Origin of the sequence: Thermosipho affectus (assembly GCF_001990485.1) — a bacterium.
Lineage (GTDB): Bacteria > Thermotogota > Thermotogae > Thermotogales > Fervidobacteriaceae > Thermosipho > Thermosipho affectus.
Map to the genome: position 1 here is coordinate 1 of NZ_LBFC01000006.1, position 180,563 is coordinate 180,563.

General features: G+C 32.0%; 181 protein-coding genes and 8 tRNA genes. 65 read left to right on the forward strand and 124 right to left on the reverse strand.

The annotated features are described in order from the left end of the window. Nucleotides 1-795: 795 nt before the first annotated feature. The 3 genes from XJ44_RS01510 to gltX are packed head-to-tail and all read right to left on the reverse strand — an operon-like array spanning nt 796 to nt 5,319. Complete coding sequence (locus XJ44_RS01510; RefSeq protein WP_077197841.1) at nt 796-2,487, reverse strand: proline--tRNA ligase; 1,692 nt, start codon at nt 2,485-2,487, stop codon at nt 796-798. Then, on the reverse strand, nt 2,484-3,893 hold the full coding sequence (gene cysS, locus XJ44_RS01515; protein ID WP_077197842.1) for a cysteine--tRNA ligase: 1,410 nt from the start codon (nt 3,891-3,893) through the stop codon (nt 2,484-2,486). Before cysS ends, XJ44_RS01510 begins: the two co-directional genes overlap by 4 nt. A gap of 4 nt (nt 3,894-3,897) precedes the next feature. Continuing rightward, a complete protein-coding gene (gltX, locus tag XJ44_RS01520) occupies nt 3,898-5,319 on the reverse strand; it encodes a glutamate--tRNA ligase (RefSeq protein ID WP_077197843.1) in 1,422 nt (473 codons plus the stop codon). Between the two features lie 156 nt (nt 5,320-5,475). On the opposite strand from gltX, the gene XJ44_RS01525 reads away from it, so the two are divergent. Beyond that, nucleotides 5,476-6,684 carry a uracil-xanthine permease family protein gene (locus XJ44_RS01525; protein WP_077197844.1) on the forward strand — a complete coding sequence of 403 codons (1,209 nt, stop codon included), beginning with the start codon at nt 5,476-5,478 and terminating at the stop codon, nt 6,682-6,684. A gap of 10 nt (nt 6,685-6,694) precedes the next feature. On the opposite strand, the gene XJ44_RS01530 is transcribed toward XJ44_RS01525, so the two are convergent. Then, nucleotides 6,695-7,666, reverse strand: coding sequence for an acyltransferase family protein (locus tag XJ44_RS01530; protein ID WP_077197845.1), 972 nt, complete (start codon nt 7,664-7,666; stop codon nt 6,695-6,697). 109 nt (nt 7,667-7,775) lie between these two features. Here XJ44_RS01530 and miaB point away from each other — a divergent pair, with 109 nt between their 5' ends. Genes miaB through XJ44_RS01555 form a run of 5 tightly spaced genes read left to right on the forward strand, consistent with a single transcriptional unit; the run spans nt 7,776 to nt 12,473 of the window. Then, a complete protein-coding gene (miaB, locus tag XJ44_RS01535) occupies nt 7,776-9,068 on the forward strand; it encodes a tRNA (N6-isopentenyl adenosine(37)-C2)-methylthiotransferase MiaB (protein ID WP_077197846.1) in 1,293 nt (430 codons plus the stop codon). Nucleotides 9,069-9,081: 13 nt separating this feature from the next. Continuing rightward, on the forward strand, nt 9,082-9,945 hold the full coding sequence (locus XJ44_RS01540) for a YitT family protein (protein ID WP_075665318.1): 864 nt from the start codon (nt 9,082-9,084) through the stop codon (nt 9,943-9,945). A gap of 9 nt (nt 9,946-9,954) precedes the next feature. After that, nucleotides 9,955-10,485 carry a cysteine hydrolase family protein gene (locus tag XJ44_RS01545; protein ID WP_077197847.1) on the forward strand — a complete coding sequence of 177 codons (531 nt, stop codon included), beginning with the start codon at nt 9,955-9,957 and terminating at the stop codon, nt 10,483-10,485. A 1-nt stretch (nt 10,486) separates the two neighbouring features. After that, nucleotides 10,487-11,419 (forward strand): cation diffusion facilitator family transporter, encoded by a 933-nt coding sequence (locus XJ44_RS01550; protein ID WP_077197848.1) that lies wholly within the window; start codon nt 10,487-10,489, stop codon nt 11,417-11,419. Beyond that, a complete protein-coding gene (locus XJ44_RS01555) occupies nt 11,385-12,473 on the forward strand; it encodes a tetratricopeptide repeat protein (protein WP_172799325.1) in 1,089 nt (362 codons plus the stop codon). The genes XJ44_RS01550 and XJ44_RS01555 overlap by 35 nt, the downstream gene beginning before the upstream one ends. 20 nt (nt 12,474-12,493) lie before the next feature. Here XJ44_RS01555 and galT read toward each other — a convergent pair whose 3' ends face one another. The 17 genes from galT to XJ44_RS01640 form a co-directional block, all read right to left on the reverse strand. Beyond that, a complete protein-coding gene (gene galT, locus XJ44_RS01560; RefSeq protein WP_077197849.1) occupies nt 12,494-13,492 on the reverse strand; it encodes a galactose-1-phosphate uridylyltransferase in 999 nt (332 codons plus the stop codon). 13 nt (nt 13,493-13,505) lie between these two features. Further along, nucleotides 13,506-14,963 (reverse strand): glycogen synthase, encoded by a 1,458-nt coding sequence (locus XJ44_RS01565; protein ID WP_077197850.1) that lies wholly within the window; start codon nt 14,961-14,963, stop codon nt 13,506-13,508. 4 nt (nt 14,964-14,967) lie between these two features. After that, nucleotides 14,968-15,597, reverse strand: a complete 630-nt coding sequence (locus XJ44_RS01570) for an MBL fold metallo-hydrolase (RefSeq protein ID WP_077197851.1) — start codon at nt 15,595-15,597, stop codon at nt 14,968-14,970. Then, a complete protein-coding gene (locus tag XJ44_RS01575) occupies nt 15,587-17,293 on the reverse strand; it encodes a sigma-54 interaction domain-containing protein (protein ID WP_077197852.1) in 1,707 nt (568 codons plus the stop codon). The genes XJ44_RS01570 and XJ44_RS01575 overlap by 11 nt, the downstream gene beginning before the upstream one ends. Nucleotides 17,294-17,295: 2 nt before the next feature. Beyond that, nucleotides 17,296-17,706: a secondary thiamine-phosphate synthase enzyme YjbQ gene (locus XJ44_RS01580; RefSeq protein WP_077197853.1), complete on the reverse strand. Its 411-nt coding sequence runs from the start codon at nt 17,704-17,706 to the stop codon at nt 17,296-17,298. 103 nt (nt 17,707-17,809) lie between these two features. Then, a complete protein-coding gene (locus XJ44_RS01585) occupies nt 17,810-18,766 on the reverse strand; it encodes a 2-hydroxyacid dehydrogenase (protein WP_077197854.1) in 957 nt (318 codons plus the stop codon). A 4-nt stretch (nt 18,767-18,770) separates the two neighbouring features. After that, nucleotides 18,771-19,982: a glycerate kinase type-2 family protein gene (locus tag XJ44_RS01590; RefSeq protein ID WP_077197855.1), complete on the reverse strand. Its 1,212-nt coding sequence runs from the start codon at nt 19,980-19,982 to the stop codon at nt 18,771-18,773. Between the two features lies 1 nt (nt 19,983). Further along, nucleotides 19,984-20,832, reverse strand: a complete 849-nt coding sequence (gene nadE, locus XJ44_RS01595) for an NAD(+) synthase (protein WP_077197856.1) — start codon at nt 20,830-20,832, stop codon at nt 19,984-19,986. Next, nucleotides 20,816-21,937, reverse strand: a complete 1,122-nt coding sequence (dnaJ, locus tag XJ44_RS01600) for a molecular chaperone DnaJ (protein WP_077197857.1) — start codon at nt 21,935-21,937, stop codon at nt 20,816-20,818. Before dnaJ ends, nadE begins: the two co-directional genes overlap by 17 nt. A 4-nt stretch (nt 21,938-21,941) precedes the next feature. After that, the gene (locus XJ44_RS01605; RefSeq protein WP_369799922.1) at nt 21,942-22,493 is read right to left on the reverse strand and encodes a nucleotide exchange factor GrpE; all 552 of its coding nucleotides are present in this window, start codon (nt 22,491-22,493) and stop codon (nt 21,942-21,944) included. 27 nt (nt 22,494-22,520) lie between these two features. Further along, a complete protein-coding gene (hrcA, locus tag XJ44_RS01610) occupies nt 22,521-23,534 on the reverse strand; it encodes a heat-inducible transcriptional repressor HrcA (protein ID WP_077197858.1) in 1,014 nt (337 codons plus the stop codon). Between the two features lie 116 nt (nt 23,535-23,650). Beyond that, nucleotides 23,651-24,919, reverse strand: a complete 1,269-nt coding sequence (locus XJ44_RS01615) for an MFS transporter (protein WP_077197859.1) — start codon at nt 24,917-24,919, stop codon at nt 23,651-23,653. Beyond that, nucleotides 24,916-25,422, reverse strand: coding sequence for a transcription repressor NadR (locus XJ44_RS01620; protein ID WP_077197860.1), 507 nt, complete (start codon nt 25,420-25,422; stop codon nt 24,916-24,918). The genes XJ44_RS01615 and XJ44_RS01620 overlap by 4 nt, the downstream gene beginning before the upstream one ends. 124 nt (nt 25,423-25,546) lie before the next feature. After that, nucleotides 25,547-26,179: a PAQR family membrane homeostasis protein TrhA gene (trhA, locus tag XJ44_RS01625; RefSeq protein WP_075665335.1), complete on the reverse strand. Its 633-nt coding sequence runs from the start codon at nt 26,177-26,179 to the stop codon at nt 25,547-25,549. Beyond that, the gene (locus XJ44_RS01630) at nt 26,176-26,595 is read right to left on the reverse strand and encodes an FKBP-type peptidyl-prolyl cis-trans isomerase (protein ID WP_075665336.1); all 420 of its coding nucleotides are present in this window, start codon (nt 26,593-26,595) and stop codon (nt 26,176-26,178) included. The genes trhA and XJ44_RS01630 overlap by 4 nt, the downstream gene beginning before the upstream one ends. Nucleotides 26,596-26,650: 55 nt before the next feature. Next, nucleotides 26,651-27,832, reverse strand: a complete 1,182-nt coding sequence (locus XJ44_RS01635) for an MFS transporter (RefSeq protein WP_077197861.1) — start codon at nt 27,830-27,832, stop codon at nt 26,651-26,653. Beyond that, a complete protein-coding gene (locus XJ44_RS01640; RefSeq protein ID WP_077197862.1) occupies nt 27,825-28,766 on the reverse strand; it encodes a radical SAM/SPASM domain-containing protein in 942 nt (313 codons plus the stop codon). Before XJ44_RS01640 ends, XJ44_RS01635 begins: the two co-directional genes overlap by 8 nt. Before the next feature lie 87 nt (nt 28,767-28,853). Here XJ44_RS01640 and XJ44_RS01645 point away from each other — a divergent pair, with 87 nt between their 5' ends. Together XJ44_RS01645 and XJ44_RS01650 are read left to right on the forward strand one after the other, a co-directional pair. Beyond that, complete coding sequence (locus tag XJ44_RS01645) at nt 28,854-29,873, forward strand: M20/M25/M40 family metallo-hydrolase (RefSeq protein ID WP_077197863.1); 1,020 nt, start codon at nt 28,854-28,856, stop codon at nt 29,871-29,873. After that, entirely contained in the window at nt 29,873-30,877 is a 1,005-nt protein-coding gene (locus tag XJ44_RS01650) for a M42 family metallopeptidase (protein ID WP_077197864.1), read from the forward strand. Before XJ44_RS01645 ends, XJ44_RS01650 begins: the two co-directional genes overlap by 1 nt. Before the next feature lie 20 nt (nt 30,878-30,897). On the opposite strand, the gene XJ44_RS01655 is transcribed toward XJ44_RS01650, so the two are convergent. From XJ44_RS01655 to XJ44_RS01715, 13 genes are all read right to left on the reverse strand, one after another. Next, nucleotides 30,898-31,125, reverse strand: coding sequence for a DNA-directed RNA polymerase subunit omega (locus tag XJ44_RS01655; RefSeq protein WP_075665341.1), 228 nt, complete (start codon nt 31,123-31,125; stop codon nt 30,898-30,900). Further along, complete coding sequence (gene gmk, locus XJ44_RS01660) at nt 31,109-31,741, reverse strand: guanylate kinase (protein ID WP_075665342.1); 633 nt, start codon at nt 31,739-31,741, stop codon at nt 31,109-31,111. The genes XJ44_RS01655 and gmk overlap by 17 nt, the downstream gene beginning before the upstream one ends. 1 nt (nt 31,742) lies before the next feature. After that, nucleotides 31,743-32,027, reverse strand: a complete 285-nt coding sequence (locus tag XJ44_RS01665; RefSeq protein WP_012056339.1) for a DUF370 domain-containing protein — start codon at nt 32,025-32,027, stop codon at nt 31,743-31,745. A gap of 16 nt (nt 32,028-32,043) precedes the next feature. Beyond that, nucleotides 32,044-32,925: a YicC/YloC family endoribonuclease gene (locus XJ44_RS01670; RefSeq protein ID WP_233119494.1), complete on the reverse strand. Its 882-nt coding sequence runs from the start codon at nt 32,923-32,925 to the stop codon at nt 32,044-32,046. Nucleotides 32,926-33,055: 130 nt separating this feature from the next. Next, nucleotides 33,056-33,595, reverse strand: a complete 540-nt coding sequence (locus XJ44_RS01675) for a 2-oxoacid:acceptor oxidoreductase family protein (protein ID WP_077197865.1) — start codon at nt 33,593-33,595, stop codon at nt 33,056-33,058. After that, complete coding sequence (locus XJ44_RS01680) at nt 33,592-34,344, reverse strand: thiamine pyrophosphate-dependent enzyme (protein ID WP_075665344.1); 753 nt, start codon at nt 34,342-34,344, stop codon at nt 33,592-33,594. The genes XJ44_RS01675 and XJ44_RS01680 overlap by 4 nt, the downstream gene beginning before the upstream one ends. A gap of 5 nt (nt 34,345-34,349) precedes the next feature. Next, complete coding sequence (locus XJ44_RS01685; RefSeq protein ID WP_077197866.1) at nt 34,350-35,408, reverse strand: 3-methyl-2-oxobutanoate dehydrogenase subunit VorB; 1,059 nt, start codon at nt 35,406-35,408, stop codon at nt 34,350-34,352. A 12-nt stretch (nt 35,409-35,420) separates the two neighbouring features. After that, entirely contained in the window at nt 35,421-35,642 is a 222-nt protein-coding gene (locus XJ44_RS01690) for a 4Fe-4S dicluster domain-containing protein (protein ID WP_075665346.1), read from the reverse strand. A 13-nt stretch (nt 35,643-35,655) separates the two neighbouring features. Continuing rightward, the gene (locus XJ44_RS01695) at nt 35,656-36,300 is read right to left on the reverse strand and encodes a cobalamin biosynthesis protein CobQ (protein WP_077197867.1); all 645 of its coding nucleotides are present in this window, start codon (nt 36,298-36,300) and stop codon (nt 35,656-35,658) included. Next, nucleotides 36,293-37,384 carry a butyrate kinase gene (gene buk, locus XJ44_RS01700; protein WP_075665348.1) on the reverse strand — a complete coding sequence of 364 codons (1,092 nt, stop codon included), beginning with the start codon at nt 37,382-37,384 and terminating at the stop codon, nt 36,293-36,295. Before buk (XJ44_RS01700) ends, XJ44_RS01695 begins: the two co-directional genes overlap by 8 nt. Then, the gene (locus tag XJ44_RS01705) at nt 37,377-38,288 is read right to left on the reverse strand and encodes a bifunctional enoyl-CoA hydratase/phosphate acetyltransferase (protein ID WP_075665349.1); all 912 of its coding nucleotides are present in this window, start codon (nt 38,286-38,288) and stop codon (nt 37,377-37,379) included. Before XJ44_RS01705 ends, buk (XJ44_RS01700) begins: the two co-directional genes overlap by 8 nt. Further along, the gene (gene buk / locus XJ44_RS01710) at nt 38,281-39,342 is read right to left on the reverse strand and encodes a butyrate kinase (protein WP_075665350.1); all 1,062 of its coding nucleotides are present in this window, start codon (nt 39,340-39,342) and stop codon (nt 38,281-38,283) included. Before buk (XJ44_RS01710) ends, XJ44_RS01705 begins: the two co-directional genes overlap by 8 nt. Then, the gene (locus tag XJ44_RS01715; protein ID WP_077197868.1) at nt 39,342-40,577 is read right to left on the reverse strand and encodes an aminotransferase-like domain-containing protein; all 1,236 of its coding nucleotides are present in this window, start codon (nt 40,575-40,577) and stop codon (nt 39,342-39,344) included. The genes buk (XJ44_RS01710) and XJ44_RS01715 overlap by 1 nt, the downstream gene beginning before the upstream one ends. A gap of 269 nt (nt 40,578-40,846) precedes the next feature. On the opposite strand from XJ44_RS01715, the gene XJ44_RS01720 reads away from it, so the two are divergent. Beyond that, nucleotides 40,847-41,989 carry a pyridoxal-phosphate-dependent aminotransferase family protein gene (locus XJ44_RS01720; RefSeq protein ID WP_075665352.1) on the forward strand — a complete coding sequence of 381 codons (1,143 nt, stop codon included), beginning with the start codon at nt 40,847-40,849 and terminating at the stop codon, nt 41,987-41,989. Next, complete coding sequence (locus tag XJ44_RS01725; protein WP_077197869.1) at nt 41,989-42,894, forward strand: hydroxyacid dehydrogenase; 906 nt, start codon at nt 41,989-41,991, stop codon at nt 42,892-42,894. Before XJ44_RS01720 ends, XJ44_RS01725 begins: the two co-directional genes overlap by 1 nt. A gap of 52 nt (nt 42,895-42,946) precedes the next feature. On the opposite strand, the gene XJ44_RS01730 is transcribed toward XJ44_RS01725, so the two are convergent. Beyond that, a tRNA-Ala gene (locus tag XJ44_RS01730) sits at nt 42,947-43,022 on the reverse strand. Nucleotides 43,023-43,186: 164 nt separating this feature from the next. Between XJ44_RS01730 and XJ44_RS01735 the strand changes: the two genes are divergently transcribed. From XJ44_RS01735 to XJ44_RS01785, 11 genes are all read left to right on the forward strand, one after another. Then, the gene (locus tag XJ44_RS01735) at nt 43,187-44,401 is read left to right on the forward strand and encodes a YgeY family selenium metabolism-linked hydrolase (RefSeq protein WP_233119495.1); all 1,215 of its coding nucleotides are present in this window, start codon (nt 43,187-43,189) and stop codon (nt 44,399-44,401) included. 2 nt (nt 44,402-44,403) lie between these two features. Beyond that, nucleotides 44,404-45,393: an ornithine carbamoyltransferase gene (locus tag XJ44_RS01740; RefSeq protein ID WP_077197871.1), complete on the forward strand. Its 990-nt coding sequence runs from the start codon at nt 44,404-44,406 to the stop codon at nt 45,391-45,393. Nucleotides 45,394-45,395: 2 nt separating this feature from the next. Beyond that, on the forward strand, nt 45,396-46,688 hold the full coding sequence (locus XJ44_RS01745; protein ID WP_075665357.1) for a dihydroorotase: 1,293 nt from the start codon (nt 45,396-45,398) through the stop codon (nt 46,686-46,688). 5 nt (nt 46,689-46,693) lie between these two features. After that, nucleotides 46,694-47,998 (forward strand): amidohydrolase family protein, encoded by a 1,305-nt coding sequence (locus tag XJ44_RS01750; RefSeq protein ID WP_075665358.1) that lies wholly within the window; start codon nt 46,694-46,696, stop codon nt 47,996-47,998. 374 nt (nt 47,999-48,372) lie between these two features. Further along, the gene (locus tag XJ44_RS01755; protein ID WP_075665359.1) at nt 48,373-49,455 is read left to right on the forward strand and encodes a 4Fe-4S binding protein; all 1,083 of its coding nucleotides are present in this window, start codon (nt 48,373-48,375) and stop codon (nt 49,453-49,455) included. Between the two features lie 89 nt (nt 49,456-49,544). Further along, a tRNA-Pro gene (locus XJ44_RS01760) sits at nt 49,545-49,621 on the forward strand. Between the two features lie 3 nt (nt 49,622-49,624). Next, nucleotides 49,625-49,700 (forward strand) — tRNA-Gly (locus XJ44_RS01765). Between the two features lie 18 nt (nt 49,701-49,718). Further along, nucleotides 49,719-49,795 (forward strand) — tRNA-Arg (locus XJ44_RS01770). A gap of 24 nt (nt 49,796-49,819) precedes the next feature. After that, nucleotides 49,820-49,894, forward strand: a tRNA-His gene (locus XJ44_RS01775). Nucleotides 49,895-49,924: 30 nt separating this feature from the next. Beyond that, nucleotides 49,925-50,001: transfer RNA gene (locus tag XJ44_RS01780), tRNA-Arg, on the forward strand. Nucleotides 50,002-50,065: 64 nt separating this feature from the next. After that, nucleotides 50,066-50,329 carry a stage V sporulation protein S gene (locus XJ44_RS01785; RefSeq protein ID WP_073072337.1) on the forward strand — a complete coding sequence of 88 codons (264 nt, stop codon included), beginning with the start codon at nt 50,066-50,068 and terminating at the stop codon, nt 50,327-50,329. A 40-nt stretch (nt 50,330-50,369) separates the two neighbouring features. Here XJ44_RS01785 and XJ44_RS01790 read toward each other — a convergent pair whose 3' ends face one another. The 18 genes from XJ44_RS01790 to XJ44_RS01875 form a co-directional block, all read right to left on the reverse strand. Beyond that, nucleotides 50,370-50,951, reverse strand: a complete 582-nt coding sequence (locus XJ44_RS01790; RefSeq protein ID WP_077197872.1) for a GNAT family N-acetyltransferase — start codon at nt 50,949-50,951, stop codon at nt 50,370-50,372. 48 nt (nt 50,952-50,999) lie between these two features. Next, the gene (locus XJ44_RS01795; protein ID WP_077197873.1) at nt 51,000-52,547 is read right to left on the reverse strand and encodes a bifunctional UDP-sugar hydrolase/5'-nucleotidase; all 1,548 of its coding nucleotides are present in this window, start codon (nt 52,545-52,547) and stop codon (nt 51,000-51,002) included. A gap of 41 nt (nt 52,548-52,588) precedes the next feature. Beyond that, on the reverse strand, nt 52,589-54,310 hold the full coding sequence (locus XJ44_RS01800) for an ABC transporter ATP-binding protein (RefSeq protein ID WP_084758738.1): 1,722 nt from the start codon (nt 54,308-54,310) through the stop codon (nt 52,589-52,591). Between the two features lie 5 nt (nt 54,311-54,315). Beyond that, a complete protein-coding gene (locus XJ44_RS01805) occupies nt 54,316-56,478 on the reverse strand; it encodes a hypothetical protein (protein WP_077197875.1) in 2,163 nt (720 codons plus the stop codon). Between the two features lie 11 nt (nt 56,479-56,489). Further along, entirely contained in the window at nt 56,490-57,101 is a 612-nt protein-coding gene (locus tag XJ44_RS01810) for a hypothetical protein (RefSeq protein ID WP_198927370.1), read from the reverse strand. Between the two features lie 10 nt (nt 57,102-57,111). Then, nucleotides 57,112-59,475, reverse strand: a complete 2,364-nt coding sequence (locus XJ44_RS01815; RefSeq protein ID WP_075665365.1) for a hypothetical protein — start codon at nt 59,473-59,475, stop codon at nt 57,112-57,114. Further along, complete coding sequence (locus XJ44_RS01820) at nt 59,475-60,002, reverse strand: bifunctional nuclease family protein (protein ID WP_077197877.1); 528 nt, start codon at nt 60,000-60,002, stop codon at nt 59,475-59,477. The genes XJ44_RS01815 and XJ44_RS01820 overlap by 1 nt, the downstream gene beginning before the upstream one ends. Next, nucleotides 59,983-60,744, reverse strand: coding sequence for a lysophospholipid acyltransferase family protein (locus tag XJ44_RS01825; RefSeq protein WP_077197878.1), 762 nt, complete (start codon nt 60,742-60,744; stop codon nt 59,983-59,985). The genes XJ44_RS01820 and XJ44_RS01825 overlap by 20 nt, the downstream gene beginning before the upstream one ends. Next, nucleotides 60,741-61,910, reverse strand: a complete 1,170-nt coding sequence (gene thiI, locus XJ44_RS01830) for a tRNA uracil 4-sulfurtransferase ThiI (RefSeq protein ID WP_077197879.1) — start codon at nt 61,908-61,910, stop codon at nt 60,741-60,743. The genes XJ44_RS01825 and thiI overlap by 4 nt, the downstream gene beginning before the upstream one ends. Before the next feature lie 34 nt (nt 61,911-61,944). Further along, entirely contained in the window at nt 61,945-62,217 is a 273-nt protein-coding gene (locus XJ44_RS01835; protein WP_075665369.1) for a metal-sensing transcriptional repressor, read from the reverse strand. Nucleotides 62,218-62,279: 62 nt separating this feature from the next. Next, entirely contained in the window at nt 62,280-64,121 is a 1,842-nt protein-coding gene (locus XJ44_RS01840) for an ABC transporter ATP-binding protein (RefSeq protein ID WP_075665370.1), read from the reverse strand. Then, complete coding sequence (locus tag XJ44_RS01845; RefSeq protein WP_077197880.1) at nt 64,118-65,842, reverse strand: ABC transporter ATP-binding protein; 1,725 nt, start codon at nt 65,840-65,842, stop codon at nt 64,118-64,120. Before XJ44_RS01845 ends, XJ44_RS01840 begins: the two co-directional genes overlap by 4 nt. After that, nucleotides 65,826-66,275 (reverse strand): MarR family winged helix-turn-helix transcriptional regulator, encoded by a 450-nt coding sequence (locus tag XJ44_RS01850; RefSeq protein WP_077197881.1) that lies wholly within the window; start codon nt 66,273-66,275, stop codon nt 65,826-65,828. Before XJ44_RS01850 ends, XJ44_RS01845 begins: the two co-directional genes overlap by 17 nt. Nucleotides 66,276-66,377: 102 nt before the next feature. Then, nucleotides 66,378-67,592, reverse strand: a complete 1,215-nt coding sequence (locus XJ44_RS01855; RefSeq protein ID WP_075665373.1) for an iron-containing alcohol dehydrogenase — start codon at nt 67,590-67,592, stop codon at nt 66,378-66,380. Between the two features lie 110 nt (nt 67,593-67,702). After that, a complete protein-coding gene (locus tag XJ44_RS01860; RefSeq protein WP_077197882.1) occupies nt 67,703-69,040 on the reverse strand; it encodes an FAD-dependent oxidoreductase in 1,338 nt (445 codons plus the stop codon). Between the two features lie 152 nt (nt 69,041-69,192). Continuing rightward, nucleotides 69,193-69,495: a hypothetical protein gene (locus XJ44_RS01865; RefSeq protein ID WP_075665375.1), complete on the reverse strand. Its 303-nt coding sequence runs from the start codon at nt 69,493-69,495 to the stop codon at nt 69,193-69,195. 1 nt (nt 69,496) lies between these two features. Next, nucleotides 69,497-71,209 carry a M3 family oligoendopeptidase gene (locus tag XJ44_RS01870; RefSeq protein ID WP_077197883.1) on the reverse strand — a complete coding sequence of 571 codons (1,713 nt, stop codon included), beginning with the start codon at nt 71,207-71,209 and terminating at the stop codon, nt 69,497-69,499. Continuing rightward, a complete protein-coding gene (locus tag XJ44_RS01875) occupies nt 71,196-72,578 on the reverse strand; it encodes an MATE family efflux transporter (RefSeq protein ID WP_075665377.1) in 1,383 nt (460 codons plus the stop codon). Before XJ44_RS01875 ends, XJ44_RS01870 begins: the two co-directional genes overlap by 14 nt. A 114-nt stretch (nt 72,579-72,692) precedes the next feature. Between XJ44_RS01875 and XJ44_RS01880 the strand changes: the two genes are divergently transcribed. Both XJ44_RS01880 and XJ44_RS01885 read left to right on the forward strand, forming a co-directional pair. Beyond that, a complete protein-coding gene (locus XJ44_RS01880) occupies nt 72,693-73,652 on the forward strand; it encodes a potassium channel beta subunit family protein (RefSeq protein WP_075665378.1) in 960 nt (319 codons plus the stop codon). 1 nt (nt 73,653) lies between these two features. Further along, nucleotides 73,654-74,862 (forward strand): aminopeptidase, encoded by a 1,209-nt coding sequence (locus XJ44_RS01885; protein ID WP_233119496.1) that lies wholly within the window; start codon nt 73,654-73,656, stop codon nt 74,860-74,862. On the opposite strand, the gene XJ44_RS01890 is transcribed toward XJ44_RS01885, so the two are convergent. The 8 genes from XJ44_RS01890 to XJ44_RS01925 are packed head-to-tail and all read right to left on the reverse strand — an operon-like array spanning nt 74,843 to nt 81,436. Continuing rightward, on the reverse strand, nt 74,843-75,856 hold the full coding sequence (locus XJ44_RS01890; RefSeq protein ID WP_077197884.1) for an ABC transporter permease: 1,014 nt from the start codon (nt 75,854-75,856) through the stop codon (nt 74,843-74,845). The genes XJ44_RS01885 and XJ44_RS01890 overlap by 20 nt on opposite strands. A 1-nt stretch (nt 75,857) precedes the next feature. After that, nucleotides 75,858-76,709 carry an ABC transporter ATP-binding protein gene (locus tag XJ44_RS01895; protein ID WP_075665380.1) on the reverse strand — a complete coding sequence of 284 codons (852 nt, stop codon included), beginning with the start codon at nt 76,707-76,709 and terminating at the stop codon, nt 75,858-75,860. A gap of 8 nt (nt 76,710-76,717) precedes the next feature. Then, entirely contained in the window at nt 76,718-77,692 is a 975-nt protein-coding gene (locus tag XJ44_RS01900; RefSeq protein WP_077197885.1) for an ABC transporter permease, read from the reverse strand. Continuing rightward, on the reverse strand, nt 77,685-78,224 hold the full coding sequence (locus XJ44_RS01905; protein ID WP_077197886.1) for a macro domain-containing protein: 540 nt from the start codon (nt 78,222-78,224) through the stop codon (nt 77,685-77,687). Before XJ44_RS01905 ends, XJ44_RS01900 begins: the two co-directional genes overlap by 8 nt. Then, complete coding sequence (locus tag XJ44_RS01910; RefSeq protein ID WP_075665383.1) at nt 78,208-79,440, reverse strand: replication-associated recombination protein A; 1,233 nt, start codon at nt 79,438-79,440, stop codon at nt 78,208-78,210. The genes XJ44_RS01905 and XJ44_RS01910 overlap by 17 nt, the downstream gene beginning before the upstream one ends. Further along, the gene (locus XJ44_RS01915; protein ID WP_077197887.1) at nt 79,409-80,341 is read right to left on the reverse strand and encodes an SDR family NAD(P)-dependent oxidoreductase; all 933 of its coding nucleotides are present in this window, start codon (nt 80,339-80,341) and stop codon (nt 79,409-79,411) included. The genes XJ44_RS01910 and XJ44_RS01915 overlap by 32 nt, the downstream gene beginning before the upstream one ends. Continuing rightward, nucleotides 80,341-80,844, reverse strand: coding sequence for a metal-dependent transcriptional regulator (locus XJ44_RS01920; protein ID WP_075665385.1), 504 nt, complete (start codon nt 80,842-80,844; stop codon nt 80,341-80,343). Before XJ44_RS01920 ends, XJ44_RS01915 begins: the two co-directional genes overlap by 1 nt. Continuing rightward, a complete protein-coding gene (locus tag XJ44_RS01925; RefSeq protein WP_075665386.1) occupies nt 80,834-81,436 on the reverse strand; it encodes a uracil-DNA glycosylase in 603 nt (200 codons plus the stop codon). Before XJ44_RS01925 ends, XJ44_RS01920 begins: the two co-directional genes overlap by 11 nt. 177 nt (nt 81,437-81,613) lie before the next feature. Here XJ44_RS01925 and ppdK point away from each other — a divergent pair, with 177 nt between their 5' ends. The 12 genes from ppdK to xerA are packed head-to-tail and all read left to right on the forward strand — an operon-like array spanning nt 81,614 to nt 95,494. Next, nucleotides 81,614-84,259, forward strand: coding sequence for a pyruvate, phosphate dikinase (ppdK, locus tag XJ44_RS01930; RefSeq protein WP_077197888.1), 2,646 nt, complete (start codon nt 81,614-81,616; stop codon nt 84,257-84,259). A gap of 56 nt (nt 84,260-84,315) precedes the next feature. Next, nucleotides 84,316-84,726: a hypothetical protein gene (locus XJ44_RS01935; RefSeq protein WP_075665388.1), complete on the forward strand. Its 411-nt coding sequence runs from the start codon at nt 84,316-84,318 to the stop codon at nt 84,724-84,726. Next, complete coding sequence (gene glmU, locus XJ44_RS01940; protein ID WP_077197889.1) at nt 84,723-86,075, forward strand: bifunctional UDP-N-acetylglucosamine diphosphorylase/glucosamine-1-phosphate N-acetyltransferase GlmU; 1,353 nt, start codon at nt 84,723-84,725, stop codon at nt 86,073-86,075. Before XJ44_RS01935 ends, glmU begins: the two co-directional genes overlap by 4 nt. Next, entirely contained in the window at nt 86,056-87,006 is a 951-nt protein-coding gene (locus tag XJ44_RS01945; RefSeq protein ID WP_075665390.1) for a ribose-phosphate pyrophosphokinase, read from the forward strand. Before glmU ends, XJ44_RS01945 begins: the two co-directional genes overlap by 20 nt. A gap of 35 nt (nt 87,007-87,041) precedes the next feature. Further along, on the forward strand, nt 87,042-87,695 hold the full coding sequence (locus XJ44_RS01950; RefSeq protein ID WP_075665391.1) for a 50S ribosomal protein L25: 654 nt from the start codon (nt 87,042-87,044) through the stop codon (nt 87,693-87,695). A gap of 4 nt (nt 87,696-87,699) precedes the next feature. Then, nucleotides 87,700-88,233: an aminoacyl-tRNA hydrolase gene (gene pth, locus XJ44_RS01955; protein WP_077197944.1), complete on the forward strand. Its 534-nt coding sequence runs from the start codon at nt 87,700-87,702 to the stop codon at nt 88,231-88,233. Further along, entirely contained in the window at nt 88,230-88,655 is a 426-nt protein-coding gene (locus tag XJ44_RS01960; protein WP_075665392.1) for a hypothetical protein, read from the forward strand. The genes pth and XJ44_RS01960 overlap by 4 nt, the downstream gene beginning before the upstream one ends. A gap of 41 nt (nt 88,656-88,696) precedes the next feature. After that, nucleotides 88,697-90,253, forward strand: coding sequence for an ABC transporter permease subunit (locus tag XJ44_RS01965; protein ID WP_077197945.1), 1,557 nt, complete (start codon nt 88,697-88,699; stop codon nt 90,251-90,253). A 20-nt stretch (nt 90,254-90,273) separates the two neighbouring features. Then, nucleotides 90,274-91,437 (forward strand): type 2 periplasmic-binding domain-containing protein, encoded by a 1,164-nt coding sequence (locus XJ44_RS01970; protein ID WP_077197890.1) that lies wholly within the window; start codon nt 90,274-90,276, stop codon nt 91,435-91,437. Further along, nucleotides 91,430-91,876 (forward strand): adenylyl-sulfate kinase, encoded by a 447-nt coding sequence (locus XJ44_RS01975; protein WP_077197891.1) that lies wholly within the window; start codon nt 91,430-91,432, stop codon nt 91,874-91,876. The genes XJ44_RS01970 and XJ44_RS01975 overlap by 8 nt, the downstream gene beginning before the upstream one ends. A gap of 1 nt (nt 91,877) precedes the next feature. Further along, on the forward strand, nt 91,878-94,643 hold the full coding sequence (uvrA, locus tag XJ44_RS01980; protein WP_077197892.1) for an excinuclease ABC subunit UvrA: 2,766 nt from the start codon (nt 91,878-91,880) through the stop codon (nt 94,641-94,643). A gap of 2 nt (nt 94,644-94,645) precedes the next feature. Next, complete coding sequence (gene xerA / locus XJ44_RS01985; RefSeq protein ID WP_077197893.1) at nt 94,646-95,494, forward strand: site-specific tyrosine recombinase/integron integrase; 849 nt, start codon at nt 94,646-94,648, stop codon at nt 95,492-95,494. Between the two features lie 24 nt (nt 95,495-95,518). Here the strand turns inward: xerA and eno are convergent, their stop codons facing one another. The 15 genes from eno to XJ44_RS02060 form a co-directional block, all read right to left on the reverse strand. Further along, nucleotides 95,519-96,805, reverse strand: coding sequence for a phosphopyruvate hydratase (eno, locus tag XJ44_RS01990; RefSeq protein ID WP_077197894.1), 1,287 nt, complete (start codon nt 96,803-96,805; stop codon nt 95,519-95,521). 126 nt (nt 96,806-96,931) lie between these two features. Beyond that, nucleotides 96,932-98,143: a hypothetical protein gene (locus XJ44_RS01995; protein WP_077197895.1), complete on the reverse strand. Its 1,212-nt coding sequence runs from the start codon at nt 98,141-98,143 to the stop codon at nt 96,932-96,934. A 47-nt stretch (nt 98,144-98,190) separates the two neighbouring features. Beyond that, complete coding sequence (locus tag XJ44_RS02000) at nt 98,191-99,210, reverse strand: S-layer homology domain-containing protein (protein ID WP_077197896.1); 1,020 nt, start codon at nt 99,208-99,210, stop codon at nt 98,191-98,193. Between the two features lie 100 nt (nt 99,211-99,310). Further along, nucleotides 99,311-100,501 carry a tyrosine--tRNA ligase gene (gene tyrS / locus XJ44_RS02005; protein WP_077197897.1) on the reverse strand — a complete coding sequence of 397 codons (1,191 nt, stop codon included), beginning with the start codon at nt 100,499-100,501 and terminating at the stop codon, nt 99,311-99,313. A gap of 12 nt (nt 100,502-100,513) precedes the next feature. Continuing rightward, nucleotides 100,514-100,744, reverse strand: coding sequence for a preprotein translocase subunit SecG (gene secG, locus XJ44_RS02010; RefSeq protein ID WP_172799327.1), 231 nt, complete (start codon nt 100,742-100,744; stop codon nt 100,514-100,516). Between the two features lie 60 nt (nt 100,745-100,804). Further along, a complete protein-coding gene (locus XJ44_RS02015; RefSeq protein WP_077197898.1) occupies nt 100,805-102,574 on the reverse strand; it encodes a TIGR03960 family B12-binding radical SAM protein in 1,770 nt (589 codons plus the stop codon). Nucleotides 102,575-102,585: 11 nt separating this feature from the next. Further along, nucleotides 102,586-103,608, reverse strand: a complete 1,023-nt coding sequence (locus XJ44_RS02020; RefSeq protein WP_077197899.1) for a THUMP domain-containing class I SAM-dependent RNA methyltransferase — start codon at nt 103,606-103,608, stop codon at nt 102,586-102,588. Next, nucleotides 103,605-103,922 carry a DUF190 domain-containing protein gene (locus tag XJ44_RS02025; RefSeq protein ID WP_075665403.1) on the reverse strand — a complete coding sequence of 106 codons (318 nt, stop codon included), beginning with the start codon at nt 103,920-103,922 and terminating at the stop codon, nt 103,605-103,607. The genes XJ44_RS02020 and XJ44_RS02025 overlap by 4 nt, the downstream gene beginning before the upstream one ends. Continuing rightward, on the reverse strand, nt 103,919-104,296 hold the full coding sequence (crcB, locus tag XJ44_RS02030) for a fluoride efflux transporter CrcB (protein WP_077287150.1): 378 nt from the start codon (nt 104,294-104,296) through the stop codon (nt 103,919-103,921). Before crcB ends, XJ44_RS02025 begins: the two co-directional genes overlap by 4 nt. Then, nucleotides 104,293-104,769: a hypothetical protein gene (locus XJ44_RS02035; protein WP_075665405.1), complete on the reverse strand. Its 477-nt coding sequence runs from the start codon at nt 104,767-104,769 to the stop codon at nt 104,293-104,295. Before XJ44_RS02035 ends, crcB begins: the two co-directional genes overlap by 4 nt. After that, a complete protein-coding gene (gene rdgB / locus XJ44_RS02040) occupies nt 104,766-105,338 on the reverse strand; it encodes an RdgB/HAM1 family non-canonical purine NTP pyrophosphatase (RefSeq protein WP_077197900.1) in 573 nt (190 codons plus the stop codon). The genes XJ44_RS02035 and rdgB overlap by 4 nt, the downstream gene beginning before the upstream one ends. A gap of 10 nt (nt 105,339-105,348) precedes the next feature. Further along, nucleotides 105,349-105,807, reverse strand: coding sequence for a 23S rRNA (pseudouridine(1915)-N(3))-methyltransferase RlmH (locus tag XJ44_RS02045; RefSeq protein ID WP_075665407.1), 459 nt, complete (start codon nt 105,805-105,807; stop codon nt 105,349-105,351). Beyond that, a complete protein-coding gene (locus tag XJ44_RS02050) occupies nt 105,807-106,331 on the reverse strand; it encodes a DUF501 domain-containing protein (RefSeq protein WP_075665408.1) in 525 nt (174 codons plus the stop codon). The genes XJ44_RS02045 and XJ44_RS02050 overlap by 1 nt, the downstream gene beginning before the upstream one ends. Then, nucleotides 106,304-107,074 carry a 50S ribosomal protein L11 methyltransferase gene (locus XJ44_RS02055; protein ID WP_077197901.1) on the reverse strand — a complete coding sequence of 257 codons (771 nt, stop codon included), beginning with the start codon at nt 107,072-107,074 and terminating at the stop codon, nt 106,304-106,306. The genes XJ44_RS02050 and XJ44_RS02055 overlap by 28 nt, the downstream gene beginning before the upstream one ends. 3 nt (nt 107,075-107,077) lie before the next feature. Next, a complete protein-coding gene (locus tag XJ44_RS02060; protein WP_075665410.1) occupies nt 107,078-107,893 on the reverse strand; it encodes a peptidoglycan DD-metalloendopeptidase family protein in 816 nt (271 codons plus the stop codon). Between the two features lie 227 nt (nt 107,894-108,120). Between XJ44_RS02060 and kal the strand changes: the two genes are divergently transcribed. From kal to kamE, 9 genes are read left to right on the forward strand one after another with little or no spacing between them, the layout of a single operon-like run. Continuing rightward, entirely contained in the window at nt 108,121-108,504 is a 384-nt protein-coding gene (gene kal / locus XJ44_RS02065) for a 3-aminobutyryl-CoA ammonia lyase (RefSeq protein WP_088368842.1), read from the forward strand. 1 nt (nt 108,505) lies between these two features. Next, the gene (gene kce, locus XJ44_RS02070) at nt 108,506-109,327 is read left to right on the forward strand and encodes a 3-keto-5-aminohexanoate cleavage enzyme (RefSeq protein WP_077197902.1); all 822 of its coding nucleotides are present in this window, start codon (nt 108,506-108,508) and stop codon (nt 109,325-109,327) included. 1 nt (nt 109,328) lies between these two features. Next, on the forward strand, nt 109,329-110,357 hold the full coding sequence (kdd, locus tag XJ44_RS02075) for an L-erythro-3,5-diaminohexanoate dehydrogenase (RefSeq protein WP_077197903.1): 1,029 nt from the start codon (nt 109,329-109,331) through the stop codon (nt 110,355-110,357). 12 nt (nt 110,358-110,369) lie between these two features. Further along, nucleotides 110,370-111,641 carry a lysine 2,3-aminomutase gene (gene kamA / locus XJ44_RS02080; protein WP_077197904.1) on the forward strand — a complete coding sequence of 424 codons (1,272 nt, stop codon included), beginning with the start codon at nt 110,370-110,372 and terminating at the stop codon, nt 111,639-111,641. Beyond that, the gene (locus tag XJ44_RS02085) at nt 111,638-112,048 is read left to right on the forward strand and encodes a MaoC family dehydratase (protein WP_077197905.1); all 411 of its coding nucleotides are present in this window, start codon (nt 111,638-111,640) and stop codon (nt 112,046-112,048) included. Before kamA ends, XJ44_RS02085 begins: the two co-directional genes overlap by 4 nt. After that, nucleotides 112,045-113,010 carry a lysine 5,6-aminomutase reactivase subunit KamB gene (gene kamB, locus XJ44_RS02090; protein ID WP_233119497.1) on the forward strand — a complete coding sequence of 322 codons (966 nt, stop codon included), beginning with the start codon at nt 112,045-112,047 and terminating at the stop codon, nt 113,008-113,010. Before XJ44_RS02085 ends, kamB begins: the two co-directional genes overlap by 4 nt. Continuing rightward, entirely contained in the window at nt 113,001-114,341 is a 1,341-nt protein-coding gene (kamC, locus tag XJ44_RS02095; protein WP_077197906.1) for a lysine 5,6-aminomutase reactivase ATPase KamC, read from the forward strand. Before kamB ends, kamC begins: the two co-directional genes overlap by 10 nt. Then, nucleotides 114,331-115,893, forward strand: coding sequence for a lysine 5,6-aminomutase subunit alpha (gene kamD, locus XJ44_RS02100; RefSeq protein WP_077197907.1), 1,563 nt, complete (start codon nt 114,331-114,333; stop codon nt 115,891-115,893). Before kamC ends, kamD begins: the two co-directional genes overlap by 11 nt. Next, nucleotides 115,890-116,672: a lysine 5,6-aminomutase subunit beta gene (gene kamE / locus XJ44_RS02105; RefSeq protein WP_077197908.1), complete on the forward strand. Its 783-nt coding sequence runs from the start codon at nt 115,890-115,892 to the stop codon at nt 116,670-116,672. Before kamD ends, kamE begins: the two co-directional genes overlap by 4 nt. A 13-nt stretch (nt 116,673-116,685) precedes the next feature. Here the strand turns inward: kamE and XJ44_RS02110 are convergent, their stop codons facing one another. The 7 genes from XJ44_RS02110 to tilS form a co-directional block, all read right to left on the reverse strand. Beyond that, the gene (locus XJ44_RS02110) at nt 116,686-117,828 is read right to left on the reverse strand and encodes an MFS transporter (RefSeq protein ID WP_077197909.1); all 1,143 of its coding nucleotides are present in this window, start codon (nt 117,826-117,828) and stop codon (nt 116,686-116,688) included. Nucleotides 117,829-118,353: 525 nt separating this feature from the next. Continuing rightward, a tRNA-Met gene (locus tag XJ44_RS02115) sits at nt 118,354-118,430 on the reverse strand. Between the two features lie 32 nt (nt 118,431-118,462). After that, nucleotides 118,463-118,552 (reverse strand) — tRNA-Leu (locus tag XJ44_RS02120). 295 nt (nt 118,553-118,847) lie between these two features. Beyond that, nucleotides 118,848-120,212, reverse strand: a complete 1,365-nt coding sequence (locus XJ44_RS02125) for a B12-binding domain-containing radical SAM protein (RefSeq protein WP_077197910.1) — start codon at nt 120,210-120,212, stop codon at nt 118,848-118,850. Next, the gene (locus XJ44_RS02130; protein WP_232218207.1) at nt 120,196-120,594 is read right to left on the reverse strand and encodes a thioesterase family protein; all 399 of its coding nucleotides are present in this window, start codon (nt 120,592-120,594) and stop codon (nt 120,196-120,198) included. Before XJ44_RS02130 ends, XJ44_RS02125 begins: the two co-directional genes overlap by 17 nt. Next, nucleotides 120,563-122,407 (reverse strand): ATP-dependent zinc metalloprotease FtsH, encoded by a 1,845-nt coding sequence (ftsH, locus tag XJ44_RS02135; protein ID WP_077197911.1) that lies wholly within the window; start codon nt 122,405-122,407, stop codon nt 120,563-120,565. Before ftsH ends, XJ44_RS02130 begins: the two co-directional genes overlap by 32 nt. After that, nucleotides 122,404-123,675, reverse strand: a complete 1,272-nt coding sequence (tilS, locus tag XJ44_RS02140; protein ID WP_077197912.1) for a tRNA lysidine(34) synthetase TilS — start codon at nt 123,673-123,675, stop codon at nt 122,404-122,406. Before tilS ends, ftsH begins: the two co-directional genes overlap by 4 nt. 82 nt (nt 123,676-123,757) lie before the next feature. Between tilS and XJ44_RS02145 the strand changes: the two genes are divergently transcribed. From XJ44_RS02145 to XJ44_RS02205, 13 genes are read left to right on the forward strand one after another with little or no spacing between them, the layout of a single operon-like run. Beyond that, the gene (locus XJ44_RS02145; protein ID WP_077197913.1) at nt 123,758-124,762 is read left to right on the forward strand and encodes a M42 family metallopeptidase; all 1,005 of its coding nucleotides are present in this window, start codon (nt 123,758-123,760) and stop codon (nt 124,760-124,762) included. Between the two features lie 19 nt (nt 124,763-124,781). Beyond that, nucleotides 124,782-125,447, forward strand: a complete 666-nt coding sequence (locus tag XJ44_RS02150; protein ID WP_084758736.1) for a hypothetical protein — start codon at nt 124,782-124,784, stop codon at nt 125,445-125,447. An 11-nt stretch (nt 125,448-125,458) separates the two neighbouring features. After that, nucleotides 125,459-126,208 carry an undecaprenyl-diphosphate phosphatase gene (locus tag XJ44_RS02155; RefSeq protein ID WP_077197914.1) on the forward strand — a complete coding sequence of 250 codons (750 nt, stop codon included), beginning with the start codon at nt 125,459-125,461 and terminating at the stop codon, nt 126,206-126,208. Next, the gene (gene hutI, locus XJ44_RS02160; RefSeq protein ID WP_077197915.1) at nt 126,209-127,405 is read left to right on the forward strand and encodes an imidazolonepropionase; all 1,197 of its coding nucleotides are present in this window, start codon (nt 126,209-126,211) and stop codon (nt 127,403-127,405) included. It abuts the gene before it with no gap. Continuing rightward, the gene (locus XJ44_RS02165) at nt 127,392-127,733 is read left to right on the forward strand and encodes a NusG domain II-containing protein (protein ID WP_075665426.1); all 342 of its coding nucleotides are present in this window, start codon (nt 127,392-127,394) and stop codon (nt 127,731-127,733) included. Before hutI ends, XJ44_RS02165 begins: the two co-directional genes overlap by 14 nt. 14 nt (nt 127,734-127,747) lie before the next feature. Beyond that, nucleotides 127,748-128,221 (forward strand): Gx transporter family protein, encoded by a 474-nt coding sequence (locus XJ44_RS02170; RefSeq protein ID WP_255407170.1) that lies wholly within the window; start codon nt 127,748-127,750, stop codon nt 128,219-128,221. Next, entirely contained in the window at nt 128,190-128,786 is a 597-nt protein-coding gene (locus XJ44_RS02175; protein ID WP_077197916.1) for a Maf family protein, read from the forward strand. The genes XJ44_RS02170 and XJ44_RS02175 overlap by 32 nt, the downstream gene beginning before the upstream one ends. After that, nucleotides 128,737-129,378 carry a RadC family protein gene (gene radC / locus XJ44_RS02180; RefSeq protein WP_075665428.1) on the forward strand — a complete coding sequence of 214 codons (642 nt, stop codon included), beginning with the start codon at nt 128,737-128,739 and terminating at the stop codon, nt 129,376-129,378. The genes XJ44_RS02175 and radC overlap by 50 nt, the downstream gene beginning before the upstream one ends. A gap of 11 nt (nt 129,379-129,389) precedes the next feature. Further along, complete coding sequence (locus XJ44_RS02185; RefSeq protein WP_077197917.1) at nt 129,390-130,529, forward strand: hypothetical protein; 1,140 nt, start codon at nt 129,390-129,392, stop codon at nt 130,527-130,529. A gap of 1 nt (nt 130,530) precedes the next feature. Next, entirely contained in the window at nt 130,531-131,916 is a 1,386-nt protein-coding gene (locus XJ44_RS02190) for a hypothetical protein (RefSeq protein ID WP_077197918.1), read from the forward strand. Continuing rightward, a complete protein-coding gene (locus XJ44_RS02195) occupies nt 131,916-133,052 on the forward strand; it encodes a glycosyltransferase (protein ID WP_232218209.1) in 1,137 nt (378 codons plus the stop codon). The genes XJ44_RS02190 and XJ44_RS02195 overlap by 1 nt, the downstream gene beginning before the upstream one ends. Next, on the forward strand, nt 133,052-133,804 hold the full coding sequence (locus tag XJ44_RS02200) for a glycosyltransferase family 2 protein (RefSeq protein ID WP_233119498.1): 753 nt from the start codon (nt 133,052-133,054) through the stop codon (nt 133,802-133,804). Before XJ44_RS02195 ends, XJ44_RS02200 begins: the two co-directional genes overlap by 1 nt. Continuing rightward, complete coding sequence (locus tag XJ44_RS02205) at nt 133,788-134,786, forward strand: lysylphosphatidylglycerol synthase transmembrane domain-containing protein (protein WP_075665432.1); 999 nt, start codon at nt 133,788-133,790, stop codon at nt 134,784-134,786. Before XJ44_RS02200 ends, XJ44_RS02205 begins: the two co-directional genes overlap by 17 nt. On the opposite strand, the gene XJ44_RS02210 is transcribed toward XJ44_RS02205, so the two are convergent. From XJ44_RS02210 to leuS, 36 genes are all read right to left on the reverse strand, one after another. After that, nucleotides 134,783-137,098, reverse strand: a complete 2,316-nt coding sequence (locus tag XJ44_RS02210; RefSeq protein ID WP_077197919.1) for an efflux RND transporter permease subunit — start codon at nt 137,096-137,098, stop codon at nt 134,783-134,785. The two genes, XJ44_RS02205 and XJ44_RS02210, sit on opposite strands and share 4 nt — an antisense overlap. Further along, nucleotides 137,099-137,488, reverse strand: coding sequence for a hypothetical protein (locus XJ44_RS02215; protein WP_077197920.1), 390 nt, complete (start codon nt 137,486-137,488; stop codon nt 137,099-137,101). Further along, nucleotides 137,481-137,999 (reverse strand): hypothetical protein, encoded by a 519-nt coding sequence (locus XJ44_RS02220; protein ID WP_075665435.1) that lies wholly within the window; start codon nt 137,997-137,999, stop codon nt 137,481-137,483. Before XJ44_RS02220 ends, XJ44_RS02215 begins: the two co-directional genes overlap by 8 nt. Further along, nucleotides 137,996-139,201, reverse strand: coding sequence for a S41 family peptidase (locus tag XJ44_RS02225; RefSeq protein ID WP_075665436.1), 1,206 nt, complete (start codon nt 139,199-139,201; stop codon nt 137,996-137,998). The genes XJ44_RS02220 and XJ44_RS02225 overlap by 4 nt, the downstream gene beginning before the upstream one ends. After that, a complete protein-coding gene (locus XJ44_RS02230) occupies nt 139,194-139,985 on the reverse strand; it encodes a tRNA (adenine-N1)-methyltransferase (protein ID WP_075665437.1) in 792 nt (263 codons plus the stop codon). Before XJ44_RS02230 ends, XJ44_RS02225 begins: the two co-directional genes overlap by 8 nt. Before the next feature lie 15 nt (nt 139,986-140,000). After that, nucleotides 140,001-140,420 carry a hypothetical protein gene (locus XJ44_RS02235; protein ID WP_077197921.1) on the reverse strand — a complete coding sequence of 140 codons (420 nt, stop codon included), beginning with the start codon at nt 140,418-140,420 and terminating at the stop codon, nt 140,001-140,003. Nucleotides 140,421-140,423: 3 nt separating this feature from the next. Continuing rightward, the gene (locus XJ44_RS02240) at nt 140,424-141,107 is read right to left on the reverse strand and encodes a hypothetical protein (protein ID WP_075665439.1); all 684 of its coding nucleotides are present in this window, start codon (nt 141,105-141,107) and stop codon (nt 140,424-140,426) included. Continuing rightward, on the reverse strand, nt 141,104-141,694 hold the full coding sequence (yqeK, locus tag XJ44_RS02245; protein WP_077197922.1) for a bis(5'-nucleosyl)-tetraphosphatase (symmetrical) YqeK: 591 nt from the start codon (nt 141,692-141,694) through the stop codon (nt 141,104-141,106). The genes XJ44_RS02240 and yqeK overlap by 4 nt, the downstream gene beginning before the upstream one ends. After that, nucleotides 141,691-141,969, reverse strand: a complete 279-nt coding sequence (locus XJ44_RS02250) for a DUF503 domain-containing protein (RefSeq protein ID WP_075665441.1) — start codon at nt 141,967-141,969, stop codon at nt 141,691-141,693. The genes yqeK and XJ44_RS02250 overlap by 4 nt, the downstream gene beginning before the upstream one ends. A gap of 1 nt (nt 141,970) precedes the next feature. Beyond that, nucleotides 141,971-142,501, reverse strand: coding sequence for an ATP-dependent protease subunit HslV (hslV, locus tag XJ44_RS02255; RefSeq protein ID WP_075665442.1), 531 nt, complete (start codon nt 142,499-142,501; stop codon nt 141,971-141,973). Continuing rightward, complete coding sequence (locus tag XJ44_RS02260; RefSeq protein ID WP_075665443.1) at nt 142,498-143,505, reverse strand: L-threonylcarbamoyladenylate synthase; 1,008 nt, start codon at nt 143,503-143,505, stop codon at nt 142,498-142,500. The genes hslV and XJ44_RS02260 overlap by 4 nt, the downstream gene beginning before the upstream one ends. Next, on the reverse strand, nt 143,495-144,349 hold the full coding sequence (locus XJ44_RS02265) for a phospholipase D-like domain-containing protein (RefSeq protein ID WP_077197923.1): 855 nt from the start codon (nt 144,347-144,349) through the stop codon (nt 143,495-143,497). Before XJ44_RS02265 ends, XJ44_RS02260 begins: the two co-directional genes overlap by 11 nt. After that, entirely contained in the window at nt 144,336-146,147 is a 1,812-nt protein-coding gene (gene lepA, locus XJ44_RS02270; RefSeq protein WP_077197924.1) for a translation elongation factor 4, read from the reverse strand. Before lepA ends, XJ44_RS02265 begins: the two co-directional genes overlap by 14 nt. Further along, a complete protein-coding gene (gene murD / locus XJ44_RS02275) occupies nt 146,134-147,414 on the reverse strand; it encodes a UDP-N-acetylmuramoyl-L-alanine--D-glutamate ligase (protein ID WP_077197925.1) in 1,281 nt (426 codons plus the stop codon). The genes lepA and murD overlap by 14 nt, the downstream gene beginning before the upstream one ends. A 16-nt stretch (nt 147,415-147,430) precedes the next feature. Beyond that, on the reverse strand, nt 147,431-148,717 hold the full coding sequence (trmFO, locus tag XJ44_RS02280; protein WP_077197948.1) for a methylenetetrahydrofolate--tRNA-(uracil(54)-C(5))-methyltransferase (FADH(2)-oxidizing) TrmFO: 1,287 nt from the start codon (nt 148,715-148,717) through the stop codon (nt 147,431-147,433). Next, nucleotides 148,707-149,618 carry a methionyl-tRNA formyltransferase gene (gene fmt, locus XJ44_RS02285; protein ID WP_077197926.1) on the reverse strand — a complete coding sequence of 304 codons (912 nt, stop codon included), beginning with the start codon at nt 149,616-149,618 and terminating at the stop codon, nt 148,707-148,709. The genes trmFO and fmt overlap by 11 nt, the downstream gene beginning before the upstream one ends. Before the next feature lie 30 nt (nt 149,619-149,648). Next, nucleotides 149,649-150,425: a 16S rRNA (adenine(1518)-N(6)/adenine(1519)-N(6))-dimethyltransferase RsmA gene (gene rsmA / locus XJ44_RS02290; protein WP_077197927.1), complete on the reverse strand. Its 777-nt coding sequence runs from the start codon at nt 150,423-150,425 to the stop codon at nt 149,649-149,651. Then, on the reverse strand, nt 150,422-151,021 hold the full coding sequence (locus XJ44_RS02295) for a hypothetical protein (RefSeq protein ID WP_075665450.1): 600 nt from the start codon (nt 151,019-151,021) through the stop codon (nt 150,422-150,424). The genes rsmA and XJ44_RS02295 overlap by 4 nt, the downstream gene beginning before the upstream one ends. Before the next feature lie 10 nt (nt 151,022-151,031). Further along, the gene (locus XJ44_RS02300) at nt 151,032-152,027 is read right to left on the reverse strand and encodes a 2-C-methyl-D-erythritol 2,4-cyclodiphosphate synthase (RefSeq protein ID WP_077197928.1); all 996 of its coding nucleotides are present in this window, start codon (nt 152,025-152,027) and stop codon (nt 151,032-151,034) included. 10 nt (nt 152,028-152,037) lie between these two features. Next, the gene (locus XJ44_RS02305) at nt 152,038-153,030 is read right to left on the reverse strand and encodes a DUF4899 domain-containing protein (protein ID WP_077197929.1); all 993 of its coding nucleotides are present in this window, start codon (nt 153,028-153,030) and stop codon (nt 152,038-152,040) included. Between the two features lie 12 nt (nt 153,031-153,042). Continuing rightward, on the reverse strand, nt 153,043-154,281 hold the full coding sequence (locus XJ44_RS02310; protein WP_077197930.1) for a glucose-1-phosphate adenylyltransferase: 1,239 nt from the start codon (nt 154,279-154,281) through the stop codon (nt 153,043-153,045). An 11-nt stretch (nt 154,282-154,292) separates the two neighbouring features. Then, complete coding sequence (gene glgD / locus XJ44_RS02315; RefSeq protein ID WP_075665454.1) at nt 154,293-155,408, reverse strand: glucose-1-phosphate adenylyltransferase subunit GlgD; 1,116 nt, start codon at nt 155,406-155,408, stop codon at nt 154,293-154,295. An 8-nt stretch (nt 155,409-155,416) separates the two neighbouring features. Further along, nucleotides 155,417-156,133, reverse strand: coding sequence for a deoxyribose-phosphate aldolase (deoC, locus tag XJ44_RS02320; RefSeq protein WP_077197931.1), 717 nt, complete (start codon nt 156,131-156,133; stop codon nt 155,417-155,419). 11 nt (nt 156,134-156,144) lie between these two features. After that, complete coding sequence (smpB, locus tag XJ44_RS02325) at nt 156,145-156,594, reverse strand: SsrA-binding protein SmpB (protein WP_075665456.1); 450 nt, start codon at nt 156,592-156,594, stop codon at nt 156,145-156,147. Nucleotides 156,595-156,604: 10 nt separating this feature from the next. Continuing rightward, nucleotides 156,605-156,886: an Asp-tRNA(Asn)/Glu-tRNA(Gln) amidotransferase subunit GatC gene (gatC, locus tag XJ44_RS02330; protein WP_077197932.1), complete on the reverse strand. Its 282-nt coding sequence runs from the start codon at nt 156,884-156,886 to the stop codon at nt 156,605-156,607. Further along, on the reverse strand, nt 156,873-157,100 hold the full coding sequence (gene csrA, locus XJ44_RS02335) for a carbon storage regulator CsrA (protein ID WP_075665458.1): 228 nt from the start codon (nt 157,098-157,100) through the stop codon (nt 156,873-156,875). Before csrA ends, gatC begins: the two co-directional genes overlap by 14 nt. 9 nt (nt 157,101-157,109) lie before the next feature. Next, the gene (gene fliW, locus XJ44_RS02340) at nt 157,110-157,541 is read right to left on the reverse strand and encodes a flagellar assembly protein FliW (RefSeq protein WP_075665459.1); all 432 of its coding nucleotides are present in this window, start codon (nt 157,539-157,541) and stop codon (nt 157,110-157,112) included. Nucleotides 157,542-157,546: 5 nt separating this feature from the next. Next, nucleotides 157,547-158,311, reverse strand: a complete 765-nt coding sequence (locus tag XJ44_RS02345) for an alpha/beta hydrolase (protein ID WP_075665460.1) — start codon at nt 158,309-158,311, stop codon at nt 157,547-157,549. A 1-nt stretch (nt 158,312) separates the two neighbouring features. Next, nucleotides 158,313-158,711 carry a SoxR reducing system RseC family protein gene (locus tag XJ44_RS02350; RefSeq protein WP_075665461.1) on the reverse strand — a complete coding sequence of 133 codons (399 nt, stop codon included), beginning with the start codon at nt 158,709-158,711 and terminating at the stop codon, nt 158,313-158,315. Nucleotides 158,712-158,721: 10 nt separating this feature from the next. Continuing rightward, nucleotides 158,722-160,332, reverse strand: a complete 1,611-nt coding sequence (locus XJ44_RS02355; protein WP_077197933.1) for a DAK2 domain-containing protein — start codon at nt 160,330-160,332, stop codon at nt 158,722-158,724. A gap of 13 nt (nt 160,333-160,345) precedes the next feature. Next, complete coding sequence (locus tag XJ44_RS02360; RefSeq protein WP_075665463.1) at nt 160,346-160,675, reverse strand: Asp23/Gls24 family envelope stress response protein; 330 nt, start codon at nt 160,673-160,675, stop codon at nt 160,346-160,348. Beyond that, a complete protein-coding gene (gene dxs, locus XJ44_RS02365) occupies nt 160,644-162,491 on the reverse strand; it encodes a 1-deoxy-D-xylulose-5-phosphate synthase (RefSeq protein WP_075665464.1) in 1,848 nt (615 codons plus the stop codon). The genes XJ44_RS02360 and dxs overlap by 32 nt, the downstream gene beginning before the upstream one ends. A gap of 10 nt (nt 162,492-162,501) precedes the next feature. After that, complete coding sequence (gene serS / locus XJ44_RS02370) at nt 162,502-163,776, reverse strand: serine--tRNA ligase (protein WP_077197934.1); 1,275 nt, start codon at nt 163,774-163,776, stop codon at nt 162,502-162,504. A 5-nt stretch (nt 163,777-163,781) separates the two neighbouring features. Further along, nucleotides 163,782-164,822 (reverse strand): S-methyl-5-thioribose-1-phosphate isomerase, encoded by a 1,041-nt coding sequence (mtnA, locus tag XJ44_RS02375; RefSeq protein ID WP_075665466.1) that lies wholly within the window; start codon nt 164,820-164,822, stop codon nt 163,782-163,784. Between the two features lie 71 nt (nt 164,823-164,893). Next, nucleotides 164,894-165,880, reverse strand: coding sequence for a peptidyl-prolyl cis-trans isomerase (locus XJ44_RS02380; RefSeq protein ID WP_075665467.1), 987 nt, complete (start codon nt 165,878-165,880; stop codon nt 164,894-164,896). Nucleotides 165,881-165,894: 14 nt separating this feature from the next. Then, nucleotides 165,895-168,366: a leucine--tRNA ligase gene (gene leuS, locus XJ44_RS02385; protein ID WP_077197935.1), complete on the reverse strand. Its 2,472-nt coding sequence runs from the start codon at nt 168,364-168,366 to the stop codon at nt 165,895-165,897. Nucleotides 168,367-168,452: 86 nt separating this feature from the next. On the opposite strand from leuS, the gene XJ44_RS02390 reads away from it, so the two are divergent. Beyond that, nucleotides 168,453-169,133: a 16S rRNA (uracil(1498)-N(3))-methyltransferase gene (locus tag XJ44_RS02390; protein WP_077197936.1), complete on the forward strand. Its 681-nt coding sequence runs from the start codon at nt 168,453-168,455 to the stop codon at nt 169,131-169,133. Nucleotides 169,134-169,148: 15 nt separating this feature from the next. Next, the gene (locus tag XJ44_RS02395) at nt 169,149-169,508 is read left to right on the forward strand and encodes a hypothetical protein (protein WP_077197937.1); all 360 of its coding nucleotides are present in this window, start codon (nt 169,149-169,151) and stop codon (nt 169,506-169,508) included. Nucleotides 169,509-169,514: 6 nt separating this feature from the next. Here the strand turns inward: XJ44_RS02395 and XJ44_RS02400 are convergent, their stop codons facing one another. The 4 genes from XJ44_RS02400 to XJ44_RS02415 are packed head-to-tail and all read right to left on the reverse strand — an operon-like array spanning nt 169,515 to nt 174,464. Next, nucleotides 169,515-169,946, reverse strand: a complete 432-nt coding sequence (locus XJ44_RS02400) for a GNAT family N-acetyltransferase (RefSeq protein WP_077197938.1) — start codon at nt 169,944-169,946, stop codon at nt 169,515-169,517. A gap of 9 nt (nt 169,947-169,955) precedes the next feature. Next, entirely contained in the window at nt 169,956-171,464 is a 1,509-nt protein-coding gene (locus tag XJ44_RS02405; protein ID WP_198927371.1) for a M50 family metallopeptidase, read from the reverse strand. Next, entirely contained in the window at nt 171,433-172,821 is a 1,389-nt protein-coding gene (locus XJ44_RS02410) for a GGDEF domain-containing response regulator (protein WP_077197939.1), read from the reverse strand. Before XJ44_RS02410 ends, XJ44_RS02405 begins: the two co-directional genes overlap by 32 nt. Then, nucleotides 172,818-174,464: an HD domain-containing phosphohydrolase gene (locus tag XJ44_RS02415; RefSeq protein ID WP_143608964.1), complete on the reverse strand. Its 1,647-nt coding sequence runs from the start codon at nt 174,462-174,464 to the stop codon at nt 172,818-172,820. Before XJ44_RS02415 ends, XJ44_RS02410 begins: the two co-directional genes overlap by 4 nt. A 42-nt stretch (nt 174,465-174,506) precedes the next feature. Here XJ44_RS02415 and ispG point away from each other — a divergent pair, with 42 nt between their 5' ends. Further along, nucleotides 174,507-175,535 (forward strand): flavodoxin-dependent (E)-4-hydroxy-3-methylbut-2-enyl-diphosphate synthase, encoded by a 1,029-nt coding sequence (gene ispG, locus XJ44_RS02420; protein ID WP_075665474.1) that lies wholly within the window; start codon nt 174,507-174,509, stop codon nt 175,533-175,535. Here the strand turns inward: ispG and XJ44_RS02425 are convergent. Next, nucleotides 175,513-176,544 carry a hypothetical protein gene (locus XJ44_RS02425; RefSeq protein WP_077197940.1) on the reverse strand — a complete coding sequence of 344 codons (1,032 nt, stop codon included), beginning with the start codon at nt 176,542-176,544 and terminating at the stop codon, nt 175,513-175,515. The two genes, ispG and XJ44_RS02425, sit on opposite strands and share 23 nt — an antisense overlap. A gap of 222 nt (nt 176,545-176,766) precedes the next feature. On the opposite strand from XJ44_RS02425, the gene XJ44_RS02430 reads away from it, so the two are divergent. The 5 genes from XJ44_RS02430 to pyrE are packed head-to-tail and all read left to right on the forward strand — an operon-like array spanning nt 176,767 to nt 180,529. After that, a complete protein-coding gene (locus tag XJ44_RS02430) occupies nt 176,767-177,933 on the forward strand; it encodes a dihydroorotase (RefSeq protein ID WP_084758737.1) in 1,167 nt (388 codons plus the stop codon). Next, nucleotides 177,911-178,555, forward strand: a complete 645-nt coding sequence (locus XJ44_RS02435) for an iron-sulfur cluster-binding protein (protein ID WP_075665476.1) — start codon at nt 177,911-177,913, stop codon at nt 178,553-178,555. The genes XJ44_RS02430 and XJ44_RS02435 overlap by 23 nt, the downstream gene beginning before the upstream one ends. Then, complete coding sequence (locus tag XJ44_RS02440; RefSeq protein ID WP_077197941.1) at nt 178,552-179,367, forward strand: tRNA-dihydrouridine synthase; 816 nt, start codon at nt 178,552-178,554, stop codon at nt 179,365-179,367. The genes XJ44_RS02435 and XJ44_RS02440 overlap by 4 nt, the downstream gene beginning before the upstream one ends. Beyond that, a complete protein-coding gene (gene pyrF / locus XJ44_RS02445) occupies nt 179,364-179,969 on the forward strand; it encodes an orotidine-5'-phosphate decarboxylase (protein ID WP_075665478.1) in 606 nt (201 codons plus the stop codon). The genes XJ44_RS02440 and pyrF overlap by 4 nt, the downstream gene beginning before the upstream one ends. Then, nucleotides 179,966-180,529 carry an orotate phosphoribosyltransferase gene (gene pyrE, locus XJ44_RS02450; protein WP_075665479.1) on the forward strand — a complete coding sequence of 188 codons (564 nt, stop codon included), beginning with the start codon at nt 179,966-179,968 and terminating at the stop codon, nt 180,527-180,529. Before pyrF ends, pyrE begins: the two co-directional genes overlap by 4 nt. The last annotated feature ends 34 nt before the right edge of the window (nt 180,530-180,563 follow it).

Genomic DNA, 180,563 nt, shown 5'->3' on the forward strand with positions numbered 1-180,563 from the left:
GTAACAAACCCTCTTTAACTGAAAAGGCCTTGTTTTTCTTAAAATTTGAAGTTGCAATTATATTCTGCAAAAGAATGCCTATTCTGTTTGAGCCATTTTTATGTTGACTTTTACAAAATGGAATTCAAACCGTATTCAGTTGCAACTGAACCTTCTTCGAGTTGGATGTTAAAAAACCTAATTCCATAAAATGGAATTCAAACAAAGAGCTGTTGTGGCGACACAATCAAATGGAGGTGTTAAAAAACCTAATTCCATAAAATGGAATTCAAATGAATTGTTACTACACTTGTTTGATATCAATATTTATGTTTAAAAATTGATATAGAATTTCGACTACTTATACTGTAATTAATAAAAAAACATGGCTCCATAGCTTTTTTATACTGAATTCCAAAAAGTCTCAGAAATAACAAATAAAACCAACAAAAAGGTTTTTTTCTTTAAACATTTGAACTAAAAAATGAAGAAATATATCTCAAATACGTAATGTTTACGTGTGTTATCGTATAACAATTGTACTAAAACAAAAAAGTATATAAATTAATATAAAAAATTTAATATAAAAAAAATAAAGCCTAAGAAAACGATACACATGGAATATATAACAAATGGAAGATATAAAAAAGTAGTATATAGTATGAACAATTTAAAGCATGTCAAGAAAAGAAATACCTCAAGGCAAGAAAAAATAGCATGGCTCCAGTATAGTACCAAAGCCATGCTATTTGAAAAATTAATAATTGATTTTTTTTATTACACTTTCGAGGATAAATACAATCTCGAGCCTTTATTTTATTTAAGTATATTTATTAAACTATTGTAAATATTTTCTTCCTTTGCATCAATTGCATTTGAACTTCCTTTTCTTTCTTTTAATTCCACTTTTCCTTCTTTGTACATCCTTCCAATAGTTACTCTGACTGGGAAACCTATTAAATCTGCATCTTTAAACTTTACACCTGGCGATACGTCTCTATCATCAATTAGTACATCTATTCCTCTATCCAATAAATATTTATACAGTTTTTCACCAAATTGCTTCTCTTTTTCCCTACCAACAACTGTTACAACCACTTCAAATGGAGCAACTGAAACAGGCCAAATTATTCCATTATCATCGTGTAATTGCTCTACAATTGCACCTAAAGTTCTTGAAATTCCCCAACCATAGCATCCCATTATAAATGGTTGTAATTTTCCGTCTTTGTCCATGTACTTTATTTCCATAGTCTCCGAATATTTTGTTCCCAATTTAAAAATATGTCCTAGTTCTATACCCCTCTCTCCATTTAAGGGTTTACCACAAACAGGGCATGGATCACCTGGTTCAACTACAATTAAATCCGTCCATTCATTTACTTCAAAATCTCTACCGTAATTTACATTTATGTAGTGATAGTCCTTTTTCATACCCCCAACTACAAAATTTTTCATATGCTTTACACTATTATCTGCGATAATCCTTATTCCATCCAATCCCACAGGACCAAGAAAACCTATTGGAACACCAAACTTATCAAATATCTCTTCTGGCAAAGCCATTTGAAGTGATTGATCACCTAAATATGCCTTTAACTTTTCAAAATTAAGCTCCCTATCACCTGGCACCAATGCCATCACAAAACCTTCTCTTCCTTTAAATATCAATGACTTAACGATACGTCCCAATTCCACATTTAAAAATTGTGCAACCTGTTCTACTGTCCTAACATTTGGTGTATGGACAAGCTCTTTTTCTTTTTCTTCTTCATCATACACCCTATAATTTCCAACGTATGGAACTTTTTCGTCACTTCCTGCGTAACCACAATCACAGTACAAAACATTACTCTCACCGTATTCTGCAAAAGCAACGAATTCATGAGATTCATTTCCACCAATCGCACCAGAAGATGCCTCAATTATAGTATACCTAAGTCCTATTCTTTCCAATATTCTAGAATATGCTTCTTTAAACTTTTTGTAAGTTTCATCCAAAGATTCCCAACTACTGTGAAAACTATATGCATCTTTCATTATAAATTCTCTTGCCCTCAAAACACCAAATCTTGGTCTAATTTCATCCCTATATTTATTTGCAATTTGATACAATGTTATTGGTAATTGTTTATATGAATTCAACTCATTTTTTACAAGTTCAGTTACTAATTCTTCATGGGTAGGCCCCAAAGTAAAATCTCTTTCATGCCTATCTTTCAACTTCATCATCTCTGGACCATAATCATCCCATCTTCCACTTTTTCTCCAAAGTTCTGCAGGCTGGATTATAGGCATTAAAATTTCCTGTGCACCTATCCTATTCATCTCTTCTCTTACAATATTTTCAATCTTTAAAAGTGTTTTTCTTGCAAGTGGTAAATAAGTATAAACCCCTGCAGCAATTTTTCTTATAAATCCCGCACGTTGTAACAGTGCTTGACTTGGAATTTCAGCATCGGCAGGATTTTCCCTCAAAGTAGGTGCATAAAGTTGTGAAAATCTCATTCATTCACCTCCGTAAACTTTTCCCATTTAGTTCCATCAGGGGTATCTAAAATCTTTATTCCCGCGTTCTTTAATGCATCACGTATTTTATCCGCAGCTTGGTAATTTTTCTCTTTTCTAAATTCTTGTCTTACTTTCAAAATCTCATCCAACACTTTTTCTTCGTTTGAATCTACTATCTTGGCTCCACCTTCAAAGAGTCCTAAAACACTTCCGAAAACCCTTGTAATCAAGTGATATCTCTTTAATGCTTCCTTGTCATTTCCATCATCCATTGCTTTATTTAACTCTTTTGATAAATCAAAAATCAACGCAATTGCCTTAGGCGTGTTAAAATCATCTTCCAACGACTCTATAAATTTACTTTCTACTTCCTTCATATATTCATCTCTTTTTGGAACAAGCGGATATGGATGCTTTTCTTCAAATCTATTCAACGTTTTAATAATCCGCAAAGACGCTTTCTTATTTTCCATAAGTATTTCATCCGAGAATTCGATAGGTGTTCTATAGTGCTTTGAAAGTAAAAACAATTTTACCGCATCTTTTCCATATCTTTTTACCGCCTCACGTACTAAAAATACATTCCCTATGGATTTACTCATCTTGTCTCCACGTGTAACAATCATACCATTATGCATCCAATATCTCGCAAAAGGCTTTCCAGTCAATGCCTCACTTTGAGCCTTTTCATCCTCATGGTGTGGAAAGATCAAATCTTCTCCACCTGCATGTATATCAAATGTATCTCCTAAAAGTTTCTGAGACATCACAGAACATTCGATATGCCAACCTGGTCTTCCAATACTCCAAGGGCTATTCCAATTTGGTTCTCCAGGTTTTACGGCCTTCCACAAAGCAAAATCAAGTGGATCTTTTTTTAAATCGTTAACTTCAACTCTTGCACCTGCGACTAAATCTTCTATTTTTCTTCCAGATAAAGTACCGTATTTTTCAAAGGACCTCACACTAAAATAAACATCTCCGTTATCTGCAACATATGCATATCCTTTTGAAATTAATTTATCAACCGCTTCAACAATCTCAGAAACGTAATCTGTTGTTCGAGGGTGAAAATTAGCAGCCCTTATCCCCAAACTTTGTGCATCCTTCCAATATTCGACAATAAAAGTATCTGCAACATCTTTGAAATCAACTCCCCATTCATTTGCCTCATTAATTATCTTATCATCTATATCTGTAAAATTTTGTACCATTACAACCTTATAACCTCTATATTCTAAAAACCTTCTAAATGCATCAAATACAACGGCAGGTCTTGCATTACCAATGTGAATATAATTGTACACCGTTGGCCCACATACATACATTTTTACAACACCAGGCGTTATAGTCTTTAATTCCTCTTTTTTTCCAGTTTCTGTATTCGTAATGTAAATAGCCATATTATCACCCCAAATGTTTCTCTAACCTTTTTATCATTTTTTCTCTTCCAAGCAAATATACAATGTCAACCAACTCAGGTCCTTCTTCTCTACCGGTTAAAACTATTCGAAGGTTCATGTAAAATTCTTTCCCCTTTACTTTACTATTTTTCATTGCTTCTTTAAAAACCTTAAATATCACTTTTTCATTCCACTCATCAATTTTTCTTAATTCTTCTACTAACTTTCTATAAACTTCCTTTACTTCATTGGAAAGCTGAATTTCCACATCTGGTTCGTTAAAAAAGAAATCAACAAGATGTGGTATTTCACTTAATTCTTCTACTCTATCCTTTATCGATTTCAACAATCTTACATACCACTCTTTATTGGTATCTATATCTTCTTTACTTACAAACTTTAACAAATACTTTTTAGAAACATCTAACATTACCTCTTCATCCAATTTTCTAAAATGTTCTGCATTCATCCATTTTAATTTTTTTGGATCAAAAATTGCAGGGTTCTTTCCCAACCTTTCCAATGAAAATGCGTTTATAAGCTCGTTCAAACTCATTATTTCTTTTCCATCGGGATGAGACCATCCAAGTAAAGCCAAGAAATTAACAACAGCTTGTGGTAAATATCCTCTATCTCTAAATTCTTCAACTGAAGTTGCTCCATGCCTTTTGCTAAGTTTTTTCGCATCTGGTCCTAAAATCATAGACACATGCCCAAAATTTGGCGTTTCCCATCCAAACGCTTCATACAACGCTATTTGTTTTACAGTATTTGAGAGATGATCATCTCCCCTTAAAACATGTGTAATCTTCATTAAATAATCATCAATCACACATGCAAAATTATAAATAGGCACACCATTACTTCTAATTATGGCAAAATCTCCAACAGTTCCCTCTTTGAACACCACTTCTCCTTTTACAATATCATTTAATACATATTCTTTACGTGGCATCGAAAAGTAAATTGCAGGTTTTAATCCTTTATTTTTATACTCTTTTATTCTCTCTGGAGTTGCAAAAGCTTCTAACATTTCCCTTGTATAATGTGGCGGTTTTCCTTCAGATAAAAGCTTTTCTCTTAGTTGCTCTATTTCTTCTGGATATGCATAAACCTCATATGCTTTTCCCTCATCTAATAATTTCTGTGCATACTTATGGTATATATCCAATCTTTCACTTTGCCTATATGGACCATATTCTCCTCCTACATCTGGTCCTTCGTCCCAGTCAAGACCTAACCATTTTAATGCGTTAATTAACCCTTTTTCATATTCTTTTTCAGAACGCTCAAGATCTGTATCTTCAATCCTTAAGATAAACTTCCCATTCATTTTTCTTGCATATAGGAAATTAAAAAGGGCAGTTCTTGCACCGCCTACGTGCAAATACCCCGTTGGACTTGGTGCAAATCTCAGTCTAACCATTAACACACCTCCTAATTTTCTTTGTTTTATTATACCATAGATAAAAGTTTTATTTTTTAATTCTTCTTAACTTATATTGACAAAAAATATAATTTATGATATGTTAACTTAGGTACCTTTAAATTGGTCCTGAGAGGCCAGAAAGGAGGAATTGGTATGGATTTTGAAAGCACATTAGGGGTCTATCAAAATGTAAACGGATGGAAAAAGGTCATTCTAGCCCTTCAGCACTTTTTAGCCATGTTTGGAGCCACCGTTCTTGTTCCACTTCTTACAGGTCTTGACCCACTTGTTGCACTCTTTACAGCTGGTTTGGGAACATTAACATTTCATTTTATTACCAAAAAGATAGTTCCAGTTTTTCTTGGATCAAGTTTTGCATACATTGCTCCAATAATCTTAGTTAAAGAAAAAACGGGAGATTTAAGGTATGCAACTGGGGGTATAGTCGTTGCAGGAGCTGTATATTTAATCTTTTCGCTATTAATAAAAATGATTGGAACTGAAAAAATCAAAAAATTATTTCCGCCCGTAGTTACGGGTCCTATGATTATGGTTATCGGATTAAGTTTGAGTCCTGTGGCAATTGATATGGCATCGAAAAATTGGAGTGTTGCAATAATTGTTATTATAACCATTATCTTGTCCACAACAGTTTTCAAAGGATTATTCAATCTAATACCAATACTAATCGGAATAGGTGTAGGATATGTATTCTCATTAATAACGGGAAATGTGGACCTTACTCCAATGAAAAACTCTGCTTTTGTGTCTGTTCCAAAATTTATGCTTCCAAAGTTTGACATTTCATCAATTCTTCTTATTGCACCTGTAGCAATAGCAACTTTTATGGAGCACATAGGTGATATTACAACTAACGGAGCCGTAGTAGAGAAAAATTTCATAGAAAATCCAGGACTTCACAGAACATTAATTGGTGATGGGATTGCAACAATGATAGCGGGGGTTTTGGGAGGTCCTGCAAATACGACTTACAGCGAAAACACGGGAATTTTGGCTTTGACAAAGGTATATGATCCATCTGTTTTAAGACTTGCCGCAATATTTGCAATATTTATGTCTTTCTTTTCAAAATTTGGTAGCATATTACAGACAATCCCCACTGCGGTTATAGGTGGCGTAAGCTTGATATTATTTGGAATGATTGCGTCAGTTGGATTAAGAACAATAGTTAACGAAAAAGTAGACTTTTCAAAGCCAAAAAATTTAATCGTTTCTTCCTTAATACTTACACTAGGTATCGGTGGTGCAAGTTTTACAATAGGTTCTATAGAACTCAAAGGGCTTGCACTGGCAGCTATTGTTGGAATAATAGCAAACCTTGTAATTCCAGAGAAAAAATAAAAAGCTTCGGTTACCCCGAAGCTTTTTTTATATAAAATTGTCCTGACAAAAAATAAAGTGATCTTTTTGGTACAAATCTTATTATTAAATACATAAAAGAAACCATAATAAAGTAATTTAACAACCAAAATTTTTCTAAAAATAATAATGGATCCTTTATTAAAGGCATAAAAAGCCCAGGAATCACAATATGATATCCCAAAACAAAGAGTGTAAACTTACCAAATAACATGAAGAACCCTTCTATTTTCCTTGAAACAACTAAATTTGAAAAGGAAATTACAAAGATCAAAGTGAAAAACTCCACAACATATGAAATAAGAGGATAATTTCCATAATTTGCTTCTCTCCAATCGTTAAATCCATTCAAACCCGTCAACAAAAAAATCAAAAATCCGGAAATTCCAAGTAACAAAAGAGGTTTTTTTACTTTAAAGTTAAATCCTTTTCTTTTAAATAACCATCCCAAGTAAAACCATACCAATCCATGAAAAACCACTTCTAATTTAAAGAATTTAGTTTGCACATTAACTAGAATAGTAGATAAAATAGAAAACAAAGGAATTAAATAGGTAACTTTTAATCTAACAGATATCACAAAACAAATCTCTGCAATTGAAAACATATATAAATACCACAACGGTAACACGTTTACAGGTATATCTATTGGAGCATATCCAAAAATTATAAAATCAAAAAACGTAGAAAAAACATCAGTTGTTAAATGTAAAACTTTGTTTATAGCAAAATACAAAAAATAACCTATTGTCGTCATAAAATAAAATGGCACCAATATATTAAAAAAAATCTTCTTCAACTTTAAAGAAAAAGACTCTTCTTTAAATAAAAATCCAGAAATAAACATAAAAGATGCCAGAACATTAGAGACATAAGAAACATACCTTTCAGGTGCATACGAATGAGCAAAAATAATTAAAACCATCAAAAAGCCCTTTGCAATATCTATCTCTTTTATACGCATAATACACCCCCATAAAATTTTATCATATTTAACAATTTTGTTAAATTTTATTGGTGGAAAAATCCTATATAAATGATAGAATTGATTTACTTGAAAAGGGAGGGGAAATATGAAGAAAATTCACATAAAAACATACGGGTGTCAAATGAACGAAAACGACAGCGAAATCGCCAAATTTTACCTTGAAGAAGCAGGTTATGAAATTACCGAAAATGAAAAAGACGCAGATATTGTGATTTTAAACACTTGCGTAGTAAGAAAAAAATCGGAAGATAAATTTTACAGTCATATCGGTGAATTAAAAAAACAAAATAAAATAATCGGAGTTATGGGCTGTGGAGCAGAAAAAGAAAAGGAAAATCTATTTAAAAGAGGAGTAAAATTTGTTATTGGAACACGTGCTATTTTGTTTGTTCCAAAAGCAGTTGAAAAAGCCATTAAAGGAAAAAAAAGTGCATATTTTGAGGACAAGCTCGATGAAATAAACTATCCAAATATTTTGAAGAGAAACTCAAAACATCACGCATGGATAACTATAATATACGGTTGTAACAGGTTTTGTACATATTGTATAGTTCCATACACGCGGGGAAGAGAAAAATCTAGAAAGGAAGAAAGTATTCTTTCTGAAGTTAAAAACCTTGCAAAAAATGGCATAAAAGAAATCACATACTTAGGTCAAAACGTTGATGCATATGGAAAAGACTTACAAGATGGAAGCTCACTTGCAAAGCTTTTAAACCAAACAACAAAAATTGAAGGTATAGAAAGAATATGGTTTTTAACTTCATATCCAACGGATTTTTCACTGGATATAGCACATGAAATAGCAAAGAGCTCAAAAATAGCAAAAAGTATACACCTTCCCGTCCAACACGGAAGTAACAAAATATTAAAAAAGATGAACAGAAGATATACAATAGAAGAATATGAAGAATTAATATCACAAATCAGAAAAATTGTCCCAGACGCTTCAATTTCAAGTGATATTATTGTAGGTTTTCCAGATGAAACAGAAGAAGATTTCGAAAAAACTGTAGAACTTGTTAAAAAAATAAAATTTGAAAGATTAAACCTTGCAATTTATTCTCCAAGAGAAGGTACCATAGCCTGGAAATACTTTAAAAATAACGTTCCAAGAATGGTTAAAACTAAAAGAATGGCTTATATTTTAAACCTTCAAAAACAAATAAACAAAAAATTAAATGAAAAATACCTAGATCAAACTGTAGAAATAATAGTTGAAACAAAAGCAAAATCTGGTCTATATTACGGTAGGGACATAAGAAATAAAATAATTGCTTTTGAAGGTGACAAATCTCTCATTGGAAAAAAGATACTAGTTAAAATCAAAAAAACAACTGCTGGTCCATTGTATGGTGATTTAGTAAAAATTATATAAAGGAGGGGGTATTATGGCTAAAAACATTCCTATCAAAGAATTAATCAGAGAATACATTCTATCAACTATCGGGGTAATTTTGACGGCATTGGGACTTGTTATCTTTTTAATTCCAAACAACATAGCAGCAGGTGGAGCATCTGGACTTGCAATAATTTTACACTCTGTTGTACCAATTCCAGTTGGTATTTGGATGTATATAATAAATGCTGTGCTATTTTTAATAGCGTTTATTATAATAGGTTTTGATTTCAGCTATAAAACAATTTACTGTACTTTTCTATTAAACTTCTTTATCGACTTTTTCGACAGGGTTGTAAAAATTCCAACCTATAATGGTAATGATTTGATGCTTGCTGTATTTTTTGGAGATATACTAACTGCCATAGGTATGGCTATAACTTTTTCTCAAAATGCATCAACTGGTGGAACAGATATCATTGCAAAGATATTTAATAAATTCTTTTCAAGTCCAATGGGAACAACACTCCTTGTAATAGACTTCTTTATAGGATTTATGGCAGGTGTTGCTTTTGATCCAAAGATAGGTATGTACTCCATCCTTGCTATAATAATAAATGGTACTACAATTGACTTTGTACTAAAAGGTCTAGAACTTGCAATAACAGTTACAATAATCTCGGATAATAATAAACCCATTGAAGACTTTATCTTAAGAAACATGGGAAGAGGATTCACTTATTTAAAAGGAAAAGGTGGATATACCAAAAAAGATAGAGATATAATATTTGTTTCCATCAGAAGACGTGAACTTAGCGAGTTAATGTACTTTATAAGAAAAGTAGATCCCAATGCTTTTGTCATAGTTAACGAATCAAGATATGTTTTAGGTGAAGGTTTTAAGAGGAATTTGTGAGGTGATAACATGAAAGCGCTAATAATAATCGACATGCAAAATGATTTTGCAAAAGAAGGGGGAACTTTATACTTTAAGGGCGCAGAAAATGTTATCCCGCATATTCTAAGGTTAATATCCAATGCAAAAAAAGAAAATATACCCATTATACTAACGCAAGATTGGCATGAAGAAAATGATGAGGAATTTAAAATTTGGACTAAGCATTGTGTGAAAAATACAGATGGTGCTAAAATTATAGATGAAATACTAAAACTAATAAAAGATTACAACAATGTATATTTTATTAAAAAAACTAGATACTCTGCTTTTTACAATACAAATTTTGATAAAATTATCAAAAAATTGAATATCACCGAAGTTGACCTTGCAGGTCTAGTTTCAAATATCTGTGTATTGTTTACCGCCGAAGAATTGAGAAACAGGGATATAAAAGTGAATTTATTTAAAAATGCAACAAATTCCTATGATCAGAAATTACACGAACTTTCTCTTAGGCTCATGAATGAAGTATTGAAAATTAATATAAGAGAGGTGTAAAATGAATATAAAGAAAGTAACCTTTCTTGCGGTTATAACAAATATATTTTTAGCGGTCATAAAAATTATCACAGGCATATTATTTAACAGCATAGCTATACTTGCAGATGGTATAGATAGCTCTACGGATATCATTACCTCTCTTGTTACCTTCTTTGCGACAAGACTTTCGGTAAAACCACCAGATAAATTACATCCATATGGTCATTCAAAAATAGAAAATATTGGTGCAAAAATAATCTCGTTTGTAATTTTTTATGCAGGTATTTCACTTTTTATAGAAAGTACTAAAAAATTTGTAACAAAAGAGTATTTCCAGATAATAGGTATATTACCATTAGTAGTTACGTTAATATCTATTACATTTAAAACTATTCTTTTTCTAATAGAATACACTTATGGAAAAAAATACAACAGTTCTTCGCTTGTTGCAGAAGCATTAAATATGAGAAATGATATATTGTTATCCTCCCTTGTATTTTTAGGAGTATTTTTAAATAAATTAGGACTTGAATGGATGGATCCTTTGGTTGGAATGGTAATGTCTGCTATAATAATAAAGGTGGCGTTTGAAATTTTCACGGAAAATGCATACGTGCTTCTTGACGGTATTACTCCTAAAGATACGTGGATATACGATACCATAATAGACGTATGCAACAGTTGTAGCGGAATCAAAAATCCTCATAAAATACGAGTTAGAAAAATAGGAAATGTATATGATATAAACATGGATATTGAAGTTGATCCTAATATGACAGTTAAAGAATCACACAACCTTACAAAATGCATAAAAGAAAAATTAATAAAAATTACAAATAATAAAATATACGATGTAGTTATACATATTGAACCATTTGAAAATAAGGAAAATGAACCGTATGGGATCGGGGGGGAAAATGAAGAAAATCATAATCATTCTATTAATGATTAGTATCTTTTCTTTTTCCATTTCAAAAAATGAAATAATCGAATTATCAAAAAAAAATCCAGAATTATCTTGGAAAAAGTATCTTGAATACGTACTTGAAAACCCAACAGACACATCTATTGAGAAGCTGGGCAAAAAAATAAAGATAAAAATCCAAATAAAAGATAAGGAAAATTTAAACTTTTTAATAAAAGAAGACATTAATGGGTTAAGAAATTATTTAAAAGAAACCTCACCAAGTACAAAGATTTTGAACTTAATAAACTTCTTTTTTCCACAAGTAGAGAGTTTAGTTAAAGATTCCATTGAAAATCCAAAATATGACTCATTTGCAGAAAATATAATATTTCTAAAAATTACAGATCCAAAAATAGAAACTAAAAAAGCGGCAAAGGAGCTTACGAATTTTTTTCTAAAATATCCCACGATGTTAACATACAATGTTGTTTCTTTATTCAAAAATAAATCTTTTTCCAAAGATTTAGGATTTAACATATTAAACTACATCGTACAAAATATTAATAACTTTGATGAGGAAAAATATCCAATCTTAAATAGAATAGTTGATTTCTCAAAAAGTATTGGTGGTACATACACATCAAAGTATTTACTAGATTTAGAAAAATACGTTGAAATTTTGGAAAAAATAAATGAAAATAAGATAGAAAACGTAAACCTAGAAAAATTACAAATAAATAATTTATCAATAAAAAAAGACATTTTGTTGCAAAAAATAAGCAAATACAATTCACCACATATAATTAACAAAACAAATAACACAAAAAATGAACTAAAACCTTCAAAATCTTCAAATACCTTTGAACTATTTCTATTAATTATCCTCTTTGGACTTATTTCCTCGTTCAGAATAGTAAGGTTTTATATCTTTTATACATTAAGACTTAAGAAAATTGCCGCATTAACGTATAAAAAAATAGTAGAAAAAGATCCAATGAATGAAGAAAAGCATTTAAAACTTGCACAACTGTATGAAGAAGCAGGCATGTACGATGAGGCACTACAAGAATATAATTTAATAAAGCGTATAAAAATATAAATCCTCCCAGATGGGAGGATTTATATTTCAACATTTCTTAAATATTTTGCAGCATCTTCAGGTGGTACGGGGTTTATATAAAAACCTGATCCCCATTCGAATCCTGCAACCCTCGTAAGCCTTGGCATTATTTCAACGTGCCAATGGTAATAAATCTTTCCCTCTTCATACGTTGGTGAAGTGTGTATCACAAAATTATATGGAGGATTATCTAAAACCTTATATATCCTATATAAACTATTTCTCAATATCCTTGCAAATGTAGGTATTTGTTCTTCACTAATTGCCCCAAAATTATGAGCATGTTCTTTTGGAATAATCCAAATCTCAAATGGAAATCTTGAAGCATATGGAGCAAAAGCAATAAAATGCTCATTTTCTTCAATAATTCTCCTATTTTCAATTTTTTCCTGGGATATCATGTCACAAAATACACATCTTTCTTTGTAATCATAATAATCTTTTGAACCATTCATTTCTTCTAGCACTCTTTTTGGAATGCTTGGTATTGCAATTATCTGACTATGAGGATGTGGTAAAGATGCCCCACCTAATGCTCCATGATTTCTAAATATCAATATGTATTTTATCCTTTCATCTTTTTCTATCTCATTATATCTCTTTACATAGGCCCAAACAACTTCTTGAGCTTGTTTGTCATCATAAAGTGCAAAGGTACTATTGTGATCTGGAGTTTCTATAATAACCTCATGGTATCCAAAGCCAGTCATAGCATCGTACATACCATGCCCATATTTTTGTACTTCAATATTTGGATTAACAGCGGGAAATTTATTGGGGACAACCCTTACCCACCAACCTGGTGAATTTGGTTCACTATCATCTGGTCTAAATGCCAACACTTCAGGCGGTGTGGTATGTTCATTACCATAGTCAAAAGGACAAAATCCATCCTTTTTTTCTTCCTTTGGAACTGAAAAATCGTGAGGCCTTTTGGCACGTTCAGTTGCTATTATAACCCATCTTCTTACAACTGGATCCTTCCTATATTCCGGCATAATAATTCCTCCTTTAAACCCTTTTACTCATAGCTTTATTGTATAATTTTATATATTCCTTTGCCGATCTCTCCCATGAAAGATCCGTCTTCATCGCGTTATCAACAAGCTTTTTCCAATGTACTTTCTTATTTCTGTAAAAATCAATAGCTTTAGCCACTGCCTTGAGTAATTGAGAAGAACCGTATTCTACAAATCCAAAACCATTTCCTATCATTTTCTTTTCATCGTATTCCAATACAGTATCTGCAAGTCCTCCTGTGTATCTAACAACGGGAATAGTTCCATATCTTAAACTGTACATTTGTCCCAATCCACAAGGTTCATACCTTGAAGGCATTAAAAACATATCACTTGCCGCATATATCTTTTGTGCAAGATTAATATCAAACTTGATATTTGCTGAAATGTTCTCTGGAAATTCTTCTTCCATTTTTCTGAACATATCCTCATATTTTTCATCACCAGTACCCAAAATAACAAATTGCACATTGTAATTTACAATGTACCTTAAAACTTCCGATAAAATATCTAAGCCTTTTTGATCAACTAACCTTGTAATCATCCCTATCATTGGTATATTTTCACCAACTGGCAACCCCAAATCTTTCTGCAATAACTTTTTATTTTCATATTTTTTCTCAATATCATTCAAGGAATAATTTACATAAATTCTCCTATCCGTTTCTGGATTATACTCATCGTAATCTATACCATTTAAAATACCGTAGAGATCAGAACTTCTTAATCTTAAAACCCCATCGAGTTTTTCACCATATTCTTTAGTTTGAATCTCCATTGCATAAGTAGGACTTACAGTGTTAATAATATCAGAAAATAATATACCACCTTTAAGAAAATTTATCTTTCCATAGAATTCTATACCATCAATATTGTACAAATAACTGGGAAGCCCTGAAAACTCCATATATTTACTGCCAAAAATACCTTGGTACCCAAGGTTGTGAATAGTTAATAACGTAACAATCTTCCCAAAGAACTCATCATCTTTATAAAGTGATTTCAAATAAACAGGTATTAATCCAGTTTGCCAATCGTTAACATGTAACACATCTATCGGTAAATTTAATACCTTTAGAGTTTCCAAAACAGCCGCGGAAAAATAAATTGCCTGTTCTGCTAAATCAGGTCCTTCATAAACTTCATCTGCTGAAAAATAGTAATCATTTGCTATAAAATACACTGGAACATTTGTACGTGGAATAGTTGTCTTGTAAATATCAAATTTCTCATCTGTTTTTAAAAACGGGACTTCTATATCCCCCTTTACTTTTTCCAAAGTATACAAAAATTTTTCTGCGTTTTTTTCAACAATTTTATGTTTAGGCATTATTACGATCGGTTCTACAGAAAGCTTTTCTAAATATTTTGGAAGCGCTCCTACCACATCTGCAAGCCCTCCAACCTTTGCAAATGGATAAACCTCATAAGAAATAAGCGCAACTTTCATGTTTTCACCTCCATTTATCCAAAAAAATACCACTATCATGCGTAAAAATCAAATAATCACATTTATTTACAATTTTCCTAACAAATCTCGCACACTCATCATCTCTCAACATCCTCATTATATCATAAAACTCTACCCTAGTCATAACGATATCTCCAGGGAAAAAGACTTTTCCAAAATTTTCTGTATCTACTACAAAAGAACAGTGTTCCTTTGCATGCCATGGTGTGTGATACACATTAATTTTATCAAATAAAATATCCCCATCTCTAAATGTTTGGAAAGCTTTCCATGCATCTATAATCATTTTATACTGTTTTCCCACTATCATTCCAAATTTCTCGTAATTTTTCTTTAAAAAGTTTTCATGTATATGAACTGTTGCATTTTTAAAAAACATGGAGTTATAAGCGTGATCAAGGTGAAAGTGAGTTAAAACTATATCCGTAATATCATCTGTTTTTAAATTCCTTTCTTTCAACTTTTCTTCTAATATACTATGGCTTACATAGTCTCCTGGTTCTATTAAAATTCTTCTCATATCATCTTCAATTAAAGCAATAGTAGAAAAGGTAGCTTTAGCCCTATCTGGTATACTTATTAACCCACCTTCCAACAATATATCAATTTTCATACTCACCCTCCTTTTTTAACAAACCGTATCTCTCCATTTTATAGTAAAGCGTTCTCAAACTTATTTTTAACTTTTTTGCAGTTAACATTCTATCTCCCTTATTTTCTCTCAATGAATTTTCTATTATCTTTCTTTCAAAATCCTCTACCATAGATTTTAAAGAACTTTCTTTTTTTAAAATATCCGTATCTTCAAGAAATAATGGTGGAAAATGCCTCTTTTCAAGCACATTTTCATTGATTTTCATGTTTATAATCGCACGACCAATTATATTTTCTAGTTCCCTAACATTTCCCGGCCAGTTATATTTCTTTAAGTATTCTATTGCACCACTTGATATATTAATAACATTTCTTCCATATTGCTGACTTATTTTCTTTGCCAAATATCTTGCAAGCATCTTAATATCCTCTTTCCTTTCTCTAAGAGGTGGTATATATACTGGAAAAACATTTAATCTATAGTAAAGATCAACCAAAAATTCCCCTTTCTTTATTAGTTCTTCAATATTCATATTTGTTGAGGCAATAATTCTTACATCGACCTTTTTCACTCTATTAGAACCTACTGGTAAAAACTCCCTATTTTCTATAAATCTCAAAATTTTTGATTGAATTGTGATAGGCATTTTTCCTATCTCGTCAAGAAATAATGTACCTCCTTCTGCTTCTTCAATTAATCCCTTTTGAGTGTTCTTATCCAAAAACGGTTCTTTTGTATAACCAAACAATTCAATTTCCAGCATATTTTCTGGAATAGCTGCACAATTTACAGTTATAAAAGGTTTATCTTTTCTATTACTTTCATTATGTATCGCATGCGCAAACAATTCCTTACCCGTTCCACTCTCTCCCCTTAAAAAAACAGTAGCAGGCGTTTTTGCAACTTTTTTTGCCTGCTCTTTTGCTATCAATATTTTTTCACTTTCCCCTACTATATCATCAAAAGTATACTGTGCCTTCATCTGCCTTATAAATCTCTTAACCTCTTTTAGTTCTCTTGTTAAACTTAATATTTCAGATACATCATGAACGACTGCTACACTTCCACTAAATTTTCCTTTAACAAACAGCGGAGTTGCATTAACTATAACCTCTCTTTTTAAAGGTCCCACCTTTAATCTTGCGTTAAAAATGGGCTTTTTTGTCCTTGCAATTTGCATGTGTATACTTTCACCTTCGGCTATATCAACAGTGGCAGGTTTTCCAACAACTTCCTCTGGTTTAAATCCCGTTATTTTTGTATATGCCTTATTCACTAGCACAACATATCCATTTTCATCTGCAACTGAAATAGCATCATATGTAGAATCTATTATAGCCTTTAACCTTGCCTCAATTTGGTGGAGATTAGTAATTTCCTCGGCAAGTTTTCTCACACTTGTGATATCCCTAAAAACTGCCACTGCACCTAAAATATTTCCATCTTTATCCGTTAAAGGCATTCTCGAAGTAATTATTACATTTTCTCCAACATTTTGGACTTCATCCACTTCTGGAATCCCCGTTTTTACCACAATGTGCAACCTAGTGTTTGTAACAACATCAACTACAGGCTTACCTATAAAATCTTCTTTTAGTTTTAATATATGAACCGCACGTTTGTTGATGTATAAAATTTTTGCATCCTTGTCTACAATTATTACCCCTTCGACAATAGATTCAAGTACCGTTCTGTAAAACTTTATCAATTCCATACCTATTCACCAATTACCTTAACAACTACTCTTTTTCTTCTCTGCCCATCGTATTCTGCGTAAAAAATTTGCTCCCAAGGTCCCAAGTCTAACTCCCCATTAGTTACTGGAAGTATTACTTGGTGATGTGTCAAAATTCTTTTCAAATGTGCATCTCCATTGTCCTCACCAGTCCAATGGTGATTGTAATCTCCAACAGGTGCCAACCTTTCCAACCATTCCCATATATCTCTGTGAAGACCGGATTCATCATCATTAACTATTATTCCAGCAGTTATATGCATAGCAGATACAAGACAAAATCCCTCTTTTATACCACTCTTCTTCACTATTTCTTCAATCACATCTGTTATCCTAACTAATTCTTTTCTATTCTTTGTATTAAACCATAAATATTCTGTATAACTTTTCATTTTATCCCCCACCTTTCCATGTAAATATCTAAATATCCAATAAATTTAAATAGAAAAGCTAAACATAATTATTATATACCATAAATATGCTTCCTATTCTTACTTAATACATAAGATCAGGATCAACAACAGTCAAAGGCATTCCATCCTTTAAAAACGCATTTATATTTTTGAAAAGCTCGTCAATTCTGCCATTTTGCCCCTCTACTGTATAACCACCAACATGTGGAGAAATTACAACATTTTTAAACATATTAATGGGATAATTATACGGTAAAATAATTTCTCTTTCTTTTGAAGGGTAATTATACCAAACATCAGATGCAAACCCTTTCAATTTCTTATCTTTCAAGATGCTATATAAAGCTTTTTCATCTATAAGTTCACCACGCCCTACATTTATCAAATACTTTCCTTCCATGCAAGACAAAACTTCTCCATCAATAATGTTCCTCGTTTTAGAAGTTAACGGTAACGCCAAATATACAACTTGTGAATTTTCTATCGCTTCTTTCAAATTATTTGTAATTTTGTGAAATCCCTCTATTTCTTCTAATTTGTTTTTAAAACCTATAATATAACAATCAAATCCCTTTAAAAGTTTTGCAATATGCCTTCCAATTACCCCTGTACCCAAAATAGCTACTTTCTTTTTTTGCAATGAAAACCAATAGTCATCTTCTTTAAATCCCACGGCAAATCCATGCCAAATCCCCTCTTTAAGATCATTGTGGTACTCCACAACTCTCCCCATTAAAGCAAGGGAAAGGGCAATAGCTCTTTCTGCAACCATTTTACCATTTCCATGTGAATTTGATACAATTATCCCTCTTTCCTTTATAACCTTCCAAGGTAATTTATCAGTACCAGTCCATGGAATAAAGATTACCTTTAAATTTTTGGCTTTCAATACCTGCTCTTCCGTTAAAAATCCACCAATTACTATATCCATTTCTTCTAAACGTGCTATATCCTTTGAAGTAAACCACTCAATTTCTTTGTAATCCTCCATCTTTTTTCTAAAATACTCAGTAATCTTTGTTAGTACCATAGCTTTCATATTCTCACCTCTTAAGTATAAAACCTATATCGTTTAGATTTGTTCCTGTAGGACCACTAATAAACAAATCACCTGCAATCTTTAAAGCATTATACGTATCATTATTCTCCAAAAAATCCTCTGGTAAAAAACCTTTTTCTCTAATGATTTTAACGGTATTTCCATCAACTATACCACCTGCTGCATCTGTAGGCCCATCTGTACCATCTGTACCTACAGATACAATAACCACGTTATCCATTCCCTCTATTTCGATAGCCGCTGAAAAAGAAAGCTCTTGATTTCTTCCACCAAGACCATTTCCCTTTACCTTTACCACAGTTTCTCCACCAAATATTAAACAATAAGGTTTTTTAAAGGAATTTTTGCTTTTTACAATACTTGCCAAAAACTTTCCCGCTTCTCTTGCCTGACAAGTTAATTGTGTTGTTAATATGTATGTATTAAAACCGTATTTTTTTGCACTTTCTTCCAATTTTTTACACGCATAATCTACATTACCTACAATGTAATGAGAAATTTTTCTTTGGACTTTTGCACACTTTTGTAAAACATTCCATATATTTTCGTTTAAGTTTATTTTATATCTTTCAACTATTTTCTTTACATCCTTAAAAGTACTATTATCTGGATAAACAGGTCCAGAAGCAATGTATTCTAATTTATCTCCTAACACATCAGATAACACAAGTGGTACAACCTTTGCATTAATTAAAGAAAGAAATTTTCCGCCCTTTACCTTGGAAAGCTTTTTTCTTATTATATTAATTTCTTCAATATTTGCACCCTTTCTTAATAAATCATTTGTTATATTCCTTAAATCTTCAAGCGTTACACCTTCTTCCAAATATTCAAAAAGAGAAGAACCTCCTCCAGAAATCAAAAACAACAAAACATCATCTTGCGTTAATTTTCTCAATTTTTCAATGGCAAACTTTGTATATTTTAGTGAATTTTCATCCGGTATGGGATGTCCTGCTTCAAAAATATCGAAGTTTTTTATACCCCCAAATGAATATCCATACTTTGTAATTATAATCCCATATGCTACATCCAAATACTCAGATACAGCTTTCGCCATACGCCACGCTGCTTTTCCAATAGAAAGTACATAAACCTTTTTCAAGTTCATCTTTTTTAACTTTTCCAAAACCAACTTTTCTGGACTTATTTGATCAAATGTTTCTAAAATTATCTTCTTGGCTATATCCTTCATGTTATCCCTCAATGCTAATATTTCTTACTTTATTTCTAAACTTCCCAATCTCATATAATTTCTTTACTTTTTTTACTTTTTCTGGATCTTCATCGGATAAGTCTTTATTTTCTACTATTTTCTTTAGGATCCTATCTAAAATGGGATAGTCTAATTCAAAGACTTCTTCATCACTAAGGCCAGGTATCAAATCTGGTGAGGCAGGTTTTTCAAGGATTCTTTCTGGAACGTTTAAAATTTCCCCCAACTTGTACACTTCCGTTTTATAAAGATGAAGTAAAGGTTCAACATCTGTAGAATCATCTCCCCATTTTACGTACAAACCTGTTAAAAATTCCGTCTTGTTAGTTGTACCAACCACTGCATAGTTTCTCTTTTCAGCTTCTTTATACAAATAAACCATTCTAACCCTATGCTTTATTCTATAATAACTTATTCCTTTTAGAAATTCTTCATCTTCTATCCCTAAGACATCAAATTCAAACGGATTACCTTCGTTCTTATACTTATTCCATCTACTTTTTGCATATCTTTCTTTTATTTTAAAGGGAACAAATAAAGCTGGTGGATAATATTTATAAACTCCAAATTTTCTAACTATTCTACTTATATTTTTAACTTCATAATCAACATTAAAATGCTCACAAACAAACTTTGCATCTTTTATTGAATCTCTTGGACTATCTCTCTCTGGAAGGATAAAACATTTTATTCTACTTTTTTCTAACACTCTCACTAATAAACCAAGGACTACCGCAGAATCAACTCCCCCACTTACCCCCAAAACAGCTCCTGAAAATCTATACTCTTTAAAAAAATTCTTTAAAAATTCTTCAATCCTCTTCAACATCCTTTCCCCTCAACTTTGCTATCTCTTTTAATAACTTTTTTTCAGTTCTTGATACCCTACTTGGAATCTCAACTCTAACCCTCAAAATTAAATCTCCTCTTTTCCCCGTTCTCATATCAGGCAATCCTTCACCATATACATATATTTCTTGTCCATGTTGAACACCCGCTGGAATTTTTACCTCTTTTATTTTACCATTTGGCATTCTAATTTTTACCTTTGTACCTAAAATTGCTTCCAAATAATCTATTTTAATCTCTTTAATTAAATCATTTCCCTTTCTTTCAAAATCAGAGTATCCAACAACCCTTACGTGAACATACAAATCACCATATTCTCCTCCATTATACCCGGCATTCCCTCCTCTTTGTATTCTCAAGATAGTTCCATTTTCAATACCAGCTGGAATGTTAACTTCAACCTTATATCTTTTCTTTATCCTTCCTGTTCCACCACAAGTATGGCAACTCTCCCCAGGAATTTTTCCTGTTCCACCACAATGATTACACGTATATTGGTTTACAATAACACCTAAAAATGTTCTCCTTTCTTCTCTAACTGTACCCGTCCCATGACACTTTGGACAAGTAATCCAACCACTACCAGGCTCAACTCCTTCACCATTACAATGTTCACAAACCTCGTATCTATCATATTCAAGCGGTATTCTTATTCCGGTAAACAACTCCTCAAAAGACACATCAACGGAAATATTTATATCTTCTCCTCTTTTTGGTCTTTTTGCTCTCTTTCTTGAAGATGTTCTTTGATCACCAAAGAAAATATTGAAAATATCGTTGTTTATAAAATCACCAAAGTCTTTAAAAATATCCTCAAAACCGCCAAAACCGCCAAATCCACCTCCGGCATTCGGTGGTACATCTCCCACATAACCATACCTATCATACATCGCCCGTTTTTCAGGATCAGAAAGCACATCGTATGCTTCCTGAATTTCCTTAAATTTTTCTTCTGCTAACTTTTTATTTTCATAATTTCTATCAGGATGCCATTTTTTTATAAGCTTCTTATACGCTTGTCTTATTTCATCTTGGGATGCGTTCCTTGAAACGCCAAGAATTTCATAATAATCTTTTTTTGCCATAAAGTCACCTCCTAGGCTTTACCGAGACCTTAACCTTTGCAGGTTTTAAAATCCTTCCTTTAAATTTATACCCATCCTCCACAACTTCTACAATAGAATATTCTTCTTTTTCCTCATCTTCAACTCTTTCTACTGCTTCATGTTCAAATGGATCAAATTTATTACCTACTTTAACTTCTTCAAGTCCAAAACCTTCCAACAATTTAAATAAATTCTTATAAATCAATTCAATTGCCTTGTAAAATTGTGTATTTCTTTCTTCATCATTTGCATTCGAAAATGATCTTTTAAAATCATCTAAAATTGGCAAAAATCTTTCCAAAATCCTTCCCATCGTTGAAACTGCTATTTGTTCTTTTTCTTTGAGTACATCTTTTTTGTAATTTTCAAATTGAGATTTTAATACACGTGCATAATTTTCAAATTCTTTTAACTGTAACTCTAATTTCTTTATTTTTTCTTTTTGTTCTTCCACAATTTTCTCTGGTGTTTTTTTCTCTTTTGCCACTTCTTTCCTTTCTTCTTTCTTTTCTTCATTCTTTATTTCATTTTTCATTTCTTTTTCCACTTCAATCACCTCCAATTATTCAACATTTCTTGCAACAATAGTAAAATATTCAGTAAGTCTGTTTACCACATATTCCACACTATCAAATACCTTAGAGTAATCACTAAATTTATCAAAAATTACGGCAATTCTCCCCACTTCTCGCTCAAAGACAAAATAAGGCATTATCAAAACTGCATATTGCTCAAAATTTCTTATATTATGTTCCTTTCCTACGTATATTCCTTCACCTAGTGAAAAAATTTGCGGGTAAAATTCAGAATTTGTAGAAATTTTTACAATTTCTCTTAATTTATCTTCACCAAATTTCTTCGCATTCACAAGATTAAATACTCCTTCAATAATATATTCATCGTATTTTTCAGACGCAATTCTTTCAGAAAGTTCTATAAATTCTTTTAATCTACCACCAACCCATGAAAACTTTTCAACCACTTCTTTTAATTTTAATTTAAAATCACTCAAAAGTATTCCATCAAGACTTTTATTCAAAAACTTTTCAATTTCCAATATATTAGAAATTTCGGAATGTTGTATAGGAAGAACAGAAGTAAGTCCCAATTCAGTAATAATGTTCACAATGGAAAATGTCTTTGTAACTGGAGTTAGGACAATCCTTCTAATTCTGAGATTCATGGGATTAGGTTTTTCTATAATAACAAAGGCCTTTAAAGTATTTGATAAAAGCTTTGCAGCACCTCGTATGACTTTATCCAAATCACCTATCGGAAAGTCCGTTCTAATATCTATCGAAGAACCTACCTTTTTTGTCTCCTTTCTCACCTTTAACACTTCATTTACATAAAACTTCAACCCCTTGTCCGTAGGAATACGTCCCGCAGAAGTATGGGGTTGAAAAACATATCCTAAATAATCCAACTTTCTCATGTCGTTTCTAACAGTTGCCCCACTCCACTCTAAATTCGTTGTTTCTAAAACTTTTTGGGAACTTACTGGAATACCAGATTTTACATACTCTCTAACTAAACAATATAGAATTTTCTTTTGTCTATCGGACAAATCTTTCATATTTTCACCTCTTTATCAGAGGAATTATCACTCTCATACTTTGTCTGATAATAGTATAACATAAAAAAATTGAACAGTCAATTAAACAAAAAATGGGCATCATAAGATGCCCAAAATTATCCAACTGGCTTATCTTTAGTTTCCACACCAAGAATCAATACTAATAGACCTGTAATAATTGAAAATATCGCAGTATATGAAAGCGCGGCAACTATGGATTTATCAACAAAGTATCCCGTAAAGTATGGTGCTATTATTCCAGCAACTCTTGCCATTACACCTGCTACTCCATTTGCAGTACCTCTAAATGAGGTGGGAAATAACTCTGGGGTGTACGCATATACTAATCCCCAGACTCCTAAAGTAAAGAACGAAAGAACTAAAACAACAAACAAAAACGTAATATTTCCAGAGGCAAGAAATAGGAAAAACGAAGAAAGTCCCATTCCTATAAAATACACGGATAAAGTCTTTTTCCTTCCCCATTTTTCTATTAAATACGCCACAGAAAGATACCCAGGCAATTGGGCAAGATATACAAAAAATGTATACCATTTTGCTTTAGTTATGGTAATTGAAAGGTTTTCCACAAAAACCCTAGGTGCCCACGAAAAAAGTGCGTAATACACAAAGCTTACGACAAACCAAGATATCATAACCAAAATAGTTTGTTTAATGTATCTACTTCTAAACAAAGCACCAAAAGTAACTTTCACCTTTTCCACGCTTTCAATACTACCTGGAACATCACCATATCTCTCTTTTAAAGCTTTTATACCATCTTTTTCAAAAAGATACTTTGGAGTTTCAGAATTTTTTAAAAGTGCTATTAATATCAACAACCCTAATGAAAAAATATAAAAATTCCATCTCCATCCAAATCTTTCTCCAAAAGTTACCGCAAAAAGTGCTATTAATATACTTCCAATTGCCCAACTGGTTTCCAAATATACTAAATACCTTCCTCTAAGTTTTATCGATGTAAATTCAGAAAGATAAGTATTCGCCGAAGGCAAAAGTCCTCCATATCCAAAACCAGATAAAAATCTCAATAAATAAGCTATTGAATATCCCTTTGAAAAACCAAACAATACAGTAAAAATCACGGAAATTAACAAGTAAAAAATAGTACCGGTCTTTCTGCCAAAGTAATCCAAAATCACACCGGACAACAATGCACCAAAAAGCATGCCTAAAAAGGTTGCACTAACAAGAGAACTTGCCATGGTTTTTGAAAGTTGCCATTCTGAAATTAAATTCGGAAGGACAAATGGTATAACCATAACACCAGCAGAGCCTACTATCCATATTAAAGAAGTCAAAATTAAGAGATTTCTTTGTTTTTCTTTTGAAACTACACTATCAATGACTTGATCGATTTTCACTTTTTCACCTCCAAAAGATAATCCTTTAAAGCTTCTAATATCTTTTCCATAACCTCTTTATTTGGAGCTTCTATAGTATGTATGTGAACACCTCCGGATAATTTTAAAAGCGGAGTTGCATTTGAACTCTTCATAAGGGCCATAAACTTTGCAACGTCATCCAGTGTTGCAATATCAAGCCTACCATTAATTTCACCGTAAAGAGGATGCTCAACTATAACATCTATTACCTTTCCTCCAGCTTTTACAACTTTCAAAAGTTCATCGTAAATCTCGTCCTCAGAATGCTTTACGGCAATCATCTTTCTGACAAAATCTTTTTTCTTTTCTAGAATATAACCATCTCTTGTTGAAAAAATCTTGTGCCCTTTTGTCTTTAAAACGGATATATCTTGAACTATTATCTGCCGACTAACTCCCAACATTTCCGCCAAATCCTTACCTTTAACGGGACCTTTTGATTCAGATAAAATCACCAAAATCTTTTTTAATCTTTCTTTCATTTTATCACCTCAATTATTAGTTTACATTTTTACACAGCAAATGTCAAATACAGTACACAAAAAAATCCAGGTTACCCTGAATCTATTTACCTGGATTTTGCCAAACCTACATATTAAAATTATTTCAAATTGAAAGTACTGCAAAATAATGGAAAATACTACCTAAAATTACAAACAGATGCCATATCATGTGATGAAATTTTATCTTTCTATACATATAGAAAATAGTACCAATTGTATAGGCCAAACCACCTAAGACCAACAAAATTATTCCTCGCTCATTAAAATTGACCCATAAATTTTTTATAAAAAACACTATCATCCATCCCATTGCAATGTAAATAAGTGTAGAAATTACCATATATTCTCTAACAAAAAATACTTTAAATACAATGCCAATAGTTGCAAGCACCCACATTATTGAAAACAAAATCCATCCAAGTCTTCCACTAATAACCAGCAATAAAAATGGGGTATAAGTTCCAGCAATTAGTAAAAAAATAGCAGAATGATCCATTATTTCAAATATAGCCTTAGCCTTCCTATAACTTATCCCATGATACAATGTAGAAATTAAATAAAGCAAAAACAGCGTAACACCAAATATTGTAAAAGAAACAATTTTTAGTACTCCACCACTCATCGAAGCATACACTATCAACCAAACAAGCCCAAATAATGCTATCAAAGTCCCTATTCCATGGGTTATTGCATTTGCTATTTCCTCACCCAATGAATATTTCTCTATATTTTTCATAATATGGAAACTATTTCAATGTCGAATATTAAATTTTTACCCGCTAAAGGATGATTGGCATCGAGCATAATCTTATCTTCATTAACTTCTGAAACTCTAACAACAAAAGTTCCACCATCTGGTTGATGTACTTCAAAAAATTGACCCACTTGTACATCTTCTGGTAATTTTTCCTTTTCAACGGGGAAAACCAAATCTTCTCTATATTCTCCATAAGCCTTATCATAGGGAACATTTATTGTCTTTTTTTCGCCTACCTCCATACCAATAATTTGTTCCTCAAAACCAGGAATAACCTGTCTTTCCCCAACTACAAATTGTAATGGTTCTTTTCCTTCTGAACTATCAAAAATTTCTCCATCTTCAAATCTTCCCACATAATGTACCAATACCTTATCTCCTTTTTTTATACCCATAATACCACCTCACAAAATTAAAAGTACTACTTAATTATACATCACAAAAGAAATTTTACAAATCTTTACATTTAAAGATTTGTGAGAACACTAATAAAATAGCTCCTAGTACCATTATTCCTACTCCAATTCCATATTCATTACTCAAAAACCCCATCAAAAATGAAAACATAGCACTTAAAAATGTTTTTACTTGAGATTCAACCGATAATACAGATGCAAGGGCCTCCGATTTTTCACTAATATACGACACAGCAATAGGTCTTCTGATATTCTCCAAAATGTACAAAAAGAAAAAGAAAATAATAGAGAGAAAATACAATTTATATACATACGAAATACCTATTAAAATCACGGTTATCGCACCCAAAAAGAGCGTTAAATTTAATCCCTTCTTAAACTTCCAGGAATTTCTCGATGCCATTGAAGTAAGTATATAAAGTCCAAAATAAATTATTCCCACCAAAACAGATGTTCTCTTTTCCTTTGATACTCCCAAAAAAATGGGAATAGTTAAGGCAAATGACTCAATAACTGGTTGTAAATAATCCTTTAAACTTTTAAATATTGCAGAGTAACTCGTGGCATTTAAAAGTAATTTTAGAGTCTTCCAGTTTGAGATAGCTCCCCAAAAATCCTTCAAAGTTTCCTTTTTTGACTTCTTAGATGAAAAATCAAGGTCTTTAGGATAAGTAGAGAGATTTACGAGATTAACAACATAAGGTATAACTGCCAAAAGAAAAATTAATTTGTAATCCCCACTAAAAAAGACAATAACTGCCGTAAGCAAAGAGTTTAAAGCAGAACCTAATTGTGACGCAGCGCGAGTTGCTCCATAATACTGAACTTTTAAATCCTCCATATTGTTCAATTTCAAATACTGGAAAATCATAGCCTTGTGTGTCCCTGTTCTAAATGCCTCACCAAATGAGAAAAAAATCATAGCAACAACAAAAAGAAGAAAGGATTTAAAAAAGTAAAATACGAGAAATGAAATTATATAAGAAATCATGGAAAAAATCATGGATTTTCTTCTACCGTATAAATCTGCAAATACTCCCGTTGGAACTTCCAAGATATTTGTTGCTAAACTCCTTATCGTATAAAGTACACCAATTTGAAAATAATTTAAACCTGCAGACAAAAAAGCCAATATAAAAAACGGTTCAAAGAAACGTAGATTCTTCAAAAAACCATACGCTTGAAATTTTCTAAATTGTTTGTCTTTTTTAATCATTACTCTCAACCTCGCAAAAAATAGGATCATATTTTAAACCCATATTTTTCGCAAAAGCCCTACAACCACCAAAACACCTTTTAAACATACTACATACTTTACAAGCATCCAATAAAACATCTGGATCGTAACTTTTCCATATTTCTTCAAAAGATTTTTCATTCAAATTTCCCATGTAATATTCTTTATCGTATCTAAAATGCCCACAAGGTACAACAGTACCGTCTACCAATACCGATGCATGAGTCCTCCCAGCAGAACATAACCCTCCTGAAATATTTTCTTCAACGTAAAAATTAATACTATTCTTGTGCTTTTCAATCAAGTGTCTTACATATTCTATCTCTTTCTTATTTGGTGTTAAAATTTTTTTGTACAATTGTCCCCTTCCAACTGGAACAAATCTATCTACATATAGTGAAACACGATGCTTTTTAGCAAAATTTATCATATCTTCAAAGTACAAATAGTTTTTTTTGTTGATAACATGCAAGATTGTAACGTCAAAACCTGCTTCTACAAAGTTCATAAAACCTTTGTAAGTTTTATCAAAAGTTCCTTTTCCACGTATAAATTCGTGTATATCTGGCAAACTTCCATCAAAGGAAATTCCCACTTTAAGTTGTGGATAAATCTTTTTTATTTTTTTTACAACTTCTTTACTTGCAAGGGATGCATTTGTATTTAACATCACATCTAGTCCAATACCAACAGCATATTCAATTATTTCGTAAATATCAGGTCTTACCAAAGGTTCTCCACCAATCAAATCTACTGTTTCTACATGTGCACTTTTTAATTCATCAAGTACGTGTTTAACCTGTTCAATTGAAAGTTCTACTTTTGACTTTTTCCCCGCATTACAATAACAATGTTTACACGCATAGTTACAAGCTGTGGTAAGTTCAAATTCAACAATCTTTGGTCTTCTCATATCTCTCCTCCTTTCTTTTTATTAGTATATACCAAATTCTTTAAAATTGTGATAAAATCTTGTTAGAAAAATTAAAGGAGGGATAAAGTGGATACAAAAGAATTAATTATAAAATTGACATCAATTCCAGGACCATCGGGCTTTGAATCAAATGCTGTTAATACTATTGAAGAAATAATGAAAGATTTTTCCGATGAAATCTTCAAAACAAAACTCGGAAGCTTAGTATGTGTAGAAAAAGGAAAAGGAAAGGGAAAAGTTGGATTATTTGCACATGTTGATCAACTGGGATTTGTTATTTCAAAAATAGATGAAAAAGGTTTTGCCTATGTTTCACCAATAGGCGGTTGGGATCCAAAAGTGGTAATTGGGCAACGTGCAAAGATTATATCTAGAAAAAACAAAACATTTGATGGTATATTTGGTTTTTTAGCACCCCATTTGCAAAAAAAAGAAGAAAGAGGAAAAGTACCAACATTTAATTATCTGTTTTTAGATATAAGTATCAATAAAGATTGGAAAGAGATCTCAGTTGGTGACTTAGTTGTTTTGGATGAAATAGAAGGCTTTGAACAAAATAACTACGTATTTGCTCCAGCACTCGACAACAGGGCAAGTTGTGTTTCTCTAATCAAAACAGCATCATTATTGCAAAAAATAAAACACGAAGTTGACGTATATTTTATCTTTTCAACTCAAGAAGAAATAGGTGGTCCAGGTGCACCTACTGCAGCGTATTTTTCGGATTTAGATTATGCATTTGTAATTGATGTAACACACGGTAATGAAAATATTCCTGGCTTTGAAAAAATAGAGATAAACAAAGGTCCAGTAGTTGCAATAGGACCAGTAGTAGATAAAAAATTCAACGAATTGGTACAAAATACAGCAAAAGAATATGGAATTCCTATTCAATTTGAACCTATCCCACGTAGAAGCGGTACAGATACAGACGAAGTACAACTAACCAGAAAGGGTATAAAAACACAGTTACTATCTATACCACTTAAATATATGCACACACCATACGAAAAAATTTCCATAGATGATGTAGAAAAAATATCAAAACTCATGGCATTTACTATCTCTGAATTGGAGGTGCAATAATGTATCTTAAAGAACTTTCAGAAATTAACGGAGTATCTGGTAATGAACATAAAGTTAGGGAATTTATAATTGAAAAGATAAAAGATAAAGTTGATAAATTTTGGGTTGATAACCTTGGAAATCTCATTGCTTTAAAAAAGGGAAATGGAAAGAGAAAAGTAGTATTAGATGCACACATGGATGAAGTAGGATTTATGATAACAAATATAAACGAAGATGGCACTCTATCTTTTATGCCAGTTGGCGGCATAGATCCCAGGGTTGCAATTGGAAAAAAAGTGATAATTAATGATGAAATAATAGGAGTTATAGGATTTAAAGCCATACATTTGCAAGATAATCCACTAAAAACCCCCGAATTTTCACAATTAAGAATTGATGCGGGGTTTTCGTCAAAAAAGGAAGCTGAAAAAAAAGTAAAAATAGGAGATTATGCATCATTTACCACAAAATACAAAGAAATAAACAATTTCGCAACTGGAAAAGCATTTGATGACAGAGGTGGATGTAGTATATTAATAGATCTCATTGAAGACAACATAAAGTCAGAATATGACTTATACTTTGTCTTCAGTGTTCAGGAAGAAACTGGGTTAAGGGGTGCTGCTGTTGTAGTTGAACAAATAAAACCAGACTTTGCAATAGCAATTGAGACTACTACCGCAGGGGATAATCCAGAACTTGACAAAGAACTTTGGGCTACACATATTGGAGATGGTCCTGCTCTAACTTTTATGCATTCTGGATATGTAATAGATAAAAGATTATTTGAAACATTGGTAAATACAGCAAAGGAAAACAATATCCCCTTCCAATATAAAAGAAGAACAGCAGGAGGAACTAATGCCGCAAGATATGCAAGAAGTGCCTATGGTGTACCAGCAGCTGTAATTTCTATACCTTCAAGGTATATACACAGTCCATTAATAGTTATTGATCTAAATGATTATAAAAACACGTATTTATTATTAAAAACATTCCTTGAGAATGCTCCTATAAAATAAATGGCTCCAAATGGAGCCATTTATTTCACCTCTGGAATAAGCACTTTCAAAATCTCTTCATTTTTGATTCTAACATATCCTTCACTTAGCTCCTTAAAGGCAATGCTCACGTAATTATTGTCCCATGTTTCAACATAAGGATGTGCAAATTCCTTTAAATTTTCCGCTCTTTTTGCAACAGCAATGGGAATAGCAAACTTATATGGTATTTTCTCCAAAAGCTTGTCGTAATTAATAACTGGTCTCATCTTTTAACACCCCTTTAAACAAATTTATTCTTAATTTTTCGTCTAAAATACGCCTAGTTTTATAGGATTCAGCTATAACTATTGACTTCATAGCAACTATGGATTTTTCAAGGTCGTTATTTATAATCAAATAATCAAATGCATCGATTTGAGACATTTCCCATTTCGCATTTTCAAGTCTTTTTAACATTGATTGCTTATTTTCCGTACCTCTCTTTAACAACCTCTCTCTTAAAACCTCATAACTAGGAGGTGCTACAAAAACAAATACCGCATCATCAAAATTTTTCTTTACCTGCAATGCACCTTGTACATCTATATCTAATATTATTCTATAACCTTTTTTTATATTTTCAACTACAAATTCTTTAGGAGTACCGTATAAATTCCCATGAACTTTTGCCCATTCTAAAAACTCTCCGTTGTCTCGCATTTCCATGAATTTTTCTTTTGAAATAAAAAAATAATCAACACCATCAATTTCTCCAGGCCTTGGGGGCCTTGTCGTACATGATACGGAAAAAACCACTTTATCCAATTTATTCAACAAAGCACTTATTATACTTGTTTTTCCGACCCCTGACGGTCCACTTACAACTATTAAAGTTCCTTTCATACTATCCCTTTCTTCTTATTCTTTCTAGTTGTTCTTCTATTTCAAAGAAAGATTGCATAAATCTTTGTGCAATTGTTTCTGGTTGGATAGCACTTAATATAATATGATTACTATCTGATATAAGGATTGCCCTTGTCTTTCTACCATACGTTGCATCTATAAGTTTTCCTTCTTCTTTTGCATCCTCTTTTAATCTTTTTAAAGGGGCACTTTCTGGATTTACTATAGCAACTATCCTATCACCAGCAATCACATTTCCAAAACCAATATTAATAAGACCAAACATATTTACACCTCCCAGATTATTCTATATTCTGTATTTGTTCTTTCAATTGTGAGTTAACATATTTACCTTCTAAAGCTAGGTTCGTTATTTCTAGCATTCTACTCTTTGAAAGTATAGTATTAAACTCCCTATGTACTTCTTGTGTTAAAAAATTCAATAGAGTGCCGACCGGTTCATCTTTTAGTATTAACTCTTGCATTCTATCGATATGGCTATTTAACCTCGATATTTCTTCCCTAATATCTGCTTTATCGGCTATAAGAGCAACTGCTGTTTCAAATTGATTCACATCCATCTCTATATTATTGGGCAAAATTTCTTCAACATTTTCCCTTATCTTTTTTGCGATTACTTCTTTTAAATCAAGCGATAATTTGTTTATATTTTCCACTATTTTCTTTAATCTCAATACCATCTTATTGATATCAACAAATAATTTTTCCCCTTCTTTTTCTCTCTCTTCAACGAGTTTTTCCAAAGTTTCAACAATAATATTTTTAACAAAATCCCACAATTCCTCTATAACTTCATCATCTAGATCTCCTCTAAAAATCTCCCTGAAAATTAACAAATCACTCAAACTCAACAAATTTTGTATTCCCAGACTTTCCCTTAATCCCTCAAGGGTTTCAAAATAAGATTTTGCCATGGCAAAATCCACGTTCAGACTTATTGGGACCAAAAATTTAACACCAATTCTCAAGTGTACCTTTCCTCGTTTCAAGTAATTGGAAATTATCTGATTAATCCTTATTTCTTTTGAAGATAAATAATAAGGGATAGATACCGAAATATCTAACCCCTTTGAATTAAGGGTTTTAATTTCACAATAAACCTTGTATTTTTCAGAAACTTTTTCCAATTTTGAATAACCAGTCATACTTTTCAATTTAATCACTCCTGTAGATAATTATACACAATTTTTTACAAAATTCAAAAGATTTTTTATTATTTCAACCCATCTTATTCCAAATTAAAAAAGACAGGACCCCGTTGGGGTCCCATAATGAGGGCTTTATCTCATCCGCCTACTGTTGCTTAGAAATAGCAATACCTTCTTCAATGGCCTTAATGTTCAAATCTATTAATTTTGCTTTTTTTCCCGTTAATTTCTTTTCAAGTGCTTTAAACAAGCTTTCTTTTGAAACCACATTCGTTGCTCCAATAACAGCACCCAGCATAACCATATTTGCCACTTTTAAATTTCCCAATTTATCAGCTATATCGTTACATGGAATTTTCAATACATGTATGTCATCTTTTCTATCTGGTTCTCTATCAATAACAGATTCATTTAAAAAGAGATATCCATCTTTTTCAACAAAGTTTTGGAACTTTAACATAGATGGAATATTCATGGCTACAACAACTTCAGACTTATCAACTACCGGAGATGCAACTTCTTTATCTTCAACAACAACGGTACAATTTGCCGTTCCACCTCTCATTTCAGGACCATATGAAGGCATCCAAGTGACATTTTTCCCCTCTATCATTCCAGCATATGCCAAAATTTGTCCCATTAGCATTACACCCTGTCCACCAAAACCAGCAAATATAAATCTCATTCTTCATCACCAACCTTATCCACGAAAATTCCCAATGGATATTCTGGAACCATATTCTCTTCTAACCATTTTCCAGCGGAAATAGGATCAATTCCCCAGTTGGTTGGACATGTTGACAATACTTCCACCATTCCAAAACCAAGTCCCTTTACTTGTGCCAAAAATGCCTTTTTTATTGCTTTTTTTGTTTTTTCAACATCTTGCGGTGTGTTAACTTTAGTCCTTGCAAGATATGCTACACCTTTTGCTTCCTTTAAAAATTCACACATATGCATTGGATATCCATCATTTTCTGCCTTTCTACCGTATGGCGTAGTGGTAGATTTCATACCAAGCAATGTTGTTGGAGCCATCTGACCACCAGTCATACCATAGATAGCGTTGTTTACAAAAATAGTAGTTATTTTTTCTCCTCTATTTGCTGCATGCATAATTTCAGCAGTACCTATAGCAGCTAAATCACCATCACCTTGGTATGTAAAAACGTAAAGATCCGGTCTAGCCCTTTTCATGCCCGTTGCAACAGCTGGTGCCCTTCCATGTGGTGCAATAGTACCATCCATATTAAAGAATTGATATGCAAATACAGAACATCCTATTGGGGATACTACAAGTGTTTTTTCACGTATACCTAATTCATCGATAACTTCTGCAACTAATCTATGAATTATTCCATGATAACATCCTGGACAATATGTAAACTCTTTTCCCGTCAGAGATTCCGGCATTTTATAAAGAACTTTCTTCATTACAATCACCTCCTAATTTCCTCTTTAAGTGCGTTAAGTATTTCAGTTGGTGTTGGAACTACTCCACCCATCCTCGAGTAGAATTTTATAGGTCTTTTGTCCTTTACGGCAAGTTTTACATCTTCTAACATTTGTCCCATGTTCATTTCTACATCAAAGAACATATCCACTTTATTTGCTAATTCCTCCAAAGGTTTATATGGAAATGGCCATACGGTTATAGGCCTAAATAATCCTACCTTAATTCCATCTTTACGCGCCATATCAACAACACTCTTTGCTATTCTTCCAATTGTTCCAAACGCTGTAATTATTATTTCTGCATCTTCTGTTTTATACTCTTCCCATCTCACTTCATTTTCTTCTATTTTCTTGTATATTTCAACTAATTCCAAGTTCATCTTTTCCAATTTATAAGGATCAATATCAAACGATGTAACTATATGTGGTTCCCTTCCTTTTGCCCCTATTAACGCCCAATCACTATGGTCTGGCAATGTTGATAAATCCCTAAATTCTGGAAATTCAACAGGCTCCATCATCTGTCCCAACAAACCATCAGCCAAAATTAACGCAGGAGTTCTATACTTATCCGCTAAATCAAAGGCAAGTACTGTTAAATCTACTGCTTCTTGAACTGTAGAAGGTGCAAGCACTATTAATCTATAATCTCCGTGACCTCCACCTTTTGTTGCTTGCCAATAATCACCTTGTGCTGGTTGAATATCACCAAGACCCGGACCACCACGTACAACATTAACAAAAACTGCGGGTAGCTTTGCACATGCCATATAAGAGACGCCTTCCATCATCAAACTAAATCCAGGTGATGAAGTAGAAGTCATCACCCTCTTACCAGTACAAGCTGCTCCATACAACATATTTACCGTTGCAACTTCACTTTCAGTTTGTAAAAACACTCCATCAACTTCTGGTAATCTTTTAGCCATATACTCTGGTAATTCACTCTGAGGGGTTATTGGATATCCAAAAAAATGTCTACAACCTGCTCTGATAGCAGCTTCGCCAATTGCTTCTGTTCCCTTTACCATTACTTTTTCCATATCTTTCCCTCCTCACTCTTCCCTATAAACTGTTATACATACATCAGGACACATTCTATAACAAAAACCACATGCTATACATTTTTCTAAATGTTTTGGTTCAGCTGGGTGGTATCCTTTACTATTAAATCCTTCTGAGAACTCAATCACTTTAGTTGGACAAGCGGCAATACATAATCCACAACCTTTACATCTTTCTTGATCAATTTCAATATATCCTTTTACTTTAGGCATCTTAACACCCTCCTTAAAAATCCATTTTCATAAACCTTTTTATCCAAAATTTTGGGAACTCCGTTTCAAAGTCTTCAAGAAAATCTGGGATAACTGTATATTTTACTGGAACGTTTAATATTTTAGAAGCCTCTTTTATAATCTTTTCACCCTCTAAGATTATCTCCTTAGTAGTTTCCACAGATAGATTAGTGTTGTTAATAAGGTAATCTATTTTTATTTTCGCAACTTTACTCAACTGTTCATACGTCTTTACAATCCCATCTACATTGGAAGTAAATGGTCTTCTCGTGTTGATAACCATGGAAACTTCGGCATCCTTTAAATGCGGTTTTAAATAGCCTACAACTACTACTCCATTTTCTTCTCCACCAACATCCAAAACAGTTTTATAATCCGGATTATTTAGATATCCAGCTACCGCCCCAGTAACTATCGGTAAATCTGCATGCTTTAGTGCACCCGGAGGTGTAATAACCTTCAATCCCTTCAATGTAAGTTCATCTACTACATCTCTTGTTCTAAAATAAGGAGAAATTGTATCAACATCTGCAATTGCAACTTTTTCATAATCTTGTCTTAATTTTAAGGCATAATTTATCGCTACTTCTGTTTTCCCACTACCAAATAAACCTATAAACACAAAATTTTTAGACACTTTTTTGCACCTCTTCACTATAATCTTTTGGCTTTTCAACACCATTTAAAACCCTTAACGCACCCATTGCAAGTGCTTTTTCCTCATCACCACCCGGATAAACCAAAATTTGAGCAATAAATCCAACGTATTCTTTAAGCCACTTAACTATGTATTCTTTGTCGTATGCAAGTCCACCTGTTAGCACTATTGCATCTACTTCTCCTCTTAGCGCTGCAGCCATCTTTCCAATCCATTTTGCAATTTGATAGGCCATTGCTCTATATATCAATTCTGCCTTTTTATTTCCTTCTGATATCATTTGTTGAACTTTCATTGCATCATTTGTTCCAAGGTACGCAACCAATCCTCCTTTACCTTTTATCCTTTTCTTTATGAAATCCAAAGTATAATCCCCTGAATAACATAAATCTACTAATTGTGTCAGCGGAAGCGTCCCACTCCTTTCAGGTGTAAACGGGCCATCTCCATCCAACGCATTATTAACATCAACAACCTTTCCTCTCTTATGTGCACCTATGGAAATACCTCCACCCATATGTACAACTATTAAATTTACATCTTCGTAGTTCTTTCCCAAATCGCTTGCTGCCTTTCTAGCAACCGCCTTCTGGTTCAAAGCATGGAATATAGATTTTCTTTTAAACAAAGGATGCCCTGAAACCTTTGCTATTTCATCCATTTCATCTACAACTACTGGATCTACAATAAACGCAGGAATTCCGTGTTTTTTTGAAATCTCATATGCAATAACAGCACCTAAATTTGATGCATGTTCTCCGTACTTTCCTTCCTTTAGCTCATTTACCATTAACTCGTCCACCTTATAAGTACCACTCGGGATTGGTCTTACAAGTCCTCCCCTACCAACTATTGCATCAAAATCTTCATATTTAAATCCCAAAGACTTTAAAAAATTCTCTATTACATTGACTCTAAATTCATATTGCTCTATTAACTTTTTAAATGGTGCAAGTTCTTCTGCTGTATGCCTCAAAGTCTTTGATGCAACCTGTGTCTCATCTTCAAAAATTGCAAGCTTTGTACTTGTAGAACCTGGATTTATAACTAAAATTCTATACATTTACATCACCTGCCATTAAATTAGTAAGGGCAAGCGATAACAACTTCGTTTCATCTGAATCAGCTCGTGAAGTTAAGGCAACTGGAACTTTAGCACCAACAATTGTTGAGGCAACATTGGCCCCTGCTAAAAATACCATAGCTTTATAGAATATATTTCCCGCTTCAATATCCGGCATAATTAATACATCAGCATCCCCGGCAACTATACTTTTAATACCTTTGTGTTCCGCGGCTTCCTTTGATACCGCATTATCAAGGGCAAATGGTCCATCCACTATACAACCCTTTATTTGATTTCTCTTGCTCATTTGCGAAAGAATTGCCGCTTCAACAGTTGCAGGCATTTTTGGGTTGACTATTTCAACTGCTCCTAATATAGCAACTTTAGGATTATCCACATCTAAAGCCTTCTTTGCAACTAAAACCGTATTATTTATAATATCGACTTTTTGTTCCAAAGTTGGTGCAATAGTCATTCCGGCATCTGATACAACTAAAAGTTTATGATAATTTGGTACTTCAAATATACTTACAAGAGAGAGAGTTCTTCCCGTTCTTAACCCATATTCTTCCTTTAATACTACTTTCATTAAATCTCCCGTTTTAATCTTTCCCTTCATTAAAAAATGTGCTTTTCCATCAGTAACAAGCTGCACCGCCTTGTTAGCAGCTTCTACATAATCACCTGCTTGAACGAATTCGAATTTATTAATATCTATTCCCATATTTTCCGCTATCTTTTTTGTCTTTTCCACATTTCCAACAAGTATTGCATTTATAATTCCTTCTTCATGCGCTCTATCCAAAGCCTTCAATACAACTTCATCTTCACTTGCCGCAACCGCTACAGTCTTTTTCCCTACTTTTTTTGCCTTTTCAAGAATTTCCATTAACTTATTCATTTTTCTCACCCCAAATCTTTGCCTCTTCTTTGCCTTTTAAAACTCTTAATGCACCTTTTGCAAGAGCTTCCATTTCAAATTCACCAGGTACAGAAAAAACAGGTGCAAACTTAAATACGTATGACTTAATTTTTTCAACAACATTTTGGTTGTTAGCTATACCACCTGTGATAACAATAGCATCCACTTTTCCTTTCAATACCGCACACATTCCTCCAATTTCCTTTGCGATTTGATAAATCATAGCATCAACGTAGAATTTTTCCTTATCCGTTCCCGTTTCTAATACTTTTTTCACATCATTTGTTCCAAGATATGCAACTAATCCTCCTCTTCCAACAAACATCTTCTTCAATTCTTTTTTTGAATATTTTCCAGAAAAAGCAAGTTTAACTACATCTCCTACTGGAAGCTCCCCTGTTCTTTCCGGGCTAAAAGGTCCTTCATCATTTGCATTGTTAACATCTATCATCTTTCCTTTTCTATGGGCAGTTACAGAAATTCCTCCTCCAAGATGCGCAACTACCATATTCAAATCCTCATACTTTTTTCCCAATTGTTCCGCCACTTCTCTAGCAACTGCTTTTATATTTAACGCATGAACAAGGCTTAATCTTTCAATTTCCGGAATCCCAGAAACCCTGGCTTCGTCTATCATTTCATCAACAGAAACAGGATCAGTTATAAATACAGGTATCTTTCCATTTGACAAAGAATACCCTATTACAGCTGCTAAATTTGAAGCATGCTTGACTTTGGTTTTATTTTTTAAATAATCCACCATACTTTCATCTACTCTATAAGTTCCACTTTCAAGTGGTGGTAAAATACCTCCCCTACACGCTATTGCAGAAAAATCTTCCACTTTATAATCTTCCTCTGAAAGAAACTTTAAAATCTCTTTTTTTCTAAAATCCTCTTGTTCCATAATATCGTTAAATTTTTCCAATTCACTTACATCATGTCTTAATGTCCTTTGAACTAACTTTTTATCATCATCAAAAATTGCAACTTTTGTGCTCGTTGAACCAGGGTTAATAACTAATATTAACACTATATCAACCCCTTAGACTTTCCATACTCCACAATCACTTCCTTAAGTCTATTTACACCTTCTATTATTTTTTCATGTGGTGGTAAACAGAAAGATAATCTCATAGAAGAAGAAACACTATCATCCGGTGTAAAAGCTTGACCTGGAATATAAAATACCAACTTTTCCTTTGCTATTTCAAACATCTCCAACGTATCAAATCCCTCTGGTAAAGTTACCCATGTAAAGAGTCCTCCATCTGGATAAATCCATTTTATTCCTTTAATATCTGAAAATGTATTTTCAAATGCCTGCATCATTGTATCTTTCTTTGATTTATACAATTTAATCGTGGGGGTAATTTGTTCAATTAAGTCATATTTCTCAAGATATCTTGCAGCAATTCTCTGTGTGAGAGCAGGACTACACAAATCCGTTCCTTGTTTTGCAAGTACAAATTTTCTGACAAGTTTTTCATCTCCAATAACTGCCCCAATTCTTAATCCAGGCGCAAGTATCTTACTGAATGTATTCAAAAGAATAACCCTTTCTTTTCCAGCAAGTTTAAACAATGGTGGTAGATGCTCTCCTTCAAACCTTAACAAACCATATGGATCATCTTCTATAATTAAAAGGTCGTATTTTTCGGCAAGCTCTATTATCCTCTTTCTCTTTTCAAGAGATAAAGTAGCACCTGCAGGATTGTGAAAATTTGGAATAACATACATAAATTTTACTTTCTTTATTTCACCTTTTTCATCGAGTTCTTTTAATCTTTTTTCAAGCACTTCAACGTTCATTCCATCATCTTCTAAAGGTACAGAAACAAATTTCGAAAATCTCATTCTAAACGCACTAGCCGCTCCCAAGTAAAACGGATTTTCAACAATGGCTATGCTTTCCTCATCTAAGAAAACTTTACCTGCGAGCTCCAACGCTTGTTGCGATCCCGTAGTAAACATTATATTGGATTCATCCAAATCGTTTATTTCATAAACTCTGTTTAAAAGACGTATCATCTGCTTTGCAAGTTCTGGATCTCCCTCTGTAGTACTGTATTGTAAGACATATTTATATTCATTTTCGATGACTTCAGAAGCAATTTTGGAAAGAGCATGTCTAGGAAAGGTTTCCGGATCTGGTACTCCTCCACCAAAGGAAATAGCACCTTCAACAGAAGCATATTTCAACAGCTCTCTAATTAAGGAGGAACTTAAATTATTACCTAATTTTGAATACTTTGAATCGTAATTCATAATTCCACCTCCAAAAATATATTTTATTTTCAATTTGTTTGCAATTTTTTGCATGCAATTTTTTGCATTTTTTCAGAATTGAAATAATTCTATAATAAGTGTACAATATAATTAGCAATTAGTAAAACTCCAAATAGATAAGTTTAACGCTAAAATCTCTTGTTTTTCGCAATTTATTAGAAAAAACTCTTAAAATGCTGTATTTACAATTTATTTATTTTATTTAAAATTAAAGTGTGAAACATATTAAAATTCTAGGAGGTGGAAATATGATAAAGAAGAATTATTTACTTGCACCTGGTCCAACACCAGTACCTTTTGATATCTTACTTGAAGGAGCACGTGAAACAATTCACCACAGAACACCACAATTTGTTAGTATTTTAGAGGAAACTTTAAACGAATTAAAATACCTCTTCCAAACGGAAAATAAAGTTTATACTCTACTCTCCTCTGGCACTGGTGCTCTTGAAGCTGCTATTACCAATCTTTTAAACCCAAATGACAAAGCTATTATAGTAGAAGCTGGTAAATTTGGAGAAAGATGGAGAGAAATTGCAGAAAGGTATAACATAAATATAGTTTCAATAAAACTCGAATGGGGAGAAGCAGTAACTCCCGAACAAATTAAAGAAGCAATAGAAAAACATCCAGATGCAAAAGCGGTATTTACAACATATAGTGAAACTTCCACAGGTACTGTTATAGATCTTGAAGGAATAGCAAAAGTTACGAGAGACACAGACGTTGTACTTGTAACCGATGCAGTTAGCGCTTTGCTTGCAGAACCACTAAAAATGGATGAATGGGGTATCGACGTTGTGGTAAGTGGTTCACAAAAAGGAGTTATGCTTCCACCGGGTCTTGCATTTATTGCTCTAAACGATAAGGCATGGAAATTAGTAGAAAAATCCAATAACTCCAATTATTATTTCAACCTTAAAGCATACGCGAAAAAATATCCAGATAACCCATGGACACCTGGTGTAAATTTAATCTATATGTTAAGAAAAGCAATAAAAATGATCAAAGATGAAGGAATAGAAAATGTTTGGAAAAGACATCAAATGCTTGCAGATGCAACAAGAGCTGCTGTTAAAGCGCTAGGCCTTGAACTATTCTCCAAACGTCCTGGTAATGTTGCAACAGCAGTTAAAGTGCCTGAAGGAGTAGATGGCAAAAAGTTAACAAAAATCATGAGGGATAAATACGGAGTCACAATTGCAGGCGGACAAGAACACCTTAAGGGTAAGATTTTCAGAATATCCACACTTGGTTATTTGAGTATTTTTGATACAATTATAGGAATTTCAGCTTTAGAATTTGTATTAAACGAACTTGGTTATAAAGTTGAATTTGGTACCGGTGTAAAAGCCGCTCAAGAGGTACTATTCAAGGAGGTAAATAAGTAATGAGAATACACGTGAACGATCCCCTTGATAAAAGCGCAATGGAAAGGCTTAAAAAATCCGGACACTTAGTAACAGATACACATCTTGAAAAAGAAGAACTTATAAAAGAAATGCCTGATATTGATGTCTTGGTAGTAAGAAGCGCTACTAAAGTTACAGCAGATGTAATTGAAGCTGGTTCAAAGTTGAAAATAATAGCAAGAGCTGGTACAGGATTGGATAACGTAGACGTTGAAAAAGCCAAAGAAAAAGGTATAAAGGTATTAAATACACCAGGAGCAAATGGTATTTCAGTTGCTGAACTTGCAATTGGTTTAATAATCGCTTGTTCAAGACATATAGCAAAGGGTACAGAAGATTTAAAAAACGGTATTTGGAGTAAAAAACAATTAAAAGGTCATGAATTATACAAAAGAACAGTTGGAATAATAGGATTTGGAAACATTGGAAAAGAAGTAGCAAAAAGGTTACTTGCCTTTGATATGAATGTCCTAGCATATGATCCATTTATAAAAGAAACAGATTTAGATGTAAAACTAGTCGATTTGGATACTATTTTTAGGGAATCTGATATTATCACAATTCATGTACCTAAAACATCAGAAACCACACATCTTATAAACAAAGAAACTTTCGAAAAAATGAAAGATGGTGTTATAATTGTAAACGCCGCTCGCGGTGGTATAGTTGATGAAGAAGCACTTTACAATGCTCTTGTCTCTAGAAAAGTATACGCAGCAGGTTTGGACGTATTTGAAGTTGAACCACCAACAGATGAACTTAGAAAAAAACTTCTTGAACTTCCCAATGTTGTAGCAACACCACATATTGGCGCATCTACAGTTGAAGCACAACTAAGAGTTGGTCAGATTATTGTAGATAAAATTCTAGAAGAACTTAAATGAAAATAAAATAAAACAAAAACGGGTAATCTTAAAAGATTACCCGTTTTTGTTTTGGTGGAGCCGATGGGATTTGAACCCACGGCTTCTACCGTGCGAAGGTAGCGCTCTCCCAACTGAGCTACGGCCCCAACTACATTTAATAATTTATCACATATAATCCATGTAGTCAACTTTTTTATTTTTTGACCATTTTTTAATAATATCTAAAAAAAAATTAAATTTCTTTTCTTTTTTTTTAATTTTCGCATATTTTTGAATTTTAACACTTCCTTTATAATGTGAAACAACGGAGGTGATTAAATTGAACGAAGCATTAAAACTTGCATACAAATTCAAAAATGACATTATACACTTCATGAGCAGATTAATTAAAGCAAAAAGTTATTCTGGTGATGAAAAAGAAGTTATACAAGTTATCAAAAGTGAAATGGAAAAGGTCGGATTTGATAGTGTGAAAATTGATGGACTGGGAAATATAATTGGAAAAATAGGAAACGGTAACACAAAAATTGCAATGGACGCCCATATTGATACTGTAGATATTGGAAATGAAACACTTTGGGAAAGAGACCCATTTTCCGGAAGTTTCGATGAAAAATACGTATATGGTAGGGGAGCATCTGATCAAAAAGCAGGAATGTGTTCAATGGTGTATGGAGCAAAAATACTCAAAGAACTAAACCTTTTTGATGACTTCACACTCTATGTTACAGGTACGGTTATGGAAGAAGACTGTGATGGTCTTTGCTGGAGATATATCATTGAAAAAGAGAAGATAAAACCAGATTTTGTTCTCATTACTGAACCAACATCTCTAAAAATAAACAGGGGTCACAGAGGAAGAATAGAATTTAGAATCAGAACAAATGGGATATCCGCACACGCCAGTGCACCAGAAAGAGGAATAAATGCCATATACAAAATGGCAAAAATAATAAACGAAATTGAAAAACTAAATAACAGGTTGGAAAGCACCTCATTTTTGGGAAAAGGGACAATAGTAGTCTCACAAATATTTTTTAAATCTCCTTCACACAATGCAGTACCTGATCAATGTGAGATTCAGATAGACAGAAGAATAACTGAAGGCGAAACAAAAGAAGTGGTATTTAATGAAATTAAAGAAGTATTTAAAAGAGCTGGTGTTGATGATGCTCAAATTATTGAATTGGAATACAAAAAACCATCGTATACTGGTGTGGTATATCCAACGGAAAAATATTTTCCTGCATGGGTTTATCCAGAAGAGAGCATTATTGTCCAAAGTGCCGTAAAAAACTATGGATATCTATTCAATTCCTCTCCGAAAATAGACAAATGGATATTCTCGACTAATGGAACGGTCACAGCAGGAGTCTATAACATTCCAACCGTTGGCTTTGGACCAGGTGACGAAAAATATGCTCATGCACCAAATGAAAAGGTAGAAATTGAACATCTTATAAAAGCTGCTGCATTTTACGCTACATTTCCAAAAACGTTAATCAAAAACTTAAAGGGGGAATGACTATGTCTACGTTTTTCAGAGGAAGACACTTTATAACAACTCAAGATTTCACAAATGAAGAAATAGATATAATGTTAGATCTTGCAAGAAAATTAAAAATAAAATTCAGCTACGGTGAACCAACTCCATATTTACTTTACAAAACGTTATTTTTGATATTCTTCGATGAAAGTACAAGGACAAGAAATAGTATGCAAGCGGGTATAGCACAATTAGGAGGTACTGGAATATTCTTAACACCTGATAAAATGCAAATAGCACATGGTGAAGTCGCAAAAGATACCGGTATTATACTATCCAGATTTGGAGATGGAATTGGAATAAGATATTGTAAATTTGGTGAAGGAAATAAATACCTTAACGAAATAGCCAAACATTCAAAGGCTCCTGTTATGAATCTCCAAGACGATATATATCACCCATTTCAAGTACTTGCCGACATCTTAACAATTCAAGAAAGATTTGGAAAAAATCTAAAAGGTCTCAAGGTAGGAATAAGTTGGGCATATGCTGAGAGTCATTTAAAACCACTATCAGTCCCTCAATCTCAAATTTTATTATTTACAAGATTCGGAATGGACATTACACTTTCTTATCCAAAAGGATTTGATTTAATGCCAGAAATTATTGAACAAGCAAATAAAAATGCGGAAAAGTATGGTGGAAAATTAAATATCTCTCACAAGATGGAAGATGCATTTGTAGATGCAGACGTAGTAATCCCCAAAAATTGGGGTGGTTTCTTTGTATCGGATAATCCAGATGAGATTCGTGCAGAACAAGCAAAGCATAAAAATTGGATCTGTACAGAAGAATTAATACGACTTACTAAAAAACATTCCATTTATATGCATGCACTCCCCGCAGACAGAGGAAAAGAAGTGGTTGATAGCGTAATAGATGGTCCTCATTCTGTAGTCTATGATGAAGCGGAAAACAGACTTCACACAGCTAAAGCCATTATGACACTGCTAATGGGAGGAAGATTCTAATAATGTATGATATTGGCATTGTAAACGGAAAAGTATTTGTAGATGGAACTTTTATCCATCTAAATGTATATATCAATGCAGGAAAAATATCTGATTTATCAACAAATTATCAAAAATGCAAAAAAGAAATTGATGCAACCGGGAAGATTATCCTTCCCGGTTTTATTGATCCACATGTACATTTTGAACTAAACCTCGGAAGATATACATCTATTGACGATTTTAAGAGTGGAAGTATTTCTGCTTTATTTGGTGGTGTAACTACGATAATTGATTTTTTAGATCCAATAAACTCTCATGAGCAACTTAAAGAAGCATTTAATAAAAGATTAAAAGCAGCACAAAATTCAAAAATAGATTTTTCTTTTCACGTTACTCTTGGCCAGTTTAACGGTGATTTAGATACGCTATTTAAAATGTCAAAAAAACTGGGAACAAGGTCTATAAAAGTATTTACCGCTTATTCTACTAGTAAAAGAAGGACATCTGATAAACTTTTGTACAAATTATTTGAAAAATCAATAGAATATAACGTACCAATCTTAATCCATGCCGAAAATGAAGATATGATAGTTGAAAATGTCCCAATTAACCTCCATTCAAAAGCAAGACCAGAAATTTCAGAAATTTCTGAAATAATTAAAATATCCGAATTTATTTATCAAACAAAAGGAATTGCTTATATTGTGCATACAACTTGTGGAACTTCAATCGAAGAAGTTAAAAATAGATTTGCAAAAATTCATAACAAGAATTTATTTTTTGAAAGTTGTCCGCACTATTTTTATTTTGATGATGAAGTATACAGTAGAAGAGATGCCTATCTATACACTATGACACCTCCCCTTAGAAGTAAAATTGAAAAAGAAAAACTAAAAGCAAACATTGACAATATCTTTTCGATTGGCACTGATCATTGTTCATTTAACAAGAAAGACAAAAGAAAAAAGAAAACAGGAAACCTTCCCATGGGAATTGGAGGAATTGAACATTCATTCATATTAATGTACTCATTGTTTGGTGATAAAATAATCGATAAATTTACAATAAACCCGGCAAAATTTTTCGGTCTATATCCTAAAAAAGGGGCACTACTCCCAGGATCCGATGCTGATATTGTAATTTTCAATCCTAATTACAACGGAAAAATAGTAGAAAGTCATACAAAAGCCGACTATGATCTCTTCTTAAATACAAAGATAAAAGGAAAAATAGAAAAAGTAATTAAAGATGGTATTTTAGTGATAGATAATCAATTATTAAATTCACCCCTCGGAAGATTTATCAGGAGGTAATATTGATGAAAGCTATAATTAATGCTAACATATTTGATTTTGATAATTTCTACAAAAATTATTATATATTATTCGATAAAAAAATAATTGAAATTGGTAGTATGGAAAAATTTCCAGGTGCATCACATGTGATTGATGCACATGAAAATTTTGTAATGCCAGGTTTAGTTATTGGACATACACACATTTACTCAACATTTGCAAGAGGATTGAGTCTACCATTTAATCCTATAAACTTTAAAGATATATTAAATCAACTATGGTGGAAACTTGACTCAAAGCTTGGCAAAACTGAAAATTATTTTAGCGCTCTTGTTTCAGGGATTGAATTTATCAAAAATGGCGTAACAACAGTTATTGACCATCATGCAAGTGGAAAACAAATTAAAGGAAGTTTAAATACACTAAGGAAAGCATTGTGCGATGAAATAGGATTAAGAGGAATTTTTTGTTTTGAAACAAGTGACAGATTCAACGTAGAAGAATGTATCCAAGAAAATCTTTTATTTTTAAATGAAAATAATACTGATATGTATGCAGGATTATTTGGATTACATGCATCTTTAAGCTTGTCTGATGAAACCTTAAAAAAGATATCCGAACTTTACAAAGGACCTATTCATGTTCACGCAGCAGAAAGTATAGATGATGTAGAAGATTCACTTTCAAAATATGGGATGCGAGTTATAAATCGCTTGAATAAATTTGGCCTACTTAGAGAGAATTCTATCCTTGCACATTGTGTTCACGTTACTGAGGAGGAACTTAAACTCATCAGTCAAAATAACTGTTATATTGCTTTAAACGTTTCTTCCAATATGAATAACGCAGTTGGTCTTCCAGATTACCAAAAAATGAAGAAACATAATGTAAAAACGATAGTAGGCAATGATGGTTTGGGATTTAACTTAGCAAGAGAATTACTAAATTTATTTTTTTCAATGAAGCTAAAAGGTAAATCTCCTCTTGCATTCTCGTTAGATGACCTAAGATACTCTATATCAAATACATACGAAATAGCAAGTAAACTACTTAAAATCAAATTAGGAAAAATACAACCAGGGTATGTCTCTGATTTAATAATTGTTCCATATATTCCTCCCACACCTATTAGTAAGGAAAATGCTTATGGACATGTTGTTTTTGGCTTGCTTGATAACTTTAGGCCATCTCATGTAATTGTCAACGGCAAATTGCTAATGGATAATTACAAAATAACGGTTCCCACAGATGATGTCAATGAAATTTATAAAGAAGCCAGAAAAGTCTCACAAAGATTGTGGGAAAATTTGAGTAAAAATTATAAATAATAATCCTTTCAGGAAAAATATGTGTATTTTTATTATCCACAACTTAATTTGTGGTGTCAAACAGAAAAAAACAATCTAGAAGCATTATTATATAACAAAAGGCTTTGAAGGAATATTATTAATTTCAAAATCAATGTCTTTGTGCTTAATTTTCGATTTAAAAATAAATGGTGATCTATATTTAACATATATGATTAGTGGTAACTTAGATAAACAAAGTAACATTTTACTGATAAACAATTATTATCAAAATGATTTATATTCTACAATCAACCTAAAAAACAAACAATGATTGTACTTAATAATTGACAAATCTGTTGTATTAGATATTTCTTTAAGATCTAACCTTAAAAACAACTAAAGGGGGAATTATCGTGGATCTTTCAACAGAACTTTCAGGCATAAAAATCCAAAATCCTGTAATGCCAGCTTCAGGACCTTTAGTGGGTGATTATGAAAAGATTAAATTCATTGATTCTACTGGAGTTGGTGCCATTGTTACAAAAACAATTTCTACAAAAGCAGCCGAAGTTCCAAGACCATGTATATACGGAGAAAACAACTTTGCTATGAACGCAGAACTGTGGTCAGAATATCCTCCCAAAAAATGGTTGGAGGAATTTCTACCTCGTTTAAAAGAGGAATTATCCAAACCTTTGATCATAAGCGCAGGATATTCAAAAGAAGACATGAAACAATTAATACCAAAATTAAACGAATTTGCCAATGCCTTTGAAATATCCACTCATTATGTTGGAAAAACTTATGAAACTATTGGTGAAATAGTAAAAGCAATTAGGGATAACACAGATAAACCTATATTTATGAAAATGAGTCCACATATTCCAGATCCAATTAAATTCACAGAAGTAGCTTTAAAAAACGGAGCTAACGGTATAGTCGCAATTAACTCTCTTGGTCCTACAATGAAGATAGATATACAAAATAGAAAAATCTTAATTGGAAATGAAAAGGGGCAAGTATGGCTTTCAGGTCCTGCCATCAAACCTGTAGCACTCGCTATTATAAAAATACTTCGAGATGCATTTCCTGAAATTACAATTATTGGTGTTGGAGGAATAAAAAATGCAGATGATGTAATTGAATTTTTGTTGGCCGGAGCAGATTCAATCCAACTTCTTTCATCAGCACTAATATTCGGTAAAGACATATATGAAAAAATAATAAATGATCTACCGAAAAAACTTGAAAAATATGGATTCAACAGTGTAAAAGAAGTTAAAGAAACAAAACTTACACACAAAGTAAAATATATACCAAAACATCCTAAAGTTAACAATGAAAAATGTACACTGTGTAAGTTATGTGAAAAAGTATGCCCTTACTTTGCAATAACAATTGATAAAAAAGTCAACATAGACATAAAAAAATGTTTCGGTTGCGGGTTATGTGAAAGTAGATGCCCAACAAAGGCAATAACAGGAGTTTTAGAATAATATTAAAACAAAAATACAAAAATATTTACATTAAATACGTATTGACATTGAAATACACATATGCTATAATCATTTACGGTCTCTGGAAACGGGGCGTAGCGCAGTTGGCTAGCGCGCCTGTCTTGGGAACAGGAGGCCGCTGGTTCGAGTCCAGTCGCCCCGACCACAAGCGGGTGTAGCTCAATTGGTAGAGCATCGGCCTTCCAAGCCGAGGGTTGCGGGTTCGAGTCCCGTCGCCCGCTCCAGACTCGAAGAGGTCTAATGCGCCCGTAGCTCAATAGGATAGAGCACCGGACTTCTAATCCGGGGGTTGTGGGTTCGACTCCCGCCGGGCGCGCCAAAATTTAATATTTTATTATGCGTGGTGGCTATAGCTCAGTGGTAGAGCGCCTGACTGTGGATCAGGTGGTCGTGGGTTCAAATCCCACTAGCCACCCCATTTTTCATATTATAATGTTTTTGATAAAATGCGCCCGTAGCTCAATAGGATAGAGCGTCGGACTTCGGATCCGAGGGTTGCGGGTTCAAATCCTGCCGGGCGCGCCATCTGAGCTCTTCCACTTAGATTTAGCAAACTTTTAAATAACATCACCGTAAAGGAGGTATTAGTATGGAAGTTCTTAAAGTTGCATCAGGTTCCAATCCTAACAAAGTCGCCGGTGCTCTTGCAGGAGTAATCAGAGAAAAAGGGAAAGCTGAAGTTCAAGCAATTGGTGCCGGTGCAGTAAATCAAGCTGTCAAAGCCATTGCAATTGCAAGGGGTTATCTTGCTCCAAGTGGTATTGATCTTGTATGTGTACCTGCTTTTACCGATGTAAGTATCGAAAATGAATCTAGAACTGCTTTAAAATTCATCGTCTTTCCAAGAGAATAATTGATTAGGAGAGGCACAGTTCCGTATAGGACTGTGCCTTTTATTCTTTTTTCATTCTATATATCTTAAATTTTCCCATTAAGGCTTTCTTTTCTTTAATAATTTTAAAACCTTTTCTTAAATAAAGATTTTTTGCTCTATTATTTTTTTCAACATCCAAATAGATACCCCTATAACCTTTTTTTTCAGTTTCTTTTATAAAATATTCTAAAAGTTTCGTACCAATTCCTTTTCCCCTCGACTTTTTATCCACACTAATATTTTGTATATATATACCCTTTAATCCTTTTAGATTAATTATATTATTTATCAATATGTTCTTTACAAAAAGATCAACCAACTTAAAAAACGAAAACACTTCAAAAAAATCCTTTATTTTACCTTTTGTACATCTTTTTTCTAAATCATATGCTATTAATATACCTTTTATTTCTTTTCCATCAAAATAGCCATATACATTTCTATATGAAAAAGGATTTCCTTCTCTCTTAACTAATTCCGCAAGTTTCAAAATCGCTTCTTCTCTTTTTCCAAACAAAAAATAAAACAACCTCTCATCTGTATCATAAATTAATTCGGCCACTTTTAACAAATCATCATCTTTATTTATCTTACGAATCATCTTTTATACCCCCAATAAAAAAGGGAAGCCAAGAAGCTTCCCTTCCAATCATTTCCTTATGTATCTTGGAGTATCATCGTACTTTTCAATCAAACCATTTAATCCCTTTTGGATATATTCAACAACCACATCCGCCAAAACAAAACCTGTATCATATCCTGATGCTTTATTTTCTGCAAGCATTGAATATCCATCTCCACCACTTGCCATATAGTTATTAGTTACAACAGTATAAACTTTATCCATTTCAAGTGTTTTTCCATTTACCATTACTTCCGTTACTTTTCCATTTTCACTCTTAAAGGTCAAACCTCCCACATGTAACCATGCTCCTTTTCCTTCAGGAAGCTTTGCAGCATATTCCAACACTTTTATTACTTCCGAACCTTTCATCTTCATTACATAAACGGTGTTTCCAAATGGCAATACCGTTAAAATATTTCTTATAGTTATCTTTCCTGGTTTTATTGACGCCCTTATTCCTCCTCCATTTTGGAACGCAATATCCGCACCTGTTTTCCACATCATGGCATCGGTAATAAGGTGTCCAAGATTTGTATCTCCAGATCTTACATGCTTTCTTTCACCGTCTAATAACACCTTTGTTTCTCCAATAACAGTATCAAGTTTTTTAGAACCAATCTTTGCAAAGTAATCAAGTGGAACTTTTACATATTCTGCCGGTTTGTATTCTTTTCCCACAAACTCATACATTGAATTACCATTTTCATCTTTACCTTTATAAATTTTCAAATTAACTGGAATAGGTGTCCATGACCACTCTTTTATCTTTCCGTTTTCTACATCCAAATCAAGTTTTCCAACAATCTTACCCCATTCCCATGCTTGAATCAAAATTGTATTGTTGATAACCTTTGCCTCATTAAGTTTTGTATGACTATGCCCATCTATAATTATATCTATTCCATTCACCTCTTTTGCCAACTCTTCTGACGTAGTATAATTTCCCTCGTATGCTTGACCCATTCCCAAATGTGTAAGTGCAATTACAATATCAGCCTTTTTTCTAAGTTCAGGAACAAGTTGTTTGGCAACTTCAACGGCATTTTTAAATTCCAAATCTTTGCTAAAAAGTGGTTCCAATATTGCCGTTTCTTCAGTTGTCAAACCAAATATTGCAACTTTAATACCACCAACATTTTTTATTATATATGGTGTAAAGAAAGGCTTGCCATCTTTATATATATTTGCAGATAAAAATGGAAACTTTGCAATACTCATTTGATACATTAATACATCCCTTGATTTGTCAAATTCATGGTTTCCAACAGCAACTGCATCAAGCTTCATTCTATTCAAGGCAAAGATATCTGGTAATGCATTTAAAAGGTCAGATTCAGGCACACCAGTGTTTATATCTCCCGCATGTAAGAACAAAACATTTGGATTCTTTGCACGTTCTTCATCAATTATAGATGCAATAACGGCAAACCCACCTATATTTGGATTATGGTACTCACTAAATGCCCATGCATGTCCATGTGTGTCATTAATGTGAAAAATAGAAATTTTTGTGGCAAACAAACTAATTGTTAATATTACAAAAAGCGTTATAAACAACCTAAGTTTCCTCATATAACACACCTCCCTGTTTTATAGTTTGCAATTATATTTTATCACAAACTTTCCTCAATTAACTGCTTTTTGAACATATTTGCATATAATCCGCCTTTTTGAATTAATTCCTCATGATTTCCTTTTTCAACTATTTGACCATTATCGAAGACATAAATAACATCTGCATCCTTCAAAACCTTTAATCTGTGCGTTATAATAATCATAGTTTTACTTTCCATATTTTTTCTAAGTGATTCAATTATTCTCTCTTCTGTCTCCGGATCAACAGCTGAAAGGCAATCATCAAAAATAAATACATCACTATTTCTTATTAGTGCTCGGGCTATAGTTATTCTTTGCTTTTGCCCTCCTGATAACGTAACTCCTCTTTCCCCTACAACCGTATCATAGCTTTTTGGGAATTTTTCAATGTCACTATGTACAGCAGACAACATGGCATATTCTTTTACCTGCCATTCATCCAAATCTTCCAACCCAAATGCTATATTATTTTTCACACTAGTCGAAAACAAAAATGTTTCTTGAGGTACGTAAGAAATCTTTGTCCTGACTACCTCAGATGGTATATCGTTAATATCATATCCATTTATAAACACATGCCCCTTGTTTACGGGATAAAGTTTACTTATTATCTTGACTATAGTAGATTTTCCACTTCCAACCGTACCAACTATACCAACAAGCTGACCTTTTTTTATTTCTAAATTAACACCTTTCAAAACATACCTATCTGTATCAGGATATTTGTAATCTAGTTCTTTAATTAAAATATTTTCAATTTCGTTTATTTCAACGGAATTTTCTGGTTCCTTTACTTTTGATTTTGTATTTAAAATCTTTAAAATTCTATTGTAAGAAGCTCTACCATTTTGAATTATATTAATTACCCATCCAAACGCAGTCAGTGGCCATACAATCATACCAATATAATTATTAAAGGCAAAAAACATACCAAGTGTTATCTTTTGATTTATAACCATTGGTCCGCCATATGCAATAGTAATAAAATACGACAAAGAACTTATAAAATGAATTAGCGGCCACATTATACCCCAAACTTTAACAAGAGATAATGTTGCCATAAAATTATTATTTGCCTTTTTTGAAAATAAATCTTCAAACTTTGGTAATATTGAAAATGACTTGAGTATTCTAATACCATCTACAGATTCCTCAGTGAAACCACTTAAATCCGAAAAAGTATCTTGAACCTTTTTTGACCTTTTGTATATAAATTTACCAAAGATGAGGGAAATTAACATTATAAATGGCAAAGGAATTAAAGCAATAAGGGTTAATTTCCAACCAACACTAGTTGCCATGAAAAATACTGTAACAACTGACATAAAAGATGCATCAACCATCATAACTATACCAGGTCCAAGCATCCTTTCAAGGTTGTTCATATCATTTGTAAAATGCGCCATTAAATCTCCACTTCTATGTTTATCAAAAAATGACATGTCTAATGACAGCATTTTTTCATAAAGAATCTTTCTTGCCTCATAGGTAAATTTTCTTGCACTACCTATTATAAAAAATCGCCAAAGAAATCTGGTAATAAACATACCTAGTGCTATACCTATTATTCCAAGAGCCATTAATTTTGCAACATGGATATCTGGAGTTTTTACATTCAAACTATCCACAGCTTTTGATATAAATTTTGGAACTATAAGTTGTAATGTATCAACAATTATCAAAGTAAAAATCCCAGATAAGTAAAAAAGAAATCTCTTTTTTATAAATTCTCTAATCAAAAACATCACCTCTCAAGTTCACCAACAAAAATATCTAAGCCTCCAAGATGTCTATCAAAAAGTCCATTTAAAGAATTTGTCTCACCAACAAACTTTATCCTCCCAGATACATTCAATGCTCTTTTTATTTCGTCAAATCCATATCCTCCTCCCACAAAAATCCAATGATTAAGACGTATCACAAAAAAGTCAACAAGCCCTTTTTTGTAATTTAATGAATAAAAATCACCGTCTTTGGAAGCTGTTTTTCCAAAAAGATATATACCATCGTCACCAACTAACATATCATTACATACATCATCTTTACTACCCTCTAAAATATAATCATTTAGTCTATTGCCATTTGAGTCTAAAATCATAATATAGATATTAGAATCATCCGTAATATTCCCTTTACTATCAAAATAAACATTTGAAACTAAATAAATCTTGTCTTTATACACCAAAGCCTTACTTGCAAAATCATCTTCTTTCCCACCAAAAAATCTTATCCACCTTAATCTACCAAAATAATCTACAAAAACAACCATTAAATCTCGACTTTTTCTAAAAGTATTTCCAAAGATAACATAACCACCATCACCTTTAGAAATTGATACTGCTTCATCCAAATACTTTCCACCAAAATTCCTCTTCCAAATAATATTCCCATCAAAATCTACTTTTATCAAAAAAACATCAGACCATCCGCTTAAATCAACAAAATCATCAGACCAAGTATCTCCAAAAATTAACAATCCATCATTTTCAACTATAACTTCTCTTCCCCTATCTTTATATCTTCCGCCGTAAACCTTTTTCCACAAAATTACATCGTCTTTCAAAGCATAAAGGATTATATCTTGTGCACCATTGGCCAATACATAGAGAATACCATCCTTCTTTTTTAAATCTACCAACTCACCATCCAAATCAAAATAAAATTTAACCCCATCTTTTAAAATAAACGGTCTTTTTCCTTCTTTTCCAAGAATATAGTAACTTCCATCTATATACGTATAGTTATAGACATGGTCATCTTCCTTTGAACCTATTACACCTAAAATCTTTACGGCAGGATTTGTGTAAAATTCGAAAACAGGAGTTTCAATTGTGTTATATCCATCTGTAACCTTTAATTTCCAAAAATACTTTGAATTAGATGATAAATCTTTAATTTCATATACATTAGCCCTATAATTCCTCACAACGGGCTTCAATTTATCTTTTGAAATACCAAAATACAAAGTTGAAAGCGTTTCATCATCATCCTCTATATTCCATCTAAAGGTTATACTCTTCCCAACACCCTTTAAACCATTTTTAGGAAAAATTATTCTAATTTTAGGTTTTTGATTTTTTACGTAAATTTCTTTATAACTACTATATACGTACTCTCCCGCTAAATTTACGGCTTTCAGTCGTAATTTGTATTTTACATTTGGTTTAACACTTAAAATATACTCTGAAGAACCCAATTTTATTTCCTCGTTGTTGATTTCTAAATAATACTCAAAATCGTCATACTTATTATATTTTACTTTATACTTTCCTTCTTCTTTTATAATTTCAAAATCGATAGATACAGGATTAATGTAAAATTCAAAGGTATTAGAAACCGCTTTTGCTCCAAACTCATCTTCACATTGAACGCTCCATTTGTATTTTCCAGTGGGAAGCACAATTTCATATTTATTATCCTTTAATTTAATTTCTCTATTGTTTAAATACAAAGTATAATTTAACTTATCATTATCTTCTGCATCCCATGAAAAAGTAACTCTATTACCATTTACAGTGGCTCTTGCATCTAAAATCTTAGGAATATCGTTCAAAATAGTAAAACTACTTACAGGTGTTTCAATATAATCATTTCCAAATTTTATTCCAACCTTCCAAAAATAAGTTCCAGGTTTTAATGAAATAGGATATTTTGTTTCTATACCATCGTACACCTTTTCCAATTCATTTGTACCCAAAAACAACTCTGAAATTAAAGAAAGTTCCCTTTTATACTGAATGTCCCATTTTAATTCCACATTCCTACTATTCAAAATAGAATTATCTTTTGGAAATATTAAATTAACCCTTGGAGATTCAACTTGGGTGAACTTAATAATTAATACTATACTTACAATACTTAAAACTATAAATAGTAAATACAAATATGATTTTTTCTTATTTTCCAAATATACCCCTCCTAAAACACAATCCCCTTCCAAATAATACTAAAAAATATAGCAAAAACAGGACTTATCCACCATACATGATCAAATTTCTTCACCTTCCACAATCTAAATAAAAATCCAAAAAACAAAGATAAGAACGCAAAAAATGGTTTACCAGCAAGAAAAAATATAAAGAATGCCAATCGCTCTGAAATACCTTCCAAATCCTCGTAATTCTCTATTGCGGGATAAAAATTTCTAAAAAAGTAGGAAAGTGCCGTGGTAACCAAAGCCATACCAAGTATATATAAGACGAATTCTTTTGAAAGATACGAAGTTTTAAAATAATCTGAAACAATAAAATTAAATATTAAAGCAATTATCATCCCGGCTACTTCAATTAAATGATAATACACCTTTTTATTTACTTTAACACGTAGATAATCAAAAAAAAGATGTATAGCTATGAAAGTAAATAAAATCACAGGTACGGTATAAAGTAGTGTATCAAAAGTAAAAGCTAAAATTGCAAAGGCAGACCAAATTAGATGTTGTATAAAATTCCATCCTTTTAAATGCCTCAATTTGCTGTTGTGGGTAAATCCATGATCAGCTACATAATGTCCTAAAAAAAGGTGCAGCATCATCTCACTCCTAATCCTTTTTTACTTTATATTTCAATATTCCATCTTTAGTTACAAGATACAAATATTCACCATCTGAATCCGCTGTCAAAACTTCATTGTCAAGTTTCTCTATAATCTTCAAAACCCTTCTTTCTGGAATATCAATTATTGTAATAAAATTTCTTCCAATAGTTAAGAAATAATTTCCCACTCTAAAAATAGCTATATTACCTATCCAACCTTCACCTATATAATTTCCAACAGTCGAACCTATATCATAAAATAAAAATCCATAGCTTCTTGTAACTCCCAAAACTTCATTCCTATAAATTATTACATCTGAAATATCAATACTTTTATTTTTAAGTTCAGGTACACTTAAAAGCAGATTTAATCTTGGTATATAAATTTGTTTATTTGTATATAAAATAAGATAATTTTCAACCACCTTAATTCTCCCATACTGTCCTTTTAAATCTACTATTTTCTTACCAAATGGATCCCAAAAACTAACAATTTCCCCGGAATTAACCGCTGTATACACTCCCTCTTGTGTTGCAAGAAAATCCGCCACATAAACAACATTGTATTTTTTCTTTATAGCTGGACTATAAAAGTAAATCTCACTTGCCGTTCTAAAGGAAACCCCACCAAAGCTCTTTTTTAAGTTAAATATAGGTCCTTCCATGAGTTTCGTACCATTTCCATACAATCCATTTGGTCCTCCTGTATAAATAACTGACTTAAAAATGGCAATTTGATTTCCAGGAAAATCCAATTTTTTGTCAAAATCCACAACTATTGAATTTGAAATTCTTGCACCATTAAATCTATATGGTCTCAACTTAGATAAATACACTTCTTTTTCTTTTTCAGTCTTTGATACATACTCTCTATAGTTATCATCTTTGTACTCGGGGATCTTAATTTCACCAAACTCTAAAAATTGTTTTAACTTTTCCACAAACTCGTTAGAAGAATAAAACGAATAAGCATCTCCTTTTATTTGAATAAGATCAATTCCATCTATTTTTGCAGAATCCACTGAGACAATTCCATCACCTTTTCCACTAACAAGCTCAGGATAAAATTTTTCAAGAGTACTATTTTTAACGTCTATACCAAAAGGAGGAGTTGTCCCAATAAATGAAACCATGCTTACATTATCTTTTCTTGAAAGCGTCTTCATCTTTTCCAAAAGTTTGGAATCCGGTAAAATTTCACTCCAATATGTATTTACTGTCTCAATAAAAGTATAAATATGTGTCTGAATTGAAGAAATCATGTTTTCATCAAGGTTATAAATCTTTGATAACGCCTCTGGGGTCTTTCCATACAAAAGTGAACCAAAATATACGGGATTTGAAATATTTGTACCCTTAAATGGCACAGAAATAAATGCAATTTTTCTAACATTGTTAATTTCTGGATGCAACAATAAACAATAAGAAATTATTAATCCCCCAATATCTTGAGCTATAACATCAAATTTGAAATTCTTGAATCTTTTCAATTCAGATGCAAGCTTCTCAGCTTCAAATTCAATATAGCTTTTTAACTCCGAACGCTTAAAATAATCATCTACCATATCTTTATACAGCTTTGATCTTACTTCGTAAAGTGGATAATTATACATCATTATAGTTCTATCGGAAAATACAACCGACCAAAAATTTAAATCTGGACTATCATCTGATTTAAAATATCCCTTGAAATTTCTATCTGAGCCTGGAATAACCAAAATAGCGGGTTTTGGTGTAAGTTTTTCAACAAGCACCTTTATACCCAATTCTTGTTTTTTTGGGTTTAAAGCCACGATTCCTATCTTTGAACTATGGAAAGATTGAGTTTCAACGTAATATCCTTTTTCATCTTTTCCTATATAACTTCCAGGAAAGATCCTATAGGCAGAACCTTTATCGGGAATGTACGCAAGTGCAACATTGTTATAATCTATACCATAATAATAATCAGATGGAAAATAATATTTAAAAGTAATTGGTCTATATGCAAAATCAACCTTTCCATCTTTTGGAATAACATCGTACACCGTGTCTATAAACGGGTAATTTTTAAATAAGTCTGGATCAGTATCCGGTGTAATAGGATTTAACCTAAAAGATTTTTCATACGGAAAGGCACCTTTTGGAATATTTATATAAAGATTTTTCACAACAGTTGTTTCTTGTTGCGCCTTTATCTCAATTTGAGACTTTTTCTTTAAAAACTGACCAATTAATATAGCAAAAGCTACTGCAACTATCACAATAGATATAGATAACAAAAGCAAAAGCTTTCTTTTGTATATAGTTTTCAATAACTCAATTACTCTACCAAATAATTTTCCAAATAGTTCTTTTGCTCTCCCTAAAATATTCTTTAAAAAATCCATTAATTATCCCCCTGTGAACCTTTCCCAAATTTTTTTCTAAATTCGTCTAAGTCCAAATTTTCAACAAATTTTTTAAACTCGTCATCTTCTTTATCATAATCCTCATTAGGATAATCAATTGAATAATCCAATACTAACTCATTTGAAACATATATCGGCGAAGATGTCTTTAAAGCAAGAATAATAGCATCAGATGGTCTTGCGTCAAATTCTATCAATCCATCATCCTCTTCGTCGTTTGCAGTCAAATCTTTTAATATTACTTTTGCATAAAAAGTATTATCTTCAATTTTGTTTATTAATATCTTCTCCATCTTTGCCTCAAGTCCTTCAACCATTGAAAGTAAAAGATCATGGGTTAACGGTCTTTCAAAAGTTACATTTTCCAAAATCATAGCAAGTACACTTGCTTCGCATGCACCTATCCATATTGGAAGTATCTTTTTAGTACCTTCAATAGATAAAATCACAACGGGTGAATTATTTACTTTATCCAATGCCAATGCTTTAATTGTCGCCCTTTTCATCCCAAATCCCCCTTTCAAAATCCTCAACGCCTTTTGAAACTACACTTTTTACATATTCTCTTAAAACTTTCTCACTATCAAAAATGTTGGGATCCACTAAATCATGGATTTTAATATATATAGGATGCCTTTTTATAAACAAACTCTTTTTTCTAAGTACTTTATGCGCTCCCCAAATGGAAATCGGCAAAATCTTAATCTTATACTTGTAAGCTATCTCCAAACTTCTATTTTTAAAATCTAGAACCTTCCCATCAAAACTTCTCGTACCTTCTGGGAACAAAACAAAATGAACTCCTTCATTTAGTTTTCTTATAACTTCTTTCAAAGACATTGCCGTCTTTCTCACATTCCCTCTATCTATTAAAACACTTCTAAGATATTTTAAAAACCAATTTATTCCCGGCACCTTTCCCAATTCCTTTTTGGCAATAAACGCAACAGGTTCAACAAATCCAATAATTAAAGGAATATCAAGAGCACTTTGATGATTAGACACGACAATATAATTTTCATCTATTTTTGGCTTTTTACCAAATACGTGCACCTTAATCCCAAGTAATTTAAAAGTCATCCTACCGAAAATTTCAATCTGCTTTACAACAAATTTTCTAGATACTTCTTTGTTAAATAAACCTATAACAAATCCTACAAATAAAACTATCGCACCGTATATTACAATATAAACAAAGGCCCCAATCAAAAAATATAACGTATAAAAAAACTCAAATATTTTTCTCATGACTCCCTCCCTAACGTATAACTTTCCATCTTATTAAATACCTTTTCTTCCAATTCAAATAGTTTGTCAAGTTTTTGTTCAATTTCCTTTAACTCTCCAATCGAAGATTTAGTTGCGGGATTTTTAGGTGCAAAAGCCACACAACTGTCTATATAAGGTAATATTGAAATTCCATATGTTTCTATCTCCTTTGCTTTTTCAATAATATCTAGCTTTTCAAAGCCAATTAATGGTCGTAGAATTGGAATATCAGAAACATCTTCAATAGTTCTTAAATTAGAAAGTGTTTGACTTGCAACTTGCGCAATATTCTCACCCGTTATAATTGCACTGGCTTTTCTTTTCTTTGAAAGTTTGTTTGCTATTCTTATCATACTTCTTCTTTGAATAATCAAAGAATATCTATCTGGCACATTTGACTTTATGTACTGCTGAACTTCCGTAAAAGGAACGATATGAGTTCTTAAGGTATCAGGGGTATATTTTGATAAAACATCAGCCAAATCTAATATCTTCTTTACAGATTTTTCACTCGTAAATGGTGGACTTAAAAAGCTTAACGTTTCAAGTTTTAACCCACGCTTTAGCATATACCAACCTGCCACAGGGCTATCTATTCCTCCACTTAAAAGTAAAATTGCCTTACCCGAAACACCAACCGGGAGTCCTCCATACAATCTTTCCTTACCAACAAAGATAAAAGCTTCCTTTTCTTTTATCTCAATTCCAACTGTTATATCGGGATTATGAACATCAACATTTAAATTGTCAAATTCTTCAAGTACGTAAGCACCAATATATGCACTCAACTCATTAGAAGTCATTGGAAATTCTTTAAAAGACCTTTTCGTTTGAACCTTAAAAGTTTTCTTTCCTTTTATATTCAAACTCAACAATTTTTTTACAGCCTCTTTTATTTCATCAATGTCATGACTTACCGCATATGCATAACTAAAATTTTGTATCCCAAACACATATTTTAATCTTTCTTTTATTTCCAAAAATGACATATTTTTTAACCTTATAATTATTCTTCCATACCTTTTACTTATTTCAGGCGGTCTTGCAATCTTTCTTATATTATCAATAAGTTTTTTTTCAAAATATCCCCTATTTTTCCCTTTTAATCCTATTTCAAAATACCTTACTACAACTACTGGCTCCATTTGAAGCCTCCTTTCTGGTAATATTCTATCACATCTAAACGATTTTGTTTAAGTAACTTATAACTTCTTCCAATTCTTGTATTTTCCTATCCACTTCTTCTACGTCTTCTGAAAAAATCGCACTTTTTACACATGTCTCAAGATGTGAATTTAAAACCTGAACATTTGCTTTTTTCAAAAGGGCAATCGTTGCAAGAATTTGCTTTGAAATATCTATACAATATCTGTTATCTTCTACCATCTTTATTACCGCCTCAACTTGCCCTTTGGCATTCTTCAATGTTCTTAACGCATCCTTATGCTTCACATAACCAACCTCCTTCCCTTAAATTATACCATGAAAAAAACTCTCTGCATTCGCAGAGAGTTTTACACATAAGCACCTAAAAATTGACTTTTATACAATTCTGCATAAAAACCATTTTTATTCATCAGCTGCTCATGTGTACCTTTTTCGATTATTTTTCCTTCATTCATTACCAAAATCATATCCGCATCTTTAATAGTCGATAATCTATGTGCAATAACAAAATTAGTTCTACTATGCATCAATCTTTTCATAGCACTCTGAATATATTTCTCAGTCAACGTATCCACATTACTAGTAGCTTCGTCTAAAATTAAAATATCTGGATCCACTACAAAAGCCCTTGCTATCGTTATAAGCTGTTTCTCCCCTTGAGAAATATTTGAAGCTTCTTCATTAATAACGGCATCATATCCTCCAGGCAATGCCATTATAAAGTGATGAGCATGTGCTAACTTTGCAGCATTTATTATTTCTTCTTCAGTGGCATTATCTTTACCATATGCAATATTTTCCCTAATAGTACCATTAAACAACCAAGTGTCTTGTAAAACCATCCCAAAGAACCTTCTCAAATTATTTTTTCTCAATTTCCTTATATCCACACCATCTATGGTAATTCTTCCCTTTTGTATCTCGTAAAACCTCATCAATAAATTCACAAGAGTTGTTTTTCCGGCACCTGTTGGCCCAACAATGGCAATAGTCTGACCACTTTTCACATCAATATTTAAGTCTTCAATTAATTTTTTGTCTTTACTATAACTAAAATAAACATTTTCAAATTTCACATTTTCTTCAACAGACTTCAATTCTATGGCATTCTCTGGATCAGGTTCTTCTTCTTTCTCATCTAAAATTTCAAAAACTCTTTCCGATGCTGCAAGAGTTGACTGAATCATGTTCATTATATTTGCAACTTGAGAAATAGGTTGATTAAATTGTTGAGAGTATTGAATAAATGCCTGCACATCACCAAGTTGGATAATGCGTTTCGTCACCATTATTCCACCCATTATCGAAACTATAACATACCCCAAATTACCAACAAATCTCATAATAGGCATAGTTATTCCAGAAACAAATTGTGCCTTCCAAGCAGAACCATATAACTTTTCGTTATACTCCTCAAATCTTTTAATACTTTCTTCTTCCATGTTATATCCTTTTACAACAATTAATCCGCCAAACATCTCTTCGACATGTCCGTTTACATTTCCAAGAAATTTTTGCTGATTTTTAAAATATTTCTGAGATTTCTTTACTATAAGTACTATCAATGATATGCTGATAGGTAGTGTAACCATTGTAACCAAAGTAAGCAAAGGACTAATAGTAAGCATCATTATAATAACACCAACTATTGTAACTATAGAAGTAATAAGTTGCGTCAAACTTTGATTTAAAGTGTTACTAATTAAATCCACATCATTTGTTACTCTACTTAAAATTTCACCATGTGTTCTTGAATCATAAAACCTCAATGGAAGTTTTGAAAGTTTTTCCATAACTTCCGTCCTTAATTTTTTTACAACCTTTTGTGACACACCTGCCATTATATATTGCTGTATATACATAAATAACGCAAATAATCCATACAAAATTCCCACTTCAATCAAAATTTTTAGTATACCTTGGAGATCTATTTTTGCCCTAGGAAATATTTTTCTTGCAAGAAATCCCTGAAACAACTTAGTTGTTGCCTTCCCCAAAACTTTTGGAGCAATAATACTAAATATTGTTCCAGTTATTGCAAGTGCAAATACAATTATCAAAGGAATTGCGTATGGTTTTAAATACCCTAACAATCTTTTCAGTGTTTTTTTGAAATTTTTCGGCTTTTCAACAGCTCCCCTTATTGGTCCTCCAGGTCCTCCTCTACGCACAGGTTTTCCCATACTCATGCTATCTCCTCCTCTGAAAGTTGAGAAGAAACTATTTCCCTATATACCGGACAATTTCTAATGAGTTCTTTATGTGTTCCAATACCCATTATTTTCCCATTTTCTAAAACTATAATCTTATCTGCATTCATAACTGTGGCTACCCTTAGAGAAACTATTATTTTAGTTGCATTCGATAAGTTTTCACGCAAAGCCTTTCTCAATTTTGCATCAGTTTTGAAATCAAGAGCTGAGAAACTATCATCAAAAATATAAACATCTTTATTCCCCACAATTGCCCTTGCAATTGCAAGTCTTTGTTTTTGCCCACCTGAAAGATTTGTCCCACCTTGCGAAACTTTCGTCTTTATACCATCAGGAAACTTTGAAACAAATTCCCAAGCTTGTGCAATCTTTAAGGCCTCTATAATTTCTTCCTCATTGGCATCTTTTTTACCTATTCTTACATTTTCTTCAATTGTTCCAGAAAAAATAACCGGACGCGAGGGGGTTAATGAAATCCTTTCCCTCAAATCTTTTTGAGAAACTTCATTAATATTAATTCCATTAACTAAAATCTCTCCTTTAGTAACATCATAAAATCTCATGAGTAATTTGACAAGAGTACTCTTTCCAGAACCAGAACTTCCAATAATTCCAACTACTTCTCCTGGATTTATCGTAAAACTTGCATTTGATACTGCAGGTTCTTTTCCTCCTTCATAATAAAATGTAACATCTTTAAATTCTATCTTTTCCACGATATCGATCTTCTTCGGTTGTTCTAGATCTTTTATCCTTATTTTTTCTTCTAAAACACTACTAATTCTTTCGGCCGAAGCAGATGCCCTTGGAAGAAAGATAAAAATAACGGATATCATTATAAATGAAAACATAATTTGCATAATGTATTGCATAACTGCCATCATGTTACCTATTTCCAACGTGCCTTTATCAACCTGTAAAGCACCAACCCAAATCAAAAAGACAATAGTTATATTCATAATCAATAAAATCAAAGGAAAAACTAAGGAAAAAATCCTGTTAACTTTAAGAGCTGTACTCGTTAAATCCTCATTGGCATCTTCAAACCTTTGTTTTTCATACTCTGTTTTTGCAAATGCCCTAATGACCCTAACACCTGTAAGATTTTCTCTTAAAACTCTATTTAACTTATCAAGTTTTTTTTGCATTGATTTAAACAATGGAATTGAATATTTCAAAATAAAATACATAGCAACAAACATAACAGGCAACGAAACAAGCAAAACCATAGAAAGCTTTGCACTTTTTGAAACAGCCATTATTGTTCCACCAATAGCCATAACAGGAGCAAGTGCAACTATACGTAACATTATAAACAAAACACTTTGAATTTGTGTAATATCATTTGTATTTCTATTTATAAGCGTTGAAACACCATACTTATCTACCTCGCTTAAAGAAAAATTCATTACCTTTTTAAAAACCATACTCCTAAGATCTTTTCCAAATCCCATAGAAATTCTTGCGGCAAAAAATGTTGAAATAACAGCAGCAGCAACATTTAACAAAGTAATACCAAGCATTTTCCAACCTACACTCCAGATATAATCGACATTTCCCCTTGCAACACCTTTATTAACTATATCCGCCATCAAATTTGGAAGGTACAAATTTAAAATAGCTTGCAAAGTAACAAAAAACAATGTTAAAATAATCAAAAAGGTATATTTCTTTAGATACTTAAAAATTTTTCCCATCTTTCATCGCCTCCAAATTTTTAACAACTTTTTCCAAAAGTTTTTCCAAATGATTTAATTCCCCTTTCGAAAAATCTTTAAAACACGCACTTTCAAACTTTTTTATACTCATTAGTAACTTTTCGTGTATTTCTTCTGCCTTATCTGTAAGATAAACATGAAAATATCTCCTATCCTTTTCATCTACAACCTTTTTTACAAACCCTGCCTTTTCCATTCTTTTTAACATTATTGCCACTGTAGAAGTATTAACCATTATTCTTTCAGCCAATTTCTTTTGTGTTATTCCAGGAAATTTTTTAACAATAAAAAAAAGTGGAATTTGTCCAGGATGAATTCCATATTTTTCCATATCTGCTCTTAAAATCTGAAACTTTAGCTTTTCAATTTCTGAAAAAAGTAAAAAAGCATTTTCAAAATTTTCACTTTTCAATTTTCTCACCTCCAATACATTTACGTGAAACTATTATACATCAAACTATTTTTTTGTCAAAAAAGTGGGGCCAAAAGGCCCCACGAAACTAAAAAACAACTATCATTTTGACAAAGGTTTTAATGAATCCATGTATATTGAAGAAATTGTTTTTTCATCTGCATTAATTGGTGCCATACTCAACAACAATCCCAAAGAAGGTGTTTCAAGTGCAAGTTTTGTAAGTTTTGGAATGTCATTTTCACTAAATCCCATATCTTCTAATTTTTCTGTAACTCCTAAGTTGAACAGCCACTTTTCAATACCAATTGCTATCTTCTCTGCTTCGCCTGGAACACCTTTTAAATCTGGAACAATTGGGCTGTAAATATCCGCTAAAACCTCTGGTTTTGAGGTGTAAATATGTTTTACAACGGCTGGAAGAAGCATTGCAAGCCCAAGTCCATGAGCAAGATCAGGTTTTACTGCACTCAATGGATGTTCAAGTGCGTGTGTAAAGTGCAACAACCCATTATCAAAAGAAATTCCAGCTATTGTAGAAGCATACAAAAGATAATATCTCGCCGTCAAATCATCTGGATGAGCAACTGCTTGAGGTAAATATCTTGCAATAAGCCTTATTGTTTCTTTTGCAAGAAGTATTGAATAAGGACTTGCTACAAGAGTTGTAGCTGCTTCGGTTACGTGATTAACAGCATCAATAGATGTAAAAACTGTTTGACTCTTTGGTAATGTCTTCATCAACTGAGGATCATCAATTGCATATGTTGGATATATACAATCATATGCAAGTGCAGGTTTATATTCTTTCTCTAGAATAGTTGCAACTGCAAACCTATCTACTTCAGTACCTGTACCATGTGTTGTATTAATTGCAATTATTGGTTTTGCTTTAGTTGGTATAAATTTTCCTTCGTATAATTCTTCTGCTGTTTTGTCTGTATATTCAAGTAAAACAGCTACACTTTTTGCTGCATCAATAGGACTTCCTCCACCTATACCTATAACAGCCTTTGCATCATTTTCAATTGCAATCCTTGTTGCTTCATTAATCTGAGTGGTTGTTGGATTTGGAGATACATCTTCGTATATAACATACTTTATGTTTCTTTTTTCAAGTTCAGGTTTTATAACATCCCATGCACCCGTTACCTTATAAGCTACTTTATCTGTCACAAAAATCACACTGTTAATTCCTTGTTCTTTCAAATTGTCAAATATATCACCAATTTTGTTTATTGCACCTACACCAAAATAACACGTTGTTTTACACCTTAATTCAAATACATTGTAAATATCCATTTTGCTTTCCCACATAATTTCACCTCCTGTGAATATTTTCACAAATATTGTACATCGAAAACAGGTTAAAGTGGTTAATTTCACATAAATTTTATGTTAATTTTTTCACGATAAATTTTCCTAAATTAGAAATGATTTTTCAAATATTCCAAACCAGCAACATTCAAAAAATTCCACGGTTTATTAAAATGCGGCTGGAAGAAAAAGTCAACAAACGCAAGTTCATCTATTCTCATCTTATTTTGAATCAAAACGGACATTGTATTCATAGATTGAGTTAAATCAATTTTCGACATTATTTGAGCACCTAATATACGTTTTGTGTTTTTATCGTAAACTACTTTAAAAAATACTTTTTCAAAATATGGCATAAATTCCGGTCTATGATTTTCCACAATGAAAATTGATCCTACATTTAAATTATTTACTCTTGCCATATGCTCTGTAATTCCAGTTGCCGCAATATTTAAATTGTATATCTTTATTCCAGATGTAGATTGAGTCCCCAAATGCATTAACCTCTTTTTCTTTAAATTATACGCAGCTATTGTTCCCATTCTAATCGCATTTGTAGCAAGAGGTATATATTCATATCTTTCCAATGGATTGTAAAATACCGCACAACAATCCCCAGCAGCAAAAACATCTTTTTCACTTGTTTGCATATGCTTATCAACAATTATTGCACCATTATCAAGCATGTTTAGTTTTCCTCTAAATAACTTTGTATTTGGTTTAAATCCCATAGAAAGAATTACCAAATCAGCCTTGTATTCACCCTTTGTAGTTATTACCTTCTCAACTTTTTCAGTTCCCTCAAATTTTATTACCCTTTCACCAAGCGCAAGTTTTATACCTTTTTCCCTTAATTTTTTCTCTGCAACATCTGTTATCTCTTCATCTAAGTATTTGGCTAAAATTCTTGTTTCAATATCTATTAAAGTTACTTTTTTACCATTTTCTCTAATTGCCTCAGCAAGTTCAACTCCAATGTATCCCGCACCAATAATTGCTACATCATTCACATTCTTTACACTTTTCACTATATCATTTGCATGATAAAAATTTTTTGAAAGCAAAATATTTTTTAAATCAATTCCCTCAATTTCAGGAATAACCGGCCATGAACCCGTAGCAATAATCAACTTATCAAATGTTTCCTCAAAAACCTTGCCACTTTTAATATCTTCAACTACCAAAGTCTTATTTTTGAAATCTACTTCTTTTACATTATGTTTCATCTTTGTTTTCACACCAAAACTTTTTAGATGCTCTGGCGATGAATAAAAAAGTTTCTTTGGCTCTTTAACTACACCTTCAACATGCAATGCAATTCCACAAGATAAAAACGAAATGGTATCATTTCTTTCATAGACCGTCACTTCTGCATCTTCATATAGATTCACCGTATTTATGGCTGCAGCAGTGCCTGCATGAGTACACCCTATAATTGCAACTTTCATTTATATCCCTCCTTGTGATTTTTTTATCAACCAGTTTTATTATAACATATTCTTACCAAAGTAAATTAATTATACCTTACAAACTTTTTAATAACTAACTATTTGACAAAAAAAGCTTCGGCACATGCCGAAGCTAATGAGCAATTATAAATCTACTTTTGGGATAATTTTTTCAATCTTTCCGGATTCATATAGTTTAAACAACAGCCGCTTCCAAACATTTTCACTTCTTTATCCTTTTCCAATTCAACTATCTTGTCATAGATATCGCACTTATTATCATCTGTTAAATATTCACATTGCTTCTTTTTACTATTCCATTTTCCATAATAACAAGGTGTTATCTTACAACAATATCCACATTGTACACATTCTGGACAATTCGTCTTTTTTCTTACACTTTCAACAAATTCGTCTAAACTTTCAAACTCTTCGTTAAAATCTTCAAAAAACAAATTAATCCCCTTCCAAAGTTTTTAATCTATCTTCGACAAAATCTACAATCTCTCCAATATACTCTTCTGAAAAATCTAATTTTATACCTGCAACTTCATAGACCTTATCAATTGGTACTTTATATCCAACCTTTAAAAAGTTGTGATAACTCTCTATAGCTTTTTCTGAGTTTTCGACGTAATTTCTATATATTGACAATGCTCCAAGTTGTGCAATTCCATATTCTATATAGTAGAAAGGTACTTCAAATATATGCAATTGGAATAACCATCTGTATTTCTTTTCAAGTTCAAGATTTGTCCAATCCACTCCTTGATTAAATCTATCCATCAATTTTCCAAAATATTCTGCTCTTTCTTCAGCAGAGTGCCCTGGATTGCTGTAGATCCACTGTTGAAATGCATCAACTGTCATACACCAAGGCAGGAATAAAATAGCACTTTCAAGCTCTTCTATCATTGCCTTTTTTAACTCTTCATTATCTTTATAATACTCATTCCAATGGTGCATAGTTAACAATTCCATACTCATCGAAGCAAGTTCTGCTATTTCCATACGATTTGGTCTATAATATGTAACAGGTATGTCTACCGTTTCAAAGGTATGCATAGCATGTCCTGATTCATGCAGCAAGGTCCTTACATCCCCACTCTGTCCCGTTGCGTTCATAAAAATAAACGGTGCACCTGTTTCCGGCAATGGATAGTTGTATCCACCTGGTGCCTTTCCCTTTCTATTTTCAAGGTCAAGCAATCCAGTGTTTTTCATCATTTCTAACCTTTCACCAAAAAGTGGTTTAACTTTTCCAAGTACTTTTATCGCCTTTTCAACAAATTCATCTACCGTTTTATACGGTTTAAGTACTTTTCCATCAACATCAACAGCTGTATCCCACGGTCTTAATGTATCAACTCCTAATTTTTTCGCACGTTTTTGCATTCTTTTTCTAAAAAATGGCATAACTTTCTTTTCCACTGCCTCGTGAAATTTGTAAACATCTTCTACCGTATATTCAAATCTTCCTTTTGCTTTATGCATATAATCTCTATAATTTTCAAAACCTGCATTTTTTGCTTGCTTTATTCTAATTTCTTTTAACTCATCAAAAAGGTTATCAAGCTCTTCTCTTTTTTCTAACAATCCTTCATACCTTTTTCTCCATGCTTCCTCCCTTATTACCCTATCAGGTGATTTTAAATATGGTATAAGTTGTTGGAGGGTCTTTTCCTCGCCCCTAAAATTTACAGTTATAGAACCAAAGATAGCACCATATTTATTTGAAAGTTTTCTTTCTTCTACCTGTAAAGGTATATTTTCTTCTCTAAATAATTCAATGTTATTTGAAATTATATTCAGCATATGTACATATTCTCTTGAAAATTCTACTTTACTATCATATATCTTTTTTTCAAGTTTTATATAATAGGGTTTTAATTTTGAAACAACGTTTTGAAAATAGTCGTTAAATTTTTCGGCATATTCCTTTTTATCCGAAAACCTCGTCATGTTAATATATCTCCAACCCATTTCCTCAGATACAATATCGGAAAGTTCTGTAAATTTTTCTACTAACTTTACAACTTCCTCTTCCGTTTCAACTTTCTCTTCAAGCAGACTATTTAAAATCTCAATAATCTTACTGGCATCTGTTGAATCTAGCCCCATAAAATACTTTCTTTTCTTTTTTTCAATCTTTTTGTCAGTAAATATCATCACATTTACCCCCTTTTTTCTGCACAATTGTTTTTTTCCAATCTGAAAATTTAACAAAAAGATATGCCAAAATCATTGCTGCCACATTACTAATTATCATAGCAAAAAACAATCCTGTAAAGCCAAAAGTAGAGGAAAAAATTGCTATTAACGGCACCCTAATTCCCCATAATCTTGTTATATCAACTATCATTGACAATTCCGTTCTTCCAGCACCCACAAGTGTGTTGATAAAAACAGACATAGAAGTAAAAAACGGCAAAGAGAAAGAAACGTATTTAAAGAATATATATCCCACTCTTATGACCTCTTGATCATTTATAAAAAACCTGGTAAGTTCTCCACCAAAGAAAAAGGTCAAAGTACTTAAGGAAAATACGATTAAAAAATTTGAAATAAACGCAACTTTTACCGTTTTTTCAGCACTTTTCAAATCTCCCGCACCTAAAAATTGCCCCACCATAGTGGTAACAGAATTACCAATACCAAATGATATCATCGTAATAAAGTTTATAATTCTATTTCCCACACCATATGCACTAACAACTGTAGGGCCAAAACTAGAAACGAACCTCATTATAACCACAAATCCCAAAGAAGTTATAGACATACTCAAAGAACTTGGTAGTCCAATACGAAATACCTTTTTTACCAATGAAAAATCCGGTTTTAAATCTTCAAAACCTATCTTAAACCCTCTTTTCCCTGCAAATAAGTGTTCAATTGAAATTACAGCTGCAACAACTCTTGCAATTGTTGTAGCCCAAGCTGCACCAATTACCCCCATTTTTGGAATAAACCAAAAACCAAAAATAAATATTGGATCCAAAATTATATTAACCACAGTTGAAATAAACATCAATTTCATTGTAAATTTTGAATCTCCCCAACCTCTTAAAATAGAAGAAATTGAGTTAAAGATAAAACCAAATGGCAACCCTATCATTATTATGTTAAAATAATTAACCGCATAATTTATTACTTCTTTACTATTTTCACCAGCAATTAAAGTAATTACATGACGTGAAATTATAATAGCTATTATCGCTAAAGAAATACCCAAAAGTGTGGAAATTACAACAGTTTGACCTGCAGCTTTTCTTGCAGCCTTCTTATTTGAAGCTCCTGTAAATTGTGCCACTAACGTTACTCCAGCTTGTGCAAAACCTATAGAAAGTGAAATAAAAACAAATATAAGTGGCCATACTATTGTAGGAGCAGAAAACTCTATCTTTCCCAGCTTTCCCAAAAAATAAGCATCAACTGCATTGTAAAATGTCTGCATTAAATTTGATATAACTAAAGGCCAACTCAGCAAAAAAAGCGATTTTATTATACTTTGCTTGAATAAATCAACCCTATTTTTCAAAAATTCCCCCTCCAATTATTCGCTATGCTAATTATAACATATTTCAACCAAAAACAATATATTTCGCAAAGCGAATATTTTATGATATAATTTTTTCGTAAGGAGGTGAAAGATATGAATTACAGAAAAGTGGGAAAATGGGGATTAAAGATAAGTGAAGTTTCACTTGGATCATGGCTCACTTTCGGAAATCAACTAGACATTCAAAAAGCCAAAGAAATAGTAAGAGAAGCTTTCAAAAATGGAATAAACTTCTTTGACACGGCAGAAGCATACGCAAATGGTATGGCTGAATCCATGTTAGGTGAAGTCTTAAAGGAATTCAAAAGAAGTGACATTGTGGTTTCCACGAAAATATTTTGGGGTGGAAACGGACCAAATGACAGAGGGCTTTCAAGAAAACACATTTTAGAAGGAACATTTGCTTCACTTAAAAGGTTACAACTAGACTACGTTGACATTGTCTACTGCCACCGCCCTGATCCAGAAACACCTATTGAAGAGACCGTTCTTGCAATGGATTATTTAGTGAGAAACGGTTATGCACTCTATTGGGGTACTTCCGAATGGAGTGGGGACCAACTTGAAAAAGCCCACATAGCATGCAAAGAATTAAACTGCATACCACCTATTGTAGAACAACCGCAATACAACATGCTTGTAAGGGACAGGGTAGAAAAAGAATATCAACCTATATACGAAAAATACGGCATGGGGTTAACAATTTGGAGTCCTCTTGCTTCTGGGATTCTAACTGGAAAATATAACAACGGCATCCCAGAAGATTCAAGACTTGCAAGATTTCCAAACCTAAAAAAACACCTTGAAGAAAACGGTATATTAACGGAAAAAACATTTGAAAAACTACAAAAATTACAAAAAATTGCAGATGAATTGAATGCAAAGCTCTCGCAACTTGCCATCGCATGGTGTTTGTTGAATCCAAATGTAAGTAGTGTTATCCTGGGGGTATCAAAGATTGAACAATTACATGAGAATCTTAAAGCAATAGAAATTAAGGAAAAAATAACAGAGGATATAGAAAAAGAAATAAGAAAAATTTTGGAGGAATGATATGATGTTAAACAAATATGCAAAAGTTGCACTTCAAATTGGACTTAATCTTCAAGAAGGACAAATTTTATTTATAAAAGCACCGCTTGATGCAAGAGAATTTGTAGAAGAAGTAGTAAATGAAGCCTTTAATCTAGGTGCACATGATGTATACGTAAGATGGAATGATGAAGTAGTCACAAAATATCGTTTAAAAAATGCACCTATTGATGCGTTAAAAGAATATCCAAAATGGGAAATAATGGCCTCTCAATATTTACTTGATAAAAAGGGAGCGATGTTGAGTATAACTGGTGCAGATCCAGACGCATTAAAAGACGTTCCACCTGAAAGAATAGGTATTTACACAAAAACGGTAAACATCGCAAATAAAGAAATCATGAAAAGAATGATGTCTAATGAAATTTCTTGGTGTGTTGTTGCATACCCTTCAAAAAAATGGGCAAAAAAGGTATTAGGTGAAGAAAACACGGAAAAACTTCTTGAATACATTTTAAAAGCCAGTAGAATAGAAGGAAATCCCGTTGAAAACTGGAAAAAACACATAGAAAAATTAACACACATTACAAAATATCTAAATGAAAAACAATTCGACTATTTAATATACGAAGGTCCTGGTACAAATCTACAAGTTGGTCTTCCCAAAGAGCACATTTGGATATCAGGAAGCCAAAAAAACAAACAAGATATCGTTTTTGTTCCAAATATTCCAACAGAAGAGGTATTTACAGCCCCACATAAAGATAAAATAAACGGTGTGGTTTCAAATAGTTTGCCACTAGTATATGGCGGAAACATTATAGACAAATTTACACTTACCTTTAAAGACGGAAAAATAATAAATTACGATGCAAAAATAGGCAAAGATATACTAGAAACCATTTTAAACACAGATGAAGGTGCAAGAAGATTAGGTGAAGTTGCACTTGTATCCGTTGAATCCCCCATTTATCAGATGAAAAAAATCTTCTACAACACGCTATTTGATGAAAATGCAGCTTCACACTTTGCATTTGGTAGAGCATACCCAAGTTGTGTAAAAAACGGGGAAAAATTATCAGAAAAACAATTAAAAGAAGTTGGACTTAATAGTAGTCTTACACATGTTGACTTCATGATAGGCAATGAAAAAATGAACGTTTGGGGAGTTAAAGGCACGGAAAAAGTCCAAATAATGAAAAATGGTTTATTTACAATACCAAACTTATAACTACAGACAAAACAAACCATGCCAATGGAACAAATATGTGGTTGTTATATATAGAATATCCATACGACGCACGTATCCCATCTACCAAATAGGTAGATGGGATTATTTTTGAAATGGTTGAAATGAATTTTACGTTATCTACATTAAAATAAAAACCGCCTACGAACATAAATACCTGAAAAAATATGTTACCTAATACAATTGTTGTTTCTGGATTTTTGAACATCTTTGAAAGCATATAACCAAAGGAAAGAAAAACCATACTTCCAAACAAAACGTAAAACCATACGTTGTAATTAAAAATATTCACTCCATATACAAAATAATCAAAAATGGAGAATATTACACACGATAATAGAATTTGTAAAAAGGCTACCATAGTAAAAGTAAGGTAAAACCTGTTATAAGGTGTAACAGATAACCTCTTTAAGACACCTCTTCGCTCATAGAAAGAAATATTAGTTAAATATCCAAAAAAAACAACAGACATAATGTTCATAACTAAAATAGCCCCATATAGAAATTCTTGGTATCTTATATTTTTGTTTTTCTCTATTATCTTAATTGGAATATCTCTTCCCATTAAATAATTAACCTTTGAAAATGCACTTATAAAAACATCTTTGGCAATCTTTGAATCTAATTTTCCAGGAATATAGTAAACATCTACTTCAAGTGGCTCAAAAAGCTTTGTTTTCGATAAAAAAAGTGCCTTTTGAAACTTTTGATCAAAATTTTCTTCCAAAACTACAACTATATCAAGGTTCTTTTCGATAAATTGCTCTATTTTTTCTATTTTTACAATATTAAAATAGTCCTTAAAAACATCTAATACACTCGAGTTACCAATAACACCTATTTTAAAACGTATCCTTTTTTCTAAATTTCCAAAAATAGAAGTCAAAAGTAAAGTAAGCAAAATGGGAAATAATACAAACCAAAAAGTCGCCTCTTTACTTCTTAAAAACTCTATTTTCAAAAGCGCTTTAAACATATTAATCCCTCAATTCCTTTCCAGTAAGCTTTAAGAATACATCTTCAAGTGTTGGATGTCGCACAATGAATTTTTCTACGCCATCGTTTAAAAGTTTATTTATCACTTCACTCATATTTTTAGTCTCAATTATAGTTTTCCCTTCCACCACTTTTCCAAAGTTGTATTCTCCATCTACTTCAACAATTGTACTTAACCCTGAATGTTTGATCAATTCATCTGGACTACCTTCAGCTATAATTAATCCGTTATCTATAATACACACTTTATTAGATAATGTTTGCGCTTCTTCCATATAATGCGTCGTTAAAAAGATAGTTTTACCACCCCTCTTAAATTCTCTTATAATATCCCAAATATGTCTTCGAGATTGTGGATCTAACCCCGTAGTTGGTTCATCCAAAAACAAAATTTCAGGATCATTAATAAAAGATAATCCAAAGCTAAGCCTTTGAAATTGTCCACCAGAAAGTGTCTTAACCCTTTCATTTTTCTTCTCAACAAGTCCAATCATCTCTAACACTTTTTTAGGGTCGTATCCTTTTTTGTAAAAACTTCTAAAAAGTTTTAGCGTTTCATACACGGTAAGTTCTCTAAAAAGTTCTGTTTTTTGAAGAAGTACCCCTATTCTTTCCTTTATTTTCTTATCAATATCATCTACTTTTTGGCCAAAAAAATATATTTCACCTGAAGTCTTCTTTCTAAGTCCCACTAATATTTCCAAAGTTGTAGTCTTTCCAGCACCATTTGGGCCTAAAAACGAAAATATAATTCCCCTTTCTATGGAAAAACTTATTCCCTTAAGTGCTTCAAAATCTCCATATTTCTTTTTTAAATTAACCACTTTTATCATTATTTCACCTACTCTTCTGGTGCAAAAAGAATTTTTCCACCAAAATACAATAAAACAACCCCAAAAATTATTAAAGATATATTTTGTAGTAAAAATTTCCCAAAAGAATCCTGCTTAAATATAGAATGCTTAAAATTATCAAATATATACATTATGGGTAAAAAATAAGTAATGTTTTTTAAAAATTTTGGAAGAAAATCTATGGGAAAGTATATTCCAGAAAAAAATATAAAAATGGTATACAAAAATTGCGCAACAGAATTTGCAAATTTTTCAAACAAAATACTCAAAAGTATTCCAATACCCAGCATCCCCAAGACAGCCGAAATAAATGAAAACGCAAAAAATAGATAATCAACCTTTAAGTTTATATTGAAAAGAAAAATTCCAACAAGTCTTACAACAACAAAAGAAATTAGACTTACTATAAATTGAGAAAGAGAAAACGAAAGTACAAACAAAAATGCACTTAGAGGTAATACTCTAAATCTCCTTATTATTCCAATTTTTCTATATCTTTCAAATAAATTTATGGCTGAAAACATACCAATTGAAACCAATGACAAAACAAAAGAACCCAAGTAAATACTTTCTTTTTCATTTAAAACTTTATAATCTAAAATCCTTTCGTTTATTTTTACAATTTCTCTGAAATCAATAGTATCTACTTTACGTTTCAAGCCATCGATCCACAAGTCAACGGTATAATCGTTATAATTTTTGTAAACTACAATTTTTTTGCTTTCTACAAATGCCGATGCTGCGTAATTATATCTATCCTTCATCAACGCATTTTTATTACCATAGTACTTTCCAGGTATATCCAAAGGCTTATCACTAAAGTATGCAAATGAAACTTCTTTTTCATTCGAAAAAACTTGAGCAAACATTATAAAAAACACAACTGGTAAAAGAATCCCAAAGAAAAAAGATATCTTATTTCTAAAAGATTCTAAAAACAACGCTTTTATAAGATTAATCATTTGAAAATACCTCAACAAAAATTTCGTGATCTTCTTTGTCAATGTTTACAATCCTTATTTCGTCAAGACAAGTGTTATTCTTCGTAAACTTTTCTATACTTTCTTTAAAAATTTCCGCACACCTTTTCACTGGAAAACCATATATACCACTGCTAATTGCGGGAAATGCTATGGTTTTTACCCCAAGTTCACACGCTTTTTTTAAAGCACTTAAAATTGCACTTTTCAATTTTTCTTCTTCTTTATTTTTTCCACCATGCCAAATTGGCCCTACTGCGTGGATTATATATTTTGCTTCTAAATTTCCCGCAAAGGTCACCGCTACATCACCTGTATTCACAGGCCCATATTTTTGAACATATTCATCGCTTTCTTTTTGTATTGAATAACCTCCTTTTTTCAAAATTGCACCAGCAACCCCTCCACCATGTTTCAACCAAGCATTTGCTGCATTAACAATTACATCAACTTTTTCCTTTGTAATATCCCCATTTATCAATTTTACCAAAACATTATTAACCTTCACTTCCATATCTTTTCACCCCTTTCCACAGCTTGTCAACTATCTCTTTAAACCGCTTTTCTTTTCCAATAGACTTTGGTGTGTAAAAAATACTATCTGAAATTTTATCTGGAAGGTAAGATCTCTTAATAAATCCCCCATAATAATGTGGATTTTTATAACCACTTTTTTCCACGTTGAGTAAATTAAATGGAACTTTTAAATCAGGTGTTTTTTTAGCTAGTTCCATAGCTTTTGAAATAGCAATAGTTGATGAATTACTTTTTGGCGCTAAGGAAAGATAAATTACACATTCTGAAAGGTTTAAAACACACTCTGGAAGTCCCACTAATTCCACGGCTTGCGCCGTAGCGGTAGCAATTAAAATGGCCATAGGATCTGCAAGACCTATATCTTCACTTGCAAGTATAACTAATCTCCTTGCTATGAATCGAGGATCCTCACCACCTTCAAGCATACGAGCCATGTAATATAAAGCAGCATCTGGATCACTACCTCTTATACTCTTAATAAATGCAGATGCAAGGTTATAATGTTCTTTTTTTGTATAAAACTTTTTTCCCTCTCCACTATAAATTTTTATTATTTCCTCATCAACAACGTCTTTTTCTAAAGAAAGTGCTATTTCACTTAATACATCGTATAAATTTATGGCAAAGCGTGCATCGCCTGCTGAATTTTTTACTATAAATTCCATTACTTCCTCTTCTACACTAACCTTTTTTTTATTTATGGCACGTTCAATTATCTTCTTTAAATCAGATTCGCTCAACCTTTTAAAAGCAATTACCTTTACTCTGGATAAAAGGGCAGGGTTAATCATTTTAAATGGATTTTCAGTAGTTGCCCCAATAAAGATGTAACTTCCCTTTTCTATACCAGGTAAAAAGATATCCTGTTGTTTCTTATTAAACCTATGTATTTCATCTACAAAAAGCAGTATTTTTTTGACATCTTTTACCTTTTCTGCGTAATCCAAAATCTTCTTTATATCCAACGTTGAAGTTATCGCAGCATTAAAATGATAGATTTCGTAATCAGTATGTTTTTTTATAACATCTAATGTAGAAGTTTTACCACACCCTGGTGGACCATAAAAAATAGAGGAAAATAAATTGTTCCTTTCAATGGCAATCTTTAATATACCAGCTTTTCCAAACAAATGGTTTTGCCCAACTATATCCCCCAAACTTTTAGGCCTTAAAATTTCGTTTAAACCATTCAACTGTAAGTCTCAACCCCTTTTCAATATCAACTGTAGGTTTCCATCTTAATTCTTCAAGTGCCTTTGTATAACACAATACACTTTTTCTAATGTCCCCCTTTCTTGGTGGACCGTAAATGGGATCTTTTTCATACTTTATAATCTTTTTTAAGTACCCAAAAAGTTGATTAACACTTGTTTCAACGGAAGTTCCTATGTTTATTTCAAGACCGTTTCCTGCTTTTACTGCACGTAAATTGGCATTTGCCACATCTTCTACATACACATAATCTCTAATATATTCTCCATCACCATTTATAGTTACATTTTCACCTTTTAACATACGAGACACAAATATCGCTACTACTCCTGCTTCTCCAAATGGATTTTGTCTTGGACCATATACATTTGCATAGCGTAAAACTGTGTAATTTAATCCAAATTCGTGCTTTGCAAATCTTAAATAATTTTCAACGGAAAACTTTGCAATACCATATGGTGAAATAGGCTTGGGACAAATAGCTTCAGGTGTGGGGTAAATATCAACATCATCACCATATATCGCTCCACCCGTTGAAGAAAAAATAAATTTTTTCACATCTAAATCTATGGAAAGCTTTATGAGATTTAAACTACCTACTATGTTTACATTTGCATCTTCCACTGGATTTTTCACAGAAACAGAAACACTTGCTTGGGCTGCAAGATGGAAGACATAATCAAATTTATATTCATTAAAAATTTCACGCATTTTATTTTCATCTCTTATATCTGCTACTATTAACGTTGCATTTTTGTTTACATTTTCTCTTTTTCCCTTTGATAAATTGTCCACAACGACAACATCATAACCATTGTCTACAAGTTTATCAACTACGTGAGATCCAATAAATCCAGCTCCACCTGTAACTAAAACTTTCATTAGTCATCCTCCTTTAACCTTAATTTAAGTTTTAGCGCTTCTTTTGGGACATTTTTCACACCCAATTTTTTCCTTTGTTCTTTCAAAAACTTTATAAGTCCTTCTGCCTTTGTTTCATCAAAATCAATCATTATAGCATAAAAACGTCTTAATTGTTTTCTTGTTTCATTATCTAAACCGTATATCATAAGTTCGGCAACTTGCTGTGCCCTAGATTCTGAAAAACCTATAACGTACATAAAGAAATACTTCACTCTAAGTTCTCCATTGTAAATAGTGATCGCAATTCTTCTTCCTTTATTGGTTAATCTTATAAATCCATATCTTTCGTGTTCTACATAACCTAAATTAACCAACTTTTTCACAGCAGTAGTAACACTAGGATAACTAACATTTTTTATCTTTGCAACTTCCGAAATTCTTGTAACCCCTTTTTCTTTTGATAACTTGTATATAGTTACAAGGTAGTTTTCAAGAGCAGGAGTTAACTTTTTAATCGCCATTTTCTCTCTCCTTTAAAAATTGGTCATAATACTTTCTAACTCTTTTAATATCCTGCCACGTAAGGTCTTTAGGTGAACCTTTTGCCTTTGAAGGATTTCTCAACAAATAACTTGGATGAAACATAGGAAATATTATTACTCCACCCTTCCATATAAACTCATTTCCCCTAACTTTAGTAATTGCAACATTTTTTCCTAAAAATAATTCCAAAGCAGGCTTTCCCAATGTGACAATCATCTTTGGATTTATTATTTCTAATTGAGCAAATAAAAAGTGAGAACACACCCTTGCCTCTTCCTTTGTAGGCGTCCTGTTATTCGGGGGTCTGCATTTAACAATATTAGTTATATACACATCTTCTCTTTTAATATTAACGGATTCCAAAATCTTGGTTAATAACTGACCTGCCCTTCCAACAAACGGTTTACCTTGAATATCCTCTTCTTCACCTGGTCCTTCTCCAACAAAAACAATGGGACTATTTAAATTTCCTTCACCAGGTACTACATTGGTTCGATTCTCATGTAACGAACATGATTTACATTTCTTTATCCTTTCAATTATAACTTTCATTAACTCTTCTTTACTCATACTTTACCCCCAATTATTAATGTTATCTAACTTTGTTAGTATTATACCACACATCAAAAAATTTTAAAATTTTCAATTGTTACAAAATAGAAAAATACAATCATAAAATATTAACCGTATTAACCTATACGATATGATAAAATAAAGTTAGACTTAGATTTTCAAGGAGGTGTAATAATGTCAAAGAAATGGGTTTATTTCTTTGCCAATGGCCAAGCAGAAGGCCGTGCAGATATGAAAGAGATTCTTGGAGGAAAGGGCGCAAATCTCGCCGAAATGACTAACATTGGTATTCCTGTACCACCAGGATTTACTATTTCAACCGAAGTTTGTAAATATTACTATGACCATGGAAAAACATACCCAGAAGATTTAAAAACACAAGTAGATGAAGCATTAAAAAGATTAGAAGAAGTTACAGGGAAAAAACTAGGTGACCCAGAGAAACCTTTGCTTGTCTCAGTCAGGTCAGGAGCAGCTGTTTCCATGCCTGGTATGATGGACACAATTTTAAATCTTGGACTCAACGATGAAACCGTAAAAGGGCTTGCAAGACTTACAAATAATGAAAGATTTGCATACGATGCATACAGAAGATTTTTGCAAATGTTTGGTGATACAGCACTTGGAATTTCACATGCAGAATTTGAAAAAGCGTTAGAAGCAAGAAAAAAAGCCAAAGGTGTTAAATTGGATGTTGAACTTGATGCAGAAGACCTTAAAGCATTAGTTGAAGATTACAAAAAAATCTACGAAAAATTTGGAAAAGAATTTCCACAAGATACATACAAACAACTTTGGGCTGCGATTGACGCAGTTTTTGGTTCTTGGATGAACGAAAGGGCAATAAAATACAGACAAATTAACAACATAAAAGAAGGAGAATTACTCGGTACTGCTGTTAATATTGTTACAATGGTCTTTGGTAACATGGGAGAAGATTGCGGTACAGGTGTTTGTTTTACAAGAGACCCAAACACAGGAGAGAAGAAACCATATGGTGAATTCTTACAAAATGCACAAGGTGAAGATGTTGTTGCAGGTATAAGAACTCCCGTTCCACTAGATGAGCTCAAGAAAATCAACGAAAATGTATACAACGAACTTCTCAGCATCATGAAAAATCTTGAAAAACATTATAAAGACATGCAAGATATAGAATTTACAATTGAAAAAGGTAAACTCTACATTCTTCAAACGAGAAATGGCAAAAGAACAAGTCAAGCTGCTATTAAAATAGCCGTAGATCTTGTCCATGAAGGACTTATCGATAAAGAAACGGCAGTTATACGTGTCAAACCTGAAGATGTGGAAAGGGTTCTCCACGCAAAGTTCGATGAAAATGAAATTAAAAACGCAAAATTAATTGCCAAAGGGCTTCCCGCATCTCCAGGTGCAGCAACCGGTAAGGTTTACTTTGATGCTGCAAAAGTTGAAGAAATGGCAAAAAAAGGAGAACCAGTTATCCTTGTAAGACCTGAAACAAGTCCTGAAGATGTTGGTGGAATGAACGCAGCAGAAGGTATACTTACTGCTAGAGGCGGTATGACTTCGCACGCAGCAGTGGTTGCAAGAGGAATGGGAAAACCAGCAGTAGTTGGTGCAGAAGACATCTTCGTAGATGAAGAAAACTTGGAATTTAAGGTTAACGACGTCGTCGTAAAAGAAGGAGATTGGATCTCAATAGATGGTACAACGGGCAGTGTTTATCTTGGAAAAGTTAAGACAGTAAAACCACAAGGTCTTGAAGGACCCGTTGCTGAACTTCTAACCTGGGCCGATGAAATTAGAAGACTCGGTGTAAGAACTAACGCGGATGTACCAAGAGATGCAAAAGTTGCAAGAGATTTTGGTGCAGAAGGTATAGGACTTTGCAGAACAGAGCATATGTTCTTTGAAAAAGATAGAATTCCCAAAGTAAGAAGAATGATCGTTGCCAAAACAAAAGAACAGAGAGAAGCAGCACTTGCGGAATTATTACCTCTTCAAAAAGACGACTTTAAGGGATTGTTTAGAACAATGAAAGGATTACCTGTAACCATAAGGCTTATAGATCCTCCTCTACATGAATTTTTACCACACGATGAAGAACAGATGAAAGAAGTAGCTGAACAAATAGGTATTACTGTTGAAGAATTAAAAACGGTAGTTGAACAACTTCACGAATTGAATCCAATGCTTGGACATAGAGGTTGTAGGCTTACAATCACTTATCCAGAAATTGCAGTAATGCAAACTAAAGCTATAATCGGCGCTGCAATTGAACTAAAGAAAGAAGAAAATATCGATGTAATTCCAGAAATAATGATACCTCTTGTAGGACATATCAACGAGTTAAAATACGTAAAGAAAATAGTAGTTGAAACAGCCGACTCACTTATAAAAGAATCTGGTATAGAATTAACGTACAAAGTAGGTACAATGATTGAAATCCCAAGAGCTGCCGTGACAGCTGATCAAATAGCACAAGAAGCGGAATTTTTCAGTTTTGGAACAAACGACTTAACACAAATGACATTTGGGTTCAGCCGTGACGATGTTGGAAAATTCATGCCAGAATACCTTGAAAAAGGTATACTCGAACATGATCCATTCAAGAGTCTTGATTGGGATGGCGTAGGTCAATTGGTTAAAATGGGAACCGAAAAGGGCAAAAGCACAAGAAAAGACCTTAAAGTTGGAGTTTGTGGCGAACACGGTGGTGATCCAAGATCCATTCTATTCTTTGACGCAGCAGGCCTTGATTATGTAAGCTGTTCTCCATACAGGGTACCAGTTGCAAGAATAGCAGCAGCTCAAGCAACAATTAAAAATAGAAAATAACATTCATTATACACTAATGGGCCCATATGGGCCCATTAGTATTTGGAGGTGTTAGTGTGTCATTTCTATTATTTTCAATCGCATCTTCAATTATTCTATACTTTTTTACAAAATCTTATCTTTATTTTTCCCTAATTTTTCTGGGAATTTATTATTTCAAAAAAGACAATTTAAAATTACAAAGTCTATTAAGCTTAACGCTTATTTTAATGATAGCGTTGGCTTTTTTTTCAACTATTCGTGGTTATGAACCAAAAGGTCTAATTCTTCTACTTATTGCAACATTTTCTTCAATATTGTATGATATACTTAAAAAGCCTATTTGGAGTATACCTTTTTTCTCGCTTTTGGGTATATCAATTTCAATGATTGGTTCTATAAAATACGGAAATCTAGGGTATTTTTTTGGACTTTTGATAATTCCAATATTTCTAAGAGAGTTTAGAAAAAGGGGTGAAAAAAGTTGAAAACCCTTATTTTAGCGGCAGGTATGGGAAAAAGAATGAATTCAAAATATCCAAAAGTTATACATGAAATTTTTGGAAAACCCATGATTTTGTGGGTAATTGAAACTGCAAAAAAATTTGGAGAGGTTGCAGTTGTTTTAGGTCACAAATATGAAATGGTAGAAGATAAACTATCAAGTGATGTGAGAATTTACATCCAAAAAAAGCAACTGGGGACAGCACATGCGGTAATGTCCGCAATTGAATTTGTATCTAAAGATGATAATTTATTGATATTATACGGAGATGTACCATTTATATCATATGAAACTTTAAAAAGACTTGAAAAAGTACATTTGGAAAGTAACAGTGATGTTACTATACTAACGGCAATATTGGAAAATCCTAGCGGATATGGTAGGATTGTAAGAGATGATAAAATAAAGATAATAGAAGACAAAGACGCAGACGATGAAGTCAAAAAGATCAAAGAAATAAATACGGGAATTTATATTATAAAAGGTAGATATTTAATAGAAAATATAAATAAAATCAATAACAATAACGCACAAGGTGAGTATTATCTCACAGATATTTTGAAATTTACGGAAAAAATTTCAACTGTTATAACCGAAAATATAGATGAAATAACAGGTATTAATGATAGAATACAACTTGCAAGGTTAGAAAAAAGAATAAGAAAAAAAATCAATGAAAAATTAATGAAAGAAGGGGTAAGGATAATTGACCCTGATGTAGTTTATATAGATCCTCAAGTAAAGATTGGAAAAGACACCATTATTTACCCTTTTACATTTATAGAAGGGGATACGACAATAGGTGAAGATTGTATCATAGGTCCCATGACAAGAATTAAAAATTCCAAAATAGGAAATAATGTAATTATAAATAGATCCGAAGTTGAAAAAGCAGAAGTAAAAGATAACGTATCTGTCGGTCCATATGCGAGATTGAGGGAAGGAACAACATTAGACACAAACGTTAAGATAGGAAATTTTGTTGAAACGAAAAAAACAGTTATGGGGCAAAATAGCAAAGCACAACATTTAACTTACTTAGGTGACGCAACTATTGGAAAAAATGTCAACATTGGTGCTGGGACTATAACGTGTAATTACGATGGAAAAAAGAAACATCCCACGTTTATTGAAGATAATGTATTTATTGGAAGCAACAGCTCACTAGTTGCACCTGTGAAAATCGGAAAAAATTCCATTACTGCTGCAGGTTCAACAATTACAAACAATGTTCCCGAAAATAGCCTTGCTATCGCAAGGGAAAGACAGATTAACAAAGAAAATTGGGTTTTAAAAAAAGGGGGAAATAAAAATGCAAATAACAAAAAATGAAATGAAAATTTTTACGGGAAATGCAAATAGAGAACTTGCAATAAAGGTTTCAGAGTATATAGGCACAAGACTTGCAGATTGTGAAGTCGGTAAATTTGCAGATGGGGAAATAAATGTAAAAATTGGTGAAACTGTTAGAGGACATGATACATTTATTATTCAACCCACATGTCCTCCGGTAAATGAAAATTTAATGGAACTTTTAATAATGATAGATGCACTTAAAAGGGCGTCAGCAAATAGTATAGCTGTTGTTATACCATACTACGGTTATGCAAGACAAGATAGAAAAGCTAAAGGCCGTGATCCAATAACGGCAAAGCTAGTGGCGAATTTACTTACAGTTGCAGGGGCAACTAGGGTAATGACTGTTGATTTACATTCAGAGCAAATTCAAGGCTTTTTTGATATACCACTTGATAATTTGTGGAGTTTTCCCATATTTGCAAAAAAATTAAAAAGCGATAAAATATTAGAAGATGATTACGTTATAGTATCACCAGATGTTGGTGGCGTAAAAAGGGCACGACAATTTGCAGAAAGATTGGGTGGTCCACTTGCAATCTTAGACAAAAGAAGACCAAAGGATAATGTTGCAGAAATTTTAAATATAATAGGTGATGTAAAAGATAAAACTGCAGTTATTGTTGATGATATTGCCGATACGGCAAGGTCTTTAGTAAATGCCGCAAAGATAATAAAAGAAAATGGTGCAAAGAAAGTTATTGCATGTATTACTCACCCCGTTCTTTCAGACGGTGCAATCGAAAGGATTCAAAAATCTGTAATAGAGAAGATATACGTTTCAGACTCGATTAGTCACGAAAATTTACCGGATAAATTTTCAGTCGTTTCACTTGCACCACTACTCGGTGAAGCGATCATGCGAGTAAGAAAGAACTTATCGGTGAGCATACTTTTTAGACAATAATAAAACCCATAAAAATAAAAAGAGGAGGTTTTAGTATGGCAGAGCACAAACTTGAGGCCCTTGTAAGAAGTGTTATTGGAAACAAAAGGGCTGTCAGAAGATTGAGAAAACAAGGTTTTGTACCTGGTGTTGTTTATGGGCCAGATATTGAACCACTATCTATTTCCATTAGAAAGACAAATTTGATTAAACTTCTTCACGAAGTAACAGAAGCAAGTGCTATTACACTTAACGTTAAGGATGACTCTGGAAAAGAAGTATTTTCCCACGTAGCATTTATTAAAAACGTACAATATGATAAATTAACCGACGAAGTTAAACATATTGATTTCTACGTACCAGAAAAAGGACATAAAATGAACATTAACATACCTATTGAATTTGTAGGAAAGCCAAAAGGTGTGGAAAAAGGCGGAGTTATTGAAGTAATTCACCACGAACTTCCAGTTGAAACATTGCCATCTGTAATAATTGAAAAATTGGAAATTGATATTAGCAACTTAAATCTTGGTGAATCATTGCACGTTTCAGATTTGAAACTTCCAGAAGGTATGGAAGCTGAACTTCCAGAAAATGAACCCATAATTACAGTTGCCGTTCCAAGAGGCATGGAAGTTGAAGGAGAAGAAACAGCAGAAGAACCAGTAGAACCTGAAGTTATTGAAAAAGGTAAAAAGGAGGAAGAATAATATAATTTTAGTTGTTGGTCTTGGAAATTCTGGTCCACGTTATGCCTTCACTAGGCATAACGTGGGTTTTATGTTTCTAGATAAAATAGCAAGTTCATGGAAAAAAAAATATAATTTCGAATATTCTATAAAAGATAACCTATACATGGTTAAACCTTTGACATATATGAATCTTAGTGGCGATATATTTAACTATTTAAATCCAGATGATTTTGATGATATAATTATAGTGTACGATGATGTAAGTTTACCACTTGGAAAAATAAGAATAAGAAAAAAAGGTTCACATGGTGGACATAATGGTATAAAATCGCTAATATCGTATCTTGGAACCAATTTTAAAAGAATTCGAATAGGCATTGGACCTTTACCTGAAGATACTGATTTGGTGAATTTCGTATTGGGAGAATTTTCAAATACGGAATTGAAAATATTAGACAAAGTATTAACACTATCCATTGAAGCTTTAAAATCTATAATCAATGATGGGATTGATAAAGCCATGAGCCTCTTCAACTCAAAAGAGGTGAAAGTGTGAAAAAGTGTAACAGATGTGGAAGAAAAGCCGATTTCTTTTTAATAGTTGATATAGATATTGCAAAAAAAGAAATAGCGTTTTGCAAAAGTTGTCTTGAAGAAACAATAAAATATGATACAACAAAATATACAAAAGCTGGAGTAGAATTAATTGCTGCACACATAGAATATGCAGAGGATATATTCTCTGAGTCTACTAAATTTATAGTAAACAATGTTGAGATTTTAACTTTAATGCCTCTTGCTGTACAGAGCGCATTATTCAAACATGATGAATTAACAAAAAAACGATTAATAAAAGACATACAACAAAGGCAATTATTTTTCTTAAAGCAAAAACTCAACAAAGCTTTAAAAAGTGAACAATATAATATTGCCAAAAAAATAAAAGAACAAATTGATAATTTGAGCAATCAAGAGTAAATTTGTTTTTCCCACCTATAAAATGTTATAATCTTCTTGACATGATAGCCATAATAATATTCGTATTCTTTTTAAATTTTTTACCGTTATTTTACGGTACTTTTTTTGCATTTATACCTAACAATTCATTCACTTTATCAGTGCTACTTGCCACGTTAAAGGCCAAATATTTTTACTTGAGCCTTATCATTTCTGTATTATATGCTATCCTTTCAAGCATTTTATCCACATACATTGCACTCTACCTATCAAAGGTACTAAAAAAAATACTCATTTTTTTAATAATTGGATGGGTCATTCCACCTTACATTGGCGTCCCAATATTTAGGACATTTTTTGAAAAATATACGGATATTACCGTAAATCCGGTTTTGTCGTTTGTTGTATCAATACTAATTTCCTCGTGGTTTTTAATACCTTTTTCCGCATTCTTTTTGTATTCGTATATCAAAAATATCAATCAAAAATATCTTGAAGCATTTTTGTTAGATTCAAATAATATAAGCTTATACTACAACAAAATAGTAATTCCAAATATCAAAGGAGCAATAAGTGCAGTATTGTTTTTAAATTTCATATCCGCCTTTAAAGATTTTCAAGTACCATGGCTTCTTTTAGAAGGCGGTGCACCTATGAAAATAGGAATTACTAATAAAGGAATTATAGGTGCAACTACAAATCTTGAGGTTCTTATTTACAAATTCTTCAATCAAAATATTGATACATCAAAAATAGCGGCTATCTTTACACTTACAATTACGTTTTTAAGTTCTTTTTATTTTTTTAGAAAAAAGATACGTATAAAGTTTAATATTTCAATATTTAACAAAATTTTAGCTTACATATGGATATTTACAATAATTGCTTTTTTCCTAATAATAATCAACCTTTCATTTTCAAGTTCCCCAAGTATATATTTAAAAGGTCATTTTACACTCGATAACTTTCAAAAAGTGTTTAGCAAAGATTTTTTCAATTCTTTTTTCAACACTTTTATTATTTCATTTTCAGTATCTTTTCTTGGAATTTTCCTATCTACATATTTTGCATTTAAACTTCTACATTTTCGTTTTGGAAAATCTTTTCTTGCCTTCTTTAATTTTTCAAAAATATTTTTTGGATTACACTCATTGATATTCATATTTTACATATTTTCAAAAATCCACATATTAAATACATTCTTTTCTGTAATACTTGTTATAACGTCAAAAAATTTGCCTTTTCTAACATTACTTTCATTTTACACATTTAAAGATTTTCCAGAAGAATTATTCTATCTTTCGAAGCTAGATGGCCTTTCAAACAACAAATTCTTTTTTAAAATACTAATCCCAAACAATTTTCCATTAATCTCTTCACTATTCTTGCTCTCTACTTTAAATAGTTTTAACTCTTTTCTTCCTCCACTTTTATTTTTATACGATGCCAAAAAATACCCGTTGAGTCTACTTCTTTACAACTACGTTGGAACAATAAGCAATCACTATCCGCAATGGAATGTGTTTTCAGCAATAAGTATAATAAATCTATTAATATTAATCTTTCTTTCAATAATATTAATAAAAATAACAGATATTTCCCATCTACAATATTACTAAATTACTAAGGAGGGGTTGTTGTGAAGAAATTATTTGGAGTTATATTTTTATTTTTTTCCATATTGTATTTTTCAACTGATTTACCCGAATACCACGTAATTGAATTAATAAAGCCATTTAAAGAAATAAGAAAAATCACAATTTACACGGAAAAAAATATCTATAATGTAGATCTTTATGATACAGTCTTAAAAGATTCAAACTCTTACTATTTTAAAGGTGAAAAAATAAAAGAAATAAAAGTAGATGGTAAATACCTTAAAGAAAAAAATTGGGAAATTTGGCTTTCTTGGGAAGGAACAGATGACATAAAAACATTTATTGAAAATTATACAAAGTTAAATGATGTAAAAATTAAAGTTTTGTCTATACCCAAAATTTCTTCTAAAATTATCCCACAAAGTAAAAGTAATATCAAACTTCCAGATGTAATAATGGCAAGCGCATTTGATTATCCCACATACAAAAAGTTAAATATAATAAAAGGTAATGCATACAACTTCTATTTTGACACACAGGTTGTTTATGTAAATAAAAAATTTGAAGGTATGATAAAAAATTGGGACATAAAGGAGATAGAAAAAATACTAAAAACAACCGGTAAAAAAATTGCAATAAATCCAATTAGTGCATATTGGTTTTCTACATTTTTAATGGGGTACGGAAAAATCCCACTAATTGGTGAAAAATTTGTTTTAAACGATGAAATAACAAAAAAAGCAATCCTCAAGATTAAAAGTTGGTATAAAAATGGATACTTTGATTTTCTAAATAAACAGGCACAAATAGCGTCATTTAACAACGAGGAATCAATATTTATGTTTCAAGGGACATTTTTATATCCTACCCTAAAAAAACTAATGCCAAATAAGTTTATTGTGAAACCACTACCAAAACCATTAATCCCATTTAAAGATTACAAAGTATTCGTTACAACAAAAGATGGAAATGAAGATTTCACAAAGTGGTTAACACTGCTATTAAAATCCCCAAGGTTTAAAAAGTTTTTTTCAGAAAAATATTATAAATTTTTTGACGAAACAATGCCTGGAAAACCTATACCATTTGATTTAAGATACGTTAACTTTCACAAAAATGTAAGTGATATACTAAAACTAATATTACTTGATAAAATAGAAATAAACAAAGCACTAGATAATTTGGAGAGAATCGTAAATGAGTAATTTTATAATTTGGCTTACTGGAAAAAGTGGTACGGGAAAGTCTACTCTTGCAAAGAAACTAAATGAATATTATCAAAATTCAATAATATTAGAAGGATATGAAATTTTTGCGAATATAAATCTTGATATAAAAACAAGAATGCTAATTCTTGGAAATATTTCGTATCTGCTTTCTAAAAAATTTATAGTAATAGTCCCCTCTGTATCTCCGTTAAAAAAAATAAGAAAACAAATTTCAAAAAATTCTCCTGTAAAATTTTTTGAAATCTATCTCTCTTCAAAATTGAAAGAAAAAAACACCCCATTTTCAAAATATGTAGATTCAATATACGAGATATCAGATGACTTTGATCTTGAAATCAATACATCACTTCACAATATTGATGAATGTGTTAGAATTATAATAGAATATGTAAACAAAAATATACAAGGGGTATAAAATGGATTATATTGTAGTAAAAGGCGCAAAAGTTCATAATCTAAAAAACATAACTGTTAAAATTCCAAAAAATAAATTGACAGTTATAACTGGTTTATCGGGCTCAGGAAAAAGTTCTTTAGCCCTTGATACCATTTACATAGAAGGACAGAGAAGATATCTTGAAAGTCTTTCATCATATGCACGGCAATTTATTGGAAACCTAAAAAAACCAGATGTAGAAAGTATAGAAGGCCTTTCTCCTTCCATAGCCATTGATCAAAAGAGTGTATCTCACAATCCACGTTCCACAGTAGGAACGATCACAGAAATTTATGATCTCCTACGCGTGTTGTATGCAAAAATTGGAGAACCCCACTGTTATAAATGTGGTAGAAAACTTGAAAAAATGAGTATTGATGAAATAGTAAAAGACGTATACAAAAATTTTGACGGAAAAAGAATATACGTAGAATCTCCTATTGCAATTGAAAAAAAAGGAACATTCAAAGATGTATTTGAAAAACTTTTAGAAAAAGGTTATGTAAGAGTAGAAGTAGACAACAAAATATACAGAATTGAAGAGGTACCTGAATTAAACAAAAACATAAGACACAATATTTTCTTAGTAGTAGATAGATTAAAATTAAAAGCTGACAAAGATACAAAATACAGAATTTTCGATTCTATAGAACTAGCTCTAAAGGAAGGAAATGGCGTTATATATATAAAAAATATGGATGATAACACTACAAAAATATACTCTGAAAAAATGATGTGCCCTACTTGTGGAATATCCATGCCGGAAATTACTCCAAAACTTTTTTCGTTCAATAGCCCATACGGGGCATGTCAAAGGTGTCATGGCCTGGGATTCACATTAGAAGTTGATCCTGAAAAGGTTATTGATTTTGACAAACCTGTTTTTGAAGCTATCCAAATTGGGCACAAAGAAGATGGATGGATCCCACGAAAGATCAAAAAGATATTAAAAATTTACGGTGGATCTCCCGAAAAACCATTTAGAGAACTTTCCGAAGACACACAAGAAGCTATATTGTATGGTACCACTTTCTTTGATGGACTTATCCCAATTGTCCGCCAAAGATACGAATACGCATCTTCCGAAGAAGGGAGACAATGGATACTAAACAAATTTTTCATAGAAAACACCTGTCATGCATGTAATGGAAAAAGGTTAAGAAAAGAAGCACTATCAGTTTTGATAGAAAAAATAAATATAACTGATTTTACAGAACTTCCCATTTCACAAGAATACGAATTTATCAAATCACTAAAGGAAAAATTACCCTCCAAGAAGATGGAGATAGTAAAAGAATTAATAGAAGAACTAGAAAAAAGGCTTTTATTCTTGAATGAAGTAGGGCTTGGTTATCTTACCCTTTCAAGGAATGTAAAAACTCTATCCGGAGGAGAAGCACAAAGAATAAGACTTGCGACTCAAATTGGATCAGGTTTAACAGGTGTTACATATGTACTTGATGAACCAACTATTGGATTACACCAAAGTGATAATGAAAAATTAATCGGCACTCTAAAAAAGCTCAAAGATTTGGGTAATACTGTAATAGTAGTTGAACACGATGAAGATGTGATTAAAAACGCAGATTACCTTATAGACATTGGCCCTAAAGCCGGGGTAAATGGTGGAAAAGTTGTATTTCAAGGGCCAATATCTAAAATTAAAAACGCAAAAAATTCAATTACTGCAAAGTATCTAACTGGAAAATTAAAAATAGAAGTTCCAGATAAGAGAAGAAAAGGAAATGGAAAAGAACTTGTGCTCGTAGGTGCTAAACACAACAATTTAAAAAACCTCACAGTTACATTTCCATTAGGAACATTTATATGCATTACAGGGGTATCTGGTTCTGGAAAAAGTTCTTTAATTTTAGATACACTATACCCAACATTAATGAATCATCTCCATAACTCAAAATTACCAACAGGTGCATATGATTATATAGAAGGTTTAGAGTATATAGACAAAGTTATTGCAATTGATCAATCTCCAATAGGTAGAACACCAAGAAGTAATCCCGCTACTTATACAAAAGTATTTGATGAAATTAGAAAACTATTTTCAATGACCCCTCTTGCAAAAGCAAGAGGGTATAACTCAGGACGCTTTAGTTTCAACGTAAAAGGTGGAAGGTGTGAACATTGCAAAGGGCAGGGTGTAATAAAGGTTGAAATGTTATTTTTACCAGACGTATACGTTGAATGTGAAGTATGTAAAGGGAAAAGATACAACAGTGAAACTTTAGAAGTTACATACAAGGAAAAAAATATTTCGGAAATATTAGACATGACTGTAGAAGAAGCACTGGAGTTTTTTAAAAACATTCCCAGCATCTACTCTACACTAAGTGTATTAAACGAAGTGGGACTTTCATACATAAAACTTGGGCAACCGGCACCTACTTTATCAGGCGGTGAAGCACAGCGTGTAAAACTTGCATCTGAACTTAAGAAAAAAGCTACTGGAAAAACAATCTACATACTTGATGAACCAACAGTCGGTTTACACTTTGACGATGTCAAAAAATTAATCCATGTACTAAATAAACTTGTTGATAAAGGTAATACTGTAATAGTTATAGAACATAACTTGGATGTAATTAAAACAGCAGACTACATAATAGATTTAGGCCCAACAGGTGGAGATGATGGAGGATATATAGTTGCAAAAGGCACACCTGAACAAATAGCACATTCCAAAAAATCATTAACTGGAAAATATCTAAAAAAAATCCTAGGAGGATAAGGATGGATTACCTGGAAAATTTTAGAGATTATCTTGCACACGTTAGAAGACATTCGGAAAATACCCTAAAAGCCTACATAAAAGATGTAAGGAAATTTTTTGAATTTACAAAAAAAAATATTTCAGATATTGAGAGAAGTGACATTGAATCTTTTTTAAAAGCACTATCCAAAGGACAAATTACTGGTGATAGCCCTAGAGAAACTACTATATCAAGATACATATCCAGTTTAAATTCATTTTTTAGCTATCTTGAATTATCCGGTGCAATCTCTTCAAACCCAATGGAAAGAATTAAACATCCAAGAATTAGAAGAAAAATCCCAGATTTTTTGACCGAAGATGAAGTGCAAAAATTAATTTCTTCATTTTCTGAGGAAAATAAGTTACGGCAAAAAACTGCTATCTCTCTTTTATACTTTGCAGGTCTTCGTATAAGTGAACTTTGTAATCTAAGGGTATCGGATATTTCTTTTATTCCACCTTTTTTAAGAGTGGAAATGGGAAAGGGAAGAAAAGATAGATTAGTACCTCTTCCAGATAAGGTAGTTCCACTATTACAAAAATACATTGACACATTTAATCCAAAAATATACGTATTTGAAAACGGAAAAAAACACGTACATCCTTCTACAGTATTCAGATGGATTAAAGAAGGGGTAAAAAAAGCCCAAATAAAAAAAGATGTACATCCACATACTTTAAGACATTCATATGCCACACATTTAATCAGAAAAGGAGTTAACATAAAGGTTGTTCAAGAACTTTTGGGACATACAAATTTAAATACAACCAGCATATACTTACATGTTGCAGACCAAGAAAAATTTGACGCAGTAAGAAAATTATAGCCCTCCAAATGGAGGGCTATAATTTTATTTATCTATCGAATAAAACGCTTTTAATCCCCTGTATTCAGCAACTTCTCCAAGTTCTTCTTCTATTCTCAATAATTGGTTGTATTTTGAAATTCTTTCACTTCTTGAAAGGGATCCTGTCTTAATTTGTCCCGCATTTGTGGCAACTGCTAAATCCGCAATAAACGTATCTTCGGTTTCTCCAGACCTATGTGAAATAACATTAGTCATGTTATTTGTTTTTGCCATTTCTATTGCATTAAGTGTTTCTGTAACTGAACCTATTTGGTTTAATTTAATTAATATCGAATTTGTTGCTTTTACTTCTATTCCTTTTGCTAGTCTTTTTACGTTAGTAACGTATAAATCGTCCCCGACAATCTGAACTTTTTTGCCTAATTTTTCATTAAATTTACTATATGATTCCCAATCTTCTTGATCAAATGGGTCTTCAATTGAAATAATAGGATATTTGTTCACAAGAGATTCGTAATATTCTATTAATTCGTCTGACGTTTTTTCAGAACCATCAATAAAGTATTTTTTCGTCTCCTCATTGTAAAATTCACTTGCGGCAACATCCAACGCAATGAATATATCTTTTCCAGGAACATATCCTGCTGTTTCAATTGCTTTAATTAAAACTTGTATAGCCTCTTCATTACTATTAAGATTTGGTGCAAATCCACCTTCATCACCAACAGCCGTAACATGACCTGCTTCTTTTAGAATTTTCTTTAATGCATGGAAGGTTTCTGCTCCATATCTTAGGGCTTCTCTAAAGCTTGGTGCACCTGCTGGTACTATCATAAATTCTTGAATATCCAAATTATTGTCCGCGTGAGCTCCACCATTAATAACATTCATTAATGGCACAGGTAATACTTTTGCGTTAACTCCACCAAGATATTTATAAAGTGGTAAATCTAATGAATTTGCTGCTGCTCTTGCAACTGCCATTGATACACCTAAAATTGCATTTGCACCTATATTACTTTTATTTTCCGTTCCATCAATTTCAAGTAATGTTTTATCAATAAAGGTTTGATCATATGCGTTTAATCCTAACAATTTAGGGGCAATTTTTTCGTTCACATTTTCAACTGCCTTTAATACTCCTTTTCCTCCGTATCTTTTATCACCATCTCTTAATTCTAACGCTTCAAATTTTCCAGTAGATGCCCCTGAAGGTACAATTGCCCTTCCAATAGAACCATCTTCAAGCATAACTTCAACTTCAACAGTAGGATTTCCGCGGGAATCGAGCACTTCTCTTGCAAAAACATCAATAATTTCAATGTACATAAACTCACCTCCAAGTTTTTTATTTCACAATTATATTATACCTAAAAAATGTTTCAATTTGTATATGCAAATATTACAAATAAAAACCCCCGCACAATGCGGGGGCAATTTTAAACAAACCTTATATTAGAAACTTACACTCCAGCTAAGTTTTGCATACCATTGTGCATCGTCTTTATTGATATCTGCTGAACCATTTCCATCTTTATCATAAAGTGTTCCATAGAATGCACATATTGTTGTGTTATCATCAAGTGCATAGCTTACCTTTGCATTGTATCCAAATTCATTTCCATCTGTTAAGTATTTTACAGAAGTAGAAAGTGTAAATTTATCAACTGGTGTTACACTTGCATTTGCATCAACTGTCAAATTTTCTGCTGCTGCAACTACATCATCCCATGCTGCAGATACATCCGCATTTACCATATCATTTTCAAATGATGCGTTTACACTAACTGGAACTGTAAATTCTGTTGGCGAAGAAAGATCAGCAATTTTTAATGTTGCTTTTGCGCCTAATGTTACAGGAGAAATTTCATAGGATACTTCCGCACCAACTGTGAGTTCCTTTGCATCACTATCTCCTGCATATTCGAACATAGAAACGTTTTCTTTCCATGCAAATGTTTGGGTAAGTGTTACGATAGAAAATTCTGCCTTGATACTTTCGGAAATACCATATGCCGTTGTGTTTATACCATCTACCATACCAAACACACCATCAAGATCTGCTGTAGCAATACCAAGATCTAATGATGTCTTTGCATTCACACCATATTCGAACGTATTTGCTGTCGCAACTGTGTCTGCATCGTAAAATGCCGCTGCTAAATCAACACCTGCAACGCTATACTTTACACCTACAAAATCGTTGAACCATTTTTCTCCAGCTAACACACCAGTGTTGTAATCAACTCTTCTTAAAATGTCTTGGTATACCAAGGTAAGTCCTTCAACTCCACTAAGTGTTACTTCAATGTTTCCTTCAGCACTCATCAATGGATTTCCATCATTATTCGTACCAACGAAATATTGGAATGCACTTGCACCATTTGCATATGTAAGAGCAAAAATGCTGTTTTCAAAGCTAATGCTAGAAAGTGTTAAAGATTTTCCGATTAAATCGATTCCAAAGCTTACTCCAAATTGTGAGTCAGAAGATGGTGACCAACTTACCTTTGGCTTAATTAATACACCTGAAACATCCAAACCTTTTTCATCTACACCCAATGTAAAACTTGCACTACCACTCCAAGAAACTACAGGTGTAGCTTCTGCTGCAAAAACTGCCGTTAAAACAAACAACGATACTAATAATACCAAAAGCTTCTTCATACGCACAAACCTCCCTTTTTAATATAATTAATAACAATTACTTAATTTTATTTAATAAATGCTGCATATACACCCAAGCCAACACCAACGACACCTAAAATTAAACCAAATATCGAAAGCATATTTGTTGAATCCACTTTCTTAGATACAGCATCTAAATCTTCCTTTGCTGCTTTTGTTTCAATTGCGGATTTATTTTCATCTACTGCTGCCTTTACATTAGTTACCTCTGTTTTTAACCCTTCAACATTCTTATTAGTCTTTTCAATCTGTTTCCTTAAAGCATATTCTACTTCTCCAAGTTTTGCGGCAAGACCATTTAAAGTATCCGAATTAAATTGTGCTATATCCTTTATCTCACTTAATTTTCTATCTACACCTTTTATCTTTACGTTTATGTATTTAACCAACCTTGCATCAAGAGATTTTATACTCTCTGAATTTTGATAAACAAGATTTCTCAACATTGGAATTGCATTATTAACATTTGTTTCAACATTCAATAATTTAGCAGATAGCTCTGTATATTTTTCATCTGTATATTTAGCGGCATTTTCTTCAGCTAATGTTACTTTTTTGTACAAGAAATTAATTTGACCGTTTATTGAATCCAAAGATTTATTAATCATTTTTTCTACATCTTCAGATGAAACTTTCTTTGTTAAAGATTCATAAATCCTGATAACATCTTTATCAATAACATCTAACCTCTTTGATAAAACCTCAACATCTTCTTTTTTTGCTACATCTTTAAGTGCCTTTTTTAAGCTTCCGGAAATTTCATATAAAGCATTTATGTCGTTTTCATGAACATCAACTGTTACAGAAACCTTTTGAATCTCTTTTTCAAGTAAATTCATTACACGTGCCAAAAACACCGCAAGTTCATACCTTGTTATGTTACTAGCCCCCCTAAATGTTCCATCTGGATAACCTGTTACAATACCCGCTTTCTCTAACATCATTACTGAATCGTATGCCCAATGATTCTCTGGTACGTCTTTTAGTTCTGCAAAAATAAACGCTGAAACTAAAACCATAGCAACAATAACTAACAATCTTTTCATGAAAATACCTCCCTTCCTATTTTGTGTTACATTTAAATTACCATACAGGTTTATTATAACATTTTTTGTTAAGATATTTCAAGCCTTTTTTTAATTAAATTTAATCTTTTACAACCAATCTAAAGAATTTTCTTTTGCCAACTTTTAATACATGCTCTTTTTCGACCGTAACAAAATCTTTAAAACTTTTTACTTTATTTCCATCGAACTTCACGCCACCTTGGTTAACAATCCTTTTTGCCTCACTCCTACTTGATGTTGCTTCAACCAAAATCATCAAATCTACTATGTTGTACTCTCCCTCTTTTATTTCAATTTCAGGCATTTCATCTGGTAATTCTTTTTTCCTAAATACTTTTACAAAATTTTCTTCAGCTTCTTTTGCAATGTTCTCATCGTAAAAAAATGCCACTATTTCCCTTGCAAGTCTCATTTTTACATCTCTTGGATTTATCTTTGCTGCTTTCATCAACTTTTCGTATTCATCTATTTCGTCTTCTGGAATATTTGTCACAAGCCTCATATACTTTATTATTAGTTCATCAGGTATAGACATTACTTTACCGTACATGTTATTCGGTTCATCGGTAAATGCAATGTAGTTATCGTAGCTTTTACTCATCTTTAATTTTCCATCCGTTCCTTCAATAATAGGCATTGTCATTACTATCTGAGGTTTTAGTCCAAATTCCTCTTGAATTTTCCTTCCGACTAAGAAGTTAAAAAGTTGATCAGTTCCGCCAATTTCCACATCGGCCTCTATTGCAACAGAATCATATGCTTGCGCTAAAGGATATAAAAACTCAGCAATACTTATAGGTTGCCCTTCTGATAAACGCTTAGAGAAATCATCCCTTTCTAACATCCTTGCAACTGTATACTTTCCAGCAAGTTTGACTACATCGGCAAAATCCATATTCCCAAGCCATTCATTATTAAATCTAACTTCCGTCTTATCTTTGTCCAATATCTTAAATGCTTGATTTGCGTAAGTTTCGGCATTTTTTCTGACTTCCTCAGCAGACAGCATGGGCCTTGTTGTGTTCCTTCCAGTAGGATCCCCAATCATAGCGGTAAAATCGCCAATAATCAAAATAACATGATGACCTAAATCTTGAAATTCCTTTAATTTTTTCAAAACAACGGCATGTCCCAAGTGAAGGTCTGGCCTAGACGGATCAACTCCCAACTTTATTCTAAGTGGTCTATTTTCTTTCAATCTTTCTACTAACTCTTCCTCTGAAATTAAATCTACTACATTTCTTTTGAGTATTTCAAGTTGACTCTGCAAAAAAACTCACCCCTATCTGGAAATAAAGAAAGCTGTCAAAATGCTTGAGACAAAGAACAAAATACCAAACAAAACGGTAATTTTTCCCTCTGTATCTAACCCCTTTTCTCTTCCAAATATCGTATTCATAGATCCCGAACCAAACGCTCCACCAAGTTCCGCAAATTTTCCCATCTGTTTTAAAGAAAGATAAATCAAAATAACACTAATAATTCCATGTACTATTAGCATCACCTTGTCCACTAGACACACCTCCATCCAAGTTTTTTCTAAGCTTTATTATAACATATCAAAATATCCAAATCAAATCTTAAGGTTATTTTCCACATTTAAAATCTGGCATACTCCACAATAACTACAAACATTTCTACAATCTTTTGTACTCTCGCCTTTGAAGAATCTTTCATACTCTTTCCAAAGAAAGTATTTTGTAACCCCTGAATCTATATGGTCCCATGGAAAATCATCTTTTAAACTATATGGTCCTTTGTATTTGTCTAAATCTATATCTTTAAACGACTCTATCCACTCATCAAAATTAAAAAACTCTGTCCATTCGTCATAATAAGACATCTTATATTTTTTCATAATTACCCTAAATAAATGCCTATCACCTCTTGATAAAATTCCCTCAACAAAACTTTTTTTTCCATCATTTACATCAATTTTTGCATATCTTTTGTAATTTTTCAAAATACTATAAACATACTCCATATATTCTGGTTCTCTAATTTTGACAAATTGAAAAGCCGTGTGAGGTTTTGGAACAAGTAAATTAACAGATGCAGTAACAAGTTTAAACTTCATCCTTTTTATTTCTCTTAACAACTCACCTATTTCCTTTATATCACCCTCTGTTTCATCTGGAAATCCTACCATAAAATAAAGCTTTATTTTATTCCAACCTGCCTTTTTTGCTTCCAAAGCACTGTTGTAAATTTCATTAAAATCTATATTTTTGTTTATTTTATTTCTCATCGTTTGTGAACCAGCCTCTGGTGCAAGGGTAATTCCTCTTTTTCTAACCGAAGCTATTTTTGAAAGCAACTCAATGTTAAACGCATCAACCCTTGTAGAAGGAATAGACATTGAAATTTTTTTCTCTTTAATGTAAGGTAAAAGTCCATCTACAATCTCATTCAAAGTTGTATGATCCATAGCAGATAATGATAAAAGCGAAATTTCTTCATATCCTGTTTCTTTCAAAATTTTTTTTGCATTTTCAACAACATTTTTCTTGCTTCTTTCTCTTACAGGTCTATATACATAACCTGCATGACAAAATCTACATCCTCTAGTACAACCCCTACTAATTTCAATAACTCCTCTATCGTGAATACTTTGTACATTTGGAATGATCTGTCTTATTGGGACAAAGCATTCATCAAGATCACCTATAGCATTCTTTTTAATCTTTTTTGGAACATCTTTAATTGGAACAACCTTTTTTCCCCTTTGCCTGTAAAACTGGGGAATATATATTCCCGGAATCTTTGCTGCCTCTTTTAATCTATCTAACCTTCTTGCCCCTTTTGTTTCGTATAAAAGATCTAACAATTGCCTTAAATTCTTCTCTCCATCTCCTATATAGACTATATCAAAAACACCGGCTATAGGCTCAATATTAAAAACAACAGGGCCTCCTGCAATAACTATTGGATCACCATCTTTTCTTTTCTCAGATTCAACATTTATTTTGGAAAGTTCCAAAAGTTTTAATACATTTGTATAAGATAACTCATATTCTATTGATATTCCCAAAACATCCATGTTAAAGACTGGGGTTTTTGTTTCAAGAGTAAATAGTGGTATATCTTTTTTTTCCATCAGCTCTATCATATCAACCCATGGCAAAAACACCCGTTCTGCGTAAAATTCTTCAAATGAATTAATGTAATGGTACAATAATTCAAGACCATAGTGTGACATTCCTACTTCATACACATCTGGAAAGGCAAGTGCAATTCTAAATTTATTCTCAACATCTTTCCTAACCTGATTAAACTCTCCTCCAATATATCTTGCGGGTTTTTGAACATTCAAAAGCTCCTCATTTAAAAACCTTAAGATCATATACTACCTCCTCAATAAAACATATAAAACCAAACCCAAATTCCGCTATTTTGAAATCTTATCTTCTTTGTTGCCCTTCTACCAAAAAATTTTTCAAATTGATTATCCGGTGAAAGAATGTAAAACTTGGAATTTTTAAATTTTTTCAAGAATAAAGAAAAATCCACATCTGTTTTTATCCTTTCACCATACGGAGGATTGGTAACAACCCACACATTATCAAAGGTATAATCTCCAAAAGATTTATTCTCAAAAACCAAACCCGATATTCCAAACCTTTCTGCGTTAGCTCTTGCAACCTTTAAAATAGAATTATCAATATCGTATCCATATATTCCAGAAACATTTATATTTCTTTTTATTCTTTTAGGCCACTTTAAAAATCCCCAATTTTCAGAAACAAAATCTCTAAAAATCCCCGGCGGAGTATTAGATTTTATCAAAGCAGCCTCTATGGGAATTGTTCCACTTCCACAAAATGGATCAACCAACATATTTTTATTCCACCTTGAAAGCAAAATCATCGAAGCCGCTATTGTTTCCCTTAAAGGAGCTTTAGATGTCTTTAATCTATAACCTCTTTTACTTAACGCTTTTTCTCCAGTTGTATCTAAAAGTACTTGAAGTTCATCTCTTTTTAAAACTAACCTAACGGGAAATATCGTATTTTTTCTTTGTTTTATCTTTTTCTTTATAGCAGCATACGCAACGGAAATTATCGCACCTTTTGCGGAAAGTTTTGACTTTACAGATGAAATATCCGAAATATAAACTTTACCATCCACAAAATCCGACCAATTAATATTGTATATTGCCTTGTAAAGTTCTTCAAAGCTTGTTACCTTTTTTCGCTCAAGCAATATTAAAACTCTCTCGGCTGTCCTAAGGTTAATGTTGAGGAAAGGTATATCCTTTAGCTCTCCCTTAATATACACACGTCCTGAAACCGATTCCAATATCTTATACCCCATCTTTCTTAATTCAAGTGCTACAGCTGCCTCAAGACCTGTTGTACAAGTAAGTAAAAAAGTCATATTTTCTTCTCCATATAATACGCGTTTACCGGCATTTCAACTATCAATCCGTCAAAATTTAACTCCTTTACTTTTTGTAAAAACATATCAATTTTATTCTTTTCATCTACTATATCAATAACTATTGGTAAATCTTCAGATAGAGAAAAAAAATCACTCCTATGTATATGCCTCTTGTGTCCAAAGCCAATTATTCCTTTCATAACAGTTATTCCTCTTAATCCTTCATCGTATGCAAGTTTTACAATATATTCAAAAACAGGTTTTCCAAAATGTACATCTTTTTCCCCCAAATAAATTCTGAGCAACTTCATAAAACTCTCCCCCTTCCAAGTACCATCCCCAAAAATGCGGCCAAAAATCCCAAAACTACATTTGAAGAAAAATAACAAAAAGCCCTAAACGGACTTGTTAAAAATAAAGATAAAGATTCATATGTAAACGTTGAAAAAGTAGTAAATGATCCTAGAAAACCCGTTCCAAAAAACATCAAAAAACTCCTTGAAATCTCCAACCTTTCGATATTTAAAAACATTAGAAAAGATAATAAAAAGGCACCAACAACATTAACAATAACAGTTCCAAAGGGGATATAACCAAAAGGAAGGTGGGAATTAACAAATTTTGAAACAAAATATCTTGATAATGCACCCAATGCTCCACCCAAAGCTATATAAACTATCTTCACGATATTTCACTTCTTTCAAGCTTTTCGTATAAAACATAAGACATACTATCATCTACTATTCCATTCTCTGGAAATACTCGAATATAATTTGGTCTATCTTTGAAGAGCAATATTGCAAAACACATCCTTTTCGAAATATCACTTGCAACCATTATCTGTGCTTTTCTCAAAAGAAATTTAGATGTATATACTGTCTTGTCAAACAAAAAGAAAAAATCCACATCCTCTAAATAATTTTCGGCAATTCCAATCTGAGTTCCATTAATTATTGAGACAACGTAATTTTCCAATCTAATTTTCCTTTTAGTATTTCTCAAGACTACATCAACAAGCCTGTACTGTCCGTGGATAAACACATGCTCACCGTTATAAAAAATCGTATACGGAACGTTATAACTTTCAAAATCAGTTGTAATCCAAATATCCGGATCAAATTCTTCCACTAAAAAACTTTTAGATAAAAGAATTCTCAAAATTCCTCCACCTCTTTTAAAATTTTAAACAACTTTCTAAATGCACGGCTTCTGTGACTTATCTTTCTTTTAATCTCGTCTCCCAATTCCCCAAAAGTTTTTTCATATCCGTGCGGAATAAAAAATGGATCATATCCAAATCCAAAATTCCCTTTTATTTCTCTTGAAATTTCACCTTCAACTTTTCCTTCCACAGAAATCAGCACTCCCTTTTTGGGATTAAAATAAGTTGCAACACAAACAAATTGTGCAGATCTATCAACCTTGCTCTCTAACATTTTAAGAATTTTCTCCATCTTTAAAACATAAGGTTTTCCTTCCATAAATCTTGCACTTTCAACTCCGGGAAATCTTCCCAACGCATTAATTTCAAGTCCGGAATCATCTGCAATAACCGGTGTATTTAAAGCAAGTCCATAATAATAGGCTTTTTTCATGGAATTCTCGTAAAAAGACTTTCCATCTTCAATAACCTCTACATTTTTAGGAGACCTTTCAACTTCTATACCTTCTAAAATAATCCTAATCTCTTCAACCTTGTGCGGGTTTGAAGTTGCAATGTAAATCATTTTCACACCCCTAATAGTGATATTTTTCGTTATTTATTATTTTAAATCCCCTAAAAATCTGTTCTAATAGCAATATTAGTACCATTTCATGTGTAAAAGTAAATTTTGATAACGATATCCTCTTTAAAGATAACCTCCTTAATTGCTCATCTACCCCTAATGGCCCTCCTATAACAAAAACAATCTCCCCTTCAAGCATCTGCATATCCAAAAATTTAGAAAATTCCAAACTATCAATTTGTTTCCCAAAAAGATCAAGTAAAACAAATTTCCTCCCCTTTATTTTACTTAAAATCTCCTTTGCTTCATTTTTAAGTATAACACCTCTCGAAAGTTTGTTAAGATCTCCACCCAATTTAATAAAAGTTACTTTTACCTTTGCAAATCTTTTTATCTTTCCCAAATAAAAATCAAAAGCATCTCGAAGATGCTTAGAAAGTTTTCCAGGAATAATTATTTCTATGTACACTACAATCCCTCACAATATTTATCTTCACATTCCAATCTTTCTAGTTTTTTAAAGATAATCTCTCCAACTGGATTTTCTATCCCAGATAAAAAATCTGCTAAATGCAGATGCAAACACTTTACCTTTGAAAAATTTGAAATCCCACCTGTTCCTACTTTTTTTAATTCTTCTCTCCAGCGTTTAAAATCTAAGAACTCTTTTTTTAAGAAAAACTTATCTCTTAAATCTATAACTTTCTTGTGTGCTAAAAATAAACGCTCTCTAAACCTTTCATCTTTGCTTATTATTCTTTCAATTTCTTTTATCATTCCCTTTTCTTCCAATCGAGATACCTCTTTTACAAGAAAAGGACACGTTAAATAATACAATGTGGGAAAAGGTTTTCCATCTTTAACAGGCAAACTAACAACAACCTGTGGAAATCCATAAGAACAAAAACGTGTAACATTGCAAAAGTTAGTAATCTCCCGTCCAAGTTGTTTGGCAACTATTTTATTTAAAACTTTATCACCAGTGCATTCCATTCGTTTTTCCTCCGATGTTCTATAATATTTAAATGCTTAAATAAATCTAATTTTGAATCTATAATCCCGGATAAAATAACTATTCCATCCTTTTTTAAATATTTAGGCATATCCTCCAACGCTTCTATTAAAATTTCGGCAATTATATTTGATACAATCAAATCGTACTTCCCATCTATGTTTTTAAATAAGTTTGACTCTCTAATTTCAACATCTTCATTATTCTTTTTTACATTTTCAAGAGCAGATTCAACGGCAAGTGGATCATTATCAACACCTAAAACTCTATTTGCACCTAATTTTTTAGATAAAATACTTAATATACCGCTACCACAACCTAAGTCCAAAACATCCATACCTGGTCTTAAATACTCCTTCAAAAAAGACGCAGCAAGTTTCGTTGTATCGTGAAGTCCTGTACCAAACGCAAGTCCTGGTGTTATCTTTATAACTACTCCCTTTTTTATATCGTGAAAATCTGGATCTATCCATACACCTTCAATGAATTCAAAAGGGCGAGAAATTAAATTCTTCACCCAATCATCTGATGATGTTACCCTTTCTTCAACAATGTCAAATGAAAAATCAAAATCAAATTCCTTTTTTTCACTAACTACAACTAAAAAAATTCCCTCTTTTGTTTCATAAAAATAATAATTGTTAATTTGTTTATCAAAAAAATATTCTTCCAATTTTTCTACATCTTCATTAGATATCCTATAAACCCTCTCAAAAAATTCCATTTTTTATTCACCACCTAAATACAAACCTTCATCCTTCAACACATACATCCTTCCGTACGAAGGAAGAAAAGCCATGGGATTTGTATGCCTTCCATTTCTTCTCACTTCAAAATGCAAATGTGGACCGGTACTCACCCCTGTCGAACCTACTCTTCCAATTAATTCTCCTCTTCTTAAACTCTGTCCTTTATACACACATATTTTCGACATATGACCATAAACTATGTCGTAACTACCATAATCAACTATAACTGCAAGTCCATAACCCCCATATTCACCTGCAAATTTCACAACTCCATTTGTAGCAGAAAAGATAGGAGTCCCCATTGGTGCAGAAATATCTACCCCTGTGTGAAAACTTTTTCTATGATAAATAGGGTGCATTCTCCACCCATATGTAGAAGAAATCTTTCCAAAAACCGGCCAAATGAAATCTTTATCATATACATTAAAAGCTTTTCCAACATAATCTAGAGGGACAAATAATTTCTGTCCTACATAAATATAGGTGCTCTTCAAATCATTTGAAACTTTTATATCATCTACCGTTGTAAAAAATCTTAACGCAATCGAATAAAGACTATCTCCTTGTTGAACCTCGTATATAATACCAGAAGGTTGAGGTATCTTTAAAACTTCACCGACCTTCAAATTATACGGATCAATATCATTCCAATCAAGGATGACAGACGGTGAAACCCCAAATACCTGAGATAGTTTATATATAGTATCCCCAGGTTGTACATAATAGCTTAAAATAAAATAACTGGGAAATACAAAAACTGAGACAAGCAAAATAATAAAGGAAATCTTCTTCATAGTTTAATACGCTCCTCTCATTAAAGACAAAATTATTTTACCATACAAAAACTCATAAAATCAAATAAAAAATAAAAATTTAAAAGTATCTTTGAAAAAATAAATAAAAAACACATTAAAAAAGCTAAATTAAGTTAATCATTTTTAATAATATTTTACAAATTTTGCTTAATACCCCCTGTTCTGTTAATATTAAAACTGTAATGTAAAAATAAAGGGGGGATTATGTGAAAACCACATTAAAAGTACGAATGAGTAGTGCAGATGCCCATTACGGTGGCAATTTAGTTGATGGTGCAAAAATTTTGCAGCTTTTTGGTGATGTTGCAACGGAATTACTCATTCGTCATGATGGAGACGAAGGATTGTTTCGCGCATATGAAAATATTGAATTTTTAGCACCAGTTTATGCAGGAGACTTTATAGAAATAACAGGTGAAATAATTAAAGTTGGTAAAACTTCTAGAAAAATGGAATTTATAGCAAAAAAGATTATAACTGCAAGACCGGATATAAACGATAGTGCAGCAGATGTGCTGGAAGAACCAATAATCGTTTGTAAAGCTATAGGAACATGTGTAGTTCCACTCGACAAACAAAGAAGGGGATAACATGGAAAAACTTATTATCACCGTTGCCGTAACAGGTGCAGAAGTTACAAAAGAAAAACAACCCAATCTTCCCATTACACCAGATGAAATTGCAGATGAAGTATACGAATGTTACCTTGCAGGTGCATCTATTGCACATATCCACGCACGGAACAATGATGGAACACCTACACAATCATACGAAATCTACAAAGAAATAAAGGAAAAGATAGAAAAAAAGTGCAACATAATCTTCCAACCTTCCACAGGTGGAGCAACGTGGCACACCTTCGAAGAAAGAATGCAACCATTACTAACAAATCCAGAAATGGCAACACTTAGTGCAGGAACTTGCAATTTTGGAAATGATGTCTTTTTAAATCCAATGGAATACATAGAAAAGTTTGCTATTGAAATGAAAAAAAGAAATATAAAACCAGAAATTGAAGTTTTCGAACGTGGAATGATTCAAAATGCATTAAATCTAGTAAAAAAAGGAATACTTGATTTACCACTCCATTTTGATTTTGTTATGGGAGTGCCTGGGGCAATACCAGCAACGATAGATGATCTCGTTTATCTAGTTTCAAAACTTCCAGAAGGTTCTACATGGAGTGTTGCCGGTATAGGAAAATATGAACTTCCATTGGCAGTTCACGCCATACTCATGGGTGGACACGTCAGAGTGGGATTTGAAGATAACATCTATTATAAAAAAGGGGTGCTTGCAAAATCGAATGCCCAACTTGTGGAAAGAATTGTAAGAATTGCAAAGGAGTTGGGAAGGGAAATTGCAACCCCAGATGAGGCAAGAAAAATTTTGGGAATAAAAAAGGAGGAGTAAGATGATAAATAAAAAGGGATGTCCATATGGAACGCACAGGGTTATTGAACCAGAAGGTTTTTTACCACAAGCTGCAAAAAAAATAGATAACAACATGGAAATCTATTCCAACGAAATACTAATAGATGTAAAGACTTTAAACGTGGACTCTGCAAGCTTCACTCAGATAAAAAATTCGTGTAACAACAATATCGAATGCATAAAAAAAACAATTCTCTCAATAGTAAAAGAAAAGGGAAAGCTTCAAAATCCCGTAACTGGTAGTGGTGGTATGTTAATAGGGACTGTTAAAGAAATAGGAAAAGATTTAAAAACAGATCTAAAGGTAGGAGATAAAATTGCAACCCTTGTATCTCTTTCCCTTACCCCACTAAAAATTGACGAAATTCTAGATATCAAAATTGATGCAGAACAAGTGGATATAAAGGGAAAAGCAATATTATTCGAAACGGGAATTTACGCAAAACTTCCAGATGACATTCCAGAAAAACTTGCACTTGCCGTTTTAGATGTTGCAGGTGCACCAGCGCAAGTAAATAAACTTGTAAAACCTGGAATGACAGTTGCAATAATAGGTGGTGGAAAATCTGGAATACTCTGCACCTATCAAGCAATGAAAAATGTTGGAAAAAATGGTAAAGTTATTGTAATAGAATATTCTAAGGAAAATGCTCAAAAAATAATTGATTTAAACCTTGCACACCACGTAATAGTCGCAGATGCCACAAAACCTGTGGAAGTATACCAAAAATTCACAGAAGTTAGTGAACTTGCAGATGTAACTATTAACAACGTTAACGTCGAAGGTACTGAAATGTCTTCTATATTAATTACTAAAGATGAAGGAATAATTTATTTCTTTAGTATGGCAACATCTTTCACTCGGGCAGCCTTGGGAGCTGAAGGTGTGGGAAAAGACGTAACTATGATAATTGGAAATGGATATACTAAGGGTCACGCACAACTAAGTTTGAATATTATCAAAGAATCTAATGAAATAAGAAAGCTATTTGAATCAAAATATTGTTAATGGGGGGATAGGATGAGACATTATAAAGATATACCACTTTGGAAAGATGTAACAGAAGAAGAATGGAATGATTGGAAATGGCAAATAAGAAACAGAATAACAGACGTAGACACTTTAAAAAAAGTAATCAACCTTACCAAGGAAGAAGAAGAGGGAATAAGACAAAGCCTTAAAACTTTGAGAATGGCAATAACACCTTATTACGCCTCACTTATGGATCCTGATAATCCAAAATGCCCCATTAGAAGACAAGCAGTACCTACAATAAAAGAACTTGAACTAAAACCTTGGGATATGGTTGATCCACTACACGAGGATGAAGATTCTCCAGTTCCAGGATTAACACACAGATATCCAGATAGGGTTTTGTTTTTAATTACCGATATGTGTGCTATGTATTGTAGACACTGTACAAGAAGAAGATTTGCAGGTCAACATGATAGAGCTAGAACAAAAAGTGAAATAGATGCAGCTATCGAATACATAAGGGAAACTCCTGAAGTTAGAGATGTATTACTTTCCGGTGGAGACGCATTACTTGCTGGAATCGATATGCTTGAATACATATTAAAAGAATTGAGAAAGATAAAACATGTGGAGATAATTAGAATAGGAACAAGGGCACCTGTAGTCATTCCACAAATCGTTACAAAAGAACTCACCAATATGCTAAAAAAATATCATCCAATATGGATTAATATGCAATTTAACCATCCAAAAGAAATAACACCTGAAAGTTCGAAAGCTTGTGAAATGCTTGCAGATTCCGGTATTCCATTGGGAAATCAATCTGTACTTTTACGTGGAATAAACGACAGTCCATATATCATGATGGAACTTGTCCACCAACTTGTAAAAATAAGGGTAAGACCGTACTATATTTACCAATGTGATCTTTCACAAGGAATTTCTCACTTTAGAACATCCATTGGAACTGGATTGAGAATAATAGAAAGCTTAATTGGACATACTTCAGGTTTTTGTGTTCCAACATACGTTGTCGATGCACCAGCAGGTGGTGGGAAAATTAGGTTAATGCCTCAATATCTAATCTCTTATTCAAATAACACCGCAATTTTACGTAATTATGAAGGTGTTATCGTTGCATATCACGAACCAGAAGAAACAAAATCAGATGTAGACGATAGTGAATACAGAAGAAAATATGAGTTTACAGGCATTGCCTCTCTTTATGAAAGCAAAAAAATATCCATCGAACCTACACACCTTGAAAGACATGAAAGAATCAAAAACTGGAAAGAAAAAAGGGGAGAAAAAAGATGAAATATGAAGAATTAAGCGTTGGCCAAACATATGAAAAGGTTATAAAGGTAGAAGAAAAACATGTATTTCAATTTGCAGAAATTACGGGAGACAAAAATCCTGTACATATTGATGAAGAATATGCCAAAAAATCTATTTTTGGAGGAAGAATTGCCCACGGCATTCTTCTCCTTGGTTATATTTCATATGTTTTGGGAATGGAGTTCCCAGGTCCTGGAACAATATACATGTCACAAAACGCAAAATTTTTAAGGCCTGTATATGTAGAAAAAAACATAAAAATAAAAATAAAAGTATTGGAAAAGCATGATGAAAAAAAGAGGATAAAAGTTTCCACGTTAATTTTTAACGAAAAAGACGAATTATGTGTGGAAGGAGATGCTCTACTTTCGTTAAAATTCCTTTGATAAATTTGTTTAAAAAATTCAAAACAATAGCAATTGTAGGATTGGAAAAAAACACAGGAAAAACAGAAACGTTTAATTTTCTGCTAAAGCATTTGCAGAAAGATTTCGTATTGGGAGTCACATCAATTGGGATTGATGGTGAAGATACAGATCAAGTAACTTTCACAAAAAAACCAAACATATTAGTCGATAATGGGATCTTATTTGTAACTACAGAAAATTTTTACAAAAGGAAAAATTTTCTTTCAGAAATACTATATGTTTCAGACAGAAGCACATCAACGGGAAGAGTAATAATTGCAAAGGCACTTGAAAAAGGAAAAATAATTTTATCAGGCCCCACTACAATCCAATGGCTCAAAGAAATAAATTCAATACTTCAAACATTTGGAGTAGAAAAAATACTAATAGACGGGGCTTTGTCTAGAATAAGTAGTTCAACATTAAGCGATGCAGTAGTACTTTCAACTGGTGCTGCAGTAAGTTTGGATATAGAAAAAATAGTTGAAAAAACATTGGATTTATTTTACAAAATAAATCTTCCTTTATACCCTGAAAAGTTGGATATAAAATCAGGTATATTTACAAAAGATTTAAAACTAATAGCACGTTCATCTTTAAATATCAATGATTTAAGTTTAATAAAAGACCAAAAGGAAATTCTAATAGGCGGGGCATTAACGGAAAAATTTTTAAGGAAATTGATAAATAATAATACCTATCCAACTTTGGTAGTTAAGGATTTTTCAAAAATATTTGTAAATAGTTTTTATTTAAAACTCTATCAAAAAAAAGGTGGAAAGATATTGGTGCTACACAAGCCAAATTTGTGTTTAGTTACGGTAAACCCATATTCCCCAAATGGCTTTGTAATAGACGACAAACTACTAATCGAAAAACTATCAAGTAAAATAAAATTACCCATATTAAACGTTAGAAAGGTTGAAGGTGAATGGATATAGGCTTTGATTACATCAAACAAAATTTGGACTTTTCCTCGCAAATTGGCAAAAGATACCTTGAAAATCTAAATCTTTTATCGGATAAAGATACAATACAATTACATCTAAAAGCTATGGAAAAATTGTTTGATATACCAATTGATAAAATCAAAAACATTCTCTCACACTTTCAGGATATACTTAAAACTATAAATAAATTAACAACTGGAACAACACTTGATGAAATTGAACTGTTTCAATTAAAACAATTCTCATACTTTTCAAACGAATTATTTGAAATTCTCAAAGATTTAAATCTTCTGGATTGCTTTAAGCTTGAAAAATTACATAAACCTTTCCAAATTCTAGATCCAGAAAACCAAAATCTTCCAACCTTTTACATATACAGTAGCTATGACAAAGAACTTGAAAATATAAGAAAAGAAAAAGCTAAAATAAAAGATGAGGAAAAATTACTCAAGCTATCTATAAAAGAAAAAGAAATAGAGGAAAAAATATGCAAAAATCTTTCCGAAAGATTATCCAGACATTCACATAATTTTTTAAAAAACTATGAAACTATTGGATTTTTGGATCTTTCCATATCAAAAATGGAACTTTCCAAAAAACTGGATCTAAAAAAACCCAATATATCGGAGCAACTTACTATAAAGCTTTCTAAACTTTTTAACCCTGAAGTAAAAGAAATACTCGAAAATACCGGAAAACATTTTCAAAAAGTAGATATAACCTTAAAAAACGGCACACAAATTATAACCGGTGCAAATATGGGTGGAAAAACTATTCTTTTAAAAACAATAGCACTTTCTCAAATTCTATTTCAAAAAGGATTTTATATTCCAGCGGAAAACGCCTTTTTGCCAATTTTTGATGATATCTTCTTTATTTCAGGAGATTTTCAAGATGAAAAACTTGGACTTTCTTCATTTGCCGCTGAAATGAAAATTTTAAATAACATATTTAAACAAATACAAAGTAATAAAAAATTTTTGATTTTACTTGATGAACCTGCACGTACGACAAACCCATTAGAAGGAAGAGCTATAGTTAAAGCAATTGCAAAGTTATTTAACAAACCAAATATAGTATGCGCAATAACTACACATTTTGACAATGTACTATCTTCAAATATGCGTCATTTAAGAGTTAAGGGATTAAAAGATATAGAAAAAATAGACAAAAACAAAGAATTACAAGATTATTTTGACTATTCACTTGAAGAAATAACGCAAAAAAATTCTCCAAAAGAAGCAATAAAAATATTAAAATTACTAGATATAGACAACAATATAGTGGAAAAAATAGAGGAGGTATTGGAAAATGGAGAGTAAACTAGGACTTGATTTCAAAAAAGTAGACTACGCAAAAAAACTTGCCCAAAAAATAGCCAAAGATATAAAAGAATTCGTAGAACCTCGCTCCACAACTTCTATCGAAAGAACAATATGCAGATTTTTAGGTATAGATGGAACAAATAATGAAAAAGTTCCTCTTCCAAATGTCGTTGTTGATCACTTAAAAGAAAAAGGAATTTTAGAACAAGGTGCAGCATATTTTATTGGAAACGCAATGATAGAAACAGAACTCTCCCCACAAGAAATAGCAGAAAAAATAGCTAAAAAAGAATTGGATTTAAGCAAAGTAAAAACACATTCCATAGAAAATGTATTGGATATTCTAAATCCATTAGTTGAAAGTACAATAAACCGCATAAAAGAAAATAAAAACATACGAGAAAAAATGATAAATGAAATTGGTGATGGAAAGCAACCATATCTTTATGTAATAGTTGCCACGGGAAATATATACGAAGATGTCGTTCAGGCACAGGCTGCCGCACGACAAGGTGCAGATATAATTGCGGTAATTCGTTCTACTGCACAAAGTTTACTTGACTATGTACCATATGGCCCAACTACAGAAGGTTTTGGGGGAACTTATGCTACTCAGGAAAACTTTAAAATAATGAGGAAAGCACTAGATGAGGTTTCCCGCGAAGTCGGAAGATATATCAGACAAGTAAATTATGCATCAGGCCTTTGTATGCCAGAAATAGCTGCAATGGGAGCTATTGAAAGATTAGATATGATGTTAAACGATGCCCTTTACGGCATCCTATTTCGGGATATTAATATGCAAAGAACTATAATTGATCAGCATTTTTCAAGAGTAATAAATGGATTTGCTGGGATAATAATAAACACAGGTGAGGACAATTATCTTACAACGGCCGATGCATATCAAGAAGCACATACCGTTCTTGCCTCACAATTTATAAACGAACAACTTGCATTAATAGCAAATCTTCCCGAAGAACAAATGGGTTTAGGCCACGCATTTGAAATGAATCCTGATCTTGAAAATGGCTTTTTATACGAGCTTGCACAAGCTCAAATGACAAGAGAAATATTTCCAAAAGCTCCTTTAAAATACATGCCTCCAACAAAATATATGACAGGAAATATATTCAAAGGACTAGTTCAAGATGCAATGTTCAACGTAATTTCAATTTGGACTAAACAAGGAATCCAACTTCTAGGCATGTTAACTGAAGCTATCCATACTCCATTTATGTCAGATAGATACCTCGCAATTGAAACGGCAAAATACATATTTAATAACATGAAAAACATAGGAGATGAAATATACTTTAAAGAAAATGGTTTAATACAAAATAGAGCCAAACAAGTTTTAAATGAAGCTATAGAACTCCTCGAAAAAATATCAGAAATCGGGCTTTTTAAAGCTTTAAGTTTAGGAGTCTTTGCAAATATAAAAAGACCAATAAATGGTGGAAAAGGACTTGACGGAGTATTTATGAAAGGCAAAAATTATATAAACCCATTTTTTGATAAAATGTTAGAAAGAAGGTGTCAAGAATGAGTGGATACAATCTTGAAAAAAAGAATATAGATAAAACACTAAACCTTAAAGCGGTTAAACCCTACGGTGACACCATGAATGATGGGAAATTACAAGTAAGTTTTACACTACCTGTACCATTTGGAGATGAAGCAACAGAAGCGGCAAAAATACTAATGAAAAAAATGGGTCTTGAAAATCCACAAATAGTATTTTCAAAAGAATTAACAAAGGGGTTTACATTTTTCATTGGCTATGGAGATTGCATTCACACAATAGACTATACAAGTATACATGTTCCAAAAGTCCACGTTGAGGAAATGACAATGTATGAGATAGATAAATTTATAAAAGAAAAAATAGGCAGAAAAATAGTAGTAGTAGGTGCCACTATAGGAACTGACGCACACACAGTTGGGCTAGATGCTATTTTAAACATGAAAGGATTTGCCGGACACTACGGACTTGAAAGATACGAAATGTTCGAAATATACAACATGGGAAGTCAAGTACCAGTTGAAGAATTTGTAAAAAAAGCAATCGAGGTTAACGCAGATGCATTACTTGTCTCACAAACCGTTACTCAAAAAAATATACATATAAAACACCTTACCGAACTTGTGGAATTACTTGAAGCAGAAGGCTTAAGAGAAAAATTAGTATTGGTAGTTGGCGGGCCAAGAATAACACATGAGCTTGCAAAAGAACTGGGATACGATGCGGGGTTTGGCCCTAATACATTTGCAGAACATGTAGGTTCATTCCTTGCGCATGAAGTATATAAAAGATTAAATAAATAAGGGGCAAAAGCCCCTATTTTTTTATTAAAAACCTTATTTGAATAAAAAATACTATAATCGTCAACAATAGTCCAAAAATTCCAAGCCCCTTTATCCCAGAAAAATAATCCAAAAAAGTTCCACCAATTAATGGACCAAAACCAAACAAAAGACCAATTACAGCTTCATGAAATCCTCCTTGCTTTCCCTGATCATCTTCTTCAGAATGAAGCCCATAGTATATTGCAAATGTATATGGAATAGCGTAACACATTCCACTCAAGAAAGAAATTACCAAAAATAACATTGGCGATGGTTTAAAAAACATAAGAAGGGAAGTTACCGGCAATACTAATAAAAAATAAAAAGAAACCTTTGGTTTTCCCACCCAAAAGTTAAATTTCCCCATAAATAAAAAAGTCAAAAAAACTGACAAATTTGCAAAGGCAATTAAAAATCCTGTTAAACTAAGCGCCGTACCATATGAACTTATTAATTTTGGAAAAAGAGCCAAAACTGACGTATACAAAAGTCCTGAAAAAAACAACGTACTTCTATACACCAACCTATATTTTTTTATATTTTTCACTATCTTTTCCATTTTAAAATTGCAACACAAAAGTCTTATGTAATTTCCAAAGCTTTTATAATCATACCAAACAAAAATACTCATAGTAGTAGAAAGAAATAAACCATATCCAAATATTATTTGTGGATATTTTACAGTCATAAATGGTCCCAAAGCCATCCCAATGATATTTCCAAAACTCCACGAAAGATTAAATCTCATAACTGTTTTAGAATGTGGAAAGTTTGCTAACGATTCGCTTTTTGATATTAGTCCCTCAATTTGAGGATAAAAACTTCCAAAAAATAAGTTTGATATAACAGCTATTACTACTAAAGAAAATACACCTGATAAATTCAATGAAACAACTAAAAAGAAAAAATACAGTAAAAACTCCACTATCAATATCTTTTTATAACCAAACTTATCACCAAGATGACCTATACTAATACTAGTTATCACGTAAGAAAGTGCACCAAAAAAATTTATCATACCAATCTGAGAATATGCTAACCCCAACTTCGAACCCATTGAGTTTACATATGAAGTTATTAAATAAAACAATATAGAGAAACATACTGAAATAAAATGATATCTGTGAAATCTCATACAACTCCCCCTTCGTAATTAAAAAATTTATAGCTATCCCAATAAATCTTACAGTGATAAATATAAATTTAGAAGTCATAGTATGAAAATTATCGTTATTAATCTACTTTTTCTTACCTTTCATTATAAAAAAACCTCAATAGATTGAGAAATCATTTATGCCGTAAATAACACTAATAAAAATCTCCAATTCCGTCATAAAATTGTCACAAAATGTTTTGTTATTCTACTATAAACGATGAAATTGACAACCAATGTGCTACCAAATAATATCTAGTAAATTCTAATATTCTTAAAAAGTAATATTTTGAAGATTTTACCACAACAATCTTTTCATCATCTTATGCAAAAAATCTTCAGCCTTTATAGTAATTTTCTCCACAAATTTGTAAAAAATCTCAAGAAAATTACTACGAATGTTTTCACAGTCAACAAATGAAAAACAATTCCTTCTCGATACTAACACCTAAAACGCTTCCAGACTAGATAAAAAAAGGTAGAACCATTTTCGGTTCCACCTTTTTCTGGTAGCGGGGGCAGGATTTGAACCTGCGGCCTTTGGGTTATGAGCCCAACGAGCTTCCAGACTGCTCCACCCCGCATCGTATATAACAACACTGCTATTATTCTCAAGTGGTGCCGGGGATCGGACTCGAACCGACACGGAGGTGTAACCCCCAGCGGATTTTAAGTCCGCTGCGTCTCCCAATTCCGCCACCCCGGCGTCACCGTAATTTATTTTAACATAAAATGTAAAATAGTCAATACCTTTTGAAGAGTGTTTCAAAAAATAGGATTATATAAAACAAATCTGAGGAAAAATCAAATAAAAAAATTGAAATAGCTATATCATATTGTTCATGAAAATAAAAAATTGCTTTGAAATACTGCCAAAGCTATTTTCTATCTACAGATTATAAAAAAACACCTATAGTGCACCACGTGCTAAATTTTTAGTTTTTATCTGTAATATACATGATATCGGAAAAGTTATATTTAGTACTGTACAAAACAAACATTTAAAATCTTTTTTTTATATAATCAACAATTTCCTTTTCAGACATAACATTAAATTCATATTGTTTTTTTGAAAGTTTATAACTTTCAAAGTTTATTCTTATTCCTTTTAGACTCTCCTTCATCCACTTCCTTATTTTATTATATTCCCCATTACTAATAAATTCCCTACCATAAAATGGGGTTTTTTTCTTTGGAATCAAAGGATTAACACTTAAAGTTATTGATTTATACCCCATTTTTTTTACTTTCTCTAAAAAAGACTTTAATTCTACAAAATCAGATAATTCCTCACCTACACCAACTATATAATACATCTTTATACTGTTAAAACTTACTTTTCTTCCAATATCAAGTGCAAATAACAAATCATCCTCATCTATATCCTTCAACATTAAATTTCTAATTCTTTGTGAAACCCCTTCAGGTGCAATGGTAAAGCTTTTTTGACCACTATCTTTTAACAATCTCAACAGTCTCTCAGAGATACCATCCGCCCTCATAGATGAAACGGAAAACTTTATATTATATCCCTCTAAAATATCCAATAATTCATCCAACCATGGATAATCTGTTATTGTAGCACTAATTATTCCAATTGGATAAGTTTCATTTTTTAAAAATTCTTCTATAACATTTGGATGTACAAACTTTACCGGCTTTTTATTATACCCCATCACACAAAAATTGCATCTTCTAATACATCCCCTACCAATTTCTAGAAGCTTTTTTTCACCAAATTCGGAAAATCGTGTTACAAAATGAGAAACAGGGAGTTTTTTTCCAATATCAAAGTTTGTCACTTTATCTTCCCATTTTAATCTTTTAAAATATTCCAATCCTTCTTTCCTACTTTTTAATAAAATTCGAATTCCCTCTGAAACTTCTTTAACCTTATCTTCTAAATCTCCAACAATTATTACATCTGCAATGGGTTTAATCAACTCTTCGTTAAAAAATGTAATTGCTCCACCAATCACAATAACTGGTGAATCTTCATCTCTCTCATTGGCAAGCAATGGTATTCCAAGTTTTTTTAAAATATCCAAAATATTCTCAAAATCAAGCTCAAAATGCAGAGAAAATAACAAAATTCTATTTTCATCTAACGGTTTAAAAGATTCAACGGAATAAAATTTTCTAAACCACTTTTCATAGAAATAACGCTCTGGGTATATACCACTTTCCCAAAATAGTTGTTGCACCCAACTCCACGAAAGAGATGATGCAGCTACTGTATAATTATTTGGAAAAACTAAGGCAACCCCCTGGTTGCCCATAAATTCTTTGAATCTTTTTTCAGAATCACTAAATTTTTTAACATGTGAATATTCTAGAAAATCATCTTTTTTACGTGGCTTCCTCAACTGCTTTCCTCCTAAGATAATTTCTTGAAACTACAACCCTAACAAATTCTGCCTCAGCGACTTTTTTATTATCTTTCGTCAAAATTCCAGAAAAATATATATAATTTCCATCAATTTTCGTAACTCTAACTCCCAAAACCAATTTATCACCAACCATCACGGGAAATATTTGTTTTACCTTCACACTCAAAACAACTGAAATCAAATCTTCTGGTAATACTTCTAATAAAATTTCATATCCCACTCTTACAAATTGTTTAATAATACCGGAAGTTGAAACAAAATGATAATTTCTCATTTCATCATCTTCGTCCCAAATATAAGAATCATCGGGAACAAACTCTATAGTTTTACTTATCCCCTCTATCTTCCTCCACAACACTATCATCCCCCTTAAGTAACTTCCTTAACTCTTCTCCACTAATTTCTTCTCTTTCTAACAAAATTTGAGCAAGTTCATCTAATTTTTCTCTATGTTTATTTAATATTTCTTTTGCCCTGTTATAACATGTGTTTACGATATTTTGCACTTCACTATCAATTAATTTCGCAACTTCTTCACTGTAATTTCTCATCCTTGTAATTTCTTTCCCCAAAAATACTTCTTGTTCCGTCTTTCCCCAAGCAAGTGGTCCAAAGTTATCACTCATACCAAGTTCACAAACCATTTTTCTTGCTATTTCCGTTGCTCTCTCAATATCATTTGCTGCACCACTTGTTATATCATGAAAAACTATTTCTTCTGCCGCCCTTCCTCCCAACAAAGCTGTTATATTATCCATTAGTTCGTTTTTACTAATAAGGTACTTATCCTCTGCGGGAAGATGCAATGTAAATCCCAACGCTTTATAACCCCTAGGTATTATAGACACCTTATGAACCGGGTCAGAATTTGGTAATTCTGTTCCGACTATGGCGTGCCCTAATTCATGATACGCAACAATTTCCTTTTGCTTATTCGAAATCAATCTCGATTTTCTTGCAGGGCCAGCAATCACCCTATCAATAGCTTCTTCAAAATCATCCATAGTCATTTGTACCCTACCATCTCTTGCTGCAAGAAGTGCTGCTTCATTAACGAGATTTTCCAAATCCGCCCCAACAAATCCCGTCGTCCTTTTTGCCAAAATCTTTACATCTACATCTTCAGATATAGGTTTACCCCTAAGATGTATTTTTAAAATTTCTTCCCTTCCTTTTACATCTGGTGGGTCCACCACTACTTTTTTATCAAATCTTCCCGGTCTTAAAAGAGCGGGATCTAATATATCTGGTCTATTCGTTGCCGCCATCACGACTATTCCTTCTTTTACGTCAAACCCGTCCATTTCCACCAAAAGTTGATTTAACGTTTGCTCCCTTTCATCATGTCCACCACCAAGTCCAGCTCCCCTATGTCTTCCAACGGCATCTATTTCATCGATAAACACAATACACGGTGCATTAGATTTTGCTTGGTTAAACAAGTCCCTAACTCTTGCTGCACCTACACCAACAAATAACTCCACAAAATCAGAACCACTTATATGAAAGAAAGGCACATTTGCTTCTCCCGCTACTGCTCTTGCAAGCAATGTTTTTCCAGTTCCCGGAGGTCCAACAAGCAAAACTCCTTTAGGCATCCTTGCACCTATTTTGTTAAATTTTCCAGGATTCTTTAAAAAGTCAACTATTTCCTGTAATTCTTCAACTGCTTCGTCCACACCTGCAACATCTTTAAAGGTTATCTTTTTCTTACCTGGAACCACCTTTTCGGCTCTACTTTTGGTAAAAGTAAACGCCTGATTATTTTTTCCTCCTAATCCCTTTATTAAAAAGCTAAACATAAAAAGCATTAAAATGAAAAATAGTAAATTTCCTACAATATTAACCCAAAAAGAACTATCTACACTTTTTTCACCATTTACGATTATTCCCTTATTAACCATTTTATTAATAAGGTCCATATCGTATTTAACCCATGGCGCATAAACGTTATACCTCTTTCCAGAAATAGTTCTTAATATTACACTTCCATCATCTTTTATCGTAACTTCTGCAATATCACCGGTATCTGATTCTAGTCTTTTAACAAAATCACTATACCTCATAGATGTTTCTGAGGTATTACTGTTGAAAAACACCCCCTCAAGTATCCAAAAAATACTTAAAATTATTAAAAGCCCTACAATTATTGATCCAATTCCTTTATTCAAAATAATAAACCTCCTTTCACATTCACAGATAATCCTTCTTTAGAGACACTTTCTTTATCAACGTAAACACCTGGAACAAAAAACACCGTTTCATTATCCACAAAAACGGGTATAATTCTCCTAATAAATGATGGGATCTTTTTCCTCACAAACATTTCCTTTAACTTTTTACCCCCTTTTATCTTATCTCCAAACTCCCAATTTCTTATAACAAAAGAACTCTTATTAAATATTATACCATCTTTGTCATTTTTTCCAATTTTTATATTAAAAGGTTCTACATAAATTTCCTGTGGAGCATTTATTTCGTAACGAAATTTTCTACTTAAAAAATCACCCAAAAAACCATACCCATACGATATTTCCACTCCATAATTTCCCCAAAAACTAACTTTAAAACTTGTTTTGGAAAGATTTTTCTTCAGCCTATCAAGCTTTTCCTTATCAGGGGCAATTCCATAGTGTTTTAATGTCTGTCTTCTTACAAATTCAATTAAAACATAATCATCATCTGGTATCTTAAAAAGTATTCCATTTAAAAGTGGTACACTCTCTAAATTTATTTTTTTATCCACGAACTTTTCCAATTCCCATAAATTCTCTACAAATCTAAAAACAGCTCCTTCAAATGCCGGATTTATTTTTTTAAACTTTGGGACTATCTCATGTCTTATAAAATTTCTTGTGTATTTTACATCGTAATTTGTTTTATCTACCACAAAATCTATGTTATTTTCTTTTGCAAAAGATTCTATTTCAAATCTTGTATAAAAAAGTAAAGGTCTAATTATATCTCCACTTACAGGTTTCATTCCATAAATTCCAAATGGACCAGTCCCCCGTGAAATTCTAAAAAGTACATTTTCAACTAAATCATTCAAATTATGTGCAACTGCAATCTTTTTTACTCCTAATTTTTTCTTAAAGTTTCTCAAAATGCTATATCTTAACTTTCTTGCAGCTTCTTCAAGTGTCAATTTATTCTCTTTTGCATAACCTAATGCATCAATGCTTGATGTAAAACATGGAATATTTAACCTCTCACAAAATTTTTTCACAAAAATTACCTCATTTTTAGATTCCTTCCTTATACCATGATCAATCGTTGCACAAAAAATTTCTATTCCTATTTTTTCTTTTATCTCATTTAATATGTATAACAAAGTCATAGAATCCACACCACCTGAAACAGCAACCAAAATCTTATCATTTTCCGTGATAACACTATAATCGTTTATCTTCTCGATAAAACTCTCTATCGATAACACATTTTCACCTTCTTTTTATTTGCTAAATTCCACATTAGTAGTGTATAATAAAATTGATAAAATTAAAAGGAGGTTTTCATGTATGAAAGAATTAATAAAAAAACTTACCGAAACACATAGTCCAAGCGGTCGAGAAGAGAAAATTAGAAAAGTAATCCTCTCTGAGCTAGAAGGTTACATCGACGGTTATAAAGTAGATAAATTGGGAAATTTAATTGTCTGGAAAAACGGTTCATCTGGCAAAAAAATACTTTTAGATGCACATATGGACGAGATTGGGGTAGTAGTAACAAACATAGATGATAACGGATTTTTAAAAATTGACATGGTGGGTGGTGTATCACCTTATACGATCTTTCGTTCAAAAGTTAGATTTGGTAATGTTGTAGGTATAGTTGATGTTGAAGGAGAAACAGGTCAAATTTTAGCGGAAAACATAAAAAATATGTCCTTTGACAAAATATACGTAGATATAGGGGCAAAGTCAAAGGAAGAAGCAGAAAAAATTTGTCCTATAGGAACTTTTGGAACCTTTGATGGATACTTCGTTGAAAACGGCGATTATTTCATCTCAAAATCAATGGATGATAGAATTGGTTGCGCAGTAATAATAGAAGTGTTTAAAAAACTTAAAAATACAAAAAATTCGGTATATGGAGTATTTGCAGTGCAAGAAGAAGTTGGAATAATAGGCGCAAGAGTTGCGGGCTATGATATTGATCCAGATGTGGCTATAGCAATTGATGTTACCGCCGCAGGTGATACTCCAAAAGCAAATAAAAGAGTATCAATGAAATTGGGAAGTGGAGCATGTATAAAGGTAAAGGACGGATATTCAATTAGTGATAAAGAAATGGTAAACGTATTAAGAGATCTTGCAGAAAAATACAATATACCATATCAAATGGAAGTTTTAATTTACGGTGGAACAGATGCACGTGGATATCAAAACACAAAAGCAGGTATTCCAAGTGCAACTATTTCTATTGCCACAAGGTATATTCACACACCAAACGAAATGGTACACAAAAAGGATGTAGAAGCCACTATTGAGTTGATTTTGAAATACGTAGAGGAGGGAATTTAAGCTGCGTTCTTTTACACCCTTGGAATTAAAAATACTAAGCACTCTTATACTTATTTTATCTTTAATAACATTACTACTTCTAATATCAACTATTTATCTGTACATCAAAAAATCTTCTGTAAACGTAGATGTTGTATACATTCCAAAAAAAATTGAATTCAAAAATGTAACTGGGAGTGAAAAGCTCCCAGATTTTTCATTAGATTCCACAACTACTATGATCAAATTTGAAACATTTAATTATGATAAACTGTTAGTACATTCACTTGATATCTTAGAATACAGCACAGATGTTTCCACCTTTGTGGTAGACTCACAAAATGCCCTTAAAATAGTAAAGTTAAGTAAAAATTTTTTAATCAACAAGTTATCAGAGGATACATACTTTTTAGTAGTACCATCAAAGATAAGGCTCCCAGGTCTTCTTGCCGGAAAAAGTGTATACACAATATTCTTAAAAACAGGTGAAAATGCAGAACCTATTTTTAGAGATATTCTAAATCTAAGATCAAATGGCTTTTCATCATTTGCAATAAAATTTAAAAGGAATAATAAAATCTTCTATTCACTTTGTTTAGGCGCTTTTCCAGATATCGATTCTGCTAAAGAATATTTAAACAATTTAAACGTAAAAGAATTAAAAATATATACATATAGGCCATACGCAGGAAGAATAACACATTAAGGAGGAAGAAAATGGAGATAATTCTTGGAATCATACAAGGTCTTACCGAATTTTTACCCGTTTCAAGTTCTGGACACTTAAGTATGTTCTCAAAAATTCTAAACATAGATTCAAATTTATCTATTTTTGCACTTTTACATCTTGCAACATTAGCCGCAATTATAATTTTTGTATGGAAAGAATTATTTGAAATAATAAAAGGATTGTTTAAATTTGAAAAAAATTATATAAATCTTGTACTTAAAATTATTGTCTCTACAATACCTGCAGCAATTTTTGGTCTTTTATTTGAAAACAAAGTGGAATCTTCCATTTCAAATCTTAAAATTATCTCTTTCTTCTTTTTAGTAACGAGCGCCGCGCTTTTTATTTCCGACAAACTAAAGGGAAAGAAAAATTATTTTGAAATAACATATACCGATGCATTAACAATCGGTTTATTTCAGGCGTTGGCAATATTCCCAGGAATATCAAGAAGTGGATTCACACTATTTGGCGCATTAATGATAGGATTAAAAAGAGAATTAGCGTTAAAATATTCTTTTCTAATAAGTATTCCCGTAATATTAGGAGCTGGTATACTAGGTGTAAAAAACATGTCTATTAATACAATCTATTTAACCTCTGCGCTAGTTGCTTTCATATTCGGTTTATTTAGCTTATTTATACTTAAAAAAGCTACTATCTCAAAAAATCTTAAGATATTTTCCATATATTGTCTATTTGCATCTATTCTCTCATTTATATTAGGGGGGATTTAAATGTTCAAGATACATGCTGATCATCTTTTAACTCCAACGGGAAATACTCCAAAAAAAGGAAAAGAAATGCAAGAATTATTCGAGGCATTTGACGTAGATGTGATAATTGATCATGGGAAAATTTTGGACATAAAAAAGCACAAATCAAAATCTGATTATACAATTAATGCAAAACTTGTAACTCCCGCCTTTGTAGATGCACATACACACATTCCATTCTATGGAAAACGTGCAAATGAATTTTACATGAGAGCACGTGGGAAAACCTACTCTCAAATATTCGAAAAAGGTGGGGGAATTCACAGCAGCGTAAAGATGGTAAGAAACGCAACTGTAGATGAAATAGTAAAAGAAAACATTAAATATTTAAACCTCTTAAAACAAAACGGAATATGTGCAATTGAAGGGAAAAGTGGATACGGTCTTGAAAAAGTAAGTGAAATAAAACAGCTAAAAGCGATATCAATATTAAATGAAATACAGGATGTGAAAGTGATTCCAACATTTTTGGGGTTACATGCAATTCCAAAGGATAGTGATAAAACAGAATATATAAAAAATGTAAAAGAATGGCTAGATGATATCAAAAGTTTCACAAATACAATAGACGTATTTTGCGATAAAGGTGTGTTTCTACCGGAAGATATTGAGGAATTTTTTAATTTTGCCAAAGAAAGGGGATTTAAATTAAGATTCCATGCAGATGAAATAGCAAATGTCGGTGCAACAAAACTTGCGGTGAAGTTACATGCAGTCTCTGCAGATCATTTATTAAAAATAGATGAAGAAGAAATAGCTTTACTTTCAAAATCAAATACAGTTGCAACATTAATGCCAGGCACAAGTTTCTACCTTGGTGAAACATTTGCAAATGCAAGAAAAATCATTGATAAAGGTGCGGCAGTTGCTTTAGGCTCTGATTTTAATCCCGGTTCATGTCCAATCTTTTCACCATCGTTTGTTATGCATCTTGCCATAAGATTTTTAAAAATGGAACCAGAAGAAATCTTAACGGCTTACACCTTAAACGCTGCACATGTGCTTGGAATTGAAAATGGAAAAATAGAGCCAGGATTTCAATGTGATATTGCCCTTTGGAACACAAATGAATTTTTGGATATTCCCTATATGTTTGATCAAAACTTTCTAAGAGGTATTATAATCAACGGAAAGGTGACTATGTATGAAGTTTTTTAAACGTGCAGACATTGTTTTAATCCTTATAATAGTCCTTTTTTCCGTAATATTTTTTCCAAAAGTTAGTAAAAATTCCATTTTCGTGGTAAAAGTTAACGGAGAACTCTATTTAAAACTAACAAAACCCGGAGCATACAAAATAAAAGATAACAATGGAAAAGTCCTTTCAATTGTACACTTTGACGGCGAAAAAGCTTGGATAACAGATTCAACTTGTCCTTTAAAGATTTGCGAAAAAACTGGTAAAATAGACAAAGGAGGAAAAATAATTTGTGTTCCAAACAAGATAGTCGTAGAATCGAAAGAACAAGAATTACAAACCTGGTAATATACGCCCTTTTGGTGTCAATATCTTCCGTAATGTTTGTTATAGAAAAATACATTCCATATCCTGTACCTGCTGGAAAATGGGGGTTTTCCAATTTTGTAATATTATACACTGTATTAAACATTGGCTTTAAAGGTGGAGTGTTAGTAGGTACTTTAAAAACATTAATTGGAAGTATATTTACCGGAACAATATTTACCCCTCCTTTCTTTATGGGGTTTTTTGGTATAATCGCAGCTGTGACCTTTCAATGGTTATTTTCAAAATTAAATTTTTTTGGATACATTGGAATAAGCGTTATAGGTATGATTGCAAATAACTTTACACAAGTCTTAGTTGGAAGTATAATCATAAGGAGTAACTCTATATTTTCTTTTTTACCACTAATGATTGGACTTGGCATTATTTCTGCAATAATTAATGCCATCCTTGCACAAAAAATGGAGGAGATATTTAATGAATCTAATTTTGGCAACAACATCTCCTAGAAGAATAGACATATTCAAAATGCTAAATATCACGTTCAAAGTGATACCACCAAATATAAACGAAAACATAAATGAAAAAAATCCAGAAGAATTGGTAAAAAAACTTTCACTCATTAAAGCAAAAAGTATTAAAGAAAAAGGTATAATAATTGCAGCAGATACAATTGTCTACTTTAATGGCAAAATTTTTGGAAAACCTAAAGATTACGATGAAGCATACAATATGCTTAAAACTCTTTCAGCAAATTGGCATACAGTATACACTGGAGTAACCATTCTAACAGAAAATGAAACAATCACATTTTGTGAAAAAACAAATGTGAAATTTAAACCTTTAACTGATGAATTGATAAAATACTATATAAATACGTCAAAGCCATTTGATAAAGCAGGTGCATATGGTATCCAAGAGCTTGGTGCTATACTTGTAGAAAAAATAGAGGGGGATTTTTACAACGTTATGGGATTTCCAATTTCAAAAGTCTGGGATATCTTGTGGGATAGGGGGATAATAAATGCTTCCACGGGAAAAACTTCTGGTGGATGGTGCGGAAAAACTTTCTAATTATGAACTAATATCCATTCTAATTAGAACTGGAACAAAAGATAAAAACGTATTTGAACTTTCAAAAAAATTACTCGAATATTTTGACAACAGTCTTCTAAAATTAAGCAAAGCAAGTATAGAAGATTTATGTAATGTAAAAGGACTTGGCAAGGCAAAAGCTGCTACAATATTTGCAGCAATCGAACTCTCAAAAAGACTTTTAAATGAAGAAAGAAAAGGAAAAACATTAAATTCACCTGAATTAGTATACGAATATTGCAAAGATATGAAACAATACGATCAAGAAGTGGTAAGGGTAATAATGCTCAACTCTAAACTTTCAGAAATTACTTCAAAAGATATAACAATCGGACTTATAGACACAAGTCTTGCACATCCCAGGGAAATTTATAGAGAAGCTATTAAAAACTCCGCAGCATACATCATTCTAGTACACAACCACCCATCTGGAGATGTAAAGCCAAGTAAAAATGACAAAGATTTAACTTTTAAAATTAAGGAAGCAGGGGAAATAATAGGTATAAAGTTGCTTGACCATATAATTGTTGGAAATGGATTTTACAGTTTTAAAAAAAATAAATTACTTTAAGGGGTGTCAAAATGGAAAAAGAAGATAAACTAAAAAATATTTTAGAACTCAAAAAAAAATTGGAAAAGGAATTAGTAAAAACTGGGAAAAAGAAAAAAGAAAAGATTAAAAATAATCCTAAAAGCGGCAAAGATATAAAAAAATTAAAAGAAAAACTTATAAAAAAAGCAAACATTTCAAAAGAAGATAGCTACACTATTTTCGATATCAATAAGCAAGATTATGATGCAAGTATTGAAGAAATAATCAACACTTTAAGAAAATTTTCCACCACCGACAAAATATTTCTTGCATTAATAAACATTTTAGAGGGAAATTTCGATGAAGCTAGCAAGTTTTTAAACCAAAATACGGTAATTTCAAAATACAACTTGCTACTTACAAAACTCTATAAAAAGCAAAACATATCAAACGAAATCGTCGAATTTATCAAAAACAATACGCATTCCATATACCCTTATCTATTACTTTTGGAGTATTACATTGCAAATGGATTATCCAAAAACTTTTCAAAAATATTATCTCAACTCTCAAATATAGATAGCTTTTTTAAAATTATCCTCGATGCCTATATGGGGAACCAAATAGATACAAATACCTTAAAAAACATAATTAAAACAAAAGTTTTTCCGTCTCTCACTCTATTTTTCATCAAAAAGAAAAACTTTGAATCAGAAAACACCAAAAGTTTTTGTCTAAACACAAACTACAGTTTAATTGAAGGAAAGATACCACCAAACAGACCATACTGTATAAAATCAGTTTTTGCAAATACCGCCTGGGCACTATTAAATGGCCGTGAAATAAATCTCAATAACCTAAAAAGGTTCGAAAAAACCCCAGAATATAATCTATTTTTTGGTTTCTTCTATTACAACAACAACTTGTTTGAAAAATCAAAGATATTTTTTAGTAAATTTGAAAATCAAGTGGAAAAATACGAAATTAAACTACTTTTTAAGAAAGAAACGTTTGTTGGTTTAAAGCAATTTTATTATATTCCCAGAGGTTATCAAAAAAAATTGAGTGGAAACATATTCGACATTATCCACCAAAATCCAGAGTACGACTTCTACGTTGAATACTTTGATCCAGAAGTTGTTAGGTTATTATTTTCGGAAAAACATTGTAAACTAATATACGGTGATTAATATGAAAAAGATAATATTAATTCTTCAATTGATTTCTATAGTTGCATTTTCAAAATTTTCATTTTTTACCACAAACTATATCGAAAATTTAGAAAATGGGTTACAAATAAACCTAAGTTATGCGTTTGGAAACTGGCAGAAAAGTTATATTCTAAAAGGCGATGGACCTGGGAGGGCTTTAAATCCTGCAGAAAGCGGATTTTATATCTTTGAAAAAATCCCTCCCTATCTAAATTTTGAGATTTTATTTCAAAATAATAATTTTGTGCTCTATACCAATATACCATTTTCCAAAGAAACAACTGTAAAAATTAAAGATCCTTTCTTAAATTTTTCATTTACATCTTTTGATATGAACGGGCCTGAAAACTTTTTACTTGGATATCTAAAAAAAGATCTATTTATAGGCATCGGAAGATATCCCATTAAATGGGGGGATTCAAAATATCCCATTACAATATCAGATACTACTTTCCAAGATAATCTTACAATTTCAAAAAAATTTGAAAATTTCACTTATACTTACCATTTTATTTCTTCTTTTCCACTTCTAACAAAAGAAGAAAAGCACATTCAAGAAAACTACTACGAAAAACACACACCAAACTTATATTTTTTTGAACCATTTAAAACTATTGTCGCACACAGATTTGAGTTCTTCTTAGATGATTTTAGAATAGCAATAGGTGAGTTAAACGTAGTAGGTGGAAAAGCACCAGATTTAATTGATTTAAATCCACTAATGTTTTTTCACAACACATATGGCGAAGGCTATTCAAACGTCTTATCATCTGTAGATTTTTCGTATAGTTTTAAAAACCTTAAAATATTTGGAGAATTTGCACTTGACGACTATATAACCCCAACAGAAACAGAAGATTACAAACCCAATGCATACGGATATAATTTAGGTATTGAATTTAATCTTGATAATTTTAATATTTGGTTTGAATACGATTTTACAAGCGAGTGGATGTATATTACAAATTACCTTCCGTATTTAAGGATAAACGTAAGACATTTTTATCTTGATAACAATAACAGTCCTGGGAGGGCACTTGCAGATTTTCCACTTGGATTCAGATATGGTCCAGACGCAACAATGGTCTCCATGGGTGGAAATTACAAAATAGAAAATTTAAAAATTTCATTTACATATAATTTTCTTGTCAAAGGTACGGTAAATGATGATGGAAAAATAAGATGGAAGTGGTTTTGGGATGCATGGAATGAAAATGTGTCACCACAAGGTATAAAAATAGAAAAATCAACTGATTTGATGTATAATATTATTGACCTTTTAGTTGTATACAACTTTTTTAAATTTAACATCTTTAAAGTAAACGACAATATACTATTTATTTTTAGTACAGAGGTGAAAATATAATGTTTACAGTGGCATTTTATGTATTAAATATACTAATCTCTTTGATAATAGTACTCTATGGAAAATACAAAAATGAAAAGAGAACAAATTACCTTCACGAAAATAGAAATCCAGATTACAATCCGCTAGTTTCTGTTATAATCCCATGCTATAACGAAGAGGAGGTAATTGAGAACACAATAAAAACTGTAGCAGACAGTAGCTACAAGAATATTGAAATAATAGTGATAGATGATAATTCTAAGGACAAGACATATGAGCTTGCAAAAAAACTCGAAACAAAATACAAAAATTTAAAAGTTATAAAAAAGAAGGGAGAAAAAGGAAAACCACAATCTATAAACGAAGCAATGAAAATCGCAAAAGGTGATATTATACTATTCATAGACGCTGATGCAAGAATTCCAAAAAATTACATTTCATCCCATATCTTTTGCTTTTCAAATCCAAAAGTGGAAATGATCTTTACAAACTTCGAAGCATACAATTTCAAATTTAAACCCGTATTCATTATTCAAGAAATTTATTTCAATTTTGTAAAAACTATTTTCTATTCAAATATAATAGTTAGAATGATATTTATGGGAAATGGTGTCTTCTTTAAAAGAAGTCTTCTTGAAAAAATACTTCCTATTGATCCGAAAACATTAGTTGATGACTTTAGCATGGCCACAAAATTGTCAAAACTAAAAGTAAAAGAATATTATTCTACTTATCCCTATATAAATATCCAATTTGCAACAAATTTCAAAGATTTATGGAAACAACATAAAAGATGGTATATAGGTGGATTTAGAGAAATGTTTCAACGTATAAAAGAGGGAAATTTTTCATTTTTATTCTATTACATGTTGGTAGGATTTATAATTTTCTTACCATTTATATCCATAGTATTAGATATGTTTTTTCACATTGGAATGTTAAAATTTGTTCTAGGATTAATAATTTCAGTATTTATTTTGATGTGGGTTAGTTCTCTTGATAGTAGACAATTTGGTTTTTTCTCACTTGTTTATTCTTTCTTTTACGTACCCATTTTAATGATTTTCGAACTCTTAGTGCTAATTTACAGTTATATTATAGGTCCGTTTAATAAAAAAATTCAGTGGTATAAAGTAAAGAGGGAAAAACTTTAATGAAACTTATGAAAATTTCTGTTGTAATTCCCGTTTTAAACGAAGAAACAACCCTTGAAAATACGTTAAAAAGCATCAAAAATCAAACGTATAAGAATTTTGAAATTATAGTTGTAGATAACGGAAGTACAGATAAATCCGTAGTGATTGCGAAAAAATACACACAAAATGTACTTTTTGAGAAAAAAAAGGGCCCAATAAATGCAATAGTAAAAGGGTTCAAATATGCAACTGGAGATATATTGATAACATGCGATGCAGACTCTATATATCCAAAAGATTATTTTGAAAAAATTGTAAAAAAATTCAAAAAGAAGAAAAATCTTTGTGCAATCTATGGACCTTTTCTATTTATCGAAAACAACAAATTCTCAAACTTTTTTGTGTGGCTCTTTTACATAACATCAGATTTTCTTTCAAAAATATTCACAAAGACATATATAGTAGGTGCCGCTAACTTTGCAATAAAAAAAGAGTGCTATCTAAAATCAGGTGGATACGATACCACAAATAATTTAGCATCAAAAGATTTTCGTCTTGCAAAAAAATTATCCCACCTTGGTAAGGTCTCATTTTCTCCTTTTCTTCTAGTTCTAACATCGAATAGAAGATTTAAAAAAGAAGGATTATTAAAAAGCTTAAAAAAAGCTTTTGCCTTATGGGCAGATGTGGCTTTCAATATCAACAAGATAACCTACAGCACTTATTACACAAAAGAATATTACAGGAGGAAGAATGAAAAAGAAAAATAAAATTATTATCGGAATTATTTTATCCATTATTATATCCGGAGTTATCTTGCTCTTTTACAGTTTTTCATTAAACAAAAACATAATAAAAACGATATTTTTTTCGATTAATTACAAAGAATTTTTATGTGCAATTATTCTCGTATTACTGAGCTTTATACTAGACGGCATTAAGCATTATATTGTTTTTAAAACCTTAAATCAAAAAATAAACCTAATATCTTCGATAAACTCATGTTTTGTTACGGGATATTTCTCATCAGTTACACCTTTTTCAATGGGTGGTCAACCTTTTCAAATATACTACTTAAACAAGCATGGGGTTGATTCAGCATATGCTACACAGATCGTATTTCTAAGACTATTTGAAATGATCTCATTAATGTTCTTTATTGATTTAAACTATATTGTTTTTTTATCTAATAAAATTTACGGTATTTCAAATAAAATTATATTTTTAGGATTAATACTGACACTTGCATCCTCAATTGCAATACTTTTTGGAATAGTTTTTCCAAAAACATTTATAAAACTTCTACATACTTTTAAGAAGTGGAATTTTCTTTCAAAAATAGTTAATTTTGAAAGACTGGAAAATTGGTTTCACAAGCTTGATATGGTAATAAAAAAAATATTTAACGAACATAAAAAGTTAATATTAGTGGACTTTATAATGATGTTTTTACTATTAATTTTTCAAAGTTATGTTTTTTACTACTCCATATCAATATTTACAAATATGAATTTAAGCTTTTTTAAGTTTTTTTCCATAACAAACATAGTAAACGCTGTGGCATTTTTGGTTCCAACACCTGGTGCTAGTGGAAGCTTTGAAATAGTGTATACCAATGTTTTATCCGAATTTGCTACAGATAAAGAAGCTATTATTAAAGGCGTATTATTTTATAGATTCCTCTCATATTACCTTCTAATAATAATAGGAACAATTATTTTAATACCTTTAATAAAAAAGAAAACAAACTAATTTTTATTCACTCCATTTAAGAAAATAAACACACTTACAAACCATGAAACTACCAATCCTATTACAACAAGTTCACCGAATTCCTTTAACAATTCGCCTTGTGCAAGCAGAAAACTACCAAACGCTATAACAGTAGTTAAAACAGATACAGTAACGGCTTTTTCCGTTTTCATTATGCTTTCCTTCCCATAAAAAACACTGTGAGACAAATGAACCATACTATCCACACCAATTCCTAAGAAAATGGGAATAATAAGTAAATTCAAAAACGTCAATTCTATTCTAAAAATCAAATATCCTATTCCAATTGTAGACAAAATGGATAATATAACATAAAAAGTTATTTTTAATGATTTTTTTAAACTTTTTTGATCAACAAACAATGTAAATATAATAGCCAAAAAGACAAAGTACACCGCATTTTTTGTAGAATCAACTAAATATACCATAACTTTGTAAAATAATGCAGGATATCCAAAAACCTTTTCTTTTTTTAACTCGTTATCAAATATTTTCTTTAAATTGTTATTTTCCCACAAATTGGGCTTTTCTTTTGCATACAATAAAAAGTATCTGTTACCATTTGTATCGTAAAAAAACAACGCTGGAATATCCTTTTCTATACTAGAAACAACATCTTCAAACGTTTTTGCAGATTGCAAAAGTCCCAAAGTTTCAATTAAACTATTGTACAAACCATACTTCTTAAAGACTATATCAAGTATAGGCTCACTAACTATCTGATTTATCTTCCAATAAAATGCCGGACTTATTTCTTTTAACCTCTCAGGATCATTCATAAATGATAAAATGGAAAATGTGTTAGAAAAATATCTTGAATTTTCTATCTTTTTCTTTATGTTCTTCAACGATTCAAAATCTCTTGCACCCAGCACTATCTGACCTATTCCAAATTCTCCAAACTTTTCTTCTGCAAGTTTTAAAGCTATGTTAAATTCTGAGTTCTTGGGGACAAGTCCGGGAGGAGTATACGAAAAGTTTTTAAAGGCAAAATATGCTCCAAAACTCGTAACAATAACCACACCCCAAACAAAAAAAGTTATAGGTTTAAACCTTCTTGTTAATTCCAAAAATTTGGAAAAATACTCTTTTTTTGGAACTTTAATTCTGTCAAAGAATCTCGAATACAGCGCAGGAATTAAAAAATTCATAAACGTATAAAATACCAATACACCTATTCCGGAAGAAATACCCATTTCTTTTAGTGGACGAGATGGACTTAATGCAAGCGCAAATAAAGAAATAGAAGTTGTAATTGCAGAAATAAACGAAGGTATAAAATTTTCTTTAATAGCTTCAATTATACTTTGCGATGATTTCCCATACAATCTTAAATTTTCATGAATTTTAGCGGTTATATGTATTCCATAATCTATACCAAGTCCCAATAACATTGCATTAACAAAGGATGTAACTATATTTATCTCTTTAAACAAAAACACAATTATCCCCAAACTCGTTCCCATAGCAAGAATCATAACGTATAACAAAAAAAACATAGTACTTGTGCTCCCATACGAAATTAAAAGCAAAATGGAAATCCCTACTAAAGATACCAAAGTAGTAATTTGAAAATCCTTTGACACTTGTAAATTGCCCGTATAATTACTCATTGCTGAACCACTAAAGAGTATATTCACACCAAACTTTTCAGATATATCATAGGAAATTTTCTTTAACTTGGGGATTGCCTCACTTAAAAATTTAACATCCGTTACAGGTTTAACCATTGAGAAATTCATTAACATTAGAGTTTTATCATCGGAAATAAGATAATATTTTTTTATTCCACTTCTTGAAAAAAAATCATCTGCAAAATTAGATACCGCAGAAATTGCACTTCCTAAATTCCTCCAAAATCTAAAATCAATCACAGAACGTGGTTCTACATTTACAACTGCATTGTAATAACCAATTATACTGTCAATACTGTTCTCATCCACGGTAAAAATCCCATATTTTATAAGATTTTCCGGATTGTCAAATGCCTCTGCTTTTAATATGTAACTTGTCTTTTCAAATTTATCTTTCATTTCATATGCAAGTTTACCGGCATTTACACCATTATTTAATTCAATGACTATCAACAAAGTGTTTGAAATCACCTTTTCTTTTGTAAACTTAACTAAATCTTGAAACTCCTTTATATTTTTTGGTGCAAGTTCTGTAAGTTCTGCATTCACCTTTAAATTTATAAAACTATACACGCCAAGAAATAATCCAAAAACCGAAAAAACAATTATTATCAACCTTGAATGATTTATTAAAAACTTTCCAAGGCGTTCTATCAATCATCTCACCCCCATAATAAACACATAGAACGCAAAAAGCCTTAAAATTGCAACTTTTTTTCTATTTTCAAAATCTAATTTTCTAAAATTTGAAATCAAAAAACAAAAAAGAAAAGAAAATCTAGAATCTACGGAGATATGGAAGAACACATTTATTAAAAATATTAGGTAAACAAAAACAGGAACAAATGCATAAAACCAAAAACGGGATAATTCATTAAAAAGAAAGTTTTTTCCATCTAAAGAAGCAATTATACTAAAGACGAGAAAATATATCGCAAAAAATCCCAAAACAAAAGAAGATAGTGTAAATTTTTCAACATGTAATACAAATGAAGAAAGCACATACACAACCAAAAATTCAAAAAAAACCAATATACTTCTAATCATATTTAACAACCCCATATTTTTTCAAAAGTTCTTCTTCAATCTTATTTTTTACATCAAAATTCACACTTTCACCCTTTAACACTTTAATAACTGCTTCTCCAAAGGATAAATTACTTTCACCTTTTCTTATATGTGGAACATAGTAAAACACAAATCTATCGTAAATTAAAGCCTCAAAAAATATACTCCCCCACCAATATTTCCTTAACACATATTTTTTTCTATAATCTACTTTAAAGATTTTAAAATAATATTCCACGCTATCCAAAACTTTTTTACTTTCAACTAAAAAAGGGGAATCACCGTATATCAAGTTTTCGGAAAGTATTTTTTGCATTATTAACATGTTTTTAAATTTTCTTACATAATCAAAGTAAGGATTAACAAATAAGACAAAAGGTGGAGATTGTATTTCTACAATCTCCGAATTTAAGTTCTTTACAACCAAAAAAGAAAGTAAAACAACAACATTAACAAGCAAAATTAAAAGCGAAATAAATGCAATTCTCATTTTTGTTCAAGAAAGTACTGTATTGCCCTCTTAATATAAGGATCATCTATATCCACCTTGGTAAACTCTTTTGTATAATCCACCACTTCTTCTTTGTGTTCTAACCTTGTCGCTTCATCGGTTATATATATATTAGGTTCAATCCCCACTCTATGAATATCTTTTCCGCTTGGTGTTTTGTAGTGTGCTATCGTAATAAACGCAACGCCGCCATTGCTTAATGGGAAGCCCTGTTGAACTGATCCTTTACCAAATGTCTTTTTCCCAATTACAACCGCTCTATTATTTTCTTTAAGTGCACCTGTTACTATTTCAGATGCCGATGCTGAACCTCCATTAACCAATACAACCATAGGTACTCTTGGGAAATTATTACCTTCACTCAAATATCTTTCAATTTTTCCAACCCTTGGTTCAACCGTCACAATTAACTTTTCTTTATCTAAGAACATACTTGCAACATCTATCGCACTATCCAAGTAACCTCCAGGATTATCCCTTAAATCTAGTATTAAAGCTGTAACTCCCTTATCATATATCTTTTTCAAAGCCTCTTCTAACTTTTTAGAAGAAGGTTGATTAAATTGTGTAAGTCTTACATAACCTATTCTTCCCATCTCTGTTTCGACAAATCCATACTTTACAGGAGTAATTTTTATTATCTCTCTAACAATATCAAATTCTAAAACTTCTTCTCCTCTCAACACTGTAAGCTTTACCTTGGTGCCTGGCTCTCCTCTCATCATATTAACTGCATCCATGTATGAAACGTCCTTTACAGGCGTTCCATCTATACTAATAATTAAATCACCTGACTTTAAACCAACTCTCCACGCAGGAGTACCATACATCGGACTAATTATTTTTATCGCCATGGATTTTGGATCATAAGTAACTTCTATCCCCAAGCCTCCATACTCACCTTTATTCTCAATTTCTCTTTCTTTGTAAACTTCACTGTTGTAATAATAACTAAAATCATCCCCCAATCCCTTTATTAATCCATCAATACCTAAATCAATTACTTTGTTCACATCTACGTTGTTCATATCGTAATAATAATTTAAAATATAATACAAAGTTTCGGCAAGAGGTGTTAAACGTTCTTGAAACGTCTTTTCAGTTGCTCCACTTAAAAAAATAGAACCTATAAACAAACCAATAAGAACAAGGGTAATTGTAATATAATTTTTCTTATTCACCAAAAACACCTCCCATTTTTCTCAAAACCTTAGTTGCAAAAACAAGGTAAGTAGTATGTGCTACCATCCTATCAAAAGGCCTTAGCCTCTCCGGATTTGGTTTAAACCTTCTCATTAAATTTTCCCATACTTCAACATCTATAAAAGGATATTCATACAACCTTTCGAGAACTTGTTGGACTTGATTGGTTGTAGGGCAAATTATACCTATCTTCCCTCCACCTTTTAGTGCTTGCCAACATTGCTGGATATAGTTATATGGATCGGGAACATCTAACAACAAAGCATCTATATTCATTTCGTCAAATCCTTGAGCAATATCTCGTAACTTTAACTCAACAAATTTATCCAAGTTCCAGCCTTCCAAATTTTTCTTTGCAAGGTTATAAAAATCCTCTCTTCTTTCATAACCGTAAACCTTTCCTTTGTTTCCCACAATCCTTGCAAAAGCACCACACATTGCGCCACTTCCAACACCAGTGTCTATAACTCTACTACCAGGTTTTATATCCAGTTTGAATAATATGTAGGATGCATCTTTAGGATAAACTATTTGCGTTCTCCTCTTCATATTAAATATCAAATCTATATATGTAGGGGGTAATATATAAAAGGTCCTTTCCTTTTTTCCAAAAGAAATGAGATCTCCATATTCTTTTCCTATCAAATCATCCATATTAACATGTCCTAAATGTGTACCTTTTTTCTTTCCCTTTTCCACCGTTATAATAATCTTACTACCATCTTCCCCGTATAATAAAACTTTATCTCCTTCTTTAACCAAGACTTTTCCTCCTCTTTAAAACCTATATCCTATTTCAATAGGTATCGTTTGAATTTTTTCCTCTTTTACGTACAAAACAGAATAAGAAAATGAGACAAAAAAGCTTTTAAAATAATACCTTACTCCTGCCAAAACCACATATCCAAGTGAATCAAGGGAAAAACCAAGTATCGCTCCACCTTTTCCGTATATAGCAAATTCTCCAAAGGAAGTTTTTCTAATGTACTTTCCATAATTTTCAAATGAAAAACTATTCATCAGATACTGCATAGAAAAACCAAATTCCGTATTGTTGTTCATCGAAATAGGAAAACCAATACCTATTGAATAAAAGCTATTATCAGTTCCGTCGAATGTAAAATTCCAACTTCCATAAAACTCAATTGCAAACAAAGATATAGAAACCATCATTAATAAAATAACTGTTTTTTTCATAATTTATCCCCCTATTTCGTTTTTCAACTGATTTAATTTTTCTAAATCAATGTACAACCTTTCCAATGTCTTATCCCCAACCTTTATCTTTATTGATGACTTCGTAATAGTTGGAAGTTCCCTTATTCTCACACTAAATTTACCCAAAGCATCAAATAACTTAGCCAAAGCAGGCTTCGTCAAAGTTGTTTCAGGTCTAAATATTTTCACCACATTATCTAATGTAAAATAATCAAACAATTTCAACCCTCTAGAAGTCATTCTTTGCAAAAACTCTCCAAAATTTGTAGAATTAAACCCATATTTCTTAGAAAGTTCCAATACTCTCCCTGATTCCAATATTGCATAATAACTATACACTGCATTTGTATTAAACATATCTTTCAAGATTTCCAAGGATAACACTGGACTTGAAAAATTTATCTCTTTGCTAAATTCAGGGTGGTACATGTGATTTTTTACCTTAATTATATTCACCATCCTCATGGTTTTATCAACCACTATATAATAACCTTCACTATTTTCTTTATCAATAAACAAATATTGAGTTTTTGTTTCACCATTAAACTCTGGACTATTTTTCACGGTAAATACTTTCCAAAAGAAAAATCCAAAAATAACCAACAATACAAAGACTATCAAAAGCGTAATCCAAATTCCCACTGAATTTCTCCTTCTCCTTCTCATTTTAATCCTCCTTTTCTTTTACTTATCAAATAATTCCAACATTCAACACTCTCTTTTAAAATGAACAAATTTCTAGAAAGTGCATACATTATCTTATTTTTCATAACTTCAAAAAAAGCCATATTCAAATCTTTATAGGCAACTTCTCTTAAATAAGAAACCTTTGGATAATTTCTTGTCTCTTCCAATGAATCTGCAAGAAAAAGCAGTTTCCCATACACTCCAAAACTTTTAAACCCGGAAGTATGATATCTAACGGCGTTTAAAATATCTTCATCAACAATTTTAAATCTAAATTTAATGTATTCTGCGGCAATTTTCCCGTGTAACAAAATAGGATGCATCCTGTCTTCTAAAGTTATATCTATTCCATACGCCTTTGACATTTTTAACAATTTTTCCTCTGGTAAATCTCTGAACACATCGTGAATATAACCCAAGAATTCTGCAATCCTTGTATCTAATCCATGTATTTTTGCAAGGGTAGAGGCAAATTTTGCCGTTCCTAATACATGCGGTAACCTTTCTTTATTTACCAAAATTTGCACTATTTTATTTACCTCATCCAAATCGTAATTCGTTATCAATCATACACCTCCTTGTAAACATTTTCAACCGTGTATTTTCTCTCCAAATATTCTATCAGAGACTCTTGAGTTCTAAAGGTAGACGACTTATCTAAACTAACAAATGCTATTCCTAAGGTTAAAATTTCTTTTGAATTTTGATTAGCCAATTCAATTGCAGAAATATTATACTTTGATCTTATTTCACTAAGAAGTCTTTTAACAATAGAGCGCTTTTCCTTTAGAGAATTTATGCCAAAAAGTTTTATATCAATTTCCAAAAAACTTACCGGCATTTTACAACTCCTCGACTGTAAAATTATTATTTGTATAGATACAAATTTCACTTGCAATTTTTATAGACTCAAGCGCAATTTCCTTAGCTGACAAATCCGTATGTCTTAAAAGAGCCCTTCCCGCAGCCATGGCATAAGGCGAACCAGAACCTATAGAAGCAATATCATCTTCTGGTTGAATTACCTCCCCTGTACCAGAAATTATAAAGGTATATTTTTTATCAGCAACTAAAAGTAGAGCTTCTAATCTTCGTAGCACCCTATCAGTTCTCCAGTCCTTCGCAAGTTCCACTGCTGCTTTTAATAAATTTCCTCCCCATTCTCTATACTTTGTCTCAAATCTATCAAAAAGTGCCATTGCATCCGCCACTGATCCTGCAAATCCCGCTAAAACATTTCCATCACCCATTTTTCTCACTTTCTTTGCATTTCCCTTCATTATAGTACTTCCATACGTAACCTGTCCATCTGATACCATCACTACAGAATCACCTTTTCTTACACATACCACCGTTGTAGATCTCCACCTCATAACTGCACCTCCATACCGGCTTTCTTTAATCTATTCATCACCGAAAATAATATTCCTTTTTCTTCAAGTTTTTCAACATATGCAACATTAAATTTAGTTTTATCAAATTCCCTCAAAATCCTAAACAAATTTTGAGCTATCGTGTATGGATTTTCAAGGGTTCCCAATACAATTACCCTATCACGTGGATAAAAATCTTTATGATCCACTGGACATAAAATAACACCATTTTCTTTCTCCACAAACTTTTTTATCTTTTCTCTAATACTCAAACCAAAAATATAAACGGGCTTTTCAGGAGCATAATGTCTATACTTCATACCAGGAGCCTTCGGGTTTGTAACAGCCCTTGCATCTCTAACAAAATCAGGTACAACAATTTCTCCAAAAATCTCTTCTAACTTTTCGATTGTAACAGGCCCAGGTCTCAAAATCACAGGTCTATCCCCAGTAAGATCTATTATCGTTGATTCAATTCCAAATGGTGTTTCTCCTGCATCAATTATACATTCTACTCTCCCGTATAAATCCTCAATAACGGCATTCGCATCGGTAGGGCTGGGTTTTCCCGAAAGGTTTGCACTAGGTGCGGCAATTGGCCCAGCACATAAACAAAGTTTCTCAGCAACAGGATGTGCGGGAATTCTAATTCCCACTGTTTCAAGTCCAGCAGTTACATTATCTGGAAGCTGCATCCTTTTTTTTACAACAAAAGTAATAGGTCCAGGAGTTATATCCTCAATTATAGTCCTATATTTTTCGTCTACTTTTCCTATTTTATACAACATATCAACAGAATTAACATGAACTATTAAAGGATTATCTTTTGCACGTCCCTTAACTTCAAAAATTCTATCAACTGCCTTTTCATTAAAAACACTTGCTCCCAAACCATAGACTGTCTCAGTTGGAAAGGCAACTAACCCTCCTGTTCTAATCACCTTACAAGGATATGAAATGTTTATTTCAACCGATGATTCTATCTTTAAGACTTTAGTTTCCACTTTTTCTCCTCCACAAAAAGTTAAAAACTTCTAAATACTTCTTAGCTAAAGTTTTTGAAATATAACATATTTCGTAGTTTCTATTTAAACCATTTCTAGTAAAATTTGCAGAACCCAAAAAAACGTAATTATCCACTATCACAAACTTATGATGCAACATTCTATCTTTAATAATCTTTATAAACCTGTACGGATAATCAAAAAGTGCATACCTTTCAAACCAACTATCTGTAATTATTTTCACATCCACACCTTTTGATTCTTTATACTTCAACATTGCCAAAATTTTTGGATTAGTAAACGCATATACACACAAATATATCCTTTTTCTTGCACCTTGCATTAATTTTAACAAAATTCTTTCCACATCATCGTATCCTACCACCAAAAAATCATCTAAACTAATTATAACCCCTTCATTCCAAAGTTTCAAAAATAATTTTTTAAACTCAATAACATAATTATCAAAAAACAACATATCGTTAAATCCTTCAACCAAGCCACTTTCGGTAAAATTTGCAGAACCAAACAAAACTCCATTTTCATTTACCATAAACTTTGCATGGTGCAAGGAACTTTCATAATCTTTCAACACTGGACTCTCTAACTTTGCATTCGGTACTTCCAAAATCACCCTTACATCTACACCTTTTTTATACAATTTGTTTATTGCATCTATCACTTCATTTTTATCTATACTAAACGATGAAACGTACAAAAATTGCCTTGAATTGTTTACAAAATTAACCACTACATCTGTTAAATCACAAAATTCAGTAAAATACACTTCTACTGACAAGACAACAATGGTGAAAAGTAAAAGCACCAAACTACCTAGTTTCATCTTTCCCAACCTTCAAAAGTGCAAGGAACGCCTCTTGCGGAATAGAAACATTACCAATCTCTCTTAATCTCTTCTTTCCTTCCTTTTGTTTCTGCAAAAGTTTCATTTTTCTTGTTACATCTCCACCATAACACTTGGCAAGCACATCTTTTCTCAAAGCCTTTATAGTTGATCTAGCAATTATCCTTCCTCCCGCTTTAGCTTGTATTGGAATCTCAAATTGATGTTGAGGAATAAGCTCTGCAAGTTTATCCACTAATTTTCTTGCAGTGGCATATGCTTTATCTTTATGAGCAATTATCGATAAAGCATCAACAGGTTCCTTATTCACCAAAACAGTAACCTTTACAAGTTCACTCTTTCTATACCCAATAAGTTCATAATCCATTGATGCATAACCTCTACTTAAAGCCTTCATTTTATCAAAAAAGTCGAAAATAATCTCCGATAGCGGTACCTCAAAATTTAAAACCACCCTCTCAAACCCCGCATTCTCCGTACTTATCATAGTACCTCTTTTTTCATTTTGAACTAGATTCATTAATTTCCCCAAATATTCAGGAGGCGTAATTATAGAAAGTTTTACGTATGGTTCATAAACCTCTTGAATTTCCGATTCATTTGGGAACTTTGCAGGATCGTTAATTATCAATTCTTCACCGTTTTTCAAAATTACTTTATACTCAACATTTGGAGCAGTCAAAATCACCGTCATTTCAAATTCTCTTTCCAACCTTTCCTTTACCACATCCATATGCAAAAGTCCCAAAAAACCACACCTAAACCCAAATCCCAACGCCGGAGAATGATCTGGGAAAAAAGTTAAGGCTGAATCGTTTAATTTTAACTTTTCGAGGGCTTTCCTCAGTTCTTCATAGTACTCTGGAACACCTGGATACATTCCGGCAAAAACCATGGGTTTTACCTCTTTATATCCAGAAAGAGGTGTATTTACAGGATCACTTGCATTTGTAATAGTGTCTCCTATCTTTGCAAGTGAGACCTCTTTTATACCAGCAATAACATATCCAACATCTCCTGCTTCTAACTTATCTATTGGAGTCATTTCCGGGGTAAAAACTCCAACTTCCACAACTTCGTATACTTGCTTGTTTGAATAAGTCATTATCTTATCACCCTTTTTTACTTCACCATCAAAGACTCTAATATACGTAATTACCCCTCTGTATTTATCATACTTTGCATCAAATATAAGTGCAGAAAGTTTTCCATTACGATTTCCAGAAGGTGCAGGTACTTTCTCTATTATTGCTTCTAAAACCTCTTCAACACCTATCCCTTCTTTTGCACTTATCTTTAATATCTCATCACTTGGAATACCTATTAAATCTTCTATCTCTTGCTCTGTTTCGGGAATATTCGCATTTGGCAGATCAATTTTATTAATAACAGGGATTATTTCCAAATCGTGCTCTACCGCCTTGTAAGCGTTTGCCACAGTTTGGGCCTGCACGCCTTGAGATGCATCAACAAGCAAAATAGCTCCTTCAACCGCTGCAAGACTTCTATCAACCTCATATGTAAAATCCACATGTCCTGGAGTATCCACTATATTTATTTCGTAAACTTCTCCATCTTTCTTTGATTTGTAGAAAACCCTTAAAGGATGCGATTTTATTGTTATCCCACGTTCCCTTTCTATATCCATACTATCCAAAAATTGATCCCTCATCTTTCTCTCATCAACAGCACCGGTGAGCTCTAAAATCCTATCACTTAATGTAGTTTTTCCATGATCTATATGTGCTATTATACTTATGTTTCTAACGTTTTTCACTCTTTCCCTCCTTTAGCTGCATTACAAGTTGCTTAAAATATTCCCCTCGCTCCTCAAAATTTTTAAATGCATCAAAACTTGCACCGCCAGGACTTAACATAACTACTTCACCTGGTTGGGCAATTTCAACCAATTTATTTAACGCTTCACTAATCGTGTTTACCCTAAAATAGTTTATTCCATTAAAATATGGTATCAGATCATCGGCAATGGGGCCCACAAGCGCAACAGTCTTCACCTTTTCTTTTATTATTTTAGAAAGAAAAGTGTAATCTTCATTTTTGCCTATACCTGCCATAATTAGGTGCAAGTTGTTATCAAAATTCTCAATAGCCCTAATAACGGCAATTGCATTAGTTGCTTTAGAATCATTAAAAAACTTCACACCATCTATTTCCGTAATATATTCCATTCTATGCGGTAATTTTTCAAAATCTTCCAAAAATTCAAACTGAAATTTAAATCCCATAGTTTCAACTATAGCTTTTGCAGCAGCTACATTTTCAACTGTCTGCTTATATCTAAGGTGTACCGGCAAATCTTCCATTTTGAAACTAAACTCAAATGGAATTTTTTGCGCATTAACCCTATACAAATTATCTAAAATGTACTTATCATTTGGGTTGTACACAAAATAATCCCTTTCACTTTGAAACTTAGCAATCTTAAATTTTGAAGAAATGTAATGCTCCATATTTGGATGCCAATTCAAATGATTTGGATATATATTCAATATAGAAGCAACATCTGGCTTAAAATACTTTGCCCAGAATAATTGAAAACTACTTACTTCTAAAACCAAATAATCTGCCATTAAATTATCATTTAAAAGTTTAGCTACAGGTATACCTATATTACCAGCAAGCAGAGTCCTCTTGTATTTATTTAATACATGGTATATCATGGAAACCGTAGTACTCTTCCCAACAGATCCCGTTACCGCTATAATAAATGGATGCCATCCTATTTTTTCAAATTCCTTTTGGCAAAAGGAGATCTCCGTATCCACCTCTATTCCCAAATCCATTGCCTTTCTTATTACAACATTATCAAAGTGAACACCGGGGCTCACTATTAATTTATCGCAATTTAATATATTCTCAGTATGAACATTTTCCTCAAAAGGCACTTTATTTTCAATTAAAAAATTTCTATCGGACTTGCTTAATTTTTTTCCTTCGCTTACAAAAACTTCCTCACCTTTTTTAAGCAAATACTTTAAAATTTCCCTGTTACTTATTCCAAATCCCATTAGCGAATATTTCAAACAGATCACCTCTACTTTATTTTAACACATTTACAAACTTCCTCATTTGTTCAAGGCAAAACTCATGTAATTTCTCCCTCTTTTCTTTTTTTCGCATCTTAACATCAACAAGTCCAAAATTTGCATACATGGGCTTTAAATTCTTTGCCGTTATTACATAATCTAAAAGGGCACCTAGCATCGTCTTTTTGGGTAACTTAACCGGCGCTTTCCCTTCCAAAAATCTTGAAATATTTATTCCCACATATATACCCGTTGCTGCAGATTCAACATATCCTTCGACCCCCACAATCTGTCCTGCAAAAAATAGATTCTCATACTTTTTATGTCTTAAATACTCATCTAAAACCTTTGGTGAATCAATATAAGTATTTCTATGCATTACGCCATATCTCAATATTTCGGCATTTTCAAGACCTGGAATCAATTTAATTACCCTCTCTTGTTCTTTCCACTTTAGTCTAGTTTGAAATCCTACCAAATTGTACATATTACCATTTTCGTCTTCTCTTCTAAGTTGTATAACCGCATATGGCATTTTACCAGTATGCGGATCAATTAATCCCACAGGTTTTAATGGACCAAAAATCAGTGATTTTTCACCACTTTTTGCTATTTCTTCAATTGGTTGGCATCTTTCGAATAATAACTTTCTATCAAAATCCTTCATTTCAATCATTTGAGCATTAACAAGTTCTGTATAAAACCTTTCGTATTCTTCTTTTGTCATAGGACAATTAACATAATCCTTTGTACCTTGACCATATCTATCTGCAAAAAAACATTTGTCAAAGTTTATACTCTCTCCAGAGATAATAGGTGCAACTGCGTCAAAAAAATTTAGAAAACCTCCTGTTAAATTTGAAAGCCAATTTGCAAAAATTCCATCTGTAGTAGGACCTGTTGCAACTACCCATATTTCATCATTTATTTTTATTTCTTCCACTTCTTCTCTAATTATCTCTACGTTATCAAATGAAGTTATTGCATCAGTTATACATTTTGAAAATGCCTCCCTATCTACAGCCAAGGCTTTACCTGCAGGCACCCTATTTTTATACGCACATTCTAAAACCAAAGAATCCAATAACCTCATTTCTGCCTTTAATATTCCTTCGGCATTCTTCAAACTCTCTGATTTTAGGGAATTACTACACACTAACTCCGCAAAATATTCACTCCTATGAACCGGTGAAAATTTCTTCGGTTTTTGTTCAAAAATTCTAACCTTTATACCTTTTTTTAATAACTTCCACGCAACTTCAACTCCTGCAAGGCCTCCTCCTACGATATTAACCACCAAAATATTCACCTTCTTTAATTAACCCACCGTTTTTTGCATCGTAAAATGTCATCTTTTTTTTCCCGGGAAATTGTATATACTTTACCTTCACATATCCACCTTCACAAGATATCAAAGCACCTTCTTTGTCTACTGCAACCACCTTACCATACTCTTTAGTATTTTCTTTTATACAATCAACAACACCAAATAACTTTACAAAGTTACCGTTAAAATCCACTCTTACACCAGGCAAGGGATCATACGCACGAATTTTATCTTTTACCTTACAAAAATGTTTTGAAAAATCTAACACCAAATCCTCTTTTGATATCTTCGGTGCAAATGAAACTTCTCCTTCTTGAGGAGCAAGACTTAGTGGATAATTCTTTAAAAATTCTACAAGTAATTTCTTACCCACATTCAAAAGTTTTAAATACAATTCTCCAAAAGTTTCAAAATTACCAATATTCACTTTTCCCTTAAGGGCTATGGGCCCATTATCCATACCTTCTCCTATTTTGAAAATAGTAATACCAGTAACTTTTTCCCCGTTTTCCAAAGCCCTTTGTATAGGAGCAGCACCCCTATATTTTGGGAGCAAAGACGCATGTACATTAAAAAACTCCAATGCATCTAAAAATGGAGGTTTTAATAATTTACCATACGCAACAACTACGCCTACATCAGGTTTAAATTCCTCTATAATTTTTAATCCTTCTTTACTCAAACTCTTTGGTTGGAAAACCGGGATATTGTACTTTAATGCTATTTCTTTTACCGGTGTAAAGGAAATCTTCTTCCCTCTTCCCTTTGGTTTATCAGGTTGAGAAATTACGGCAACTACATTAAAATCATTTTCAATTAGATATTCCAAATGAGTGCTTGCAAAATCAGGTGTCCCTAAAAATAGGATCCTCATATATTCCCTCCTTTTTAATAAAAAAGGATGCTATTTGCATCCTTTAAATCTTTCAAATAGCTCTAAAAATTCTTCGTTTTCCAATTCTTGAGGCCTTCTTTTTAAATCAAATCCTGAAAAACACCCTACATCAGTAAATTTCCTTAAATTGTTGTACAAAGTCTTCCTTTTTGCTTCAAAACACCTTGAAACAAAATTCCAAAACTCCCCAATATCGTATTCAAAGTCTTTTTTTCTTTTTAAATCCAAAACTACACTATCAACTTTAGGTTGCGGTATAAAATTTCCTTTAGATACATTCAGTAATTTCTTTGCTACGGTAAAATTTTGTACAACAACAGACAAAAAGCTTCTATCTGATCTTGGTGGTGCAAGTAAACGTTCTCCTACCTCCTTTTGCACCATTAACACCGCCCTTGAAAAGCGAGAAAACAAAATTTTTTTTAAAATCATACCTGTTATAGAATAAGGTATATTTGCAACAACCTTAAAATCTTTCGGAAGAATTGAAAGATCAAACTTTAAAAAATCTTGAAAAACTATTTGAATATTATCAAACTTATTAAACCTTTTTAGAATTGGTATCAATCTTTTATCTACTTCAACGGCAATAATCTTTGCACCAGTCAAAACAAGATATTCTGTTAAGGCCCCAGCCCCTGGTCCAATTTCCAAAACTACATCTTTTTCATCAATTTCCGCTTTTTCAACAATCTCTTTTGCTATTTTTTGATTTGTCAAAAAATTCTGTCCCAAACTCTTTAACAGTTTAATGTTGTATTCCCTTAAATATTCTGAAACTTTCAATCTATCAGCTCCACCACTACATGCCCTGGATACTCTATCCTAGTTATATTTCCCATATGGTATGTTATCTTGATACTTTCATCTCTAAAACTCAACTCAAATATCTCACCTTTTTTCTTCAATGATACATTCTCAACAGCATATTCCGTCTTTGAAGGATTAAACAAAAGCTGTGGAATAACTACATTAAAGTAAGGGCTTGGAAAATCCAATATCCTTTTTAAATGTGACAATACAAAATTATTATCCATTATAAATAAATTTTCTTTATTTAAAGTATACGTATATGAACTTTGCAAAGTTTCAAAAATAAATTTTGCAACTTTACCATCGTACTTACCAATTATCCTTCCCGTATAACTTCCATCAACTGTAAAAGTAACTATGTAATCTTTAAATAAATTGTCAACAAAAACAGTTGTAGAATCTATCGTGTACAACATGCCATAGTCAATAATGGTCTTAGTGGTATATACATCCCCTTTTTCGTTTAACACTGAAGTCCCAAGGAGCGTTTCACCTATTTTTATACTATACATCTCTGAAAATGAAAACAACGAAAACATTAAAAAAGCAAAAAGTAGAAACTTTCTCATTTTATCACCTCTATATTGAAATTATGTTACTAACACAAATAGCAGTTATAGCATTTAGATTTCTTTCTGGATAAACTCCATTACCCGTTTTAAACTTTAGACTTACAGGACACCTTACAAGTTTTTCCAAGTTCTTTGATATTTCATCTCTATAACTTCCTAGTTTAAAATCCGTTATAACTACACAATCGATATTCTCGGGAAAATAACCCTTTTGATTTATAGCATTTAACACCTTCTCTAGCATATACACACTACTTATCCCTTCTGGAACTTTTGTCTCAGGAAATAACACTCCTATATCCTTTTTCAACGATACTCCAAGCAAAGAATCAATTATACTATGTACAATTACATCTCCGTCTGAATGTCCATTTAAACCAAATCCCGCATCTATCTTAATACCACCTAATATTAACTGCCTTCCCTTCACTATCGGATGTGTATCCCATCCCAATCCGCTACAATGCTTCATCTTTGACTTTTTAGTCATACGAATTAACCGATTATTTATTTTCTTTTCCTCTAAAAAGTTCATTGTTTTATACTTATTCAATAAGTTTTCTGTAACATCCACCAGAATTCTTGAGTAATCATGCGAATTTATAAAATTATACAAAAGTTCATATTCAATCGAAATATCCTTTCCAGAAAGAGAAATTATATACACATCATCCACGGTAAAATTTAAAAGTATCTGTCCAATAACAGACGCAAGTTTCATGCCTGTCCCCAATACTTTAAGCCCCAGTATTTTAACCCACTTTTCATATCTATGCCTAAACGCATCTTTAGGTGCATACAACAACACACCTAATACTTCTCCATTTTCCTCACAAACTAACGAATTTTGCATTAAAAACGGCGGTATAGAAAAAAGCAATGCCTTTTTAATTATCTCAAAGGCATTCATCTTAAATAAATAATCAAAATAATCTTTCTTTTCATTGTATATGAATTTTGCACACTCCTCGTAATTTTCTTTGTTTATTTTAACAAAATTCATCCACTCACCTCTACAGTATTTTTAGAAAATACAATATAATAATCAAAAGTCCAGAAAACATCATTGTTGTTATAAATGCCCAAAATATCTCAGAACCAGAAGGCATGTTTAAATTTGCGGGCTTTACAACTTTTACCTTTGGTTTTTGCTTTGTTTTTTCTTTGTTTTTTTCTTTTTCTATAATTATTTGTTCATCAAATAAAATTTTAAAAGTCGGACTTATTATAAACTTTCCATAAATTTCATTTCCCAAATCTATTTTACACAAATAAAGCGTTCCTTTTCTTGTGGGCACTAGCTCTTTTGAAATTATCTTGCCTTGAAAAGGTAATACCTTTCCATCATCCGAAAAATTCTTAGGAAACGCATTTTTCAATTTTTCTTCAATTTTTCCAAATGTTACAGGAACAACATAAATTGCATCTCCAATATCAAAATTTACAATAGATTCTCCGTTAATAGGATCAATTACTGGGAAAAATTCTGGCAATTCTTTTAAATCCGTACGTTCATACAACTTCCTTATTATCGTTTCCTCGTAGTCTTCTTTTAAATCCATTATATTGTACGCCGAATACTCTTCAAGCGTTAACCCTTCAGCAACAACTTCTATATCAGCCTTTGGAGACCATTCTTCTAAAACATTTGAGAGAATAACTTTTAACAACTCAATATCGTTCTCTTTTACCGCTGTCGTTAACTCTATTCCAAGTGCTATTTTTCCCCTTTTGTTAAAGATTGTATTTAAAAACGAGTTAAAAGACAAAGTTAAATCTTCCACCACGGAATCTAGAAGAAGTTCATTTTTCAACTTTTCAAAATTTTCTCTAAAATCCAATATATTGGCTTTTAAATCTACATCATCAAGTCTTTCTGAAAACCTAAGCGGTACCATTAAAAAATCAAATTCAGGCACGTTATTTACTTTTCCAAACAGATATCCCAAAAAAACTTCAGCAGTAGCCTTACTTCTACCTTTTACCTTAACAAAATATAGGTCCATTTAAAAACCCTCCTATATATACTCTCCTGATGGTACATCTTTATTAACTATCTTATCATTTCCCACTACACAATTTTTTCCTATTTGTACTTTGTTTTCTATAACACTATCCATACCTACAACAGTTATTTCAGAGTTATAAATCTTTTTATTTAATTTACTTTCTGAAAAATTACCTACTCCAATCTTTACACCATCCCCAATAAAGACATTTTCCGCAACAATTGCATTCTCAATCACACAATCATCACCTATCTTTACTCTAGACATTATAACGGAATTTTTCACAACAGTTCCTCTTCCTATCTCTACACCTTGTGCAAGTACTGAATTATAAACATCTCCGTAAATTTCACAACCTTCACTGATCAACGAATTTTTTGTTTTGGAATCTTTTGAAATATAAGCCGGTGGCATTTCCTCAGAATGTGTATAAATCCTCCAATTTTCATCATGAATGTTAAACGGTGGAATAGGTCTGGTAAGTTCCAAATTAGATTCCCAATACGAATATATAGTTCCCACATCTTTCCAATATCCTTCAAAAGGAAATGCAAAAATTCTCTCTGTCTCTAAAATCTTTGGGATAATATCTTTCCCAAAATCATGAGAACTATTCTTATCCTTTGAATCTTTTATTAATATCTCTCGAATAAAGTTCCATTGAAATACGTATATACCCAAAGATGCCAATGTAGACTTTGGTACCTTTGGTTTCTCCTGAAACTCCACTATTCTATTTTCCAAATCTGTAACCATGATTCCAAATCTGCTTGCCTCAGAAAGTGGTACTTCCATACAAGCTACGGTGGCTAATGCACTTTTAGCTCGATGATAATCAACAAGCTCATTATAATCCATAGAATATACGTGATCACCAGATAATATTAACACATAATCTGGACTATAACTATCCACAAATTCTATATTACTATACACTGCATCTGCCGTTCCTTTATACCAAACACCGATTTCTTCAGTGGAATATGGTTGGAGTATGGTAACCCCTCCATCCTTCCTATCCAAATCCCATGGTTTTCCTATACCAATATGTCTATTTAACAAATGTGGTTTATATTGCGTTAGCACTCCAATCTTGTATATTCCAGAATTCACACAATTACTTAGTGTAAAATCTATTAATCTATACTTCCCACCAAATTGAACAGCGGGTTTCGCAATTTTTTCAGTTAACACACCTAACCTTGTTCCTTGCCCACCAGCTAAAATTAACGCAACAACATTTTTCACAAATTTCACCCCTAAATCGTTGTTCTCTTTTCCAAAATAACCGGTTCAAAGTCTCCTATAACCTTCTGCCCTTCTCTTATTAAACAATCTTTATCCATTATTGCATTCTTTACAACAGCCCCTTCTTCAATTACCGTACCTTGCATAATAATGGAATTTTCAACTTTTGCACCAGCCTTAACAATAACTCCCCTAAAAATAACGGAATTTTCTACCATACCTGAAATTATACATCCATCTGCAACTATGGAGTTCTTTACACTTGAATTTGCAGTAAACTTTGCCGGTGGAAAATCTTTTATTTTAGTGTATACCTTACCATTTTCGTAAAAAAGTTCATCTCTAACATTTCTATCACAAACAATATCCATATTTATTTTAAAATACTCTCTTACTCCCTTCTTTATATTTCTCCAATATCCCTTAAAATCATATGCATAAACGTTCAATTCATTAATCCGAGGTAGTATAACATCTAACAACAAATCATTTCCACCGTTTGGAACAGTAGAATATAAAAGTTCCATTAGAAGGTGTTTATTCATAAAATAGACTCCTAAAAACGCCTTTCTACTTGGTGGATTTTCCACCTTTTCGTGAAAGTGAAGTATTCTCATATTATCATCCACAACAACACTTCCGTATTCCCTCATATCATATGAATCATCTAAATCTTTAGTTACAAGGGTAATATCTGCTCCCTTTGAAAAGTGATAAAGGTATAAATCATTATAATTCATCTTATAAATATGATCACCAGAACCTATAAGCACATAGTCTTCCTCACCACGTCTTAAAATAGTCATATTTTGAAATATTGCATCAGCCGTCCCTTTATACCAATATTCTCCCGAAAAACCTATATACGGTTGTAAAATAAAGAGTCCACCTTTTTTTCTATCCAAATCCCATTCTTTTCCAGAACCAAGATGATCCATTAAACTTCTTGGGTTATATTGAGTCAATACTCCCACCTTTATTATCCCTGAGTTTACCATATTACTTAATGTAAAATCTATAGACCTGTATTTTCCTCCAATTGGCAACGCTGCACTTGCCCTTTTATATACCAAAGGCCCCAACTTTTCGCTTTTTCCCCCTGCAAGGATTAAGCCCAAAACCTTCAAAATTTCACCTACTTTCTAACAATTGAAACACCTGAACTCGTTCCAATACTATTTGCTCCCGCCTTGATCATCTTTATTGCATCTTCAAAAGTCTTTACACCGCCAGATGCCTTAACACCCAAATTACCAACTACCCATCTCATTAGATTTACATCTTCTGCCTTTGCACCAGCTGTACCAAAACCCGTAGAAGTTTTTACAAAAGATGCCCCTGCTTCTTTTGAAATAACACATGCGACAATCTTTTCCTCATCTGTCAAATAACAAGTTTCAATAATAACTTTTACAGGCTTTTTTGAAGCCTCAACAACAGCTTTTATATCTTGGTATACATATTCGTAGTTTCTACTCTTTAAATAACCAATGTGTAAAACCATATCTATCTCGTCAGCACCTTCTTCCGCAGCAATTTTTGCTTCATATGCTTTTGATTTAATAGAAGTTGCACCTAAAGGAAAACCAACTACCGTTACAACTTTAACATCCGTCCCTTTTAATTGAGCACTTACGAGCGGAACAAAGGAAGGATTCACACATACCCCTCTAAAATTATACTCTTTTGCTTCATCACACAATTTTTTTATTTCTTCTTCTGTAGTAGTGGCCTTCAAATTTGTATGTTCAATATATTTATTAACTTCTTCTACCTTTATATCTTTCAATTCAAACTTATAACTTTCGTGAAACTCCTTAATCTTATCCTCTATTAATTTTTCCAAATTCATCTTTTCACCCCTTATCTATTTCTTTTTAAATATTCTTGAATTTTCCTATTAATTTCTTTTTTCTTTATATCTTCCCTTTTATCATATTTTCTTTTACCTTTTGCAACGGCTATCTCCACTTTTACCAAACCCCTATTGTTAAAATATATCTTTGTTGGAATAATTGTTAAACCTTGTTCTTTTACTTTTCCAATTAATCTATGAATCTCCTTTTTATGTAGAAGTAACCTTCTTGGTCTTTCCGGATCGTGATTGTTTAAGTTACCATTTCTATATTGAGGAATATTCAAATTTAGTAAAAAAACTTCTCCTTTTTTAATTCTACAAAAACTATCTTTAAAATTTGCCCCCGATTCACGTAAAGATTTTACTTCCGTCCCTCTTAATTCTATACCAGCTTCATATGTTTCCAAAATATTGTAGTCCGAATATGCCTTTTTGTTAGTTGCAATTACTTTCATCTAAACCCTCCTATTTGTGAATACCAGGTACCTTTAAATAATTGTTTTCCCTTTTTGGGAAATTATTTCTTATTAATTCCGCATCTTCAAAGTCTTTCCTATTTCTCTCAGAAAGTTTGTATCTTTCTTCAATTGGTGTATACATAGGTTCTACTCCTTCTGTATCTACTTCATTTAACAATTCAAAATAATCCACAATTTTTTGCATTTCCTCAATAAATTTTTCTTCGTTGGAAATCTCAAGACGTGCAAGAAATGCAATATCTTTAACTAATTTTTTATCTATCGTCAAATCTCTTCACCTCCGATATATCTTTTAAATTAAAATCTATTGCCTTTTTATTTTCCATCCTTATCTCATCATACAGTTCTCGTCTCAATACTCTAACAGACTTTGGCGCAGTTATACCTATTTTTACTTCCCCACCATCTACCTTCAAAACCTTAACTTCAATATTATTACCAATCATTATACTTTCACCTATTTTTCTAGTCAAAACAAGCACAAAATCACCTCATTTTTCCAAAGAAGCTAATTTATGTTTAGTACTGTACTTATCCACATCTAAAATTATTTGTTTTCCCTTCCCATTTTCAAGATTTATAACAACGGGCGCCAGTAAATTCACCGTCGTTTCTTTTGGGTTTCCATGCGGTATTGTCAAAATAACCCAAACTGCAACCCTTTCTCTATCTTTTATTTCAAGTTCTTTTACATCTTCAGAAGAAATTTCAAATTCATAATCTTTATACACTAACCAAGGATCCATAATGGGGAAAGCCACATTTTCATCTTCAAGGGATACAAGCCACATTATTGGAAGCGTATCTTTAAGGGAAATCACGGAAAATTTTCTTAAATGCTCAAAACCAGGTAACCCATTTTCAAATAGAATAACTTCTTTTTCCTCTATATCAAGTTCTCCCAACTTGGTTTTATACTTCAAATTATTCACCTCTTTTCATACCATTCAAAGATCCTATTGTAAAACTCTTCACTCCACTCCTCATCTTCAAATATTTCATGATAGGCTCCCTCAAATCTAATTAATTTCTTATTTTCCTTCATAATCTGAAGATTGTTAAAGAATAAATAACTACCTTGTGGTGGCGTAACTCTATCATTTGTACCAACTAACATTAATGTGGGAGTGTAAATTATTCCAACTTTTTCATGTGCAAGCGCTACATTTTTCAATATACTCCTTGCAAGCTTAACACTAATTTTATCGTGAATCAATTCATCCTCCACGTATTTCTTCACCGCTTCTTCATTTCTAGATAAATTTTCAGGAGAAATTCCATTTGAAAGCGTAAAAGAAGGGTAAAAAAGTCCAAAAACAGAAAGTAATAACTTCTGTGAAAAAGAAGTCTTTACATACAACGCAGGTGATGAAACAACTAAAGATTTTATTCTATTCAAATTCTCTTGAGCATATCGTATAGAGATAAGCCCACCAAGACTATGTCCGAAAATATGAAATTTATTGAGATTTACAGTAAGTTCATTTATCACCATCATTACTTCCTCAATGGAAGTATGTCCTCTTTTTCCTGAACTTTTTCCATGTCCTGGTAAATCAAAACCGATTACACCATACCCTTTATTTACCAATCCATCTATTAATTTTTCATATCTTCCAATATGTTCTCCTAAACCATGAACAACGACAACCCATCCCTTTTCTGGAGTACCCCTAGTAAATGAATATATCACATTATCCCCCCTTGATGTGCCGCACATCTAAAATAACAGGTTTAAACCTTTTATCCAAAATTTTGTTAATTAAAAACGCAATGCCCATAAATCCAATGCCAATAAAAAAACTAAACAAGTCTGAAAGCTTTAAAAAAGCACCTAACCCCACTCCTAAAATTAATAAAATCACGGGAAGTCCATACAACATAAACGCCAGAAACGTAGGCTTATACTTCAAATCAAGTATTACAAAATCACCTGGAAAATAGTCAAATTTTTCGTCTTTCTCAACTTTCAAAGTAGAAACACTTTTTACATTACAACTTCCAGATAAAGCACACGCCCCACAAGCACTCACATCTCTATCAAGATATATATATTTTCCCTCAATTTTTGAAATTCTAAACAATTCCTTCATTTTACCTCACCTACTCAACTAAAATTAAAAATGGATAATGCACTTGTCCTCCCTCATATGTCTCAATTTCCAAAAATGAATACTTTTCCTCAATAAACTTTTTAAAAATATCCAATTCAACTGGTGTTGCCTCTTTCCCAACGATTAAAGTAACTATTTCCTTTTCATCTATGTCCTCTATTTTCTCAAATGTTTTTTTCAAAGCAATTTGAAAGTCAAAATCATGCACAACAAATTTATTATTCAAAAAAACTAAGTATTCATCCTTTTTTATTTTTTCTCCTTGCAATTTCGCATTTCTAACCGCCCTAGTTATAGATATAGTTGAAATTTCCTTTATTGTCTCTTTAAATATTTCAAATAACCTCTCAGGAGATTCATCTGGTACATTTCTTATCATCGCCGCTATACATTCTTGTACGTTTTTGGTTTCAACAACATAAACGTTTTTATCTTTTGTCGTTTCCGCAACTTGCTTTGCCGCCAGTATTATATTTGAATTATTTGGAAAAATAAAAACATTTTCAGCATTTACACTTTCCACTGCAACTTTTAAATCCGCAGTACTGGGGTTCATGGTTTGCCCACCTAAAACTATCTCATCAACTGCTAAATCCTTTAATATTCTTGAAATGCCATCACTGGGCGAAACTGCAACTATTCCGTTCTTTTTTGGTTCTCCTTGTTCTTTTGATATAAAATGTTCGTGTTGTTCTTTCATGTTATCTATCTTAACCTTTAACAATTCACCTTTAGTTAAAAATTTTTCAATAACAACTCCTGGATTATTTGTATGCACATGTAATTTGATTATATTATCTTGCAAGAAAAAGACCACAGAATCTCCCATTTCATGCAAAAAGTCTCTTAACTCTTTTTCTTCTTCATAAGAGATATCATCATATGAACGAACAATAAGTTCTGTACAATATTGGTACTTTAAATCCTCTGGAATCATATTAATCTCATCTACGGGCATCGCCGTAGTTTTTATATCTAAATTAATATCTGTTTCACCATTAATGTATTTTGAAAAACCTTCTGCTATATAGTATAATCCTTTGGCACCAGCATCAACCACTCCTGCATCTTTTAATTTTTTCAACATATTAGGCGTATCTTTTACCGCAGAATCCAATATTTCCAAAACCTTCTCAAAGAATGTTTTAAAATCCTTTTGTTCTGAAAGTACCTCAAAATTTTCCGCCAAATACCTTATGGCAGTTAATATTGTACCTTCAACAGGCTTCATAACAGCTCCATACGCCACATCTTTTGCAGAGCTAAATGCCTGTGCAAAATCAACAATATCAACCTCACTCTTATCCTTTAGTGCATCGGTAAAGCCCCTAAATATTTGTGATAATATAACACCAGAATTACCACGTGCTCCCATCAATGTCCCATTTCGAATGGCATTTATAACATTATCTAATGTTTCATTATCTACATTTTCCAAATACTTACAACCTTCTAGCATTGTTGCTGACATATTAGATCCTGTATCTCCATCTGGTACAGGAAAAACATTTAAAGCATTTATTTCATCCTTGTGCTTCAACAAATTTTCTGTTCCTTTCATAAACAGAAGTTTTAACTCTTTCCCATTTAATTTATTCAAGGCACAAACCTCCTTATTTTACATCTATTACATGAACATTTACCTCAACACTTTCACAACCAGCCAAATTTTGCAACTTGTGTTTTACATTTTCGATAATATTTCTCCCAACCTCAGAAATTTTCGTACCGTACTCTAATTCAACATACGCATCTACTTTAACATGACCAAATTCATCTTCTTGAATTTTCACACGACTTTCTTCACTACTTAATATCTTTGAAAACCAACTATCTGACGAAATACTAACAGGTCCATAAGTCTCAAGTATCGCAAAATAAACAAGTTTTCTAATAGCATTCAACGTAATATCAAGTTCTCCAAATTCGGTTTGCATCTTCATATATACTCCTCCTCTCAAAAACCTCTTTTATCCTTTCTTCAATGCCGTTTTCATCTAACTTTAACAATTTCAACAATTGCTTCCTAGTACCATGCGTTACAAATTCATCCTCAATGGCTAAAATTTCCACTTTTCCAAAGTTTAACAATTCTTCTCCAAAACCTCCGGCTTTCACACCTTCCTCAACTGAAAAAACCACTCGATGATTTTCAAACACCCACTCTATTACTTCTTCATCAACTGGTTTAATACTTCTTGCAAAAACGAGTGTCCAATTATTTTTCTTTGCAACATTTAACGCGCCCATTGTTGGATAACCTGTTGCAACAATTGCAACTTCCTTCCCAAAATTAAGAATTTCCCATTTATCTAAATCTATCATTTTTATTTTATCATATAACTCTTCAAATTTTCCAAATTCATAATCACGGGGATATCTAATTGCAACAGGTCCCGATAATTCTTTATTTAAAAGTGTATATAAAGTGCCCATCAAATCCTGTATATTCTTTGGAGCATATATTTTCACATTTGGAATCATTCTCATGTAAGCTATATCAAAAACCCCATGATGGGTAGGACCATCTTCACCTACCACGCCTGCCCTATCAATTGCAAAAATTACTGGAAGTTTTTGAAGTGCAATATCATGTATTATTTGATCAAATCCCCTTTGTAAAAAGGTCGAATACACGGCAAAAATTGGCTTTAATCCAAGTGTAGCTAGTCCACCAGCAAAAGTAACACACATTTGTTCTGTAATACCAAGATCAAAAAATCTTTCTGGAAATTTCTTTGCAAATTCAAAAAGTCCTGTACCCTTTTTCATCGCCGCAGTAATCGCTACTATCTTTTCATCTTTTTCGGCAACCTTTGCAAGTGTTTTTCCAAAAGCTTCACTATATGAAATTATCCCACTTTCTTTTACAAAGGTCCCAGATGAAATATCAAATTTGGCGGCACTGTGATACATCTCTGGATCTAATTCGGAAATTTCAAATCCTTTTCCCTTAACCGTATTTACAGTTATAACAGAAGGATATTCATAATCTTTGATCCTTTTAAATTCATCTTCCAATTCCTTTAAATTATGTCCATTAAGTGGTCCAAAGTGCTTTAATCCTAAACTTTCAAAGAAGTCCTCACCAGTCAATGAAACCTTTAATGCATCCCTTAATTTTTTTAATTCTTTTTCAACACCCTTTGAAAGTCTACTTTTCATCGTCTTTTTTGCATCTAAATAAATTTTACTAGTTCTCATTTTTTCAAGAAAGTGCGACAATGCACCTACATTTTTGGATATAGACATGGAATTGTTATTAATAATTATCTTTATCTTTGAATTTAACGTCTTTATTTGATTTAGCGCCTCAAGTGATTCACCTGAGGTAAGCGCTCCATCTCCAATTACAACAAGCACATTTGAATTTTCTCCATTTAATTTCAGAGCCTTCTCAATTCCAAGAGCTGCAGCAATAGCAGTTCCAACATGTCCTGCACCAAATCTATCGTACTTTGTTTCAAATATATTAGTATATCCACTCAACCCTCCAAACTTTCTAATAGTGGGGAAAAGCTCCCACCTTCCCGTTAAAAGTTTGTGAGTATATGTTTGATGACTTGTATCCCAAATTATATAATCTCTGTAAGGATCAAAAACTCTGTACAATGCCAAAGTCAATTCTACAACTCCTAAATTTGAAGCAAGATGTCCACCATTTTTCGAAACAACTTCAATTATGTAATTTCTTATCTTTCCTGCAAACTTTTCTAAATCCTCATAATCTAATGATCTAATATACTCTATATAATTCAAACTATCACCTTCATTTAATTATTTCAACTCCCATATACGGTACTAATGCTTTAGGTACTGTAATAGAACCATCTTCATTTTGATAATTTTCCAATATTGCCACAAGAGTTCGTCCCACTGCCAATCCTGATCCATTCAATGTGTGAACAAAATGTAGTTTATTATCCAAACCTTTATACCTTATATTAGCCCTTCTTGCTTGAAAATCTGTAATATTACTACACGATGAAATTTCCTTGTAATCGTTGTAAGACGGCAACCACACTTCAATATCGTAGGTTTTTGCCGATGCAAATCCTAAATCTCCACTGCAAAGATTAACAACTCTGTATGGTAATTCTAGTAATTGCAAAATTTTTTCTGCATCTCTTGTAAGTTGTTCAAGTGCATCAAAAGACTCGTCTTCATTTGTAAACCATACCAATTCCACTTTATCAAATTGGTGTTGCCTTATCATTCCTCTTACGTCTTTCCCATAACTTCCCGCCTCTCTTCTATAACAAGAAGTATATGAAACATATTTTTTTGGCAAATCTTTTCCACTCAAAATTTCGTTTGCGTGCAACGCGGTCAACGGGACCTCAGCCGTTGGAATCAAGAATAAATCATCTTTTTTTGTATTATACGCTTCTTCCTCAAATTTTGGTAATTTACCCGTCCATATCATAGTCTCTCTTCTAACAAGATGTGGAACCCACACTTCCGTATAACCATGCTCATTTGTATGTACATCAAGCATAAATTGAACTAATGCCCTTTCCAACTTTGCTAAAAGACCATACATTACGGTAAAACGTGCACCACTCAATTTAGCTGCCCTTTCAAAATCGAGCAATCCAAGTTCTGGTCCTATATCCCAGTGTGCTTTAGGTTCAAAATCAAATTTCCTGGGTGTTCCCCATCTTCTCACTTCTACATTTTCCGTTTCGTCTTTCCCATATGGTACACTTTTATGTGGAATATTTGGAAGTTCAAGTGAAAGATTTTTTATTTCCTCTTCCAATTCTTTTTGCTTTTCACTTAATCTTTTAATTGTATCACCAATTTCCTTACTCTTGTTTATTACACTTTTTACTTCTTCTTCTTTTTCTTCAGACTTTAGTTTAGCAACCATTTTAGATAGTTCATTTCTTTTAGCTTTTAAATTATTAACCTCCGTTAAAATTTTTCTCCATTCTTTATCTATTTCTACAATCTTATCTATTATATCTTTATCCATTCCTCTCTTTTCCAAAGCATCATAAAATATCTCAGGGTTGTTTCTCAAAATTTTTATATCCACCATCCAAATCACTCCTCAAAAAGTTTTTTCAAATTTTTCTCATACGGCGGATAAACTACGCCCTTTTCTGTAATTATAGCCGTTACCAACTCTGCATCGGTAACATCAAACGCAGGATTAAATACTTTAACATTGTCTGGTGCAATTTGTTTTCCACCGCAATGTGTAACTTCTGTATGTTTTCTCTCCTCAATTGGAATATCCTTACCCGTTTTTGTATTTAGATCAATTGTACTCGTTGGTGCAGCAACATAAAACGGTATACCATGTCTTTTGGCCAAAACTGCAACCATATAAGTTCCTATTTTATTTGCAACATCCCCGTTTGCTGCTACTCTATCCGCACCCACAATCACTGCATTTATCTTTCCTAGTTTCATAGACCATCCAGACATATTATCACTTATCAACGTAACGTCTATACCATCTTTCATTAATTCCCATGCGGTCAATCTTGCACCTTGTAGGTAAGGCCTTGTCTCATCGGCAAAAACTTTAATTTTCTTTCCTTGCTCCACAGCGGCTCTAATAACTCCTAGTGCTGTTCCATAATCCACAGTCGCAAGTGCCCCAGCATTACAATGAGTTAAAACTGTATCACCATCTTTCAACAATTCTGCGCCGTATCTTCCTATAGCTTTATTAACCTCTATATCTTCTTTTGCAATATTTAATGCTTCTTCTTCGAGAAATTCAAGTAATCCTTGGGGTTTCCCAAACCCTATTAACGCTTTTTCCATTCTATCCAGTGCCCAAAACAGATTAACGGCAGTTGGCCTTGTATTTGCAAGTACTTCACGCACCTTTTTCATATTTTCAATAAATTTATCAAAATCTTTATCAAACATTTGTCTTGCCCCAAGCACATATCCAAAAGCAGCTGACGCACCGATTGCAGGAGCTCCCCTCACAATCATCTCTTTAATTGCATATGCTACCTCCTCATATGTTTTACAATGCATATATTCCTCTTGAAGTGGTATTTTCCTTTGATCAATCAAAATTAACTCATCACCTGTCCATTCCATTGTCATAGTCTTTAACTTCATATACAAACCTCCTTTATTTTTTCATTTATTAAATTATAACATATTTAATAAAAATGGCCCCGTTTGGGGCCTTATTTTACTTCGTAGTATATTTCTACCTTACTTTCATCCTTAAACTTCTTAAATTCGTTCTCAATAAAATTAGACCAGATAACTGACTTTTTGTTGTTTAGTAACTCTTTAAAAATATCTTCTTTTACATCTTCAAAACTTTTCGAACGCATAGGCATAATTTTTAACACTTTAAATACATAGAACTTATCTTCCACATTGATTGGACCTAAAATTGCTCCCTCTGATGCATTCTTTATATACATCCACAATTTTTCTGGAAAGATTTTTCCTTCTGGTAACCCTTCATAATGGTAGTCATTTAGCTTCAACTCTTTTGCCAGTGAATCAAAAGATTCACCTGAAATAATCCTATTTTTTACATCTTTTGCAAGTGACTTACTTGAAAAATTAAATATATAAATATCGTACTGAGTTGGAGTAGAGTATTTTTCTATATTTTTTTCATAATAATCCTTTGCTTCACTTTCTGTAACCGTTGCATCTTTTGCGACGAAATTAAACAAATTTTCAATAGATAAATTTACAAGCGTATTAAAGTACATCTTATTTTTAAAATCCTCAAGTGTACCCATATTTGCATATTGAAGGTACACATTAAACGTCTTCTCATCTATCCCCTGCTTTTTCAAATAATCTGCAAGTTGCTTATCAATTAAAGCCCTTACTTCTTCTTCACTGGGTCTTACATTGTATTTTTCTGCAAATTGAACTATTAAATACTTATCTATAAGTTGTTCTAAAACAGCTCTTTTGTATCTAAGTATAAGTTTTACTCCTTCTTCTGTATTGGAAAGCACGTTAAAAAACGTTTGATCAACCTGACTTATACTAACCATTAACTTTTGCACATCTGCAACACTATTTAACATTGAAAGTGTGATTTCTTCACCATTTACCATCGCAACTGTTGAAGTTGCAGGTAATTCTTCAGAAATAGCTATTACAGAGAAAAGCACTAAAAAAATAAAAAGAAATTTTTTCATAAATTCATCCTCCCTCATTTAACAACAATATTGAGCAACTTATTTTTCACATAAATTACCTTTACTACATCTTTCCCTTTTAAATATGAAGAAATTTTTGGATTCTCAAATGCTAATTTCTTTATATCCTCTTCATTTGTATCAACTTTTGCAAGTATTTTTCCCCTTACTTTTCCGTTTATTTGTATGATAATCGTAACTTCATCGACTTGCAAAGCGCTCTCATCATAACTTGGCCATTTTTCATTCACTATTAAAGTTTCGTTTCCCAAATCATGCCAAATCTCTTCTGCCATGTGTGGTGCAAATGGTGATAAAATGAGTGTTAATTTTTCCACTAATTCTCTAAGTAACGGTAGATTCAATTCCCTTGATTTATTCAAATATTCAGACAAACTATTGTTAAGTTCCATCAAACCAGCTATAGCGGTGTTAAATTTAAATCCTCCTTCTATATCTTCTGTTATTTTCTTAATTATTCGATGCAACTTTCTTCTCAAATCTTTCTCCGATTTATCTTTTAATTGGATATTTTCCGCTTTAACATCCTTTATTTTTGGCAAAATAGAATAAACATTGTTCCACAACCTCTTTAAAAATCTATTTACACCTTCTATTCCCGCATCACTCCATTCCGCATCCTTTTCAGGTGGAGCCATAAACAATATGTACGTTCTTAGAGTATCTGCACCATATTTTTTAATCATTTCATCTGGCGAAACCACGTTCCCCTTTGACTTACTCATTTTCCAACCATCTTTGTAAATCATTCCTTGCGTAAACAGGTTCTCAAATGGTTCTTCAAAGTCCAAATAGCCCAAATCGTGGAGTACTTTTGTAATAAACCTGGAATACAATAGATGTAACACCGCGTGTTCCACTCCGCCAATGTATTGATTAACAGGCATCCAGTAATTTACATCTTCTTTATCAAACGGTTTATCTTCAAGCTTTGGATTTACATATCTTAAATAATACCAAGAACTATCGACAAACGTATCCATAGTATCCGCTTCACGTTTTGCAGGTCCACCGCATTTTGGACACGTGGTATTTAAAAATTGTTCATCCAATGAAAGAGGAGATTGACCTGTTGGTAAAAATTCCACATCTTTTGGCAATTTTACTGGTAAATCTTTCTCTGGTACGGGAACAACCCCGCATTTTTCACAATACACAACGGGGATGGGTGCACCCCAATACCTCTGTCTTGAAATAAGCCAATCCCTTAATTTGTATTGAACACTTCTATTACCAATACCTTCTTTTTCAATGTATTCTATTATCTTTCCAAGTGCTTTAGTACTTCTTATTCCATCAAAAGGACCTGAATTAACCATAACTCCTTCTTCTTCATAGGCTTTTTCCATCTTACTAGCATCTATCGAACTTTCTGGATTGTCAATAACTACCCGAATGGGAAGATTATATTTTTTTGCAAAATCAAAATCTCTTTGGTCATGTGCAGGAACCGCCATTATCGCCCCGGTACCGTATTCGTATAAAATATAGTTTGCAACATAAATAGGTATTTTTTCTTTTGTTACAGGATTAATTGCATACCTTCCAAGGAAAAATCCTTCTTTTTCTGCTTCAAGACTAGTTCTTTTAAACCTATCTTCAAGCGAAACCTTTCTCAAAAATTTAGAAAGTTCTTCCTTTCTATCTTCTGTAACCAATGTTTCTACCAAAGGAGATTCAGGTGCAATAGCCATGAATGTTACTCCCCAAAGGGTGTCTGGCCTTGTTGTGAAAATCTTTATTTTCATATCCAAACCATCTACGGGGAACTCTATTTCAGCACCCGTACTTTTACCAATCCAATTTTTTTGCATCGTTTTTACATTCTCCGGCCAACCTTCCAATTTTTCTAAATCATTCAATAACCTTTCTGCATAATCTGTAATCTTAAAATACCATTGCTCCAAATGTTTCATTGTGACTTCTGTTCCACATCTTTCACACTTCCCATCCACTACTTGTTCATTTGCCAAAACAGTTTGACAACTTGGGCACCAATTAACCGCTGCCTTCTTTTTGTAGGCTAAACCATTTTCATACAACTTTAAAAAAATCCATTGGGTCCATTTGTAATAACTTTCTGTACATGTAATAACTTCTCTAGCCCAATCATAACTTATTCCAATCTTTTTTATCTGGCTTTTTATTATTTCAATATTTTTAAAGGTCCATTTCTCTGGATGGATCTTATTTTTTATTGCTGCATTCTCAGCGGGCAATCCGAAGGCATCGTAACCAAATGGATGTAAAACATTATACCCTTTCATCCTTTTATACCTTGCTACAATATCACCAATCACATAGTTTTTCACATGACCTACATGCAATGTACCAGAAGGATACGGAAACATAACTAGGTTATAAAACTTTTCCTTTTCCGAACGCTGAGGGGTTTCAAAAACCTTTTCTTTATCCCATATTTCCTGCCATTTTTCTTCTATTTTACTTGGAATATACTCTTTCATGGAATCCCTCCTCTTTTATTTTCATTTTAATTTTATTATACTATAAATATAAACACTTAACAAATAAGATGTGAAGAGGTGAAAAGATGCCTAACATATTTTTTGGATATAAAGACAAAGAAAAATTCATATTTGACGAACATGAAACAAAACATTTTAAAACCATTAGAGTTAAAGAAGGTAAAATAATAAAGTGTACAGATGGAAAGGGAAATAAATATACTGTAAAAATTGAAAAAATTGAAAAAAAGAAATCTTTTGGAATCATTTTAGAGTCTAAACATATAGAGAAATTACAAGAAAAAAATTTAATATTATTTGCGCCATCTGGAAAATGGGAAAGACTTAGATGGTTAATTGAGAAATCAGTAGAATTGGGAGTTGATAAAATATACATTACTAAAACCAAATACTCAAATAGAAACTACACAGAAAAACCGGAAAAAATCGAACTTGTTATTAGAAACAGTGCAAAACAATGTACAAGAGTTTATTTTCCAGATTTTAGATTCATAACGTTTGATGAAATTCCAAAGTATGCAACACAAAATACTTTCTTTTTGGATCTTTCAGGTGAAAAAATACCGGAAAAATTTGATTCGAACATATCTTTCATTGTTGGTCCTGAAGGTGGCTTTTCACCAAAAGAAAAGGAGTTTTTAACCAAAAACTTCAAATCTATTTCGTTAGGAAAAAAAATACTGAGATTTGAAACTGCTGCCTTTGTATTCCTCAGTTTTGTAGCGATCAAATTAAACAAAATTTAAAAAGGGGGTGGTTATATGATTAAAGGTGAAAAAGTTTATTCCTATGTAAAATTTGAACATGAAATTGAACCCACCTACAGAGAAAAAATAGCTCTTGCAAAAAAAAGATCAAAAGTAAAGGAAATCCTCTTTGAAACTCTAAAAATTTTGCTTTCAAAAGTAGATGGAATATTTGAAAAATTAACACCAGAGGATGTATACCTTGACGGTAAAAACTTAAAATTTTCTAAAAAATGGCAGGAAGAAATTGAAAAATTTTCAAAAAATAGTGATCTGAACGCCATTATACAAAGAATTACAGAATCAGCCATACATAGAATTAAAAAAATAGAAAATGATGAAAACACGGATTATTTCAACATAAAAACAAAATGAGCGGCATTAACGCCGCTCATCTTTTAACAATCCATACACGTATATATCAAAGTACCTTCCCTGACTGTATTTTGCTTTTCTTAAAACACCTTCTTTTACAAATCCAAGCTTTTCCAATAAATAAATAGATATCTCGTTGTATTCATACACTTCAGCTGTCAACCTGTTTAAATTCATTTCATCAAATGCATAATCTATAGCTTTTTTCAATATAACCTTTCCATACCCTTTTCCTCGCATATCACTCTTTACATAATAAGTTATATACGCATTTCTATTAAAATAGCGCACATTAAAAGTTACAAAACCAATAGGAATACTTTCAAAAAAATTCAAAACCACCCTTCGTGGAATATCTATAATTCTTGTTTCAGAAAAGTATTTTAAATCATCACTTTCAATTTTTAACAACTCTTTATCTGATATTTCCATTATCATATTTTCACCTTAAAAGAATCTTGTAAAATCTGCAAACATAAAATAAAACGCAAGTGCCATTAATACAAAAAAACCAATTGTATGGACTATTGCTTCAATTTTTCTATTAACCTTTTTTCTTGTTATTATCTCAATTAAAGAAAATACTATTCTCCCACCATCTAGCGCAGGCAAAGGAAGTAAGTTAAAAATACCTAAATTAAGCGTAAACAATGCAACCACTGTTAAAATAGTCTCCCATCCCGCTTTTGCAGCTTCACCTACTATAACCGCAATACCTACAGGCCCTGCAACTTGATTTACACCTTTTCCTAAAAACAACTTTCCAAACGCTTTCCAAATGGTTTTTGCAGCTGAATTACACCTTTGGATGGCCAATGAAACAGCATCAAATAAATTTTTAGGTTTCAAATATTTCTGTTCTTGTTTGAAAAATCCAGGAGTAGTAATCAACTTTGAAAAATCTTCTCGTTTCATGTTTAATTTTTTTTCAATTCCATCTCTTATTACAACAATTTCTAAATTATCCTCCAAGGGTAGCAACTTTGTCTTTATTTTATTTCCCCAAATATCTATATACATTTGGTTTTGTTTTAGCCCTAACCTTGAAACAAGGTTCAAAAGTGAAACATAATCTCTTATTTCCATAGAATTTACTTTAACTATTCGATCACCTGTACGAAACGGTGAAATATCTTTACTAATAACAGACTCGAATCCTGCATAATAAAAACCTATTGTAGGTCTTTCACCTACAAAAGAATAACTTACAACAACTCCAGATAAAGTATTTCCAAAATTATCTTCTAATTCAATAAATTCTCCATTTTTCAATTGCAAATTCACACCAGGAGTAAATCCATTAATCTTTTTCAAACTTCCTTTTATATCACCGTACACATCATCTAACACAAATATATATTCAGGCGGAGTAATACGTGGTGGAATAGAGATGGTAATTACTTTATCGTCTCTTAAGACTTGAAATTCCACAACCTTTCCCTTAGAAATTTGTTCACTAACCTCTATAGAATCAAACACCCTTTTTCCATTAACTTTCAAAATTACATCTCCGTCTTTCAAACCATATTCGGCAGCAGGAGAATTATCAATAACCTTTCCCACAGTAACAGCAGGAACTCCCCAATTAGTAACTATAGGTATAAATAGTATATAAGCAGCAAGTATGGAAAATAAAGGTCCTGCAAAAGCAATTAAAAGTCTTTGCCAAGCTGGTTTTGCATAAAGTCCATCTTCTACTTCTTCATCAAAGTCCTCACCTTTTAATCTAACATATCCACCAAAAGGTATTATATTTATTCTAAACAAAGTCTCCTTAAACTTCTTTCTTAAAAGAGCCGGGCCAAAACCAATTGAAAATTCCAAAACACCCACTTTGAAAATTTTTGCAAATAAAAAATGTCCAAACTCATGTACAACAACGACAAACATAAAAACCAAAACAAAAGAAACAAACGTTAAAATACTAATCACCTCCGCATATTTGATTTTTTCCATTTCTTTTCGCCTTATAAAGATTTTTATCTGCTTCTTTAACGAAAGCCAACATAGACCTTTTTGGTTTACAACACACCCCAGCACTAAATGTAACTATATCAATCCCAAGAGACGACCAATTAAACTCTCTAACCTTATTTAAAACTCTTTCTAAAACGTGTTTTGCATCTCTACATTGTGTGGAAGGAAAAATAACAAGAAACTCTTCACCACCATACCTTCCAACATAATCACTATCCCTTAAATTTCCACTTATTATACCCGCAACTTTTTTTAAAACTTCATCTCCTTTAATGTGTCCATACTTATCATTTACTTTTTTAAAGTCATCTATATCTATCATAGCAACTGACAAAGGAATCTTTTGCCTCAAAGACATACGAAGTAATTCATTTAATTTTTCCATTATAAACGCCTTGCTGTAAACTTTAGTCAGCGCATCTTTCTCTATTTTTGACTTACTTAAGTTATACTCGTTCAAAAGTTTTGCAACCAAAGATAACGGTTGAACAGCTGTAGATATTAAATTGTAAAATTCATTTTTTCTTTTCACACCTTCAAGTAGTAAAACTGCTTGTTCATTACCCTTATACGCTAAATTGATGGTGATAAATTCCTTTAATTCTCTCCCTTGATTGTTGTAATTTCCATTATAATACCAGTTTAAAGAAGTTACAGGCTTTTCAAATGCCGACATTAAGATATCTTTTACATTCTGTTTATTAAAGAAATCATCATCACCAGAAAATGAATAAACTCTTGCATTTTCAATATTTAAAATCAAAACATGTAAAGATATGATTCCAAAGATTTCATTCAAAAGAAAATAAATTCTCTCAAATAAATATCTTTCATCTTCTAGATATTCTAAAAAACTATATATCTCGGAAATAAATAACTCATTTCTCAAACTCTCTTCAAGAATATCTAGAAGATCTCTAAAAGATCTCTTTTTCAAATTAAAAACTTCATAATTTAATTCTAAATGATAATCATTATCCAAAAAATTCTTTAATTCACTTAAAATTAACTCTCTATCAATAGATTTTTTCAAATAAAGATCTACACCACTTTTAATTGCCCAAAATTTATTTATAGTCTCATTTTCCGCAGTTATAATAACTATACCTACGTTTTTAAATTGCGGATATGAACGTATAAAACGTGCTACGTGAATTCCGTTCATTTTGGGCATTGTATAATCTACTATTACTACATCTGGAAGAATTGAAAAAAATTTATTCAAACCATCTAAACCATCAACTGCAACTTCTACCTCACAACCTAATTTACCTAACTCAAACTTAAAAAATTCCCTCCAAAGTTTACTATCATCAATAACAAGTACTTTCTTCACAAATTTCTCTCCTTTACTATTTCTTTTAACTTCTTCACTATTTTACCATCAAATTTTCCATTTTCTACGTCTTTTTCTAACAAGACAAATATATCTTCAACTTTAAACCCCTTTATTTTCATAGTATAAAATGCATCCACAACTGATATTATCCTACTTTCTATCGGAATTTCTTCATATTTTAAACCAAGATATCCATTCCCGTCACACCTTTCATGATGATACAAAACAATATTTGCTATATCTTTAAAAAATCTAAATCTATTTAAAAGTTCATAACCATAACTGACATGTTCTTTTATCTTATCTAACTCATCTTTAGTTAACCTACCAGTTTTTTTTAATACTCTATCACTAATCATTATTTTCCCAATATCATGCAAAATCGCCGCTTTCCATGTTTTCTCAGGATTTACTCCAAATTCCTTTGCAATCTTTTTAGAAAGCTTTGCAACTACCTTTGAGTGTTTCTTTCCTACTCTTTCATCAACACTCACCGCAAAGAATTCTAAGACCTCAAAAAACATCTTATTAAAATCATTTTCAAGTACTTTTAAAATCAAAAAATTACCAAAAATCTTCCCAAAAATATCAACATACTTTGGTAAATTCAAATTCTCTGAAACAAATGAATCTAAGCATATTGCACCCATTCTTTCATTTTCAACATATATGGGAATAACATACAAAGATTTTATCTTATCACTCCCTATTTCTTTAAATTTTTCGCTAAAACCTTCCTTCTTATTTAACTCTCTTAAAATATCACCTTTTACATATCCTTCGTACTTTAGTGCTAAAACATTGTCTTCATTGCTAAATTCAAATTCCTTTAATTTTTCATCATATCCAAATTGTGCAAAATACTTGTATTTTTCGTTTTGTTTTAAAATAATGCTTCCCGCATTTACGTTTTTAAATAAGGAAATTATCTTTTCTAAAATAAATTGAGCTATATTTTCCACACTATCTTTTGGATTTATTTTTGCTAAAATCTCGTATATGGAAATCAAAAATTTATTAAGTTCTTCTACTTCTTTTTTTGACTTTTCGATATCTTCCATAGATTTCAAAATTTCCTCTTCATTCTCTATAACAACCTCTTGTAAATAATTTATACTCCTTTTTATACTTTCAAATTCCTCAAATTCCATATCCTCCTCAATTGGAGAATATTCAAGATAATTTTGAAAATAATTTAAACTTCCCTCAATTTTTGCCAATTTATTAGTTATATTTAAAGAATCTTTGTAAACCGTTCCTCGTAAATTAAAAAACATTAAAAAATATATTATAAAAAACAAAAACGAAAGAATTAAAAATATTAAAATTTCAAAGGATATATCTTTAAAAACATATATCACTTTTCCAGCATATTCAAAACTTGAAACCACGGAAAATAGTCTTTTTTCCCTAACAGGTGTTACAAACAAATTATTCCCACTTTTTTCTTCTAAAAATTTAAATAACGATTTATCGCCTTCTTCTAACTCACTTACAAGTATTTTGGATATTATTTCCACATTGTTTTTTTCAATATAAAATAGTAAAATTAGAGTTGAGATGGTAAATATTAAAAATAGAAAAATCAAAAGTAAAAAATTTTTTCTTAGATTTAAGAGGAAAAAATCAGAGATTTTCATACTATCACCTCAACAAATATTTTATCACATAGGAGGATTGAAATGAAAAAAGAAATTAATATAGGCAATGTGAAAATAGGTGGAAAAAATCCAATTGTCATTCAATCTATGACAAACACAAACACGGAAAATATTGAAGAAACACTATCACAAATAAATAGATTGTACAAAGCAGGCTGTGAATTAGTAAGAGTTTCAATTCCAACATTTGAAGCGGCAATAGCACTTAAAAATATTACAAAAAAATCTCCAATACCTGTAATAGCTGATATACACTATGACTACAAACTTGCAATAGAAAGCATTAAAAACGGTGCTAAAAAGATTAGAATAAACCCTGGAAATATAGGAAATAAAGAAAAAGTAAAAGAGATAGTAAAAGTTGCAAAAGAGTACAATATACCAATAAGGGTTGGAGCAAATTCTGGTTCAATTTCAAATGAATTTGCACACCTATCAAAAGTTGACGCACTTTGTGAATCTGCACTTAAAGAAGTTAAAATTTTAGAATCTTTGGGATTTTATAATATAGTAATATCAGTAAAGAGTTCAGATGTAAAAGAGACTATACAAGCATACGAAAAAATTTATAACATCACAGAATATCCATTACACTTAGGAGTTACAGAAGCAGGCACATATGAATGGGCTTTAATAAAATCATCCATTGCACTTGGATATCTTCTATACAACGGTATTGGAGATACAATTAGAATTTCAATTGCCGGTGATCCTGTAAACGAAGTAATTGTTGCAAAAAAAATACTTATATCTTTAAATTTAAGAAAAGGCCCACAAATAATTGCCTGCCCAACTTGCGCACGCACAAATATTGACGTTGAAAATTGGGCAAATATCTTGGAACAAAGATTTTCAAACAAAAATATTAAAATAGCGGTGTTGGGATGTGTCGTTAACGGGATTGGCGAAGGAAAAGATGCGGATATTGGAATAGCAGGTATTCCAAATGGATTTATATTATTTAAAGACGGGAAAATTATAGGGCAATTCAAATCTGAAGAAATAATAGATGTATTGGAAAAATATATCAATACAGGGGAAGAAAAATAAACCTTTTCTTGTTAATAGTAGATATTAAAAGATATTTTCTAGACTTCAAAAAAATTAAATTTTCACTTCCCAATCTATTTAATGCAGATCTTAAAAAATATGCATTAGTTATTGTTTGAAATTTTTCAGGCGATGAAATTTCAAGATGACCTTTATATTCCATATCAGATGAAGATGCAAAAAAGAATAATCCTGCTGAATTACCCGCCAACTTTAATCGAGAATACCTACCAGAAATCATAGATCTTCTTAAAAATCTTTTTAAATTTTTCAAGCTAATACGCATAAATTCTTTTGCGTTGGAAAATTCTTCTTCAAGTAAATAAATCATTTCTTCATTCAGATTTTCACCACATACATTAAAAAGTTGATCACTTTTTAATACCATATGTCTTAATCCATATCCCAATTCAATTTCTCTTCCTTTCAACAACTGTAGTGCTTTTATTAGATGTCTTGAAGAATAATACGGTATTCTCCATGAAAAAGTAGAACTTTTGTTATCCCTTCTAACATAATTAATTATTCCATTATTTTCAGCAACCAATCTAAAACCATTACCAAAAAATAAGTCTACAAAATTCCCTTCTTCAAGGTGCGAAGATACAAAATCAAGGTCATTTAAAAATGTACTTCTTGAAATATCTAAAAGTTTTTCATACCTATCTTCAAAATCTTTCAAATGAAAATCCTCAATTTTTAATTTTAAATTCTCATCTTTTGCCTTTAAAAATACATATCTACCATCTGAATAAATATTTATATCTCCTGAAAGTTCATATACAAAAAATTTTAAAATATCAAGTGGTAAAGTAAATGAAAGTGTAGTTGGATTCATTTCAGAAACAACAAATTTAACCGTCAAACAACCATCACTACCAAACATGCTTAAATAACCACTATTGTAGGAAAAACCAACTTTTCTATTTATTTTTTCAACACTTCCCACCACTTTGTCTATTAACTTTAGGGCTTTCTTCATTTCGTCAACATTTATTTTTAATCTCATACATTCACCTCTTTATATAATTCTACAATAAAAAGCTTCCTTCTCAAACAGGATAAATATATGCTAGACTTTAAATTTACAATTAACAAATTGTACAATGATACTTGATTATCGAAGAAAAATATGATATAAAAGTAATTGAAAAATTTGTGGGGGGAAAAGTATGAAAATTTTATTCTTCAATAAAAGGGAAAATAAATATTACATAAAAAACACCTAAAAATGGGGCTTTTGGCCCCATTTTCTTTATTTTTCAGGGGGGGTGAAAGTATAAAAATTTACGATCCTTTTGAAAAAAAGATATTCTATGAAGATCTTGAATTACCAGAAAAAGTAAAAGGAAAAAACTTAATATGCGTTCCCACCTTTTTTGACTTTCACACACATGTTAGATTATTAAAAAATCAAGAAAACTATGAATCTCTGCAAAAGGCATGTATTGCCGGTGGATTTTCGGAAGTATTGATACAACCAAATACAAATCCACGTCTTGAAACAAAAGAAGTACACAAGACACACGAACAGTTAACTAAAAAAACTTATGTAAAATTTTATAGAACCACTTCTTTATTTGGAAACCAAGAACCTTCAGGAAATATCCTATGTTATTCGACAGACGGAATTGAATATACATACAATGATTTAGTTAAAAATTTTTCCAAAAAAACTCCTGCTTTAGTTTTGGACCACAGTCAAATATTTGAAAACAAAGGAATGTTCTATAGAAAAATAAACAATATTCCCAAAAGACCAATAACAAATGAAGCAATTGCCATATCTAGAACTGTACTTACAGGAATTGAGTTTAACTTTAAAGATTTTCACATACAGCACGTTTCTTCAAAATATTCCATAGAAATTATCGATTTTTTAAAAAGATATACCCATATAACCTCAGAAGTAACACCTCATCACTTATTAATTTCAAATGAAGACATATCAAATTCAAATTTTAAAATTAATCCTCCACTGTGTGATAGGAAAACAATAGAATTTTTAAAAACAGCTGTAAAAAAAGATAAAATAGACATACTAGCCACTGATCACGCTCCCCATCCGAAAAAACCAGATGACTTTGAAAAAGCACCATACGGTACTTCAAATATAGAAATAGCATTTTCTGCTTTTTACACCGCACTTGAAGATGTTTTCTTAGTTGTTGATAAACTGTGCAAAAATCCAAGGAAAAGATTGGGAATAAAATACAAATTTTCCCATGAAAATTTAGTAATAATAGATCTAAACCAAACCTATATAGTGGATAGCAGCAAATTTTTAAGTAAAGGAAAAAATTGTGCATTTGACGGCATGAAACTCAAGGGGAAAATAATCGGAGTAAAAATAAAAGGACAATGGGGGTATTGGGATGGAGAATACTTACTTGACTAAAAAAGATGTTATTAAATTAAACAAAGACACTTATATAGTTACATTTGAAAACATAAAGTTCGAATTAGGTCAATTTATAATGATCGAAACAAAAAATTTAGTAAGAAAGCCTTTTATACTTGGCACTTGGAATAACCACCCTGCAATTTCCGTACAAATTAAAGGTAAAGGAACCGAATACATAGTAAAAACACAAAATAATATAAAGGCCCATTTTCCACTTGGAAAAAAATTTATCCCACCGTCTGGAAAAGGAATGGTAATTATTTCTCCAACATGTATAACCCTTGCAAATTTAATAACAAAAGAATATAACTGTGATGTACTTGTTGGCAGTAAAACACCTCTTGAATACAAAATACCATTTGAATTTGCAACAGGTGATGTGGAATTTGCAAACAAAGTTGAAAAATTAAAAAAATACGACTGGTATTTAATATCAGGATCAAAGGCAATGGAAAATTTTGTGCTTTCTAAAATTGAATCAAATAATATTTATGTATCTTTAGAAGAATATATGGGATGCGGAATTGGAGCGTGTAAAAGTTGTGCAGTTTTTACGAAAAACGGGGTTAAACATATATGTACAGATGGCCCCATATTTAGGAGGGATGAACTATGAATCTTAATCCACCGTTAATTATAGCCTCAGGTCCTGGAGGAAATGGGGAATATTTAAAACTAATAAATCCAGAGTATATAGGAGCTTATACGTTGAAAACTGTAACTTTAAATCCAAAAAAAGGTAATCTTCCTCCAAGAATGCGAGATAAAGAACATTTTGTAATTAACAGTATTGGCCTTGAAAATCCTGGTATAAACCATTTTATTGAAAATATAGAAAAATATAAATTAAATGTTAAAACTATATTAAGTCTTGGTGGAGATACAAAAGAAGAATATATAAAGATTGCAGAAATTATTGATCCATATGCACAATATTTTGAAGCAATAGAATTTAATTTTTCCTGTCCAAATGTGAAAAAAGGAGGATTATCGATTATATCAGATAAAGACGAATGGGAAGAAATTTTAAAAAAAGTAAGAAAAATACTTCCAAATACCTTTTTAATTGCTAAATTAAGTATAGAAGGAAACTTTGTAGAAACTTCTTCACAAATAGTAGCCAAACACAACTGGGAAGGAATAACCCTAATAAATTGTGTAAGAGGATTAATAATAGAAAATGGGAAAGTAATTACAGGAGGAATTTCCGGTCCAATTCTAAAACCTATCTCATTACGTGCAATATATGAAACAAGGAAAAAATTAAAAGATATCTATATAATAGCTTCAGGTGGAATTTATACGGAAAAAGATGCAGATGAATTTCTAGAAATAGGTGCAAACGCTATTTCCATAGGAAGTGCACTTTTTAAAGATCCAAATGTTGTTGAAAAAATAGGAAAATATTTGAAAGGAGTGAAAAAATGATACCAGTATTAAGTTTGGATATGCAAAAACCATTGGAGTTTATAAAAGAAGTAGGTAGCTTCGAAACAGTAAAAGTAGGGCACAATCTTGCAATTAACGGTAGAAAAATTCTTGATGAGCTCTACAATCTAAACCTCAAGGTCATATTAGACTTAAAATTTTGCGATATTCCTTCTACAGTAGAACGTTCAATAAAAAGTTGGGACCATCCTACAATTATTGGTTTTACAGTCCATAGTGCAGCAGGTATAGAAAGCGTAAAAGCTGCTTTAAATGCAACAGATAAATTAATATTTTCAGTAATCAAACTAACATCACAAGAGGGAAGTTTGGAAAGCTACATTGACAAAATTTTTGAACTAGAAAACTTAAAAAGTTCATTTGTTCTTCCAGGAAAATGGGCAATAAAGTTGAGAAAAAAACTTACTGGAAAATTTTTAGTACCTGGCATAAGGATGGAAGTAAAATCAGATGATCAAAAAGATGTTATAACTCTTTCCCAAGTAGAAAATATTGCAGATTTTGTAGTACTTGGCAGAGAAATTTATCTTTCGAAAAATCCAAAAGAAAAAATTCAAAAAATAAAGGAGGAATTAATATGAAAATAGAAGAAATTTTAAAAACAACAGGAGCCCTTTTAAATGGTCATTTTATCTTATCATCCGGTAACCATTCGGAAAAATACATTCAATGTGCAAGAATATTTGAGTATCCAAAATATGGAGAATTAGTAGGAAAAATGCTAGCAGAAAAATTGGAAAAATACAACCCTGATCTCATAATCGGCCCCGCTATGGGAGGAATACATATAGCATACATAGTAGCAAAATACCTAAATAAAAGAAATATTTTTGCAGAAAGAGAAAACAAAAAAATGACATTAAGAAGAGGCTTTAAAATAAACGAAGGAGAAAAAGTAGCAATAGTAGAAGATGTAATAACAACGGGAAAATCAGTAAAAGAAGTAATAGAGATAGTAAAAGAAAGTAAGGGAAAGGTATGTTGTATTGGTTCAGTAATAAACAGGTCTGATAATAATCCATTTGAAGTACCATACGAATATCTTTTAAAAATCAATATTCCAATATATAAAAAAGAAGAATGCCCATTATGTAAAGCACAAATTCCTGCGGAAAAACCAGGAAGTAGATTCATAAAATAAAAAAAGCAGGCGAAAGCCTGCGAAAAAAAAATAA

Bases quoted from the DNA above. Each gene is read 5' to 3' on its own strand.
- XJ44_RS01510 (WP_077197841.1), bottom strand. From the start codon at position 2,487: ATGAGATTTTCACAACTTTATGCACCTACTTTGAGGGAAAATCCTGCC.
- cysS (WP_077197842.1), bottom strand. From the start codon at position 3,893: ATGGCTATTTACATTACGAATACAGAAACTGGAAAAAAAGAGGAATTA.
- gltX (WP_077197843.1), bottom strand. From the start codon at position 5,319: ATGGTTAGACTGAGATTTGCACCAAGTCCAACGGGGTATTTGCACGTA.
- XJ44_RS01525 (WP_077197844.1), top strand. From the start codon at position 5,476: ATGGATTTTGAAAGCACATTAGGGGTCTATCAAAATGTAAACGGATGG.
- XJ44_RS01530 (WP_077197845.1), bottom strand. From the start codon at position 7,666: ATGCGTATAAAAGAGATAGATATTGCAAAGGGCTTTTTGATGGTTTTA.
- miaB (WP_077197846.1), top strand. From the start codon at position 7,776: ATGAAGAAAATTCACATAAAAACATACGGGTGTCAAATGAACGAAAAC.
- XJ44_RS01540 (WP_075665318.1), top strand. From the start codon at position 9,082: ATGGCTAAAAACATTCCTATCAAAGAATTAATCAGAGAATACATTCTA.
- XJ44_RS01545 (WP_077197847.1), top strand. From the start codon at position 9,955: ATGAAAGCGCTAATAATAATCGACATGCAAAATGATTTTGCAAAAGAA.
- XJ44_RS01550 (WP_077197848.1), top strand. From the start codon at position 10,487: ATGAATATAAAGAAAGTAACCTTTCTTGCGGTTATAACAAATATATTT.
- XJ44_RS01555 (WP_172799325.1), top strand. From the start codon at position 11,385: ATGAAGAAAATCATAATCATTCTATTAATGATTAGTATCTTTTCTTTT.
- galT (WP_077197849.1), bottom strand. From the start codon at position 13,492: ATGCCGGAATATAGGAAGGATCCAGTTGTAAGAAGATGGGTTATAATA.
- XJ44_RS01565 (WP_077197850.1), bottom strand. From the start codon at position 14,963: ATGAAAGTTGCGCTTATTTCTTATGAGGTTTATCCATTTGCAAAGGTT.
- XJ44_RS01570 (WP_077197851.1), bottom strand. From the start codon at position 15,597: ATGAAAATTGATATATTGTTGGAAGGTGGGTTAATAAGTATACCAGAT.
- XJ44_RS01575 (WP_077197852.1), bottom strand. From the start codon at position 17,293: ATGGAATTGATAAAGTTTTACAGAACGGTACTTGAATCTATTGTCGAA.
- XJ44_RS01580 (WP_077197853.1), bottom strand. From the start codon at position 17,706: ATGAAAAGTTATACAGAATATTTATGGTTTAATACAAAGAATAGAAAA.
- XJ44_RS01585 (WP_077197854.1), bottom strand. From the start codon at position 18,766: ATGAAAGCTATGGTACTAACAAAGATTACTGAGTATTTTAGAAAAAAG.
- XJ44_RS01590 (WP_077197855.1), bottom strand. From the start codon at position 19,982: ATGAAGGATATAGCCAAGAAGATAATTTTAGAAACATTTGATCAAATA.
- nadE (WP_077197856.1), bottom strand. From the start codon at position 20,832: ATGTTGAAGAGGATTGAAGAATTTTTAAAGAATTTTTTTAAAGAGTAT.
- dnaJ (WP_077197857.1), bottom strand. From the start codon at position 21,937: ATGGCAAAAAAAGATTATTATGAAATTCTTGGCGTTTCAAGGAACGCA.
- XJ44_RS01605 (WP_369799922.1), bottom strand. From the start codon at position 22,493: ATGAAAAATGAAATAAAGAATGAAGAAAAGAAAGAAGAAAGGAAAGAA.
- hrcA (WP_077197858.1), bottom strand. From the start codon at position 23,534: ATGAAAGATTTGTCCGATAGACAAAAGAAAATTCTATATTGTTTAGTT.
- XJ44_RS01620 (WP_077197860.1), bottom strand. From the start codon at position 25,422: ATGAAAGAAAGATTAAAAAAGATTTTGGTGATTTTATCTGAATCAAAA.
- trhA (WP_075665335.1), bottom strand. From the start codon at position 26,179: ATGAAAAATATAGAGAAATATTCATTGGGTGAGGAAATAGCAAATGCA.
- XJ44_RS01630 (WP_075665336.1), bottom strand. From the start codon at position 26,595: ATGGGTATAAAAAAAGGAGATAAGGTATTGGTACATTATGTGGGAAGA.
- XJ44_RS01635 (WP_077197861.1), bottom strand. From the start codon at position 27,832: ATGATTAAAAAAGACAAACAATTTAGAAAATTTCAAGCGTATGGTTTT.
- XJ44_RS01640 (WP_077197862.1), bottom strand. From the start codon at position 28,766: ATGAGAAGACCAAAGATTGTTGAATTTGAACTTACCACAGCTTGTAAC.
- XJ44_RS01650 (WP_077197864.1), top strand. From the start codon at position 29,873: ATGTATCTTAAAGAACTTTCAGAAATTAACGGAGTATCTGGTAATGAA.
- XJ44_RS01655 (WP_075665341.1), bottom strand. From the start codon at position 31,125: ATGAGACCAGTTATTAATTACGACAAGCTTTTGGAGAAAATACCATAT.
- gmk (WP_075665342.1), bottom strand. From the start codon at position 31,741: ATGAAAGGAACTTTAATAGTTGTAAGTGGACCGTCAGGGGTCGGAAAA.
- XJ44_RS01665 (WP_012056339.1), bottom strand. From the start codon at position 32,027: ATGTTTGGTCTTATTAATATTGGTTTTGGAAATGTGATTGCTGGTGAT.
- XJ44_RS01675 (WP_077197865.1), bottom strand. From the start codon at position 33,595: ATGAGATTTATATTTGCTGGTTTTGGTGGACAGGGTGTAATGCTAATG.
- XJ44_RS01680 (WP_075665344.1), bottom strand. From the start codon at position 34,344: ATGAAGAAAGTTCTTTATAAAATGCCGGAATCTCTGACGGGAAAAGAG.
- XJ44_RS01685 (WP_077197866.1), bottom strand. From the start codon at position 35,408: ATGGAAAAAGTAATGGTAAAGGGAACAGAAGCAATTGGCGAAGCTGCT.
- XJ44_RS01690 (WP_075665346.1), bottom strand. From the start codon at position 35,642: ATGCCTAAAGTAAAAGGATATATTGAAATTGATCAAGAAAGATGTAAA.
- buk (WP_075665348.1), bottom strand. From the start codon at position 37,384: ATGTATAGAATTTTAGTTATAAATCCAGGTTCTACAAGTACAAAGCTT.
- XJ44_RS01705 (WP_075665349.1), bottom strand. From the start codon at position 38,288: ATGAATAAGTTAATGGAAATTCTTGAAAAGGCAAAAAAAGTAGGGAAA.
- XJ44_RS01715 (WP_077197868.1), bottom strand. From the start codon at position 40,577: ATGAATTACGATTCAAAGTATTCAAAATTAGGTAATAATTTAAGTTCC.
- XJ44_RS01720 (WP_075665352.1), top strand. From the start codon at position 40,847: ATGATAAAGAAGAATTATTTACTTGCACCTGGTCCAACACCAGTACCT.
- XJ44_RS01725 (WP_077197869.1), top strand. From the start codon at position 41,989: ATGAGAATACACGTGAACGATCCCCTTGATAAAAGCGCAATGGAAAGG.
- XJ44_RS01740 (WP_077197871.1), top strand. From the start codon at position 44,404: ATGTCTACGTTTTTCAGAGGAAGACACTTTATAACAACTCAAGATTTC.
- XJ44_RS01745 (WP_075665357.1), top strand. From the start codon at position 45,396: ATGTATGATATTGGCATTGTAAACGGAAAAGTATTTGTAGATGGAACT.
- XJ44_RS01750 (WP_075665358.1), top strand. From the start codon at position 46,694: ATGAAAGCTATAATTAATGCTAACATATTTGATTTTGATAATTTCTAC.
- XJ44_RS01785 (WP_073072337.1), top strand. From the start codon at position 50,066: ATGGAAGTTCTTAAAGTTGCATCAGGTTCCAATCCTAACAAAGTCGCC.
- XJ44_RS01790 (WP_077197872.1), bottom strand. From the start codon at position 50,951: ATGATTCGTAAGATAAATAAAGATGATGATTTGTTAAAAGTGGCCGAA.
- XJ44_RS01795 (WP_077197873.1), bottom strand. From the start codon at position 52,547: ATGAGGAAACTTAGGTTGTTTATAACGCTTTTTGTAATATTAACAATT.
- XJ44_RS01810 (WP_198927370.1), bottom strand. From the start codon at position 57,101: ATGCTGCACCTTTTTTTAGGACATTATGTAGCTGATCATGGATTTACC.
- XJ44_RS01815 (WP_075665365.1), bottom strand. From the start codon at position 59,475: ATGGATTTTTTAAAGAATATTTTAGGGAGAGCAAAAGAACTATTTGGA.
- XJ44_RS01820 (WP_077197877.1), bottom strand. From the start codon at position 60,002: ATGAAAAGGGCGACAATTAAAGCATTGGCATTGGATAAAGTAAATAAT.
- XJ44_RS01825 (WP_077197878.1), bottom strand. From the start codon at position 60,744: ATGAGAAAAATATTTGAGTTTTTTTATACGTTATATTTTTTGATTGGG.
- thiI (WP_077197879.1), bottom strand. From the start codon at position 61,910: ATGGAGCCAGTAGTTGTAGTAAGGTATTTTGAAATAGGATTAAAAGGG.
- XJ44_RS01840 (WP_075665370.1), bottom strand. From the start codon at position 64,121: ATGAGTATGGGAAAACCTGTGCGTAGAGGAGGACCTGGAGGACCAATA.
- XJ44_RS01845 (WP_077197880.1), bottom strand. From the start codon at position 65,842: ATGGGAAAAATTTTTAAGTATCTAAAGAAATATACCTTTTTGATTATT.
- XJ44_RS01855 (WP_075665373.1), bottom strand. From the start codon at position 67,592: ATGTGGGAAAGCAAAATGGATATTTACAATGTATTTGAATTAAGGTGT.
- XJ44_RS01860 (WP_077197882.1), bottom strand. From the start codon at position 69,040: ATGAAAGTTGCAATTATAGGGTGTACTCATGCAGGCACTGCTGCAGCC.
- XJ44_RS01870 (WP_077197883.1), bottom strand. From the start codon at position 71,209: ATGATATTTACTGACAAAAAGATTGAAAAAAAGAAAAGAAAGTATTTT.
- XJ44_RS01880 (WP_075665378.1), top strand. From the start codon at position 72,693: ATGAATTACAGAAAAGTGGGAAAATGGGGATTAAAGATAAGTGAAGTT.
- XJ44_RS01885 (WP_233119496.1), top strand. From the start codon at position 73,654: ATGATGTTAAACAAATATGCAAAAGTTGCACTTCAAATTGGACTTAAT.
- XJ44_RS01890 (WP_077197884.1), bottom strand. From the start codon at position 75,856: ATGTTTAAAGCGCTTTTGAAAATAGAGTTTTTAAGAAGTAAAGAGGCG.
- XJ44_RS01895 (WP_075665380.1), bottom strand. From the start codon at position 76,709: ATGATAAAAGTGGTTAATTTAAAAAAGAAATATGGAGATTTTGAAGCA.
- XJ44_RS01900 (WP_077197885.1), bottom strand. From the start codon at position 77,692: ATGATTAATCTTATAAAAGCGTTGTTTTTAGAATCTTTTAGAAATAAG.
- XJ44_RS01905 (WP_077197886.1), bottom strand. From the start codon at position 78,224: ATGGAAGTGAAGGTTAATAATGTTTTGGTAAAATTGATAAATGGGGAT.
- XJ44_RS01915 (WP_077197887.1), bottom strand. From the start codon at position 80,341: ATGAAAGTTTTAGTTACAGGTGGAGCTGGATTTATTGGATCTCACGTA.
- XJ44_RS01920 (WP_075665385.1), bottom strand. From the start codon at position 80,844: ATGGCGATTAAAAAGTTAACTCCTGCTCTTGAAAACTACCTTGTAACT.
- XJ44_RS01925 (WP_075665386.1), bottom strand. From the start codon at position 81,436: ATGAGTAAAGAAGAGTTAATGAAAGTTATAATTGAAAGGATAAAGAAA.
- ppdK (WP_077197888.1), top strand. From the start codon at position 81,614: ATGTCAAAGAAATGGGTTTATTTCTTTGCCAATGGCCAAGCAGAAGGC.
- XJ44_RS01945 (WP_075665390.1), top strand. From the start codon at position 86,056: ATGCAAATAACAAAAAATGAAATGAAAATTTTTACGGGAAATGCAAAT.
- XJ44_RS01950 (WP_075665391.1), top strand. From the start codon at position 87,042: ATGGCAGAGCACAAACTTGAGGCCCTTGTAAGAAGTGTTATTGGAAAC.
- XJ44_RS01965 (WP_077197945.1), top strand. From the start codon at position 88,697: ATGATAGCCATAATAATATTCGTATTCTTTTTAAATTTTTTACCGTTA.
- XJ44_RS01975 (WP_077197891.1), top strand. From the start codon at position 91,430: ATGAGTAATTTTATAATTTGGCTTACTGGAAAAAGTGGTACGGGAAAG.
- uvrA (WP_077197892.1), top strand. From the start codon at position 91,878: ATGGATTATATTGTAGTAAAAGGCGCAAAAGTTCATAATCTAAAAAAC.
- xerA (WP_077197893.1), top strand. From the start codon at position 94,646: ATGGATTACCTGGAAAATTTTAGAGATTATCTTGCACACGTTAGAAGA.
- eno (WP_077197894.1), bottom strand. From the start codon at position 96,805: ATGTACATTGAAATTATTGATGTTTTTGCAAGAGAAGTGCTCGATTCC.
- XJ44_RS01995 (WP_077197895.1), bottom strand. From the start codon at position 98,143: ATGAAGAAGCTTTTGGTATTATTAGTATCGTTGTTTGTTTTAACGGCA.
- XJ44_RS02000 (WP_077197896.1), bottom strand. From the start codon at position 99,210: ATGAAAAGATTGTTAGTTATTGTTGCTATGGTTTTAGTTTCAGCGTTT.
- XJ44_RS02015 (WP_077197898.1), bottom strand. From the start codon at position 102,574: ATGATCTTAAGGTTTTTAAATGAGGAGCTTTTGAATGTTCAAAAACCC.
- XJ44_RS02020 (WP_077197899.1), bottom strand. From the start codon at position 103,608: ATGACTTTTTTACTTACTTGTACAACAGGTCTTGAGGCAGCTGTAGCA.
- XJ44_RS02025 (WP_075665403.1), bottom strand. From the start codon at position 103,922: ATGAAGTTGCTCAGAATTTATTTGGGGGAAAAAGATGTACATTTTGGA.
- rdgB (WP_077197900.1), bottom strand. From the start codon at position 105,338: ATGATTTACATTGCAACTTCAAACCCGCACAAGGTTGAAGAGATTAGG.
- XJ44_RS02050 (WP_075665408.1), bottom strand. From the start codon at position 106,331: ATGGAATGCACTGGTGATAAAGTTTTAAATAAAATAGTTGCCAAACAA.
- XJ44_RS02055 (WP_077197901.1), bottom strand. From the start codon at position 107,074: ATGGAATTTTTTGAGAGGGTTTATAGGATATCTAATGAAGATGTAGAA.
- XJ44_RS02060 (WP_075665410.1), bottom strand. From the start codon at position 107,893: ATGAAGAAGATTTCCTTTATTATTTTGCTTGTCTCAGTTTTTGTATTT.
- kce (WP_077197902.1), top strand. From the start codon at position 108,506: ATGGAAAAACTTATTATCACCGTTGCCGTAACAGGTGCAGAAGTTACA.
- kdd (WP_077197903.1), top strand. From the start codon at position 109,329: ATGATAAATAAAAAGGGATGTCCATATGGAACGCACAGGGTTATTGAA.
- kamA (WP_077197904.1), top strand. From the start codon at position 110,370: ATGAGACATTATAAAGATATACCACTTTGGAAAGATGTAACAGAAGAA.
- XJ44_RS02085 (WP_077197905.1), top strand. From the start codon at position 111,638: ATGAAATATGAAGAATTAAGCGTTGGCCAAACATATGAAAAGGTTATA.
- kamC (WP_077197906.1), top strand. From the start codon at position 113,001: ATGGATATAGGCTTTGATTACATCAAACAAAATTTGGACTTTTCCTCG.
- kamD (WP_077197907.1), top strand. From the start codon at position 114,331: ATGGAGAGTAAACTAGGACTTGATTTCAAAAAAGTAGACTACGCAAAA.
- kamE (WP_077197908.1), top strand. From the start codon at position 115,890: ATGAGTGGATACAATCTTGAAAAAAAGAATATAGATAAAACACTAAAC.
- XJ44_RS02110 (WP_077197909.1), bottom strand. From the start codon at position 117,828: ATGAGATTTCACAGATATCATTTTATTTCAGTATGTTTCTCTATATTG.
- XJ44_RS02145 (WP_077197913.1), top strand. From the start codon at position 123,758: ATGAAAGAATTAATAAAAAAACTTACCGAAACACATAGTCCAAGCGGT.
- XJ44_RS02155 (WP_077197914.1), top strand. From the start codon at position 125,459: ATGGAGATAATTCTTGGAATCATACAAGGTCTTACCGAATTTTTACCC.
- hutI (WP_077197915.1), top strand. From the start codon at position 126,209: ATGTTCAAGATACATGCTGATCATCTTTTAACTCCAACGGGAAATACT.
- XJ44_RS02165 (WP_075665426.1), top strand. From the start codon at position 127,392: ATGAAGTTTTTTAAACGTGCAGACATTGTTTTAATCCTTATAATAGTC.
- XJ44_RS02175 (WP_077197916.1), top strand. From the start codon at position 128,190: ATGAATCTAATTTTGGCAACAACATCTCCTAGAAGAATAGACATATTC.
- radC (WP_075665428.1), top strand. From the start codon at position 128,737: ATGCTTCCACGGGAAAAACTTCTGGTGGATGGTGCGGAAAAACTTTCT.
- XJ44_RS02185 (WP_077197917.1), top strand. From the start codon at position 129,390: ATGGAAAAAGAAGATAAACTAAAAAATATTTTAGAACTCAAAAAAAAA.
- XJ44_RS02190 (WP_077197918.1), top strand. From the start codon at position 130,531: ATGAAAAAGATAATATTAATTCTTCAATTGATTTCTATAGTTGCATTT.
- XJ44_RS02195 (WP_232218209.1), top strand. From the start codon at position 131,916: ATGTTTACAGTGGCATTTTATGTATTAAATATACTAATCTCTTTGATA.
- XJ44_RS02200 (WP_233119498.1), top strand. From the start codon at position 133,052: ATGAAACTTATGAAAATTTCTGTTGTAATTCCCGTTTTAAACGAAGAA.
- XJ44_RS02205 (WP_075665432.1), top strand. From the start codon at position 133,788: ATGAAAAAGAAAAATAAAATTATTATCGGAATTATTTTATCCATTATT.
- XJ44_RS02215 (WP_077197920.1), bottom strand. From the start codon at position 137,488: ATGATTAGAAGTATATTGGTTTTTTTTGAATTTTTGGTTGTGTATGTG.
- XJ44_RS02220 (WP_075665435.1), bottom strand. From the start codon at position 137,999: ATGAGAATTGCATTTATTTCGCTTTTAATTTTGCTTGTTAATGTTGTT.
- XJ44_RS02235 (WP_077197921.1), bottom strand. From the start codon at position 140,420: ATGAAAAAAACAGTTATTTTATTAATGATGGTTTCTATATCTTTGTTT.
- XJ44_RS02240 (WP_075665439.1), bottom strand. From the start codon at position 141,107: ATGAGAAGGAGAAGGAGAAATTCAGTGGGAATTTGGATTACGCTTTTG.
- XJ44_RS02250 (WP_075665441.1), bottom strand. From the start codon at position 141,969: ATGCCGGTAAGTTTTTTGGAAATTGATATAAAACTTTTTGGCATAAAT.
- hslV (WP_075665442.1), bottom strand. From the start codon at position 142,501: ATGAGGTGGAGATCTACAACGGTGGTATGTGTAAGAAAAGGTGATTCT.
- XJ44_RS02265 (WP_077197923.1), bottom strand. From the start codon at position 144,349: ATGAAACTAGGTAGTTTGGTGCTTTTACTTTTCACCATTGTTGTCTTG.
- fmt (WP_077197926.1), bottom strand. From the start codon at position 149,618: ATGAGGATCCTATTTTTAGGGACACCTGATTTTGCAAGCACTCATTTG.
- XJ44_RS02295 (WP_075665450.1), bottom strand. From the start codon at position 151,021: ATGAGAAAGTTTCTACTTTTTGCTTTTTTAATGTTTTCGTTGTTTTCA.
- XJ44_RS02300 (WP_077197928.1), bottom strand. From the start codon at position 152,027: ATGAATTTTGTTAAAATAAACAAAGAAAATTACGAGGAGTGTGCAAAA.
- XJ44_RS02305 (WP_077197929.1), bottom strand. From the start codon at position 153,030: ATGGACCTATATTTTGTTAAGGTAAAAGGTAGAAGTAAGGCTACTGCT.
- deoC (WP_077197931.1), bottom strand. From the start codon at position 156,133: ATGAATTTGGAAAAATTAATAGAGGATAAGATTAAGGAGTTTCACGAA.
- smpB (WP_075665456.1), bottom strand. From the start codon at position 156,594: ATGAAAGTAATTGCAACTAACAAAAAGGCATATTCGGACTACAATATT.
- XJ44_RS02350 (WP_075665461.1), bottom strand. From the start codon at position 158,711: ATGAAGGAATTGTTTAGAATTTCAAAAATTGAGGGAAAATATATATAT.
- XJ44_RS02360 (WP_075665463.1), bottom strand. From the start codon at position 160,675: ATGAAGATGCAAACCGAATTTGGAGAACTTGATATTACGTTGAATGCT.
- serS (WP_077197934.1), bottom strand. From the start codon at position 163,776: ATGGTGGATATAAAAATTTTGAGAAACAACCCTGAGATATTTTATGAT.
- mtnA (WP_075665466.1), bottom strand. From the start codon at position 164,822: ATGAAGTTAAAGACTATGACAATGGAATGGACAGGTGATGAGTTAATT.
- XJ44_RS02380 (WP_075665467.1), bottom strand. From the start codon at position 165,880: ATGAAAAAATTTCTTTTTATTTTTTTAGTGCTTTTCTCTGTAATAGCT.
- leuS (WP_077197935.1), bottom strand. From the start codon at position 168,366: ATGAAAGAGTATATTCCAAGTAAAATAGAAGAAAAATGGCAGGAAATA.
- XJ44_RS02390 (WP_077197936.1), top strand. From the start codon at position 168,453: ATGCCTAACATATTTTTTGGATATAAAGACAAAGAAAAATTCATATTT.
- XJ44_RS02395 (WP_077197937.1), top strand. From the start codon at position 169,149: ATGATTAAAGGTGAAAAAGTTTATTCCTATGTAAAATTTGAACATGAA.
- XJ44_RS02400 (WP_077197938.1), bottom strand. From the start codon at position 169,946: ATGATAATGGAAATATCAGATAAAGAGTTGTTAAAAATTGAAAGTGAT.
- XJ44_RS02405 (WP_198927371.1), bottom strand. From the start codon at position 171,464: ATGGAAAAAATCAAATATGCGGAGGTGATTAGTATTTTAACGTTTGTT.
- XJ44_RS02415 (WP_143608964.1), bottom strand. From the start codon at position 174,464: ATGAAAATCTCTGATTTTTTCCTCTTAAATCTAAGAAAAAATTTTTTA.
- ispG (WP_075665474.1), top strand. From the start codon at position 174,507: ATGAAAAAAGAAATTAATATAGGCAATGTGAAAATAGGTGGAAAAAAT.
- XJ44_RS02425 (WP_077197940.1), bottom strand. From the start codon at position 176,544: ATGAGATTAAAAATAAATGTTGACGAAATGAAGAAAGCCCTAAAGTTA.
- XJ44_RS02430 (WP_084758737.1), top strand. From the start codon at position 176,767: ATGGGGCTTTTGGCCCCATTTTCTTTATTTTTCAGGGGGGGTGAAAGT.
- XJ44_RS02435 (WP_075665476.1), top strand. From the start codon at position 177,911: ATGGAGAATACTTACTTGACTAAAAAAGATGTTATTAAATTAAACAAA.
- XJ44_RS02440 (WP_077197941.1), top strand. From the start codon at position 178,552: ATGAATCTTAATCCACCGTTAATTATAGCCTCAGGTCCTGGAGGAAAT.
- pyrF (WP_075665478.1), top strand. From the start codon at position 179,364: ATGATACCAGTATTAAGTTTGGATATGCAAAAACCATTGGAGTTTATA.
- pyrE (WP_075665479.1), top strand. From the start codon at position 179,966: ATGAAAATAGAAGAAATTTTAAAAACAACAGGAGCCCTTTTAAATGGT.